The organism is Candidatus Avedoeria danica (assembly GCA_016703025.1).
Lineage (GTDB): Bacteria > Chloroflexota > Anaerolineae > Epilineales > Epilineaceae > Avedoeria > Avedoeria danica.
Window position 1 is genome coordinate 57,672 of sequence record JADJCV010000002.1, and the last position, 196,953, is coordinate 254,624.

Annotated in this window: 130 protein-coding genes, 3 tRNA genes and 3 pseudogenes (1 of these 136 cut by a window edge); 67 read left to right on the plus strand and 69 right to left on the minus strand. The window is 70.9% G+C overall.

Going from position 1 to position 196,953, the window contains the following annotated elements:
- The 4 genes from IPG72_01435 to IPG72_01450 form a co-directional block, all read left to right on the plus strand.
- Window positions 1-1,394, plus strand: the 3' portion of a protein-coding gene (locus tag IPG72_01435) for an N-acetylmuramoyl-L-alanine amidase (protein MBK6767700.1). Its footprint begins 2,578 nt before the window's first position; only the last 1,394 of its 3,972 coding nucleotides appear in the window; its start codon lies off the left edge, out of view; the stop codon is at window positions 1,392-1,394.
- Between the two features lie 8 nt (window positions 1,395-1,402).
- Window positions 1,403-2,293 carry a class I SAM-dependent methyltransferase gene (locus tag IPG72_01440; protein MBK6767701.1) on the plus strand — a complete coding sequence of 297 codons (891 nt, stop codon included), beginning with the start codon at window positions 1,403-1,405 and terminating at the stop codon, window positions 2,291-2,293.
- A 134-nt stretch (window positions 2,294-2,427) separates the two neighbouring features.
- Complete coding sequence (locus IPG72_01445; GenBank protein MBK6767702.1) at window positions 2,428-3,045, plus strand: sigma-70 family RNA polymerase sigma factor; 618 nt, start codon at window positions 2,428-2,430, stop codon at window positions 3,043-3,045.
- A gap of 118 nt (window positions 3,046-3,163) precedes the next feature.
- Entirely contained in the window at window positions 3,164-4,357 is a 1,194-nt protein-coding gene (locus IPG72_01450) for a hypothetical protein (protein ID MBK6767703.1), read from the plus strand.
- Between the two features lie 430 nt (window positions 4,358-4,787).
- Here IPG72_01450 and IPG72_01455 read toward each other — a convergent pair whose 3' ends face one another.
- Genes IPG72_01455 through IPG72_01470 form a run of 4 tightly spaced genes read right to left on the minus strand, consistent with a single transcriptional unit; the run spans window position 4,788 to window position 7,786 of the window.
- Window positions 4,788-5,876, minus strand: a complete 1,089-nt coding sequence (locus IPG72_01455) for a hypothetical protein (protein ID MBK6767704.1) — start codon at window positions 5,874-5,876, stop codon at window positions 4,788-4,790.
- A gap of 7 nt (window positions 5,877-5,883) precedes the next feature.
- On the minus strand, window positions 5,884-6,978 hold the full coding sequence (locus IPG72_01460) for a ketopantoate reductase family protein (protein MBK6767705.1): 1,095 nt from the start codon (window positions 6,976-6,978) through the stop codon (window positions 5,884-5,886).
- The gene (locus IPG72_01465; protein ID MBK6767706.1) at window positions 6,975-7,136 is read right to left on the minus strand and encodes a hypothetical protein; all 162 of its coding nucleotides are present in this window, start codon (window positions 7,134-7,136) and stop codon (window positions 6,975-6,977) included. The genes IPG72_01460 and IPG72_01465 overlap by 4 nt, the downstream gene beginning before the upstream one ends.
- On the minus strand, window positions 7,133-7,786 hold the full coding sequence (locus IPG72_01470; GenBank protein MBK6767707.1) for a glycerol-3-phosphate acyltransferase: 654 nt from the start codon (window positions 7,784-7,786) through the stop codon (window positions 7,133-7,135). The genes IPG72_01465 and IPG72_01470 overlap by 4 nt, the downstream gene beginning before the upstream one ends.
- Before the next feature lie 188 nt (window positions 7,787-7,974).
- Here IPG72_01470 and IPG72_01475 point away from each other — a divergent pair, with 188 nt between their 5' ends.
- Window positions 7,975-9,687, plus strand: coding sequence for a UDP-N-acetylmuramoyl-L-alanyl-D-glutamate--2,6-diaminopimelate ligase (locus IPG72_01475; GenBank protein MBK6767708.1), 1,713 nt, complete (start codon window positions 7,975-7,977; stop codon window positions 9,685-9,687).
- A 30-nt stretch (window positions 9,688-9,717) separates the two neighbouring features.
- Here the strand turns inward: IPG72_01475 and IPG72_01480 are convergent, their stop codons facing one another.
- Complete coding sequence (locus tag IPG72_01480) at window positions 9,718-10,755, minus strand: hypothetical protein (protein ID MBK6767709.1); 1,038 nt, start codon at window positions 10,753-10,755, stop codon at window positions 9,718-9,720.
- A gap of 208 nt (window positions 10,756-10,963) precedes the next feature.
- Here IPG72_01480 and IPG72_01485 point away from each other — a divergent pair, with 208 nt between their 5' ends.
- A complete protein-coding gene (locus IPG72_01485) occupies window positions 10,964-12,277 on the plus strand; it encodes a hypothetical protein (protein MBK6767710.1) in 1,314 nt (437 codons plus the stop codon).
- Window positions 12,278-12,439: 162 nt separating this feature from the next.
- Window positions 12,440-14,827 (plus strand): hypothetical protein, encoded by a 2,388-nt coding sequence (locus tag IPG72_01490; protein ID MBK6767711.1) that lies wholly within the window; start codon window positions 12,440-12,442, stop codon window positions 14,825-14,827.
- Here IPG72_01490 and IPG72_01495 read toward each other — a convergent pair.
- Window positions 14,815-18,939 carry a hypothetical protein gene (locus IPG72_01495; GenBank protein ID MBK6767712.1) on the minus strand — a complete coding sequence of 1,375 codons (4,125 nt, stop codon included), beginning with the start codon at window positions 18,937-18,939 and terminating at the stop codon, window positions 14,815-14,817. The genes IPG72_01490 and IPG72_01495 overlap by 13 nt on opposite strands.
- Window positions 18,940-19,105: 166 nt before the next feature.
- Here IPG72_01495 and IPG72_01500 point away from each other — a divergent pair, with 166 nt between their 5' ends.
- Window positions 19,106-19,333: a hypothetical protein gene (locus IPG72_01500; GenBank protein MBK6767713.1), complete on the plus strand. Its 228-nt coding sequence runs from the start codon at window positions 19,106-19,108 to the stop codon at window positions 19,331-19,333.
- A gap of 82 nt (window positions 19,334-19,415) precedes the next feature.
- Here the strand turns inward: IPG72_01500 and IPG72_01505 are convergent, their stop codons facing one another.
- The 5 genes from IPG72_01505 to IPG72_01525 form a co-directional block, all read right to left on the minus strand.
- Window positions 19,416-20,456, minus strand: coding sequence for a DUF697 domain-containing protein (locus IPG72_01505; GenBank protein MBK6767714.1), 1,041 nt, complete (start codon window positions 20,454-20,456; stop codon window positions 19,416-19,418).
- Between the two features lie 182 nt (window positions 20,457-20,638).
- Window positions 20,639-21,811: a right-handed parallel beta-helix repeat-containing protein gene (locus IPG72_01510; GenBank protein MBK6767715.1), complete on the minus strand. Its 1,173-nt coding sequence runs from the start codon at window positions 21,809-21,811 to the stop codon at window positions 20,639-20,641.
- Window positions 21,812-21,821: 10 nt separating this feature from the next.
- Window positions 21,822-23,261 (minus strand): class II fructose-bisphosphate aldolase, encoded by a 1,440-nt coding sequence (locus IPG72_01515; protein MBK6767716.1) that lies wholly within the window; start codon window positions 23,259-23,261, stop codon window positions 21,822-21,824.
- 144 nt (window positions 23,262-23,405) lie between these two features.
- Window positions 23,406-27,269 carry a VWA domain-containing protein gene (locus IPG72_01520; protein ID MBK6767717.1) on the minus strand — a complete coding sequence of 1,288 codons (3,864 nt, stop codon included), beginning with the start codon at window positions 27,267-27,269 and terminating at the stop codon, window positions 23,406-23,408.
- 74 nt (window positions 27,270-27,343) lie between these two features.
- Window positions 27,344-31,207, minus strand: coding sequence for a VWA domain-containing protein (locus IPG72_01525; GenBank protein MBK6767718.1), 3,864 nt, complete (start codon window positions 31,205-31,207; stop codon window positions 27,344-27,346).
- Between the two features lie 212 nt (window positions 31,208-31,419).
- Between IPG72_01525 and IPG72_01530 the strand changes: the two genes are divergently transcribed.
- Window positions 31,420-34,968: a PD40 domain-containing protein gene (locus IPG72_01530; GenBank protein MBK6767719.1), complete on the plus strand. Its 3,549-nt coding sequence runs from the start codon at window positions 31,420-31,422 to the stop codon at window positions 34,966-34,968.
- A 53-nt stretch (window positions 34,969-35,021) separates the two neighbouring features.
- On the opposite strand, the gene IPG72_01535 is transcribed toward IPG72_01530, so the two are convergent.
- The 8 genes from IPG72_01535 to IPG72_01570 form a co-directional block, all read right to left on the minus strand.
- Window positions 35,022-36,644: an ATP-binding protein gene (locus tag IPG72_01535; GenBank protein ID MBK6767720.1), complete on the minus strand. Its 1,623-nt coding sequence runs from the start codon at window positions 36,642-36,644 to the stop codon at window positions 35,022-35,024.
- A complete protein-coding gene (locus IPG72_01540) occupies window positions 36,641-36,982 on the minus strand; it encodes a hypothetical protein (GenBank protein MBK6767721.1) in 342 nt (113 codons plus the stop codon). The genes IPG72_01535 and IPG72_01540 overlap by 4 nt, the downstream gene beginning before the upstream one ends.
- An 82-nt stretch (window positions 36,983-37,064) precedes the next feature.
- Window positions 37,065-38,330, minus strand: coding sequence for a YvcK family protein (locus IPG72_01545; GenBank protein ID MBK6767722.1), 1,266 nt, complete (start codon window positions 38,328-38,330; stop codon window positions 37,065-37,067).
- A 141-nt stretch (window positions 38,331-38,471) separates the two neighbouring features.
- The gene (locus IPG72_01550; GenBank protein MBK6767723.1) at window positions 38,472-38,771 is read right to left on the minus strand and encodes a zf-HC2 domain-containing protein; all 300 of its coding nucleotides are present in this window, start codon (window positions 38,769-38,771) and stop codon (window positions 38,472-38,474) included.
- Between the two features lie 45 nt (window positions 38,772-38,816).
- Entirely contained in the window at window positions 38,817-39,431 is a 615-nt protein-coding gene (locus IPG72_01555) for a sigma-70 family RNA polymerase sigma factor (GenBank protein MBK6767724.1), read from the minus strand.
- A gap of 306 nt (window positions 39,432-39,737) precedes the next feature.
- Window positions 39,738-39,995, minus strand: a complete 258-nt coding sequence (locus IPG72_01560; GenBank protein ID MBK6767725.1) for a hypothetical protein — start codon at window positions 39,993-39,995, stop codon at window positions 39,738-39,740.
- A gap of 89 nt (window positions 39,996-40,084) precedes the next feature.
- Window positions 40,085-41,572, minus strand: a complete 1,488-nt coding sequence (locus IPG72_01565) for a hypothetical protein (protein ID MBK6767726.1) — start codon at window positions 41,570-41,572, stop codon at window positions 40,085-40,087.
- Window positions 41,517-43,670 carry a hypothetical protein gene (locus tag IPG72_01570; GenBank protein ID MBK6767727.1) on the minus strand — a complete coding sequence of 718 codons (2,154 nt, stop codon included), beginning with the start codon at window positions 43,668-43,670 and terminating at the stop codon, window positions 41,517-41,519. Before IPG72_01570 ends, IPG72_01565 begins: the two co-directional genes overlap by 56 nt.
- Window positions 43,671-44,112: 442 nt before the next feature.
- Here IPG72_01570 and IPG72_01575 point away from each other — a divergent pair, with 442 nt between their 5' ends.
- Entirely contained in the window at window positions 44,113-47,373 is a 3,261-nt protein-coding gene (locus IPG72_01575; GenBank protein MBK6767728.1) for a hypothetical protein, read from the plus strand.
- A gap of 222 nt (window positions 47,374-47,595) precedes the next feature.
- Here IPG72_01575 and IPG72_01580 read toward each other — a convergent pair whose 3' ends face one another.
- Window positions 47,596-49,122, minus strand: a complete 1,527-nt coding sequence (locus tag IPG72_01580) for an SAM-dependent DNA methyltransferase (protein MBK6767729.1) — start codon at window positions 49,120-49,122, stop codon at window positions 47,596-47,598.
- A gap of 141 nt (window positions 49,123-49,263) precedes the next feature.
- Window positions 49,264-50,943, minus strand: coding sequence for a putative DNA binding domain-containing protein (locus tag IPG72_01585; protein MBK6767730.1), 1,680 nt, complete (start codon window positions 50,941-50,943; stop codon window positions 49,264-49,266).
- Window positions 50,944-50,981: 38 nt separating this feature from the next.
- On the opposite strand from IPG72_01585, the gene IPG72_01590 reads away from it, so the two are divergent.
- Window positions 50,982-51,149: a hypothetical protein gene (locus tag IPG72_01590; protein MBK6767731.1), complete on the plus strand. Its 168-nt coding sequence runs from the start codon at window positions 50,982-50,984 to the stop codon at window positions 51,147-51,149.
- Between the two features lie 493 nt (window positions 51,150-51,642).
- Here IPG72_01590 and IPG72_01595 read toward each other — a convergent pair whose 3' ends face one another.
- The 5 genes from IPG72_01595 to IPG72_01615 form a co-directional block, all read right to left on the minus strand.
- A complete protein-coding gene (locus IPG72_01595) occupies window positions 51,643-52,065 on the minus strand; it encodes a hypothetical protein (GenBank protein ID MBK6767732.1) in 423 nt (140 codons plus the stop codon).
- A 442-nt stretch (window positions 52,066-52,507) separates the two neighbouring features.
- On the minus strand, window positions 52,508-55,384 hold the full coding sequence (locus tag IPG72_01600) for a DEAD/DEAH box helicase family protein (protein ID MBK6767733.1): 2,877 nt from the start codon (window positions 55,382-55,384) through the stop codon (window positions 52,508-52,510).
- A gap of 106 nt (window positions 55,385-55,490) precedes the next feature.
- Window positions 55,491-57,635: a hypothetical protein gene (locus IPG72_01605; GenBank protein ID MBK6767734.1), complete on the minus strand. Its 2,145-nt coding sequence runs from the start codon at window positions 57,633-57,635 to the stop codon at window positions 55,491-55,493.
- 272 nt (window positions 57,636-57,907) lie between these two features.
- Window positions 57,908-57,981: transfer RNA gene (locus IPG72_01610), tRNA-Gln, on the minus strand.
- Between the two features lie 199 nt (window positions 57,982-58,180).
- The gene (locus tag IPG72_01615; GenBank protein MBK6767735.1) at window positions 58,181-59,287 is read right to left on the minus strand and encodes a sigma-70 family RNA polymerase sigma factor; all 1,107 of its coding nucleotides are present in this window, start codon (window positions 59,285-59,287) and stop codon (window positions 58,181-58,183) included.
- Window positions 59,288-59,484: 197 nt separating this feature from the next.
- Between IPG72_01615 and IPG72_01620 the strand changes: the two genes are divergently transcribed.
- The gene (locus tag IPG72_01620) at window positions 59,485-61,872 is read left to right on the plus strand and encodes a hypothetical protein (protein MBK6767736.1); all 2,388 of its coding nucleotides are present in this window, start codon (window positions 59,485-59,487) and stop codon (window positions 61,870-61,872) included.
- A gap of 233 nt (window positions 61,873-62,105) precedes the next feature.
- Window positions 62,106-63,515 carry a pentapeptide repeat-containing protein gene (locus tag IPG72_01625; GenBank protein ID MBK6767737.1) on the plus strand — a complete coding sequence of 470 codons (1,410 nt, stop codon included), beginning with the start codon at window positions 62,106-62,108 and terminating at the stop codon, window positions 63,513-63,515.
- 31 nt (window positions 63,516-63,546) lie between these two features.
- Here the strand turns inward: IPG72_01625 and IPG72_01630 are convergent, their stop codons facing one another.
- On the minus strand, window positions 63,547-65,859 hold the full coding sequence (locus IPG72_01630; GenBank protein MBK6767738.1) for a hypothetical protein: 2,313 nt from the start codon (window positions 65,857-65,859) through the stop codon (window positions 63,547-63,549).
- A gap of 155 nt (window positions 65,860-66,014) precedes the next feature.
- Window positions 66,015-66,614, minus strand: a complete 600-nt coding sequence (locus tag IPG72_01635) for an isoprenylcysteine carboxylmethyltransferase family protein (protein MBK6767739.1) — start codon at window positions 66,612-66,614, stop codon at window positions 66,015-66,017.
- Window positions 66,615-67,435: 821 nt separating this feature from the next.
- Between IPG72_01635 and IPG72_01640 the strand changes: the two genes are divergently transcribed.
- The 11 genes and pseudogenes from IPG72_01640 to IPG72_01690 all read left to right on the plus strand — a co-directional run bounded on the left by IPG72_01640 (window position 67,436) and on the right by IPG72_01690 (window position 82,601).
- Window positions 67,436-68,038, plus strand: coding sequence for a hypothetical protein (locus IPG72_01640; GenBank protein MBK6767740.1), 603 nt, complete (start codon window positions 67,436-67,438; stop codon window positions 68,036-68,038).
- A 1,181-nt stretch (window positions 68,039-69,219) separates the two neighbouring features.
- The gene (locus IPG72_01645) at window positions 69,220-70,152 is read left to right on the plus strand and encodes a VWA domain-containing protein (protein MBK6767741.1); all 933 of its coding nucleotides are present in this window, start codon (window positions 69,220-69,222) and stop codon (window positions 70,150-70,152) included.
- A gap of 298 nt (window positions 70,153-70,450) precedes the next feature.
- Window positions 70,451-71,470 (plus strand): GDP-mannose 4,6-dehydratase, encoded by a 1,020-nt coding sequence (locus IPG72_01650; GenBank protein MBK6767742.1) that lies wholly within the window; start codon window positions 70,451-70,453, stop codon window positions 71,468-71,470.
- 95 nt (window positions 71,471-71,565) lie between these two features.
- Window positions 71,566-72,549: a GDP-mannose 4,6-dehydratase gene (gene gmd, locus IPG72_01655; GenBank protein ID MBK6767743.1), complete on the plus strand. Its 984-nt coding sequence runs from the start codon at window positions 71,566-71,568 to the stop codon at window positions 72,547-72,549.
- Window positions 72,546-73,999 (plus strand): annotated as a pseudogene (locus tag IPG72_01660) (phosphoglucomutase/phosphomannomutase family protein). Before gmd ends, IPG72_01660 begins: the two are co-directional and overlap by 4 nt.
- Window positions 73,996-74,991 (plus strand): TatD family hydrolase, encoded by a 996-nt coding sequence (locus IPG72_01665; GenBank protein ID MBK6767744.1) that lies wholly within the window; start codon window positions 73,996-73,998, stop codon window positions 74,989-74,991. The pseudogene IPG72_01660 and the gene IPG72_01665 overlap by 4 nt, the downstream one beginning before the upstream one ends.
- 37 nt (window positions 74,992-75,028) lie before the next feature.
- Window positions 75,029-76,060: a polyprenyl synthetase family protein gene (locus IPG72_01670; GenBank protein MBK6767745.1), complete on the plus strand. Its 1,032-nt coding sequence runs from the start codon at window positions 75,029-75,031 to the stop codon at window positions 76,058-76,060.
- Between the two features lie 39 nt (window positions 76,061-76,099).
- Window positions 76,100-77,242, plus strand: a complete 1,143-nt coding sequence (locus IPG72_01675) for a glycosyltransferase family 2 protein (protein ID MBK6767746.1) — start codon at window positions 76,100-76,102, stop codon at window positions 77,240-77,242.
- Window positions 77,243-77,261: 19 nt separating this feature from the next.
- A complete protein-coding gene (locus tag IPG72_01680; GenBank protein ID MBK6767747.1) occupies window positions 77,262-79,580 on the plus strand; it encodes a glycosyltransferase family 4 protein in 2,319 nt (772 codons plus the stop codon).
- A gap of 112 nt (window positions 79,581-79,692) precedes the next feature.
- Window positions 79,693-80,787, plus strand: coding sequence for a flippase-like domain-containing protein (locus IPG72_01685; protein ID MBK6767748.1), 1,095 nt, complete (start codon window positions 79,693-79,695; stop codon window positions 80,785-80,787).
- Window positions 80,788-80,795: 8 nt separating this feature from the next.
- Window positions 80,796-82,601 (plus strand): phospholipid carrier-dependent glycosyltransferase, encoded by a 1,806-nt coding sequence (locus IPG72_01690; GenBank protein MBK6767749.1) that lies wholly within the window; start codon window positions 80,796-80,798, stop codon window positions 82,599-82,601.
- Window positions 82,602-82,607: 6 nt separating this feature from the next.
- On the opposite strand, the gene IPG72_01695 is transcribed toward IPG72_01690, so the two are convergent.
- The gene (locus IPG72_01695) at window positions 82,608-86,288 is read right to left on the minus strand and encodes a VCBS repeat-containing protein (GenBank protein ID MBK6767750.1); all 3,681 of its coding nucleotides are present in this window, start codon (window positions 86,286-86,288) and stop codon (window positions 82,608-82,610) included.
- 179 nt (window positions 86,289-86,467) lie between these two features.
- On the opposite strand from IPG72_01695, the gene IPG72_01700 reads away from it, so the two are divergent.
- Together IPG72_01700 and IPG72_01705 are read left to right on the plus strand one after the other, a co-directional pair.
- Complete coding sequence (locus tag IPG72_01700; protein MBK6767751.1) at window positions 86,468-86,872, plus strand: rhodanese-like domain-containing protein; 405 nt, start codon at window positions 86,468-86,470, stop codon at window positions 86,870-86,872.
- Window positions 86,873-86,923: 51 nt separating this feature from the next.
- Window positions 86,924-87,097: a hypothetical protein gene (locus IPG72_01705; GenBank protein ID MBK6767752.1), complete on the plus strand. Its 174-nt coding sequence runs from the start codon at window positions 86,924-86,926 to the stop codon at window positions 87,095-87,097.
- A 37-nt stretch (window positions 87,098-87,134) separates the two neighbouring features.
- Here the strand turns inward: IPG72_01705 and IPG72_01710 are convergent, their stop codons facing one another.
- The 4 genes from IPG72_01710 to IPG72_01725 all read right to left on the minus strand — a co-directional run bounded on the left by IPG72_01710 (window position 87,135) and on the right by IPG72_01725 (window position 95,576).
- Entirely contained in the window at window positions 87,135-88,799 is a 1,665-nt protein-coding gene (locus tag IPG72_01710) for a phospholipid carrier-dependent glycosyltransferase (protein ID MBK6767753.1), read from the minus strand.
- Between the two features lie 149 nt (window positions 88,800-88,948).
- The gene (locus IPG72_01715; GenBank protein MBK6767754.1) at window positions 88,949-92,722 is read right to left on the minus strand and encodes a glycosyltransferase family 39 protein; all 3,774 of its coding nucleotides are present in this window, start codon (window positions 92,720-92,722) and stop codon (window positions 88,949-88,951) included.
- A 494-nt stretch (window positions 92,723-93,216) separates the two neighbouring features.
- Window positions 93,217-94,350 carry a hypothetical protein gene (locus IPG72_01720; GenBank protein ID MBK6767755.1) on the minus strand — a complete coding sequence of 378 codons (1,134 nt, stop codon included), beginning with the start codon at window positions 94,348-94,350 and terminating at the stop codon, window positions 93,217-93,219.
- Between the two features lie 77 nt (window positions 94,351-94,427).
- Window positions 94,428-95,576, minus strand: coding sequence for a hypothetical protein (locus IPG72_01725; GenBank protein MBK6767756.1), 1,149 nt, complete (start codon window positions 95,574-95,576; stop codon window positions 94,428-94,430).
- A gap of 123 nt (window positions 95,577-95,699) precedes the next feature.
- On the opposite strand from IPG72_01725, the gene IPG72_01730 reads away from it, so the two are divergent.
- The 6 genes and pseudogenes from IPG72_01730 (at window position 95,700) to IPG72_01755 (ending at window position 102,540) form a co-directional block, all read left to right on the plus strand.
- A complete protein-coding gene (locus tag IPG72_01730) occupies window positions 95,700-96,308 on the plus strand; it encodes a Uma2 family endonuclease (protein MBK6767757.1) in 609 nt (202 codons plus the stop codon).
- 206 nt (window positions 96,309-96,514) lie between these two features.
- A pseudogene (locus IPG72_01735) lies at window positions 96,515-97,562 on the plus strand (ring-cleaving dioxygenase).
- A 263-nt stretch (window positions 97,563-97,825) separates the two neighbouring features.
- Window positions 97,826-99,058, plus strand: coding sequence for a HEAT repeat domain-containing protein (locus tag IPG72_01740; protein MBK6767758.1), 1,233 nt, complete (start codon window positions 97,826-97,828; stop codon window positions 99,056-99,058).
- Window positions 99,059-99,249: 191 nt separating this feature from the next.
- Window positions 99,250-99,495, plus strand: a pseudogene (locus tag IPG72_01745) (ring-cleaving dioxygenase).
- Window positions 99,495-101,624, plus strand: a complete 2,130-nt coding sequence (locus tag IPG72_01750) for a hypothetical protein (GenBank protein ID MBK6767759.1) — start codon at window positions 99,495-99,497, stop codon at window positions 101,622-101,624. Before IPG72_01745 ends, IPG72_01750 begins: the two are co-directional and overlap by 1 nt.
- Window positions 101,625-101,853: 229 nt before the next feature.
- Complete coding sequence (locus IPG72_01755; protein MBK6767760.1) at window positions 101,854-102,540, plus strand: uracil-DNA glycosylase; 687 nt, start codon at window positions 101,854-101,856, stop codon at window positions 102,538-102,540.
- A gap of 9 nt (window positions 102,541-102,549) precedes the next feature.
- Here IPG72_01755 and IPG72_01760 read toward each other — a convergent pair whose 3' ends face one another.
- On the minus strand, window positions 102,550-103,872 hold the full coding sequence (locus IPG72_01760) for an MFS transporter (protein MBK6767761.1): 1,323 nt from the start codon (window positions 103,870-103,872) through the stop codon (window positions 102,550-102,552).
- A gap of 279 nt (window positions 103,873-104,151) precedes the next feature.
- Between IPG72_01760 and IPG72_01765 the strand changes: the two genes are divergently transcribed.
- Entirely contained in the window at window positions 104,152-104,346 is a 195-nt protein-coding gene (locus tag IPG72_01765; protein ID MBK6767762.1) for a DUF2892 domain-containing protein, read from the plus strand.
- Between the two features lie 32 nt (window positions 104,347-104,378).
- On the opposite strand, the gene IPG72_01770 is transcribed toward IPG72_01765, so the two are convergent.
- Complete coding sequence (locus IPG72_01770) at window positions 104,379-105,482, minus strand: peptidase C45 (protein ID MBK6767763.1); 1,104 nt, start codon at window positions 105,480-105,482, stop codon at window positions 104,379-104,381.
- A 245-nt stretch (window positions 105,483-105,727) separates the two neighbouring features.
- Between IPG72_01770 and IPG72_01775 the strand changes: the two genes are divergently transcribed.
- From IPG72_01775 to IPG72_01840, 14 genes are all read left to right on the plus strand, one after another.
- On the plus strand, window positions 105,728-106,705 hold the full coding sequence (locus IPG72_01775; GenBank protein ID MBK6767764.1) for an NAD-dependent epimerase/dehydratase family protein: 978 nt from the start codon (window positions 105,728-105,730) through the stop codon (window positions 106,703-106,705).
- 36 nt (window positions 106,706-106,741) lie between these two features.
- Window positions 106,742-107,785, plus strand: coding sequence for a glycosyltransferase family 2 protein (locus IPG72_01780; GenBank protein MBK6767765.1), 1,044 nt, complete (start codon window positions 106,742-106,744; stop codon window positions 107,783-107,785).
- A 25-nt stretch (window positions 107,786-107,810) separates the two neighbouring features.
- Window positions 107,811-110,177, plus strand: coding sequence for a hypothetical protein (locus IPG72_01785; GenBank protein MBK6767766.1), 2,367 nt, complete (start codon window positions 107,811-107,813; stop codon window positions 110,175-110,177).
- Between the two features lie 152 nt (window positions 110,178-110,329).
- The gene (locus IPG72_01790) at window positions 110,330-113,185 is read left to right on the plus strand and encodes a glycosyltransferase family 39 protein (protein ID MBK6767767.1); all 2,856 of its coding nucleotides are present in this window, start codon (window positions 110,330-110,332) and stop codon (window positions 113,183-113,185) included.
- 121 nt (window positions 113,186-113,306) lie between these two features.
- Window positions 113,307-115,925 (plus strand): ComEC/Rec2 family competence protein, encoded by a 2,619-nt coding sequence (locus IPG72_01795; protein ID MBK6767768.1) that lies wholly within the window; start codon window positions 113,307-113,309, stop codon window positions 115,923-115,925.
- A 147-nt stretch (window positions 115,926-116,072) separates the two neighbouring features.
- Complete coding sequence (locus IPG72_01800; protein ID MBK6767769.1) at window positions 116,073-116,777, plus strand: Crp/Fnr family transcriptional regulator; 705 nt, start codon at window positions 116,073-116,075, stop codon at window positions 116,775-116,777.
- A 160-nt stretch (window positions 116,778-116,937) separates the two neighbouring features.
- Window positions 116,938-117,192 carry a hypothetical protein gene (locus IPG72_01805; GenBank protein ID MBK6767770.1) on the plus strand — a complete coding sequence of 85 codons (255 nt, stop codon included), beginning with the start codon at window positions 116,938-116,940 and terminating at the stop codon, window positions 117,190-117,192.
- Window positions 117,193-117,221: 29 nt separating this feature from the next.
- Window positions 117,222-117,998, plus strand: coding sequence for an SCO family protein (locus IPG72_01810; protein MBK6767771.1), 777 nt, complete (start codon window positions 117,222-117,224; stop codon window positions 117,996-117,998).
- Window positions 117,999-118,115: 117 nt separating this feature from the next.
- Complete coding sequence (nosZ, locus tag IPG72_01815; protein ID MBK6767772.1) at window positions 118,116-120,140, plus strand: Sec-dependent nitrous-oxide reductase; 2,025 nt, start codon at window positions 118,116-118,118, stop codon at window positions 120,138-120,140.
- A gap of 197 nt (window positions 120,141-120,337) precedes the next feature.
- Window positions 120,338-121,003, plus strand: a complete 666-nt coding sequence (locus IPG72_01820) for a cytochrome C (protein MBK6767773.1) — start codon at window positions 120,338-120,340, stop codon at window positions 121,001-121,003.
- Window positions 121,004-121,012: 9 nt separating this feature from the next.
- Window positions 121,013-122,443 carry a nitrous oxide reductase family maturation protein NosD gene (gene nosD, locus IPG72_01825; protein ID MBK6767774.1) on the plus strand — a complete coding sequence of 477 codons (1,431 nt, stop codon included), beginning with the start codon at window positions 121,013-121,015 and terminating at the stop codon, window positions 122,441-122,443.
- Window positions 122,440-123,327, plus strand: a complete 888-nt coding sequence (locus tag IPG72_01830; GenBank protein ID MBK6767775.1) for an ABC transporter ATP-binding protein — start codon at window positions 122,440-122,442, stop codon at window positions 123,325-123,327. Before nosD ends, IPG72_01830 begins: the two co-directional genes overlap by 4 nt.
- Window positions 123,312-124,142 carry an ABC transporter permease subunit gene (locus tag IPG72_01835; GenBank protein ID MBK6767776.1) on the plus strand — a complete coding sequence of 277 codons (831 nt, stop codon included), beginning with the start codon at window positions 123,312-123,314 and terminating at the stop codon, window positions 124,140-124,142. Before IPG72_01830 ends, IPG72_01835 begins: the two co-directional genes overlap by 16 nt.
- Window positions 124,143-124,203: 61 nt before the next feature.
- Complete coding sequence (locus IPG72_01840) at window positions 124,204-124,668, plus strand: nitrous oxide reductase accessory protein NosL (GenBank protein ID MBK6767777.1); 465 nt, start codon at window positions 124,204-124,206, stop codon at window positions 124,666-124,668.
- 31 nt (window positions 124,669-124,699) lie between these two features.
- Here the strand turns inward: IPG72_01840 and IPG72_01845 are convergent, their stop codons facing one another.
- The 4 genes from IPG72_01845 to IPG72_01860 form a co-directional block, all read right to left on the minus strand.
- Complete coding sequence (locus IPG72_01845) at window positions 124,700-125,923, minus strand: aminotransferase class V-fold PLP-dependent enzyme (GenBank protein ID MBK6767778.1); 1,224 nt, start codon at window positions 125,921-125,923, stop codon at window positions 124,700-124,702.
- 11 nt (window positions 125,924-125,934) lie between these two features.
- Window positions 125,935-127,128 carry a trans-2-enoyl-CoA reductase family protein gene (locus IPG72_01850; GenBank protein MBK6767779.1) on the minus strand — a complete coding sequence of 398 codons (1,194 nt, stop codon included), beginning with the start codon at window positions 127,126-127,128 and terminating at the stop codon, window positions 125,935-125,937.
- Window positions 127,129-127,218: 90 nt separating this feature from the next.
- Window positions 127,219-128,364 carry a glycosyltransferase family 4 protein gene (locus tag IPG72_01855; protein ID MBK6767780.1) on the minus strand — a complete coding sequence of 382 codons (1,146 nt, stop codon included), beginning with the start codon at window positions 128,362-128,364 and terminating at the stop codon, window positions 127,219-127,221.
- A gap of 81 nt (window positions 128,365-128,445) precedes the next feature.
- Window positions 128,446-130,413, minus strand: a complete 1,968-nt coding sequence (locus IPG72_01860) for a Mur ligase (protein ID MBK6767781.1) — start codon at window positions 130,411-130,413, stop codon at window positions 128,446-128,448.
- A 159-nt stretch (window positions 130,414-130,572) separates the two neighbouring features.
- Here IPG72_01860 and IPG72_01865 point away from each other — a divergent pair, with 159 nt between their 5' ends.
- The gene (locus IPG72_01865) at window positions 130,573-134,769 is read left to right on the plus strand and encodes a hypothetical protein (GenBank protein ID MBK6767782.1); all 4,197 of its coding nucleotides are present in this window, start codon (window positions 130,573-130,575) and stop codon (window positions 134,767-134,769) included.
- A 22-nt stretch (window positions 134,770-134,791) separates the two neighbouring features.
- Here IPG72_01865 and IPG72_01870 read toward each other — a convergent pair whose 3' ends face one another.
- On the minus strand, window positions 134,792-135,451 hold the full coding sequence (locus IPG72_01870) for a DinB family protein (protein MBK6767783.1): 660 nt from the start codon (window positions 135,449-135,451) through the stop codon (window positions 134,792-134,794).
- A gap of 105 nt (window positions 135,452-135,556) precedes the next feature.
- Between IPG72_01870 and IPG72_01875 the strand changes: the two genes are divergently transcribed.
- Together IPG72_01875 and IPG72_01880 are read left to right on the plus strand one after the other, a co-directional pair.
- Window positions 135,557-136,606, plus strand: a complete 1,050-nt coding sequence (locus tag IPG72_01875; protein ID MBK6767784.1) for a caspase family protein — start codon at window positions 135,557-135,559, stop codon at window positions 136,604-136,606.
- Between the two features lie 119 nt (window positions 136,607-136,725).
- Complete coding sequence (locus tag IPG72_01880; GenBank protein MBK6767785.1) at window positions 136,726-137,301, plus strand: DUF4287 domain-containing protein; 576 nt, start codon at window positions 136,726-136,728, stop codon at window positions 137,299-137,301.
- A 41-nt stretch (window positions 137,302-137,342) separates the two neighbouring features.
- On the opposite strand, the gene IPG72_01885 is transcribed toward IPG72_01880, so the two are convergent.
- Window positions 137,343-140,114 (minus strand): tetratricopeptide repeat protein, encoded by a 2,772-nt coding sequence (locus IPG72_01885; protein ID MBK6767786.1) that lies wholly within the window; start codon window positions 140,112-140,114, stop codon window positions 137,343-137,345.
- A 137-nt stretch (window positions 140,115-140,251) separates the two neighbouring features.
- Between IPG72_01885 and IPG72_01890 the strand changes: the two genes are divergently transcribed.
- The gene (locus IPG72_01890) at window positions 140,252-140,839 is read left to right on the plus strand and encodes a DUF1211 domain-containing protein (GenBank protein MBK6767787.1); all 588 of its coding nucleotides are present in this window, start codon (window positions 140,252-140,254) and stop codon (window positions 140,837-140,839) included.
- On the plus strand, window positions 140,832-141,248 hold the full coding sequence (locus IPG72_01895; GenBank protein MBK6767788.1) for a DUF1801 domain-containing protein: 417 nt from the start codon (window positions 140,832-140,834) through the stop codon (window positions 141,246-141,248). The genes IPG72_01890 and IPG72_01895 overlap by 8 nt, the downstream gene beginning before the upstream one ends.
- 2,766 nt (window positions 141,249-144,014) lie before the next feature.
- Here the strand turns inward: IPG72_01895 and IPG72_01900 are convergent.
- The 4 genes from IPG72_01900 to IPG72_01915 all read right to left on the minus strand — a co-directional run bounded on the left by IPG72_01900 (window position 144,015) and on the right by IPG72_01915 (window position 150,425).
- Window positions 144,015-145,499 carry a hypothetical protein gene (locus IPG72_01900; protein ID MBK6767789.1) on the minus strand — a complete coding sequence of 495 codons (1,485 nt, stop codon included), beginning with the start codon at window positions 145,497-145,499 and terminating at the stop codon, window positions 144,015-144,017.
- 74 nt (window positions 145,500-145,573) lie between these two features.
- The gene (locus IPG72_01905) at window positions 145,574-147,121 is read right to left on the minus strand and encodes a cytochrome c (protein MBK6767790.1); all 1,548 of its coding nucleotides are present in this window, start codon (window positions 147,119-147,121) and stop codon (window positions 145,574-145,576) included.
- Window positions 147,122-147,142: 21 nt separating this feature from the next.
- Entirely contained in the window at window positions 147,143-148,060 is a 918-nt protein-coding gene (locus tag IPG72_01910; protein ID MBK6767791.1) for a hypothetical protein, read from the minus strand.
- Window positions 148,061-148,115: 55 nt separating this feature from the next.
- On the minus strand, window positions 148,116-150,425 hold the full coding sequence (locus IPG72_01915) for a cytochrome c (GenBank protein ID MBK6767792.1): 2,310 nt from the start codon (window positions 150,423-150,425) through the stop codon (window positions 148,116-148,118).
- Between the two features lie 488 nt (window positions 150,426-150,913).
- Between IPG72_01915 and IPG72_01920 the strand changes: the two genes are divergently transcribed.
- The 10 genes from IPG72_01920 to IPG72_01965 all read left to right on the plus strand — a co-directional run bounded on the left by IPG72_01920 (window position 150,914) and on the right by IPG72_01965 (window position 161,076).
- On the plus strand, window positions 150,914-151,612 hold the full coding sequence (locus tag IPG72_01920) for a hypothetical protein (protein ID MBK6767793.1): 699 nt from the start codon (window positions 150,914-150,916) through the stop codon (window positions 151,610-151,612).
- 185 nt (window positions 151,613-151,797) lie between these two features.
- Entirely contained in the window at window positions 151,798-152,169 is a 372-nt protein-coding gene (locus IPG72_01925) for a hypothetical protein (GenBank protein MBK6767794.1), read from the plus strand.
- Between the two features lie 46 nt (window positions 152,170-152,215).
- The gene (locus tag IPG72_01930; protein ID MBK6767795.1) at window positions 152,216-153,934 is read left to right on the plus strand and encodes a DEAD/DEAH box helicase; all 1,719 of its coding nucleotides are present in this window, start codon (window positions 152,216-152,218) and stop codon (window positions 153,932-153,934) included.
- Entirely contained in the window at window positions 153,931-155,892 is a 1,962-nt protein-coding gene (locus IPG72_01935; GenBank protein ID MBK6767796.1) for a hypothetical protein, read from the plus strand. Before IPG72_01930 ends, IPG72_01935 begins: the two co-directional genes overlap by 4 nt.
- An 11-nt stretch (window positions 155,893-155,903) precedes the next feature.
- Window positions 155,904-157,301: a hypothetical protein gene (locus IPG72_01940; protein MBK6767797.1), complete on the plus strand. Its 1,398-nt coding sequence runs from the start codon at window positions 155,904-155,906 to the stop codon at window positions 157,299-157,301.
- Window positions 157,298-157,933: a helicase-associated domain-containing protein gene (locus tag IPG72_01945; GenBank protein MBK6767798.1), complete on the plus strand. Its 636-nt coding sequence runs from the start codon at window positions 157,298-157,300 to the stop codon at window positions 157,931-157,933. The genes IPG72_01940 and IPG72_01945 overlap by 4 nt, the downstream gene beginning before the upstream one ends.
- A complete protein-coding gene (locus tag IPG72_01950; GenBank protein MBK6767799.1) occupies window positions 157,876-158,439 on the plus strand; it encodes a hypothetical protein in 564 nt (187 codons plus the stop codon). The genes IPG72_01945 and IPG72_01950 overlap by 58 nt, the downstream gene beginning before the upstream one ends.
- Window positions 158,440-158,519: 80 nt before the next feature.
- Window positions 158,520-158,891: a VOC family protein gene (locus IPG72_01955; GenBank protein MBK6767800.1), complete on the plus strand. Its 372-nt coding sequence runs from the start codon at window positions 158,520-158,522 to the stop codon at window positions 158,889-158,891.
- Window positions 158,892-159,085: 194 nt separating this feature from the next.
- Window positions 159,086-159,553 carry a hypothetical protein gene (locus IPG72_01960; protein ID MBK6767801.1) on the plus strand — a complete coding sequence of 156 codons (468 nt, stop codon included), beginning with the start codon at window positions 159,086-159,088 and terminating at the stop codon, window positions 159,551-159,553.
- A gap of 773 nt (window positions 159,554-160,326) precedes the next feature.
- Entirely contained in the window at window positions 160,327-161,076 is a 750-nt protein-coding gene (locus IPG72_01965; protein MBK6767802.1) for a hypothetical protein, read from the plus strand.
- Window positions 161,077-161,432: 356 nt separating this feature from the next.
- On the opposite strand, the gene IPG72_01970 is transcribed toward IPG72_01965, so the two are convergent.
- The 12 genes from IPG72_01970 to IPG72_02025 form a co-directional block, all read right to left on the minus strand.
- On the minus strand, window positions 161,433-162,458 hold the full coding sequence (locus IPG72_01970) for a hypothetical protein (protein ID MBK6767803.1): 1,026 nt from the start codon (window positions 162,456-162,458) through the stop codon (window positions 161,433-161,435).
- A 1,789-nt stretch (window positions 162,459-164,247) separates the two neighbouring features.
- Window positions 164,248-166,161 (minus strand): tetratricopeptide repeat protein, encoded by a 1,914-nt coding sequence (locus IPG72_01975; GenBank protein ID MBK6767804.1) that lies wholly within the window; start codon window positions 166,159-166,161, stop codon window positions 164,248-164,250.
- Between the two features lie 7 nt (window positions 166,162-166,168).
- A complete protein-coding gene (locus IPG72_01980) occupies window positions 166,169-167,005 on the minus strand; it encodes an FAD-dependent thymidylate synthase (GenBank protein ID MBK6767805.1) in 837 nt (278 codons plus the stop codon).
- 179 nt (window positions 167,006-167,184) lie between these two features.
- Window positions 167,185-169,164, minus strand: coding sequence for a thioredoxin family protein (locus tag IPG72_01985; GenBank protein MBK6767806.1), 1,980 nt, complete (start codon window positions 169,162-169,164; stop codon window positions 167,185-167,187).
- A 289-nt stretch (window positions 169,165-169,453) separates the two neighbouring features.
- Window positions 169,454-170,092 (minus strand): sigma-70 family RNA polymerase sigma factor, encoded by a 639-nt coding sequence (locus tag IPG72_01990; GenBank protein ID MBK6767807.1) that lies wholly within the window; start codon window positions 170,090-170,092, stop codon window positions 169,454-169,456.
- Between the two features lie 102 nt (window positions 170,093-170,194).
- Window positions 170,195-170,914: a cyclic nucleotide-binding domain-containing protein gene (locus tag IPG72_01995; GenBank protein ID MBK6767808.1), complete on the minus strand. Its 720-nt coding sequence runs from the start codon at window positions 170,912-170,914 to the stop codon at window positions 170,195-170,197.
- Complete coding sequence (locus tag IPG72_02000; GenBank protein MBK6767809.1) at window positions 170,911-171,303, minus strand: hypothetical protein; 393 nt, start codon at window positions 171,301-171,303, stop codon at window positions 170,911-170,913. Before IPG72_02000 ends, IPG72_01995 begins: the two co-directional genes overlap by 4 nt.
- A 20-nt stretch (window positions 171,304-171,323) precedes the next feature.
- Complete coding sequence (locus IPG72_02005; GenBank protein MBK6767810.1) at window positions 171,324-171,536, minus strand: hypothetical protein; 213 nt, start codon at window positions 171,534-171,536, stop codon at window positions 171,324-171,326.
- Window positions 171,537-171,558: 22 nt separating this feature from the next.
- Window positions 171,559-172,305 (minus strand): MinD/ParA family protein, encoded by a 747-nt coding sequence (locus IPG72_02010; protein ID MBK6767811.1) that lies wholly within the window; start codon window positions 172,303-172,305, stop codon window positions 171,559-171,561.
- Window positions 172,305-173,444, minus strand: coding sequence for a PrsW family intramembrane metalloprotease (locus IPG72_02015; GenBank protein MBK6767812.1), 1,140 nt, complete (start codon window positions 173,442-173,444; stop codon window positions 172,305-172,307). Before IPG72_02015 ends, IPG72_02010 begins: the two co-directional genes overlap by 1 nt.
- 233 nt (window positions 173,445-173,677) lie before the next feature.
- Window positions 173,678-174,769 (minus strand): hypothetical protein, encoded by a 1,092-nt coding sequence (locus IPG72_02020; GenBank protein ID MBK6767813.1) that lies wholly within the window; start codon window positions 174,767-174,769, stop codon window positions 173,678-173,680.
- 225 nt (window positions 174,770-174,994) lie between these two features.
- Complete coding sequence (locus IPG72_02025) at window positions 174,995-175,771, minus strand: hypothetical protein (protein MBK6767814.1); 777 nt, start codon at window positions 175,769-175,771, stop codon at window positions 174,995-174,997.
- Window positions 175,772-175,968: 197 nt separating this feature from the next.
- On the opposite strand from IPG72_02025, the gene IPG72_02030 reads away from it, so the two are divergent.
- Window positions 175,969-177,336 (plus strand): hypothetical protein, encoded by a 1,368-nt coding sequence (locus IPG72_02030; GenBank protein ID MBK6767815.1) that lies wholly within the window; start codon window positions 175,969-175,971, stop codon window positions 177,334-177,336.
- A 443-nt stretch (window positions 177,337-177,779) separates the two neighbouring features.
- A complete protein-coding gene (locus IPG72_02035) occupies window positions 177,780-179,924 on the plus strand; it encodes a CRTAC1 family protein (GenBank protein MBK6767816.1) in 2,145 nt (714 codons plus the stop codon).
- On the opposite strand, the gene IPG72_02040 is transcribed toward IPG72_02035, so the two are convergent.
- Window positions 179,881-180,819, minus strand: coding sequence for a universal stress protein (locus IPG72_02040; protein MBK6767817.1), 939 nt, complete (start codon window positions 180,817-180,819; stop codon window positions 179,881-179,883). The two genes, IPG72_02035 and IPG72_02040, sit on opposite strands and share 44 nt — an antisense overlap.
- A 306-nt stretch (window positions 180,820-181,125) precedes the next feature.
- On the opposite strand from IPG72_02040, the gene IPG72_02045 reads away from it, so the two are divergent.
- Entirely contained in the window at window positions 181,126-182,229 is a 1,104-nt protein-coding gene (locus tag IPG72_02045; protein ID MBK6767818.1) for a GNAT family N-acetyltransferase, read from the plus strand.
- A gap of 31 nt (window positions 182,230-182,260) precedes the next feature.
- Here the strand turns inward: IPG72_02045 and IPG72_02050 are convergent, their stop codons facing one another.
- Window positions 182,261-185,677: a S8 family serine peptidase gene (locus IPG72_02050; protein MBK6767819.1), complete on the minus strand. Its 3,417-nt coding sequence runs from the start codon at window positions 185,675-185,677 to the stop codon at window positions 182,261-182,263.
- Window positions 185,678-185,896: 219 nt separating this feature from the next.
- Between IPG72_02050 and IPG72_02055 the strand changes: the two genes are divergently transcribed.
- Both IPG72_02055 and IPG72_02060 read left to right on the plus strand, forming a co-directional pair.
- Window positions 185,897-185,968: transfer RNA gene (locus tag IPG72_02055), tRNA-Gly, on the plus strand.
- A 143-nt stretch (window positions 185,969-186,111) separates the two neighbouring features.
- A tRNA-Thr gene (locus tag IPG72_02060) sits at window positions 186,112-186,187 on the plus strand.
- A gap of 1,294 nt (window positions 186,188-187,481) precedes the next feature.
- Here the strand turns inward: IPG72_02060 and IPG72_02065 are convergent.
- From IPG72_02065 to IPG72_02110, 10 genes are all read right to left on the minus strand, one after another.
- Window positions 187,482-188,570: a site-specific integrase gene (locus IPG72_02065; protein ID MBK6767820.1), complete on the minus strand. Its 1,089-nt coding sequence runs from the start codon at window positions 188,568-188,570 to the stop codon at window positions 187,482-187,484.
- Window positions 188,571-188,660: 90 nt separating this feature from the next.
- Entirely contained in the window at window positions 188,661-188,888 is a 228-nt protein-coding gene (locus IPG72_02070) for a hypothetical protein (protein ID MBK6767821.1), read from the minus strand.
- A 203-nt stretch (window positions 188,889-189,091) separates the two neighbouring features.
- Window positions 189,092-189,613 (minus strand): hypothetical protein, encoded by a 522-nt coding sequence (locus tag IPG72_02075; GenBank protein ID MBK6767822.1) that lies wholly within the window; start codon window positions 189,611-189,613, stop codon window positions 189,092-189,094.
- Window positions 189,586-189,897, minus strand: coding sequence for a hypothetical protein (locus IPG72_02080; protein MBK6767823.1), 312 nt, complete (start codon window positions 189,895-189,897; stop codon window positions 189,586-189,588). Before IPG72_02080 ends, IPG72_02075 begins: the two co-directional genes overlap by 28 nt.
- Before the next feature lie 52 nt (window positions 189,898-189,949).
- On the minus strand, window positions 189,950-191,590 hold the full coding sequence (locus IPG72_02085) for a restriction endonuclease (protein ID MBK6767824.1): 1,641 nt from the start codon (window positions 191,588-191,590) through the stop codon (window positions 189,950-189,952).
- Window positions 191,591-191,789: 199 nt separating this feature from the next.
- Window positions 191,790-193,601 carry an AAA family ATPase gene (locus IPG72_02090; protein MBK6767825.1) on the minus strand — a complete coding sequence of 604 codons (1,812 nt, stop codon included), beginning with the start codon at window positions 193,599-193,601 and terminating at the stop codon, window positions 191,790-191,792.
- Between the two features lie 360 nt (window positions 193,602-193,961).
- Complete coding sequence (locus tag IPG72_02095; GenBank protein MBK6767826.1) at window positions 193,962-194,282, minus strand: helix-turn-helix domain-containing protein; 321 nt, start codon at window positions 194,280-194,282, stop codon at window positions 193,962-193,964.
- Between the two features lie 1,025 nt (window positions 194,283-195,307).
- Window positions 195,308-195,547, minus strand: a complete 240-nt coding sequence (locus IPG72_02100) for a hypothetical protein (GenBank protein ID MBK6767827.1) — start codon at window positions 195,545-195,547, stop codon at window positions 195,308-195,310.
- Window positions 195,548-195,592: 45 nt separating this feature from the next.
- A complete protein-coding gene (locus IPG72_02105) occupies window positions 195,593-195,784 on the minus strand; it encodes a hypothetical protein (GenBank protein ID MBK6767828.1) in 192 nt (63 codons plus the stop codon).
- A gap of 174 nt (window positions 195,785-195,958) precedes the next feature.
- Window positions 195,959-196,183 (minus strand): hypothetical protein, encoded by a 225-nt coding sequence (locus tag IPG72_02110; GenBank protein MBK6767829.1) that lies wholly within the window; start codon window positions 196,181-196,183, stop codon window positions 195,959-195,961.
- Between the last annotated feature and the right edge of the window lie 770 nt (window positions 196,184-196,953).

The window sequence follows — 196,953 nt, forward strand, 5'->3', positions numbered from 1 at the left end:
CCCCGCCGCCCGCCTCGACCGGCGTGCCGACCCCGCCCGCCGGCTGCATCGACGGCATCGCGAACGGCGGCTTCGAAGCCGAGGGGGACGCCTGGGTCTTCAACCGCTCGGCGCGCACCCGCTGGGACGTCCTCGCCGGCGTGCAGGCCGCGTTCGTCGGCCTTCGCAACGACGACCCGGACAACGGCACGACGTACGCTTCGATCGTCCAGACCATCCAATTGCCGGCCCGCATCGACCGCGCCACGCTTCGCTTCGCGTTCCGGTCGACGGGCGATGACGCCGATCGCCGCCTCGTGCGGCTGATGGACGGCCAGGGCCGCGTCGTGGCGCTCGGTGACGTCAGCCTGCCGGCCACGACGCCGGGTTGGACCGTCCGCAGCTTCGATGTCGGTGCGGCGCTCGCCCCGCTCGTCGGCCAGCCGCTCCGCATCTACTTCGGCGTCGTGAACAACGGCGACGGCCGGCGCAGCTACGTTCGGTTCGACGAGGTGCGCCTCGAGCTGTGCCCCGGTCCGGGCGGTCAGACCGTCGATCCGACGGCCGCGGCGTCCGCCACCGCCGCGGCCACCCGAACGGCAGCGCCATCCGCGACGCCCAGTGTCGCTACGCCCAGTGTCGCCACGCCCAGTGTCGCCCCACCTCGCCCGACCGCGACGCGCACCGCCGGCTCAGGGCCGACGCCGACACGGCCGGGCACGGCCGTCATGTGCGCCGCATGGTTCGCGGACGGCGGCTTCGAACCGCTGACGGCAAGCGTGGCAGAGGTGGCGCCGGCAGCGGTGGGGGCGACGGCCGCGCTGTCGGCAACGTCGGCCGTGTCGGCGACGACGGTCATAACGGCCTCGGCGGCCACAACTGCGACGACGGCCGTTTCTGCGACAGCCTCGGGCGACGGCGTCTTCGGTCGCTGGCGGCCCGGCGGCGACCTGCCGGTCTCGGTCCAGCGCGGCACGGCGCACGGCGGCGTTGCGGCGGCCCGGCTCGGACCGGAACCGGGTGGGGCGGACCGATTCGGCTACGCGTCGCTCGCGCAAACCGCCACGCTGCCGCTCGGCATCACTTCGGCCGACCTCCGGCTCTGGGTCCGCCCGGATCCGCTCGCGAGCGGCGACACCTTGTCGATCGAGATCCGCCGCCCGCACGACGGCGTGCGACAGGTGCTGGCGCTCCCGATCGGCGGGCTGCCCGCCGGGCGCTGGACGGAGCTGCACCATGCCGTCGACGCGGCATCCCTCGGGACGGCCGTCGAGGTGTACATCTCGCTCCTCAACCGCCGCCAGTCCGAGGCGCCGGCCGCTTCGGCGGTGTGGGTCGACGACATCGGCTTCGACATCTGCCATCGCCCGTCGCCGACGATCGCCGTGCCCTTCCTGGCCGTCGAACGCCCCTGAACGCCGGCGTGCCAGCACCGCCCCCGCCAGTACCGCGCCCGCCGGTATCGCCCCACTTCTACTCGGCCCGATTGCTGCAGGCGATGGCCGGTGGCGATCACGCACGGTTCCTGGCCGACGGCGGGCGTGGGCTGCGGCCGCGCCTGGCCCGAGCGCTCGAGCTCGCCGCGATCGAACCTGGCCAGACCGTCGTCGATCTGGGCTGCGGCCGCGGCGAGGCGGCGGCGCATGCCGCCCGGCTGGGCGCCGCCGTCATCGGGCTGGACTACAGCCTCGATGCGCTCCGCCTCAGCCGCGCCACGTCCGCTGTCGTCGCCCCACGCGGCGAAGTCGCCCTCGCCGCCGCCGACGCGACCGAACTGCCGCTGGCCGACGCCTGCGCCGATCGGGTGCTCTGGCTCGACGTCGTCGAGCACCTCCGGCCGTGGCAGGTGCGTGCGACGCTCGACGAGGTGCGACGTATCCTCCGGCCGGGCGGCTTCGTCGTCATCCATACGCTGCCCAACCGCTGGGCGCTGCGGGTGGCCTATCCGCTGCTGCGCGCCGTCGCGCCCGCCCTGCCCGCCAGCCCGCGTTCGGCGTACGAACGGGCCGTGCACGTGAACGAGCAGTCGCCGCTGTCGCTCAAGCGGGCGCTGACGGCGGCCGGATTCGCCAGCCGCGTTTGGGTCGAGGAATGGTCGACGGTACAGGCCGGGAGACAGCTTCTGGAGGAAGGACTGCCGGGTGATCGCTTTCCTGACCCGCAACGGAACAGAGGCTACCCGGCGCTGCGGCGCCCGGCAATCCGCCGCGTGGCGGCCGGCGCGATGCGGACGCCGCTGCGGTGGTGGGTCGGCAACGACATCTTCGCCGTCGCCTGGCCGGATCGGGGGCATTTCGTCAGCCCGACCCGTTGACGCGGCCCGGCCCGTCGGGTACGATAGGTTCGTCCCACAGCTGCGTCGGCCGAGCGCCGGATGCCCCACCCCACCACCACCCTTCTACGGCATCACACTGCCTCGCCCGCTGCGGTTCCGCCCGCCGGGCGTTAATGCAACGTTTATGCGGGGCCGTATCCGGGCCGAATCTCCACCCGTTAACACTTGTAAGGAACCGCGCCGTGCAGGATGAGCACGATCTGGTCCGTAAGGCACAGGACTACGATCCCGAGGCCTTTGGCGAGATCTACGAGCGGTACTACAACGGTGTATACCGATATATCTACTATCGGGTCGGGGAGCAGACCTTGGCCGAGGACCTCACGATGGAGGTCTTCGTCAAGGCCATGGAGGCGATCGACACCTACACCTTCCGTGGGGTGCCCTTCTCGGCTTGGTTGTATCGGATCGCCAGCAACCTTGTGGTGGACCACTTCCGGCGTCAGCCGATGCAGGGAGCGGTCTCGCTGGAAGAGAAGCTGGTGGCGTCGATGGAGATGCCTGCCCAGGCGCTCGAGACGGAGTTTGCGCACGACGCGCTCCGGCGGGCACTGGCGGAACTCACCGACGACCAGCAGCAGGTGGTGATCCTCAAGTTCGTGGACGGGCTGAGCAACCTTGAGGTCGCTCAGATTTTGGGAAAGACTGAGGGGGCTGTGAAGTCGCTTCAGCATCGCGCGCTTGCCTCATTGGGGCGGGCACTGGGGGAGCAAGGTGAAATTCCAGTTTGAGCAGGCGCTAGACGCTTGCCTCGCTCAACTGAATACCGGCGCCGATCTCGAGGTTGTCCTTTCGGACTTCCCCGAGTGTGCCGACGAGCTTCGTCCTGCCCTGGCTGCGTCCGAGTGGATGCAGCGCCTTGCCCCGCCGCCCGAGCGCCGGCATGTCTCCAAGGACGCCTTCGTGGCCGTCGTCGCCGAGCGGCGTCGTCTGGTCGAGCGCGTGGAAGGTCTGGTTGTCGAGGTGAAGGTGGGCGTGCCGGTCACCGAGCTTCTCTCACGCACGGCCGCTCCGCTCAAGGGCGTGGTGTGCGCCGCGCACGCCATGCACACCGACGCCGTGCCCATGCCGTCGCCCGAGCTGATCGCGAGCGGCAAGGCGGCGTTCATGGCCCGAGTCGCCCAGCACGGCGCCAGCCGGCAGCGCGCCGCCGCGCCGCAGGCCGGGCACGCCGCTGGCACGTGGCGCGGCATCTTCGGCGGCCTGACGGCCCAGCCGACGCTCGCCCGCCGTGCCGTTTCGAGCGCCGTCGCGCTGGCCATGACCGGGATGATCGGCGTGACCGGCCTCGCCCAGGTCAGCCGCGCGGCCGCAAGCAGCCTGCCCGGCGAGGCGCTCTATCAAGTCAAGATCATCGGCCAGAGCGCGCGGATGATGTTCCAGTTCGATCCGGCCGCGCGCTCGGCGCTCCAGACCGAGTATGCGCAGCGCCGGCTGGTGGAAGTCGAGGCGCTCGTCGCCGCCGGCCGCACCGTACCGGACGAGGCCATCGAGGCGCTGCTGGCCGACGAGACGTCGATGAACGCGCTCACGGACACGCAGCGCGGGATGCTCAGCAACCTGATCCGCTCGATCGCCCGCACGGATGCGGACTTGGCCGCGCGCCTGCGTGCCGTCGTCGGTGATCCGATCGACGTCGATGCTTTGCACCGCGGCACCGACGGCATGCGCGACGCGATCCTGAACCGCAAGCCGATCGAGGTCCAGTTGCCGGCCGATGAGTTCACAGCCGAGCCCGTGCCGGTCCAGGCGGACGAGCCGAGCGAGGCCGCGTCTTCGCCGGTCGTCCCGGTGACCGGATCGCCCGACGAGCCGGTGCCGCCGGTTTCGGCTCCGATCGTTCGCGGCGCGACGGACGGCGACGACGACGGCGCTCAGCCGAGCGATGAGAACGGGGAATCGCAGGCGGGCGTCGGCACTTCGGCCGATCCCGGCAGCAGTGGCGGCAGCCAGGAGCCGCCCGAGGACGCACCGCCGCCGGTGCCGCCGCACATGCAGCCGAACGCGGATCCGGAGCCCGAGAGCCCCTCCGGCCAGCCGTAGTCCGACGATCCGATCGACTGCGCCGGCACGGCCGGCGAGCATCGGAACGAACATCAGAACGAGCAAGAGAACGAACAACGCGCCCGACCAATCGGTCGGGCGCGTTGTCTTTGTTGATCGAAGTTGATCGACCTTGTCTTTTCGGATCGAATCGGGCGAATTGCGATCGGGGAAGCGCAAGTTCGGCCCGACCACCCGTATCTAGACGTACGCCCCGGCCGTTGTTAACTGCACAATGGGCTGGCCAAAGCCGCCCACTTCGGTACGACAACCTCAGCTCGGCGGGGACGGTGCGATTCGCACGCGCCCGACGGGGGGAAAGGAAAAGAGAGTCGCGCTCGCCCGGGGGACAGGGGGGATGGGTAAAGCGCGACTCTCTATTCCTGTGTCGGGATTATAAGGGGTCCGTCCGACCACGTCAAGGATTCGATCACGCGCCGACGGCATCGCCCTCGGCGCGTTTGTCGTCCTGGGCGGCCGCGCGCTCGTCTGTGGGGGCGTTGTCGGCGCGCGCAGCGACCCGCACCGGGTGGCCCGAAGGGTCGACGATCGTCGTGCCGGAGCCGTCTGCCCAGGCGGAAGGAACGAGGGCCATGGCACGGAACAGGCCGCGCCCATCCGCCGCCGCGGACGTTACGCGGCCCCTGCCGTCCCGCCGTCGCGTCTCGGACGGGGTGGCGTCGGCCAGGCGCAGGACATCGCCCCGGCCGAGCACGTGATCGCTCGTGACACTGACCAGCCGGCGCTGGACCTTCTGGTAGGTGTCGAGGCGGGCGACGACTTCTTGGCCGACGTAGCATCCCTTGGCGAAGTCGACGATGTCGATCAACCCGAGCTCGAGCGGGTTCGCTGCGCCGTCGATCTCCGCGCCGTACATCGGCGCGCGGCAGCGGATCCGCTGCCGCGTGTAGTCCGCCTCGGTGGCCGGTGCCAGCCCGCGCGCAGTGCAGTCCGCGACCACGGCCTCGCTCGTGGCCGCCAGCGGCACGAGGATGTCCCAGCCGCCGGCCGGCCACGGAGCGGTGTGGGCCAGTGCCCAGACCATCCCGTTGCCCTCGCCGCGGCGCGCGAACGTGCCGGGAGCGGCGTCAGGCGCGACGCCGACGAGCGCCGCCGCCACCGCGCCGGCGCCGGGTCCGAACAGACGGCCGTGGATGACCTGGTCGGTGGCATCCGTGACGCGCACCGCTTCCCGCAGGACGTAGCGCGCCAGGTGGGCGGCGACGACCGGCGCCGAGGCCGCGTGCGTGGTGATGAGCGCCGTTCCGTCCTCGGCATGGTGGCACGCCACCCAGTCGACGACACGTCCAGTGTCGGTGAGAAGCACCGTTGATCGCCCTTCGCCCGGCGCGAGGTCGTCGACGCGGTTCGTCGAAAGGCGTTGGAGGAAGGGGAGGCGGTCGGCGCCGGACAGCCACACGATGCCGGCCGCACCGAAGGTGTACGATCCGGGGCGGCCGTGCGCGTCGGCGCCGGGAACGGCGTCGGGAACGGCGTCGGGAACGGGGATGGCGGTCATGGGCGACTCAGCCTCCCGCCGCGTGTACGGCCGCGAGCAACGCCTCCGGTCGGCCGGCGAACCGCGCCCGCTCGACCGTCCCATCCGCCAGACCGAGCACGAGTGCGGCCAGCGTGCGGCACGCCGGGCTCGGCAGACCGCGGGCTTCGGCGACGGCCACCACGGCGCCGTGCAGCACCTCGATCTCGGACGACGTCCGCCCGGCGCCGATGTCGGCGGACACGCCCGAATGCCGCCGGCCCCGCCGTTCGGCCAAGCGCCGGCCGAACAGGGCGTGCAGCCATGCCGCCGGCAGCCGGCGCACCCCGAAGGCGAGCGATCGGACGGGGTAGCCGGGCAGGTCGGTCGGGGGCGCGCCGATCGCTCGCATGACGGCCAGTGCCTCGCGCCACGCGGCGACCTCGATGCCGAACACGTCGCGCCGGGCGAGCACGTCGGCCGGCGGCTGGTCGAGGATGGCGCACGTGGCGGCGCCGAGCATGTTCAGCAGCAGCTTCGACCACTTCAGCGCCATCGGATCCTGGCCGAGGCGCACAGCGACCCCGGCGCTCGTCAGCCGCTCCGCCAGCTGTTGCCCCCAGCCCGCGGCGTCGTCCTCGAGCCCGATGCCCCCGCCGCCGGACAGGACGACGCGGCCGGGTCGATCCACCGTCAAGCCGATCGTCACGACGCCGGCGCCGACCGCGGCGCACGGTTCGGCCGCGCGCACCGCGAGCGGCGCCGGTGAAGCGTGTGCGATGGCCGCTGCCAGGACGGCCTCGTTGCCGACGCCGTTCTGCAGGCTGACGACCCGACCCGCCGACCCGGCCGACCCGGCCGCCGCGGCGAGCTCGGCCCCCACGATGGCGGAGGCATAGCTCTTGACCGTCACGAGCGTGACATCGTACGGCGACGCCGGCGGGCCGAACGCCTCGCGCACCGCGCCGACGACCTTGGGCCGCGTCCGAACGACTTCGCCCGCCGAGACGATCTCGAGTCCGTCCGCCGCCATCGCCGCGCCGTGCGGTCCGCGCGCGACGAGCGTCACGTCGGCCCCGCCGCGCTCGAGCTGCGCGCCGACCCACGAGCCCAGTGCGCCCGCTCCGACGACGAGCACCCTCAAGGGTGCGCCCGGCCGTGGCCGCCCCAGACGGCGACCGCCAACATGAGCAGCATGAGTAAGGCGACCGCAGCGAGGTGGCCGAAGCGGCCGTCGACCCAAACGACGGCCACCAAGCCGAGCGTCGCGCCCAGCCAGCGGGTGAGGGTGGTGGCGTTCATCGCGGCGGTCGCCCGGCAAGGGCGTCCCGTGAGAGCTCGATGCGGCGCTCCTCACCGCGCACCAGCCGGGCGATGTTCGGGCGCAGCGCCCAGATGATCAGCGCGAGCTGGCCGAAGCCGTAGAGCAGGTAGCCGGGCGAGCTGCCGGTCACCGCGACACGATAGACCATGCTGCCGAGCGCCCAGAACGAGATCGTGAGCGTCGCGACCGAGGCGATGCGCACGCCGAACCAGGCCAGCGCGGCCAGGACGATGCCCGGCACGAACGCCGCCGGCCAGATCGCGAGCAGCGCCCCGGCGTTGGGCGTCCCGCCCGCACCGCCGCGGAAGCCGATGTAGATCGAATGGTTGTGGCCGAGGATCGCGGCGACCGCGGCGGCCGACATCGCCCATGCCTGCCATTCTGGCTGGGGCACGATCCGGCCGGCGATCCAGACCGCGAGTGCCGCCTTGAGGACGTCCCCGATCAACGTGCCGAGCGCACCCGGCAGACCGACCGCGCGGTAGACGTTCGTCGTGCCCGTACGGCCGCTGCCGACGGTGCGCGGATCGACGCCGAGGAGCCGACCGATGACGATCCCGAAGGGAATCGACCCCAGGAGGTAGCCGATGGCGGCGGCGAGAAGCAGCAGGTATACGGGTGGCACCACGGCGCGTGCGGCTCCGATTGGACGGGTGGGGACGCGGGTTGGACAGCGTAGCATGGAGGGGTGGGGGGGGGCCAGTGATGAGGGGCGATGGGGGGCGATTGCGATCGGGTCAACGGCTTCAGCCGTTGACCCATGCCACGCCGGTCCGCCGACTTGCCCACCCCCACTCCCCGCGTTACCCTCCCCCCATGTCCACCCAGCACCCCCCTCACGACGCCCCAGCCCGCCCGCTGCGCGACCTCCTCGACGACGTCGATGTCCTCGACATCGCCGGCGACCTCGACGTCCCGATCGGCCGCGTAACGTACGACAGCCGCGACTGCCGCGCGGGGACGCTGTTCGCGGCGTACCGCGGCGTCTACCAGGACGTGCACGGCTTCCTGCCGGACGCCTTCGCCCGCGGCGCCGTGGCGGCGCTCGTCGAGCGGCCGATCGCGGAGCTGTTGGCGACGCTCGCCATCCCCTCCGGCGCGACGCTCGTCCGGGTGGCCGACGTCCGGTTGGCGCGCGCCCAGATCGCCGCCGCGCAGCACGGGCATCCCGGGCGGGCGATGCGGATCGTGGGGGTGACGGGCACGGACGGCAAGACGACGACGAGCACGCTGCTCCACGCGATCCTCACCGCGGCCGGCTACCGCGTGGGCCTCCTCACGACGGTGGCGGCCCGCATCGGCGACGACGAGCTCGACACCGGCCTGCACGTGACGACGCCCGAGCCCGAGGACCTGCAGGCGATCCTGGCGCGGATGCGGGACGCCGAGGTCGAGATCGCAGTGGTCGAGACGACATCGCACGGCCTCGTGCAGCACCGCGTCGGCGCGATCCGCTTCGACGTCGGCGTGCTGACGAACCTCACGCCCGAGGCCCTCGAGTTCCACGGGACGATGGATGCCTACCGCGATGCCAAGGGTCTCCTCTTCGAGAAGCTCGTCGCGGCCGCCGACGGCAGCGCGGCCGCCGACGACCTGCCGCCGACGGCCGTCCTGAACGCCGACGACCCGTCGTACGCCCACTACGCGACCATCCCCGTCGCCCGCCGCCTGTCGTACAGCCGGGCCGGCAATCCCGCCGCGGACTTCCGCGCCCGCGACATCGAATCGGACATCACCGGCATCGCTTTCACCGCCGATACCCCCGAGGGGACCGTCCGAATCCGCTCGCCGCAGGCGGGGCCGTACAACGTCGCCAACATTCTGGCCGCGATGGCCGCCAGCCACGCCTTCGGCGCCGGCCCGGACGACTGGCGCACGGCAGTCGCGGCCGTCGCCGGCGTGCCCGGGCGCATGGAGCGGATCGACGCCGGCCAGCCATTCACGGCGATCGTCGACTTTGCCCACACGCCGAACGCCCTCGACGAGGCGCTGCGCGCGGCGCGCGGCATGGTGGGCGACGGCGGGAAGGTGATGTGCGTCTTCGGCTGCGCCGGCTTGCGCGATCCCGGCAAGCGCCCGGCGATGGGCCACCACGCCGGCCGGTTGGCCGACGTGACCGTCATCACCGCCGAGGACCCGCGGACCGAGGATCTGGACGACATCCTCGACGCGATCGCGGCCGGGCTGCGCGAGGCGGGGGTGGTCGAGGTGGCGGGGGCCGCGACAGCCGCCGGAGGGTCGATCGACGCGCGATCGGTCGAGGGGCGGCCGGTCGGGAGCACCGAAGGCCCGCCGACGTCGCCATCGGGCCACGACGTCCACGTATTCGTCCGCTGCCCGGACCGCTACGCCGCGATCGCCGAAGCGTGCGCGCGGGCCGGCGCGGGCGACATCGTCCTGGTGTGCGGGAAGGGGCACGAGCAGAGCCTGTGCTTCGGCGATGTCGAATACCCGTGGGACGACCGCGAGGCGGTGCGGGCGGCGATCGGCGGGCGGTCGTCGTACGGGGAGCTGCCGACGTCGCGATAAGCGGCGGCAGCGCCCGTCAGGGCGTTTCCGTCACGGCTTCTCGGCGACGAAGAGCGGGCTGGCCGCTGCCAGGCGTTCGATCGTGTCGCGCGTCGTCGCGGGCGCGGCGATGCCGTCGAGGAGCGCCCAGGCATCGGCTGAACGCCCGCGGTACAGCGCGTCGAGGGACGCGGGCAGCACGGCGCACAGGCCGGCGCTGCCCGTGCTGACCGGTCCGCCTGTACCACGCTCGCCCGCCGTGCTGCCCGCCCGCGCGGCGGCGATGGGTACGTCGACCGCCGCCATGGGCAGGTCATCGGCGAACGCGGGCGTCGAAGGCACGTAGCCCTTGCCTTCCACGAAGCGCAGCACGACCGGCGGGTCGCCGTTGCCGGCGGCCGAGCACAGCGCGTCGGTGATCGTGGGGTCGCACGTCAGCACCTCGTCCGCGCCGTCGCCGTCCAGGTCCTCCAACCGGCCGCGGCAGCGCGACAGCGGCAGCTCGAGGATGGCCCGCAAGGCAGGCGGTGCCGGGTCGACCTGGAAGATCTGAAGCGACCAGCAGCACCCCATGCCGCCGGTGTCGCGCTCGACGACGATCTCGGACCGGGCGTCGCCCGTGACGTCGGTGCCGGTGCGGTCGTCGAGGCGCGTCCAGTCGAGGACGGTCTCCGGCACACCGTCCGCACGGATCGTCACGATCGGCTGTTCGAGGTCGAGACCGGGCTGCGGCCGCAGCCACTCCCGGACGACGTGGTCGTGCACGGTGACTTCCGAGACCAGGCGGTCGCCGGCATCTTCCGATGGTACTTGCGCGCCGGGCGACGGCGCAACACGCGTCGTCAACACGGCGGGCGTGGTCACGGCGGCCGTCGGCTGGGCGCGTGTCGGTCCGGCAGGCGGCAGGCCGAGTGCGCTCGTTGGCGCGACGCGGATGGACATGTCGTCGTCGCGGCCACCGAAGCCGTCGCGCGTGAGGAGCCGGGTGCGCGCCAGTACGACGCCGGCCAGCACAACGACGATCCCGATCCGGCCGGCCGTCGTGAGCCGCGAGGGGGGGGCGGGGCGGTGCGGGCGGCGGGGGGGCATGGGGGCGATGGTAGCACATGCAGGGCGGGCGGATTCTGCGTACGCCAACCTGCGTCGAGCCCGCACGTGTGCGGGCTTCGTCATGAACAAGCCAGGGGCCTCGGCCCCTGGCGTCGGCCAACGTGCTCGGGTTGACCCAGCGCCGCGTCCTGGAGTAGGTTGTCCGTATGACGCCGCCCCGGGAAACCCCGCATTGCGGACGGCCGGGATGAAGCCAACGCTCGGGCCACTCTCCACCGGCCCTCGGTTCGCCCTGCTCGCCTTGGTCATCGGCATCCTGGCTGCCGCTGCGCGCCATCCGCACGACCCCGCGGCGAACGCCGAAGACAACGATGCCGCCGGAGCCGCCCAACCCGCCCGCCCCGCTGTCGTCGCTCAGGCGACCGAGTGCCGCATCCAACTGCCGATCCTCCTGCGCTCGGCCTTCCCCGACCTGCCGACGCCGTTTGCCCCCCCATCCGCCGCCCCGGCCACCGATCCCCCTGCCACCAGGGAGACACCAGGCACGACGCCCGTCACGACCCCCGACGCGACGCCCGGCACGCCGCCCGCCACCTCCGAGTTGCCCTCCGACTTCGAGCCGTTCGGCCTCGTTCAGCTCGAGCCGGACCTCGTGCTCGAAGGCAGCGGGAGCACGATCGACAGCCTCGCCTTCTGGGAGGCGCCGGATGCCGCGGACAGCCTGCTCCTGGTTACCGCCAAGGGCAACCAGCGCGTGGAGGTCTGGCAGCAGCCCTTTCAGGGCCGGGAGCTGCCGGCGCTGCAGCACCCCAGCTTCGGCACCGGCACCCAGGTCAACGGGATCGTCGTGGACCAGGACCTGGATCAGGTCTACATCGCCGTGTCGCGGCCGGCCTCGACGGTCTCGGTCTTCGAGCTGCCCGGGCTGACCTTCCAGCGGCAGCTCGTCCGGGGCGAGGTCGACCTGCGATCCGAGCCGAACCTGGCGCTCCTCGCGCTGCCCGACGGCACCAAGCGCCTGTACGTGTCGGCCGATGACCGCGTCCACGCGTACGATCCGGACACCGGCGCGGCGGTCGGCGGCTTCGCGCCGGCGCGGAGTCTCGAGACGATGCTGGCCGACGACGGCGACCAAGTTCTCTACATCCCGGACGAGGACCGGCGCGGCGGCATCTACGCCTACCGCCCGGACGGCAGCCCGTTCAGCCGCGGCGGCGAGGTGCGATTCGGCGGCGACGGGATCTTCCAGTCCGACGCCGAGGGCATCACCCGCTTCACCTGTCGCGCCGCCGACGGGAGCGACGACGGCCGCGGTTGGCTGATCGTGTCCGACCAGAAGGCCGACGCGAGCGACTTCGAGTTCTTCGACCGCCGGAGTTGGTCCCACCTCGGCCGCCTTCAGCTGGCCGGCGTCCGCCTCACCGACGGCATCGCCTCGACCCAGCAGCCCATGCCCGGGCATCCCGCCGGGCTCTTCGCGGCCGTGAATGCGGACACGAACGTGGCCCTCATCGGCTGGGATCGCATCCTCGAGGCCACGGGGTTGCGGTGCGAGGGGTAGGGTGTCGGTAGGGTGTCCGTCAAGGAGTCGCCATGGCTATTGGTGCCGTCGCTGACCCCCACCCCCCACCGACCGCTATCCTATCGCCCCCGCAAATCGATGTTCCTGTGAACGAGCGATGTTCCCGTGAACACGCCCTCTGCCGCATGACGGAGACCCGCCATGAAGACCCGTGCCCTCATCCTCGCCCTGCTCCTGCTCGGCATCACCTTCCAGGCCACCGGCGTCGCGGCGCAAGAACTGCCGCCGCGCGCGTTCTTCGTCGATGCTTCGGGACGGGTGCGCGTTCAGGTGACGTCTTCGCCGGACCACTACTACGTGCTCTACTTCCGCGAGGACCTGCCTTCAGGCCCGGAGCATGCCGTCTCGATGGCGCTCGGCCAGGAGGGCATGACGACGCTGACCGAGCCGCTGTCGGCCTATCCCCAGGCGCACTATCGCGTCGTGCAGTACCCCCTCGCGGATCCCGGCGACATCGACGGCGACGGCATCGACGACCTCGAGGAGTTCGCGAACGTCGGCCGCCTCGGCCCGTTCAACCCGGCCGCCGCGATCGCCTTCGTCGACGGCGCCGTCGCCATCCCGGATCGGACGACCTTCGAGGCCCTGTCGTATGAGGGCGAGGAGGTGCTCATCGACGGTCACCTCAAGGACCTGGAGTTCGTGAAGTTCTATCTCCTGGACACGAACACGGCCAACCCCAAGGTCTACTTCATGAACACCGTCACGCACCGGGCGCACGGTCGCTTCGCCAGCACGATCGGGATCCCCAGCGGCGGACGCGGGCGCCCCACGCCCGGACAGATGCGCGGCGAGATCGTCTACCACCCCAAGGTGGTGAGCCCGAGCGGAAGCCTGGGCGTCTACCGCTTCGAGTTCGAGCCGAACGACAGCTACGCCTTCGCCGACGTGCAGAAGGGCTACGAGCTGCTGGCCAAGAACATGCCCTTGCTGCAGAACAACCTGGCCTACTACCCGATGCCGAACGCCGCCCTGCCCCGCTACCGGCAGGAGAAGGCGCTGTATGATGCCTCGCGGGTCAAGATCATCCTGGACGAGGACATCTACGCCGACACCACCTACATCCCGCTGAACGTCGCCGAAGGCTACGGGCTGCTCACCGTCATGGACCCGAACGCGCGACCCAACGCGCGGGACATCGTCATCTATGAGGCGCTCCCCAACGAGATGCCCCGGGTGGGCGGCATCATCACGACCGTGCCGCAGACGCCCCTCTCGCACGTCAACCTGCGCGCGATCCAGGACCACGTGCCCAACGCCTACATCGCCGGCGCGGTGACGAATCCAGCGATCGCGCCCCTGATCGGGAAGCACGTCTACTACCGCGTCAGGGCCGACGGCTACGAGCTGCGCGAGTCGACGCTGGCCGAGGTCGAGGCGCACTATGCCGGGCTGCGCCCAGCGGAGCCGCAGGTCCCCGTTCGCGACCTGAGCGCCACCGACATCGCGCCGCTCGACGCGATCGGCTTCGAGCACTGGACCCGCTTCGGCGTCAAGGCCGCCAACGTGGCCGCGATGCGGGACTTCGGCTTTCCCGAGGGGACGGTTCCGGACGGCTTCGCCGTCCCGTTCTCCTTCTACGACGCCTTCATGCAGCACAACGGCTTCTACGAGCGCGTCCACGCCCTCCTCGAGGACCCCGCCTTCCTCGGTGACTACGACGTGCAGGAGGCGCGATTGAAGAAGCTCCGGGACGACATCGAGGACGCGGACATGCCGCCATCCATGCTGACGGCGCTGGCCGGGATGCAGGCGTCCTTCCCGGTCGGCCAGCCGATTCGCTGTCGTTCCAGCACGAACAACGAGGACCTGCCGGGCTTCAGCGGCGCCGGCCTGTACGACTCCTTCACGCACAACCCGGACGAGGGCCACATCGCAAAATCCATCAAGCAGGTCTACGCCAGCACCTGGACCTTCCGCGCCTTCGACGAGCGCCAGTTCTACCGCGTCGACCACTTCATGACCGCGATGGGCGTGCTGGTGCACGCGAACTACGAGGGCGAGGCGGCCAACGGGGTCGGCGTGAGCACGGATCCGATCTACCAGACCCGGGGCACGTACTACCTGAACACGCAGGTGGGCGAGAACCTCGTGACGAACCCGGACGCGCTCTCGGTCCCGGAGGAGATCCTCCTGGGCGCCGCGGAGGGCAGCGGCTACACCATCGTCCGCCCCTCGAACCAGGTGGCCGACGGCGCACAGCTCCTGTCGGAGACGCACCTCGAGGAGATGCGCCGCTACCTCGGCGTCATCCACGCGGAGTTCAAGAAGCTGTACGGTGCGAGCGCCGACGCGACATTCGCCATGGAGATCGAGTACAAGATCACCGGCGACGACGTCCTGGAGATCAAGCAGGCCCGGCCCTGGCTCTCGGGCGACACGCCCGAGCCCGGCGTCACACCGACCCAGTCACCGCCCGATCCGACGCCCGCACCGCCCAGCCCGACCCCAGCGATCCCGCCGACCCAGGCCGCGCCCGGCCATCGCATCTTCCTGCCCAGCGTGCGCAACACGGATCACGGGGCGTAGACCCGGAAGTTGTCGAAGCGCGCCTCGAGCACCGGCACCGAAGCCTCGGCGTACCAACCCAACCGGCCGGCCGGGATCCGCTCGGCCGGGGGCGCGCCGACTTCGGCGCCGCCGACGAACAGGCGCAGGCGGTCGCCGCGGCGGGCGAGCATGAGGTGGCCGGACGTGCCGACGGGCGGTACGGCGGGTGAATCCGTCCAGGGCACGAGGGTACGCCAGGTGCTGTCCGTGCTTCGGAAGAGGCCGTAGCGGCCAGTGCTGTGGATGCCGAAGATCGTGAAGTCCGTCCCCGCGTCGTTCAAGCCAAGGACGAGCGCGGCTGCGCCGACGCCGCCGTCGACCCGCACGTCGCCTTCGACGATGAGGTCGTCGCCGCGGGTGCCGCCGGACGTCCACCGGGTCTTGTCGGCGCTCTCGATGGCGATGCGATACTCGCCGCCGGCATAGCCGTACGCCGAGCTGTCGGATGCGCCGACCGGCCAGCCGCTGCCGGCGTCGGAGAAGTCGTCCGCGCGGCCGAGGGAGCTGGCGATGTACAGCGAGCTGGCGCGCGATGTCGACTCCCCGCCGGCGGTCACCTTCACCGCGAGTTCGTACAGCGCCGGAGGGACATCGTTGCCGACCGTCCGTTCGAAGCGGAACCAGTTTGCGCCGGGCGGCAAGGACAGCGTGCCTTGCCACGACAGGCCGTCCGCGACGAAGCCGCTCTCGGAGGTCACGCGGAACGCGACATCGCGCTCCACCGCCAGCGCCTCGTCGTTCACGACCAGTCCCCACAGCCAGACGGTGTCGCCGGCGACGAACGCCGTGCGGGCGCGGTTGGCGGGATCCGTCGTGAGGGCCCCGGCCACGCGTTGGGCCGTCCCGGCGACCGATGGCGTGGATGTCGGCGGGGTGGCCGGCATCGTCGAGGTCGCCGTTGGCGTCGGTGCGACGGGGGCTGTTGCGGTGGATGTTGCGGTGGCCGCAGCCGTGTCCGTTGGGGGGATGGGCACGGTGGCGGTGCGGGTCGCGGTCGGTCGCCGGGTGGGGGACGGGCCGGGCGTGGGCGGCGGCGGAGGCGCGCCGCCGCCGCAGCGCACCGCGGGCGGATCGGCCTGCGCGTTGCTCGCGGCGCGCAGGCCGACTGCGGCAACCGACGCGTCGTCTGCCGCGGCGACGTCAGGGACGGGGCCGGGCGACGATCCGTTGCGGGCGGCGGGCAGGTAGGCGACCGACCCGCGCTCCAGGCGGAACGTGTGCTGCAGGAAGTCATCCGCCGGTTCGGCCGCCATCCGCGCCCAGTAGTCGGCGTTGCTCACCTGGAGCGGCGCGGACGGCCGGTATCCGGGCGCGTGGGCGACGATGTAGGCCGTGGCGTCGACCTGCGGGTCCGGGCCGTAGAAGTGGAGCCGGCCGGTGGCGACGTCCAGTCGCTGCCGCCAGGCGTGGTTGCGCTCGGCCAGGGGCGGCGCGTAGCAGCGGCTGATCGTGAAGTCCTGGATGGGCACGGGCGCGCCGGTGGCCGCGTCGACGGCGTCGGCCGCGATGAAGGATCCGGCCTGCGCGGGCGCCTTCCGCCGCCCGCGCTGCGCGGCGCCGGCCGTGCGCCCGATCGCCTCGCCCGCGTCGTAGGCCTTGTTGCCGTTCGCGTCGTCGAACAGGCCGTGGGCGACGAAGAGCGCTTCGAGCTGCGTGAGGCTTTCGCCCGGCGGAATCTGCGACCCGACATCGGCCGCCGTGAGGACGTCGAACAAGTGCTTCACGTCCAGGATGTGGCCGTAGCCGGCCGGAGCGTGCGATGGGCGGCCGATCCCCTGGCCCCAGTCGCGCGTCAGCAGCTCCCACAGCGAGCGGAGGTCGACCGCGACGCCGTCCCGGTACGCCCCGCTCGGGAAGCGGGTCGCGTCGAGGTCGTCCGCCGCGTCGTGGACGTCCCACAGCAGGCTGGCGACGGCGAACTCCTCGTTCGTCCAGGCCAGGTAGTTGTCCTCCATGTTGAGGGGCACGCCGCTGACCACGTACAGCTGCGGGCGCGGGCTGCGGGCGATCTCCTGGTTCACGAGCATGGCGTAGAACTCGGCGAAGCCCTCCACCCACGAGTCCGTGCTGGACGGGTTCTTGTAGCCGGAATGGTTCGCCGTGTTCGGCGCCCAGGGCAGCCGGTTGCCGAGGGCGTCGGCCATGACGTGGTGCCCGAACTCGTGCCACTCGCGGTTCGTCGGCCGATCGCTGTCCATGTAGTAGCTGGCGGCGCTTCGTGACTCGACGTTGATGTACGCGTCGCGGCCGGCCGAGTCCGCGGAGAGCGTGATCGGGCCGTGCCAGAAGACGCCGGCGTCGCGCGAATACATCACGACGTCCACCGGCAGGTTGAGGTCGAGCGTCTGGCCGAGCGCCTCGGCCAGCAGCGCCGCCTGGCGGGTGTGGAAGTACGCCACGGCCAGCGACCCGAGGTCGTCGGGCTGGATGCGCGCGTCGATGTCGAAGTTCGATGGCGCGGTGAACGCGAGGTTCCGCGTGACGTCGCCCTCGGCCTCGGCGAGCTGCATCGGGAACGTCCGCAGGTGCACGGGCAGCGGCGGGCTCGTGCGGCCGTACGTGATGCGGAACGTCGTCGGCTGGACGGCGGCGTAGCTGAGCGTCGTGCTGATGACGAGCCCGTCCTGCTTGGGGACGTCGTCCAGGACGTACGCGCCGTCCGGCGGCAGGCTGAGCGTGCGGCGGAGGACGCGCTGGCCGCGCATCAAAGACACCGGTGCGCCGATGACGGGGTAGGTCTCGCTCGCGTCCGGCGCGCCGTACACCCGCCCGCGGATCGTGAGCTTTTCGACCGGCGCCGTCTCGGGGCGGTCGCGGGATGCGCTGAAGATGTCCTGCCGGTAGCCCTCGGGATCCGCGTGCATGTTCCGCTCGTCCGTCCACGCCACGTGCGCGCCGCCTTCGTCGTCGACCGCCAGTGAGACGTAATCCAGCGCGGGGCAGCAGCGATCCGTGACCCTCTCGGACGCGCCCCACGCCTTGCCGGCCGGCCGGAAGCCGAAGCGCACGACGCCCGCCGGGAGGAAGAGCCCCCCCACCGGGTCGTGCTGCAGCCAGGCCAGGTAGACATCGCCCGCGTCGTTCGTGTCGATGGACGACCCGCTGCGCCGCGGCCCGTAGCCGGCCGCGTCGAAGTCCAGCCACACGGGCGGCTGCCACGCTCCGCCGGCCGGGCGCTCCGTATAGAACAGCGCCGCGTTCGCCGGCGCGGACCGGGCGCCCGTCCAAACGGCATGCGCGCCGCCGGCCGGGTCGACGGCGATGTCCGGATCGCTGATGAGCCAGTTCCCGTCGTCCAGCCGCGCGCTGGCCGTCCAGCGCCCGCCGAAGGGCCGGTGGGCGTAGCGGAGCGAACCGTTCTCGACCCAAACGACGTGGTCGTTGCCGGCCTCGTCCATCGCCAGGCGTGGCTGGAGGCGCGGTCCGGACGGCGCGTTCTCGTCGACCGGCACCGCGGCCGACCAGCTGCCGCCTGTGGGCCGGTAGCTGAAGAAGACATCGCTCACCCCGGCGCCGCCGCCCACCCAGACGGCCGCGGCGTTGCCGGCCCCGTCCACCTGCAGGTCCGGCCGATCCTGCCACTGGGCCGACCCTTCCGGCGCGTTCAATCGAACGTTTTCCGAGAACGTGCCGCCGGCGGGCGCGCTGCTGAAGTAGACGTCGGCCTTGTCTGCATTCTGGAACTGCCCGCTGAAGTCCCGCCCGTCCAGCCAGATGACGTACGTCGCCCCCCGCCCGTCCACGCCGATCGACGGGTAGGCCTTGCGGGCGACGAAGTTGTCGCTCGCGCTCGCCTGCAGCGCCAACGGCCCGGCGCCGGTCCACGCGCCGAAGCCGATGAACGGCAGGCAGCCGGGCGCCTGGCGGATGAACGTGCTGCAGTCGAACCACGCGGCGTAGCCGTTCGTGCCCCCGGCCGCGACGGCCGGCATGGCGTGCGGCGCGCCGTTGGGGTTCAGCGTGAGCTGGCGGTTCGTGCTCCAGGGCTCGTCGGCCGGGCGGGCGGCGAGGTCGGGGCGGTCGCCGTGCGCCAGGAGGGCGAGGGAGACGAGGGCAGCTGGTACGGCGCGGGCGGGACGCAGGGGGCGCACGATGGGCTCCTGCAGCGGGCGGGGCAAGGCGGGCAAGCATACGGTGGGGGTTTGGTGGGGGTCAAACGGCATGCGGCGGCGCGATGCTCGTGGTGCCGCAGTAGGGCGCGCAGGTGGCCACCGCGTCTCTCGTCCTGATGGGATTGCCGCCTGATGGGATTGCCGCGTGGCCGCGTACCGCTTCAGCGACGACCGCGATCGGATCGAACGCTTCTACAAGCACCGTGGCCGGTTCAGAGGCCTTCGCGATGACAAGGGTTACGAGCGTCAGGCCGAGGCGTTCATCTCCGGGAGCGTGTTCAGTGGCGGGGTACCAGTGATCAGGGAGCCGATGTGCGCGAACAACACGTCGGCCAACCATCAGTGGTCCGCGCCCAAACCACCTATGGTCTGACGCTGAACCATCCATGGTTTGGCGCCAAACCACCGTTGGTTTGCCCCCACAACCACACATGGTCTGCCGCGACGCCCGCCCCTCAGACCGGGCCGACGCTGCCGCCGCCCGCCTCCGGCTCCCCGCGCACCTGCATCCGCCCCCGCATCGCCGCCCCCGCCGACGCGATCCGCCGGCTCGTCTCGCTCACCGCGCCCGTCACCGCCTGCCCCGTGCCCGTCACCGCCCCCTTCACCGCCCGGCCCGCTCCGGACCACGCCCCGGCGAAGAGCACGCTGGACAGCCTCGACGCCCCGGCCACCGCGATCCCCCCGAGCAGCGCGCTGGCCTGCACGAGCGCCGTCCGCCGCAGCGTGCGGCGCGCCGGCTGCGTGAGCGCGCGGCTCTGCTCGCGGGCGATGATGCCGACCCGCAGCGTGAGGAACGCGTTGGCCGTGCCGGACAGCACGGAGTTCACGAAGATGTTCGCCGCTACCTGCAGCCCGGGCACAAGGCCGGCCGCGGAGCCGAAGACGGCGGACAGCGCGGGCTGCATCGCCTCGGCCACGTCGGCATCGTCGATCTCTCCCGAAAGGAACGCGGTCGTCACGACGTTGGCGTACAGGGTTGCCATCTCGCGTGCCCGCGGCCGCTGCGAGTAGACCTTGGCGACATCCCACGTCAGCCGCGCCTGAATCCCGAGCACGGCCAGGGCATCCAACGCGCCGTTCTGCGAGATCGCGGTCGTGAAGAACGCCCGACTGGCGGCCGTCTTGATCCGCTCGGTGGCCAGGGCATCCAACTGCGCCAGCGCCGCCTCGACGTCGCTGCGCGAGGTCAGCGACTGCCCGCGGAGGTGCGGGTTCGACGCCAGCCGGCGCCGGAGTCGTTCCAGGTGCTGCTCGAACTCAGGACCGTCGTCCGTTTCAGGTGGGATCAACGGTGCCGGGAGGCGCAGGACGAGCACGATCGGCACGGCGGTCACGACGCCGAGGGCACAGACGAGCGCCCAGAACACCGCCTGTCCGAGTGCGGGGCTGACGCGCGCCGCCAGATCGGCCAACTGCAGGATCTGGTTCGTCACGACCACCGCGGCGGCCAAGCCGATGGCGACGGCGAACCAGAGCATGATGCGGCGGGTCATGACGGTTCGACCGGAGCAAGGAGGATCGATGCGTCGATGTAGCTCGCCATGCGGCCCACGTCCCATCCTCGGCCACGCCGAGTGCTAGGCCGGCGCATGCGCTGCCGGCAATCCGGGTGCGATCCGCACGGAGCGGCCGGCAGGGACGATGATAGGCCGGCCGGTACTCGACGGCCAAGCGACTACTTGAGCCGCTCCAGTAGCGGAATGAACAGCCGCCGCGTCGGCGCACGCCCGTTCGACGCGCTCAGGAACGGCTCGAACGTCACCGCCCCGAGCGTGGGGTCGTCGACGAAGTCCACGATGTGCTCGGCGATCCGCGTGCGATCCGTCGTGCCCCACCAGTTCAGCACGGCGTTCAGGCCGTTCGGACTGGCGTTCCGCAGGTCGAACCGCCGCCCGTCCGGCGCACGGTTGTCGTGCAGGTCGTTGTTCGTGATCGTCACGGACGTGAGATGCGGCGAGATCACGGCGATCCCCGCGTTCAGCGGGCCGGCCACGTGGTTATCGGTGATCACGTTGTCCCGGATGACGCCGTCGAACCCGAAGTCCAGGTACAGCCCACCCTCGCCGTTGAACTGCACGATGTTGCCGGCGAAGTCGAGACGCATGACGCTACCGCTCCGGACGTAGAGACCCCGCGAGCCGTTGGAGGAGATCACGTTGTCGAGAAGCGCGAGGTCGCCGGCGTTGGCCGCAACGCCGTTGGCGCCGTTGTGGTGGATCCGGCTGTCGCGAATGCGCGTTGGGCCGGGTTCGGCGACGCCGGCGGTGGCACGCTTGAACACCCCGTTGCCGGCGCTGTGTTCGATCGTGCAATGGGAGAGGAAGGGTGAGCCCCCGCCGATTAGGACGGCCCCATCGGTGTCCCCGCCCGCATGTCGGACGTCACAGTGCTCGAGGACCGTACCGCTGACGTACGTGCCCATCCGATCGAAGCGGGCACCGGCGCCGATCAGTTGAAGCCCCGTCCAGTCGCCGGGCCGCGGCTCCGCGCGGGCCGACTCGAAGCGGATGCGGGCCTCCTCCGTGCCCCGCGCGACGAGCGTGCCCTGAACCTGCAGGGCGGTGTCCGGCGCGAACCGCAGGGTCGTTCCAGGGGCGATCGTCAAGGTGGCGTCCGCCATGACCAACAGGTTGCCGACGACCGCATAGCTGCGGCACTCGGTGGGGCCCCACGTCGTGTCCGCCCGGACGACGCCGGAGACCTCGCAGGCCGCGCCCTGCCCCAGCGCTGCGCCGACGCCCGCCGGCAACGCGAGGGCGGCGACGACGACCGCTCCGGCGAACGCGCGGCGCGTCGGCCGCCATCGCCCCATGCCGGGCGACCCTTCGGACCCGCGCGATCGGCTCATCGCTCGGACCCTAGTCCGCCAGATCGCTCGTGTCCTCCGCCACCGCCGCCGCCCCGCCCTCCGGCGTCCAGTCGATTGCGACATCGGCCAGCGCCCGGTGCATCGGTCCCGGATCGCACATCGCCGCCAGCTTGCGGGTGCGGCCGACGTTCAGGCGTTCGAAGAGCAGCTTGAACTGCGCTTCCCAGGCGTCGCGGATCACGGCGCGGTCGGGCTCGGGCATCGTCCAGAGGCGCTCCTTGAAGGCGCCGAGGGCGTGCTTGCGGGTGTTGTAGAGGAACTGCTCGTCCGTCTGGTCCGGCTTGCGCTCGCCGGACTTCGTCTCGCGCAGCCAGGCGTAGATCTCTTCGCGCAGGTCGTTCGGGAGCCGGTCGAACGCCATGTTCTGGAAGTTCGTCGCCAGGTGGACCTCGCACGCGCCGGCCTCGGCGAACTTGCTGAAGGCCTCGTCCGGCAGGGTGCTCGCGCCGTGTTGGACGGCACCCGCCAGGTGGTAGCGCTCGCGGGCGAGCCGCGACAGCGTCGCCAGCACCTCGAAGTCCACCGCCACCTGGGCCAGCGTCCCGTCCGGCAGCACGACGCCGCCGTGCGACGTGCCGGTCTGGATGCTGATCTTGCTGATCCCGGCCCCGGCGTCGGCCAGCGTCGCCTCGTACTCGGCCATGAACGCGTTCAGCTCGTCGGGCGTCGAGTTGTGGCCGCCGACCTCGCCGATCTCGCCGCCGACGGACACCGTGACGGTGGCCGGCGACGCATGGCGGATCAGCCGCGTCAGCTCGGCGCACAGCAACGCGTTCAGCCGTTGCTGCTCGCGGTGCGTCGGAAGCGAGAGGTCGACGAGCGTGCTCGTGTCGATGTCGATGTTGTAGAAGCCGGCCCGAATCGCCTCGCGCGTCAGCTCGCGCACGGCGCCGAGCTCGGCCTCGGGGTCGGCGGCGTAGCGGGAGGCGCTCACCTGGAAGTGGTCGCCCTGCACGAAGAGCGGGCCGCGGAAGCCCTCCTTGATGGCGGCGGCCAGCAGGCTGCTGATGTACTCCGCCGGCCGCTGGCCGGTGTAGCCGATCTCGGAGCGGGCGATCTCGAAGATGACCGCCCCGACTTCGCCGGCGTTGGCGGCGCGAAAGATCGCCCGGCCGCAGTCGAACGCCATCGCCCGGACGTTGATCGCCGGCACCGTGAAGTTGTTCGGCGTCAGGCCGCGACCGCGGGCCATGTAGAGGTCGTGAATGGACGCCGGCCGGATCCCGAGCACCTGGCCAAGCTCCCACAGCAGCCAGCGCGCCGTCGCCTGCTCGGCCCCGTCACCGAACGCCGAGGCGTGGGCCAGCGTGTCGACCTTGGCCCGCAGCTTCGCCTCGTCGACGACGGTCACGGCTTCCGACGGCGGCGCCTTGGGCGAGACGGTGACGGCGCCTTCGAGGGCGGCCAGGAGGGTGGGGAGGGCTTGCATGGGTGGGCCTCGGTAGGGGATCAGATCGGTTCGATGGCCGGCCGATTGTATCACCACCCCCCCCACCCGTGATCCTCCCCCTCCCCCAGAATTGGGGGAGGGGGTCGGGGGGAGAGGGCCTTGGGCCGCCGCCCCCCAACCCCCCTACGGCACCGGCACCCCCTGCCCATCACACGCCAACCGCCCCTGAATGTCGGCGTAGATCGAGATCAGATCCTGATCCGTCGGCGACGCATAGAACCGGTCCACCGTTGTCGCCACCGTCTCGAGGAGCGTCCGGTCGATCGTGCTGCCGAGGCCGATCGCGTAGACGATCACGTCGTTCAGCCGCAGGCGGGCGCCTGCCTCGAGCACGGGCGCGTTGCCGGGCGGGTTCGTCTGCAGGCCGTCCGTCAGGACGATCAGCACCGGCAGCGCCGTCGCCCGGTGCGCAGCCAGCGCCCGTTCGCCTTCGCTCAGGCCGAGGTCGATCCGGGTGCCGAACTCCGTCGTGAGCGCGTCGAGCGCGGCGTCCAGGCGGGCGATGTCGGCCGTCAGGGATTGGTGCGTCGTCGCCGTCGTGTTGAAGCTGATGATCGCCACGCGGTCCTCGGGATCGATGAGGTGGACGAACGTCCGCGCCGCGGCACGCGCGGCGTCGAGCTTGGTGCCGCTGCCGGTCGCGCTCGGCTCGTTCATGCTGCTCGACGCGTCGAGGACGAGCGCGACGTCGAGTGGGCGGCGCTTGATCAGGCAGCCGCCGCGCAGCGCCATCGGCAGGTAGGCCCGGTGGTTCAGTCCGAAGACCTCGACCTCCGGGACCGGGAACACGATCCGGCCCGGGTTGCCGAGCGCGTCGCGGTAGCGCCCGTCGGCGTACACGTTCGTCGGCCATGTTCCGACCTGCTGCGGACGCAGGCGGTAGGTCATCTTCAGCGTTTCGGCCGCCGCCGTGACGCCGAACTGCCACGTCAGCGTGTTCGCGGCGGCGTCGAACGCGGCCGGCGGGATCGCGCTGTTCGGGACGTACGTCATGTTCGACGGGATCTGATCGACGACCGTGATCGTCTCGAACAGCCCTTCTTCCGGCCGGTAGCCGGTCAGGCCGCGGGCGATGTCCTCGACCTGGGCCTCCGTCGGGTTCATGTGCACCCGCCCCGGCTTGTCGCCGGCGGCGTTGGCGACGACGATGTCCAGGTTGTCGCGGTGGATGTTCGTGAAGTCCCACGACGGGAACACGAGTGCGTGGATCGCCACGCCGGCCGCATCGAGCGCGTCGACGGCGTCGGTGGGCAGCGGATCGTCCTTGATGATCCCGTCCGTCACCAGGACGACGAGCTTGCGCGTCCCGGCCGGCGTCGGCGGGGCGGCCGTGTCGAACGCGAAGCGTGCGGCGTCGAGCGCGCCGCGCAGCTGGGTGTCGCCGTTGGCGGTCAGCGCCGCGATCCGGGCGCGGATGCCGGCCAGGTCGTTCGTCAGCGGCGAGAGCAGCGTCGGGCCGCTGTCGAACGTGACGAGCCCGACGCGCGTGTTCGCGCCGTCGAGCTCGGCCAGGAAGGCCAGCGCGCCCGCCTTGCCCTGGGTCAGCGAGTCCTGGAAGCTCATCGAGCGCGACGTGTCGAACACGACGACGATATCGGCGGCGTCGAAGCGCCCCGGGCACCAGCCGTTGACGGTCAGCGACACCTGGACGGTCTCGCCGAGCGGGATCCGCCGCGGCGCGGCCGTCTTGTCGCGGCTCGGGACGCACGCCTTGGGCGGTGGCGGGGGCGATACCGGTGCGGCGCGGCGCTCGAACACCCAGACGCCGGCTTGCTCGATCGGCGAACGGCTGTCCCAGCCGAGCTCGAGCGTCGGGCCGAGGCGGACGAAGTTCACGTACACCCGCCCGTCGTCGCCGAAGGCGATGTCGCGCGGTTCGACGGCGGCGTCGGGCATCGCCCAGCTGGCCACCAGGCGGCCGTCGGGGGCGTAGTGGTGGCCCCAGCCGCCGCGGCCGAGCACGACGACGTCGCCGCCCGGACCGGCCGCCATCGCCCGTGGACCGTCGTGCAGCGGCCAGTCGGTGACGGCGCGGCCGAACAGGTCGCGGACGTACACCCGGCTGCGGGCCTGATCGGCGATGTAGACGTGGTCGCCGTACATCGTGATGTCCGTCGGCAGCGCGATGTCGCCGCCGGCGTCGATCGACCAGTCGCGCACGAGCGCGCCCGCCTCGTCGACGAGGACGATGCTGTTCGCGCCGAGGTCGAGCGTCGCCACGACGCCCTCGTCGGCGGCGACGGCGCCGAGGAACGAAGCCTTGTCGAGATCGTCGATGATCCGCTCGCCCGGCCAGTACGTCCACGCCGGCCAGTTGTCGTCCGGGCGCCCCTGCAGGAGCTCGGGGTCGATCGTGTACACCTTCTTGCCGTCCATCGCGATGTCGCGGGTGAGCCAGGCATCGGAGCCGAACCAGATGTCGGCGTCGGGGCAGAGCCCGAGCTGCGACGTCAGGCGGCCGTCCGGCATCCAGCGCTGCACGGTCTGGCCGTCGGTCGTCCAGTTCGTGAGGTTGTAGTTCGTCGACCCGCCGTCCAGGCGCGAACCGCCGATGAGCATCCGGCCGAGCAGAACGCCCACCTCCTCGGCGGCCGCGACGCGCAGCGGGTAGGCCGGGCCCTCGAGCTCGGGGGCGTCGTAGCCGCCGTTCAGGCGCGGCACGAGCGGCTCCGGCTGGAGGGTGTCTTGGACGGTGTCGAAGCTGAGCAGGCCCTGGAAGTAGCAGTGGTTCATGCTGGCCAGCAGACGGCCGTCGGCTGGGACGTCCAGATTGAAGAGGATGCGGCGCAGGAAGCCGGCGTACACGTGGTCCGTCGGGCCGGTGAACAGCGGCACGTCGTCGACCCAGCGGCGGGCGCGCTTCGTCGCGTCGGGCGCGCGCGCGTCCGCCGCATGGACGCGGAAGATGTCGACGTTGCGCGACACGAACACGCCGGCCGGACCGACGGCGATCTCGTCGTCGCCCAGATCTGCGATCCCTTCCTCGACGCTGTGGTCGGGGCGGAAGACGACGATGCCGTTCACCGACTCACCGGGGGCGGGCGCCTGCTGGTCGGCCAACGGCGCGTTCGACGTGAGGTTCGACGTGATGGACGGATCCGAGAGCGAAGGGCGCGCAATCGACGGCCGTGGCGTCGCCGTCGGCTGGCCGATGCCCGGGTCGCCGGCGCACGGCGGCGGGATGCGCGACAGGACCCAGATCCGCCCGTCCAGCCCGACGTCGAGCATCGTCGGCACGGCGAGCTCGGGCGCCGTGATCTGCTCCAGCAGCGTGCCGGCCGCGTCGTAGACGTCGATGCTGTAGGTCAGCTCCTCGCCCGGCTTGTTCATCAGATCGGGCTTCTGGCCCGGGTCGTAGCACCACGGGTTCTGGCCGGCGCGCGTGACGTAGATCCGCCCGTCGTCGCGGACGGCGATGTCGATGTAGTGCCGCGGTGGCTCGAGCATCACTTCGAACTGGTTGAGGAGCGCGCCGCTCGGGGCGAGCCGCGTGACGCGGTAGACCCAGAACAGCTGCTGCGTCGCCTCGTCGCGGCGCGGGCTGGAGTAGAACTCGAGGACGTGGATCGTCCCGTCCGCGCCGACGTCCAGGCGCTGCGGCCGCCAGAGGACGGTCGTCGTGTCCACCGGCTTCGGCGGCGCCGTGACGGGCAGCGTCCAGACGCGCTGCGCCTGGCCGGTGCGGTCGAGGACGTGGATCGCGCCCGGCCGGCTGGCCGCGTCGCGGTTGTCCAGGATGTACGTCGTGCCGTCGGGCGCCGAGCTGATATCGGCGGTGCGGCCGTAGCGGCCCGGCGTGAGCTGCCAGGGGCGCTTCTCCCAGGTGTCGACAAGGGCGTACGTCGCGCCTTCGGTGTCCGGCACGCCCGCCACCTGGCGCAACGGCGCGGCGCCGACCGGGGCGCGGTCCGCGGTGAGCGTCGCGCCGACGGCGACGGCGAGCACGAAACCGGCAGCGAGGCGAGCAAGTCCGGGCAGCGGGCGCATCGGGCACCTCCTTGGCGACGGCGTGGGGTTCACGGCGGGGTGGTTCATGGTGCTGTGGTTCATGGTGCTGTGGTTCACGGTGCGGCGGCCTGATCGCAGGCCAGCCGGGCGAGGATCGCGTCATAGATGGCGGTCAGCTCGGCATCGGTGGGCGAGCTGAAGTAGCGGTCGGGTGAGGATGCGACGCCGGTCAGGAGCGCGACATCGATCGTCGAGCCCAGACCGATCGCGTAGACGAGCGCGCCGGACGCCTTGAGGCGATCGGCCTCGGCGACGACCGCGGCGTTGCCGGGCGGCATCGTCTGCAGCCCGTCCGTCAGGACGATGACGGCGGCCAGCGCCGCCGGCCGCCGGCCCTCGAGCGCCCCGGTCGCCTCGGCCAGGCCAAGGTCGATGTGCGTGCCCTCGGCCGACTCGATCGCCGCCAGGCCGAGCGTGAGGCGGTCGATGTCGCCGGTCAGCGGGACGACACGGCGGGCGGTGCGGTTGAACGCGACGATCGCGGCGCGGTCCTCGGCCGGGTCGATGCGGCGCACGAACGCGGCGGCCGCGGCGCGCGCGGCGTCCAGCTTGGTCCCTTGGCCGGTCGTGCTCGGTTCCTCCATGCTGCTCGAGGCGTCGAGGACGAGCGCCACATCGAGCGGCCGGCGCTTGATCACGCAGCCCGTGCGGACAGCCAAGGGCAGGTAGACCCGACGCGGCGGGGCATAGACTTCCACCTCGGGGATCGGGAAGATCAGCTCGCCGGCGGTGCCGAGCGCGTCCGTGTACGGCGCGCGCGCCTCGATGTTCGTCGGCCACGTGCCGACCTCGAGCGGATGGAGCTTGTAGCGCAGCCGCAGCACTTCGCCGGCCGGATGGTGGCGGATGCCGCGCCACGTGAGCGTGTTCGCCGCGGCGTCGAACTCGGCGCTCGGCACGGCGGAGCGGTCGACGTAGCGCATGTTGGACGGGATGCGGTCGATCACGCTCAGGTCGCGGAACGCCACGGGCTCGGGCCGATAGCCGACGAGATCGGCGGCGATCCGGTCGACGTCGGCCTCGTCGGGGTCGACGTGCAGGTACCGCGCGTAGCCGACCAGCCGGTTCATGTCGTCCAGGTCCTCGGTCTGCACCTCCCACGTCGTGAAGACGAAGGCGTGCAGTTCGATCTCCGCGCCGCGCAGGTCGTCGCCCGCCTTGATCAAGCCGACACGATCGCTGTCCTTCACGACACCGTCCGTGAAGAGGATCGCCAGCCGCCTTCGGCCGGGAACGGGCGTGTCGCCCAGCTGCAGCCGGGCGGCTGCCAGCGCACCGGTCAGCTGCGTGTCGCCCCGCGCCTGCAGCCCGGCCACGGCCGTGCGGACGCCGGCGATGTCGTCGGACAGCGGCCGCCGCAGCGTCGGCGCGTCGTCGAACGTCGCCAGGCCGACGCGCACCTTGGCCGGGTCGAGCGTGCCGAGCAGGCGCAGCGCGGCTTCCTTGGCACGATCGAGGCTGGCCTCCCAGCCCATCGAGCGCGACGTGTCGAACAGGAGCATGATGTCCGCATCCGTGCTGCGACCCGGGCAGCGGCCGACGACGGTCAGCGTGACGTCGACGGTGTCGCCCAGCGGGATGCGGCGGGGGGCGGCGAACTTGTCCGGCACGCCGAGACAGGCGTCGGGCGGCGGCGGCGGCAGGGACGGGGCCGGCCCGGGGGCGAACACCCAGACGCCGCCTTCGTGGACGCGCGTGCCCTGGCCGGTGCGCCCATTGCCCTGCAGCCCGAGGCGAACGTAGTTGATGAACACGCGGCCCTGCGTATCGACGGCGATGTCGAGCGGCGTGCGGTCGCGTTGCGGCATCGGCCACGCGGCCACCAGCGTGCCGTCCGGGTGGTAGCGGTAGGCCCATCCGCCGCGGCCGAGGATGTAGACTTCGCCCGCCGGGTCGACGGCCACGGCCGCCGCCCCGTCGTGCGTGTCGAACGTGCCGACCGGGTCGCCGGCGAGGTCGCGGATGACGACGCGGCCGCGTGCCTGGTCGGCCAAATAGACGTTGGAGCCGCGCAGCGCCACGTCCACCGGCACGCTCTGCGCGTCGGCGTTCGCCGGCCAGCTGGCCGTCAGCGCGCCGTCGCGGCCGACGATGTGAACGCGCCCGCGGCCGACGTCGAGCACGGCTGCCCGGCCGGCGTCGGCACCGACGGCGGTGAAGAACGGCTCGGACGTCGGGTCGTCGAAATCGCCGCCCCAGAACGACCACGCCGGCAGGAGATCGTCCGGGCGGAGCTGGAGGAAGTTGGGGTCCACCGTGTAGCTGTCCGAGCCGTCCGCCGCGACGTCCCGCACGAGCCACGACTCGGAACCGCTGCACAGCCCGGTCTGGCTCGTCAGCCGGCCGTCGGCGCTCCAACGCTGCGCGGTCTGGTTCTCGCTGGCGAAGGCGATGCTGTAGTAGATCTGACTGGGGCGCGTGCCAAGGACGGTCATCCGCCCGAGCAGCGTGCGGAGTTCGTCGGCCGCGGCGACGCGGATCGGGAAGGCCGGTCCCTCGAGCTCCGGGCCGTCGAGCGCACCGACGAGAACGGGCGACGACGGCCGTGCGCGGGGCGCGTCGAAGCGCAGCAATCCCTGGTAGCTGCAGTGGTTCATCGCCGCGACCATCCGCCCGCCGGTGAACGGCACATCGAGCGACAGGACGCGGTGGTCGAGGAACAGCTGGGCGTACACGCGGTCCGTCGGCCCGGCATACAGCGGTTCGTCCTCGACGGCGCCGAGGCCGCCGTTGGCGGCGCCCGGCTGCAGCGCGTAGATCTCGACGTTGCGCGCCACGTAGCGGCCGGCCGGGCCGACGGCGACATCCTCGGCACCGACCCACTCGATCGTGCCCCGCACCTTGAGATCGCCGCCGAAGACGAGCAGGCCGGCGATCGGCGAAGGCGCCTGCGCGGCGGCGGCCGGGCCGGCGACCGCGTCGGCGCCTTCGCTGGTGTCGACCCGCGCCGATCCACTCGCTGTCCTGTCGCGGGCTGCGTCGCTCGCCACGCCGTCTCGGGCATCCCCGCCCACCGCCTCGGCCTGCGCCCGCGCCAGCCACGGCCACCCGCGGGCCAGCGACGGCGGCGGCGGGTGGCCAGGGTCCCCCGGACCGCCCCCGCCGGGCGAGCACTGCGGCACGATGTGGTTGACGACGATCGCGCTGCCGTCGGCGTCGACGTCGAGGCTGATCGGCACCGCCAGCTCCGGCGGCGTGAGGAGCGTCCGCTCCTTGCCGTCCGGGCTGATGATCTCGACGGCGAAGCTCGGGTCCTCGCCCGGGATGTTCCGCGGCGCCTGTGACCCGCGCTCGTAGCACCACTGCGTCGCGCCGAGCCGGGAGAGGTAGATCCGGCCGTCGTCGCGGACGGCGATGTCGGCGTAGCCGCGCGGCAGCTCGAGGGTCAGCCGGTAGCGGGCCTCGAGCGCCCCGCCGGCGGACAGGCGGTCGACGAGGTAGCGGATGCTGTCGTTCAGCTCGCTCCGGCTCATCGAAAGGACGTAGATCTTGCCGTTGGCGCCGACGTCCAAACGGTACGGGATCGGCGGATCGGCCACGTCGGGCTCGTCGGGCAGCGGCAGCCAGGCCGTCGGCGTCCCGTCCGGCCGCAGCACGTGGAGCATCGCGGCGCGGCCGGCGATGTCCCGGTTGTCCAGGACGTACACCGTGCCGTCCGGGGCCGAGCTGACGTCGGCGATGTTGCCGTAGCGGCCGGCCGTCGGCGTCCACGGACGGGCGGCCCAGGTGTCGACCAGGCGGTACGCGACGCCGGGCTCGGCGGCGAGCGCCGGCGACCGAGCCGGAGCGGCCGCGCCAAGGGCGAGGGCGAAGCCGGCCAAGGTGAGTCGGGCGAATCGCGCGCTCCGCGACCGCACCGCAGGGCGCGCGGATCTGCACGGCACGCCGTGCCTGCCCGTGGCGTTCGCTGGCACCATGGCTCACCTCGTTGCTCCGCCGGACGCTCGTCGACGGCGAACGGAACCCGAATTCGGAGGTCCAAACCTTAGCGCGTGGCCCGATCGTCCACCTAACGACAGGGATCATGACACCGAATGGCCCGGAATCGGATGATACAATCGGCGCTCCGCCCGCCCGGGATGCGCGGAACCGACGACACGCTTCCCCCGACCCGCAGATCGAGGCGCGCATGGCTGAGCAAGGGTACTACCGCTACCCCACCGTCCACGACGATGTGCTGATCTTCACTTCCGAGGACGATCTCTGGCGGGCTTCCGTCCGGGGCGGCCCGGCGCACCGCCTGACCGCCGGCCAGGCGATGGCCAGCGAGCCGGCGCTGTCGCCCGACGGCCGCCAAGTGGCCTACGTCGGGCGCGAGGAAGGCGGGCCGGAAGTCTACCGGATGCCTTCAGGCGGCGGACGCGTCGAGCGCTTGACGTTCATGGGCGCCGACGCGCACGTCCTCGGCTGGACGCCCGACGGCGCCGGGATCGTGTTCTCGTCCAACGCCGCACAGCCGTTCCCGGCCCTCTACCGCGCCCATGTCGTGCCGGCCGACGGCGGCGCGGTGCGGCAGCTGCCCTTCGGTCCGCTGGCGAGCGTGGCGATCGGCCCGGCCACGGCCGCCGGCCACGCCGCCGTGCTGTGCCGCCACGCGCTCGACATCGCCCGCTGGAAGCGCTACCGCGGGGGTCTGACCGGCGAGCTCTGGGTCGACGCCGCGGGCGACGGCGATTGGCGCGGCCTGATCACCCTCGCGGGCAACGTCGCCCGGCCGTTCTGGTTCGGTGGCCGGATCTGGTTCGTCAGCGACCACGAGGGCGTCGGCAACCTGTACAGCTGCACCGTCGACGGCGCGGACCTCGCCCGCCACACCGACCACGCCGACTACTACGTCCGCTGGCCCGCCACGGACGGCCGGACGATCGTGTACACCGCCGGCGCCGACATCTGGCGGCTGACGCCCGACGCGCCCGACCCGCACGAATCGCAGCCGCAGCGGATCCCGATCACGTGGGCCGGCGCGCGGGCGCAGCACCAGCGCCGCTTCGCGAGCCCGAGCCGCTACCTGCACGGCTGGTCCATCCACCCGAAGGGCCACAGCGTGGCCGTGACGGCGCGCGGCAAGACGTACGTCATGGGGAACCACGACGGGGCGGTGCTGCCGCTGCACGCCGAGCCGGCCCGCACGCGCCTGGCCACGTGGCTGCCGGACGGCCGCCGCCTGGCGGTCGTGAGCGACGCCGGCGGCGAGGACACGCTCGTCATCCACACGATGGACGGCAGCGCACCCCCGCTAAGGTTCGACGTCCTCGACCTCGGCCGCCCGACGGAGCTGTCCGTCTCGCCCGCGGGCGATGTCGTCGCGGTGGCGAACCACCGGCTCGAACTCCTCTCGATCGACATCGAGACGATGACGCTCAAGCGCCTCGATCAGAGTCCGGACGAGCGGATCACCGGCCTGGCGTGGTCGCCCGACGGCCGCTGGCTGGCGTACGCCTTCCCGGCTTCGGCCCAGACGTCGATCATCAAGCTGGCTGAGCTCGCGACCGGTGAGGCGCATGCCGTCACCCGGCCGGTGCTGCGCGATCTGGCCCCGGCCTGGGATCCCGGCGGCAAGTACCTCTACTTCCTGTCCTATCGCGACTTCACCCCGGTGTACGACCGCCTCCACTTCGATCTCGGCTTCCCGCGCGGCATGCGCCCCTATCTGTTGACGCTCCGCGCCGACCTCGACTCCCCGTTCCGCCCGATGCCGCCCGCACCGGGCGAGGCGCCCGTCGACGGCGCGGAGGGCGACGACGCGACGCCGGGCGACGCCGGGGGCAAGGCGGGCGAGAGACCGGCCGAAGCGCGCGACACGGTGGGCGAGCCACCGGACGACGCAGGGGACGACGCGGGCGATCAGGCGGGCGATCAGGCGGGCGTACAGGCGCAGGGCAAGGCGGAGGACAAGTCCGGTTCCGGCCCGCCGCCGCTGCGGATCGACCTCGACGGCATCGCCGAGCGGATCGTGGCGTTCCCGGTGGCTGAGGGCACGTACGGCCAAGTGCGGGGCATCGACGGCAAGGTGCTCTACACGTCCTTCGGCATCCCGGGTGCGGCCGGCACCGCCGAGGGCGATCGGCCGGCCGGCGGCCAGCTCATCGCGTGGGACTTCGGCGAGCGCAGGAGCGAGACGCTGGCCGACGGCGTGCAGGCGTTCGACGTCTCGCGCGACGGCAAGACGATGATCTACCGCGCCGACCGGCGGCTCCGCGTCGGGAAGGCGGGCGTCAAGCCGCCGACGGATGGCGGCAACAGCCGGAAGACAGGCTGGGTCGATCTCGACCGCATCCGCGTTTCCGTCGACCCGACGGCCGAATGGGCGCAGATGTTCCGGGAGGCCTGGCGGCTGCAGCGCGACCACTTCTGGACGGCCGACATGGCCGGCATCGACTGGCTGCACGTCTATGAGCGCTACTTTCCGCTGCTCGAGCGCGTCGCCAGCCGGGCCGAGTTCTCCGACCTGATGTGGGAGATGCAGGGCGAGCTCGGCACGTCGCACGCCTACGAGTACGGCGGTGACTACCGCACCGGCCCCGACTTCCCGCGCGGCTACCTCGGCGCCGACTTCGAGGCCGACCCGGCCGGCGCAGGCTGGATCGTCAGCCGGATCATCGCCGGCGATCCGTGGGACGAGGCGGCCAGCTCGCCCCTGGCGCGCCCCGGCATGGACATCCGCCCCGGCGATCGCCTGATCGCGATCGACGGCCAGCGCCTCGATCCGCTGCGCTCGCCCGGGGCCGCGCTGGTCCTCCGCGCCGGCACGGATGTCTTCCTGGAGTTCGCGGCGCGCGCAGGGGCGAACCCGGACGCCGCGCAGCCGGCCGATGCCGCGGGCCGTGCTTCCGACGACGCGCCGTTCGATGCCGACCTGTCCGATAGTGTCGCTCCGTCCGATGCCGCTCCGTCCGACGCCATGCCGTCCGATGGCGATGCGATCGCCGGCGCCTCGCCCTCATCCGCCGGCCGTTCGTTCACGGTCCGCACGCTGCGCGACGAGACCGCGCTGCGTTACCGCGCGTGGGTCGACGGCAACCGGGCGGCCGTTCACGCGGCGAGCGACGGCCGGGTGGGCTACGTCCACGTGCCGGACATGGGCCCAGGTGGCTACGCCGAGTTCCACCGCGGCTTCCTGGCCGAGTCCGATCGCCCGGCGCTCATCGTCGACGTCCGCTACAACCGCGGCGGGCACGTGTCCTCGCTCCTCCTCGAAAAGCTCGCTCGGCGACGGATCGGCTACGACGTCCGCCGCTGGGGCGATCCGATCCCGTACCCGGTCGAGTCCGTCGCCGGCCCGATCATCGCGCTGTGCAATGCCCTGTCCGGCTCCGACGGCGACATGTTCAGCCACGCCTTCAAGCTGATGGGCCTCGGTCCGCTCATCGGCACGCGCACGTGGGGTGGCGTGGTGGGCATCTGGCCGCGCGAGACGCTGTCCGACGGCGGCACGACGACGCAGCCCGAGTACAGCTTCTGGTTCAACGACGTCGGCTGGGGGCTCGAGAACCACGGTGCCGTCCCGGACATCGAGGTCCGCTTCCCGCCGCAGGACGACGCCGCCGGGCGCGACCCGCAGCTCGAGCGCGGGATTGCCGAGGCGCTGGCGCGGTTGGCGGCGATGACGACGATGCGGCCGACGTTTGGGGAGGCGCCGCGGCGGGTGCTGCCGGGTGGCGGGGCGGAGCGGCGATAAGACCGTCGACCGCCCAAACGGCCGATCGCCATCGAGCCACCGAACGCCATCGATCAACCGCCCGCCCGCCAGGTCGCCAGAAACAGCGGCGTTCGAAAGCAAACGCGCTCGTCGTCCCCAACCGCAAGCAGCCCGAGGTCAAGCCCCGCGCGCAGCGCCGCCTCGAGGTCGTCACCCGTCCATCCGCCGGCCGCCGCGATGGCTTCCGGATCCGCCACCCGACCCGCCCGCTCCAGCCCCGCCACCACATCGACGACCCGCCGCACCGCCGGCGGAGCCGCGCGCCATGCGCCGGACCAGAGTCGTGCGTACAGGTCGCCCGCCCGCCCTGCGCCGGCACGCAGGCGCTCGGCGACGGTGTCGACGGGCGCCGCGCGCAGCTCGCTGGCCGCCAGCAGGATCGCCGCCGGATGTCCGGCCGCGGCCGCCACGAGGCTGTCGAGCGCGTGGTCCGACGCCGCGGCGACGCCGTACAGCGCGCGGCGGCGGCACTCGTGGCGCAAGAGCGCGAGCGCGGCGGTTGGATCCAGGGCGGGCATCGGCACGGTCTGGGCCGTCTGGAAGGCGCCCCATCCGAGCCGGCTCGTGATCAGCCAGCGCGGGCCGGCGCCCACGCGCGCGATGGCGCGCGCGACCGCCCACATCTCGCGCGCGTCGTCGACGCCGTCGACGACGATGAGCGCGTCGCCGGTGGAACCGAGGGCGCGGCCGGCGGCGAGCACAGACCGTCCGGCGGCCGCCGCGCCGCCGATCGGGGAGGCGATCGCATCGGGTCTGGCCGCCCGCGCGTCGCGCAGATCCTCGGTGGCCACGGCCGTCGACCACCGCCCGGCGGGCGCCTCCTCGCGCAGCGTCGGGCGGGCGAGCGGCCGGTCGACGATCCCGGCATCATCGATGACCCCGGCCCCGCCGGGCACCGGTCGCCGACGCCGATCGCACGCGCGCAACCAGGCCGCGTGCGCTTTCGTTTCTGCGTCCAGCAGCTGTCGCAGGAGGGCAGCGGCGACGGTCGACTTGCCGCTGCCGCCCGGTCCGGTCAGCACGAGAACCGGCGAATGGCGGTTGTCCGCCCACCACGTCCGCAACTGCGCGTGGATCCGGTCGACCCCGAACAGCTGACCGCCGTTCGGGGAGGGCAGGCGGTGTCGCAGCTGTGTGCGGCGGTGCTCCGCCGCCGCGCCGGCCTCGAGGAGGCGCAAACGGTGGGCGATGATGTCGAGGCCGAGTCCGAGGCGGCGCTGCACCGTTCGCGGGTGGCGCCCGGACACCAGCGCCGCCAGGCGGCTGGTCGAGAGGCCGAGGTCGGGGCGCAGGTAGAGGTGGTACACGGCGCTGCACCCTTCGAGCGCGGCGTCGTCGGTGCTGAAGTCCAGCCGCACGCGCTCGAGCGCTGCGGAAGGATCGGCGCCGCGGCGCGCCGTCGGGGGTTCGCTGAACGGACCGTCCTCCGCAGCCCCGCCCGCCCGCCGCCGCGCGAGCTCGGCCTCGACGGTCTCGCACAGCACTTGGCCGAGCGCCCATTGCCGGCTCGATCGCGTGACCGGGCTGCCGTGGCGATCGAGCAGGCGCGAGACGAGGACGAGGTCGGCCAGCGGGCCGTCGGCCGGTGTGCGGTCGGACCAGAGCTGGCGCAGCGCGATCCGGACGGCGCGCGGCGTGATCGCGTCGGCGCTCACCGCCGCGGCCCCGCCGATGACCGCGCCGCGCCGCCGAAGAGGCCGATGCGGTGCGCCCAGGCGACGACCTGGTGGGCCGTGCCGAAGCCGGTGTTCCGGTAGATCGCCGAGATCACTTTGTCGCACGTGCTGCGGCTGCGGCGGAGTCGGCAGGCGATCTCCGGGCGATCCAGCCCCTCGCACAGCGCGACGACCACGGCGCGCTCGCGGCGGCTGAGACAGCTGGCCGGTGGGTCGACACGCGGATCGTTGCCCGCCCGTTCGATCGGCGAGAGCGCCGCGGCGAGGGGCGGCCGCGCGGCGAGCGGTGCGGCGGGGCGAACGGGCGGCGGCGGCATGCGGTTGGCTCCTGGCGGCGGCGGCGGGCGCCGCGATCCGGTTCAGGATGCCAGGATAGGAACTGGGTGTTTCGCGGGTGTCTCAGGCCCCGCTGTCGCCACCGCGCCGGCCCGCATCGCGCAGCAGGCGGGCGATGGCGGCGGCGAGGCGGTCGGGGTCGTGGCGGGTGGGCTGGGCGTCGCTGATCAGGTCGGCGAGCATGAGGTCGGGCACGTAGCCGTTGCGGCTCGAGCCGAGGATGGGCGGGACGAGCGGCAGCTTGGGGTTGCGCTCGAGCGGCGCCAGGTTGTCGTTGGCGAGGACGATGTCGATCACCGGGCGGCCGAGGTGACGGCGCAGGGCCTCGACGTGGTCCTCCAGGCTGTAGCCGTCCGTTTCGCCGGGCTGCGTGGCCACGTTCGCCACATAGACCACGGGCGCGCGGGTGGCCTCGAGGGCCGCCGCGATGTCCGGGACCAGGAGGTTGGGCAGGACGCTGGTGTAGAGGCTTCCCGGACCGAGGATGATGAGGTCGGCGTCCAGGATCGCGGCGACGGCTTCGGGGTAGGCGGCCGGCGCGTCGGGCTCGAGGAAGACGCGGCGGATCGGCGCCTCGCCGTGCGGGACGCGGGACTCGCCGGCCATCACGCGGTCGTCGGCCAGCTCGGCGAACAACGTGACGTGCGTCAGCGTGGACGGGACGATCCGGCCTCGGACCGCGAGGACGCGGCTCGACGCGCGCAGAGCGCTCTCGAAGCTGCCGGTGATGCCGGTCATCGCGACGATGAACAGGTTGCCGAAGGCGTGACCGCCCAGCTCGGTGCCGTCGCCGAAGCGGTACTCGAACAGGCGCTGCATGAGCGGCTCGGTGTTCGCCAGCGCAGCGATGCACTGCCGGAAGTCGCCGGGCGGATGCACGCCGAGGCTCTGCCGCAACCGCCCGCTCGACCCGCCGTCGTCCGCCACGGTGACGATGGCCGTGATCTGGTCCGTGTGCTGTTTGAGGCCGCGCAGAAGCGTCGAGAGGCCGGTGCCGCCGCCGATCGCGACGATCTTGGCGTCCGAACGGCGGCGGCGCCGGCGGTCGACGATGTCAACGAGCGCCGGCGAACCTTCGGGCGCGACGGCGGTCAGGAGCGAACGGTTCAGGCCGTACAGGCCGCCGAGCGCCATGCCGAGGCCGATGACGAGGAACAGGATGGCGCGCATCGCCTGAGGCAGGAACTGCAGCGTGGCGACGAAGAGGAAGGGCTGGACGTCGCCGGGGGCCGCCACGGTCCGGTAGGCGTCGATGAGCGTGTACGCGATCCCGAGTGCCATCGCCGTGATGCCGGCCAAGAGCAGGGCCAGCCAGCGCTTGACCTGCATGCCGGGCATCAACCATTTGAGGGAGCGGCTCTTGGGCCAGTCGGGAAGGCGCATCGGGCGCGACAACTCTGCTGTGGCATCTCTGCTGTGGCATCGGGATGACGGCGGCGCGGCGGCCGCGCGGTTCGGACGGTGTCTCGTTCAGGCGTCGGCAGCCCAAGCGCGGAACAGCGCCATCAGGACGGTCTCGGCCTCGGCCGAGACATCGGCCGCGCGCAGCCGTCCGGTGGCGGCGATCGTGAGCTTCATTTGGTCGAGGTACAGCTGGCATGGCGGACAGAAGGAAAGGTGGAGCTCCAGCCGCTGCAGATCGTCGGGCGCCATCGCCCCCTCGAGGTAGTCGGTGATCGCGTCGACCAGTTTCTCGCACGTGAGCCGCGGGGCGCCGTGCAGATGCGCGTCCGGAACGTCCGCCGGTTGGGGTTCGATCGAGGGCTGCATCACGCGGTCATCCCTTCAGCCATGTTCTGCCTCCCAGTGCCACGCTCAGGCGGCGTGGAGGTACGCTTCGAGCGCGTGCCGCACCGCCGTGCGGGCGCGGTGCAGCAGGACGCGCTGATTCGTCGCCGTGATGTCCAGCTCGTTACAAACCTCGTCGGCATCCCAGCCCATCACGTCCCGGAGCGTGATGACGGCGCGCTGCCTTTCCGGCAGCGCCGCGATCGCCGCGTCGACGACATCACGCGCTTCGGCAGCGAGCACGCGCCCTTCGGCATCGAGCCACGGCTCGGGCGGCGCCTGCCAGTAGCCCACCGTGCTGCTGCCGAGGCCCCAGAATCGGTCGGAATCGGCCGAGCCGCCATCGTCGTCGCCATCCTCCGTGGCGAAGGCCGAGAAGGGCACCGTGCGCGCCTCGCGGCGGCCGCGGGTGCGCGCCTTGTTGGCGACGATACGAAAGATCCAGGTGCGGAGCGCGCTGCGTCCCTCGAACCCGTCGAGCCCCTGCAGCACGCCGACCCAGGCTTCCTGGACGACCTCTTCGGCCGTGGCGCGGTCGCGGACGAACAGCTGCGCCAAGCGCACCATCGACGGGTGCAGCTGGTGGACGATATCGGCGAACGCGGCCTCGTCCCCCCGCCGCAGCGCGTGAACCAACGCCATGTCGCCGCCGAGGGCTGGATCACCGCTCGGCGCGATCACCGTCGCTGGCGCATCGGGGGCGATGCCGGTGCTCACGATTCCGCACTCCTGTCGCGACGACGCAGGTGCGCCGCCGAAGGCTGGGGGGCCGGGATTCGAACCCGGACTGACGGATTCAAAGGCTACGTAAGGGGAATCTTAGCCTTTGCCAGCCTGTGTCAGGGGATGCTAGCTTGTCTTGCGGCGGGTGGCCAGAACGGCGGCCAGCGGCCAGCATGTGACAGGATGTGTCAGTCAGGTTGGCATCACGGTTGGCATCAACTGGCGTCAGGGCTGTGGCGCCTCGTCCGCGAGCAGGTCGGCCACGATGATCGCGGCGATCTCCTCGTCCGACTCGTCGCCGAAGTCGTAGCACCGACGCGGCGACGCGCTCGCCGTCGGGACGGTGGCGATCAGTGTGGTTCGCTTGTCCGGCCGGCGTGCGCGTCGTGGCGAGCGCTCGGCAACGTGGCTTTGGGTGGGCGATTGCCAGTCATGTTCACTCTCCCTGACGCGGTCGGTAGGGGCGGGCGCTCGGGCGTTCATGAGCGCCACGCGGACGCCCTGCACCGCGTTGTCTGACGACGTGGGCCGCGTTCATCTCGATGACGTGCTCACGATGCGGACCCAGTCCACTATCTCCGGCGGCGGTGGAGGATGGCGAGCGGAAGGTAGCGCTTCGCCTCCGGTCGAACCTTCGTAGCCGGCGCCGCGCTGGGCGTACGCCTCGGCGTAACCATGGCGGTTGCCGTTGGGGAGCTGGTCGACGTTGCCGACGGCGTGATCGTTGCGGTCGCGGTCGAGGTCCGCGTCGCCGCCGGCGTGATCGTCGCGGTCGAGGTCCGCGTCGCGCTCGGCGTCCCGTTGATCGTTGCCGTCGCGGGTGCCGCTGTCGCCGCCAGCGCAGTCCCTATCGCTGTTGCCGTCGCAACGTCCGGCTGGGGGCTGGGAGTAGTCGACGGCGTTGGCGGCGTTACGTTCGACGCGGTCGGCGACAGCGTCGGCGTCGACGTGACGGTCAGTTGAACCGTCGGCGGCACGTAACCATCCGGTGCCGCCCGGAGCCCGGTCCGCACGCTGAACCCGCCGGCGTCGGCCACATACAAGGTGTCCTCGACGGCGGCGAATACCGTGGCGGGATCGGCGAGGTAGTCGACTGGGAGCGCGAGACGGCCGACGGTCAGTGGCGACGACGCCTCAGTCACGTCGAACACCGCGACGGCGCCGTCCAGCAAGGCGTAGAGCCGCGTGCCGGCCGTCTGCAGCCCGCGGACCGGCCGACCGAGTGTGCGGTGCGCCGTCACCACGGGCTCGCGCGGCTGCGTGAAGTCGACGGCGAAGACGGCCGATCCGACGGCGAGGTACGCGATCGTGCCGCGGGCGACCATGTCGGTCGCCGGGCCCGGCAAGCCAGTCAGGGGACCGATCGCCGCAAGGTCCGGGCTGTACATGTCCGCCTGGTATGGCGGTCCTGACGGCCCCGCGATGAGGAGCGTGCGTCCCACGCGCAGCATGGGGCCGGCGGTGAGGCCTGTCAGACGGATGTCCGCCGGCGGCCGCTGCCCCGGAAGGTACTGCAGCTCGCCGAGAGGCGCGACGAGGAGGAGATGGAGGGTGTCCTCGGTATCCACCGTGTAGACGTAGTCGTTCTCGCCGTCGACGTGCGCAACGAGCGCCGGCGAGCCGCCCGCGGGCGGGCACCGGCCGTCGCCAACGCACCACGTGTGGATCAGGCGCTGCGCGCCCCTCGGCTCCGGCCACCATGTCCGCAACTGAAGCCCGTCCTCGCTCAGCTCGCGGAACGAACGTGACGCGCGGTCGAGCGGGAGCGTCGAGACCCGCGCCGGCGTGAGCGGCTGGGAGGCATCGTAGAGCCACCGGCCGCCGGCCGTCCCGCTATCGGGCAGCCGACGTCCGACGCGTAGCCGGTCGTACAGCGCGTGTAGTGGCGCCGGCGTCCTGCTGGGCGACCATGGCCGCCAGGTCGTGTACGTAGGGCGGTCCGCCACGTCGTCAACGCGCAGGATCTCCATCGCATCGCCGCCGTACAGCACGGCAAGCCGGGCGTCATCGAGTGGCACGAGCGTGACGTCGTCCCCCGGGATGAGTGTCGGCCACAGCATCCGCGGGCTCCGGGGTGCGCGGATGTCGATCCGCGACAGCCACCCTTCGCCGCGATGGACGACGAGCTGGGTGCCGGCGACGGCGATGTCCGGCGCGCGGTCCGGCGCGGCGAGCGGCGCGTCGTCGCTCAGCCAGAGCGCACCGGCTGGCACTGGTGCTGTTCCCCGCGACGTCGTGCACTTCTACCACCAGCCCCCGCCTGCCATTCGCGCCTAGCGCTCCGGTCGGCACATAGCCGACGCCGTCACGCGCCGCGAAGCCCGCCGGCGCAAACGCCGGCCACGTGGCTACGACCCCCGGCTGACCCGACCTCAGCCCGGCGATCACCAGCCACCCGGCATCACGTGTCGCCACGAAGAGTCGGTCGCCGTCGAGGACCGGTGCTTCATCCGCCAGTGCGTGCGGCAGCGCAAGCCGGGCGATGGACGGTGCCGCCGTCGTAGCCGAGATGACCGTGACGTGGAGGAGGGTACCGTCGGTGTACACGGCCGCCAGCCGGCGACCATCGCTGACGACGATGTCCGCGCTGGCGATCCCGCTGTCCGTCTCCCAGCGGTCGTTCCGCCGCTCCAGCCCGTACAAGCTCTTGCCGAGCACGACGTACAGCCGATCGCCGACGGCGCGGACGTACGCCGCACCGTATCGCGTCTTTACGGACGCGACGGCGCGCGGTTGTCCGATGGCGTCCGCACCGAGCCATACGAGGTTCGGTCGGCACGCGACGACGATCTGGCCATCGTAGACCGTCGCGTCCACACAGCCGCTCGACACGGCGCGCTCGCCGTCCGGCGCGGCCGCGGCCAGCGACACCTCGGAGCGCGAACCGTCCAAACGGAAGCAGCGCACGTTCGTCGGCTGAGTGAACTCGGGTTGGCCGCAGAACGTGCCCCCGCCGGCGAAGACGATGCCAAGGTCGAGGTCGACGAGGCGGGTTCGCGTGAAGCGGCCGTCCGGCTGCCGGACCATCCGCTGGAGCCAGGCGCCGTTGAACTCGCCCACAGGTCCGTACGAGGCGTAGTGCATGTCCACGTCGTCCCCCGCCAGCCGGGCGAGCGCTACTGGAGTGTCCGACCACGTCCCGAGCTCGACAGGCTCGCCGGGCGCCTCGATCGAGAGCAGCCGGAAGCCGTACCCCGGCGCGACGAGCAGGCGCGTCGAGCTCAGGTCGAGGGCCCACTGACCCGGCGCCGAAACCGCCCGCACGCGCAGCGCATCGAGATCCGCCGTCTCATGGATCCGCCACCGCTCCGCCGTGACGCCCTCCACGGTGATCCGTCCGTTCACGACGAGATGGCCGGGGGCTGCGAATAGCCCGGTCAGCCGCTCGACGTCGAGCGTCGTTGTGTGTACCGCGGTCGGCATGGCGTCGGCCGCGACGTCGAACACCGTGAGCCGGACCGGCCGCCCATCGGCGCCGTCGTTCGCGGCGTAGACGCGCTGCCCGTCCGCGGCGAGGAACCGAACGGACACCGCCTGAGCGACATGCGCTGCGAGGTGCGGGTCCTGTGGGTCGCGCACGTCGAAGAACCGCAGCCCGTCCGCCGCCGCGGCGACGACCGTCGTAGAGAACACGCTGAGCGCGTCGACGCGCTCGACGCCGTCCAGCACAGTTTGACCGACCGCGCGGGCTGCTGGCGGACCCAGCGCCCAGACGGACAACCGACCATCGACGACAGCGACGAGTCGCTCGCCGTCCGGCGCCACGACCATGTCGCGCAGGCCGGGCCCCGCCCGCCCAACGATGTCCGAGACGAGCCACGGACCGTCCACCGCCACGGGAGATGGCACCGGGAGCGCCGTGGGGTCAAGGCCCGATCGGCTCGTGACAGTTGGCCCCGGGCCGGGGGTCGTCGTCGGCGTGAATGTCGGCGACCCGGTCGGATCCGGAGTGGACGTCGGCGCCGACGGGCTGGGGGTGAACGTCGCGGTGGGCGTCGGGCTCGGTCCCTGGGCCGGCGACGGCGGCGTGCGCGTACCCTCGGCGACGGTGTGCTTGGCGGCGATGCCAAGGACGAGCACGGCTAGCACAGCCCGTCGTCGCGGCGGGACGATCATCTGCTGCACGCCCTGCGCAAGCGCATCGATGGGTTCGGTCACTCGTCCCTCCCAGCCAGCACAGTGTAGCGATCGTTGCACGGCATTCAGCGTCAACGACGGTAGCGTTCGTTGGGCAAGATGACTAACGGTCAGCGTTCAGGGGTCATGCCGACCGTAGCTGTTGCTGGCAGACTGAAGGCGGGCTAAGCTCCAGGGCATGAAGTTCGAGGTCCTGATTGCCAAGCGCGTTCTTCGTTCGCTCGATGCTCCGTCCTCAGCATCGCGACGTCTTGGCATTCCGCGATCATGCCCACCAAGCCGCTGTCGGTCTCGACACCCTGCCATGGCTCGTTCCCGTGCCGGGAACGACTTCGATCGCATGGGGCTGCTGTTCGCGTCGATCACCTGTGCGCTCGTAGCGCTTGCCGGGCTAGTGAGCCCGACGTCGGCATCCCAAGGCCGCGCGCCACTCGTCATGACGGCCAACGATCCCATCAGGGTAGTGACGGCCGGATTCGGCGCCACGCATGATGTCCACGGTCCGTCGCTTGCGGTGCGAGAGGCGCTGTCGACGACGGTGCCTTCGGCAACGCCGAACCCTACGTGGACGGCCACGGCCTCCGCCACATGGACACCGTCGGCCACCCTTCCGCCCACCGTGACGGAAACAAACACGTCGACCCCGTTGCCCAGTGAGACGCCGACCCTGTCTCCGACCGACGTGCCGTCCGCTACCCCGACCGTGACGCCAACGCCGACACCCAGCGAGACGCCCTGGACGGTGCCGGCGCCGAGCGCGGTGCCGATGCCGACGGCCTACACTTCGACCGGTCCGAGCTTGCAGGCAGACCTCGTCGACCTTATCGCCTCCGGAGCCCATCGACGGCGCATGCGGCTGGCAGTGGACGGCGCCCTAGTGTTGCGTCTGCAGGAGGGGCGGTTCGATGCGTTCGAGCTCGGCGACGACGAGCCGCGCCACCGTGGGACGCTGCTCATGGCCTCACCGCTGCCCGAGTGGTACGAGCTGTTCGTATCCGGGTCGGCGGCCGCCATCGTGTACGACGGCGTCGTTCGATTCATCGATCTTGCCGCACCGGGGGGTCCGCGGTTCGTCGAGCGCCACCCGGTTTCCAGCATGATCGTCGCGACGGACGGGGGCGCCTTCTACGTCGGGCTGAACTCGGACGGTCAGCCCCCCGGCATCGTGACGAAGTTCGTCGTCGTCGACGGACATGTCCGTCGCATGGCCGAAGCCCGACCTTCAGGCCAGATCCGCACCCTGATCGCGTCCGATGGGCGCGTCGGTGCGGTCATCGAGCGACCCGGCGGATCGAGGACGATCGAGGTCTTCGAGAGTCGGTCGCCCGGATCGCTCGTCCCGTTGCTGTCCGTGCCTGTCCCGTCAGTCCCGGTCGGTCTAGGCCGCACGTCGTTGCTGTTCCAAGAGAGTAACGACATCATCGTCTGGGACATCACGGCGATGCCCTCTCCGACAGAGCGCGGGCGTTGGCACCGCGACGACGACTCGCCGGATCATACGCGGATCGTGTGGTCGGCGTTCGACGGCCCGGCGGACGATGTGCTCGTGCTCACGGAGATGTTGGCCGGCAATGGCGACTTGATCGGCCACGAGCTCTTCCGGCTGCGCCAAGTCGTCGGCGCCGGGTTGGAGGTGATCAGCAAGGAGAGCGCGCCGACCGGCCACAGCGCATTTGGCGGCGGGTCCGCCTGCTTCGTGGCTGGGGCGCCTTATCCCGGCTCCGACGGCGCCTACTCGCAGCGCAACGAAGGAGCGTTCATCTGTCGGCGCGGCGGGGAGCGGTATCGCGTGTTGCCGCCGGTCGAGGGCTCGCCCGACGGCGAGTTCGAGACCCGCTTCCAGAGGCCGGCGAAGGCGTTCGAGGTGGACGGGAACTTCTACATCGCCTCCAACGGCTACACGTATCGCCTCGCGGACGACGGGTCGGGCAAGCTGAGGGCGGTGAGTCGGGCGGAAGACACGGTGGCCAGTCTTACCGAACCGATCTTCCATCTGCCGAGCCGGACCTTGATCGTGCACGAAGGGAGGCTGAAGGATCTGTTCGATGCGGGCGGCGTCATCGGCCTCCGGGACACCGGCGTGGCGGCCGAAGGGCCGCACGTGACGGATCCCGGCCTCGTCGTGATGAACAAGGTCACGGCGCCCGAGCCGAGGGTCGATCTCACGCTCCACGATCCGGTGACGCTCCAGGTGCTCGGATCCGTCGTCTTGCCGGGCAGCGCAGAGCCGAACGTCGTCGTAAACGGCGGCAGCCACCTCTACGTGAGTTCGGGCGCCAACATGTGGCTCAACGTCGACCTCACCGTGCCGGCTGCTCCGCGGCTCGTGGGCGAGTTCGCATGGACATGGCCTTCCCCTGCCCCCTTCGTCGCACGCGGGACGATCGCGTACACGTTCGAGAACGAGCAGATCGCGGGGCCCGAGGCTACGCTGCGCCTCCGGCTGATCGATCTCGCCGCTGACCCGCCGCGCCAGATCGGCCTCGTCGACATCACAGATGACGTTCCCGTGAGCCATCCGGGTTGGTACCACTGGCTCTATCGCTTCGGCGACATCATCTACGTCACGCGACCGAGCGGGTGGATCACCCGCCTGGACGTTCGGACGCCGGGAACGCCCGTGCCCTTGGCGCCCATTACGGTCATCGCCGAGGACATGAAGCTGTTTGAACTGCCGGACCATGTTGCCATCTGGAGCGGCCACGGGGTCGAGGGTCAGGTTATCTCCTTCGTTTCCGGCGACGTGGATGCCGATCTCGGCGCGACGCAGCGCTGGCGAGGCTGGATGAGCGGCGAGGTCAAGAAGCTCACGGTCGTCGATCAGCAACTCGTCGTGGAAAACTACAACCAAATCGAGAACCTCCGGTGGTCCTATGACTTGGCTGACTCGGCACATCCGGCGCCGTTGGGGAACGTGCCCTGGACGGCCGATCCGCTTCTCGCCAGCGCGGGAGGGATCCTGGCCACGGGCACGAAGGAAGGTGGCGTCACGATCTGGGACGTCTCGCGCGGCCACCGTCTGGCCCCGACCTCAAAGTGGTGCTTTGGGACGGGCCGCTGCCCACCGCCGCCCGAAGGGCCCCTCGTCACAGCCCTCGCCGTCGTCGGTCAGGCGGTATATGCACTCGGGAGCGACGGTCGTCTGGCGGTCCTCGATGTCTCCATCCCGGGGCGGACGCGCCTGATCGGCATGCACAACATCGGAGTCGGCGCCCCTCTGCTCGTGGCTGGACGTCGACTCCTGATCGGGTCTACGCCGCCCTATCAGGTCGACATCACCGAGCCGCTTTCACCTCGCCCGATCGGCCCGCTCGCGGGCGTCCCGCAGGGCCTGTGGCCTGCTGGAATGAGCGGCACGACAGCGGTATACGGCGGCGGTCGGGACATCGTGTTCATCGACTTCCGCGTGCCCGAGCGACCGGAAGTGCGCGCACACCTGCGACTCGCGGAGGAGTTCGAGACGTTGCACGCTACCGATGGGTGGACGTACGCACATGCGCATAGGCACGTCGTTTCGGGTGGTACGATCTGGGCCGTTCGTGTGGATAGCCAGAACCCTCCCAAAGTTGTCGGGCGACTCGACGTGCCACCATACGGGCGAATGGCGGCTCTGCGCGATGTCGTCTACTTCGCGCATGATGGCCGAATAGGCGTTGAAGTGCTGACCCGCTTCAGGCCAACGACCGCTATCTGGCTGCCGGTGGCGTACCGTCCACGCCGGTAGCACGGCTTCTGGCGGGTGACGCTCGCCGGCCGCCCTCTCTGCGTCTGCCACAGTGCGATTGGCAGGCCCAGGAAGGCCTGCTCGGCGGTCACTGTCCATGCGGGATCGCTGCCTCGTCGTCCTCCGAGCGGGCTATCCGCAGGTCCGCCCCCGCCGGCAGGCGCCATCCTCGATGAGGACGACTGGGCGCCTGGGGCATGTGATCCGTCCGCTGGTCGTCGTTCAGCCTTCGGTCCCCAGGCCTCTGCCCGCGAGCGCCCGCACCTGCAGATCCCCAAGGACATCCTCCACCTGCGCCAGCGCCGTCCGCAAGTCCTCCGCGATCTCCTCAGCCAAAACGTGCGGCTCGGGTAGGTTGGCGGAGTCCTCCAGACTGTCATCGCGCAGCCAGAAGATGTCCAGGCTGGCCTTGTCGCGGCTGGACAGCTCGTCGTACGTGTACGGTCGCCACCGGCCGTCCGTGTTGGCCTCTGACCACGACGCCGTCCGGTTGTGCCGATCGCCGGGGCGGAAGCACGCGACGAACTCGTCGAGGTCGGCGCGGGTCAGGCGGTTCTGTTTCAGCGTGAAGTGCTTGTTCGTGCGTAGGTCGTAGAACCACACGACCTTCGTCCACGGGGTCTCGCTGGCCGGCTTGCGGTCGAAGAACACCACATTGGCCTTCACGCCCTGGGCGTAGAAGAGGCCGGTGGGGAGGCGCAGCAGGGTGTGTACGTCGCACTCGTGCATGAGTCGGCGGCGCACGATCTCGCCGGCGCCACCCTCGAACAGGACGTTGTCGGGCACGACGACGGCGGCGCGGCCGTTGATTTTCAGCAGGCTCTTGATGTGCTGGACGAAGTTGAGCTGCTTGTTGCTCGTGGTGGTCCAGAAGTCGGGCCGGTTGTAGGTGAGGGTCTGGCGGTCCGTTTCGCCTTCCTCGTCCACGACGGTGATGCTGGACTTCTTGCCGAACGGCGGGTTCGTCATCACCACGTCGTAGTGCTCGGAGGGGACGTCGCGCAGCGAGTCGTCGGTGCGGATGGGTGGTTCCATGGTGTCGTCGGTGGGGCCGATGCCGTGGAGCAATAGGTTCATGGCGCACAGGCGGCTGACGGCGTCCACCAGCTCGACGCCGCGCAGCGCCTGGTACTGGAGGTGGCGCTTCTGGTCGCGGTCGAGGTCGTAGTGGCGGGCGACGTAGGCGTGGCCCGCCAGGAAGAAGCCGCCCGTGCCGCATGCCGGATCGCTCATGACCTCGCCGGGTCGGGGCTGGATGCAGTCGACGATGGCCTCGCAGATCGGCCGCACGGTGAAGTACTGACCCGCCCCGCTCTTGGTGTCCTGGGCGTTCCGCTCCAGCAGGCCCTCGTAGGCGTCGCCCTTCACGTCGGCGGAGATCGTCAGCCATTGCTCGGTGCCGATGAGGTCGACGATGAGCTTGCGCAGCTTGGCCGGGTCCTGGATGCGGTTCTGGGCCTTGCGGAAGATGAGGCCCAGCATGCCGCCCTCGGCGCCCAGCATGGCCAGGGTCTCGCGGTAGTGGTCCTCCAGCCGGGCGCCCTCCATCTTGGGATCGGATAGGTCGGACCAGCGGTAACCCGCCGGGACGGGCTCGTCGTCGCCGACAAGCTTGGCGCGCTCGTCGGACATCTTCAGGAACAGGAGGAAGGTGAGCTGCTCCAGGTAGTCCTGGTAGCTCAGGCCGTCGTCGCGCAGGACGTTGCAGTAGCTCCAGAGCTTCTGGACGAGGCGGTCGGACTGGCTCATGCACGTGCTCCTGGCGACCGATGCCGGTGGGGTGGTTCGAACTGCCCGTACGCGCGGCTGTCGGGTGGCATGGTTCGTCGGTAGAGCCGATATAGAGCGCCGTGAAACGCGGTGCGATAACGCCGAAGGTGAGTCATTTCATCACGTGGGTGCTTCATAGGTGCCGACACTCGGTCCAGGAACGTAGCGCGTGCCGCGCTTCTGACCGGTCCGGACCAGCCAGCCGGCATCGACCCATCGATCCAGCCGACGCTTCGCTTGGATGCGGGATAGGCTCAGGCCGTCGCGAACATCGCCATTCGTCAGGAATCCCTGCGCCGTCAGCAGAGGAAGCAAGGGCGCGAGATCCTCCGGTGGAACCTCGGGACCTCGGCGATCGGTCAAGGCGTAGACGCGACCGCCCTTCGCCAGCTGCCGGACGAGCCCCTTGCGCAGCAAGCCCCGGATGTCGCGCTGGGCCGAGGCGATGTCAGTGCCGACTAGGCGCTGGTACGCATGGCTCGTGAAGCGCCCGTCGTGCTCTCGGGCATAGACGAGGAGCCGCAGCTGGTTCGGGGTGAGGTCGGCGACGGGAAAGCGCTTCAGCCAGGCGCGCGCATCGTCGTCGAGAACGGGGGTGTTGTGGAGCACCACGTCGAACAGGCTGTCCGCGACGATGTTGAACTCCGGCGCTCGGAGCCAAGCCTCCTCCATCTCGGCATAGATGCGCGGGATGCCCTCGCCCAGCTCGCGCATGTAGCCCCAGTCCGTCAGGACGCGCACGACGTGCGGGTTCCGGGAGGCGTGCACCTGCTCACGCCGTCGAAGGCGATCGAGCGTCACCGGCGCGATCAGGCCGCCTGGGCTGCGCACCTCCAGGCGGTCGTCGAACATGGCCACCTCGATGCCGACGCCAGTCATCGCGTAGTCGCGGTGGGCGACGGCGTTGACCACCGCCTCCTGCCACGCGAAGGTGGGGTACTCCAGGCGCTCCTCGAAGAACAGGTCGACCAACCGCTGACGCTGCCTGACATGCGGTGCGATGGCGGCATGTGCTTGGTCGATCAGGCGCGGCAACGGCGCCTCGATGCGTTCGCGCCGGACGACGTTGAACTTGCCGCCCACGCCGCGCTGCGTGCCTTCGTACTTCACGAAGTCGATGCCGCAGCGCGGATGCCAACGATCCGGCTCGCGCCCGAAGAGGAGCAGCGCCGCCATCGTCAGCACCACCGTTCCGTTGCGCGGCTCGGCGAGGCGGTACTTCAGCAGCAGCTCACGGTCGGAGAGACCGAGGCCGACGGCCTGCCGAAACGCATCGAGCAGCGCCACGTCCAAGTCATCGAGCGTCGCGGCCGCGACGTGGCCGCCCTCGGCCTGCCGCTCGCGCTCCGTCTGCTTGATGGCCGTCAGGTCGTCCGCCGGCCACGGTCTGTTCTCATCGCGGAAGCGCCGGAGGTAACGCCCGTCGGCGAGCTGATGCGGCACGGGGCTCCAGTCCACGTCGAAGTGCAGGAGCACCATGTCGTCGCCGGTGCGTACGGATGTGACCTTCACGCGCAGCGGTGGGCGCACGTGCTGCGCATGGCTCGGTGCGTCCGTGATGAGCGTGACCTTGTCCTCGGGATGTGGCACGCCGGTGATCCCGCCATCGTTCTCGATGCCGATGACCAACTCCCCGCCGTCCGCGTTCGCCATCGCGGCCAACGTTTCCACGACGTCCTTGGCGATGGCACGGGCGCTTCGCGGCGTTCGCCGGCCATCGGCCAGCCGGTCAAAGGCCGACTTCCGCTCGAAGTACTGCCCCTCCGGCTGCTGCGACCATCGCGCAATGATCTCGCTCACAGCAGCCGCTCCTGCACGGCGTTGGCTTTCCGACGTCGTTGCCGTACGGCGCCGACGCCCACCGCACGCTCGGCCTTGATGCGGTCCAGAAGAACGGATGCCGGCTCGTCGTTCGGGTCCTGGTCGACAAGACGGCCTTCGAAGGCGAGGCGGAGGATGGACTGGCGGAGGCGGGTGAGGCGGGCGCAATCTCGCCCAATCTGTAGCTAGGTGTCGTCAGTCGTGGAAGAGCATGCGCTGAGCCTCACCTGAAACGATCCTGTTCCGCTGCTGGTGGCAAGCGGGATTGGCACCCTTTGAACTTCTCCCAGTCAAATGGGCGATGTTCGTGCTAATCGCTGGCGACACTCCGAAGTCCTCCCGAGCGCGAACGTGTGAGCGAAAGAGGACCGAAGTAGGGTGCGCATGGCCTTCATGGGATATCGGCCGAAACCGGTGCAATGTCTTCTGAAAACACACGTGGGGCAACTCGCCTTGATACAGCGCGCTCTGACCTACAAGTTCGGGACTCTGGCCCTCGCTGACCAGGATATCGCCAGCCTCCAACCGGTACTTGGCAAAGTGATTCTCGTCGAAATCCATCGTGTCGACGTCGGCGAAATCGAGGCGATCATCCTTCACATTGGCCACGCGCAAGGGTGGGAAAGCGGCTATTCAGTCTGCGGGCCCGTTGTCTTCCCAGCCCGCACCGGTCGCCGGTCACAGTCCACCGTCGTCCAGCACCACCCCCTCCGGCAGCTCCCCCAGCCCCTCCGTCTCCGCCCCTCCCGGCTCCACGTACCGCCCCTTCCACCGATCGTCCTTCGGCGCCTTCCCCGCCGCCACCATCTTCGCCAGCTCCGCCTCCTCCCACCGCCGCCGCCGCTCCGCCAGGATGCGCGTCAGCAGCGCCGATGCCGGCTCGTACCCGCGGCGCTCGGCGCGGGCCAGCTCGGCCTCGGTGGGCACGAGGCGGCCGGTGACGGCGGCGTGGAGGACGGAGGCGCGGTAGCGGGCGAGGTTGCGGTGGGCGCGGGTGAGGGCGGCTAGGGCGGCGTCAAGGCGGGAGAGGTGGGATTCTAGAGCGGCGACGATGCGGTGTTGTTCGGGGAAGCGGAGGAAGAGAAGCGGAAGGTCCTCCACTTCAGGACGACAGATGTTGGTGGGCCGCGATCGACGGAGTCGTCCAGGCATTGCGGCGTCAAAGAAGTAGCCGCAAGGACGCAGGTAGAGGAACTCGGGAGAGAACGCCCCAGCTCTTGGCGACAGTCTGCACACCCGCTGATTCCAGTGCGCAACGGGCCTTGCCATCGACGCAGTTGACGGGCTCCGTCCATGCCGATACCAGATCACCGTGCCTACGATACGTCCTCCTCGACAGGAACAGCGAAGCACGTCACTGGCTGACCACCGGATGTCGCCGTCAATACCGGAGGGGAAGCCCTCGATGACCGGCCGAAACCCGTCGACGGGCACCGCGGAAACCGTCATGTCCACTTGTGGGGCGCATCGCCGAGGAACTCTCCACGACGGATGGGCGGGGTATGCCCTTGGCGTTGGTCCGTCGTCGCGAGGCAGTCGAAGCTCACGCCGCCAACACCTCATTCAACTCCCGGATCACTACTCCCAACTCCCCGCCAAACACCTCCCGGGCCCGCCCCAGTCCACCCTGCTCCACAAACGGCGTGTACCCAAAGTCCTCGACGTCGATCTCCACGCTGGCCGCAATATGGTCGCGCATCATGGCCAGCCACTGCGCCTGCTCGCCCGTGAACTGGCGGCCAAGCTGCGCCTGCTGCGCCAGCCAGTGGTCGAAGCGCTGCTGCACCAGGTCGTGGAACGGCACCAGCTCGTCGTCCTGGTGGATGCCGAACCGGACGAGCGACACCAGGTCGGTGAGCAGCCGCTGCGCCGATGCGCCGCGCACCCTGTTCCTGTCCAGCAGCTCGTACGCCTGCCACAGCCGCTCGGGCGTCCACTGGCGCGGCGGAAGGTGGATGGCCTCGGCCAGGGCCTTCACGTCGCGGAAGCGCAGGCGGCGGGCGTGGGGTTGGGAGTAGAAGAACTGGAGGGCGTCGATCTCGGCCTTGTTGGCCTCGATGAACGCCTCCCACGATTCCACCAGCGTCCGCGCCTTCTCGGTGGCTTCGGCGGAGTGGCCGGCCGCCAGCAGCACGTCGAGGCTCACCTCGTCGATGATCTGCTCGAACTGCCGCTTGATGTCTACCAGCAGCGTCCGCAGCGCCGGGTTCGCCGCGAGCGGCCTCACCGCCTCACGCAGAACGTCGGAGGTGACGGCTTTCCACAGGGCATCGGTGGGCTCGTCGCCGGCGGCGAGGCCGTAGCGCCCGCGGGCGCGGTCGAGGCGGTAGTCCGGGTCCAGCGCCTCGACGATGGCGGCTGTGATGTCACCGAGCCGCGCACCGTCGGCCACCTCGGCGACCCGCCGGTCCTCCTCCGGCCCGAACTCGCGCTCCAGGCGGGCCAGGCGGCTGGCGAGCGACGAGAGCATGTCCGGGTCCGCGCCGCCCATCGCCACGTGGTCGAGCAACGCCTTGAACGCGATGTTGCGCTTGCGCTCCAAAGGCTGTGTGTCGGCGATGTCCATCTCTGTGACGCCGACGCAGTCGACGATCATGAAGTGCGTCTTGGCCCGTGCGTCCGGCGTGACCGCCCGCAGGTCGTCCTCGGCCATCACCCGCACACCGCGGCCCTTCATCTGCTCGAACAGCACCCGGCTCTTGGTGGCCCGCATGAACATCACGATCTCGACCGGCTTGATGTCCGTGCCGGTGGCGATCATGTCCACCGTCACCGCGACCCGCGGGTTGTAGCTGTTCCGAAAGTCCCGGATCAGCTGGCCCGGCGCCGTCCCGGTCGACTTGTACGTGATCTTCACACAGAAGTCGTTGCCCCGGCCAAACTCCTCGCGCACGACGTCCACGATGTCCTCGGCGTGGCTGTCGTCCTTGGCGAAGATGAGCGTCTTCGGCACCTCGGTGCGGCCTGGGAAAATCTCCTTGAACAGCCGGTCCTTGAACGTCCGCACGATCAGCCGGATCTGGTCGCGCGACACGACGTTCCGGTCCAGGTCCTTGGCCTCGTACGTCACGTCCTCGTCCGGCAGCTCCCAGCGCACAGACCGCGTGCGCCGATCGCGCAGACCCATCGTCGCCCCCGTGCCGGCCTCGATCGTCGAGCCCTGCTCCGAGATCTGGGTGCGAATCCGGTACACCTCGAAGTCCACGTTCACGCCGTCCGCCACCGCCTGCTCGTGGTCGTACTCCATCACCAGGTTCCGGTTGAAGAACCCGAACGTGTGCTTCGCCGGCGTCGCCGTCAGCCCGACGAGAAAGGCGTCGAAGTACTCCAGCACCTGCCGCCACAGCGAGTAGATCGACCGGTGGCACTCGTCGATGAACACCACGTCGAAGTACTCGGGCGGGATCTGCGCGTTGTACACCACCGGCAGCGGCTCGGTCGGCACCAGACCGCGCTCGAAAAACGACTCGTCCTCCAGCGCCGGGTCGAACTCGGCTTCGCCCTTCAGCATCGAGTAGAGGCGCTGGATGGTCGTGATGACCACCTTGCTGGAGCTGCCGATCGTGTTGCCCGCCAGGTGCTGCACGTTGTACAGCTCCGTGAACTTGCGCTGGTCGTCCGGCGTCCGATAGCCGCCGAACTCGTTGTCGGCTTGGAGCCCCAGGTTGGATCGGTCCACCAGGAACAGCACCCGCCGCGCACCGCCGAACTTGATCAGCCGATACGCTGCCGACACCGCGAAGAACGTCTTGCCGCTCCCCGTGATCATCTGCACCAGCGAGCGCGGCCGGTTCTGAGCCAGCGACGCCTCCAGGTTGGTCAATCCCTCGATCTGGTTCGGCCACAGCCCCCGCTCGTTCACCGGCGGCATCATCCGCACCCGCGAGCGCAGCGTCGCCGGCCGCTCGGCCCAGGCGCCTTCCAGGCGCGGGAAAGCCTCGGCGATGCGCTTCGTGTCGGACCAGCCGCGCGTCCAGTCCGACAGCGGATCCGCCGCGAGCCACTCGGCCAACGTCGTCGGCTGGTGGACGGCGAACACCTCCCGGCTGCGGGGGTCTGGATCGAGCAGGTTGGTGAAGCGGGTGACGCTGCCGCTGCTCTGGTACAGGAACGGCAGCGGGCGCACCGGCGCCGTCAGGCTGGCCGGCAGGCCCCCGGCGTACCGTTGGCTCTGCGGCTCGACGCCGGTGAGTGTGTGGCCCTCCGGCTTGGCTTCGAGAACGCCGACCGCCTTGCCGTCGACGAACAGCAGGTAATCCGCGTAGCCGTGGCCCGGCGCCAACGGGAACTCCCGGACGGCGACGCCGGCACTGGCGTACAGGTTCATGGACGCGCGGTCCTGCACAGCCCAGCCGGAACGCGCCAGAGACACGTCAATCGTCTCGCGGGCGCGTTGCTCGGGAGTTGCAGGGGGTGGCATAGAGGTGCATTGTCGCACAACTGGTAACAGGTCGCGATCAGTGGTCTCGGGGTAGTGTGTCAGTTCGCTCTCGACCTGATTCCGCTACAGCCTTGGCACCCAGCCCCTACCACCCCCCCTCCAACACTCGTGGGCTCCCCCCATCCAACACCGTCATCCAAGCCTTCCCGTCCGGCGTGAACGCGATGTCCCGGACCTGCGACAAGTCGACCTGCGGCACGGTGTGCCACGTCCCCTCCGGCCGCCGGATGAGAAGCTCCCCGAACCGGCCGCCCAGCCAGGCACTCCCGTCCGGTGCGATCGCCAAGGCCGGCCGGGTCCCGGGTCGACCTCCGTTGGGCGTCACGTCGTAGCCCGGCTGGCCCTCGAACAGGTCCCACGTCCCGTCCGGGGCACGCCGGATCAAGCCGAGGCCGCTCAGGTACAGCCACAGCCCTCCTGCGTCGTCGGCCGCCATGGCGGTGATCTCATGGGCGGCCACCTGGCTCGGCAGGGCGATTTCCGCCCATGTACCGTCCGCGCCTCGGGACATCACCAGGCTCTGCTGGCCAGCCGCGAGCCCGACCCAGACGGACCCATCCACCCCTGTCGCCAGCCCGTGCACGCTCCTTGCCCGCAGGCCCAGCGCGGCATCCTGTCCCTCCCAGACGCCGTCTGGACGATGGCGCGTCACGCCCGAGATCGTCGCGCCGCCGAGCGCCGCGAACCAGATCGACCCGTCCGCAGCCGGCTGCACGATGTCGACACGCCGACCGCCGAGCGCCACCGGATCCTGGACATGCGTCCACGCTCCATCCAAGGCGCGGTGGACAGCACCCGTTTCCGTGGCGAACCAGATGCCGTCCGCAGCATACGCCACATCCCACGGCGCGGCGGCCGTGGCGGGGTAGCCCTCGCCGAGCCACGCCCAGCTCCCGTCCGGCCGCCGGAGGTCGCCGTCCATGAGGACCTCGTCTCCCCGCACCGCGACGGCGCGCGCGTCGCCCGGCCCGGGCAGCCAGTCCCGGCGCCACGCCCCGTCCTTCGTGCGTCGCATCATCCCCGCGCCCGTGGCCACCCACGCCGCCCCGTCCGCATCGATCGTCAGGTCGGTGGTGTTCACCTGGAAGGTGATGCCGCCCAGCTCGACCGTCGGCGGCGCATCCGCCTTCCAGCGCCCGGGACGGCTGTTGTCCGGGACGTAGATCCCGCTGTCGCCCGCGAACCACGGCCGGCCCTGCGCGTCCCAGGCGACGGCGCTCGGGATGTTCGCCGGATCGATGATCTCGAACCCGTCCAACGGAGCCGGCACCCACCGCCTGTCAGCACCGAAGACGTCGACGACGACGGTTTCCGTGAAGTCGGGCTCGGGAAACGCGATGCCGTAGATGACCGCCCACACCCGCCCGTCCGGGGCCAGGGCGATGTCCTTCACGGCGCCGAGGTCGACGCGCAGCCCGTCAGCCGATCCGAACATAGTCCACCCACCGTCGGCGCGGTGGACGGCGGCACCCTGCTGCCCCAAGGCCAGCCAGACGTCGCCGTTCGGCAGGGCGAGGATGTCCGACACCATGTTCGTGGCCGCGTCCGGGGCGCCGGGCGGCGGGAACGCCCATGCGCCATCGGGGGATCGGACCGCCGCGCCGCTGTCGGCTCCGATCCAGATCGCCCCGGCGCGGTCCACTGCGACGTGCTGGGCGATCAGCGGCGCTTCCACAGAGATCCAGCGCCCTTCCGCTCCGCGCCACGCCACGACGCCCTCGAACGTCGGCCCCTCCCCGGCCGTGTAGACCGTCCCGTCGAGGCTGATCGTCAGCGCAGTGCCGGGATAGTCGTGCGGCAGGCCGTCCGCACCCGTGTAGCTTATGGTCGCCGATCCGTCTGCCGGACGGTGGGCGATCCCGTCGTAGCCCACAGACCAGACGTCGCCCGTCCGCGGATCCGCGACGATCTGCTGGACGTCGTTCGCCGGCCGGAGGTGCCGCCAGCGCGGGAGCATGCCGGGCGCCAGCGTCGCTGTCGGCGCGGCGGTCGGGTCAGGCAACGGAGCGACGGTCGGGGACGCCGTTGTGTTCGGCGCCGCGCCAGCCGGGACGGACGCAAGTGTGCAGTCCGCGGCGCATGTGATCGGCAGGTGGATCCGATGTGGTGCGACCGCGTCGGTGTCGGCAAGTGCGACGGAGCGCGGGGCGAACGGGACGGGGCTTGACGCGAGCGCGCCGGCGCCGAGGGCGGCGAGGACGCCGAGGACGCGTGTCGGGAGGGAGGTCATGGGCATGCTCCGGCACGGGGTCGACGAGAGGTTAGAAAGCGCAGGGCAGCGGCTGTGACCAGGTAGAGCGGCGCGAGCGCCAATACGGCGAGGGCGGCTCCGATGACGCACCAGAAAAAACGGCGATTCCGACGAGCGGCGATTCCGACGTGGAGCCAATCGACGAGTACCGTGCGCGTCTCCTAGCGTGGGTCGGCATCAGGGCTGGCATCACTTTCTCAGACGCAGTCCGGGCGCCGAGCGTCCACCGGCCCTGTTGGTCTGTAAAATGATGGCTGGGGGGCCGGGATTCGAACCCGGACTGACGGATTCAAAGTCCGCTGTCCTACCGTTAGACGACCCCCCAACGGTTGCCCCCATTCTAATACAGTGCCGAGGCTACTACAGTGCCGATGCTACGCCGCTGATGCTACTCATGCTACTACAGTGCCGAAGCCACCGTGCCGATGGAGTGCACAGCAAAGCCGATGGAGTGCAGAGCAAAGGGGGAACGCACCGCGTTCCCCCTTTGCTCGATCCCGGCCGCCATGCGGCGGCAGTTGGTGCTAGTTCAGATACGACTTGAGCATCTGTGCCCGGCTCGGGTGGCGCAGCTTGCGCAGCGCCTCCTTTTCGATCTGCCGCACGCGCTCGCGCGTCAGGCCGAAGATCTTGCCGACCTCTTTCAGCGTGTACGCACGATGGCCGCGCAGGCCGTAACGCAACTCGAGCACCCGCTGTTCCCGCGCGGTGAGCCCAAGCAGCACGGACTCGACGTCGCCACGGAGCAGATCCAGCGACGCCGTCTCGAGCGGGTCGATGCCTTGCTCGTCTTCGATGAACTGGCCGAGCTCGCTCTCCCCCTCGTGGCCCACCGGCTTCTCGAGGCTGATGCTGCGTCGGCTCGCCTGCAGTGCGACCTCGACCTTCTCGACCTCGATCTGGAGCTCGCCGGCGATCTCGGCCGCAGACGGGCGCCGACCAAGCTCGGTCTCGAGGGCGTGCGCGACGGCGTAGACCTTGCGGATCCGATCGTTCATGTGCACCGGCACGCGGATCGTCCGACCTTGGTCGGCCAGGCCGCGCGTCAGCGACTGCCGGATCCACCATGTCGCGTACGTGCTGAACTTGTTGCCGCGGCGCCAGTCGAACTTCTCGACCGCGCGCATCAGGCCGAGGTTGCCCTCTTGGATCAGGTCGAGGAACGGCACGCCCTGTCCGAGATAGCGCTTGGCCATGCTGATGACCAGCCGGCTGTTCGCCTGCGTCAGCTCGCGCTTCGCCATCTCGCCGTCTTGCACCGCCCGCGCGCGCTCAGCGGCGACCTTGGCCGACGGTCGCGGGGCACCGTCGATCTCGGCCTGCGCCTCGCGACCGGCCTCGATCCGCTTCGCCAGCTCGATCTCCTGCTCCGCAGTCAAGAGATCGATCGTGCCGACCTCGCGGAAGTAGAGGCTCACGGCGTCATCGGACTCGATGCCCTCGAAGTCGACGCGATGCACCGGTGCCAGGTCGGCCTCTTCCGGCCCTTCGGCCAGATCGACCTCGATGCCCAAATCCTCCAACAGATCGACCGCCACCCCGATGTCGTCGGCGGCTTCAGGCCAAACGGCGATCACGTCCGCCGTCGTCAGCACGCCGACGTCGTCGGCGCGCCGGACCAAGGCATCCATGATCGCCTCGTCCGCGGGACCAGTGTCGTGTTCCTGCCACATTGTCGATTCACTCCTGCCAAACGCTGCCGGTTGCTACCAAGACCAAGCGGACCACCCCGAGTGCAAACGCTCTCTCTCCCACACCCCTGTCTCACCACACCCCGTACTCGTTACAGCTGCCGCACAGAACCGGTTCGATCTACCATTGCCGGCCAATGCCGAACCCATTCACGAACCGCCTCGTCCCCCGGTTGCGCATGAAGCTGCGCCACACAGCAATCCCCGTGCCGTCGCCGCGCCCGATCGGCCAGCTGATCTTCGTGGCCGGGATCGTCGTCGGCCTCACCCTCCGCTCGCCCACCGAAGCCAACGCGGCAACGCCGATCGGTGCGCCGTCGGTCCTGCCCCCGCCCACCGCGTCGCCGCCGCCCGTGCATGGGATCGTCGTCAATCGCAGCCGCGAGGCGGTCGACGGCGCGGCGCTCGACGCGCTGTTCCAGGCGCGGATCGGCACGCCGCGCGGCCTGGACGGCCTGTTGTTGATCCAGGATGGTTGCGGCGACGACCCCGAGAGCGCGCTCGATGCCGGCCTCGTCGAGCACGGCGCCGCCCAGCGGGCGGGCGAGATGTACAACGACACCGTCGCTTGGCTGATCTGCCGCGATTCGAGCTACACGACGTTCACCTACGCTGTCGACAATCCTCTGGCGCGCTACCTCGACCCGCCGTCCGTCAGCGCGGCGATGGCCGGCGGGATGGCGACCGGTGACGTGACCGCCGCCGCAGCCGCGGGCCTATCAGCCGTCGCGGCGCAGCTCGAGCGCGCGCCCGCCGGCCTCAACGCCCGCCCGACGCCCGTGCCGGCTCCGACACCGGCGCTGCTGCCCGACACGGCCGACGAGCCGTCGATCGCGGCGACGCTCGTCTGGGTCCTGCTGGGTTCGTCCGCGCTCGGCGTGCTCCATTGGCTCAACCGCCGCCGCCGCACCGCCGACGAGGCCGGGGCCGCACCCGAGCCCCCGGCTGTTCGCGAGCTCGATGCCCAGCTCGCGCTCGTCGCGCAGCGCCTCGTGACGGACAGCCCGACCCTCGACCGTGTCAGCCATGCCCTCGAACCACTCGGCGACCGGATGCGGGTCATGCTCCTGCGGCGCCACCAGTCGATGGTCCATCGTGCGGAGGCTTTGGCCCGGGACGCCGAAGTTGTCGGTCACCTGCGGGCGGCCGGGGAGCTCCCTGACCGCGGCGAGGAGGGCCAGCAGCGGATCGAGGACCTGCTGGTCGAGGCGCGGGCCCTCGGCGTGTACACGCGGCAGCTCGAGCGCGAGGCCCAGCGTGCTGCCCGCCTCCACGAGGGCGCCGATGCGCTGCTCGAGGAGGCCGAACAGGCGATCGCCGCCGCCTGTACGAGCTATGACGCCCTCCGGCTGGCGTCGGCCATGGACGCCCGGCGCCTTCCGCCCGGCGAGACCGCTTTCGCCGTCCCGGCGGTGTGGTTGGCCGGCGCCCGCGATCGCGCCGCGGCCGGCGCGGCGCTCGATGCCGGCTGCCGGGCCGACGATGCGATCGACCTTGCCGCCCGCATCCTCCGTGTGGCCCGCCGGCTGCGCCGAACCGAAGCGGCCGTGGCCGACGTCAGGCGGCGCTTCACGGCGCTGCACGCCCACGCGCCCGCGTCGTGGGCCGACATCGTCGGCGACGGTGCTGAGGCCGAGGCAAGCCTCGATGCAGCTGCCGCCGGCCTCGATGTGGCCTTGTCCGCCCCGTTCGCCGACCTCGGCGCCGACGCGGCTGCCGGTCTCGCCGCCGGCCTTGCCGCCGCGGCACAGGAGTTGGCGCGGGCACGCCAGCTGTTGGCTGCCATCGACGCCCGGGCGCGCCACCTCGAGGCGGCCAAGGCGGTCGTCGTCGAGCACCGGGCCGCGTTGCGTGCCGACCTCACCGCGGCGCAGGAACGACTCTCGACCGCTCCGGCCGCGGTGCGCACGGTGTTGGCTGGAGCGGCCGAAGCGGCACAACAGGGCGATGCGGCGGCCGACGCCACGCCGCCGGACTGGGCTGCGGCCGTCGAGCGCTGGGCGACGGCCGCGCGAGCGCTCGGCGCAGCCGCGGCGGACGTCCCGGCCGACATCGGGGCGCCGGACCTGATGGATCGGGCGGTCGCCCTGGCACGCATCGCGGCGCACGGTGCGGTCGATCGGGCCGACCGCTTCGTGGACGCCCATCGCCGGGACTGCGCGCCGACCGCGGTGCGCCGCACGCTGGCCGCCATCGCCCAACTGCGTGACGCCGACCGGGAACGCGAACGACGGGCCGCACCGGCAGACGTGGCCGAGGGCTACCTCTTGGCGATGCGCACGGCGGGGGCGGCGTTCGACATGCTGGCGGCCGACGTGCGCAAGGCGGAGCGTCGGCGGGTCGGATGGCTGCCGCGCGGTCAGGGCGTCGTGACGGTGGCGGCGATGGCGGGCGTGCATCGGATCCATCCGTTCCCGGGGCGACTCGGCCCGTGGGAGCCGCTGCGGACGGGCGCGGCCGGACAGCGACCGGGCGCGTGGGGCGCGCTTTCCCCGGGCATCGACGGGCGTCCGACCGGCTGGTGACGTCGCGGCAGCAGCGCCGCGCGCTTGTCCCGGCGTTGTCCGCGATTTGTCCACATGTTTGTCCACAACGAGGGGTGCCGTTGCCGCCGCGCAGTCGGACGCTACCGGTTGTGGTCGGCCTTAAGACGCTCGCAGGCGACGGATGAACGCCTTTGTTGCCTCGTCGGCAGGCGTGGTACCTTCGACCCCCAGCACGCGCCGCCGCCCAGGAATCCGCTGAACGGAGCCACGAGATGACGTATCCGACGCTGGTGCTCCCTGCATCGAGCCCGACCCCGGTAACCGTGCTGCCCGGTCGGCGGCAGCGGCATGCGGCGTCGTGGCCCGAACGCGGCCGTTCGGCGTTGGCGGTTCGGCTGGCCGAGCTGCCGCCGGAGGAGCGTGCCGGCGCCGTCGTGGCCGCCTGCGACTCGGGTGAGCCGCTCGATTTGGCGTGCGCCGACCTGCGGGGGATCGATCTCTCGACGCGCGGAGTGTTGTTGCTGCGCCGAACGGGCGGACTGGCTCCGCTTTCCCTCGCCGGGGCCGACCTCAGCGGGGCGTCGTTGTGCGGCGCCAACCTGCGGGGTGTTCGACTGCGCGAGGCGCGCCTGGACGGCGCGGTTCTGATCGGCGCCGACTTGGCGGGTGCCGACTTGGCGTGCGCCAGCCTCCGCCACGCCCAGCTGACCGGTGCGGACCTGTCCAGGGCGGACCTCTCGTTCGCCGACTGCCGCGGGGCGTCGCTCCTCACCGCCAACCTCAGCTCGGCGGTGGCCACGGCCATCGACCTGCGCGAGGCGCTGCTTCACGCGGCCGTGCTCTGCCGCGCCGGCCTGCGCGGCGCCGACCTCCGCTGGAGCCGCCTCGAAGGCGCCAGCCTGGCGCACGCGGATCTGCGCGGCGCCCGGTTCGGCGGCGCGCTCCTCGCAGGCAGCAACTTCGCGTATGCGCACGTCGATGAGGCCACCGACTTCGGCTACGCCTTCGTCGGGCGGGCGCGATTCGACGGCGTCGCGCTGCAGCGCTCGCACCTCGGCGACGGGATCGGCGAGGAGCTGCGCGACCTCGTCGCGGCCCGCGATGCGTTCCAGTCGCTGCGGCGGACGTTCGAGGCCGAAGGGCGGTTCGGAGACGCCCGTTGGGCGCACGTCCGCGCTTGCCGCATGGCCACGGCCAGCCACCGCCCCGACCGCGCGCGCCGCTACTGGATCAAGGACTGGACGATCGACTGCGCATCGACCGCGCATGCCTCGCCCGCCGCCGCGACCTCCGCGCCGGCGCGGCTGCGGCGCGCGGCGTGCGGCGCCGTGAAGCACGTCAAGCACACCTGTCTGTGGGCCGCCGGCCAGCTGAGCGGCCTGACCACGGCGTACGGCACGAGCTACGGCCGGCTCATGCTCACGTTGACGGGGGTCTGGGTGCTCTTCGCGGTCTACTATCAGTCGGCCGGCCGGATCCTCGACCTCGATCACGGCGTCGCCGGCACCGGCTGGCTCGCCAGCCTTCGCCTCTCGGCGGCGTCGCTCACCCCGATCGATGCCTATCCGCTCGTCGCGTCCGCGCCCGGCGCGCAGTGGGTGGCGACGATCGAGGGAGCGATCGGGGTGATCCTGTTCGGTGCGCTGGGTTATGTGAGCGCGTCGCGGGTTCGGCGGGGTTGAGCCTGCACGCAGCCTCGCGTCCGTGATTCGGTTATCGCCAGGCCACCGGTAGGTACAGCGTACGGCCGTTCGTGGAAGACGCCGCCGTCGCGGTCGGCATCCCCATCGTGGGCATCGGCGGTGCCTGGCGCGTCAGCGTTGGCCCTGGGGTGGCCGAGGCCAGCGGCATCGGCTCCTCGGGGCCTTGCACGCCCGGATCGACGTACTGCAGGAAGTACTCGGCGCCCGGCCGGATCACGTACAGGTAGAGGCGGTCGCCGGCGCGCAGGTTGAAGCCCGGCAGGTCGACGGCGAAGCGTCCGTCGATTCCGGACAGCACGGTGGCCGAAGTGGCGCCGCGGTCCGGGTCGGCCGGCTGCACGAGGACGACGACGGCGTGGATGGGCGGGGCGCTGCCCGTCACGCGGTCCGCCAGCACGTCGGCCTGCCACGTCACGGGTGCTACCGTGACGTCGGTGGTCTCGCCGCCGACGCCGAGCCGCAGCTGCGTGCCCAGCGGGATGCCGTCGGGGTAGAGATCGGCCCAGTCGATCTCCCAGTAGGGCAGCCGGTCGAGCTGCGACGGCTGCGCCACGGCGGATCGGTGGGCGCTGCTGTGCGCGCCCGAAGCGAACGTGATATCGACCGCCGTCCCGCCCGTCGCCCGCCCGAAGGCGTTGGACTGCGTCACGCCGATGCCCGACAAGGGCCGATCGACCCAGCGCAGGACGGCGCGCACCCGCCCGGTGTCGGCGACGAGCCGGCCGTAGCGCGCCGGGCAGCCGGTGCCGGCGCAACGCAGGGCATAGCGGCCGTCCGCCGCTGCCCGAGCCTCGAGCGTGATGGACGGCGAGGCGACCTGGCGGACGGCGAAGTAGTCCGGTTCGTCGCTGAAGATCGTGGCGCGGAGCGCGGCCCCGGGCGGCGCATCGCCTTGGAGGAGCGCACCGCCCTCGGCGACGACGGCGGTGACGCGCGGGACCGTCAGCACGAAGGGCTCGCCGTCCGAGGGTGTGAGCGTGACGGCGTCGCCGGGCGCGAACATCGTCGGCTGGCCCGATCGATCGTACACCTCGGCCTCGAAGCGGCCGTCGATCTCGAGGGGGATAATGCGGGTGGCCGGTGGGCGGCCGTCGGCCGGGGTGTGGGTGACCGTGACCTCGCCGCGGCCGGCGACGTAGCCGCGCAGCGCGTTGCCCCACAGATCGACCTCGGCCTGCGGCACGCGGCCCGGCACCTCGTATGCCGTGCCGCCGCCCATCCAGGCGAGCGTGAACGCGACGGCGTCGGGGGCGAACGGGAGCGACGGAAAGGCGATGTCGTACCGCCCGTCGCCGCCCGCGACGGTCCGGCCGGCGGTGTCCGTTGCGGCCTCGCTCGATCGGGCGGTGACGACGACGCGCGCCCCGGCCGGGGCGCGGCCGGCCACGCGGCGGGCGTCGGGATCGATCACGGCGGTGACGTCCGGCAGCGTCTCCTCGACGACCGTCCGCCCACCGACGATCAGCGCGACGCGGTCGCCGGGCAGGGGTTGGAACGTGCCGTTCTCCGGCCGGCCGCCGCGCAGGAGGATGACGACGAACAGTCCGGCCGCCACCGGGATCGGTGCGCCGCTGCGCGCGATCTCCGTGCCGAGTTCGTCCACAACGGCCACCTCCGGCCGCGCGTCGGCGTTCGCGCGCACGACCGCGGTGAAGCGGGCCGGCGAGACGTTGACGAAGGGCGGCGCGAAGGCCAGGGCGAAGAGGTTCTGCTCCGCATCGGTGAAGGCCGCATAGCCCCACGTGCCGGGTGCGAGGTCCATCGTCCCGGCCAGCTCGGCGCGGTACTTCCCGTCCAGGGCGGGCGCGACGACGGACGGTGCCGGCTGCATCGGCCCGTACAGCGTTTCGTCGCGCGTGACGACGACGTACACGCCGAGCGTCGGCGGCACGGTGCCGCTGACGACATCGCCGTCCACGTCGACGTCGGCGGTGATACGCGGCACGACGACGGACGTCGTCCGGCCGTCGACCTCGACCACGACGGTGTCGCCGGGATCGGCCGTGATGTACTCGGCCGGCTCCATGGCCGCCGTGCGCAGCGGCATGACCCAGCGGCCGTCCGCCGGCCGGTCGCCCGCCGCGTCGACCACGATCTTGACCGCGCCGTCCGCACCGACGAGCCGCACCGCCGGCCGGCCCGGCGTCTCGGTGCGGACGACGATGTACGGGGCGAAGAGGGCGATCTCGAGCTTGGGCGCGCCGGGCGTCTGCGCGCTCGCCCGGCGGGCCGGCGACGCGCCGGCGCCGACGGCCAGCGCGGCGAGCGCGATCGTCGCGGCGATCCAGGTGGGGGTGGTCGGGCGGGCGGATCGGTGCGGCATCGCGGGCCTCGCATGGGGGCAATCCGGTTGCTACGACACGGCCGGAATCGTAGCACGGGCCTGAGCCGGTCGGCGCGGGCGGTGTCTGTTCGACCACGCCGGCCTGCGCCACGTCGCAACGGCGCTACGTGGCTACGTCGCCACACCGACGCCCGTCAGCCGAACCGCGGGACGAACCGCCCCGTCCGTGCCGCGTAGTCCGCGTACGCGCTGCCGAACTCGGCGCGCATCGTCGCCTCCTCGCGCCGGGTGCGCACGAGGAGGATGGACGTGAGCGGGACGGTCCAGAGGGCGGCGATGACGAGGTTGCCGGTCATGAGGAAGTACGCGGCGGCGATGATGTAGAACGTGGTGTACATCGGATGGCGCACGTATCGGTACGGTCCGTCGGTCACCAGCGTGTGGCCCTCGCGGACGTGCAGGACGGAGTGGAAGTTATCGCCGAGCGTGCGCTGGACCCACCACAACAAGGCGAGGCCGCCGATGCCGAGCGCGACGCCGGTTGCGCGGGCCGCGGTCGGCATCGGCACGTCGGCGAAGGCGAGGATGCCGGGGCGCACGAAGTACGCGGCGATGAGGGCCAGCATCGGCAGGCCGAGGGCGAGGCGGAGCCACATCGCCCACTGCGGTTCGAGCAGGCGGGCGCCCGTGCGGGACGGGGCGGTCTTTGCGAACCAGTAGAAGCGGATGGCGGCGAAGGCGAGGAACTGGAGGACGAAGGCGATGTGGACGAGGGGGGCGGGGTTCGATTCCATGACGGGGCTCCTTGAGGCGATGTGGACCGGGTGAGGCGGACGCAGTTAATTTAGGCGAGCCTAAATCGCGGGCAAGTATGGCGTGCGGGGGAGGCGGAGTCAAGCGGCACGGGGCGGGGGTCGAGGGCTGGGGGGGGGGGTGCGGGGTGCGGGGGCGACGTGGGGCTGCCATGCTTGGGTGGGGAACGGGGCGTCTGAATCCGGTGTCCGACGTCGTGGCACCGCGGGCGCACTACGCGTCCACCGCGAGCGCTGCGTGCCCGATGCGTGGCGCTTGGGCGCTGCCGTGTGCGGGGCGGAACGGGCGTTGCGTGCCGCTCTGGCGACTGGCGACACAGTGATGATGAGGTGCGCCTGACCGGCAAAGTTGCAGAATTTCTCAATTGAAGAGTCAAGAGTCGATCGACAGAGATTACAGAGAGCACGTCGCGCGTTTGCAGAGCAATCGTTGCGGGGTGTTCAGAAAGCGCTTGACAGGCATCACCAATTGTGATACCTTGGCACGGCTCAGTGGTGTTTTCAGAGCGACAGGAGTGCCGATGCCAGACGAACGAAGCTCGGTTCGAACTACATGTCCTGAACTGAAAACTACATGTCCTGAACTGAAACTGAGGATGGCTGACCGACCGCGGTAACGATCGGCCAGCCGGCTGCCCTGGTGAGCTTGCAGCGCAAGGCAGACTGGTTCACATGTTGGCACACGGGCCCGTTCCCGTCAATCCGGGCCGCTTGCTGCTGCACCTCCATGCCTCGCTGGGGTCGCCTTCACCCAGGCCCGGTTCGCTTTCCCGCGGACCGACCCCCCATGGAGGTGTTGTCAAGTGAAGCGCTACCAAGTGTTCTCGCTCCTGTTTACGTTCACCGTCGTGGCCGTTCTGAGTGCCTTTCACAGAGCGGCGACGCCCGCCGCTGCTCAAGTAAACAACCGTAGCCATCTCCGAATCACGAGCAGTGTTCCAGCTGGCGGAATGAATCTCGATCAGGTGATCAACAACTCGATCGTGGTCAAGATCACGATCGAGGAAAACGGCTTCCCGAACGACGAGGACTACGGGTTCATGACGCTGACGCCGAGCGATCCGCCAGCGTACGCATGGAATTGCAGCGAGTGCGATGACGGATTCTTCAGCGGATCTCCCGTGGCATGCGCCACACTCGGCGGCTGCGACAGCAACGACGTGAAAGAGTGGCTGGTCGGAACCACCGTAACCATTGGCGGCGGCGTCGATCCGGACGCCGTGGACTACACAATTTCCAGCGGCAGCCTGGGAAATGGTCTGCGATGGGTGACCAGCGGACCGGATTGCAGTGACGTTGTGTCGCCAGTGACCGACACGTACTTTGACACGGACGTGAAGGTTGGCTGGGATCAGAGCACCCTCTGCAGCAACAACGGCGTGGCGATTAATCTGGACTACCAGTAGCTCCGTGCCGACTCGGGCGGCAGGCACGCTTCGCTCGTCTCTTGGAGTGGGCCGCCGCCCGAGCAGCACGCGGTAGGACAATGTAAGTGAAACGTTTCGATCATACGACGATTGCAGGAACTGCCATCATCGCGATGTGTATCTCCATAATGCCATCCGCGCCATTGATGGCGGAGGGTGTCGACGATTCACAGCTTGTCGTTGTGACCGAAGATGTAGCTTTCGGTCCGGATGGTTGCGATGCGATCTCGATCTTTGATCTTCGAAATCCATCACCTCTGTTTCGGGGTGCTCCACGCATCTCCCCCGGCAGGCTCGCAGCAACGTCTGACTTTGAGACCGTTCTTGCTGTCAATTCCAACATAGTAGGCACTGATTCATTTCTCTATCTACTCCGTAGAGACGATTTGGATCGAACAGACTGGAGATCTGAAGCTGCAATACTCGGAGCCAACTTCCATTTGAACGGCGGCATCGCGATAGGTCCCGACGACGACACTTTGCTGGTCACGACCACGCCTCACTTTCCCAACTATATTGCCCGACCCGGCCCGGCATCCGTCGAAACGTATCTCCTCTCTGAAGTGTCAGGCAATCGAATCGGCCCCAGTCATGGTGTATTTGTGCTGGACTCACCCGCGGCCGAGATACTCTTCGACGATACGGGTTCCCTGGCTCATATTCTGACCGTGGCGGGCAGCGTGAGGACGATTGACACGTCGCTCATGATCGACGTTGCGGCGCCTATCGAAGGGCCGTTACCGACCGTGTCCGGCTTCCCTCCGGGCCGTGCCCCCGCCGAGTACTTCCACGCATCGCTCTCTCCAGATGGTCGCACGATGATCGCCAATCGATGGCATGGTCGTGGCGTAACGGCGTTCAATCTGAAGGATCGCACGGCGACGACCATAGACCTTCCCGCCGCGATGGTCGGCGGTGTCGCGTTCAACCATGCCGAGTCGAACCATGGACTGTTGGCCGTACACGAGGATGTGCAGGTGGTGGTTTACCGCTTCGATCCACCAGGCACACTTACGGAGCTGAGCCAACTGAGAATCGCTCGTCCCGTCATTCCGAATCGTGGCGCTGCGGAACCGTTCGGTCCTTTGGCCTCGATCGCGTGGTCCGGCGACGGAACGCACCTCATCGCGGCCACGGATATGGGCCGTGCGGAATTCCAGGTGCTCAGTGTTACGGAGGAAGGGGGTCTGTTGACGGCCGAGCGCTTCTTGACGGCGTGCCCACTTTCCGACGGGAATCGCAACCTTGCCAACGACATCCTGACCTCCAACCGCCTCCGCCCCCCCACCTCCACGCCGTCCCCCACGCCAAGCCCTACCGCGACGTCACCAGCGACGAACACCGCTGTCCCCACCGCGTCTCCCTCCAACCCGCCCACCTCGATCCCTTCCCCGACCGCCACCATCCTCCCCCCACCGTCCCCCACGCCCACCGCCTCCCCACCCCCCCGCCCCCTCTACCTCCCCCTCGCCCTCCGCGAACGCTGCCGCCCCGACGAGCAACGCCTCGACATCGCCCTCGTCCTGGACGCCAGCACGTCCATGCTCGAGCCCACCGCCGCCGGCCGGACGAAGCTCGAGGCCGCAACGGAAGCCGCCCGCATCCTGCTGGACCAGCTGCGGCTGGACAAGGGCGACCAGGCCGCGCTCATCGCGTTCAACGCGGACGTCACGACGCTCCAGACGCTCACGAGCGTGCGCGCGGATCTCGACGGTGCGCTGATGCGCATCGCCGTGGCGCAGCAGACGCGGATCGACCTCGGCGTGCAGGCCGCCGCCGACGAGTTCGGCAGCGCCCGCCACCGCCCGTCGCACACGCCCGTCATGGTCGTGCTGACGGACGGCCGCGCGAACCCCGTGCCCGCGGACGTGGCCGTGGCGAACGCGGCGGCGGCGAAGGCGGCCGGGATCACGGTGTACACGGTGGGCGTCGGCGCGGACCTCGACCTCGAGGCGCTGCGGGCGATGGCGTCGTCGCCGGCGCACGTGTTCCTGGCGCCCGATGCGGAACAACTCGCGGACGTCTATCGCGCGATCGCTGTGGCGCTGCCTTGCGCGGGGCGGTACTGGCCGGGCGGTGGCACCGGGCCGTAGGCCGTCGCGGGGGCGCTCGGGCCGGGAAGTCGCGGTGGCGATGGCGGTGGTGATGGCGGTGGCGATCTGGTTGCGGGATGGGGGCATTTGGCTTGGGCAGACGGCGACGATGGGCCGCACGTCATGGGCGACGCATGCGTCGCCCCTACAACGGCCTTGCGTGTCGAGGTGCCGCGCTCCTAAAATGGACCTTCGGCCTTCGGCCGTGATCGACGCAGCACCGCGACGCGGACCGAGTCATGGGATCGCGTGGGCGGGTGGCCGGGACGAACGGCCGGAGAGCAGGCGGAACGGAAGCGTGCGCGTCCTCATCACCGGATACGGCGGCTTCGTCGGCCGCCACCTCGCCGCGGAGCTGGCGGCAATGACGCCGTGGCGGCTGTGGGGCACGACGTGGCGGGCCGATGCGGCGCCGCCGCCGGTCGATCAGCCCGTCGAGCCCGTGGCGGTCGACCTGCGGGATCCGGCGGCCGTCGCCGAGCTGTTCGAAGCGCTCCGGCCCGACATCGTCTTCCATCTGGCGGCGCAGAGCTTCGTGCCCGACAGCTGGCGCGACCCGTGGGGCACGTTCGAGACGAACGTCCGGATGCAGCTGAACATACTGCAGGCGGCGCGCGAGCAGCGGACGCGGCCGGCGCCGGGCGGGCCGAGCGGCCTGGGGCCGCGGATCGTCGTCGCCAGCACGAACGAGGTGTATGGTGCGGCGAGCGTCGATGGCCCCGGCACCGCCGAGTCGGCGCCGCTCGCGCCGCGCAACCCGTACGCCACGAGCAAGGCGGCGCAGGACCTGATGGCCGGGGAGTTCGCCGCGCGCTGGCCGGAGGCGGGTGCGGTCGACGTCGTTCGGCTGCGGCCGTTCACGCACATCGGACCGGGGCAGGACGATCGGTTCGTGGCGGCGTCGTTTGCGCGTCAGGTGGCGGAGATCGAGGCGGGCGTTTCGGGCGGTCCGCTCAAGGTGGGCGATCTGTCGGCGCGCCGTGACTTCAGTGACGTGCGCGACATCGTTCGGGGCTATCGGCTGGCGGCGGAGCGTGGGCCGGCCGGTGTGGTGTATAACCTGGGCAGCGGGCGCAGCCGTGCGGTGCATGAGATCGTCGATCACTTCGTCGCGCGGGCCCGCGTGGCCGTGAACGTCGAAGTGGATCCGGCGCGCCTGCGGCCGTCCGATGTGCCCGAGACGCGGTGCGACGCGCGGCGGGCCCACGACCAAATCGGATGGGCACCGTCCATTCCGTTCGAGACGACGCTCGACGACATTCTGGCCGACTGGCGGGCGCGCATCGCGGCGGGTGCGGTGCCGCCGACGACAGCTTGACGAAGACGGATCCTACGGGCCGAGATCGACCTGATTCCAGGCGCGATCATCGCGCCTTCAGCAGCGGCCCGGCCGCCGAACCGATGGAGGGGACGATGTCCCGCACAGCGCTGATCACCGGCATCACCGGCCAAGACGGCTCCCACCTGGCCGAGCTTCTGCTCGACCTCGGGTACAACGTCGTGGGCATGGTGCGCCGCACGAGCACCGTCAACTTCGAGCGGATCGCCCATATCCAGGACCGGCTGACGCTCGTGCCGGGCGATCTGCTCGACCAGTACTCGCTCGTCCGGGTCCTGCAGGAGCACCGGCCGGCCGAGGTCTACAACCTGGCGGCGCAGAGCTTCGTGAAGACGTCGTGGGACCAGCCGGTGCTGACCGGCGAGGTCACGGCGCTCGGGGTGACGCGGCTGCTCGATGCGATCCGGATCGTCGACCCGTCGATCCGGTTCTACCAGGCGTCGTCGAGCGAGATGTTCGGCAAGGTTCAGGAGGTGCCGCAGCGCGAGGAGACGCCGTTCTACCCGCGCAGCCCGTACGGCGTGGCCAAGGTCTACGGCCATTGGATCACCGTCAACTATCGCGAGAGCTACGACCTGTTCGCCGCCAGCGGCATCCTGTTCAACCACGAGGGTCCGCGGCGCGGCCTCGAATTCGTCACGCGCAAGATCACGAACGGCGTGGCGCGGATCAAGCACGGGCTGCAGGACCACATCGTCCTCGGCAACCTCGACGCGCGGCGCGACTGGGGCTGGGCGCCGGATTACGTCCGGGCGATGTGGCTCATGCTCCAACAGGACGCACCCGACGACTTCGTCATCGCCACGGGCGAGACGCACGCCGTTCAGGAGTTCTGCGAGATCGCGTTCAGCCATGCCGGCCTGGACTGGCGGCAGTGCGTCCGCCAGGATCCGGCGTTCATGCGCCCGGCCGAGGTCGAGCTGCTCATCGGGGATGCGTCGAAGGCCAAGGCCAAGCTCGGCTGGGCGCCGACGGTCTCGTTCCAGGATCTCGTGACGGGCATGGTCGATGCCGACATGGCTGCCGTCAAGGCGGCGAACGCGGCGGTGACGGCGTGAGCGACCGGATCGTCTTCGGCACGGACGGCTGGCGCGCCCGGATCGGCGAGGGCTACACGTTCGCCAACGTCCGCCGCGTCAGCGCCGCCGCCGCGCGCTACTACGCCGCCAACGCGGACGGCGCGGCCCGCGGCATCGTCATCGGCCACGACCGCCGCTTCGGCGCGCGCGACTTTGCGATCGCCGCGGCCGAGACCGTGGCGGCGCACGGCGTGCCGGTCTGGCTGACGGCCGATGCGACACCGACGCCCGTCATCAGCTTCAGCGTCGGCGCGCAGGCCGCGGCCGGGGCGATCAACCTGACGGCCAGCCACAACCCGGCCCACGATCTGGGCTTCAAGGTCCGCGACGCGGACGGCGCGGCCCTGTCGCCCGACGCCCTCGCCCTCCTCGAGGCCGAGATCCCGCCGCCGGGCGTCGACGTCTCGCGCGTTCCGTTCGCAGACGCCGTCGCCGACGGCCGCATCCGCATCTTCGACCCCGCGCCGCGCTACCGCGAGCACGCCGCGGCCCGCGTCGACCTGCGCAGCGAATCGCCGACGCCGGCCTGCGCGTGGCGTACGACCCGATGTGGGGCGCCGGGCTCGGCTGGCTGCGCTGGCTCCTCGGGCCGGGTGCGCGGACCGAGCTGCTGACGATCCACGGCACGCCGAACCCGCTCTTCCCGGAGATGGGCCGACCCGAGCCGATCCCGCCGAACACGGACGCCCTGGCCCGCCACGTCCGCGCCACCGGCGCCGACATCGGGATCGCGAACGACGGCGACGCGGACCGGATCGGCGTGATCGACGAGCACGGCGCGTTCGTCAACCAGCTCCAGGTCTTCGGGCTGCTGGCGTGGTGGCTGCTCGAGATCAAGGGCGAGCGCGGCGCGATCGTCCGGACGCTCTCGACGACGTCCATGCTCGACGTGCTGGGCCGGAAGTACGGCGTGCCGGTCCACGAGACCGGCGTCGGCTTCAAGTACGTCGGGCCGAAGATGCTGGCCACGGACGCGATGATCGGCGGCGAGGAGTCGGGCGGCTTCGCGTTCCGCGGCCTGCCCGAGCGCGACGGCCTGCTCGTCGCCCTCGCGCTTTTGGAGGCGATGATCGAGACCGGCAAGACCCCGTCCGAGCTCGTCGCCACGCTCTACGACGCCGTCGGCGCGACGTGGTTCTACGACCGCGTGGACGTCGTGTTCGACGGGGCGCAGCGCGCGGCCGTCCAAGGCCGACTGTCCGCCGCGGCCCCGACGGCGTTGGCCGACGTTCCCGTGGCGCGGATCGACCGGCAGGACGGGCACAAGTTCTGGTTCCCCGACGACGGCTGGCTCCTCATCCGGTTCTCCGGCACCGAGCCGCTCATGCGGGTGTACGTCGAGACGACGCACGGCGACCGCGTGGCGGCGCTGCTGGACGCCGGCCTGGCGCTGGCCGGCCTGGACCGCACGGGCAGGGCGGTCGGATGACGCAGGGCGGCCGCTCGACGTCCGACGGAGGGTTCGACAGAGGGCTGTACCTCGGCCCCGACGCCGCGACGCGCCTCCGGACGCCGTCCGTGGACCGCGGACGCGCGTCGCAGAAGGATGACGACACCGCGTGGTCGCCGTCCGATGCCGTCGACCTTGCCCTCGTCGACACGCACTGCCACCTGGACGCCGACGCCTTTGCCGACGACCCGACGACGGCCATCCTCGGCCGCGCGCGCCGGGCAGGCGTGACGCGGCTCGTGACGATCGGCACCGACCTGGAATCGAGCGCCCGCGCCGTCCGGCTGGCGCGGCACCACCACGAGATCTGGGCGACGGTCGGCATCGACCCGAACGACCTGCCGATCGACGGGAGCGTGATGACGGAGGCGATGCTGGCGGCGGTCGAGTCGCTGGCGTGCGCGCCGCGGGTCGTGGCGATCGGCGAGATCGGCCTGGACTACTACTGGAACCGGACGTCGCACGAGGTGCAGCGCGCCGCGTTCGAGGCGCAGCTCGGGCTGGCGGCGCGGGTTGGGATGCCGGTGGTGATCCACAGTCGGGATGCGGATGCGGATACGGTTGGGGTGTTGAGCGCGTGGGCGGGGGGGGATCCGTGGGGGGGGCATGGGGTGGGGGATGCGATGGGGGGCGTGAGGCCGCTCGGCGTGCTGCATTGTTTTTCCGGCGATGTCGACTTGGCGATGCGGTACGTCGCGCTCGGCTTCCTGATCTCGCTGTCCGGGATCGTCACGTTCAAGAGCAACGCGCAGACGCACGCCGTGGCGCGCGAGCTGCCGCTCGAGGCACTCGTCCTGGAGACGGACGCGCCGTACCTGGCGCCGCACCCGCACCGCGGGCGGCGCAACGAGCCGGCGTACGTCCGGCTGATCGCCGAGCACGTGGCGGCGCTGCGCGGCGAGGACGTCGCCACCGTCGCGCGGGCGACGTCGGCGAACGCGGCGCGGCTGTTTGGGTGGGGGGCGATATGAGAGGGGCGATCGGGCTGGGCGACCGGAGGCGGGCGCCGTGAGCGGCGACGCGGCCGTGCGGATGGAGCGCGGCCTGCCGGACGTCGTGTCGAACGCCGGCATGGCGGCGGGTGACCCGCTGGCGGGCGTGCGGGGGGACCTGACGCGGCTGGAGGCGGTGCTCAGCGACGACAGCGGGATCGAGTACCCGCTCGTGGCCGAGCTGCTGCGCTACGTGTTCGCCGGCGGCGGCAAGCGGCTGCGGCCGGCGCTCGTCTTCCTGGTGGCGCGCCTCGGGCACGCGGACGACGACGCGGTCACGAGCCTCGCGGCGGCCGTCGAGACGCTCCACACCGCCACGCTCGTCCACGACGACCTCGTCGACGGCGCGCTGCTGCGGCGCGGCCTGCCGGCGCTGAACGTCCGCTGGAGCCCCGGCGCCACCGTCCTGGCCGGCGACTGGCTCTTCGCCCGCGCCGCTCGTTTCGCCGCCGACACGAACGACATCGGCGTGCAGCACATCTTCGCCCGCACGCTGCAGACGATCACGGCCGGCGAGCTGCGCCAGCTCTTCGGCCGGCGCGGCGTTCCGACGGAGGGCGAGTACACCGCGCGGATCTACGGCAAGACGGCGTCGCTGTTCGAGGCGGCGACGGAGGCGACGGCCATGCTGGCCGCGCTGACCGAACCCGAGGTGGCCGGACTGGCTGCGTACGGCCGCCACGTCGGCACGGCGTTTCAGATCATGGACGACATCCTGGACTTCACCGGCGACCCCGATCGGCTCGGCAAGCCGGTCGGCGGCGACCTGCGGTCCGGCCAGGTGACGCTGCCGACGATGCTGCACCTGGCGACCCATCCAACCGCCGCTCCGTGGCTGACGGCCCCCGGCGGCGATGAACCGGACGCCGCCGCCGTCGCCGCCCTCGTCGACGCCGTGCGTGCCGACCGCGCCGCCATCACCGGCGCCCACGACGCCGCCCGCGACGCCGTCGCGCAGGCCGTCGCCCACCTGGGTGCGCTGCCGGCGGGCGCGGCGCGGGACGATCTGGCCGCCGTGGCGTCGTACGCCGTCGCGCGCGACGTGTGAACGGCGGTGGTCGCGGTCGTCGGCGGAGCGACGCCCGGCGTGCCTGAGCCGCCCGGCGTGCCCGCAACGACGCCTCGCGCGGCCGACGAAGCGGCCGCGTTCTCTGCCAACCGCCTCTCCAACCGCCTCTCCGACCGCCTCTCCGACCGCCTCTCCGACCGCTTCTCCAACCGCCTCTCCAACCGCCTTTCCGTCCGGCTCTCCGTCGCGATCGTCAGCTGGAACGTCCGCGACCTCGTCCTGCGCTGCCTCTCGAGCGTGTTCGGCAGCCACGAAGTCACGGTCGATGTCGTCCTCGTCGACAACGCCTCGGGCGACGGGACGGTCGAAGCCGTGCGGGAGGCGTTCCCGAACGTGCGCGTGATCGCCAACGCCGACAACCGCGGCTTCCCGGCGGCGAACAATCAGGCGTTTCGGGCAATGGGGGTGTTGGCGGCGGAGCGTGGGGGGACGGGGTTGTCGGCGGAGGGCGGCCACAAGGGCCGCCCCTACACGGACGGTGTTGCGTCCTATACGATGATCCTCAACCCCGACACCGAGGTTGCCCCCGACGCCCTTGCCCTCCTCGTCGACGCCCTCGCCGCCGATCCCGCCCTGGCCGCCGTCGGCCCGCGCCTGCGCTACCCGGACGGCCGCGTCCAGCCGAGCCGCTTCCGCGACCCGACGCCCCTCACGCTGCTGTGCGAGAGCACGCCGCTGGCCTGGCACTGGCCGAACAACCCGGTGGCCCGCCGCTACCACATGGCCGACGTGGCGGGTGACGGCGCCCAAGACGTCGAGTGGCTCAACGGCGCGGCGCTCATGTTCCGGACAGAGGCGCTCCGCGCCGCCGGCGGTTTCGACGAGGGCTTCTTCCTGTATTCCGAGGAGGCCGATCTCTGCCGTCGCCTGCGCGATGCCGGCTGGCGCATCCGCTACGAGCCGGAAGCCGAGATCGTCCACCACGAGGGACGGTCGAGCGACCAAGTCGTCGCCGCGCGCCACGTGCACTTCCAGCGCTCGCGGCTACGATACTGCGCCAAGCACAATGGCCGGACCGCGGCCGCGCTCGTGCGCCTCGGCGTGCGCTTCGAGTTTGCCGTCGAGCTGCTGCTGGAGGCGCTGAAGTGGATGATCGGGCACAAGCGGCCGCTGCGGGCGGGGCGGGTGCGGGCCTATTGGGCGGTGATCCGGTCGATTTGAGCATCGCCAGGACCCGCGTATGACCCGCGTCTGCCTCGTCACCGGTGAGTACCCCCCCGACGAGGGCGGTGTCGCCGATTACACCCGCTGCCTGGCCGACGCCCTCGCGGCGCAAGGCGTGTTCGTCGACGTCCTCACGACCCGCCGCACGGAACCGACCGGCGCGCCGCCCGCCCGGCTGTCCTCCGCCGGAGGCGTGGCCGTACACGGCGTCGTGCCCAGCTGGCGCTGGCCGGTGCTCATGCAGTTGCACCGGGCCGTTCGAACGCTCGCGCCCGACATCGTCCACATCCAGTACCAGACGGCCGCGTTCGGGATGCACCCGGCGATCAACACCGTGCCGCGCTGGTTGCGGCAGTTCACGACCGTCAAGACGGCGGTGACCTACCACGATCTGAACGTGCCCTACCTCTTCCCGAAGGCCGGCCGACTCCGCCGCTTCGTGAACCTGCTGCCGGCCCGCTTCAGCCACCTCACCGTCGCGACGAACGCCGCCGACCACGCGGTGCTGGCCGAGTGGGGCCGCGCCTGGGAGCTGGCGCTCGTGCCGATCGGCAGCAACATCCCGGACGCCCCGCCGCCGGACTACGATCGCGCCACGTTCCGCCAGGCAAACGGCATTGCCGACGGCACTGCGGTCCTGGTCTACTTCGGCTTCCTGAACGCCAGCAAGGGCGGGCGCGACCTCATCGACGTCGTCGAGGCGCTGCGCGGCGGCAGGCGCGATGTCCGGCTCGTCATGATCGGCGGCAAGACCGGCGCGAGCGACCCGACGAACGCCGCCTATCTGGCGCGCTTCGAGGCCGACGTGACCGCCCGCGGCCTCACCGACGCCGTCGTCTGGACGGGCCACGTCTCACCGACGCACGTCTCGGCGTGGCTCCACGCCGCCGACGTCGCCGTGCTGCCCTACGCCGACGGGGCGTCCTATCGCCGCGGCAGCCTGCTGGCGGCCCTGACGCACGGCGTGCCGACGGTGACGACGCGGCCGAAGGACAGCGTCGGCGATGGCGTCGGCGATGGCGCCGGCGAGACCGCGCGCGGCATGGACGACGTCGCCGACGCCGGGAAGCCGCGCCCCACGGGGTCCCTCCCCCCGCTCGTCGACGGCGTGTCGGCGCGCCTCGTCCGGCCCGGCGACACCGAGGCGCTCGTCGCCGCCGTCCGCAGCATCCTCGACGATCCGGTGCTGGCCGCGCGCCTCGGCGAGGGGTGCGCGGGCCGTCGCCGGCCACTTCGGTTGGGATGCGATCGCCGCCGAGCACCTCCGGTGCTACCACGACATCATCGAACGCTGGAAGCCGATGCGTCGGGGCACGGACGGGAACGGGGCATGAGCATCGTGCGCGAGGATCCGACGCCGCGCGTGCGGCCGAGCGCTGCCGCCGCCCTCGGGATCGCCGCCGCGGCCGCGCTGTTCGCCGCGCTCGTGCTGGCCCCGCGCGCGACGCCCGCGCCGGAGCGTGCCCTCGCCCCGCCCGCTGCGCCGACGCCGACGCCGTCCGCGCCGTGGCAGCCGCTCGTCGACTTCGTCGTCGCACGTGCCCTCGACGGCGATGCGCTGATCCTCGTGGAGCGCTCGGCCCGCGGTTCGGAGGGCCGTGCCGGCGCGCAGGCCGTGGCGGATGCCGCGGCCGCCGTGCGCGGCGGCCCGCGCTTCGCCGTCGTCGACGCGCTGCCGAGCACGGCCGCGGCCGCCGCGAACCGGCTGGCCGCCGCGCTCGCCGCGCCGCGCGTCTGGGTGGCGTGGCCGGTGACGACCGCGGCGTCCGCGCTGCCCACGAGCGGCGGGATGCCGCCGGCCGTGCCCGCCGATGACCCGGTGCGCGCCTGGCTCGACGCGAACGGCCGCGCGGTCGACGCCCGTATCGTCGGCGCGGGCGAGGGTGCATGGGCCGTCGGCGCCTGGGAGCACCTCCCATCGCTGGACGGCGGCGACTACCCGCCCGTCGTCGTGCCCGAGACGCTCGGCGGACTCGAGCTCGTGGGGTGGAGCATCGCTCCGCTGCCGCTGCGGGCCGGGCGGGCGGGGCGGGTGCGCGCGGCGTGGAAGGTCGGGCGCGACGGGGCGCCGGACTATCGGATCGCGTTCCGGCTCGTCGACGGCGCAGGCCGCATCGCCGCCGACTTCGACGACCCGCCGGCGAACCGCCTCGCCCCGGTAGCGACGTGGCTCGAGGCCGACATCACCGTCGTGAGCCATGACTTCACGGTTGGCGAGGCGGTGCAGCCAGGGGCGTACGATGTGGCGGTGAACGCCGTCGATCCGACGACCGGGCGGGCAGTCGAGGCGGGGGCGGGACGGGTCATCGGGGCGGTGACCGTCGAGGGGCCGTAGCGGAGGGTCGGCGGCGGCGGGCCGAGGGCGGCGAAGAGCGAGAGGCCGTCCGCCCGGGCGGACGGCGCGCGGCTGGGCGGTGTCTGGGCGGTGTTGGGTACAATCTCCGCCGATGCCCCAGCCAACCGCCCGGCCACGACCCTCGCGCACCCGTAAGGCGCTGCGCATTGCGTTCCGGGTTGCCGTCAGCGTCGGGCTGTTCGCGCTGATCTACAAGCAGGGCGGCAAAGACGTCGTGGGCAACGTCGTCGAGAACCTGCGGCGGTCGGCGGACCATCCGTGGCTGCTTGTCGCCGCCGCCGTCATGTACGCCGGCATCGGGACGATCGTCCGCGGCTGGCGCTGGCAGGCGCTGGTGCGGCCGCTCGGCTACCCGATCACGCTCAGCCGGGCGTCCGAGCTGTTCATGGTCGGCACGTTCTTCAACCAGATCCTGCCGACCGGCGTGGGTGGCGATGCCGTGAAGGCGGCGCTCCTGGCGCGCGATGCCCGGCCGCACGGGCTGGGGGGTGCGCGCGCCGTCTCGACCGTCCTCGTCGATCGGGCCGTCGGCCTGCTGCCCCTCCTGGCGTTCGGCCTTGTGGCGCTGCCGTTCACGCCCGGCGTGACGACGTCGATGGCCGTCTTCCTGGCCTGCATCGGGGTGGCGGGCGTGGTCGGACTCGGCCTGCTCATGCGCGCCGACCTGTGGTGGTCGCTCGCCGAGCGGCTGCCGCTTGTCGGCTGGCTCGTGCACCGCCCGGTCGTCGCGCGCTTCGTCGGCTCGTTCGCCGAGTACGGTGTGCGAGCCTTGGCGGTGGCGCTCGGCTGGGGCGTCGTCTTCTCCGTGCTCCTCGTCGGCACGAACGCCGTGCTCGGACGAGCCGTGGGTATCGACAGCGTGTCCGTGGCCACGTGGACGGCGGTCGTGCCGATCGTGGCGCTGTCGGCCATGCTGCCGTCGATCGGCGGGTGGGGCGTTCGGGAGATGGGCTATCAGGTGGTCATGGGCGCATTGACGCCGCCTGTGGTCGCGGACCAGGCGCTGGCGGTCTCGATCCTGTTCCAGGCGGTGAACCTGCTGGTCTCGGCCGTCGGCGGAGTGCTGTACCTGCTGCGCGGCGACCACGTGGCGGCCGTCGTGGCGGCCGATGGGACGGATGTTGGGACGGATGTTGCGGCCGAATCGGTCGAGCCGCCCGGGGCCGACGACGCGGGGGCGGTGTGACGGATGTGATGTCCCGGCGCAACAGCCGGGCGGCCCTTTTGCTCGGCGCGATCTTCGTCCTCGCCCTCGCGCTGCGCTGGTGGGGCAACCGCTTCGGCCTGCCGGCGACGTACCACCCCGACGAGCACCAGTACGTCGACGCCGCCGTGGCGGTGCTGGGCGGCGACCTCAACCCTGACCGGTTCAACAACCCGACGCTCCTGAAGTACGTCCTGGCGCTCGTCTATGCCGTGTGGTACGCCATCGGCCGAGCGGCAGGCGCGTGGCCGAGCGTCGCCGCGTGGCAGGCCGCGGTCGCGGTCGATCCGACGACCGCGCACGTGATCGCGCGCGGCCTCGTCGGTGTCCTCGGCGCCGGCACGTGCCTCGTCGTTGCCGCCGTCGGCCGGCGGCTGCGTGATCGGACGACCGGGTTGCTGGCAGCCGCGTTCCTGGCCGTGGCCTTCATGCATGCCCGCGACAGCCACTATGCCGTGAACGACGTCCCGGCGGCGCTGTGGACGACGTTGGCCGTCGCGATCGCCCTGCGCGTCCGCGCTGGGATCACGGCACGCGCTCGCGGTCGCGACCTCGTCCTCGGCGGGGTGGTCGTCGGGCTGGCGGCGGCGACGAAGTACACGGCGCTCGTGGCGGTGCTGCCGCTCGGGATCGCGTGGCTGGCGGCGGGCGAGATCGGCGCGGGCTCCGGCGACACGCGCAACGAACGGGAAGGTCGGATCGACGTTGGCCTGCATCGTCTGCGCCGGATCGCCTCCCCACCCGTCGCCGCCGCCGCACTCGCGCTCGTCGTCGTCTTCCTGGCCGCCGTGCCGTACGCCGTCCTCGAGTGGCCCGCGTTCCGCGCCGACGTCGTGCTCCTGGCGACGCGGGGGCGGGAGGGGTTCAAGGGGTTGCAGATCGATCCGGCGCCGGGGTGGGTCTTCTACCTGAAGTCGCTCGGTTGGGGCCTCGGCTGGCCGATGCTCGGCGCGGCGATCGTCGGCATCGGACGTGCGTTGGGGCGACGGCGGGCGGACGACGTGATCGTCGTCGTGCTGCCGATCGTGCTGTGGGGGTATTTGGGGAGCCAGTTGAACATGTTCGCGCGGTTCATGCTGCCGGCGGTGCCGTTGTTGTGCGTGTGCGCGGCGGATGCGGTCGTGGGGGTGAGTGGGGTAGTGGGGCGGTGGTTGGGGCGGGGGCGGGAAGGGCGATCGGGGGATGGGACGGATCGGGGAGGCGGGGCGGGGGATGGGGGAGACGAGGGCGGTGGGGGGTGGGCGGGGTTCGGGCGACGCATGCGTCGCCCCTACGCGTGGGGGGTGGTGGCGATGGCAGGGGTGGCGGTTGGGGCGCCGTCGCTCGTGGCCGCGGTGCGGCACGACGTGTTGCTTGGGCGGACGGACACGCGGGCGTTGGCGCGGGCGTGGATCGTGGAGCACGTGCCGGCGGGGGCGACGATCGTGCTGCAGTCCGGGGGGCCGGAGCTGGACGGGCTGGGGTACGAGGTCGAGTCCGTCGGGACGCTCGAATTGCCGGAGCGGCCGCTCGATGACTGGATCGCCGACGCCACGGACGGCGGGCGGCGCGACGCATGGCTGGTGACGAGCTCGTTCAGTACGGAGCGACGGCTGCTCGACCGCGAGGACGATGCGGCGGCGCGGGCGTGGTATGCGGATGTCGAGGGGCGCATGGAGCCGATCGCGATGTTCCGGCCGTTCGCCGAGGGCGTTGCGGCGCCGCCGTTCGTGTTCGATCAGGTGTACGGTCCGTGCATGGACCTTTGGCGCATCGATCGCCCGGGACCCGCCATCTCCATCTACCCGTTGAAGTGAGGCGCGTTACGGCCGATACGACCGCGGCGGCGGGCACGTGGCCACCGGGTCCGGCGGCGGGGTGACGTTCGGGCCGACGAGGCAGCCGGCGCGCCAGACGGGCGGGTTGAACAGCTTGTTGTAGCGGATGCCGCGGTTCGTCAGGTCCAGACAAACGCGGCGCGGGTTCGGCAGGTCGTCGTAACCGGGCGTCGGGTACCTCGGGCTGCCGGGGACGTTCGGGTTGGAGAGGTCGTTCAGGCCGTAGAAGCCGGGCGGGTCGGCGTCGGCGTCCTGGAAGACGGCCGCCAGCTGGGCCTGGGCCGTGGCCAGGATCGGCGGGCGCTCGCAGTCGGTGACGCGCCAGTCCTGGTAGATGACGAGGCAAACGCACGGCGCGGCCATGCCGGTCGGCGTCGCGCTGGGCGTGTGCGTCGCGGTGGCGGTGGGCGTCCGGGTGGGCGTCGCGGTCGGGGTGTGCGTCGGGGTCGCGGTCGGCGTGTGCGTGGGCGTGGCCGTGGGCGTGGCGGTGGGTGTGCGGGTGGGCGTCGACGTGCGCGTCGGCGTCGACGTCGATGTGGCGGTTGGCGTGATCGTCGCGGTGGGCGTCGATGTGGCCGTGCGCGTGGCCGTCGCCGTGTGTGTGGGCGTCGACGAGTTCGTCGCCGTCGGCGTCATGCTGGGCGTCGCCGTGTGCGTGGGCGTCGGCGTGCTCGTTGGGGTGTTCGTGGATGTGGCCGTGTTCGTCGCGGTCGGGGTCGACGTGGCGGTGTGGGTGGGCGTGGCGGTCGACGTGTTCGTCGCCGTCGGCGTTTGGGTCGGCGTGGCGGTCGACGTGTTCGTCGGGGTCGCGGTCGGCGTGTTCGTGGCGGTGTTCGTGGCCGTGGCCGTGTTCGTTGGCGTCGCGGTCGGGGTCGAAGTGGCCGTCTTCGTCGGTGTGGCGGTGTTCGTCGGCGTCGCCGTCGCGGTCTGGCACGGGCCGTTGATGCAGTCGTTGAGGAAGACGTTCTCCGGCTCGCCGCACGCGCCGGCGTTGGCGACGACGATGTCCGGGCAGCGGTCGCCGTTCAGATCGGCGGCGGCGATCGCCAGGCCGTCGTGGTTGCCCGCCGGTGGGGCGAGGAGGCGGACGGGGGCCGGGTCGAACGCGACGGGACCGAGCGGGCGGCGGAAGGCGTCGCGCCGTGTCGCGTTGAGCCAGACCAGATCGCCCCGCTCGCTCGGGCAGGCGTCGAGGCCGAGGGCGGGGTTGGGCAGCCAGCGGAGCGTGCTCACGACGGCGTCGAGGTCGCAGTCGCCGTCGAAGTCGGCCAGGGCGACGCCGGTCGAGTTCGTCTGGCCGAGACGAAGGGCGGCGGGGTCGAACGTCCCGTCGCCGTTGTTCATGTAGACCGCGTCGGCCGCGCCGCGCAGGTTGGCGTTGGCGACGTACGCGTCAAGGTCGCCGTCCTCGTCGAGGTCGCCGAGCGCCACGCCGAAGCTGAAGTCACCGCCGAAGCGCTGGCGCTCCGTGAAGCGGCCGCGGCCGTCGTTCAGCCAGACGGACTCCTTGTCCTCTTCTCGGGCGACGCCGGCGTTCGCGAGGAATGCGTCGAGGTCGCCGTCGCCGTCGAGGTCGCCGAGGGCGACGTCCGTCGTGAACGGCGCGCGGTCGCGGTCGCCCGGGAAGTCGGGCGACGTGCCGACGCCGATCCGCTGGCCGCTGTCGCTGAACGTGCCGCGGCCGTCGTTCCGCCAGACGGTGTCGGGGCCGGTGTTCGCGAACCAGATGTCGAGGTCGCCGTCGCCGTCCAGGTCGCCCAGCGCCGCCGCGTTGCCGCGGTCGTTGCCGATCCGCTGGCCGCCGTCGCGCAGCGTGCCCCGGCCGTCGTTGAGGAGCACGGCGTCGGCCGCGCCCGTCCGGCCGGTGTTCACGACGACGGCGTCGAGGTCGCGGTCGCCGTCCACGTCGCCGAGCACGACGTCCTTGGCATTGAAGCGCCCGGCGATCTGTGCGATCGCGAGGTTGCCGCGCCCATCGTTCGTCAGCACCTGCAGGTCCGCCCCTGCGTTCGGCCCGCCCCGCTCGCTCTCGATGTTCGCGACGACGGCATCGCTGTCGCCGTCGCCGTCGAGGTCGCCGAGCGCGACGCCCTCGCTGTTGCCGCCGCCCATCCGCCGGCCGCCGATCGATTGGCCGGTGTCCTCGAACAGGTCGGGCGAGGGATTGCTCGAGGTGCGGACGGTGGCGCTGACGTTCAGCCAGATCTCGTCGGCCTCGCCCTCGTCGAAGCGGCAGAAGCCGTCGGGCGGGGCGCCGTAGTTGGCGGCGAAGAGGTCGGGGATCGCGTCGCCGTTCACGTCGGCGACCGCCAGCCCCCAGGTGTTCGCGTTGCCGAGCCGCATCCCGCTATCGACCAGGACGACGACGTCCTTCCCCGGGCTCTCGTTCAGGTAGACGACGTTCGGCGCGCCGCAGACGCCCGATTCGGCGACGACGGCGTCCAAGTCCCGGTCGCCGTCGACGTCGGCGAACCGAACGCCGAAGCTGTAGAGGGCAGGGAAGACGATGCCGCTGTCTCGGAAGGCGATGGTGCCGGACTGTCGCGGCCAATACGTCAGGTCGGGCGTCGGACGCGCCGGGTTGTCCGGCTCGCTGACGTTGATCCAGACCTTGTCGCGGTTCTCGCCCGGGCTGGCGCCGGCGTTCGCCTCGAACACGTCGAGGTCGCCGTCGCCGTCGAGGTCGCCGAGCGCGATGTCGACGGTGTGCGGCCCGTCGCCGTTCGCGTGCCGCTCGCCAATCCGCAGCGTGCTGTCGCGCAGCTGGATCGGGCGGGCGGACAGCAGGCCGGCGGGGCCGGGGCCGGGCGGCGGCGTGTCGTTCAGCCAGAGCTTGTCCAAGCCGGTCTCGGCGGTGAAGGCGTCCAGGTCGCCGTCGCCGTCGAGATCGCCCAGCGCCACGGCGTTGCCGCGCCGCTCGCCGATCCGGAGACCGGAGTCGGCGAACCGCCCGCCGCCCACGTTCACCCAGACGTTGTCCGCCTGGCCGCGGTTCACGCGCAACGGGTGGTCGATGTCGGGCACGTCGCGTACGACGACGCCGAGGTCCTCGGGTCCGGTCTCGTGGTTGTTGGCGACGTACGCGTCGAGGTCGCCGTCGCCGTCGAGGTCGCCGAGCGCGACGCCGCGGCCGTCCGCGTGGCCGAGGCGCTGGCCGCTGTCGGCGAAGCGGGCGCGGCCGTCGTTCAGCCAGACCTCGTCGCCGGCGCCGAAGCGGTCGGGGTCGCCGTCGACGGCGAAGGCCGGGATCAGCTCGTCGAAGCCGCCCATGCTGAAGAAGGCGTCGAGGTCGCCGTCCGCGTCGAGGTCGCCGAGCGCAACGTCCCAGGCATTGCCCACCGCCAGGCGCTGGCCGGTGTCCGTGAAGAAGCCCTTGCCGTCGTTCAGCCAGACCTGGCTGAAGCCCTTGCAGCGCGGGCAGTCCGCAATCCGGGCGATGACGGCGTCCCGGTCGCCGTCGCCGTCGAGGTCTCCGAGCGCAACGGCCAAGCTCTTGCCGCCCACCGGCACACCGCCCATCGGCCCGGGCGGCAGGATGCCGCGGTCCGTAAACGAGGGACGGGCGCCCTGCGCGGACACCGCCGACGCGCCGACGAACGCCGCGGCCGTGAGGACGGCGGCGGCGAGGCAGGCGGTGCGGCACAGCGACGTGAGGCGGCGGTGCATGGGCGGCGGAAGCTCCATTACGAATTCGTAACCCGGGGCACATCGATAAGAACGTGCCATGAGAGACAACGGATACGGACCCTACCGCGACGATACGCCGGAAGTTCCGGTCCGCCAAAGCGGCAGCCCGTGCTAATATGCCGGTTCGCAAGCCCGCCCCACCGCCAAGGAAACGCTGCATGACCTTCAAGATCGACCGTCGCGTGTTCTATGCCGTCGTGGCCGTCCTCGCGCTCGGCGGGGCGCTGGCCGTCGGCCTCCTGGTTGGTCGCGGGTCCGGCGCGCCGGGCAGCACCGCCCAGGTGGACGCCCCCGCCGACCCCGCCGCCCTTCCCACATCCGCCGTCGCGCCGATCGACGGCGCCCCCACCGTCGACCCGGCTTTCGCCGACCTGCCGCGGATCGAGATCGCGGACGCGTTCCAGCGATTCGAGCAGGGCGACGCGCTTTTCGTGGACGCGCGCGCGTCCGGTGAGTTCACCTACGAGCACATTCCGGGCGCGGTGAACATCCCGTACACCGAGGCCGAGGCCCGCATGGGTGAGCTGCCGACGGACAAGGACATCATCGTCTACTGTGCCTGACCGTCCGCCCAAGAAAGCGTCCGTGCGGCGCAAACGTGGGTGGACAAGGGGATGAAGAACGTCGTCGTCATGTGGGATGGGTTGAATTCGTGGAAGTCAGCCGGCCATCCGGTCGATCCTCCTGCCGCGGGCGGCGCGGCCGATCCGGGCGCCGCCGACGACGGCAGCGCGCCGCTCATGATCACGGTGCCGGCCGGCAGCGCCGCGACGCCGGTGCTGCCCTGATCGGGACCGCGCTGTTCACGTTGCGTCCCTCCGATCATCAGGGCCGCGCCCAGATCCAGGCATAGTCGATTCCGTTCAGCCGGACGACGTGCGTCGGCGGTCGCCCCTCGACCGCCGACAGGATCTCCTCCGGCTCACCGATCTGCCGATCGTCGATCATGACGACGAGCCAGTCCGCCTCCCGCCACTTCTTGGGCGACACGATACGGCCTGAGAAGCGGTGCGCGATCATCGTGTCGCTGGCCGTCGCCACGGTCAGCCCATCGCCGGTGCGCTGGTCGTTCAACCAGTCCACGACGAGATCCGAGCCCTCGCCCCACCCGACGGGCAGCACCCGCGCCGCCGCCGGCCCGCCGCCGAGGAGCGGGTTGTACCACGCCAGGTAATAGGGGTGATGGGCGACGACGACCACGGCCTGCGCGACGACGAGCGCAGCCAAGATGCCCACGTCGCCAACCACCCCACGTCGCCGCCCCACCCCCGCCCGCCACCGCCGCGCCGCGTCCACCACCGCCACGAGACCGACGGCGGCCACGACGTCGAGCGCCGGCAGGCTGGGGAGCATGTAGCGCTCGAACTTCTTGGCGCCCGCGCCCATCGCCAGCACGAAGACGACCGCCCACGCCAGCAGCACGGACGCCGTCCACCGCCCCCGCCGCGCCTCGCGCACCGCGACGCCGACGCCGACGAGCGCGCCGACGAGCGACAGCGGCGTCATCCGCCACGGGATCGCGGCCAGGTAGAGGCCGATCCCGGGATCGGGCGAGACCCGCCCGGCCAAGAACACGGCCTCGCGCGCCTGCCCCGCGCCTTCGGCCGCGTACGCCAGCATGCGCCGGAACGTTTCGACGGGCGCGACCCACATCGCCGGCCAGACGGCGACGTAGGTGACCGCGGCCGCAACGGCGACGACGACGCCGGCGTCCAGCCACCGCACGAGGCCGTCGCCCACACGCGTCCGACTCCGCCCGCGCACGACGTCGACGACGATTCGCACCGTGATGACGGCCGCGACGAACGCGCCGAGGACGAGCATCGGCGACTTTTCCACGACGGCCAGGCCGGTCGCGATGCCGGTGGCGATGAGCCAGCGCTTCGAGGGCGCGGGTGGCGCGACGTCGACCCAGCGCGCCAGGCAGAGGACGGCGACGAGGGCGAGCAAGGCGGCGACGGCGTCGAGGTGGAGGACACGGCTGTGGGCGAGGAGGTAGGGGTCGAAGGCGAGAATGGCGGCGGCGGTGGTGGCGGTCGTCGGGCCGACGAGCGGGCGGGCGAGCCACCAGGCGAGGGCGATGGCGAGGGCGGTGAGGAGGGCGAGGGCGGCGCGCATCGGGTTGAGCGGCGCGTCCTGATCGTCGACGGCGGACGATGCGGGCTCGCTCATCGCCAGTGCCGCCGCGCCCGCCCACATCGTGACGACGCCCGGGTGCTCACGCTGGAAGGTACGGGCGAGGTCGCCGCTCTCGAGCGCATGCAGGAACGCGGTCGAGCGCTCGGCCCACGTCGGCTCGTCCCAGGTGACGAAGCGGGCGGGGGCGAGGAGGCGGGGGGCTAGGGCTAGGGTGAAGACGGCGAGGAAGGCGAGGGAGGGGGAGGGGGGGCGGATGAAGCCCCACTCCCGCCGGCCTAAGGCCCTCTCCCCCCGACCCCCTCCCCCAAGTCTGGGGGAGGGGGAGGATGCTTGGCGGGAGGAAGGGACCATGGGTTCTGGGGAGGCGATCGCGACAATTCGAGGCGGATCCTTTTGTCCCTCCTCCCCCAATCCGTGATCCTCCCCCTCCCCCAGACTTGGGGGAGGGGGTTGGGGGGTGAGGGCCTTAGGCCGAGGGGAGAGGGCCTCAGGCGCCCCGCTCACCGCACCGTCACCCTTCCGACCTTCACCCACCCGTCGCTGCCCGTCGCGCCGTCGCCCGTCGCGGTCACCGGCGCGTCGCTCCCGTCGGTTGCCGTCAGTCGGACGACGATGTCGTAGCGACCCGCATCCTGCACGTCGGCGACGAGGATGTGACGATCCCGGATCACCTCGCCGCCGATCCACGACGTGATCCGCCGCCGGCCGTCGGCAGGGGCGAAGCCCTGTGCAGAGACGACGTCGCCGTCACCATTCATGAAGCCGATCCAGAAGAGCTGTTCGGTATCGGCTTGCGTCAGCGCCTCCCACCACAGCGTCACCGTCACCGGCGCACCCGTGTCGACGCGCGTGATGGCGACCTCGGCGGCGCGGAGCTTGGCGAGGTCGCCGAACGTGACGTCGCGCTGGGTGTCGGACGGCACGTCGGGCGGCAGGTCGTAGAAGCGGAGGGGGCCGTCGATGGTGAAGGGTGCGGTGAGTGACGCCCAGCCGTCCGGTCCTCGGCCGCGCAATGGTCGCTGGTCCGCGTCGAGCAGCGTGAAGCGGATGAATCCCTCGCCGGCCATCGCGCGGCCGTAGATCGGGGCGTAGTGGTCCGCTCGGAGGCGGTCGCCGGGCTGCCATCGGTCGATGGGCAGCGCGACGATCGGCGCCGTCATGTCGCTGACGTTGGCGCCGAGCGTGTCGGTGATGCGGATGTGGACGAAGGCGGGGAGCGTGGCGGAGGTCCCGACCGTGGCGGTCGTCGAGGTCGAAGCGCCGGTCGGGACGGACCAGACGGCGGTCACCGCCGCGGCGTTCCCTGCTTCGACCGGCCGCGCGACGTCGAAGCCCCAGAGCGCAACGTCGTCGGTGAGCGCGGCGTCGATGTGGCCGTGCGTGAGGCCGAGGGCGGAGTCGTCGAAGGCGACGGTGGCGGGGCCGACCTCGATCGGGAAGGCGAAGACACCGTCCGTCAGCCGTTGCACGTCCTTCAGCGACGTCCGATCGCCGGCTGGGCGGGGCGCGGCGTCGAGGCGGCGCGTGGTGCGGCCGTCGTAGACGCCGATGAGCAGCGCGTATCGCCCCGGGACGGTGCCGGCCGGGATCGACACGACGCGGCGGTCGAATTCGGTCTCGTTCAGCGGCCATTGCGACGTGGGTCGACCGGCGGCATCGAGCAGCGGCCGATCGTCCTGGGCGATCCGACGCGCGCCGATCACGCGAACGTCGGCGGCCGGAACGAGATGAAAGAAGCCCACGAGGTCGGCGTCGACCGCGGCCGGACGTTGCCAGCGCAGCGTGATCGGCAGCCCGCGCCCGGGTTCGGCCGCGCGCGCCGGCACGTCGATGCCGACGAGGGCGACGCCGACAGCCGGATCCGCCGGATCGCGGTCGAAATAGCCGATCGGCTCCGTCAACGCCACCGTCGTGCTGATCTGCATCGTCGCGCTGACGCCGCTTGTCGCGCTGACGCCCGCCGTCGGGTCGACGCCCGCCGGCGCGCCGCCGCTCGCCAGTGGCTCGACGACCGACGGACCGGCGGTATCAGTCTGGACTTCGGGCGCCCGGTCGAAGCGCGACACGCGCAGCTCGTCGTAAACGCTGTCGGCGGTGCGGTAGGCGTTCACGGCCAGCGCATCGTCGACGCGGCGGAGGGCGCGGTACGGGACGACATCGATGTAACGGACCCACCAGAGGCGCTCGTATGTGATAAACGACGCCTCGAGCAGCGCGTCGACGGTCTCGTCCGTCGCGTTCGGATCGACCTCGACAACGACGAGCGGACCGCTGTAGCCGCGGGCAAAGACGGAGCCGGCGCGGACGAGGATCGCGTCGCGTTTGGGATCGGCGCGGTCGTCGATGAAGTGGGCCGCCGGCTCCCAGTTGCGGTTCGCGAAGACCCAGCCGTACATCAGATCGCCCACCTTCATCGTCAGATCGGGCGCCACGACGGGCGTTGGGGCATGGTCGGGGCGGGCTTCGGGGCCGAAGTAGCGACCGATCAGCTCGGGGTCGAGGATCCGCTGGAGCTGGTTGCGGTAGAACACGAAGTAGTCCGTCACGGCCGGGTCGATGTCGTCCATGCCGTGCGCCAGGCCCTTGAACTGGGGGCCGATGACGGAGCGGTAGCGCGTGGCCAGCTGCAGCGTCTCGGGCGACGGCTGCGCGTTCAGGTAGGCCGCCGCCTGGTCGAGCCCCTCGCCCCAGCCCAGGAGGAGCGCGAACTCACCGGCCCGCGCGCCGCCGACGAGCGGGTTATATGCGTCCAGGAAGTACGGGCGGTGGGCGTAGAGCGTGAAGGCGAGCGACCATGCGACGACGAGGGCGCCGAAGGCGATGGCGCCCTCGGCTTGGATGGCGGCCATGGTGGCGTCCACCGACGACGACGACGCCGAGGTCTCCGAGGCCGTCGAAGCCGTCGACGCGCCGGTGTCGTCCCGATCGTCCGCCTGCTTGCGGCGCATGCCGCGCTCGCCCCAGGCGACCAGGGCGGTGGCGATGCCCCAGCCGGCGACGATGTTCAGGGCGGGGAAGATGGGCAGGAGGTAGCGGTCGAATTTCTTGGCGCCGCCGGTCATGATGAGGGCGAAGAGGAGGGCGAAGGCGACGAGGGCGAGGAGGACCGGGCGGGCGGTGCGTGATGGGACCGCGGGGAGGCGTTCGGCGGCGGGCGAGGGCACGGCATGCCGTGCCCCCGCGCGGGCCTCGGAACGACCGCTGGCCCCCGCCGGATCACCACTTGGCCTCACGTGTCGGCGCTTCATGCCGAACCACCCTGCCAACACCAACCCCACCATCGCCACCGGCGTCGTCCGCAGCGCCCACGCCACCGGGTAGAACGCGGGGCCGGGGTCGACGACGGGGCGGCCCCAGAAGTAGTTGCCGCCCTCGTGTCCCTGGTCGGCGTAGCTCTCCGCGCCGCCGAGGACGGCGCGCAACGACGCGATCGGGTGGACCCACATCGCCGGCCAGACGGCAACGTAGGCGGCGGTCGCTGCCGCGCCCCACAATGCCACCGGGACAACGACGTCGCGCGCCAGCGGGCCGAGCAGGCCGAGCGCTTCGCGCACCGTCCGCGGGCGTCGAACCGCGAGGGCGTCGGCGGCGATCAGGAGGCCGGCGACGGGGGCCATGAAGAGCGCGGGGGACTTGTTCACGGCGGCGAGGCCGGCCATCACGCCGGAGAGGAGGAGATCGCGCTTACGCCGCCCACGGTGGAGCCACAACAGGAGCCAGAGGAGCGACAGCGTCATGAGCGTCGTCGTCACGCCGTCGAGGTGGAGGACGCGGCTGTGGGCCACGTAGAACGGGTCGAGGGCGACGATCAGGCCGGCGACGAGGGCGACGCGGTGGTCGAACAGGCGGCCGAGGAGCCAGACCATGAGGCCGATCGCCAGGCTGATGAAGAGGGCGATGCGGAGGCGGCCGCGGAAGAGGCGGGCGGTGATCTCGTCCAGCGCCGGGCGGGGCGCGTCGCTGACGAGGTCGCTCGGGTTGATGTCCCGGCACGCGATCCGCCAGTCGGCGTCGTCGTCGATCGGCTGCCCGAGGCCGCCGAGCCACATCGTGACGACGCCCGGGTGCTCCTTCTGGTAGGTCGACGCGAGGTCGCCGGTGGCCAGGGCGTGGTAGAAGTTCGTGCTGCGGCAGGCCCAGCGGGTCTCGTCCGGCGTCAGGAAGACGTCGAGCTTGGGGAGGCGGACGGCGGCGGCGGCAAGGGCGATGGTGAGGGCGAAGAAGGCGGTGGCGCGGCGGAGGGCGGTGGGGAGGCGGGGGTCGGTGGGGGTCATGGCGAGTTCTCGGGCGGCGAGTCGACCACGTCATCGTCGTCAAGCGCACGCGGTTCTGGCCGCGGCGGGCCGCCGGTCACCGGCATGCGCTCTCCGGACTCGTAATCGTAGATCCCCACGAGCAGATCGTACTCGCCGGGCGGTGCGTCCGAAGCGATATCGATGACCCGCCGGTCCAGCACGGACTCACCGACCGCGAGGGACGCCAGCGTCGCGGCGCGCCGCAGACCGTCTCGGCCGGCGGGTGCAGTGGGCCATCCGCCTGGCCGATGGTGCGCTCGCCCTCGCGCTCGAGGTGGACGAAGACCTGGGCGTTGGACGGGATGGACGGCCCGAGGGCGGACCAGACTAGGGTGAGGACGAGGCGTTCGCCTGGCCATGCGCCGGTGGCCTGTGCTCCGCCGACCGTGTCATCGCGGCCGACGCCGCGTCGAGCCGCCATCCGCGCAGTGCCAGCAGTCCGGGCTGGCTGCCCGAACAGGTCATCGCGCCGCTCATCGACGATGCGCAGCGGATCGTCGAGCGGCAAGCCGGCATCGTAACGCGGGCCCGGTAAGCTCGCGGTCGAACTTCGCGCGAACGCAGCGTGGTAGACCTCTCAAACGCCGGTGCGAACAAACCATTCGCCTGGCGGGCATGCGGTGCGGAGGGTTCGCCGACCGCGCCAAGACGGGCGATCCCCCACGGGTGCCGGAGCCGGCGACCGCGCCGACCTTCGTAGGTGCCAGGCCGAAGCGATCTCGGTGTCCGAGAGTGGCGGCGCTCGGCGCGCATCCGGCTTCGCCGGCATCGGGTCGAGAACGGGCTGGCGATCCTGGACGTCGTCCGCGACGAACAGCCAGCGCGGGAGCCTCGCCGCAGCGGGGCTTGCCCCGCGTATACCACGCCGTCACTGCCGGCTCCTCGTTCGAGTCGTAATCGCCGGTGATATCCGCGTCGACCGAACCGATCGCCTTCCACCCCGCCCGATACGGAAACCCGAACCACCCGCTTCCCGGCAGCTCCGCGAACGGATACCACGCCCCCGCCACCTTCACGTCCGGGTAGCCGCGCTTGTAGGCCACGTCGTGTTGGACGAAGACCATCCAGCTGTAGAACGCGCTGTAGGCGGCGACGACGGCGAGAGCGGCGGCGACGGGGGGTGCCCAGCGGCCTACGGCCCCCGCCCCCGGCGTGCTGCGCTCGCCGACCCCTCCCCCAATGCTGGGGGAGGGGTTGATGCGATTCCACAGCGCGGCGATCGTCAGGGCTGCGATCAGGCTCAGCGCCGGGAACACGACGTGGAAGTGCGTCCGCGGCGCCTCCACGAGCGTGGCGTAGAAGAGGACCGGTGCGGCCAGCCAGAGGGCGGTGGTGGTCCAGGCGGGGTCGCGCGGAGCGGCGAGGACCACCAGGGCCAAGGCGACGCCAATCACGAGGACGGCCCAGCTCCGGCCTTCGATGTCGTCCATGAGCGCGAACCACTCCGGGCGCAGGACGAGGGCGGGGATCGCCAGCACGCCGAACGCGGCGGCGGCCCAGCCGGCGCGGGGCCAGCGGCGGACGAGGCGCGCCGTGACGGCGGCGGCCACGAGGAGGTCGAGGGCGACCAGGTAGTAGGCGCTGCTGTAGAAGTTGGCGAGGCCCATCCACTTCGGCAGCGCGTTGTACGGCGCCCCGCCGCCCTCGCCGCCGCCCCCGCCGAGACGGACCTCGACGAGATACTTCAGCGTCGTGGACTGGAAGTACGGGTGGCGGACGAGCGGGACGTAGAACGCGGCCAGCAGCGCCGTGCCGAGCGCGAAGCCGGCGGCGACAGCCAGGCGTTCGCGGCGCAGGCTGCCGGGGACGGCGCGCCAGCGGGCGACGACGAGATAGGCGATGGCGGGGGCGACGAGGGCGGCGTCGTAGTGGGACAGGAGGCCGCAGGCGAGGAAGAGGGCGGTGAGGAGGAGCCAGCGGGGGCGTCGTCTGACGGCCTAAGGCCCCCACCCCCACCCCCTCCCCCCAAGTCTGGGGGAGGAGGAAGCTTGGCGGGGGGAGGACCATTGTGAGCCAGGGCTTCTGGTTGCCCTTCCTCCCCCCTCCCCAACTTGGGGAGGGGTCGGGGAGGGGCCTGCCGGGGGAGGACGTCGACGCACCCCGCCCACCGATACCGCCACGCACACCACACCGCCAACGTCCCGAACAGAAACACCAGCGCCTGATACTGCACCACCCGCCCAAACGCGATGAAGAAGCCGTTGAGCGACAGGATCACCGCCGCCATGAGCCCGACGCGCGCCCCGAACAACCCGCGACCGACGACGATCAGCGCCGCCAACCCCGCGAGCATCGCCACCGCGAACGGCAGGCGCGCCGTGCCCTCGTCGATGCGGCGCTGCACGGCGTAGACCTCGGCGGTGATCAGGATCTCCGCCGGCCCCTTCTTGTGGACGTAGATCGCGTCGTGCCGGCCGTCGATCGTGGCCGCGGCCTTGTGGAGGACGAGGGCCTCATCGCCCTGGAACTCCGACCAGCCGAGGTTCGGGAGGCGGAAGAGGGCGGCGAATGCGATGACGGCAGCGACGGCCAGCCAGATGCGGCGGTCGAGGGGGCGGGGGCGGCCGCATGCCTGCCCGCCGCGCCACCGTTGGGCGCCGGCCACGACGACGGCGAGGAGGAGCGTGGCGCCGACGAACGTCGCCCCGCGCACGCCCCACGGCGTCGCGTTCAGCGCCAGGCCCGCGACGACGCTCCACGCGTAGCCGAGGCCGAGCGTGAGGACGAGACGCTCGAGGGCGTCCGTGCGGTCGCGCCACGGCAGCCAGGCGTCGGCGAGGACGGCGCCGGCGAGGGTGACGAGGAGGATCCAGGCGAGGAATGAGGGGATCACGGGCGAATCATAACCCGATACGCGCCGCCGCCGCTGGCGAGTATGATTCGACGGGTGCAGGACCGGGGACGAGTCCTGACAAACGGTGGACGGCCGTAGGTCCGAGAGGAGGACGATCCGATCATGGCACTGCCACAGACCGTGACCCTCGTGACGGCCGAGGAATACCTCGCGCAGGAAGTACTGGCTGAGTACAAGCACGCGTACATCGACGGTGTGGTCGTTGCGATGAGCGGTGGCAGCATCCAGCATTCGCGCATCAAGACGGACCTGGCGATGGCCATCGGCAGGCAGTTGGCCGGCAGCGACTGCGAGGTGTTCGACAGCGACCTGCGGGTCCGCGTTGACGCGCGCTTCTACACCTACCCGGACCTCATCGTGGTGTGTGGCGAGGCCCAGCTCGCGCCCGACGGGTTTGACAACCTCACCAACCCCACGGTCCTCTTCGAAGTGCTGTCACCGTCCACGGAAGCGCACGATCGCGGCGTAAAGTGGTCCCGCTACCGCCAGATACCGTCGCTCCAGCAATACGTCCTCGTCAGCCAGGACAAGCCGCTCATCGAGGCATATGCGCGTTCCGGAGATGTCTGGACGTACACCGACGCCAACGGCCTCGACGCCGCAATTGAACTTGTCGCCATCGGCGTGACGTTAGCACTCGGCGACGTGTACGCCCGCGTGACGTTCGAGGAGGACCGCTCGACGGGCTTGAACGGCGAGCCTAGGGGCTGAGCGGCAGAGTGGCCGCGCCACGTCGGTGTGCGTGTGGTCGTCGTTGCCGGGGATCCCACGAGTCGTCCGGGTGAGTTGTCGGAATCCCCCAGGTGAATCATCTCGATCGCCTGGGCGAGTCGGCCGATTCACAGGTGGGATGTGTGCGCGACCCTTCGCAGCCTCGATGCGCAGCCACCCAACGATTCAAGGAACGGAGCAAGCCCATGCCCCCCACCGTCCACGGCCTCCACCACATCACGTGCATCGCCGGCGACCCGCAGACGAACGTCGACTTCTACGCCGGCCTCCTCGGGATGCGCCTCGTGAAGCGCTCCGTGAACCAGGACGTCCCGGACACCTACCATCTCTTCTACGCCGACGGCGCCGGCACGCCCGGCACGGACCTGACGTTCTTCCCGTGGCCGGCGATGGAGCGCTCGCGCCGCGGCATCGGCCTGGCGGTCGAGGTCGCGCTGGCGGTGCCGGCGGCCAGCCTCGGCTACTGGGGCGATCGGCTGCGGGCCGCGGGCGTCGACGTCGGCGAGGCCGGTGGTGGGCCGGATGGCTTCGCCGGGCGGCGCGATGGGTGTCGCGACGGTCGACGGGACCGGCGGCGACGGCGCCCGCTCCGACGGGCTTGCGACCCGTTTCGGCGAGCCCGCCCTCCCGTTCCGCGACCCCGACGGCCTCCACCTCGCCCTCGTCGCCACGGACGACGAGCGCCCGTTCGTGCCGTGGGACGGGAGCGCCGTGCCCACCGCCCACCAGATCCGCGGCCTGCACGCCGTCCGCCTCTGGGAGCGCGACATGGGTCCGACCGTCGCCGCCCTGACGACGCTCCTCGGGCTGGCGCCGGCGGGCGTCGAGGACAGCTGGCATCGCTACGCCGCCGGCAGCGGCGGCTCGGGGACGTACGTCGACGTGCGCGAGCTGCCCGAGGAGCGGCGCGGGACGTGGGGCACGGGCGGTGTCCATCACGTGGCGTGGCGGGTGGACGACGTGGCCGAGGGGACGGCGCTGCGGGGGATCGTCGAGGACGCCGGGCTGCGGCCGTCGCCCGTCATCGACCGCTTCTGGTTCGAGAGCATCTACTTCAAGGAGCCGGGCGGCACGCTCTTCGAGCTGGCGACCGAGGGGCCGGGGTTCGGGCGGGACGAGGACATGGCGCACCTCGGGGAGCAGTTGATCCTGCCGCCGTGGCTGGAGGTGCATCGGGGGGCGATCGAGGCGGCGTTGCCGGCACTTGTCTTGCCGGAGGGGTCGACTACCTGAGCGTCGTGGGAACGGCTATCCGTTCGCCGCCGCCCGCGCCACACGTCGCCGCCCCTTCGACGAACGGAGCCGCACGATTGCATCTGGGCATGCGCTGTCGCGTCTGCGGGCTCGTCGGGGACGAACATCAGCTCGTAGCGCCGATCGTCGATGACGCTGACCATGGTAAGCTTGCAAAGACATCCGGTTTCGCATCATGGTCTGTTAGCCTCCACCATAGGGTGAGGACGAATCTCCTCTCATCGACCGCGCGGAGGCTGGCATTGGTTGGCACCAAGACGACTCCGACAGAGCTCATCGACCTACTCGGTGACGCCGACCCCGACGTTCGCCTCCGCGCCGCCCTCGACCTCGGCGAGGGGCGCCACGAGGCGGCCGCCCCCGCGGTCGTGGAGCGATTCGGCCGCGAGCGCGACTTCTACATCCGCGAGATCCTCACCTGGACCGCGCTGCGCATGCCGGATGCCGCCCTCCCGCACGTCCGCGCCGCCCTCCATAGCCCGCGCTGGCTCGCCCGCCTCCAGGCCCTCCATACCTTGAGTAAGGTGGGCTCCCGCGACGATGCCGCCCACCTGGACCTGCTGATCGCCGACCCGGTGGACGCCGTGGCTGCGCGAGCGTACTGGGCTGCGGCGCAGACACTCGATCCACGCGTGGTGCCCGCACTCGTCGCGCAGCTCTCCCGAGGCGACTCCGAGCACCAGAACAGCCTCACGGTAGCGCTCGACTCGTTCGGCGCGGCGGCCGTCCCGGCCCTGGTGGCGGCACTAGGCGGCGGCACTCCTGAGGCGCGACGGCACGCCGCCGACACCCTCAGCTCCATGGGCTCCCCGGATGCCGACGCCGCCGCCCAAGCCCTGGCCGCCGCGATCGCCGACCCGGACGAGGGAGTCCGCCTCGCCGCCCTCAACGCACTGGGCCAGTTGGTCGTGCCGTCCGCGTGGGCGGCGATCGATGAGGCCGCCGGATCTCCGGAGCCCAGGATGCGCCAGCTCGCCGAACGTTTGGGCGAGCGGAGGCCGAGTACTCGTGAGCTGCGCTTGGCTGAGCTCCGGCGTCAGCGCGGGGGTGGTGTCGGCGAAGCTGCTGACGGGGCCGAGGCCTCCGCGGAGGTACAGCCGGTCGCGGCGGCGGCCCCATGGCCGGGTCCCGACCTGTCGCTGGTCACCATAGAGGGCGGCCCGCAGGCCGAGGCGCTTCATCCGAAACTTGCACGGCAGGTGGAGTACTGCCGCCCGCGCTACCTCAGCCGCTCCGACGTTCCTCAGGAAGTCCTCGCCCGAGTCTACGCGGAAGCCGAGGCCGAGGCGCTGACGGCGGGAAGGCCGGCGGCCGTGGCGGCCCGTATCGCGGCGGGCAGAGCCGAGCTGTTTGTCCACGAGACGGTCCTCCTTGAGCAGGTGAGCGTGGTGAACCCGGGGATGACGGTGGACGGGCTGCTGCTGGGCACGGGCGTCCGGGTTAAGGGATTCACGGTCAGCGCCGAAGGGTCATGAGCGCCCGCGAGCAGCTGCCACGCCAAGCGACTGGCCGCCTGGACGCTGTGGCTGAGCGACGAGCTGCTCGCGCCGGTGCCGCACCGCCAGATGATGTTCGTGCTCCCCAAGCGGCTGCGTCCGTACTTCCGGCGGGGCGATGCCCGGCGCGGCGACCGACGCGGCGTGACGGCCGCGGACGGTCCGAGGACGCCGGGCTGCGGCCGTCGCCCGTCATCGACCGCTTCTGGTTCGAGAGCATCTACTTCAAGGAGCCGGGCGGGACGCTCTTCGAGCTGGCGACCGAGGGGCCGGGGTTCGGGCGGGACGAGGACATGGCGCACCTCGGGGAGCAGCTGATCCTGCCGCCGTGGCTGGAGGTGCATCGGGGGGCGATCGAAGGGGCATTGCCGCCTTTGGAGCTGCCGGAGGGTCCGGACGGTCCGGAGGGTTCGTGATGAACGCCGCGAGCGGTCGCCGTGCGAACGCCCTCGCCATGTGCATCGCGATGTCGTTCGCGGGCACGTCGATCACCGCCTGCGCGGCCCGGCTGCCACGCCAGCCGCTCCGATCGTCGGACCTCGCCCAGACCGACCCATCCCCGCCGCGCCCGGCCTACCTCCCGCGTCTCGATGCGGTCCCCGATCCGACGCTCACCCTGGTCGAGCAGATCGGCGGCATGACCGTGGCGATGGCGACGAAGGGCACGTACGCGTTCGCGGGCGTCGGCGCGCGCGTGTTCGCGTGGGACACGGCGCATCCGGCCGACGACGGCGTGGCCGTATTCGGCCGCAGCCCCGTCCTGCCGCGCCTCGTGCGCGACCTCGCCGTCGACGGCGACCGGCTGTACGCGGCCGTCGGCGGCGCGGGCGTCCTCGTCCTCGACATCGCCCGACCGCTGGAAATGACGATCATCGATCGGCACAACACACCCGGCGACGCGCGAACCGTGGCCGTCGACGGCGGGCGCGTGTACGTTGCGGATCGCGCCGGCGGCGTGCGCATCCTCGATGCCGGCCGTCCAGGGCTGCCGCTGCTCGGCAGCTGGACGGCGCCCCACCGAGTGCACGATGTCGTTCCGCACGGCGACCACGCGTTTGCCGCGGTCGACGAGACCGGCGTCGTCGCGCTGTCCGTGAAGGACCCGGCCGCGATCGTCGCCGTCGGGACGGAGGACGGCGAGGCGCGCCGCCTGCTGGCCGTCGGCGACACGCTGTGGGTGGCGGCGGACAACGGCGGCGTCGAGATCCTCGATGTCACCGACCCTGGCGCGTTGCGGTCCGTGGCCAAGCCGTACCCGGCGCATTACGGCGGCGGCGACTTCGTCGCCGGCATGGCCGCGCAAGGGGACCTGGTGTTCATATCCGGCGCCGAGCTGGCGGTGTGGGACGTCGCGGACCCGCGCGCGCCGCGCCGGCTCGACGTGGCCGCTGCGCCGCGCGACCGCCACTGCGAGGACTGCGGGGACGCGATCGCGCTCGCGGGCGACCTCGCGGTGGTCGGCACGGCCGAGGATGGCGGGCTCGAGACGTGGTCGTTTGCCGATCCGGTGCGGCCGGTGCGGGTGCGTGGCGAGCTGGGGCTCGGCACCCAGTATTGGCCGGTGCTGTTCCAGGCGCCGGGCGGCGTGCTGTTCACCGCCGTTCGCCGACTCGGCGGTCCGGTCGAGCGCACATCGATGCTGGGGCTGAAGCCGAGCCCGTTCCTCGATGCCGACGGCGAGAACTGGCAGGACGATGTCCTCGTCGAGGGCGCGTTCGCGTATAGCGTGGGCGACACGCCCGATGGTCAGCTCGTCGTCGACGACCTCACGAACACCGCTGCCCCTCGCCGGATCGGTGCCGCCGCACACGGGCTCCCGTTCTCCTCAACGGACGTGTGGCGGGGCGGACGATGGGCAGGCCACCGCCTGGCCAAGGCGGGCGACCGCATCGTCCTGTCCGGGGGCATCTATGGCTGGGGCTGCCCGACCTTCGCCGTCGTCGACGCCGCCGATCCGAGTCGGCCGCGCTTTCTCTCCGTCCTGGGCTGGCTGTCGGACGAACCGGCGCAGGCCGAGCGCCCGGCGCCGAACGCGAACTACGTCGGCCTCGCCCTCACCGCGGACGGCGCGGTGGCGATCGGCGTGGACAACGGGTGGCATTGCGATGCGGGGGCGAGCGGTTGGGGCGGCATCGAGGCGATCGACCTCACGGATCCGGCGAAGCCGCGGATCGCCGATCGCCTCGGCACGGAGTTCGAGCAACTGGACGTCGCCGTCCACGGCCACCACGCCTTCGTCGCCGCCGGCGAGGGCGGCCTCCGCGTGTACGACATCGCCGATCCGGACGCGCTGCGCGAAGTCGGCGCCTGGGATGACGGGGACGACGCGGCGCGGCAGATCGTGCTCGCGTGGCCGCACGTGCTGCTGGCGCTGAGCAAGCGGATCGTCGTCCTGGACATCCGGTCGCCGGGTGCGCCGAGGGTCGTTGGGACGGCGGACGTGCCGGGCGAGACGCGGGCGCTGCGCGTCGGGGCGGGGCGGGTTTGGGCGTTGACGCGGGATGCGGGGTTGGTGGGGTACAGCTTCCGCGGCGGCGGGCCGTAGCGACGTGCGCCCGCCAACCGAGCGATCGATCTGGATCCGGCCCCTATGCTATCTTCACCGCCGATGATCGCTCCTGCCACGCTGTCGCCGACCCGACTCGCCGCGCTCGAACAAGTGCGGGCCATCGTCTTGCGCGCCCTTCCTGACGACTGTGGCGACACTGGTGCTGTCTGATGCCGACCGCGTAGCATCCTCCCCCTCCCCCAGACTTGGGGGAGGGGGTCGGGGGGTGAGGGCTACCCTAACCACCCTCGAATCCGAGATCACCGCCTGCCGCCTCTGCCCCCGCCTCGTCGCCTGGCGCGAGCACGTCGCCGTCACCAAGCGCGCCGCGTACGCGGACCAGACGTACTGGGGCCGCCCCGTCCCCGGCTTCGGCGACCCCGACGCCTGGCTGCTCATCGTCGGCCTCGCGCCCGGCGCCCACGGCTCGAACCGCACCGGCCGCATGTTCACCGGCGACGGCTCGGGCCAGTGGCTCTACCGCTCCCTTCACCGCGCCGGATTCGCCTCGCAACCGAACGCCGCGTCGCGCGACGACGGCCTGACGCTCACCGGCGCCTGGATCACGGCCGCCGTCCGGTGCGCCCCGCCCGCCAACAAGCCGACGCCGGACGAGTGGGCCGCGTGCCGGCCGTTCCTCTGCCGCGAGATCCCGCTCCTGCCGAACGTCCGCGTCGCCGTCGCGCTCGGCGGCTTCGCGTGGCAGAAGGTGCTCGATGTCGGCCGCGACGTCGGCCCCGGCCTCGGCTGGACCGTCCCGCGTCCCGCGCCCGCTTTCGGCCACGGCGTGGAGCACGACCTCGGCGCGGTGCGGTTGATCGGCTGCTACCACCCCAGCCAGCAGAACACGTTCACGGGGCGGTTGACGGAGGGGATGTTGGACGACGTGTGGGAAATGGCGAAGCGCCTGTAGTGGGTGCCCCTACAGGCGGTCCGCGATCTCCTCCGGTTCCCGCTCGTATCGCCGCAGCTGCGGCGTGAGCCAGGCCACGCCGCCGGTGGCGACGAGGCAGGCGATCCCGCCGCTGATCACGGATGCTGCGGCGCCCCAGATGCTGGCCACGATGCCGGCCTCGAGTTCGCCAAGCTGCGGGCCGCCCATGAAGAAGATCATGTTCACGCTCGTCATCCGGCCGCGGAGCCGGTCCGGTGTGGACATCTGGCGGATGACGTTGCGGATGACGGTCGAGACCATGTCCGACGCGCCGTAGACGACGAGGCAGCCGAACGTCAGCCAGAAGCTGCGCGAGAAGCCGAAGGCCACCGTCGCGGCGCCGTAGACGAAGACCGAGGCGAGCATCACCCAGCCGCGGTAGCGGATTCGGCGGATCATCGGCACCATGACGATCGCCGCCACGAACGCTCCGGCCGCCGGCGCCGCCTGGAGCACGCCGTAGCCCGTGGCGCCGACGCCGAGCACGTTCTCGGCGAAGATCGGCAGGAGTGCCGTGGCCGAGGCGAAGAACGTCGCGAAGAAGTCCATCAGCATCGAGCCGCGGATGAGGGGCGCCCGGAAGACGAACTGGAGGCCCTCCCACGCCGCGTGCAGGCTGATCGCGCCGCCCTGTGCGCCGGCGCCGGCCGGGATGTCGCGCATGAGCAGGACGGCGGCGATGACGGCGCCGAACGACAGGGCGTTGATCGCGTACACCCAGCCCAGGCCGAGCGTGGCGATGATCAGGCCGCCAAGCGCCGGCCCGGCGACGGCCGAGAGTTGGAACATCGTCGTGTTCAGGCTGACGGCCGAGGCCATGTGTTCGGGGGGGACGAGGCTGGGCACCAGCGCGCTGCGCGCCGGGTTGTCGAACGCGGCGGCGGCGGCGCCGATGGCGGTCAGGACGTAGATCGGCCAGATGACGGACAGGCCGTTGAACGTGAGGATGGCCAGCACGATGGCCGCCGTGCCCATCGACGCCTGGGTGATGATGAGCATCTTGCGCCGGTCGATCGCGTCCGCGACGACGCCGCCGACGAGCGAGAAGACGATGATCGGTCCGATCCGCACGAGGCCGACGAGGCCGAGGGCGACGGCGGCGGCGTCCAGTTGGTCGGCCCCCGGGTAGAAGCGCTTGACGTGCCACAGCACCGCCGCACTCTGCATCAGGTTGCCGGCGATCGAGACGAGCTGGCCGACCCACAGCAGCCGGTAGTTGCGATAGCGCAGCGCGACGAGCGATGCCGGCAGCCTGCGCCCGGAGCGTTGGCGCGGTTCGGACGGCCGGCGACGCGCCTTCGGATCGCTCACGCGCGGCTCCGGTGGTGCGATCGTGCGGCGCGTCGAAGCGCCGCACTGGCCAGTCGGCCAGCCCTGTGACCGGCCATCTGCACGATTGACAGGCCACGCAACCGCGTTAGCATGAGGTCGGCAAGCTTAGTACACCGCCACTGGACACGCTCGGGGTTGCCACCAGAGTGCGGAACCCGGAGATTCTGCAGTGGTGGTGTACGAGCCTAGCCATTCCCATGTCGTTTCGTCTGTAGAGCGAACGGCCGCCGAGAAAGGTCCGAGTCGATGTCGAAGTTCCTGGAACTCAACATGGCCACGTGGGACCGCGCATTGCGCGTGGTCATTGGCGTTGCGCTGATCGCCCTGGTGTTCGTCGGCCCAAAGACCCCGTGGGGCTGGGTGGGCGTGGTACCGCTGCTCACGGGGTTGGCGGGCAGGTGCCCGGTCTACACGCTGTTCGGCATTCGGACCTGTCCTGCCGACAACACGTAGGGAATCGCCGGTTCGGCAGGCAAGCCGGGCGATCAGAGCGTGATCCACTGATAGTCCCCTTCGCACGGCGGCCCGTCCGTGATCCACATCGCCCGCGCGTCGAGGTCCATGATCACCGACGTCACGGTGCGGTAGTCGCCGGACGGGTCGTCGGGGTCGGGGTGGCGGCAGACCGAGTAGGGGTAGCCGGTGTGGTCGCGCAGCATCGACTGCAGGTCGTCCACCGTGATATTGGCGCGGTCGGCCAGGCTCGAGCGCAGGCAGTCCAAGCGGTTGAGCGACGCGAACCGCTGGACGTTCGGCGTTTCGGCGATGCCGGCACTCTCGGGGTCGAAGAAGTGGTTCGTGTGGACGATCCGCCCGCCGGCGTCCGGGGCGATCCGGCACGTCGTCATGGGCGACGCCTCGAGGTCGACGGCGCTGCCCCCCTCCGCCCCAAGGCCGGCTTGGGCGAGGACGAAGTTGCCGCTGCACGCCCGCGGTCCGTTCGTCACGCGCGCCACGGCGCCGTCGAGGGTGCGCTCGCCGAGGATCTGCCAGCACCGGACGTGGAACGGTGCCGCCGGCCGCGACCAGTCGTCGTCCTGGCTGGTCAGCCCATTGATCGCCAGACCGAGCCCGTGGCTGTTCAGGCCGATCTTGCCGCCGAACACCCCGGCTTCGGTGAACGCCGCCCGGGCGAACCCGTCCGGCTGGCGCTCGACGACGACCGCACCCTTGACGTCCGGGATCCAGTCCCAGTTCTGGCCGAGGAGCGTGTGGCCGTCGGCCGTCGCCGGGGGCGTGAGCGCGAACGACGTGCAGCCGTCGACGGCCGACTCGGCGTGGAGCGCCAAGAGCGTGAACTGGGCGTACATCAGCTCGTAGCGCGCGTTCAGCGCGGCGATCGCCAGCACGTCGTGACCGGCGCCCTCGGCGATGCCGCGCACGCCCGCGGCGTACTCGGGCGACGCGGCGGTGAGGCGCTCCCAGAGCGTTGCCGCGCGCTCCAGGACCCGCTGGCGCGACATCCGGCCCTCGACGTTGAAGCGGCGGAAGTAGACGGCGACGTTGTGGTCGATCTCGGCGCGCAGGGCGCGGCCGTGGAGCAGGCCCTGCGCGTGCGTGTCGCCGGAGACGGATACGATCGGCAGCATGAGAACCTCGTGGACCCGCCGTTGCGCCGCCGTGCGTTGGGCGCCGCGGGCTGTGGCGGGCTGGGGCGCGTCCGATCGGACGGCGGGGGTGGGGCGCATTCGGTGCGCGGATGGGGGATCGAGGACGGATGAAGTCGGAGCGGATAAGGATGCGGGCAGGCGGGCGGCGGGGCAAGGTTCGTCGACTCCGGCCGCGCGGCATCACCCGAGCGCCTGCCGCCTGTCCGACCGACACCGCACCGCGCATGCTAGAATCCGCCCGCCCCAAGGAGAACGCCACGGCCTCGCTGCTCCTCACCGGCCCAGCCGGCTTCATCGCCTCCCACCTCGCCGAACGCCTGTTGGCGGACGGCCACACGGTGCTGGGCGTCGACTGCTTCACGGACTACTACCCGCGCGCCGTCAAAGAACGGAACCTGGCCGGTGCGCTCGCCCATCCTGCCTTCACGTTCGTCGAAGGGGACCTGCGGACGATGGACGTCCGGCCGCTCGTCGAGCAGGTGGAGTGCGTCGTCCACCTGGCGGCGATGGGTGGGCTCCTCCAATCCTGGACGGCGTTCGAGGCCTATCAGGGGTGCAACATCCTGGCGACGCAGCGGCTCCTCGAGGCGATGCGGCAGGTGGGCGGCGGGCGGCGAATCGTCCACGTCAGCACGTCGTCGGTGTACGGCCGCGAATCGTCCGGTGGTGAGGCCCGCATGCCGGCACCGGATTCGCCGTACGGCGTCACGAAGCTGGCCGCCGAGCACCTCGTGCAGGCCTACCACCGCAACTTCGACGTGCCGATGACGATCCTGCGCTACTTCAGCATCTACGGGCCGCGCCAGCGGCCGGATATGGGCTACTACATCTTCATCGACCGCGTGCTGCGCGGAGAGGAGATCACGGTCTTCGGCGACGGTCAACAGACGCGCGGCAACACGTTCGTCGGCGACTGCGTCGACGCCACCGTCAAGGCCGTCGAGCACGGCCCGACGGGCGACGTGTTCAACATCGGCGGCGGTGAGACGATCTCGGCGATCGGTGCGATCGAACTCATCGAGTCGCTGACCGGCCGCCGTGCCAGCATCGTCCACGCCCCGGCGCGCCCCGGCGAGCAGAGCCACGCGCTGGCGGACACGTCCAAGGCGCGCGCCACCTTCGGCTGGGCGCCGCACGTCGGGATCCGCGATGGGATGGCGGCCCAGGTGGCGTGGCAGATACAATACGCCGGCAACCCATAGCAAGACCCCATAACAAGACCCGAGGACACCCGCTCGATGACCGTGACCCACACCCGTGAGGCCTCCGTCCGGCTGACCGCCGACGGTGTGCGGCCAGCGCTCTCGATCGTCATCCCGCTCTTCAACGAGGTCGAGACGATCCCGATGCTGGCCGAGCGGCTGGCCACGGCGCTCGACCGCCTCGGCCGCAGCTGGGAGGTCATCGTCGTCGACGACGGCTCGACGGACGGCTCGTTCGAGGCGCTTGCGCGCGTGCACGCGGCCGACCCACGGTTCACCGTCATCCAGTTCCGCCGCAACTTCGGCCAGACGCCGGCGTTCATGGCCGGCTTCGACGCCGCGCGCGGCGGGATCGTCGTCACGATGGACGCCGACCTCCAGAATGATCCGGACGACATCGGCGCCGTCGTGGTCGAGATGGAGCGCGGCGGCTACGACATCGTCAGCGGCTGGCGCCAGGACCGCAAGGAGCCGCTCTTGCGGCGGCGGATCCCGAGCCTGTTCGGCAACTGGGTCATGGGCGTCCTCACCGGCGTCCGGCTGAAGGACACCGGGTGCTCGCTCAAGGCCTACCGCTCCGAGGTCGTCAAGAACATCAAGCTGTACGGCAACCTGCACCGCTTCGTCCCGGCCGCCGCCAGCTGGTACGGTGTCACGATCGGCCAAGTGCCGGTGCGGGACAACCCGCGCGCGCACGGGACCTCAAAGTACGGCCTTGGGATCAAGCGCGCGCCGCGGGTCCTGTTGGATCTGCTGACGCTCTACTTCTTGCGCAACTTCGGCACGCGGCCCATCCACATCTTCGGCGGCATCGGCATCGTCTCCGGCTTGCTCGGCGTGCTCGTCGGCCTCTATCTGACGGTCGTCAAGCTCGTGTACGATCAGAACATCGGCGATCGGCCGCTGCTGTTGCTCGCCGTCCTGCTCGTCATCCTCGGCGTGAACTTCCTGTCGATGGGATTCTTGGGTGAGCTCGTCGTCCGCTCGTACCACGAGGCCCAGGACAAGCCGATCTACACCGTCCGCCGTGTCCTCGACGCGGCGGGCGATCCGACACCCGCCGCACCGTTGCGCGGCTGACCCTCGAACCCACGGGAGTGACCGAATGCGCATCCTGTTCCGCGCCGCCGCCGCGCTTTCCCTCGCCGTCGCCCTTGCGGCCGTCGCCGCGCCCGCCCCCGCGGCCCACGCCCAGCCGCGCCGCACGGCCACCCCGACGCGCACCCCGACGCTGACGCGCACGCCGACGCTCACCCGCACCCCGACGCGCACGCGCACCCCGACCTCGACGCACACCCCGACCCGCACCCCCACCCCGTCGCGCACGCCGACGGCGACGGTCTGGGCCGAAGCATCACTGGGCGGCGGTCCGGTGTACGACCTGGCCGCGAGCCCGCTCGACGCGCCCGACGCCGGCTGGCAGCAGCACCTCGTGGCCACCGGCAACGATGTCTTCCTCAGCCTCGACGCCACCGCTTGGCGCACCGGCCGGACCGGCGTCCCCGATGCCGGCAACATCGTGTCGGCGCCCGACGGCCGGTTCTTCGTGGCCACGCGCGGCGGCAAGGGCTACCGCAGCATGAACGACGGCAACGACTGGTCCGAGCTGTCGATCGGCGGCGACGACGATCCGGTCCGCTTCCTGGCCGCCTCGCCCGATTTCCTGAACGAGCCTGAGGCGTACGCGATCACGATCGAGGACGGTCAGCTCTATCGCACCGAGGACTCGGGCAGCAGCTGGGCCGCCATCGTCGTCGACCTCGAGCAGCCGCACTTCAGCGCCGCTCTGGCCTATTCGCCGGTCGTCGCGTTCGACAAGACGGCGTTCCTCGGCACGGACCGCGGCATCTACCGCACGACGGATGACGGGCGGAGCTGGGAGTTGAGGGTCGGGCCGGCCGCCGGCCCTTCCGCGGGCCCGCGCTTCGGACCCGAGGGCGGCGAGTTGCGCCACCAGGGAATCCTGTTGCCCGCCGAGTGGGGCGACGACATGCGGCGCAAGGGCGACCCGATCGTGCGCGCGATGTTCGCCTGGAACGAGAGCGGCGTCTGGCAGAGCGATGACGACGCCGCGACGTGGCGCAAGCTGCCGGTGCCGGCAGCCATCGAGACCGTGCACCACCTGGCGGCCTCGCCCGGCTTCCCGGCCGACCCGCTCCTCCTCGTCACCGGCGCCGGGGTGGGCATCGTCGGCGCCGTCTCGACGGACGGAGGCGGCACGTGGCGGACGATCGCGACGGATGATCCCGGCCTCGTCGGGACGCGCGGCGCGTTCGCGCGGGCGTTCGTGCCGCTGCCCGTCAAGGACATCATCCCCCCGCGCAAGGACCCGTCGATGGTCCACAATTCCTTCCTGCCGATCATGTGGATGTCACCGCTGCGCGTGCCGACGCCGATCCCCGGCCAGCCGCTGCCGACCCCGACCTACCTGGCCGTGCCCACCGTGCCGGTGCAGCGCGAGGTCTACCTGGCCACCGACGGCAGCGGTGTCTGGCGCTCGACGGACGACGGGAGCTCGTGGCAGCGCCCGTACGACGCGCTGCCGAACGGCGGCCCGACGTGCGTGACGTTCCTGTCGGGCGACGGCCAGCTGCTCCTGGCCGGCACGGAAGCGGCCGGCCTCTATCGCTCGTCCGACGGCGGCGCAACGTGGTCCCGCCTCGACGGCGCGTTGCCGCGCGGCGAGGGCGAGAGGATTCAGGCGATCGAGCCGTCGCCCGCGTTCGACAGCGACCGGACGGTCTTCGCCACGACGGCCAGCGGCGTCTGGGTCAGCCGCGATGGCGGCACCGCCTGGCAGCGCACCGCCGGCCCGGCACCGGCCCGCACGCTGGCCGTGTCGCCCGACTTCGCCAACGACCGCACCGTGCTCGTCGACGGCTGGCTCTCGACGGACGGCGGCGCCACCTGGAACGCGACCGCGGCCCGCGACACGTTCCCATGGCGCGCCGTCGCGTTCTCGCCGCGCTACGCCCAGGATCGGACGATCTGGGCCGGCACGGACGCCGTCGGGCGGCTGCTGCCGAACCACCTCGGCCTCTACCGCTCGACGGACGGCGGCGGGAGTTGGGCGCAGATCGACGACAACCTCTTGCTCGACCGCGGCGTCTTCAGCCTCGCCCTCCTCTCGGCCAGCTCGGCCGAGCCGGTGCGCGTCTTCGTCGGCACGAGCAACGGGCTGATCCGGTCGATCGACGACGGCGGGACGTGGCAAGGGGTGAACACGTTCTCCGGGCAGGTGATCGGCGGCCTCGACTCGATCGTCCTGACCCGCATCGAGTTCGGCATCGTCGCCGTGGCCTCCGCGCGCGGCGTCGGCTGGTCGACGGACCGGGGCCTGAACTGGACGCTCGCAGCGGACGGCCCGAAGACCGTCTCACGGGTGACGCTTGCGCCCGACGGCCAACACGTCGTCGTCACGACGCGCCTGACGCTCGCCCGGCGGCAGATCCCCGACGTGCCGGCGGACTGACACCGCTGCCGGCCGAGGGCCACGTCGCCGCCCCACCGACGCACCACGCCGAGCGTGCTGCCGCGCTGAACGCGCGCGCGGCGCGATCGGCGGCGTCGGCGCGCGGCGGCGTCGCGCTCGTCCGCGCGCACGCCTGGGACATCGCGGCGATCGTGGCGTTCGTCGCGCTCGTCGCGTTCTACCGCCGCAATCTCGTTGGCTGGCTCATCAGCGACGACGAGGGGAGCTACCTGTATGCGGCGTGGCGGATGTCGCTGGGCGAGCGGCCGTACCGCGACTTCCTGACGCCGCAGCTGCCGGTCTTCCTGCTGCCGGGCGGCTGGCTGATGGGCGTCGCCGGCGCCAGCGTGCACGCCGCCCGCCTGCTGGCCGTCGGCCTGACGATGACCGCCGGCATCGCCACGTGGGCGACGGCGCGGCGGTTGTTCGGGCCAGCGGTGGCGGCCGTCGCCCTCGTCGCGATGCTCCTGCAGCCGGACGTGTTCGCCGTCGGCCGGGTGTATCGGCCCGAACCGTTCATGCTGGCCGCGCAGGCGCTGGCGGTGGCGGCCTTCGCCCGAGCCGTCGTGCCGCGGCCCGGACGCGAGGACCCGCCGGTGCGGGTATGGCTCGTGGTCAGCGGGGCGCTGTTCGGCGTGGCGACGTTGGCCAAGCTGTTCGGGCCTTGGCCGCTCGGCGGGCTGTTGTTGTGGTTGGTGGTGGACGGGCGGCGGCGCCGACGGCCGCTCGGATCGATCGTCGGCGACGGGCTGGCGGCCGTGCTGGCGGCCGTCGTCGTGACGGTGGCGGGGCTGGCGGCGATCGGCGTCTACAGCGGCGGGATCGGGACGATGGTCGAGGCGACGATCGGCCACCACCTGCGGCAGGGGGCGTCGAAGCCGCTGGGTCAAGTGATTGGCGAGGGCTTCGGGTTGTTCGCGCTCTACATCCGCGACGGCGGGCGGGCGCTGGCGCTGGCCGTCGCGCTGGCCGTGGCCTGGGACGCGGTCCGCCGGCCGGGGCGCGAGACGGCGATCTTCGCGTGGCAGCTGGCGTCGGCGCTGGCGTTCTTCGCGCTGGCCCGCGACCGCTACCCGCGGCACCTGGTCTACCTGGCGCCGGCGCTGGCCGTCCTGTTTGCGGTGGGCGTGCGACGCATGTTCCTCGCGGCGCGGCGGCTCGAGGTCGACCGCTCCGCTGAAGGCGGGCTGCTGAAGGGGGTCGCGGTCGCGTTGACGGTGGGCTTGGCGCTGGGCTGGTACCTGTTCGATCGGGACTACACGGCCGCCCGTGAAGAGGACGGCACGGTGCGGCTGGCGGACGTGCTGGCGGCGTTGAGCGGTCCGGACGACGTCGTCCTGTCGGACTACTCGGAGTTGAACTTCTATGCCCAGCGCCCGACGACGTACGCCGCGGCCTCGCTGTCCACGGGTGCGGTGTCGAGCGGTCAGATCACGTGGCGCCGGATCGCGGACGATCTGCAGCGATCCGGCAAGGAGCCGGCGCTCCTGGCGCTCGAGACCGGCAGCCCATACAGCCACCTGAGCTATCTGTCGGGCGATGACCGCGCGGCGTTTCAGGCGTGGATCAAAGCGGGGTGGCACGATGTCGGTGGGATCGAGCGCGGGCCGCAGAGGTATCGGCTCCATCTGCCGCGCGGGCGGGAGCCCGGTGCCGTAGCGGCGTTCGATGGCGGTCCGGTGCTCGTCGCTGGGGGGGCGGATCGGTCGGGGGCGACGGCGGGCGATGGCTTTGAGGTGAAGACGGTGTGGCGTGCGGTGGGGGCGATGTCGGACCCGCTGTCCGTGACGGTTCGGCTGATCGACGCGGCGGGCAACGAGCCGATCGCACCGGTCGATGCGCTCCTGAAGGCGTCGGGCACCGAGCGCTCAACGGATCGCTGGGCGCCGGACGAGTGGACGGCGATGCGGGTTGCCGTCGCGTTGCCGCAAGGAGTTCCGCCCGGGACGTATCGGGTGCTGCTCGGGCTCTATCGACGGGACGAGGGGCGGCCGGTGCAGCTCGGGGCGACGGCCGGCGACGGGCGGCCGATCGGCGGGGCGGTGGTGCTCGGCCAGCCGATCGTCGTGTCGGGCTGGCGGGCGCGCTCCGATGCCGCGGCGGCACGGGCGCTCGGCATGTCGCCGCCGGTCGCGGGTGTCGAATCAACCGGCGCCGCATCCACGGCGGCCGGATGGACGGCAGCCGGGCTGGCGCTGGTGGGGGTCGGCGAGATGCCGACGGGCACGGTTCAGGCCGGGACGGTGTTCCCGTTGCCGCTGGCGTTCCGGTTGCGGGAGGCGGGAAGGCCGCCATCGATCGTGCTGACGCTGACCGACCCGGCGACGGGCGCGATCGCCGGCGACAGCCGCGTCACCCTGGCCGCGGATGTCGCCGCCAGCGATGTCGCCCTTTGGCCCGCCGGCCTCACCATCCGACGCACGTTCCGCGTCCCGGTGTTCGCGAACGCCGGGGCCGGCCGTTACCGCGCCTACGCCGCCTGGCCAGCCGGCCTGGAAGAAGGGGGCGTGCGCGTCGAGGTGGGCGAAGTCGAGGTCGTGGCGCGGGACGTCTCGGGCGCCATCTTCGATGTCGAGGCGATCCGTCCGCGGCTGCCGATCGTCCTCGACGCGCGGCTGGGCGACGTCGGCACGCTGATCGCGGCGTCCGTGCCCGCGACGGCGACGGTCGGCACGGGGCTGACGGTGGTGCTGGGCTGGCGCGCGCGCAGCCCGTCGTCCGTGCCGTACAAGGTGACGGTTCAGCTGTTGAACGCCGAAGGCGTGCCGGTCGCACAGCATGACGCGGAGCCGGCGGAGGATCATCGGCCGACGACCGGCTGGCTGCCGGACGAGATCGTCGTCGACCGTCACGTGATCCAGCTCCCGCCGGACCTGGTGGCGGGCGCCTACACGCTGGCCGCTGCGCTCTACCACCCGCTGACCGCCGATCGGCTGCCGCGCACGGGGGGCGAGACGGCCGATGTCGCGCCCGGCCTGGTGCGGCTCGGGAGCATCCGCATCGAGTGATGGTCGAGTGATGGGCAAGGCGCGGGGAGAGCCCCTTCAGCCCCCCCCGCGCCACGCGGAACCGGCGCACCACGGTTCAGCGGAGATATGAACACACCAGCGGGCCGGAGCTGACCGGCGCGTGGCGCCCGAGCTGTCGCCAACGTGTCCGTTTCGCCCTCCCGCGCCGGGCGCCGCGGCGGTATCCTGCCTGCCGATGTGGCTCGCCCGTACGTGCACCCTCTGGCTCATCGGCATCGCTGCCGCCGACGTGCTCTGGCCGCCGACGGAGCGCCCGCCGGATGTGCGCATCGGCGGCGCGCTCGTCGTGCTGGCGGTCCTCGTCGCGCTCGGCGCCGGCCGGCGGGTGCGGGCGATTCGCGTCGGGGCGATGGCGGTCGCGATCGTGCTGGCCGGGGCCGGTCGGGTCTGGCTGGCGCGGCCGCGCTTCGATCCGGGGGACATCGCCCATTGGCGGGATCGGGGCGCGCGGAGCGTCGAGGGGATCGTGGCGGCGGAGCCTGAGCGGCGGGACGGCGGCGTGCACTACGTCGTGGCGGTCGAGCGGGTGGCGGAGTCACGGGACGACGGTGGACCGCTGCTGCCCGGACACGGCTTGCTCCTGGCACAGGCGGCGCGCTACCCCGTCTATGCGTACGGCGACCGCGTGCGCGTGCGCGGCGATGTCGTTCCGCCGCCCGTGCTGCCGGGATTCGACTACCGGACGTTTCTGGCGCGCAAGGGCATTCATGCGATCGTCCGGCGCGCGCACGTGGAGCGGGTCGACGGGCGCCGGGGCGGCTACATCGTCCCGCGGGTGCTGATCGCCATCAAGGTGCGGGCGCAGCGCGTCGTGGCGCACTCCCTGCCCGAACCCGAGGCCTCGCTGGCCACCGGCATCCTCCTCGGCGACGACGACGGGATCCCGCGGCGGGTGGCCGATGCGTTCCGGCGGACGAACACAACGCACGTGATCGCGATCTCGGGGTCGAACATCGCGCTGCTCGTCGCGGCCCTCCGGGTGTGGCTGGGGCGGTGGCGACGGCGGGGCTGGGCAACCGTCGCGACGATCGCCGTCGTCGCCGCCTACACCGTCCTCGTCGGTGCCGATCCGGCGGTCGTGCGGGCCGCGATCATGGGCGGGCTCGTCGTCCTGGCGCTGGCGAGCGATCGACGGGCCGAGGCCGTCACGGCGCTGGCGCTGTCCGGCGCACTGATGACGGCGTGGCGGCCGGCGATCATCGGCGACCTCGGGTTCCAGCTGTCGTTCGCGGCCACGGCGGGCCTCGTCGCGTTCGCCGGGCGGTTGGGCCGCTGGGTCGGGTCGCGCGTCGAGGCGCGGGCCGGGGGCGAGGGGGGCCGCGGCGCATACGTCGAGGGCGCACCGGCCGAACTTCGTAACGGCGACCCTTCGTTCCGCCCGACGGGGCGGATCATGGCGCTCCTGAACGAGTCCGTCCTCGTCACGCTGGCGGCGCAGCTCACGACGTGGCCGCTCATCGCCTGGCACACCGGCCAGCTCGGCGCCGTCGGACTCGTGGCCAACGTCCTGATCGTCCCGGCGCAGCCCGCCGTGATGGCCGCCGGCGGCGCGACGATCGCCGCCGGCCTCGTGTCGCCCGGACTTGGTCGCCTTGTGGGTGCGGTGGCCTGGCTGCCGCTGGCTTGGACGGTCCGCGTCGTCGAGGCGTGTGCCGCGTTGCCGGGCGCGGCGCTGGCGTGGCGGCCGCCGCTCACGCTTGTCGTCGGCTACTCCCTCGCGCTGGCCGTCGCGGCGATGCCGGGCGAGGTGCGGCGGGTTGCGCGTGGCGTTTGCGACGGGCTCGCACGATGGCGTGCCCGTTCGTCGCGCGGCGCGGTCGACGCCCCGGCGGGTCGCAGCGGCACCCGTCGGTTCCTGCGGCGCATCGGCTGGCCTGTCTTCGTCCTGGCCGGTGGCGCCGCCGTCCTGGCGTGGCGTGCCGTGCTCACCCAGCCCGACGGCCTGCTGCACGTCACGGCCCTCGACGTCGGCCAAGGCGACGCGATCCTCGTCGTCGCGCCGAACGGCCGGCGGATGCTCGTCGACGGCGGGCCGAGCCCGAGCGCGGTGCTCGATGGGCTTGGCCGGCGATTCGCGCCGTGGGATCGCCGACTCGACGTCGTCGTGCTGACCCACCCGGACGCCGACCATCTGGGCGGGCTGCCGGCGGTGTTGCGGCGGTACCGGGTGGGCCACATCGTCCAGCCCGAAGCCGAGCACGCGACGCCGGACGGACAGGCGTGGGACGCGGCGGTCGGGGCGGAGGGCGCGGTCGTGCACACCGCCACCGCGGGCATGCGGCTCGTGCTGGACGGTGCGACGGGCGTGGCGGCCGACGTGCGGTGGCCGCCGGCGGGCGACGTCGAGCGGGCGCTCGGCGTGGACGAGGTGCCGACGAACGATCGCTCGGTCGTGCTCGTGCTGCGCCATGGGCGGCGAAGCATCGTGTTGACGGGCGACATCGAAGAGGCCGTCGAGCGGGCGCTGATGCGGTCGCGCGACGCACTGCGCGGCGACGTCCTCAAGGTCGCCCACCACGGCAGTGCCACGTCGTCGACCGCTGCCTTCCTGGCTGCCGTCGCGCCGCGACTGGCCGTGATCAGCGTCGGCGCCGACAACCGCTTCGGGCACCCGGACGAGGGCGTGCTCGGGCGGCTGGGGGGCACAGTGGTGCGCCGGACGGACGTCGACGGCGCGGTCGACGTGTTCACGGATGGGGAGGGCGTTTGGGTGCGGTGACGGTATCGGGTGCGGTGCCAGCAGCGGGTGCGGTGGCGGTGTGGCAGCGGTGACGGTCTGGGGGCGGCGACAGTCCTCGGGCGGCGACAGTTTGGGAGCGACGACAACGGTATAATCCCACGCTCGAGCGCCAGGGGGTACGATTCGATGTCCCGTCCGATGCCCGAACGGCTGGCGGCCTTCGACCTCTTTGCCGGCCTCGATGCCGCCGCGATGGACGACATCGCCGCCGCCGCAATCGAGCGCCGCCTCGAGGCCGGTGAGGTGTTCTTCCGGCAGGCCGAGCCGGCGGAGCGCTTCTTCGTCCTCGTCGACGGGCGCGTGCGATTGGTCCAGGTCACGCCCGATGGCCAGCAGGTCGTCGTCAGCTTCATCATGCCCGGCGAGGGCTTCGGCCTGGTCGCCGTGCTGGCCGGCAACGTCTACCCGCTGACGGCCGAGGCGATGGATCCGGCCGTCGGCTACGGCTGGGATGGCCCGACCTACAAGGCGCTGATGGCCCGCCATCCCGAGCTGTCGATGCGCAGCCTCGGCCTCGTCGCGCGGCGGGTCCACGAGTTCCAGGCGCGCAACCGCGAGCTCTCCACGGAGCGCGTCGAGCGCCGGATTGCCCGCACGCTCATCCGCCTGACGACCCAGAGCGGCACACGCCAGAGCGACGGCGTCCGTATCGACCTGCCGCTGACGCGCCAGGACGTGGCGGAGATGACGGGCACAACCGTCTACACCGTCAGCCGCATCCTCGCCGGCTGGCACGAAGCCGGGATCATCGATGCCGGTCGCAAGCGGATCGTCATCCGCCAGCCCCACAGCCTCGTGGCCATTGCCGAGGACCTGCCGCCCGCGCGCTGATCGCCGGGTGCCTGGTACACCACCCTTGCAGAATCGCCGGGTTCCGCACCCTTGCGGCAACCCCTCCGCCAAATTGCGATAGCGCAACGTCGCCCAACGGCGCCGGGCGTAGGCTGTGCCTGCGTCCGAGGTGGGCGCGCCGCTTGGGGTGGGGGTCGGCGTGAACGAGGAGCCGGTCGATGGCCTGGCAGGGTGGACGGTGGCGAAGGTGCTGGCGCGGATGCCCGATCGCGCCATGGCCTTCATCCGCTTGCGCACCGCATGCGTCGGCTGCCCGCTCGATCGCTTCTGTACCCTGGCAGATGTCGCCAGCGCGTATCACATCCCGTTGGCAACCCTCGTCGACGCCGTCGCCACGACGGGCGACGAGGCGGACGAAGACCCGGCACATGTCGGCAGCGAGGCCGATCCATGACGTCAGCCGCACCTGGAGAAGGATTTCCCATGCATGCTAACGCCGAAGAGTTGCCCCGTGACGATCGACCGCCGGGCGCCGCGCCGCTCAGCCTTGCGCCCCTGTGGATCGCGGTGCTCGGCGTCGTCGTGCTGGGCTTGGTGGCGTGGTGGGCACCGGCGCGCACGGCCGACCCGGCCGTCGGCGCCACCGATCCGGCCGCGTCGATCGCGCCGGCAACGGACGGCTGGGCGGGCTTCGCGGTCGAGCCGGAGCGTCCGGCGCCCGGCTTCACGCTCACGGACGGCACCGGCCGGCCGTGGTCGCTCGACGATGCGCGCGGCTCCGTCGTCGCCCTGTTCTTCGGCTACACGCGCTGCCCCGACGTCTGTCCGCAGACGTTGAGCCGGCTGCAGGCGGCGGTCGCCGAGCTCGGCCCCGACGGCGACGCCGTGCGGGTGGTCCTCGTGACGACCGACCCCGAGCACGACACGCCCGACGTGATGGCGCGCTACGTCGGCGCGTACGATCCGCGCTTCGTCGGGCTGACCGGCAGCGTGAACGAAGTCCGGACGGTCGGGTCGCTGTTCGGCGCACTGCCCGGGGAGTCGGCGGATGGACACGACGAGGCGGCGGCGCACGACGACGGCGCGGCGCACGACGACGGCGCCGCCCAGGCCGACGCGCCGTCGATCGACCCGACGATGCACTCGAGCCGGGTCTGGCTGATCGATGCCGCCGGCCAGATGCGGGTCAGCTACAGCGGTCCGTACACGCCCGCCGACGTGGCCCACGACATGTCCATTCTCATCGGCGAGCGGCGCTAGCGTCGTCTCGTCGATGTGGAGTTGCGAGGCTTCCGGGCGGTGTTCGCCCGGTCACAGGGAGGAAGAAAGCGGATGAAACGCACACTTCAGGTATGGATGTTCGCCATGCTCGTGCCGATGGCCGTGTTCGGCTGCCGCCGGCAGGACGTCGACACGAGCGGCCAGCCGCGCGCCGAGGAGCAATCGGCGGAGCAGGACGCCGACGATGCCGCACGGCCGGGCGGCGCGGTGGCCGGCACCGTCGACGAGATCGCCAGCGCGCGCGGGTTGTCGCCGGACGATGTCAAGGCGGCGGTGATGACGTTCAACCCGTCCGGCAAGATGGATGAGTACATCCAGTTCGCCTCGGGCGGCCACGGCGGCCAGATGCTTGTCATCGGGCTCCCGTCCATGCGCTTGCTCAAGGTGATCGCCACCTTCGCCCCCGAGCCGTGGCAGGGCTTCGGCTACGGCGGGGAGGCGAGCAAGGCGGTGCTCGACGGCGGGAACGCGGCGAACCAGGAGCTGCGCTGGGCGGACACCCACCACCCGGCCCTCTCCGAGTCGGCCGGCGATTACGACGGCCAGTTCCTGTTCATCGGCGACAAAGCGAACGCGCGCATCGCGGTCATCGACCTGCGCGACTTCGAGACGAAGCAGATCGTCAAGAACCCGATCAGCGACGGCGACCACGGCGGCATGTTCGTGACGCCGAACACGGAGTGGGTCGTCGAGGGCGGTCAGTACTCGACGCCGCTGGGCGGCGCGTACGCCCCGATGTCGGAGTACAAGGACAAGTACCGCGGCCACATCACGTTCTGGAAGTTCGATCGCGACAAGGGCCGCATCGATCCCGAGCAGTCGTTCGCGATGGAGGTGCCGCCGTACTGGCAGGATCTGTGCGACTCCGGCAAGCTCGAGAGCGAGGGCTGGGTCTTCTGCAACAGCATCAACACCGAGCTGGCGACCGGCAATGCCGGTGCCGACGGCGTGAACTTCGAGTCCGGCGTGTCGCAGAACGACATGGACTACCTGCACGTCGTCAACCTGAACAAGGCGGCCGAGCTCGTGGCGGCCGGCAAGACGACCGACTTGAACGGCTTCAAGGTCCTGCCCCTGCAGACGTCGATCGACGAGGGCTTGCTCTACTTCATCCCCGAGCCCAAGAGCCCGCACGGCGCCGACGTGACGCCCAAGGGCGAGTACATCGTCGTGGGCGGCAAGCTCGACCAGAACGCGACCGTGTACAGCTTCAAGAAGATCCAGGACGCCATCGCCGCCGGCAATTTCGAGACGGACGACTACGGCGTGCCGCTCCTGCCGTTCGACGCGACCGTCGAGGCGCAGGTCGAGCTCGGCCTCGGCCCGCTGCACACCCAGTTCGACGACAAGGGCTACGCCTACACGAGCCTGTTCCTCGACAGCGCCGTGGCGCGCTGGACGCTCGGCGGCAGCTACCGGACGGACGGCGCCGAGCCGTGGAAGCTCGTCACCAAGACCCCCGTCCAGTACAACATCGGCCACCTGGCGACGGCCGAAGGCGACACCGTCAGCCCGGACGGGAAGTACCTCGTCGCGATGAACAAGTGGTCCGTCGATCGGTTCAACAACGTCGGCCCGCTCCTGCCGCAGAACTTCCAGCTGCTGGACATCACGTCCGGCGGCGAGCAGATGCCGGTGATCTACGACTCGCCGATCGGCATCGGCGAGCCGCACTACGCCCAGATCATCAAGGCCGACAAGCTCAAGGCGTTCGAAGCCTACCCCGAGATCGGCTGGGACACGCAGACGATGGCGGTGGATCCCGAAGCGCCGAGGGCCGGCACGGAGTCCGTCGTGCGCGACGGCAACAACGTGACCGTCCGAATGACCGCCATCCGCAGCCACTTCACGCCGGAGCGCATCGAGCTCAAGCAGGGCGACAACGTCACGCTCCACATCACGAACATCGAGACCGCCCGCGACGCGACGCACGGCTACGCCGTCTCGGTGCACAACATCAACCTGTCCCTCGAGCCCGGTGAGACCGAGACCGTGAAGTTCACGGCCAATCAGCCCGGCGTCTTCCCGTGGTACTGCACCGAGTTCTGCTCGGCGCTGCACCTCGAGATGGTCGGCTACATGCTCGTCGAGCCTTCGTCCGCGGCCGCTTCGGTGCGGTAGCGCGTTCAACCGCGCCGGCCCGCTTCCCGGGGCCGCGCGAAGTGTCGTCTGGGCATCCCGGGCCTCTGCTGCTCCCGGCCCGGGATGCCCGCGGCGACAGGTCGTTCGATGCGCCCGTGCGCGGCGTCACACGTCGGCGTACCATACGACACCCGGAATACACGGCATCCGGAATCCCAGGAAGTTGAGGTCAGATCGTGGAACGATCGCTGCGCGCGCTCCTCGGCGCCCGTGAGCCCGACGTCGTCACGGTGGCGGCCACGGCGCGTGAATCAGGCTTCGTCGCCTCGATGGTGCTGTTCATCGTCGGCGCCGCCGCGCTCGTCGCGTCGATCTTCTTCCCGTACTGGGAGCTGCGGCTCAACGCGCCGCAGTACCCGAAGGGTCTCTTCCTGACGGTCTTCATCGACCACATCAAGGGCGACATCAGCGAGATCGACGGTTTGAACCACTACATCGGCATGCGCCCCCTCGGCGCCGCGGCGGAAATCGAGCGCACGGTGGCGCCGGTGGCCCTCGCGGCCATCGTGCTCATGGTCCTCGCGCTGGCGTTCGTCCACCGCAAGTGGTTCGCGCCGCTGGCCGTGCCGGCGATGCTCCTGCCGCTCATCTTCCTGGCCGACATGTTCCTGTGGCTGCGGCACTACGGCCAGAACCTCGATCCGAGCGCCGCCCTTTCGGGGGCCATCAAGCCCTTCACGCCGACGATCCTCGGCCACGGCACGATCGGGCAGTTCTCGACCGACGCCCGCGTGCTCAGCGGCTTCTGGCTGGCGACGGCGGCGTCCGTGCTGATCATGTTCGGCCTCCACTTCCGCCGCGCCGCCCGACGGGCCGCGGCGCGCTCCGCGGCGGCCGCCTAGGTGTGCCCGATGATGCTGCACGTCGCCGTCGGTCTCGTGCTGGCGTTGTCGACGCCCGTTACCCGCACGCTCGACGTCGGCCCCGATCGCACCTACCGCGACCTGGCCGCCGCGCTGACCGCCGCCCGCGACGGCGACACCGTTCGGGTGCACGGCGGGGTGCACCCCGGCCCCGTCGAGATCACGGCGTCCATCGCCCTCGTCGGCGAGGGCCGGCCGGTGATCGACGGCGGGGGCAAGGGGACCGTCGTCACGCTGCGGGCGGCCGGGGCGCGGATGTCCGGCTTCACGGTCACGGGCAGCGGCGACCGAAACGACAAGGAGGACGCCGGCATCGGCGTGTATGCCCCGGCGACGGTCGTCGACAACGTCCTTGAGGACGTGCTCTTCGGGATCGACGTCCAGCGCGCCCCGGGCAGTATCATCGCGGACAACACCGTGACCGGCCGCGACCTGCCGATGCCGCGGCGCGGCGACGCGATCCGCGTCTGGGAGTCGGCGGGCTCGCGCGTCGAGCGCAACCGCATCGACCGGTCGCGCGATGTCGTGATGTGGTACTCGAACGATGTGCAGGTCACGGACAACACCGTGACCCACAGCCGCTACGGTCTGCACTTCATGTACGCCACCGGCAGCCATGTCGTCGGCAACCGGCTGCACCAGAACGCCGTCGGTGCGTACGCGATGTACAGCTCGGACCTGGTGTACGTGCGCAACCAGCTCACCGGCAACCACGGCCCGAGCGGCTACGGGCTCGCGCTCAAGGAGAGCAGCCGGATCACGATCGAGGACAACGTCATCGCGGGCAACCGGACCGGGTTGTACTTCGACAACAGCCCGCTGGATGCTGGCACGGTGAACATCGTGGCGCGCAACACGATCGCTTACAACGACATCGGCATCGCCTTCGTCCCGTCCGTCAAGCGCAACGTGATCACCGCGAATCGGTTCGAGGACAACCTGCAGCAGGTGGCGGTCGTCGCCAGCGGCACGTTCGAGGGCAACGTCTGGACGCAGGATGGCGTCGGCAACTACTGGAGCAACTACGCCGGCTTCGACGCCGACGGCGACGGCGTCGGCGACATTCCGCACGCCGAGACCAGCCTGTTCCATAGCCTGCTCGAAGTCCACCCGACGCTGCGGCTGTTCACGCTCAGCCCGGCCCAGTCGGCGCTCGATCTGGCCGCGCGCGCCTTCCCGGCCTTCCGCCCGCCCGCGACGCTGACCGATACCGCCCCGTTCACCCGTGCCCCGACGGCCGCGCTGTCCGCCGTGCAACCGGCCATCGGACCGCTCATCGGGCTGTCGGCCGCGTGCATTGCCCTCGCTGCCGCCGCCATGCTGTGGGGCCGCCTCCTGGCCTCCTCCCCCCCGGCCTTCGGGTCGGCCGGCCGCATCTCGCCTCAGATCGCGTCGACCCGCCACCGGAGCCGTCCATGATCTTCGCCCAGGACCTCACCGTCCGCCTCGGCGGCACGACGGTGCTCGACGGCCTGGCGCTCGACGTGCCGGCCGGCGGCGGCCTCGCGCTCTGGGGCACGAACGGCGCCGGCAAGACGACGGCGCTGCGGGCGATGCTCGGCCTCCTGCCGTTCGGCGGCACGGTGCGCCTCGGCGGCCACGATGTGCGCCGCGACGGCCGCAGCGCGCGGGCGCAGGTCGGCTACGTGCCCCAGCAGCTCGCGTTCTGGGACGATCTCGGGACGCTCGAGTGCCTGCAGTGGCTCGCCCGCCTCCGCCGCGCGCCGATCGAGCGGGCGGCCGAGCTCTTGGAGCGCGTCTCGCTCGCGGAGCACGGTCGCAAGCGGATCGGCGAGCTCTCCGGCGGCATGAAGCAGCGCATGGCGCTCGCCGCCGCGCTGCTGGGCGACCCGCCGATCCTCCTCCTCGACGAGCCGACGGCCAACCTCGACGCCGCCGGTCGCGCGGACCTGCTGGCCCTGCTCGCCGACCTGCGCGGCGCCGGCAAGACGCTGCTCGTGACGACGCACCGCCTGTCCGAGGTGCACGCGCTGGCCGATCACGTCATCGTGCTCGAGGCCGGCGAGGTCCGGCTGTCGTGCGGTGCCGACGTGCTCGAGGCCGCGCTCTACCCGTACGCCACCCTCCGCCTCGTCGTCGCGCCTGCCGATGAAGCCGCCGCGCTGGCGGCGCTGGCCAAGGGCGGTTTCAAGACGCACGCGAACCGCCACGGCATCCTGGTGCGGGTCGCGGCCGGTCGCCGGGCCGCGCCGGTCGAGGTGCTCGTCGCCGCGGACGTGGCCCTCGAGGATCTCTGGGTGGAAGACAGTTGGGTGGAGGACGGTGCATGGACGCTCGGGTGATCGCCCTCGTGGCGCGCAAGGAAGTCCGCGACGCGCTGCGCAATCGCTGGTTCCTGCTGTACGCGGCCGGCTTCGCGCTGCTGGCGATCGCCCTGTCGCAGCTCAGCACGGGCGACAGCGGCACCGCCGGCTACGCCGGCTTCGGCCGCACCGCCGCCGGCCTCGTGAACCTCGTGCTGTTCGTCGTGCCGCTGATGGGCCTGACGCTCGGCGCGCAGAGCCTGGCCGGCGAGCGCGAGCGCGGCACGCTGGCGACGCTGCTGGCCCAGCCCGTGACGCGCACCGAGGTCCTCCTCGGGAAGTTCGGCGGCCTCGCGCTGGCCCTCGGCGCGGCGCTGCTGCTCGGCTTCGGCCTCGCCGGGGCATGGGTGGCGGCGCGCGGCGGCGGCGTCGAGGCCGGGGCATATGCCCAGGTCGTGGCTGCGGCGGCCCTGCTGGCGCTGGCAACCCTGTCCATCGGCTTCCTCATCTCGTCGGCGGCGCGCCGCACGAGCACGGCGACGGCGGTGGCGCTCTTCGTCTGGCTCGCCCTCGTCTTCGCCGGCGACCTCGGCCTGATGGGCAGCGCCATGACGATGCGGATGCCCGTCCGCACGCTGCTCGCCCTGACGCTGCTCAACCCGCTCGAGGCCTACCGGATCGGCGGGATCGCCGCGATCACCGGCGGCCTCGACGTCCTCGGGCCGGCCGGCGTCTACGCCGACCGCGTCCTCGGCGCGTCCCTCGTCGCCGTGCTCGCCGCCGTGCTCGTCGCGTGGTGCGTCGTGCCGCTCACCGCCGCCGGCGTCATCTTCGCCCGCCGCGGCATCCGCTGAGACCGTGGCATCCGCTGAGACCGTGGCATCCGCTGAGACAAGGGGTTCGAGGATGGGATCGATGAAGGCCCGCATGGGCCTCGCCCGTGCGCTTGCGATCGCCGCCACGGCCGCCGCCCTCGTCGCCGCCACCGCCGCCTGCGGACCGCCCCCTGACCCGCTCGCGCCGCCGGAGGTCGTCTACGGCGAGGATGTGTGCGACCACTGCGGGATGATCCTGTCCGAGGAGCGCTTCGCCGCCGCGACGATCGTCGAGATCGACGGCCAAGTCGAGCCGCGCCTGTTCGACGACATCGGCGACATGGTCGCCTACCACGCGGCGAACGGCGACCTCGTCGTGCGCCGCTGGTACGTCCACGACCACGACAGCGTGGCCTGGATCGATGCGGCAACCGCCCACTACGTGCGCGCCGAGGGCATTCGCACGCCGATGGGCAGCGGGTTGGCGGCGTTCGGGGATGCGGCGCGGGCGAAGGCGTTTGCGGTCGAGGCGGGGGGCGCGGCGTTGGCGTTCGACGACCTGTAGGGGTGCCCCTACAGGGGCGAACGCCAACCCATCACACCCCCAACACCCCCTCCACCCCCGCCATCAACGCATCGATATCCCCGTGCGTGTTGTACCCCTGCACGCTCACGCGCAGCAGCACCCGCGCGTTCCACGCCACCAACGGCACCTCGATCCCGAAGTCGTCGTACAGTCGGCTCTTGGCGGCCACGGCATCGATGGGCGGCAGCGTCACGGCGACCATCTGCGCATACCAGGTGTCGTCGTCGGGGTGGAGGGCCGTCACGCCCGGCAGCGCGGTCAGGCGCGCGCGCGTCTCGCGGGCCAGGCGGTGGCAGCGGGCGCGGACGGCGTCCCACTGGCGGTCGCGCTGGAAGTCGAGCGCCGCCGGCACGGACAGGTAGGCGGCGGGGTCGGCCGTGCCGGTCCACTCGTGCCGGGCCACGAAGGGGCTGTCGTACGGCCAGAACGCCGGCTCGGGCTCGAAGCCCCAGCTGACGACGAGCGGCTCGATCTGCGGCTGGAGCTCGCGGCGGACGTAGAGGAACGCCGCGCCTTTGGGGGCGCAGGGCCACTTGTGGAGGTTGCCGGTGTAGACGTCGGCGCCGATCGCCTCCATGTCCAGCGGCAGCTGGCCGGGCGCGTGGGCGCCGTCGATGACGGTCAGGATGCCGGCGGCGCGGGCGCGCCGGCAGATCTCGGCCACCGGGAAGATCACGCCGGTCGGCGACGTGATGTGCGACAGGAAGATCACGCGCGTCCGCGGTCCGACGGCCGCCCAGAAGGCGTCGACGAACGCGGCGTGCGTCGTGAGGGGGGCGTCGATCGGCACCGCCCGGTACGTGGCGCCCGTCTTGCGCGTGACGAGACGCCAGGCGCGGTCGCACGCGCCGTACTCGTGGTCGCTCGTCAGCACCTCGTCGCCCGGCCCGAGGGCCAGGCTGTGCGCGACGACGTTCACGCCGTGGGTGGCGTTGGGCACGAAGACGACGTCGTCGGGTGCGCAGCCGATGGCGCGACCCAGGTGCGTGCGCGCGGCGCGCATCAGGTCCGGGAAACGGCGGCCCAGAAAGGCGACCGGCTGGCGCTCGAGTTCGCGCTGCCAAGCCTGGTAGACCTCGAAGACGGGGCGCGGGCATGCGCCGAACGAGCCGTGGTTCAGGAAGACGATGTCGGGGTCGAGCAGGAACTCGGCCCTGAGATCGTCGGCCGACGGCACTTCGATGGCCGCGGGGGCGGGGGTCACGGCGGCACGGCTCGCGATCGCTGCGTTCATGGCAGTTGCGTTCACGGGAGCGGCAGGTCGATCTCGACCGCCGCGTCGTAGTCCACGCCCGGCACGTCGAAGCCGAAGAGCTGACGGAACGCCAGCTGGCAGCCGGCCCAGTCCGTCAGCGTGTCGAGGTGGTCGGTGTCGATGCGCGGCCAGCGGGCGGTGACCACATGCTGGATGTCCTCGTGCATCTCGCGGTCGTCGAGCCGGATGCGCCCTTGCGCGTCGAACGTCGGCTCCGCGCCCGGGCCGATGTGGTCCTCGAAAAGGCGGATCATCTGGTCGATCGCCTCCTCGTGCACGCCCTGCTCCTTCATCACCCCGTACGCGACGCTCACGTACAGCGGGACGATCGGGATCGCCGAGGCCGCCTGGGTGACGATCGACTTGTTCACCGAGACGTAGCAGTGCCCCTCGATCTCCCGCGCCAGCCGCGCGTCGAGCCGCTTGCACGTCGCCTCGAGGTCCGCCTTGGCCCGGCCGATCGTCCCGTGGTGGTAGTACGGCCACGTGACGTTCGGGCCGATGTAGGAGTAGGCCATCACCTTCGCGTTCCGCGCCAGCAGACCGGCCTCGAGCAGGGCGTCCACCCAACGCTCCAGGTCGGCGCCGCCCATCACGGCCACCGTGCCCTCGATCTCCTCATCCGTCGCCACCGGCACGTCGGCGATGACGACCTCGCCGGTGTAGAGGTCGACCGTCTTCTCCTGCACGGACTGGCCGATCGCCTTGAGGACGGAACGATGCGTGATGCCCGTCACCGGATCCGTCCGCTGCGGCGCGGCCAGGCTGTGGACGACGAGATCGATCGGGCCGAACTCGGCCTTCAACGTGGCCAGGGTCTGTTGCAGCACCTCGGTCGAGAAGGCGTCGCCGTTGATGTTCACCGCCTTCAGCCCGTCCGCCCGCGCCGCCTCGGTGAACGCGCGCGTGTTGTACCACCCGGCCGACGCCGTCCGTTCGCCCTTCGCCGGCCGTTCGTAGAACACGCCGAGCGTGTCCATGCCGTACCGGAACGCCGCGACGATCCGCGTCGCCAGCCCGTAGCCGGCGGACGATCCGAGGACCAGCGCCTTGCCCCCCGTCCAGCCCTCCGCGTCCCGGCGCGCGCGGGCGATCTGCCCAGCGACCATCTGCGCGCAGCCGACCGGATGGGCGCTGGTGGCGATGAACCCGCGCATGCGCGGTACGACGACCTGCTCGGCCATTGCGGCCTCCGTTTGGTGCGGGTGCTCTCAGCTGCGGATGCGATCGAATCGGCGGTCAGGTAGGGCGGGTTCGGTGCGCGACGCCGGTGCTCAGAGCGTGCCCTTCATCGCCCGATCGAACACGTCCTCGTAAGCGATGAACGCTTTCTCGGGATCGAAGATGTCAAGCGCGACGCCATGCCGCGCGCGATAGTCCGGCAGGTGGGTCGCGACCTCGATGATGCCCTCGGCAAGCGCCACCGGGTCCCGCGCCGCCACGATCCGGCCCATCCCGGTGACCTTCACGATCTCGCGCGCCCCAGGGATGTCGGCCGTGACGAGCGGCGTGCCGGCGCGGACGGCCTCGATCTGCGTCGACGGGAAGCAGTCCGAGCGGCTGGGCAGGGCGAAGATGTCGATCAGGCCGTAGAAGTCCGCCATCTTCTGATCGTCCGTGATGAGACCGAGCATCGTGAAGTGGTCGCGATGGGCCTCGAGTTCGGCGCGGTGGGCGTCGAAGAACGTCTCGTACGGGATCTCGCTCTCGCCGGCGAACACGAAGTGGGCGTTCGGGATCTTGGCCACGATGTCGGACACGGCCGCGAGCAGGAAATCGAACCCCTTCTCCTCGACGAACCGGCCGGCGAAGCCGACGAGCACCTTGCCGTCCAGCCCGAGCGCCGTCCGCCAGGCCGCGACGCGCGCGGCGTCGGGCGGCGGCTGGTCGACGGGGGCGTAGATGAAGTGCAGCTTGTCCCACAACGGCCGCAGCAGCGCCGACGACGCGGCATAGTCGCGCGTCTGCGGGATCACGCCCGTCGCCAGCCGCCCGGCCAGTCCGGTCGTGAGGTAGTAGCCCGCCTCGAGCGGCCGCTTGGCCGGCCCGGCCGGCAGGACGAGATCGCCGTTGTGCGTCAGGAACACCTTGACGCCCCGCGCCCGGGCGAGCGCCGTGGCCGGCAGGACCTCCGGGAACGGGATGTGGATGGACAGGACGTCGACGTCCTTCAGCAGCTGGTCCAGCTTCGGCAGCAGGCCGGGGGCGATGCTGGCCCGGCTGAGCTGATGCTTCACCGGCACGCGGTGGATGAGCACCCCGCGGTGGACCTCCTCCAGCGGCAGCGCCGGGTCGTGCTGCGTCGCCAGCGCATGCACCGTGTGCCCGCGCCGCGCCAGCCCCTCGGCGATACGCCGGGCGTAGGCGGTGAGGCCCGTCCAGTGGGGGTAGTAGTACGTGAGGAGGAAGAGGATGCGCATAGGGGGGCGATGATAGGTGGGGGGGCGGGTGGGGGCAAGGGATGGCACGGGCGGAATCGCGACTTGGGCGGCCAAAGGCCCTCATCCCCCAGGCACATCCTCTCCCGTTCGCCACCCTTCTTCCACCAACCGCCCCAACAACCCCACCACTTCCCCCCGCCGTTTGTGAACCGGCAGCACGATGACATCCCCCTCCCGCGCCAACCCGAGCGCCACCCGCGTCGCCGCCACCTCGTCCACCGCCGTCACGATGGCTGCGTCGGGTACGCCCAACGCCCGCAGCGCGGCCGCGAGCACCCGCGGCACCTCCCCTATCTCCCGCCCGCGCAGCATCTCGGCCAGCTCTTTGACGATGACGACATCCGGCCGCATCGCCAGCGCCGCCGCAGCCAGCTCGCGCAGGTCCTCGTCGCTCCGATCGCCCGCCTGCCCGAGGACGACGATCCGCCGCCCGCCCGCCAGCGTAGTGACGACGTCGGCCAGCGCCCGCAGCCCGTGCGGGTTGTGGGCGTAGTCCACGACGACGGTGCAGCCGCCGACATCGAACAGGTTGAGCCGCCCCGGGTTGTCCTCCGGCGAGCTCTGGAAATCCACCAGCCCGGCGCGGATCGCCGCGATTGGCAGCCCGAGCGCCGCCGCGACGCCGACGGCACACAGCGCGTTCGCCACGTTGTGCCGCGCCGCGCCGCCGAAGGCGATCGGGATCTCGTCGACGGTCGCCAGGCCGGTGCGCGCCAACCCGCCGTCGTGCCCGCCGTCATGCCCGCTCGCTTGCCCGCCCGCTTGCCTGCCGACGTTCGCACCGACCCCCTCGACGAGCACGATCTCGTCGCCGTCGAGCACGACGGCTCGCCCACCGCGGCCGACAGCCTGCACGACGACGTCGTTCTGCGGGTCGAGGCTGAACCATGTGACGGCCGACGCCACGGATGTCGCGCACGTCGCCAACGAGGCGTCGTCCGCGTTCAGCACGAGCGCCCCGGCCACCTTGGCGACGACGAGCTTCACCGCCGCCAGATCCTCGACCGTCGCCACGCCGAACTCGCCCAGGTGGTCCGCCGCGACGTTCGTGACCGCCGCCACGTCCGCGCGCGTCACCGCCAGCCCGCGCCGCAGCAGCCCGCCCCGCGCGGTCTCGAGGACCGCGATCTCCGTCCGCGCGTCGCGCAGCACCATCCGCGCCCCGCCCGGCCCCGACCAGTCGCCCTCGTCGATCACATCGCCCCCGACCCGCACCCAGTCCGTCGTGCAGACCCCCGCCACCCGCCCCGCCGCCCGGACCATCGCCGCGATGAGCCGCACCGTCGTCGATTTGCCGTTCGTCCCGGTGACGAGCGCGACGGGCACGTCGTGGATGTCCGGCCACGGGACGGCCGACGGGTCGGGGATTGCGTCGTGCACCGCGCCGATTGCGCCGCCCAAGCCATCCACGCCGTCGATGGACGGCGCGTCGACCGCCCCACCGCCGATGCGCCACGTCCTGCTGCCCGTCCCAAGGCCCACCGACACCTCGTCCGGGTCGATCAGGCATTGCACGCCATGCGATGCGGCCGCGTGGGCGAGCGCGACGAGCGACGGGTTCGCCTCGGCGGCGATGGCGGCGCGAAGGCGGGCGACGAGGGCGACGGGATCGGCGGGATCGGCGCCGGGATCGGCGGGATCGGCGGGATAGGCGCCGGGATCGGAGTCGGCAGCATCGGGATCGACGACTCCGGCCGTGGCCCCGGCTCCGACCGAACGATCGCCGTCCCCCGCCAGCGCCGCCCACGCCATCCCCCACGCCGCCTCGTTCACATCGCACGCCGCGTACAGCCCGTCGACCGGTGCCGCGAAGGCCAGCGAGACGCCGCCGGCGAACGTCCGCGTCGCCGTTGCCGCGCCGCCCCAGCCGACGGCCGCCAGCAGCCGCGCCGCCACGCGCGACCACGCGTCGGCGCACGCCTCGGGCGACGGGTCGCCGGGGGCATCGAGGGCAACGTCCAGGCAGGCGCCGGGGCCGTCGAGGAGGAGGTTGGGGCCGGTGAGGCGGCGGGAGTCGCGGACGTCCATGGGTTGGGGCCATAGTACATCGCTTGGCAGGGGAAGACGACGGCCCGCGCCAATGCATGGGCCCTCGACACCCCGGGGTAGTCGAAACGCCGGAGTGGCAGCACACTTCGTACCGGTCCGCCTGGGCGACCATCGTCTTCGCACCGCAGGAGCACCATGATGCCGCAACGTCCCGCGCCGACGTGCCGACGCTGCCACGCCGCGCGCGTCCTCGCCGTCGCCGCCCTCACCGCCGCGACGCTCGCCGTGGCCGTCGAGGGTCGGAGTTCGCCCATCGCCGCCCGGCCGCAGGCGGACACGCCGATGCGCCTGACGCCGGTCGACCAGCTCGGCGGCGCGGCGAGTGCCCTCGCCGCGGGGCGGATCGTTATCGCCGGAATTGGCCCGCGCGTGGTCACCGTCGATCCGGAGATCGGCATCGTCGGCCGGACCGACGTCTTGAACGGGATCGTCCGCGACGTCGCTCTAGACGATGACCGTGCGGTCGCCTACGCAGTCCTCGCGGACGGCGACGAGGCTGGGGACCGCGGTGGGATCGTGATCATCGATATCGCCGAACCGCGCCACCCCAAGCTGCTTGGCGCCGTGGAGGCCGATGCAGGCTACGTGGCCGTAGCCACCGTGCCGGGCTTCGTCCTGGCTGCTGGCAGTTGGGGCTGGCAGGCCACGGCGAACATCCGGCGCGGCGTCGTCGATGTCTACGATGCGCGGCTGGCGGGCTCACCGACGCGCATCGCCCGCCTGACGTTCGAGCACGCCGTGGACGATGTCGCGATCGTGGGCGACGTCGCGTACGCGATCCATCGACGCTTCCGGGATGCCGAGGCTACCGCAATCCGGTCGATCGACATCGGCCGGCCAGCCAACCCCGTCCGCCGTGCTGCGACGACCGTGCCCGGAGCGCCCAGCCGGATCGCCGCTGCGGGCGACGGCCGGCTCTGGGTCACGAGCGGGCCGAGCGGCCTGCGTGCGCTCCGGGACGCACCGGACGGCTCGTTCGCCTCCGTGGGTCGCCTCTTCGCGGACGGCTGCGCCGACGATGTCGGCTTGGACGCTGGCGGCACGCGCCTGGCGGTGATCGACCGCTGCGCGGGCGAACTTCGGCTGTACTCCGCCGCGGGCTGGCCGGTGCTCCTCGACCGCGCGCCCGTCGCGTCGACCTCCGCCGCCGTCGCGTGGTCGGGCGACCGGATCGTCGTCGCCGGGGGTGCGGCCGGGGGCCTGGCCACGTTCGCCGCCGACGGCGACGGCCTGCGGCGCGTCCGCGACGACACCGGCGTCGGCGCGCTGCACGCGCTCGCCGTTGTGCCGCGCGGGCTCGTCGGCGTCGGGCCTGACCGGCTGACGACGCTCGCGTGGCCGGCCGGCGTGCTCTCGGCCGTCGAGCTGAGCGGCGGCGTCGACATTGCCGGAGCGCACGGACTGGCGGTCTCCGGCGGCCGGGCATACGTCGCGACGGGCGAGCGCCGCCGCGTCGCCGTCGCCGACATTGGCGATCTCGACGCACCGCGCGCCGTGCCGGAGGCCGACGTCGTGCTGCCGGGCCCGGCGCAGGCGATCGTCGCGGACAACGGGGATCCGGCCACCGTCGTCGTCGCGACGTCAACGGATGCCGGGCCGCGGATCGCCGTGCTGTCCGCGGCGTCGGGCGCGCCGAGGGCCGTCGGCACGATCGACGGCGTGTTCGCCGACGTCCTCGCGCTGCGCGGGCCGCGGCTGTTCGTCGGCAGCGGCAACGGACTGCGGGCGTTCGACATTGCGGATCCGTCCGCGCCGCGCGCGCTCGGGTCCCCGGGCGGCATCGGCTTCCCGGGCGATTCGCCTTTCGCCCTCGTCACCGACGCCCGACGGGCGTACGCGACGCACGGTATGGACTTCTTCGCGTGCCCCACCTTCGCCCCGTGCAGCGGCCTCGCGACCTACGATGTGTCGGACCCAGCCCTGCCCAGGAAGGTCGCGGACTTCTTCCTCGGCGGCGACGAGTCGCCAACCGGGCTCGCCGTGGCGGACGAGAAGCTGTTCGTCGGCGGCAGCGAGGCCCTCCGCGTGTTCGACGCCGACGCGATCGACGAGCACATCCGCGTCCTGGCCGAGGCCTCTTCGCCTGGCACGGTCCGATCCATCGTCGTCCGACCGCTCGACGCGCAGCGCGCGCTCGTCGTCGCCGCCGACGGCGACGGCGGCCTCGCCGTCTATCGACTCGAACCCGCCACGGACCCGACGTCACAGCCGACGCCCTCGGCGACCGACCGGCTGATCGGCACGGCCCCGCCGATCACGCCTGGCCCGTCGCGGACCGCCTCGCCCCCCCCACCGCGCCGCACTCTGGCCGGCCCGGTCCGCCGGGTGTACCTGCCCGCCGCGCACCGGCCTGGATCGCCCGCCGGAGCAGCACCGCCCTTCAGCACGCCGCCACCCTCGCTCGTCCTGGCGGACGTCTTGGGCGGGCCGTCACGGGCCGCCGCGTGGCACGGGCGGTACCTCTATCGCGCCCAAGCCGGGCGGGTGCTCGTGGTCGACGCAACCGCGCTCGAGCTGCCGGTGGCGGTCGGACGGACGGAACTGCTGCCCGGCCTCATCTTCGACCTCAGGGTGGCCGGCGAACGGCTCTTCGTCGCCGCCGGGGATGCCGGACTGGCAGCCTACGACATCACCGCGCCCTCGACGCCCGCCCTCACCGACCGCATCCCGACGGGCGACGCGGCGTACGGCGTGGCCGCGTCGCCGGAGGGACTCGTCGCCGTCGCGGCCGGTGACGCCGGCCTGCGCCTGTTCGAGGTCGGCCCGCAAGGGCGGCTCGTGGCGCGCGGACGCCTCGAGTTCCCGAACCGGGCGATGGGCGTTCGGCTGCACCGGGGCCATGCCTACGTGATCTTCGCGGACGGCTCGCTGCCGATCCAGGTGGTAGACGTCCGCGATCCAATGGCTCCCGTTCTCGTGGCCGCCCTCGACCACGAGAACGGTGCGAGCGCGGGCTTCCACATCGGCTTCGCCGGCGATCGAGCGTACGTCGCGACGTGCTACAACTGCCTCGAGATCTACGAGATCGCCGCGCCCGACGCGCCGCGCCTGACGGCCGCCATGTTCGACGTCACACCGCACGCACTGGCCGTTGCGGACGGCCGACTGTACACGGCCGGGGACTCCGGCCTGAGCGTCTACGACCTCGCCAGCCCGGACGAGCCGGTGGAGGTCGGGAGCGTGCCGCTCGATCGACCAACCCGCGAGCTGGTGGTGGATGGCGGCCGCGTCGCCGTCGTCACGAGCGACGGGACGTCCAACGAGGAGGACTTCGGCTTCGACAACGGCGGGGGTCTCGTCCTCTTCGACGCCCGCGTCGCGGCGCAGCCGCGGCGCGCCGTCGCCCTGCCCAGTTCGTTCGACGCCGGCATGCTCCTGCCGACCGGGCGCCCGGACCGCCTCTACCTTCGCACGACGGAGGTAGTGTCGGGGGACAGCGGCCATGGGGACGCTGGCGCCCAGTTCACGACCTCGACGAAGATGCACGTGCTCGATGTCGCCGACCCGCGGCGCCTCCGGCTGGCGGAGCCCGTGCCGATCCTCGACCGGGTCGAAGCGCTCGTCGTCGAGGATCGGACGGGCTACGCGATCATGAGCGAGGGCACGACCGCGGCGTCCCTCGTCGTGCTCGACCTCGCCGACGTCGCGGCGCCCCAGCGGCGTGGCGCCGTCGCGATCGATCTCGGTTGGAGCGCCGTGGCCGTGTCAGGCGGCGTGGCGTACGCCGCCACCAGCGTTAACCGGGAAGGCGTGTGGTCGTCGACCTTCATGACCATCGACGTCAGCGATCCGGACACGCCGCGCGTGCTGGGTCGCCTCGCGTTCGACGGACCGCTGTCGAGTCTCGCCGTGGCCGGCCACCTTCTCTGGGCGCGGTCGTTTGGCGCCGTCGCTCGCTTCGACGTCGGCGACCCGACCCGGCCGCGGCTCGAGCGTCGCCTCGTGCTGCCGTTCAGCAGTGTGTACGGTGCGGACTTCGTCGCCGACGAGCGCGGCGCCTGGGTGGCCACGTCGGCCGGGCTGATACGGATCCCGGCGGATGCCACGGACGCGGCGCAGGCGACGGTGGCGGCGCCGGGCGCGTACGTCAGCCTCGCGACCGACGGCAAGGACCGGCTCGTGGCGGCCGGCAACGGCGTGGCCGTGTTCGACATACATGCCGACCGGGTGGCGCTGTTGTACGCGTTCGACGCCCCTGCTTACAAGCCGGTCGACCCGTTCCAGGTCTTCACGGCCCTACCTGTCGCCGACCATATCGTGGCCGCGTTCGCCCCGTCGCACAGCAGTTCGGCCATGGCCTTGGCCGCGCTCGTCCCCGAGGCACCGTCCCGGTGATCACGGCGGCCGCGGTGACCGCCTACCACTCCCCGGCGTACCGGACGTCCCACGCGCGGCCACCGTCCCCAGCGCCCGCACCAGCAGCCTCGCCCGCCGCCGCGTCTTCGCCGCCGGCGACATTGGCACCCCCGCCATCGTCGCGCCCGCCATCGCCCACGGCCCCGTCGACCCCACCCGCCATGGCCCCATACCGCAACTCCACGATCTGCCGCACGTGCAGCAGATCATGCGCCAGCCACGACGCCATCAGATCACCCGCCCGGATCGTGAAGCCGGCCGGATGGCGCGCCGCGTTGTCCCACGCCGGATCGACGAGGCGGTCGGCCGCGCCGTCGACACCCGCACTCGCGAGCCCGCCCAGCCACGCCAGCGACCGCTCCCGCTCCGCCAGGAAGTCCGCGAGCGCCGCTCCCAGATCGCGCGACGCGTAGTCCCGCGCCGTCACCCAGCCGCCCGGGTCGATCGGCGGCCATGGCAGCGTCGGGTCCTGGAGCGTCAGCGCGACGCGGGTCCGGAAGTCGTCCCGCTCCTCGTCGGCCAGGTGGCAGACCACCTCCAGGATGGTCCACGCCTCGGGCGACGGCTTCCAGCGCGCCCCGTCGCCGTCGACCGGCCGGACGAGCGCGGCGATGGCGTCGGCGTTGGCGGCGAGCTGTTCGCGGGCGGCATCCAGGTTCATGCGCTTCTCCTTCGAAGGACGCGGGCGCTGATCGAGGCGCCGCAACGATCCCATCGCCGTAGAATACTCCGCACCCCCACCCCCCACGCAAGGAGCCCCGACCCCATGATCCTCGGCTGGGACCCCGCCCGCGTGCGCGTCTTCGTCGTCGGCATCCTGGAGTGGCGCCACGCCGATGACTACCCGCCGTTTCCCCAGGAGCGCCGCCGCGACCAGCGGCTCGTCGAGCACTTCCGGGCGCAGGGCATCCCCGCCGATCAGATCGTCTACCTCCAGGACCGCGCGGCGACGACCGCGACGGTCCGCGACGCATTCGACGACCACCTGGCCGCCGCCCGCCCCGGCGACCTCCTCGTCGTCTACTTCGCCGGCCACGGCGCACGCAGCGACCGCGGCGTGACGTACTTCGCCAGCCACGACGCCGGCGACCCGCGCAACCACGGCTGGCCGGTCGCCGAGATCCCGAAGGCGATCGAGCGCCACTTCGGCGGCTCCCACGCCCTCCTCCTGGCCGACTGCTGCTACTCCGGCGGCCTGGCCGACGCCGTCGACGACCACGGGGATCGGGTGGCCTACGCGACCCTCGTCTCGTCGCTCGCCAGCGAGCTGTCCACCGGCAACTGGACGTTCACCGAGGGCATCTACGCCGCGCTGCGCGGCCAAGCCTACGCCGACTCGGACGGCAGCCGGACGATCACGCTCCGGGAGATGGCCGATCAGGTCGCCGCCAACCTTGCGTTCGCGGAGGAGCAGCTGGCCACCTTCCGCATCGTCGGCGACTTCGACCCGCAGACGATCGTCGCCGCCGCCCGCCCCCGCCCCAGCGCCGACGTCGGCCGGCGGGTCGAGGTGCTCCAGAACGATGTCTGGTACCCGGCGCAGATCATCGACAGCGGCGGCGGCCGGTTCCACGTCCACTACTTCGGCTACGACGACACGGACGACGAGTGGGTGACCGCGGACCGCATCCGGGAGGCGAAGCGGCCGCGCTACCCGGCCGGCACGCTTGTGGAGGTCCTGTGGAACAAGGAGTGGTACCCCGCCCGCGTTCACGACTGCATCGCGGGCGTCCACCACATCCACTACGACGGCTACGACCACAGCAACGACGAGTGGGTGTCGACGGCGCGGATCCGACCGCGGGCGAGGTCGTAGTCGCGACGAACCGCCCGGCGAAATCGAACGTTTGTTCGGAACCGAGGATCGTGCCATACTCGCGCCGAGCATCGCTCCCCGAGTCTTCCCCACGCCACGCACCACAGGAGGCAGTTACGATGAGCACCCTCGACCAGGCCCGCGACACCCAGCTGCGCAACATCGAAACGAAAGCCGGCAAGTCGCTCGACGAGCTGCGCGCCCTCCTCACCGCCACCGGCCTGGCCAAGCACGGCCAGCTGCGCGACTGGGCGATGGCCAACCTCGGCCTCGGCCACGGTGACGCGAACACGCTCGTCCACATGGCCCTCGCCACGGACGGCCAGACCGCTGCCGAGGCCAGCGGCGCCTCGATCGACGACGTCGTCGCCGAGATCTACGCCGGCCCCAAGGCCCACATGCGCCCGCTGCACGATGCGGTGATGCGCGCCGCCCGCGGCCTCGGCGACTTCGAGATCGCGCCCAAGAAGGGTTACCTCAGCCTGCGCCGCAAGAAGCAGTTCGCCATGCTCGGCCCGGCCACGAACACGCGCTTCGAGGTCGGTCTGAACATGAAGGGCGTCGACGGCACGGACCGCCTGATCGCCCAGCCGGCCGGCGGGATGTGCCAGTACAAGGTCAAGCTGGCGGACGCGGGCGAGGTGGACGAGTCGCTGGCGGGGTGGTTGCGGGCGGCGTACGAGCAGGCGGGGTGACGGTGTGGGGTGACGATGCGGACGGTGCGGGACGGCGGCACTCAACCCTCGCTCGCCCGCGCCATCGCCTCGTCCCAAGCCATCGCCCGTCCCACGGCCGTTGCCGCCGCGTGCGTCGCAGGGTCCAACGCGGCGGCGACGCGGGCATGCGCATCGTCCTGGCAGCGCTGCTGGAGGAGCTCGAACGGGCGCCCGAGGGCGGCCAGCTTCGCCTCGGCCGCGGACAACAGCGTCGCGGCGCGTTCGGCCTCGCCGCGTGCGGCGGCCACCCAGCCGGCGGCGGCGACGCACAGCAGGATGCCCCACGGATCGTTCAGGACGCGCCGTCGCGCGAGGCTCTCCCCGAAGTCGGCGGCGGCGGTGGATACGTCGCCGGCGACGAGCGCCCCGCTGCCCTTGTTGAACCGCAGCGTTGCGACGATGTTGTCGGCGCCGTCCGGGAGAAGGTCCAGGGCGCGCTGGAACACGTGCTGCGCCGCGGCCGGCTCGTCTTGGAGGATGTCGACGATGCCGACGTTGTTCAGCTCGTTGGCGATTGCAAAGGTCCGCTCCGGACCGGTCTCCTCCTCGGCCAGGGCGAGGCTGGCGACGTAGTGCGTCCGGGCCTCCGCGAGGTCACCGGACAGGATCGCGACGAGGCCGTGGAGGTTATGGATGTGGCGCATGCCGGCCCGGGACAGGCCGTCGCCGACGTCGGCCACGCAGGCGTCGAGCTCACGGCGCGCCGCGACGGGGTCGCCGAGGCGCATGAGGAGAACGGCCAGGCCGTAGCGGACTCGCCCGCGCAGCATCCGATCGGCGTCGCCGCCGGCGGCGATGGCGTGCTCCAGCCGGGACCGCCCTTCGGTGAGGATCGAGCGCAGCTCCCAGAACCGCCAAAGCAGCGCGACGATCCGGAGCGCTTCCGCCGCGGCATCCCCCTGCGCCGTGTCGAGCGCGGCGCGGAAGTTGTCGTGCTCGAGGTCGAAGCGGACGAGGGCCTCCGCACCGCGGGTGGAGTTCAGGTGCGGCTCGAGCTCCGCCACGAGCGCGGCGTAGTACGCCCGGTGCCGCGCCCGGGCACCGTCAAGCGTGCCCGCCGCCTCCGCGGCCTCGTGCGCGAAGGCGCGTACGGACTCGGACAGGCCGAAGCGCACCTCGGCGCCCGATCCGGTCGTCGCGGACGGCGCGGACGGCGCGGACGAAGCAGATCGCGCGGCGGGCGCAGCGGGGCGGTCCGGACCGCCCATCGTCAGGGCGGCCTCGTGGGCGAAATCACGGACGGACTCGAGCATCCCGAAGCGGATCCCGGCGTCCGTCTCGGTGGCCACGACGAGGGACTTGTCGACGAGGCGGGTCAGGAGGTCGAGCGTCGCCCACTCGTCCTCGGCGACGTCGGCGCCGACCGCGGCCGCGGCCGCGAGCGCCCAGCCGCCGCGGAAGACGGACAGCCGTTGGAGCAGCGCCTGCTCTTCGGTGGGTAGGAGGTCGTAGCTCCAGGCGATCGCGGCGCGCAGCGTCTGCTGCCGCGGCTCGGCGGTTCGGCTCCCGCCCGTCAGGAGCTGGAATCGCTGGTCGAGCCGCTCGAGGATCTGCGTGGGCGACATCATCCGCGTCCGCGCCGCCGCGAGCTCGATTGCGAGCGGGATCCCATCCAGCCGGCGGCACAGCTCGGCGATTGTGCCGGCGTTGTCCGTCGTGACGTCGAACCGCGGCACGACGGCCTGCGCGCGCTCGACGAACAGCCGGACGCCCTCCGCCGCCGCGATGGACGCAGGCGCGTCGTCCTCCGATGCCGGCAGACCGAGCGGCGGCACCGGGAACACGTGCTCGCCGGGAATTGCCAGCGCTTCCCGGCTCGTGGCGACGATCCGGACGTTCGGGCAACGCCGCACGATGGCCTCCGCCAGTCGGGCCGCGGCCTCGACGACGTGCTCGCAGTTGTCGAGCACGAGCAGCAGGCGCTTGTCCGCCAGGTGGTCCAGCAGCGCCGCCTCGATCGTCTGCCCCGGCAGCTCCCGCACGCCCAGTACGGCTGCAACGGTCGACGCGACGAGCTCCGGCGCGGCGAGCGGCGCCAGCTCGACGAACCACGTGCCGTTCGGGTAGTCGTCCAGCGCCGCCGCCGCGAGCTGCAGCGCCAGGCGCGTTTTTCCGGTGCCGCCGATGCCGGACAGCGTGAGCACCCGCGCCTCTGGCAGGCGCTCCAGCAGCGCTTCGAGCTCGCGCTCGCGGCCGACGAAGCTGGCCGTCTCGACGGGCAGGTTGTTCGGCCGCTGGCCCAAGCTGAGGAGCACGGGGAAGTCGTCCGGCAGCCCCGGCACGACGAGCTGGAAAACGTGTTCGCTGCGGCTCAGGTCGCGCAGGCGGTGTTCGCCGAGGTCGCGCAGCGAAGCGCCCGCCGGAAGGTCGTCGCCGACGAGGTCGCGGGCGGCGCGCGACAGGACGGTTTGCCCGCCGTGCGCCACGCCCATCAGCCGCGCGGTGCGGTTCAGCGGTGGCCCGAAGTAGTCCCCGTCCCGCTCGTCGGCGGCGCCGGCGTGGATGGCCGCCCGAATCCGCACGCCGCCGACGGCCGTCCAGTCCGTCTCGTCGATCGCCCGCTGCGCCACCGTCGCTGCGACGACCGCGGCCGATGCGTCGGTGAACGCCGCGCAGAACGCATCGCCCAGCGTCTTGAACACGTAGCCGCCGGCACCCTCGATCGCCGCGCGGACGAGCGCGTCGTGGCGCGCGACGGCCTCCGACATGGCCGCAGGGTCCGCGTCCCAGCGGCGCGTGCTGCCCTCGATGTCGGTGAACAGGAAGGTGACGGTGCCGGTGGGCGGGGTCATGGGGATGCGGACTCGCTGAGGCGATCGCGCGCGCGTAGAAGTTATCGGCCGGGCGAATGTTCGCCGAGCGCCGCTCATGATATAGATGTCGGCGACATCGATCGCGCCCGACGTCCTCGAACCTCCGGAGCTTCCGAATGACCAAGAGCCGCCTCGAAGCCTTCAGCGACGCCGTCATCGCCATCATCCTCACGATCATGGTTCTCGAGCTGCATCCGCCGGAGCACGGCGCGGGCCTCTCGTCCCTCGTCGCGCTGACGCCGGTGTTCCTCAGCTACGTGTTGAGCTTCATCTACCTCGGCATCTACTGGAACAACCACCACCACCTGTTCCAGATCGTCCACCACGTCGACGGCCGCGTCTTGTGGGCCAACATGCACCTCCTGTTCTGGCTGTCGCTCGTGCCCTTCGCCACGGCCTGGATGGGCGAGAGCGGGTTTGCGGGCGACCCGGTCGTTCTCTACGGCGTCGTCCTGCTGATGGCTGCCGTGGCGTACTTCATCTTGACCCGTGCCCTTCTGGCCGGCCACGAGCGCGACTCGGCGCTGGCGACGGCGCTCGGGCGCGACTTCAAGGGCAAGATCTCGCTCGCGATCTATGCCGCCGCCATCACGCTGGCCTTTGCCGCACCATGGGCCTCGTGCGCGCTCTACGCGCTGGTGGCCATCATCTGGCTCGTGCCCGACCGCCGCATCGAACGAACGCTCGGGAGGACCGATGGCTGAGCTCAAGACCCGGCGCACCGACGCCAGCGTGGCGGATTTCCTGGCCGCGATCCCGGACGAGGGTCGGCGCGCCGACTGCCTGGCCGTCGCCGACCTCATGGCCGGCGTCACCGGCGCCGAGGCCGAGATGTGGGGGCCGGCCATCGTCGGCTTCGGCCGCTACCACTATCGCTACGCCAGCGGCCGCGAGGGCGACTGGTTCCTGGCCGGCTTCTCGCCCCGCAAGCAGAACCTGACGCTCTACCTCATGTCCGGGTACGACGACTACGAAGCGCTGCTGGCCCGCCTCGGCAAGCACACGATCGGCAAGTCGTGCCTCTACATCAAACGGTTGTCCGACATCGATGTCGATGTGCTGCGCGAGCTTGTGACGGCGTCCGTGGCACACATGCGCGCGACGAACCCGTAGGACGAAGGATGCGATGACGCCCACCCACCGCCGCCCGACCGCCCTCCGCCCGCACCGAGTCCCCACGCCCTCCGCACGCGCCCTTGCCGCCGCGACGGCAGCGGCCGCCGTGACGCTCCTCGGCCCGACGGCCGCTCGCTCGATACCAGCCGCCCACTCGACGACCACCGCCCAGGCGCCGACCGCTGTCCAGCCCGTGCGCGGCGTCGCCGGCGACCTCTGGGCCGACACGATCCTCGGCCAGCCCGACTTCCACATCGTCACCCCCAACAAGGTCGTCGCGAACCGCCTCTTCAACCCCAACGGCGTGCTCGTCGATCGCACCGTCCAGCCGAACCGCGTCTATGTCTACGATGCCGGCAACAACCGCGTCCTCGGCCTGCGGCACCTCGGCACGTGCGCCGCCGGCCCGAGCGCCGGCGGCGCGTGCACGTCGAACGCGGACTGCCCGGGATCGACGTGCTTCCTCGACCGCGACAAACCGGCCGACATCGTCCTCGGCCAAACCAGCCTCGCCGGCGAGTCGGCCTGCAACGGCGACAGCGCGTTCCAGTCCTACCCCGTGCCGCCCGCGCCGAGCGCATCCACGTTGTGCCTGCTGCGGGTCGACCAGCTCAGCATCCTCGAGGGCGGCTCGGCCGCCACGATGGCCGTCGATCCGGCGGGCAACCTGTACGTACCGGACTTCTTCAACCACCGCGTCCTGCGCTACGACCGGCCGTTCGAGACGGACGCCGTGGCCGATCACGTCTGGGGCCAGGCCGACTTCAACGGCCAGGCGTGCAACCGCGGCCGCGGCTCCACCGGCCCGCCGGACGCCGAGAGCCTCTGCCTCGCGCCGCCGAACGGCCACGGCACGATCGAGGCCGGCGTCGCCGTCGACGGTGCGGGCAACCTCTGGGTGACGGACAAGCAGAACCACCGCGTGCTGCGCTTCCCGCGCGGCGCGGACGGCGACGTGCCGGCGCCCACGGCCGACCTCGTCCTCGGCCAGGGCGACCTCGTGGCCCACGGCAGCAGCGCCGACCTCGCCGGCCTGAACGCGCCCGGCGCCGTGCGGGTGGACGAGCGCGGCACGGTCTACGTGGCGGACACCTACAACAGCCGCGTCCTGGCGTACGAACCGCCGCTGCGCAGCGGGATGCCCGCCGGCTACACGCTCGGCAGCGGCATGGATCGCCCGCCCGGCCTTGAGATCGGCCCGGACGGCGACCTGTGGGTGAACGACGCCTTCAACCGGCGCCTCGTGCGCTTCCGCGGCCGCAACGAGGTCCAGGCGCTCGGCTACTTCGCCGGAGGCGATTGGGGCGGGCCGGGCATCGACCGCGACGGCAATGTGCTGCAGAGCGGCTGGACGCACCAGGCGCTGCTGCACCACCCCGCGCCGCCGCCGAACGCACGGTCGATCGAGCCGGACGCCTTCCTGCTCTCGTCCGCGCGCAACGTCCGCATGCCCAACGAGGTCGACGGCGGCCGGTTGTTCGTCGTGAACGGCATGACCATCGCCGGCGACCAGCTGATCGTCGCCGACCAGGATCGGCTGCTGTTTTGGAATCGGCCCTGGGATGCGGTGAACGGACAGCCGGCGGACGGCGTCGTCGGCCAGCCCGACGCGGTGACGATGTCGGGCGGCGGGGACTACTTCGGGCGGCTCGACGCCGAGTTCGTCTACCAGAACATCGGTCCGCTTCCGGCGCACCTGTGGGCACTGCACAGCGCCGGCGGTGCGACCCTTTCCTCGTACGTCATGCCGCTCACTGCCAGCGCCCAACCAAGCCACGTGCTGCGTTCGCCGGTGGTCGTGGATGGGGGCAGCCGCTCGTTCCATTGGTCCGCATCGGTCGCGATCGGCGACCTAGCCGTCGATGTCTCGGGCAACAGCATCTGGGTCTCGGATCGCGATTTCAACCGCGTCTTCCGCATCGCCAACGTGCAACCCGCAGGGGTACCGAGCGTCGACGTCGTGCTCGGCCAGGCGAACGATAACGGGCGCGCGTGCAACCGCGGCTGCGGCAGCCGCGCGCCCGCCCAGGACAGCCTGTGCGCGCCCGGCGGCCTGGCGTTCCAGGGTCTCGGCAACCTCGTCGTCGCCGACCACGCCCGCGAGTTCGACGGCAACCACCGCCTGCTCCTGTGGGATGGCGACCGCCTGCCGACCAACGCGCAGCGCGTGACGTTCGGCATCCCGGCGTCGCGCGTTTTCGGCCGCCAGGGCAGCTTCGAGGAGCCTGACTGCCGCTCGCCCCTCTGCGGGCCGTTCGATCCCGCCTTCTTCGGCAAGGACGGGCAAGTCACGCTCGCCATGATGAACCGAATGGTCGTCGGCGTGAACCCGTACATCGGCGGCCTGAACACCGCCCGCTTCCCGCTTCTCTTCGACGACGTCCTGGCCGACGGCCCGCCCCGCGACACCTTGCGCGACTACTTCTCGATGTCGCTCCAAGGCGCCTTCGACCGCTACGGCAACCTGTACATGTCGGACCACAACCGCAGCCGGATCCTGATCTACCGCGATCCGTTCGGGGACGGGGGCGGGATGCCGTCGGCGACGCCGACGCCGACGGCCACGACCGCAGAGACCGCCGTTCCGACCGCCACCGCCATCGCCAGCCGGATACCCTCGCAGGAGCCGACGCCCACCTTGAACCCGACGAGCGAACACAGCTCGACGCCGTCGCCCGCCCCGCGGCATCGCATCTACATGCCCTACGGCAGCCGGCATGCGCCGATCGCCGCTGCCCGTTCGGACCGCCCGGGCGACGGCGTCTACAACGTCTTCATGTACTCGATCAGCGCATCCACCTCGGCCGTCCCGAGATCCGTCCCGTACGCATGCCCCCCCTTCCCGTTCCCCCGCCGCCGCGTGTCGAAGAGCGTCCCGACGCGCTTCAGCTCGGCGCAGCCGTCCTTCAGCCGGGCGTTCGCGTCGGCGCAGCTCGACATGAAGCCGACGTTCACCGGATCGTAGACGTCGAAGCCGCGGTAGAAGTCGGTGGGGCGGGCGGACGCGGGGCGGAGCAGGGCGCGCAGGTTCGGCACGGCGCCGTTGTGGAGGTAGGGCGCGCGCAGCCAGACGCCGTCCAGCGGCTGGGCGACGTAGCCGTCGCGGAAGACCATGTCCTTGCGGGTGATGCCGAAGCTTGCCACCTTGGCGTTCGCGGCGTCGGCCGCCGCCTGGCTCCACGTGTCCAGCCGCTCGCGGTCCGTGCCGATCTCGTCGATCGGGACGACCTTCCCGTAGTCCGTACCGCCCGCCTCGTGGCACGACGCGCACTCCGCCTCGTAGATCGGCCGGCCCTCCGCGGCCAGCGCGGCGTCGATGTCGAGCGGGTACGGCGGCGGCGGCACCTCCTGTAGCCAGGAGTCGATGTCCTCCGCCAACCGCACGTTCGCGGCCGTCGGCGGCATCCCCAGCCCGAGCGCCGAGTCGATGATCACCGCCCGCGAGGATTCCGTCTCGCCGGCCCAGTTCATCGAGTGGTCCTGGCGGATGCCGAGGTTCCAGACGGACGGGAAGTCGGCATTGCCGATCGTGTCGTCCACCGGCATCTCGGTCATGAAGTACTTCGTCAGGTTCATCGGATCGTCGCGGCCGGGGCCCCACTCCGTCCAGCCGGGCAGGTTCATCCAGTCGAAGTCCGCGTCGCGCGCAGCCAGGCGGTCGCGCGTGATCGGGATGATCAGGTAGCGGTAGAGGAGCTTGTCGATCAAGTCGAGCTCGACGACGGGCTCGATCTCGGCGAGGATCTCGTCGGCGTTGAAGCGCGGGTCCTTGGAGGCCTTCGAGATGAAGCGGATGTACGCCTGCAGCCGCGCCGTGTGGTTCGGCCCGGTGGCGATGAACATCCGCTCGGCGTCCTCCTCGGTGCGGACCATCGAGGTGTGGCACAGCGCGCAGTTGTTCGTGATCCGCGGGAAGCCCATCGTCTTCTTGCTGAAGCCCACCGGCGTCTCCTCGCCCGGCTCCCACGGGAAGCCGAACGAGGCGTAGCCGCCCGGCCCGGGCAGCAGGTCGGGGAAGACGCGCGGCAACACGAGCCAGACGTAGTACGGGATCCCGTAGTCCTCCTCGGAGCCCAGCGAGCCGTACTTGAACCGCATCGCCGGATCGTCCGTGATCCGCGCCGGCTGCGGCACGACGCGGAAGCCCTTGTACCAGGCGATGTAGCCGAGCAGCACGGCGACGATCGCGACGACGGCCAGGCAGCGTTTGCCGGCAGGGGTCTTGAACCAGCGCTTCCAGGTACGGATGTCGCGGAGATCGTGCTCAGGATCCATTGGAGCCGCCTTTCGTGGCGCCGAATCGGGCCGGCAACGGGGAAGCGTCAGAACGTCTTCAGGTGCTCGACGAGCGCGTCCTTCTCCGCATCCGTCAGCGCCGTCCCGTACGCCGCCCCCTCGTGCCCGCCGTTGCCGTTGCCGGGCAGCGCGACGTCGTAGCGGAAGAAGCGGCGGGACGGCCCGTAGTCGGCCACGGTGAACACGAAGCCGACCTGCGCCGGGTCGTAGACGTCGTTGCCGCGGTAGAACGCCGCCGGGCGGTTCTCTTGCGGCTCGAGCAGGAGGCGCAGCGTCGGCACGGAGCCGTTGTGCAGGTACGGCGCGCGGAGCCAGGCGCCGTCGAGGGGCATGTTCGCGTAGCCGTTCGTCTTGCGGAAGTGCTTGAAGCGGCGCTCCTCGTAACCCGTGTAGAGCGTGTTCTGGTTCGCGCTCAGCTCGAGCGTGTATGAGTCCAGGCGGTGGCGGTCCGTGCCGATCCGGTCGATCGGCACGACCTGCCCGACATACCGGCCGGTGAAGTCGGAACCGCTCGCGCCATGGCAGTCGGCGCAGAGGCGGGCGTAGATCGGCGCGCCCCTGGCGGCCAGTGCCGGGTCGACGTCATACGGGTACGGCGGCTGTTTCAGCGTGCCGATCCAGCGTTCGATGCGGTCCATCGACGCGCCCTCGAGCGTCGGGGGCGTCGCGCCGGCGCCGAGCGCGGCGCTCCGGTTGCGCTCGGCCACGGACGTGTTGTTGCCGTCCCAGTGCAACTGCATCCCTTCGCGCGCCGCCTGGTTCCAGATGGACGGGAAGTCGGCCGTGCCGACCTTCTCGCGCGCGGGCAGCGCGTCCGTCGGGAAGCCGAAGAGGACCTTGGCGGCGTTGAACGTGTCCACCCGGCCGGGGCCCCACTCCGGCTGCTCATCGAAGATCCGCAGCCGGTCCTTCACCATGAGCGTGCGCTCGCGGAACCAGTAGATGCCGATGAACCGCAGCAGGAACGTGTCGAGCGCGTCGTAGCCGCGTCCGCGCCCCGCTTCCTCGCGCACCGCGATCTGCCGCAGGATCCGATCGGGGGTGAAGCGGCGGTCCGGCGCGGCCTCGAGGAAGAACCGCATGAACGCCCGGAAGTCGAACGTGTTCGCCGGCATGCCGGCATAGACGGTCGGCTTGGCGTCCGGCGCGTCCCGCACCGTGCCGGTGTGGCATACGGCGCAGTTCAGCCAGACCCGATCGAAGCCCATCACCCGACGCACCGTCGTCCCGACCGGCAGGTCGTGGCCGTCCTCGTAGACCATCCCGATCGACGCGTAGCCGCCTGCCGGCGGCAGCTTGTCGGCGAACAGCTCGGGCAGCGCGTGCCACATGTTCACCGGCACCCCGAAGACGTGCTCGCTGCCGATCGAGCCGTACTTGAAGTGGTCGACATCGTCCGCGAACCGTGCGGGCGCCGGCGCGCCGAGGAAGCGCACCCCCAGGTACAGCGCGGCGAGCACGACGGCGGCCACGGCGAACTGCTTGGCGGTGCGCGTGCGGAGACGGGCGATCACGCGCCGCCAGGCGACGGCGAAGGGGGATGGGGGGTCGGGATTGGCGTCGGGATCAGCCATGGCACGGTCCTCCGATGGGGCTCACTCGCGCGCCTGCATGCCGGCGAAGCAATCCTCTGCCGGCGGCGCGGACGACGATTCGGCCGCCCGCGCGGCGTCCGCGCTGACGAGCGTGAAGTTCAGCGCGAAGATCCGGCGAAGGTAGGCGCGGCCGAGGTAGAAGCCGGGCCGGACCATCCGGATCTCGTCCCGCACCGCCAGCCCGTCCCGCCCGGCCAGCGCGTCCGGGTTGGCGACGTACCCCGGCAGCGCGTCCGTGAAGGCGTAGTCGATGACGATCGACTCCCGCCGTCCGTCCAACAGGCTCTGGCCGCAGTGGAGCCTGGCCGGGAAGAGCAGCCACGCGTCCCGCACGCCGTCCTGCATCGTCATCAGCGCGGACGTGTCGATCCCGAGGAGCCGGGCGAGGCCGTCGACGTCCTCGATCCGGTTGCGGAGCAACTGCTCGTCGCGGTAGAAGACCTTGCCCTTCCACAGGAAGCGGCCGAGGTGCTCGATCCGGTCGATCTTGGCGTCCGCGGCCGTGCCCAGGAGCGGCGCGCCGAGGATCTCGGCCAGGCGTGTGCCGCCGTCGTCGCCGCGGGCGAAGAACAAGTCGCCGTCGAACGCGCCGTCGGGAATGGGGCCGGCGGACAGGCGGGCGTAGATCTGATCGACCTGCTCCTGGCTGGCGTGCTTGATGTTGGCAGGCGTGATCTTGGCGATCTCCGCATCCGTCAGCGGCAGCTCGTGCTCCAGGCGCGCGAAGTCATACGGCTTGCAGCCGGCGTCGGTCGGTTCGCAGATCGGTCCGTAGCCGACGCGCGGCGGCGGGCCAAAGCGCACGTTCCAGGCGAACGCCAGCACGGCGACGATCGCCCCGGCCAGGCCAAAGCGCACCCATGGCCGACGCCACACGCCGGCGAGCCACGTACGTGCGCGTGTCATGAAGTCGGCCATGGGACGCCTCCTGGGGGTCGGGTCGGTGTGTGTCGAGGGCGTTCGGCGGCCTGTGTTACAGCGTCGCCAGGAACGCCGTCAGCGCCGCCTTGTCCGCCGGCGATAGATCCTCGCCGAACGTGTGGCCCTCGTTCTCGAGGTACATCGTGTTGCTGGCGTACAGACGCAGGATCGCGTCCATGTGGTCGCCGAAGGCGTCGATCACGCCCGTCGGGTCGGCCACGACGGCCGTGGCGATCCCGTCCAGCTCGGCGAGCAGGCCGGGGGCTTCGTCGCCGTAGCGCGCTTGCAGGTCGGCGGTCAGTTCGGCACGCGCCGTACGGGTGCGCACGAGGTCGGCCAGCAGGCGTTTGTAGTCGAGGCTGCCGATCATCGCCACCGGCACGCCCTGTGGAATTCGGATGGCAAGCCGGAGCTTGGCGTCGTCCGCGTCGTCCGCGTCGTCCGCGTCGTCCGCGAGGGCTGGGCTGAAGGCGCGGACGATGTCCTCGCTGAGGAGCATCGTCTTCAACTTCCGCGCGTCGGGGTTCAGCAGGTCGGCCACGGATGCTTTGAAGAGCGCGAACCGGCCCGCCACGGACGGGTCGTACGGCCAGCACGGCGGCGGGTCGGCCAACGGCTTGCCGGCGGCATCGACGTAAGGTGAGCGGTAGAGCTCGCGCGCGGGCGAGGCGCCGCCGCAAAGCTCCGGCCCCATCGCGTTGTTGTGCAGGAGCGGCGCGTGCGCCCAGACGCTCAGCAGGGACGGGACGCGGTAGTACCCGCGCCCGCCGTCGCTCGGCTCGCGGATCGCGGGGTCGGCCGGGCGGGCGCGGAGCGTGTCCGAGCCGTACTCCTCCCAGACGTGGCCGGCCATGTGGTTGGAGTGGAGGGACCGGCCGCGGAACGTCCCGACCTCCTGTGCCGGTATCGGCTCGTCGCTGCCCAGCCAGTCCAGGCGGAGGTCCGGACGGCCATCGAGCGTGGCGCGGTAGTCCTCCGTCGGATGGGCCTCTCCGTCCGCATCGACGTTCTGCGAGGAGTGGCACCCGGCGCACGTTTCGGTGAACACGGCGCGCCCGCGCGCCACGGCGCCCGTCGGCGCGCCGAAGTCGGCCGCGAACTCGGCGTCGAGCTCGGTTTCGAGCGCCGCCTCGTCCGGCAGGCCGCGGGCGACGTACAAGTCGGACGGGCGGGCGGTGAGGAGGAAGTGGACGATATCGTCCAGCCGGTCCTCGACGGCGCGGAAGTTCGGGCAGTCGCGCCGGCACTGGCCGATGTCGAACGGCGTCTGGCCGTAGCCGCGCTGCTTGGGATCCGGCTGGCGCAGGTCCGTCAGGTGGTTCACCCAGCACGCTTCGGCGCAGCTGCCGATATTAAAGAAGACACGCTGCACGGCCTCGCGGGCGCCGATGCTGTCCTCGCCGCCCTTCAGGATGTTGTGGACGTCCTCCGTCTGCCGGCTGCGCTCCCAGCACTTGCCCGTCCGCCCCGGCTCGCACCAGCAGCTGCGCTCGTCCGCCCCCGCCGGGCAGGCCGCCGCCTTGCGCCACTTCACGACGTCGTGCGGATGGACGGGCCGCTGGCCGAGGTTGATGAGCGCGTTCTGCGTGCCGGGGTTCGACACGCCGTCGTTCGGGACGGCCGACGTGTCCGTGGCGCCGGGGCGGGCCGGGACGAAGATCTGCCACTCGATGCTGTTCGTCGGCATCCCGGAGGCCATGATCTCGGAGAAGCGGGCGTACTGGTTGCCGACGAGCCCGTCCAGGTTCGCCCACTCGGGCTTGGCCGGGTCGGCGGGCGGATTCAAGGGATCGAACGCGATGTGGCACGCGCCGCACGCCATGCCGATGAGGAACGGCGGCTCGATCGAGCCGTCCGCCAGGCGGTTGTCGCCGATCGCACCATCGAGCGGGCTGCCGAACCCTTCCCACGTCGCCGGCGACCCGGTCGTCGCCAGCCACGCTTCACGATCGAACCGCGGGTTCGGGAACTTCCGCAGCCCCATCGCCCCCGCCGACGTCCCGAACGCCAGGCCGCACGCGCTCTCGCGCTGGTCCGTCGTGCCGTGGACGTCGTCCGGCGCGAGCGGCGCGTCCTCGAAGTCGCACGCCGGGTCGCGATAGCCCTCTTGGCCGACGAACGGCAGCAGCTCGTCGTCCCCCTCGCACCAGTCCAGGCCGAACGTTTCCTCGAGCGACTTCGCCGGGCAGCCGGGCGAACCGGGCTCGCAGCAGAACGGGTTGTTGATCAGCCCCCAGATCTTGAAGCGATCCTCCCGCTCGCGCGCGTTCAGCACCCGGAACCAGTCGATCGTGGCGCCCATCCGCTGCTGGAACGTGTACGTGTGGAAGCGCGCGTTGCCGGCCGTGGCGTTGAACCAGATCTCGCGACCGGCGTTCTCGGAGCGGGTGAGGCGGGGGTCGGCGCGGTAGCCGGGGGCGGCGGCGAGGTTCGGGGCGGCGGAGTCGGCGAGGGTTGCGCTCAGGGCGGAGGTCGACGTGACGGCAGTCGTCGCCGTCGTTGTAGTCGTCACGGTCGTCGTCGTGACCGCGACCGTGTCCGTCACGACGCCTTGGGCGATCGGGGCGGCCAGCGACCGGGGCGTCGCGCGGCCGAACGGCGACCGAAGCGGCACGACGAACACGGCCACGGCCACGGCGGCGGCGAGCGCCACGGCGGCGAGCGCCGCGGTCGAGAGGCGACGGGGGGCGACGGTCGACGGCATCATCGGGCACCTCGCGGGGGCGGGCACGGGAGACCGGGTCGGCTGGGGGCACAGCCTATCACTTGGGCGAGGGGAAAACAAGGGGTTATCATGGGTCCGGAGCGTATGGCCCCACCCCCCATCAAGTCGACTGGGATCCGTACCCCATGAGGTGCCCATCGAGCGCACTCATCGTCGCGGCCGCCCTGTGGTGCGCGATTGCATTACCGCCGACGGCGTACGGCGAAGTGGCCGAACCTCGCCTCGCCGCCCTGCGCCGCCACCCCCTCGCCTGCCGCAAACCGGTCGACGACATGACCCGCGTGCCGTTCAAGGGCGAAACGCTGAACGCCCGCACGCTCGCCATGCTCGAAACCGCCCAGACGATCTACGGCGGCCCCGGCGATCTCCTGCGCGTCGTCCAGGGCTCCTACACGGACGCCGTCGCGGGCAGCTTCGGCACCCATGCGGGCGGCGGCGCCGTCGACATTTCGATTCGCGACCCGCGACAGCCTGCGTCGCGCCTCTTCGGCGAGGTCGAGGCGATGGTCCGCGCCCTCCGGCTGGCCGGCTTCGCCGCGTGGTACCGCGGTCCCGACTCGGTGTTTGCCGGCTCGGTGCCGCACATCCACGCGATCGCCGTCGGCGACCCGGAGCTGTCGGCGGCGGCGCGAAGGCAGGTGGACGGGCGGGAGGGGTACATGCGGGGGTTCGACGGGTTGCCGACGACGGAAGGCGATGGTGCGCCGTCGCCGGGCGGGGCGGCGCCCCCGGGGAAAGACGCGCACGGCGGACCGGTGGTGTGCGGTTGGATGGGGGTGGGCGGACGAGCGCGCGGACTGGCGCGCGGGGTCCGGCCTGAATAGGCTGTGCCCCTCGAACGGTCGGCGTCGGCCCGGCGGCCCCCAGCACAGGGCCCGGCCGGCGCCTCTTCGGTCAGCTTGACGGTGAAGGACCTGATGGCGTCGTACCATCGGTTCACACAGGGGCGGCCAATGCGTTCGACGAGGCGCGCACTGGCCATCGTAGCCGTCGGGCTGATGGTCGCTGGATGCACGGACCGCGCGGCCTGGCATCGACCGCCCGAGCGGTCGATGCCGGCCCACAGCTGCGCATCGCCAACGACGGCGTAGAGGACATCACGGGCTTGGTCGTCCACTTTCCGTGGGAAGAGATCACGTTCGGCGACGTTCCGGCCGGAACGACAACGGCGTACAAGTCCGTTGCCAAGGGTGTCTACGGTTATGCGGCCTACACGTGGCAGAAGAATGGCGTGGAGCAAAATCGCTACGTCATCGACTGGGTGGGTGAGGCGCCGATGAAGGGCAGCTGGTTCACGTACACCGTCCATGTCGACACGCCGAGGCGCCTGTTTGAGGACGTTCAACACATCGTGGACGTCCAGGTGACGACGGACGGTTAGGCGGTGGCGGTCGCCCGGCGCGCTCGATCCGCATACCATTGCCCGCATGTTCACCCCCGGCAACCCCCTCATCGTCCAATCCGACCGCAGCGTCCTCGTCGAGGTGGACAGCCCGCGCTACGACGAGGTGCGCGACCGCTTGGCGCGGTTCGCCGAGCTCGAGAAGTCGCCCGAGCACATCCACACCTACCGCATCACGCCGCTGTCCTTGTGGAACGCGGCGGCCAGCGGCATGCAGGCGCAGGGCGTCGTGGCGACGCTGGCCGAGTACGGCAAGTACGATCTGCCCGAGAACGTCCGGCGCGACATCCTCGACCAGATGTCGCGCTACGGGCGCCTGAAGCTCGTCAAGGACGGCGCCGATCTGTTCGTCGTTGCCAACGATGAGGCGCTGATCACCGAGATCTGCAACCACAAGGCGATCCGCGCCCTCATCGCCGCGCGCCCCGAGCGCTTCCGCGTGGCGATCGAGCCGGCGATGCGCGGGCCGGTGAAGCAGGCGCTGCTCAAGATCGGCTACCCGCCCGAGGACTTGGCCGGCTATGTCGAGGGCGAGCGGTTCGAGATCGCGCTGCGCGACACGTCGATCGCGACGGCGCTGCCGTTCAGGCTGCGGGAGTACCAGAGCGAGGCGGCGGACATCTTCTACGCGGACGGCGCGGCGCACGGCGGCAGCGGGGTGATCGTCCTGCCGTGCGGGGCGGGCAAGACGGTCGTCGGGCTCGGGATCATGGCCGCCGTGAACGCCAGCACGCTGATCATCTCGCCGAGCACCGTGGCGGCGCGGCAGTGGATCGAGGAGATCGTCGACAAGACGGACGTCCCGCGCGAGTCCGTCGGCGAGTACAGCGGCGAGGTGAAGTCCATCCGGTCCATCACGATCACGACCTATCAGACGCTCACGTACCATCGGAGCAGCGGCGCCTACCCGCACCTGAGCATCTTCAACGAGCGCGAGTGGGGCCTGATCATCTACGACGAGGTCCACCTCCTTCCGGCCCCCGTCTTCCGCGCGACCGCGGACATCCAGGCCCGCCGCCGCCTCGGCCTCACCGCCACCCTCGTGCGCGAGGACGGCCGTGCGGACGACGTCTTCGCGCTGATCGGCCCCAAGAAGTACGACGTGCCGTGGAAGGACCTCGAGCGCCAGGGCTGGATCGCCACCGCGGACTGCACGGAGATCCGCATCGATCTGCCCGAGGCGCAGCGGATGGCGTACGCGGTGGCCGAGGAGCGCCTCAAGTACGCCGTCGCCGCCCAGAACCCGGTCAAGGTCGACCTCGTCGGCGACTTGCTGGCCAAGCACGAAGACGACACCGTGCTCATCATCGGCCAGTACATCGAACAGCTCGAGACGATCGCCCAGCGCTACGACATCCCGCTCGTCACCGGCAAGACGTCGACGGCCGAGCGCGAGCGGCGCTACCGCGAGTTGCGCGAGGGCACGGCCAAGCGACTCGTCGTCTCCAAGGTGGCCAACTTCGCGATCGACCTGCCGGACGCGAACGTGGCCATCCAGGTGAGCGGGACGTTCGGCAGCCGCCAGGAGGAGGCGCAGCGGCTCGGGCGCATCCTGCGGCCGAAGAGCGACGGCGGCCAGGCGCACTTCTATACCTTGGTCAGCCGCGATACGCGCGACCAGGAGTTCGCGGCCAACCGGCAGATGTTCCTGACGGAGCAGGGGTATCGGTATCGGATTCTGTATGGGCACGAGGTGGCGGCGTTCGAGCCGGAGCGGGCGGCTGAGCGAGCGGCGGCGTCATGATCCCCGACAAGTCGCCCCCCACCATCCCCCTCCGTGCGCGCATCTTCGAAGACCGCCAGGTCATCGCCGCCGGCATCGCGGCGCTGACGATGCCGCAGCTCCGCGCCATCGCCCGGGGCTTCGGCTGGCCGCTCACGGGGCTCAAGCGGGATGACATCGTCCTGCAGATCGAGCGGCATTACGCGGACCGTACCAGCGCGGCATCGGCGGCCGCCGCGCTGCCCGCCGACGTGCAGCCGCTGCTGAGCGCGCTCGCTTGGCTCGGCATCGACACGCGGTCGTCGCTGGCCGCGGCGTTCGACCGCTTGCAGTCCGCGCTGCCGATGACGGCGCGGATCAAGCCGCCGCTGCACGTCGGCAACCGCGCGCTCGACACGGCGATCGAGCGCGGTCTCGTCCTGGGAGACGGCACGACATCGCCGCCTTCGCTGCGCGTCCCGTGGCCGCTGGCGGTCGTGCCCCCGCCGCCGGCGTGGACCCCCGTGACCAAGGTGTCGGCATCGTGGCGCCGTGAACCCGCCGGCGATGGGGTGGCGGACGTCCTTGCCGGTTCGCTGGCGCTTGGCCGGCTGGGCAAGATCCCGACGACCAAGCCGTTCGGCGACCAGACGGTGGAAATGCACGGCCATTGGCCCACCCTTCGCGGCGAGGCGCCGGGGCAAGCCCGCGGGGCGCCGCGCTCGATGCGGATCCCGCCGGCGATGTCGCCGCTTGCCGGCGCCGCGCGCGACGCGATCGCCGCTGCCATCGGCGATCCGGACGAAGGGCGCAGCGCGTTCGTCGCGGCGCAGCTCGTGGGTCTGGGGCTGATCGTCGTCGAGGGCACGAAGGGCGGGGCGATCGATCCGGCGGTCGTCGAACAGTGGTTATCCCTGTCGCCCGGCGAACGGGCGATGACGACGCTGTTCACCTGGCTGCAGCTGCGGTACCCCACCTGGGACGACGTGTCGCAGCTCGTCCGCGCCGACGCCCGGCTGCAGCACCGGCGATCGGCCGACTACTGGCGCAACACGATTCAGCAGTACCACGCAAGCTGCACGAACGCGCGCGTGGACGCGCTGTGCGGCCTGCACCGCCTGCCCCGCCCGCGCGGGCGATCCGACGAAGCGTGGGCGGACGGTCCGGCGCTCGCTCGCCTCGTGACCGCCGCCTGGCCCGCCACGTTCCTGCCCTCGCTCGAGGCGGACGGCTGGTGCATGGCCGACGGCGCCGGCAAGCCGCTGGACATCACCGGCGAGGACGGCCGGCGCGCGGCCGAGGCCTTGTTCTCCTTCCTCCACCGCGGCCCGCTGCGCTGGCTCGGCCTCGTCGAGACCGCCGTCGCACCGGCCGGCGGCGCCTGGGCGGTGCGCCTGTCGCCGCTCGGGCTGGCGATCGTCACGGGCGACGAATCGACGTTGACGGCGCAACCGTTCGTTCGGTGGGGTGATGGGAAGTCGGGTGCGGCGACGTCGGAGGCGTCGACGGCAACGGTTACCGTCGACGTGCGCTGGAACGCGGACGCTCCGTTTCAAGCGGTGCGTACGGTGGGTGCATACGTCGGTCCGGCAGGCGCGACGGGTGCGAGCGGGGCAGACGCGCCCCCCACCACCGCCGTCGTCTATAGACTCGGTCCCGACACCCTGCAGCCCGCCTTCGAGAGGGGTGCCAAGCCGGCGGACGTGGTGCGCACGCTCGCCGCGGCCGGCGTGCCGCTGCCGGCGCCCGTCGCGACGGCGATCGAGACGTGGTGGTCCGCATGGGGGACCGTGAACCGCTACGCCGGCCTCGCGCTTGTCGAGGTGGCGGACGAAGCGACGGCGCGGCTGCTCCGGGCGACGACGAAGCTGGGCGCGTCGCTGGTCTGCGAGGCCGGGCCGCGGACGTTTGTCGTCGCCGAGGCGTCCGTGGATGGGCTGCTCGATGAGCTGCGGCGGGCCGGCCACACGCCGCGGGTCGAGGTGGGGGCGGCTGAATGAGCGAGTCGACGATGGCGCTCGCTGACCTACTCACAGGCTACAAGGCCACCGCGCTCGTCGTCATGGGCACGACGAACGGCTGGTTCAAGAACGGGGTCCCCAAGCTGGAGATGGTGCGCCGCCTGGCGACGGAGCTGGCGAAGCCGGACCATGTGCGCCAGAGCATCGGGCAGCTGGATCCGGCATCGCGCGCGGCGCTGACGCTGCTCCAGCACATGGGCGGCACGGCCGATGCCGACGAGCTGCGTGCGCCGCTCCAGGATGACGGCGTCGTGCAGCGCGACGCCAAGGCCGCCCGGTACGACTGGGAAGTGCCGACCGGCAATCCAGCGCGGAAGGGCAACGCCTTTCCGGACATCGTCGCCCGACTCGAAGTCCGCGGGCTGGTCCTTGGCAGCGGGCCGCTGGGCACGAATTCCTCGGTGACGGAGCTCGGCGCGTCGGTGCGGTACGTGATCCCGCGCGAGGTGATCGGACAGCTGCCGCCCCCCCCGCCGTTGGAGACCCCCCGTCCGCCGACGTTCGAGCGCGAGGTGCCGGGCGACGCGACGGCGTTCGGCCGGCAGCTCTATCTGACGTGGAGCTATCTCTGGCGGCACAAGCCCCGGCTCCTCAATTCCGGCTTGCTGAGCAAGCGGGACGTGACGGCCCTGGCAGCGCAGATGGTCCCCAAGCCGGACATGGCCGTGGTCAGCCGCGAAGATGATTTGCAGTACCTGCACTTCCAGCGTGTCCTGCTGGAGGCGCTTTCGCTGGTGGCTTGGCCGGACTTCGGCAACTGCCAAGTGGACGAGGAGAAGGGCAGCCGGTTCTGGTCGCTGTCCCTGGAAGGGCGTGTGAGCGGCTGGTTCGGCGCGTGGAAGACGATGGGCGCCTGGCACGAGCTGACGAAGCTGGACAAGGTCAAGTGGTCGACCTCGTACGCGGGCGATCGCGCCGTCGCACCGAAGGCGCTCCTCGCCGCCCGCGCATTCGTGGCCGGCCGCGTCGGGGAGATCGGGCAAGCGGGCGAGTGGGTCGGGATCGGCGCGGCGGCGACGGTGATCCGGCGGACGGGGCGCGAGTTCCTCCTGAAAAAGGAGCCGCAGCGCGGTTCCGGTTCCTACGGCGGCTACTACTCGTCCTACAGCTCGTACGGCAACCCGCGCAACTACAACAGCCGCTACAGCCGCTGGGGCAACCCGCTCGGCTGGGACTTCGATCCCGTCGCCAACGACAACCAGGGCTGGGAGCGGGTCGAGACCGAGTTGATCCGCTCGGTCGTCCAGTCGCTCCATTGGCTGGGGTTGTGCGACCTGGGCGTGGACGAGGGGCGGGGGCGGGGGCGACGGTGCAGACGAACGCCGGGGCAGCTGCGCGGGGGAACGCGGGGGCGAAGGCGAGCGCGGCGGGGGCGAAGGCGAACGTGAACGCCGGCGCGAACGTCGTCGCGTTCCGCCTGAACGAGCTCGGGCGGCACGTGCTCGGTTCGTCGGCCTCGTCGGCGAAGAAGCGGGGCGCGGCTGCCGGGCGCGGATCCGCCGCACCGGACGCCGCCGCCGACGCCGAGCACGGCGCCCGGATCGTCGTGCAGCCCAACTTCCACATCATGGCGATCGGCCCGGTGCCGGTGGCGCAGCTCATGCGCCTCGAGCGCTTCGCCGACCGGGTCGGCACGGACCGCGTGCTGGAGTACGCGCTCACGCGCGCGAGCGTCTACCGCGGCCAGCAGGACGGCCTGTCCGGGGGGCAGATCGTGGCGGCGCTGGCCGAGCTGTCCGGCGCGGACGTGCCGCAGAACGTGGCGCGCAGCATCGACGAGTGGCAGCAGCTGCATGAGACGATCGTCGTCCACCGGCGGGCGGTGCTGGTGCAGGCGGCGGATGCGGCGCTGATGGGGCGGGTGGCGGCGGGGGGCGGGGTCGGCGGGGTCGGCGTCGTGTCGGTGCCGTCGGTGGTGGTGGTGTCGGCGGTGTCAGCGGTGGAGGTGGAGGCGATGCGCCGTTGGCGCGCGTCGTCGACCCGGCACGCCTGGCGGCCACGTTCGATCGGCTCGGGCTAGCCCCGGCGACGCGGCACGACCCGGCGGCGGCGCAGAGCATCGATCTGGCGGACGACGGCGCCGTTCATCCGCGGCACAAGGTGATCAGCCTCCACTTGCTGGGGCGGCTGCAGCGCTTGGCGGAATGGGATGCCGTATCCGGCATGTGGCGCCTGACCGCAGCCTCGGCCGTCCGCGCCAAGCGCGAGCTTGGCCTCGACGCCACGGCCCAGCTGGCGCAGTGGTCGACGCTGTGCGCCGGGGGGGCGCCGGAATGGCTGGACCGGCGGCTGAAGGCGTGGTGCGGGCATTACGGCTCGGCGAAGGTTCATCGACCGGTGTTGGTCGAGCTGCCGAACGAAGCGTCGCTGCACGACGTGCTGGCGGATCCGCGGGCGGCGGCCTTGGTGCGGCGGTTCAAGCCGCGGGGGCCGGTGGTGGAAGTGGCGGAAGCGGACATCGAGGCGGTGGGGCGGGTGTTGGAGGAGTATGGGATCGAGGTGCGGGGGAAGGATGGAAGGCCGTGAGAAGGATGGAAGGCCGTTGAAGGGCAATCCGGTCAACCCGACCTGAGAACGACATGAAGGAGCATGGAATGGCAAACCCGATGGATCTCGGCGCGTTTTCGATCAGCCTGACGGTGAAAGATCTGGCGGCGTCACGGGCCTTCTACGACAAGCTGGGCTTCACCACCATGGGCGGCGACGCGGCGCAAGGCTGGCTGATCCTGAAGAACGGTGACCACATCATCGGGCTGTTCCAAGGGATGTTCGAGAAGAACATGCTGACGTTCAACCCCGGCTGGGACCAGAACGCCCAGCCCATGGCGGAGTTCACCGACGTCCGCGAGCTGCAACGCCGGCTGAAGGCGCAGGGCGTGACGTTCATGACGGAGGCGGATGAGAGCACGACGGGGCCGGGGAGCTTCGTGGTGGTGGATCCGGATGGGAATCCGGTGTTGGTGGATCAGCATCGGTAGGGTGGGGTGGGGGCTGATTGCGACGGTTTCGCGCCTTCTGCGTCGGGTAGACGGCGGCGGCGCGGCGGTTTCGCGGCGTTCAGGGCGTGCGATTTGACCCTATGCTGGTCGCCACGTCCGCAGCGCCCCGGCCCACCGCGCCCGTCGAATTGTCGATGCGGCGAGCGGGGCGACGCCATCCAGGAGGTTCTCCGATGGCCTCGTTGATCAAAGCGATCGCCGCCTACCGCCCACGCATCGCCCGTGGGATCACGGTGGAACTCGATCAGCTGGCGGAGTACCTGTCCGTCGGGACGCTCGTCACGGCGCCGCTGGCCAACATGGTGCTCCGCGAGCTCGGCCGCCAGGTGTTGCTGCAGCTGAAGGCGGGGAACAAGGTGCGGCTGCCGGGGATCGGGTTGATCGGGGCGGAGATGCGGGTGGATGGGTCGGTGTATCCGACGGTGCGGGTGGAGCGGAGTTTGCACCAGGCGCTGGTGGGAGCCGATGCGTTTCGCGGGCAGGTCGTGAACGGGGGGATGATCGGCGCCGAGTTGGCGGCGTTCAGGGCGCGGTGGGATGCGGAGCATCCGGGGGATCCGGTGGTGATGGGGGGGGGGGGGGGGCGAGGGCGGTGGATGGGCGGACCGGTGTGCCTGATGTGTTGGATGCTGGGCTCGTAGCGGCTGGAAGGTAGGCGCGGCGTGCACAGCACCATTAGGTAGTTGCCAGCGGATGACGCGAACAAGGTAGCCTGGGGCAACGGAAGATCATCGACGTACGGGGCGGTCCGAGGGGATCGCCCCATATTGTATTGTGCAAGTGGTGAAGCGCGTGATGGAGCGAAGAGGTCCGGCTGAATTCTCGTGCCTGGAAGCACGTAGTCTCCAGGCTGGAAGTTGGGCGCGTTCACGGTAACCGTTTAACCGATTGCCAGGCCACTCTGTTACCGTTAGGCTATCTGACAGAGGTAGGCTGGTAATCGGGTGAACGCTTACCGTTCACGGGGGAAACGTTACGACTCCTCAGCTGTGCGCACATTGTACAAGTCAGAGGCTGCAGGAAGCATGCCAATAAACTGGCAGTGTGCGACTCGGCACGCTGCGACGCACCTCATGACGATATGACCCTGCTCGCGCGTCGAATTGACTCGGCGCTCTCGACCACAACAGCCGGGAGGTACACCCCAGATTCCACCTTGCTGGCTTCTCTCTAATCTGCTATCCTCTATTTGAAGTCCCGCCATCTCGACCAGGCGAGCTCTGTTGGCGAGCCAATCTATACATTCTCTGCGAGAATGATCATGCACGCTGGTATTACAGATCCTGGCAAGGCAGAACCTCAACAAGAGATCCGATGCCGTAATAGAGGTGCGATCTGGCAGGAGCGGGCGATCCTCGCAAATCGGTTACTATACACGTCTTCCTTCGAAATGGCGACAACTCGGAGATGATTCATGGCAACTGTTGAGCACGAGGCTCGAAGCGCACAGCTCTTCTCTAGGCTGCGAGTAGTGCGAGGACTGTCGCGCGACGAACTAGCAGGCGTTCTCGAAGTCGAGCCAGACGTGATTGAGAAGTGGGAGACGATACCGCGATATTACGATATCCCAATGATCGTACGCGAATATCTGAAGTTATCTGACCTGAGCGTGCACGAAGTCGATGCACTTGACTACGAATCTAGTAGATCCGGGATGGCGCGAAGTCCGCTGCTCTACTATGAGCTTGCGCAAGCAAGAGACAAGTTGCAGGCGGTTCGGGAACGAATCGACAAACTGGCGGCAGATCCTTCTCAGAACCCCGATGCAGTCTCTGAAGTCCGGCAAGCATTTGAGTCAGTTGAGGACGCGGCGGAGCTGACGGCGCGCCTTCTCGTGCCAGCGCGCGAATTGTTAGATGTGCATCTGGTTCCAATGTCACTACTGGGGCGACTCAATGAATATCGAAACGATCGAGAATTGTGGGGAGCGACAATCGGGCTTGTCATTGGAGCACTGATGTCAATGCTTGTCAATCTAACGACAGGAGGCGCATTCAGTATCCACGCGGCTGTGATGGGGATGATGCTGATACTGGCTGGCGCGATGTCGTTGTTGCAGTATATACGCCTCGTGCGACGCTCCCGGACGATTGAGGGTGATCTTGCGCGGTATCAAGCAAACTCACATCCGGCTGCACGCCTACGCGATCGGTCTGCCGAATGATGCGATGAGGATAGCATTAGAATCAGTCAATGGCTGGATTGACACAATTCGGAGCTACGCCGGCGGTTTCAAGTGATCAACGCAGTGGTTCTGTACCGTGCCTGATGGCACATCACTCAACCGCAGACGCGCCACTGGGCGGAACTACGTCCGCCCAGTGACCTGCTCGCCCACAAACTGACTACGGCGACTTCAGTCCCCGTATGGTCCTGGCTTGGACGGCTCAGGCCTGGGGGCTTCTTCCTTCGGGTTGCTCTCGCCGCCCCGCTCCGGGCTCGCACTTGCGGGGCGGCCCTCTAGTGTGTCTTCCTCTAGGAACCTCATGAGGAACGGCTCGTGGGTGGTCGGGTGCACAATCATGGCGGACCTCCTCTAGATTCGGTAAGTGAAGGCGCGGATCGGGCAAGCAGGCAAGCAACGGAACGGGCAATTGGGACGCCAGAGAGCATTTCCGCCCAGAGAAACTGACCGTTCCCGTTAATCTCCAAGAATACGTACTGACCCGTTGGAGTGCAAATGAGGTCGATCGCTCCATACTCGAGCCCCAGTGCATGCGTGATCGCGAGGCAGCCTTCAATGAGTGCGGGCGGCAGCTCATATGGGGAATACGGAGTGTTAGCCGTGTCGTAGCGGCGCCAGTCAACCGCTGAAATGGCGCTCGCCTGACTGTCGATGCGGACCGCATGGACGGCAGAGCCTACAACCGTAACACGCAACTCGTACGCTTTGAGAATCTCCTCCTGGAAAGTCGTGGGGGCAAGAGAAAGAGCCGGGCTATCCATCAAGTCGTTAAGCATGACTCGATTGGTTAGAACATAACGGTCGACCTCGTGATCCTCCCCGGAGAGCCAGCCGGTGCCGGTCGCCTTGGCGATGATACGTCCATCGCAATCGTGGTAGAATTCGGCAATCCGGCGCGGGTCGCTTGAGATTAGTGTACGCGGAATGGCGAATCCAAGATTGGAAGCGAGTAGGAGCTGTCGGGGTTTATTCGCGGCCAAGTGAAGCCGCTCTGGGCTGGACACCCATAACGAGAAAGTTGAGAGAGCATACAGGGATGAAATCGCTGATCGCCACTCATCACGGGCGAAGGCAAGAGATGCACCGGACAATCCGGATCCAGCAAGCGGCAGACGTGGGCGACGATACCAGACCGATGCGATCGTCGCCATGTCCAGATCCATACTGGGCATTCGTATGGAGCAATTCCACCGAGCCGGAACTCCGGCCAGATGGAGAGATAGCGCATGACTGTCTCCAAAGTGCTCTGGATATAGCATTATCGGGTCGATGTCCATTGCTCGCAGATGCCATGCGACGCGGGCGGTGTGCTCGTCATCTGGGTTAGAGATGATCATGACGCGATCTGCACTGACGCTCATGTTCACTCCGATCTGTGACTAGTGAATTCATCCGCGGGCAACACATAAAGGTGAACCGCTGTGTGCGGGCCTTTTGCCGACGAGCTATTCAAGAGGCAAGACCTCATAGAGGATCGCGTGATTGACATTTACAATCTTGAAGTCTGATATCTCGAATCTCACTTTGATGCAGTCGACGCGTCCACTGATAGACTAGTAGTGTGCCAACGCTCATGCTGAACCACACTTTCCAGCACATCGCGAAATCGTATAGTGCTCGGTATATCCACGTCATGTGTTCCCGGCTGTAGTAGTACTCTCTGGTGTCGCTGGATATCGGGACCGTATGTTTCATCGCTGCGACCGAAGACTATGTCCTCATGTCGCGTCAATCCAGTTGCTGACGAGATGTCCCCGGCGTTGACGTATTCGAGCCACGCGGCTCTGTGTGTTCCGGCATGACCATATGCGTGAATGCCGAGGAGATCTGGGGAAGCAGAGAACGCTGTCACTTGAGTTGCTATCATTGGATAGCGCACAATAAATGCGCGACTCACGACATCCCAGAGCGTCCAATGAGATGTGTGCTTTGGACCCACCGTGTACACAGAGTGCGGCAGGCGAGCGACATTTACGATGCGTGCTATGTCACCACATCCAGGTAGCTCCCTAAATTGGCGCCCGTCTCCGCACGTCAAATACGACGTAGCCGTCGTGTCGACAATCGCTCGCCTGGATACGTACACAGCGGGAAAGCACATCGTCACTCCGCCGTCATTCCTCACTGCGATGTGTGTTTCGATGACGACCACGGCGTCAGCATTTCCAGGAGTCGAAGGAACATGGTGGATCGTCGTATCAACAAGAATCTCTATCGTTGGGATTGATCGATCACGACCTTCTCTAAGCTGCTGTCGCCTCACTTGAATGTCGCTATACACCAGCCTTGCACCGAGGAGGCCAAGGATAACGGTGGCGACTGTGGAAAGTGCAGCTAGTGACGGGTCCAATTGAAGTATCGACATGGTGACCCACCAATTCCATTCCCTGATAGGCTCACGAGTGTAGTTTCGAGGCTTGAATCTGATCCCTCGCTGAAGACGATCTCAGTTAGGTACGGTCGCTGAATGGTCTGCCTGAATGAACTCGAACGCCATGAAGGCCGTCACGGGCGAAGTCGCTGCTCGGGGAGCTTCTCGCTACCTTTACCTTGAACGCAGACGGTGGGCTGCACGTGATGGCTGACGGTTTTTGGGAAGAAGTCTTCTGGATGACGCACCTTGGGTGAAGGATGCATTGGCGGCATGATAGTCCTCTGTGGCCTTGCTGTGAAGCGGTTCCTGGAGATGAGCGCAGTTAGCACGGTCCACCGAGCCGATGGGCTGCAAGTGGGCTGCGCGCGTGCGAATGTCGATGATGCCGACGACTTCGGCCAAGTGCAACCAGGTACGCCTGGCGAGCGGCAGTCGCCATCGTGAATTACGGCGGGCTCTGCAGGTAAGCGTTGGTCAATCGGGGCAATCCCTGGCCAGGCGGCGCACTGCGGATCGATGGCGTCGTGCTGACGTCAGGTAGGCAATGACAACCGGCCGATGCGCCGTTGCCGCTTGACACGACGTTCTGGACGGTCCGCGGCCACGCCTTCTGCACAGTGGTTGGTCCAGCAAGGTGCTTCGTCTGTGCCGTCATTACGGCCCGTTGTTGGGGATGACCCCCCCCCCGGACTTCGGCGGCGTCGGACCTGGCGCGACGGTCCTCGATCTGCTGTTCAAGTGGCGCCCGGTAGTCCGGCGTCGCTACGCGTGGCGGCCTACTGCGCATCTCGTCCTGGGGCCGGCTCCCTCTCACCCGCGTCCGCCGGCAACACGCGGGCGTCCCCTCCCACAAACCGCCCCACCAACTCATCCGCCCCCGCGCTCCGCATCAGCATCGTCGCATTCATCGTGCACCGGGCGGCCATGTCGGGTTGCCCGAGGCGCTCGTAGACCAAGGCGAGGTAGCCAAGAACCATGCCCGTCAAGGCCATGTCCTTGGCGGCGCGGGCTTGGTCGATGCTCGTGTCGAGCGCGCTGATCGCCGCCTCCAGCCGGCCGTCGAGGTAGTCGACGCGGCCCATCACGCACCACGCGATCGCCAATGCGCTCGGATCGGGCGCCAGCGCCAACGCCAGCGCTTCGAGCGCCGTTTCCGCCTCCGCACGGGCCGCCGCCCGGTCGCCCTCGATCAGCGCTGCGGTCGCCAGGTGGGCGTGCGACACGCCGCGCAGGCGCGGGTCGAGGGCCGCCATCGGCAGGGCCAACTGCTCCTGCAACAGGGCGCGTGCGGCGCGGTGGTCGCCGAGCTTGAGTGCGGTCAGCGCGCTGTTGAACAGGGCGCGCGCCAGCGACCCTTCCTCGCCCAGGCGCCGGGCGAGGCGAATCGCCTGGTCGTGGATCGCCCGCGCTGCCTCGAACTCGCCGGCGTCGTGGCGGGCCAAGGCGAGGTTGACGACGGTGCGCAGCAACGCTTGGTCGTCGCCAAGCAAGTGCCAGAGCTCGGCTGCCGCCTGCAGGCGCGGGATCCCGATCGCCCGATCGCCCTCGAGGTTGGCCAGCGTGCCGGCGGCGTGGAGCGCGGCCGCCCGGATGTCAGGTGGTGCGTCCAGCCCGGACGCCAGGAGCCGCTCCAGATACGTTCGCCCTTCGGGCACGCGTCGGGTCAGGTACCAGAAGCGCCACACGTCGGCGGCGATGCCGAGCTGGACCGGGAACGACGCGACGGTGGGCCGCTGCACCAGCACGGCGCGCAGGTCGTCGATCCGTTCGGACAGGCGCTCGACCGCCGCCCGATGATGCGCGCCGCGCAGCGTCGCGGCGGCATCGCGGACGAAGGTGGCGAGTGCATGGGCGTCCGGAGGGGCGGTGGCCGCGGCGGACGGATCGGCGATCGCGCGTTTGCGTCGCCCCGTCGTGTCGGCGGCATCGGCGGCATCGATGCTGTCGGCGTCGCCACCTGCCCCATCCGCCGGATCGTCCTCGTCCGCACCGTCCGGCGGGTCGGACGCCGACGTATCCGCAGCCTCGACATCGGATCCCGCCGACCCTCGGCCGCCCAGCCGCGCGAGCCCCTTCCAGGCGGCCGGCGGCATGGCGTCCAGCAGATCCTGCATCCGCCCTGACGGGTCGAGCAGTGCCGCCAAGCTGGTCACGGCGTGCCGGTACAGCACCTCCATCTGCGCGCGCTGCTCCGTCACCCACGGGTAGTCGTATGCCGGCAGCAGCCCGTCGCCGTACAGCTCGACGGCGGCCTGCAGGTGCTGCGTTCGCTCGATGGGCGAATGCGCCACCGTTCCCGCCAGGACGAGTTCGGCAAACGCCTGCGCGTCCGTCCGGATGGCCGGCGAGAGCCGCAGCGTCTCCCGCGTGTCCTCGATGGCATCCACCACGCCCGACCGCGCCAGCCGCTCATTCAACTTGAACAGGTAGAGCGACAACAGCTTGCGCGCCTTGCCCGTCTCCAGGTCCGGCCAGAACGTGGCGACGATGCTGTCCCGGCTGCGTGCCACGCCCGGGCGGAGGGCCAGGTAGGCGAGGAGTCGTTCTTCTTGGCGGGTTCCGAAGGTGTCCAGGGGCGCGGCGGTCCGCGTCGGAACGGAGCCGGGGCCGGGGCACGGGGACGGGACGAGGGCGAAGGAGTGGAGGAGGGTCAGGTGGGGACGGACGGGGGGCGGCTCGGCCGGGGACATGGGCAACTCAGGACGGTGGGGTGGACTGCAACGCGGATCGCTTCTCCGCCCATTCCGCCCGTTCCCGCCCGTTATCCGTCCCCAACGCCCCCCCCGACCGCAACGCCTCCACCTCCAACCGCGACAACGTCACCGCCCCCAACCGGTAATCCACGAACGCCTCCGCCGCGATCGGGACCACCCCCCGCACCAGGGCGAACATCGCGTTCGCGTAGTCTCGGATCTCCGCCTGCGCGTGGGCGTCCATCCGTAGCGCCAGGAAGTGGAACAGGTTGTGGAGGTCGCACTTCCAGTACCACTCCGTGTACACGCTCTGCGGCAGGCCCATGCGCGCCTGCTCGCGCGTGACGCCGCGGTCCAGCAGGTCTTCGTAGGACTTGTACTGGCGCTCGATCGCATCCAGGTAGTCCAGGAACGCCTCCGCCGTCGCGTCGTCCACCGGCAGCGCCTCGCTGCCCTGGCGGTTCGATTTGGACTGTTGGCGGATGTTGTCGACGGTCGGTCGGTAGAACAGCTCGGGCACGACCGAATAGCGCGCCGAGTACTCGTTCACGTTGGCGGTGCGGTGGCGGATCCACTGGCGGGCGACGAAGATCGGCATGCGGCAGTGGAACTTGAACTCGATCATCTCGAATGGCGTCGTGTGGCGGTGGCGGAGGAGGTAGCGGATCAGGCCGCGGTCCTCGTTCACGCGCTTCGTCCCGACGCCGTAGCTCACGCGGGCGGCTTGGACGATCGCGTAGTCCGCCGTCTGGCCCTCGGGGATCAGGCGCGGCATGACGTCGACGAGGGCCACCAAGCCGTGGTCGTGGACCGGCAGGGACCAGCGCGCGGCGCCGCCCATCGCGTCGACGAGCGTCACGCCTTCGTCGGGCGGCGTGCGTTCGATGGCGGTTTCGAGGGCGTCGATCGAGGTGAGCAGGGCGTCGAGGGGGTCGATCGGTTCGGCCGACGAGTCCGCGTCCGCAGCCACGGCCCGATCGCCGCGCGACGATTCGTCCTCGTGCGATCCTTCGCCCCCGCTCACGGCTGCCCCCCCGCCTTCGCCACCGCCTCCATCACCGTCTGCACCGTATACGTGTCGTACTTCATCGCCCCGCCCGCCTCGTACCCCACGTCCGCGCCCGGGCCGAAGATCGCCAGCAGCGGGATGCCCACCCACTGCAGCTCCTTCAGCTTGGCCTTGCCTTCGGGGTTGTCGCCCGTCAGGTCGACCTTCATCGGGATCACGTTGTCGCCTTCCAGCAGCGCGACGACGCTGTCCTGGTGCAACACGCCGGCCTCGAGGGCCTTGCAGTTCAGGCACCACTCGGCGGTGAAATCCATGACGACGACGTTGCCCGCCGCGCGCGCCTCCTCGAACCGCTCGGGCGTGTAGTACGTCCAGGCGATCGGGCCGTGGCTGGCGAGGCCGGGGGTGATCGCCAGCATCGCCGCGGCGCCGAGCAGGCCGAGGCCGCCGAAGACCGCGCGGCGCGTCGTGTTCGTCGTGATCTTGAAAGTCCGCCAGGCCGTCCAAACGCAGGCGGCTACGACGAAGAACGCGACCACCCACCAGTAGGCGCGGCTGGCGGGATCCGGTGGGCGCTGGAAGGCGCCGGCGAGCGGGATGCCCAGGAAGAAAGCGGCGACGGCGAGCATGAACAGGCCCATCACCTGCTTGACGAGGTCGCTCGCCGCCCCGGTCCGCGGCACCTTGCGCACCAAGCCCGGCTTGGCGGTGAGGATGAAGTACGGCAGCGCCATCCCGAGGCCGATGGCGGCGAACGTCGTCAGCGTGATGGACGGCCGCTGCGTGGCGGCCCAGGCGGCCGCGCTGCCCATGAACGGCGCGGTGCACGGCGTCGACAGGACGGCGGTCAGGATGCCGAACAGGAACGATCCATGGACCGTCTCCTGGCCCGGGTTGAAGCGGTAGACGGACTGCGGCAGCTGGACGCTGAACACGCCGAGCATCCCGATGGCCATCACTGCCACGAACGCCCCGACGACGAACGAGAACCAGCTCGTCTGGAAGAGCGAGCTGATCGCGTCGAAGCCGCTGACGAACGCGATCGCACCGCCGATCGCCAGCCAGAAGCCGATGACGCCGAGGCTCATCGTCGTCCCGAGCAGCAGCATGCGGCGCGGGTGGTGCTGGCCGGCGGCGCGGCTCATGCCCATGATCTTCAGCGGGATGACCGGCAGGACGCACGGCGTCAGGTTCAACAGGAAGCCGCCGAGCGCGGCGACGAGCAGGAGGAACGTCAGGCCGAGCGGGCCGTCGGGGTCGATCGAGAAGCTCCGGCCGAAGACGCTGAAGTTCACCGGACCGCGCGGCACGTCGACGACGCTCCCGCCGTCGGGCGCCGTGCCGAACACCGTCGGGTCGAACGCGCCGAAGATGGCCGCGTCGGCCGGCGGCGGGGCGGCGGCGGGGTCGATCCGGACGACGGCGCGGAACGTCTCGTTCACCGGTGCGAAGCACTGCGTCTCGTCGCACGCCTGGTACTGGACCCGCACGTCGAATGCCGCCTCGCCCGCGGCCGCGCCGGGGTCGATCTGCAGCGGCAGAAAGGCGATCGCTCGCCCGGCGTAGACCTGGAGGGGCACCTGCGACCCGGTGTAATAGACATCGACGGTCCGCGTCACCGGCGCCTGTACGGGCCAGAACGTCGCCGAGTCCGGCTTCGTCACGACCTCGAATTCCGTCGGGATGACGCTGTCGATGAACGTCTCGCCCAGCACCGCCGTGAACTCCGGCGGGACCACGAGGTCGCGCCGGATCGGCCACGAGTGCAGCCCGACGTCATGATCCAGGACGACGGCCAGCGCCAGCTGGTCGCCGGGGCGGGCGGCGTCCTTCTGGGGCAGGACGCGGATCGTCACCTGCGGCGCGCCGTCGCCGGGCGGGCCGCCGGGTTGGGCGATGGGGCGAGCGTTCGGATGGGCGGCGGCGATGGAGGCCGTCGCGAAAGAGGCGAGGGCTGTCGCGAGGACGATCGCGGTTGCAGCGGTGACCAAGATGGCGTGCCGGCGGCCTGAGGCCCCCGCCCCCGGCGCTGGCGCGCCGACCCCTCCCCCAATGCTGGGGGATGGGTAGAGGGCATGCGATTGGGGCGTGTGCGGGTGTGGGGGCATGGCAAACGGCTCCGTGGCGGGGGCGAGATGGGGAGCTACGCGGGCAGCGCGGGAAGTATACCGCTCACAGATGAGCACTAGGTGGGAAGGCATACCGCTCAATGCCCCTCCCCCAGCATTGGGGGAGGGGTCGGCGCGCCAGCGCCGGGGGCGGGGGCTTTGGGCCGGACACCTACGCCCCCCCCATCGCCTCCCCCAACATCCGCCGCGCCCGCGCCAGACGGCTCTTCACCGTCCCCATCGGCAGCTGCAGCGTTTCCGCGATCTCCTCGTAGCTCAGCTCCGTCACGTGGCGCAGGACGATGACCGTTCGGTAGTCGTCCGGCAGCGCCTCGACGGCCTGCCAGAGCTGCGCGCCGAGTTCGCCGTCGGCGGCTTGTTCCTCGGGCGAGACCTCGTCGCCGTCGTCGGGCAGGCGCTCGAAGTACGCATCGGCGGCGTCGCTGGACGGGCCGACGACGGACGCGCGGGCGCGGCGCCGGCGGAAGTTCAGGCAGAGGTTGGTGGCGATGCGCGTGATCCAGCCGCCGAAGCGGTACTGCGGATCGAAATGGGACAGCGCGGCGTAGGCGCGCAGGAACGCTTCCTGCGTCAGATCCTGCGCGTCCTCCGGGTGGCCGACGAGGCGCCAGCTGGTGCGATAGACCGGCCGCCACCACCGCTCGACGAGTTCTGGAAACGCCGCCGGGTCGCCGTCGAGCGCAGCCGACACCAGCGCCTCGTCCGACACCTGTGCAAGGGGCGTGGGCGAAAGTGGGGCGCAGTCACGGGCGGAGGCTTGAAGGGTTTGCGGCGCGGGCGACTCGGCCATGCGCATGCATCCGTGGGAGCGGTCGGACGGCCGGGCGGATTGTGTCACAACACGGGGTGGCGGGCCAGCGATCTGCACAGCCGGCGCACGCACCCACCGAAGTCAATCACCGGCTGCGTCCGAACGCCCGCCCGCCGGGTCGTCTTGCCCCCGCATCCGCGCGCGGATCCGCTCCGCGTTCCCCTGCAGGGACTGGAAGAAGTCGGACGTCGTGATCTGCGTCACCTCGCGGGCATGGCTGGCGCGATCGAACTCGATCTGCAGATCCTGCAGCCGGCGCTTGAGATCGCGCTCCCGGTCCTGGATCGCATCGACCATCTCCACGAACGAGCGGATGAAGCTGCCGATATTGCCGTCCGCGCGCGCCGCGGCGTCGGCCAGGATGGACGTGCGGGCCACCTCGTACTGGCCGTCCGTCACGAGGCGCGCCCACGCGGTCACGTAGTCCAGGTAGGCGCTCGTGCGCGTCATCCGCGCGCCGAGCATCTGGATCGTCATGTCCGTCAGCGGGCCGTCGCGGCCGATGTTCGCCAGGAAGGTCGCCCGGTCGAGGCGCCGCAGCCGGACCGCCGTGACGCAGCTGGCCGTCGCGTGCCGGAAGCCGCCGGCCAGCAGCGCCAACTCGCCGAAGTGGTCGCCCGCCACGAGCCGTTCCAAGCGGACGCCGTCCTCGGTGAAGATGTCGATCTCCCCCTCGACCACGGTATAGAACGCATCGCCCGGGTCGCCCTTGCGGAACAGCGCGTCGCCGGCCGGCAGCTCGACGGTGGTCCAGAGCGCGAACGTGTCGCCGGATGGCGCGGCCATCCCGGGCGCGGTCATCGCTTACCCTCGCCGTCGCCGTCCGCATCCTCCCCACCGTTGGCCGCAGGCGCGGCCGTCCGATCGACCAAGTGGGCCCACATCCCTTCCGGCACCCGCACCCGCCGGCGAACGGCGTGCACCCAGAAGCGCGGCACGGCATCGTCCGAGTGTTGGACGAGGCCGCGGGCAACGAGATCGGCCAGCCGCTGCTCGACGTCGGCCGGCGGCAGCGCGAGGTCTTCGGCCAGCGCGGCCGCATCGGACGCGCCGCGCCGGAGGAGCCGCTGGACGATCGCGACCTCTTCCGGGCTCAGCGACAGCAGTTCGAGCGCCGAGAGGCCTTGGCGCACATCGCGCGGTGCGCGCGCGTCGACCTCGGCTTGCACCCGATCGAAGATGCCGGGCATATCGACCTCCTTGAACCCCGTCACGCCAGCTCGGGCATCGGGATCGGATCGGGCTGTGGGCGGCAGAGCTCGCACCACAGCACGTCGGCCACCACGATCGCCTGCGGGACGCCGTCCTTGCTCGGGTAGACGGACAGGATATAGGGCATCTCGCGGTGGTGCGCCCGGCACACCCCGCGGCCGCAGAAGCGGCAAACACCAAACGCCTCGGTCGTGCAGCTGTTGCATTGCATGCGCAGACTCCCCAGATTGGCACTACGACGCCAGGACCCGCTCCGCAATCCGCTTGAGCGTTCCCGTCAACGGATGATCCGGATGCCGCAACACGAACACCCCCTCGCTGGCCAGCGCCATCAGCTCGTCCGAGTGCGGCAGCACACCCACCACATCCGCGCCGTACGTCTCCGCCACGCGGTCGCGCACGGATGCGAAGTCGAACGTCGACGGCGCCTTGTTCACCAGCATCTGCAGGCGCGGCACCCCGAGCCGGCGGGCGACCTCGACCGTGACGGCGGTGCCGAGGTAGTCCTGCTGGTCCGGGCGCATGACCAGCAGCAGCGTATCGCTGACCGCCATCGACAGCAGCGTCTCCTCGTTCAGCCCGGGGTGGGTGTCCACGAACAGGACATCCAGGTTCAGGTGCGCGATGAGCTCGCGGAAGCCGTCCGTCAGGCGCTCGACGTCGTAGCCCTCGCGCAGGATCCGGGCGATGTCCTCCGTGTTCAGGCTGGCCGGGACGACGTGGAGCGTCCGGTTGTCCGGCAGCGACACGGGATACGCGATCGAATCGACGCCGCAGCGCCCCCACAGGTAATCGTTGAGCGCCGTCGTCACCGTCGGCGGGCCGAGGCCGAAGAGAACGTGCACACCGGGCGAGCTGATGTCCGTGTCCACCAGCCCGACCTTGCGGCCGGAAGCCGCGGCGAGGACGGCCAGGTTGGCCGTCAGGTTGGACTTGCCGGTCCCGCCGCGGAACGAGTGTACGGAGACGATCGAGGCCATCATGGGTCCTTTGGGGGTGCGGTCCGTGTCGCCAGCCGACTCCAAACATCGTCGCTTCTCGGCCGCGCGTCCAGCGCCGATGCGTCGAGCAGCTGCGCGCCGAGGCGGTCCCACAGCGGGGTGTTGCCGGACGGCAGGATGGAGCGGACGTAGGTCATGCAGTAGACGCCGACGGCGCGGCGCAACCGGTCGTGCTCCGCTTGCAGCGCGGCGATGTCGGCTTCGATCTCGGCGCGCTGCGCCGGCTCCGCCGTGCGCTGCGCCAGCTGGTGCTTGAGGCCCAAGCGGGCCTGCGAGCGCAACAGCGCCTCGACGGCCTGCCGCTTCGCCTCGCCGAAGTGGACCGTGACCGGAGCGAGCACCTTGTCCAGATCGCGCATCCGGTCCACGGCCCGCGCCTCGTGCGGCGAGACGCCGATGCCGATGTCGAGCGAGTCCGCGATCCAGCGGCGCTCGACCCGCAGCCCGAGGAGCATGACGCACGCGATCGCGCCGACGCCGCCGGTGCCGATGACGATCGCGGCCAGGAGGACGACGGAGCCGAACGATGTCGACGTCACGACGCGGTTGAAGCCCATGTGGAGCGCGATCGCCAGCCCCCAGCCGGCCAGCAGGGCGACGTAGCGCCGCCACGAGCGCTCGAAGCGGAAGCGCCCGATGACGATACCGACGAGCGCGCTGGCCGTGCCGTGGACGAGCGATGTCGAGAACGCGCGGTTCACGCTGAGCGCCAGGCTGTCGCCGAGGCCGGCGCGCAGCGCGTAGAAGACGTTCTCCACCATCGCGAACGCCGTCCCGCCGGCGAAGCCGCAGATCGCGCCGTCCACGAAGTACGTGAAGTCCCGCCGCCGGACGACGATCCAGACGCCGAGCGACTTGGCGACCTCCTCGACGACCGGCGCGACGATCGTCTTGATCGCCAGCATCGTTGCCGCCACCGAGAGCCCGAGCTGCAGCATGAGCGCGTCGCGGACGCCATTGTTGATGACGTACGCCGCCGGAAACGCCAGGAACCCGACCGCGGCGCACGTGAGGACATTGCGCAGGCTGTGCGAGGCGTAGAGGTCGAGCTTGCGCACCGCCGCCAGGAAGGCGAGCGGCACGCCGATCGATACGCACAGGACGGCGGCTACGGTCATCGTGGGATGGGTCCTATCGACCGATTCGACGGAAATGCGACGGAAGCGGGTACGCGCATCAAACGGAAGCGGGTGCGCGCATCAATCGGGGCGGCAAGGAAAGCGACGAACGGCCAGTGCTCGACGAACGGCCAGTGCTCGACGAACGGCCAAGGGGGCATCGGTGCTGTCCGATGCCCCCTTGGCCGTCACTCCGACCGGTACCGGGTACCGGCTGCTTCGGTCCTTGGACCTTACGGCTGTGCCGCGTTCGCGATCTCGTCGAGGAGGTCGGCGACCGCCACCGCGTCGACCGACTTGCCGTCCAGAAGATCCGTCAGCGTGCCGCTGTTGATGAGCGTCGTGTCGCCCGCGAAGCCCTCGACGGCGGCGGCGACGTCGTCTCCGAGCATCCCCTTGACGCCGGCCCACTCGACCGTCATCCCGACGCCCTGGCGGAGGCCTTCGGCCGCCTTCTGCAGGGCCACGGCGTCCACTGCCGCCGGCTCGGAGCCGGGCTTGGCCGGGTCGCCGCCGGCGTCACCCTTGACGACCTCGTCGATCAGCGCGGCCGCGGCCGCCGCGTCCACCGGCTCGCCCGCCGCCAGCTTGGTGGCCGTCTCGGCCACCGCCGGATCGGCCGGCGCCGCGTCGGCGATGTCCTGCGTGATCTGCTGCGTCACGGCGTTGCCCGTCTCCGGGTCGATCTTCACGATCAGGTTGCCGATCTCCACCATATCCACCGGCGTGCCGGCCTTGGCGTTCAGATCCTCGACGAGCTGGTCGATCGTGGCGTCGAACGCGCCTGCAACCGGCGCCGCGTCGTCACCGCCGGCGCTCGGACCGAGCGACTCCTCGACGATCGGCAGCACGTCCTTGGCCTGCGGGAAGCTGGCCGCGTAGATCTGCTGCGCCACCTGCTGCGGCGAGCGTTCCTTGTAAAGGAGCATGCCAACGGCACTCTTGCAGTCGGCTTCGGTCGGGCAGAGCGTCAACAGGTGGGCCTCGAACTTGGCGACATCGGCCTGGCAGTCCGCGGATGCCCGGCAGGCGTCCTTCATGTCGGCCAGATCGACGCGGCGGGTCGGCGCGAGGCTCTGAACGTAGCCGAGCAGGGTCGCCTCACCCGCGCCGCCCGAGGGGGCGACACCGGGTGCCGGCTTGGAATCGCCGGGCTTCTCGGCGGGCGGGTTCACCGGTGCGACAGGCGGGTTGCCCGGTTCAACCGGCTTGCTGGGATCCTCGACGGCCGAGCCGGAGAGGTTGCCCCCGTCGCTGCCGCATGCGGCGAGCAGCGTCGGGGCCAGCGCGAGCAGAGCAAGTGCGGTCGCCTTCTTCAAGAACATCGTCGTCTCCTCCATTGGTGTGCGCTTGTGAACTTCCCGACGACGCTTCACAAACCCGTCCTCCCAACCTGACTGCGGCTCGACTTCGTTTGTCTGGTGTCAGGTCGATGATGGCTGGGCGTTGCGTCGTTGTGAACAGTATTACAGTTGACTCGGCGCCATGTTCCCGAAACGTCGCGGTCGCGGGATTCTCTCTGTCGTCACGATCTTCGTACGCCCTTTCGCCTACCGCCGCCGCATCGAAAGCAGCAGCAGGACGGCACCGGCCGCGCATGCGAGCGCCAGGACGATCCGCACGCCCTGTGCCGGCCCGACCGCCGCGCCAGCCAGCGGCCCGAGCACGCCCGGCGCCGCCATCAGCACGACGGCCACGGCCGCGAGCGCGCCGGCGAACGCCACCGTGCGCGGCGTGAAGGCCTGCCGCCACGACCAGCGCGGTCGCCCGACGTCCGCCGGCGCGGCGATGGCCGGCCGCGCCGCCGGCGCCTCGGCGGCGTCGAACGGCCCGAACGCCGCCCAGAGAACCCACTCGAACGGTGTCCCGCGGAGCTGGCGACCGACGCTCGACCGGTCGGCCGGCGGCGCCGTCGCGGCGGGCAGCGGCAGCTCGAGCACGGCGCCCGCCGCCGAACCGCGCGGCATGACCGTCAGCGGCATCGTCACGGCCCGGACCTCCATTTCGGCCGGCAGCTCGACGCCGGCGCCGGACAGGACCGACCGGGGGTCGGCGCGCAGTCCGGCGCGCAGACTCGGATCGCGCCAGGCATCGACGACGGTGCGCGCGATGACGCCCAGCGCCGGCGGCGGGATGGCGGGCAGGTCGAGGACCGGCGCAGCGATCGTGCCGTCCCCGGTGCGATCCGAGCGAAGGAGCCGATGCCAGCGCTGCCAGCGCACGCCATCGGGGCCTGCGCTGGAGAGCTGCGACAGGTTCGCCGGGGTCGGATCATCGACCCAGCGATCCAATTCACTATCCAGCGGGTCATCGTGGCGATTCGACATGCCGTCTCCGGAACGGGATGATGCATGAGGTTGGGACGATCGGGCTCACCTGTTCATACCCGCGACGGGCCGGATTGTTTCCGACGGCCGGGACAAACCGTGCCGACAAACCCATGCGCGCGACCATCCGATCCCGCGCGTGTTGTACCATCACGAGGCGCCGCCACGGGCGAACGGGACCCAAGACGAGGTGAGGAATGGCCGTGCAAGCCGTGCATCAGGTTGTCGGCGGACGTCGGGGTCGGCGACCGAGCCGCGCGCGGTGGATCGCGCCCGCCGTGCTCACGCTGGCCGTGCTGGCCGGCGGCGGCCCGGCGCCGGCCGCCGCCCAACAGCCGGTCGTGACGACGGCGCGCATCCAGCTGCCGTTCGTCGCCCGCCTCGTCGGCCCGTCCGACCTCGTGCCCGCGCCGACCGCGCCGGCCCGTGGCGCGACGCAGACCCCATCGACGGCCGTCGCGACGACGCCGTCCGCAACGCAGCGCCCGACGGAGGCGTTCCCGACCGCCACGGCGACGCCGGACGGCGCATCGCCCGGCCTGCCGCTGTCCGTGGCCGACGCCGACATGGAGCGCTGGGTGTTCGCGCCGTTCCCGGACGCGGTGTGCGGGCGCGGGACGCCGACGGGGCTCGGGCTGAACATCACGGACCAAAGCCAGGACGTGATGATCTACTTCGAGGGCGGCGGCGCGTGCTGGGACCCGCTTTCGTGTCTCTTTCTCCAAACCGCGGCCAACCTCGACGGCGTGACGAAGGAGAAGTTCGAGGCCGCGGTGGCCCAGGGCATCCTCGGCCGCGGCATCTTCGACCGCGCCGACCCGCGCAACCCGCTCCGGACGATGAGCTGGGTGTACGTGCCCTATTGCACCGGCGACGCCCACCTGGGCGACCGCGCGGCCACCTACCAGGGACAGACGATCCGCCACGTCGGCTGGCGCAACGTCGACGCCTATCTCCGCCGCATCGTGCCGACGTTCCGCGATGCGGAGCGCGTCGTCGTCACCGGCTTCAGCGCCGGCGGGCTCGGCAGCACCGGCAACCTCTGGCACGTCGCCGAGGCTTTTAAGGCCGTCGACGGCCCGGCGCCCGTGCTGATCGACGATGCCGGGCCGATCCTCCGCCCGGCCCACCTCACCGCGGCGGCGCAGACCAAGCTCCGCGACGCCTGGGGCCTCGGCGGGACGATCGAGCAGAGCTGCCCGGAATGCAGGCCGGCCACGGGCTACCACGAGGCGTACGCCTTCCTGGCCCGCAACGTGCCGGGCTTCCGCGGCTCGCTCCTCAGCAGCTACGAGGACAACACGATGCGCGCCTTCTTCGGCCTGCTGAACGGCGCGACGGTCGACGGCCCGGCGATGCGCCGTGGGCTGAACGACCTGGCGGACTGGACGGAAAGCTGGGACGCCGCGGCCATTCCGGGCCGCTTCCGTGTCTTCTACTATGGCGGCGAGCGCCACGGCGCGCTCACCGTCGCCCCGCTCGGCGCGACGCCGGGGCTGGTTGAGTTCCTGAACGCCCAGCTCGCCGACGGCCCCGGGTGGGACAGCGTGCGACCCGCCGACTGACGACGTCACCCCAGATGCGGTGGCGGCGGAGCGTCATCGACCGGCGGTCGCGCCCCATCGGCCCGCCGTAACGCCCCATCCCATCGCGGCAACGCCCCACCCGGGCGGCGGAACGATCGGATGGATCGGGGATCGGCGCGCGCTTACGCTTGACGTGTTGGTCAAGCGGGCATGCGCGCTCCCCGATGAGGATCCGATCCATGAACCGATTCCGTCACGCCGCGCTGATGGCGTTCGTCAGCGTGGCTGCGTGAAGCGTCAGCGCCTGCCGGGCGCCGGGCGCCGATCCGAACACCGGCCGCGGCGCGCCGGGCGAGGTCCCGCCAGCCCAGGCCGCGCACGGTCCGGCGGACGCCGCGCACGGCGCACATCACGGCGCCGATCCCGCCGGCCCGCCCGTCCCGGCGTCGGGCGATCTGCCGCAGTACCCAAGCAACGTGGCGATGGCCGCCCGGCTGGCGCAGATCACGCTCGACATCCCGCCCGACCCGCGCGGCTTCGAGAGCGCCAAGCTCCTCGACGCGCTGCTGGCCGGCGGCGTTCCGGCCGATCCGCAGCAGCAGGCGGTTTTCGGCTTCCAGATCGCCGTCGCTCAGCTGAACAGCGGCCGGCTCGAGGAGGCGGCGGCATCGTTCCAGCGGCTGCAGAGCGCGCTGCGACAGACCGAGAACCTGAGCGACTCGGCGAACCTGCGCCAGATCACTTCGCTGTTGGCCGTCACGTGGCTGCGTTCGGCCGAGACCCGGAACTGCGCCCTGAACCACAATGCCGATTCCTGCATCCTGCCGATCAAGGACGGCGGCGTGCACAAGGACACGGAGGCGGTCGACCGGGCGATTCCTGAGCTGACGGCGCTCGTCCGATCGGACCCGGACGACCTGACCAGCCGCTGGCTGCTGAACGTTGCCCACATGGCGCGCGGCACGTGGCCGGACGGAATCGACGAGCGCCACCGGATCGACCCGAGCGTCTTCGAGGCGGAGGACGACATCGGCCGCTTCGTCGACATCGCGCCGGCGCTCGGGTTCGACGTGGCCGGCCGGGCCGGCGGCGTCGTCGTCGACGACTTCACGGGCGACGGGAACCTCGACGTGCTGTCGTCCGGCTGGGGGCCCGAGGAGGGGCTGCACTTCTTCGTAAGCGGCGGCGACGGCACGTTCGAGGACCGCGCTGCGGCGGCAGGTCTGACCGGGATCAACGGCGGGCTGAACATGGTGCAGGCGGACTACGACGGTGACGGCTGGCTGGATGTCCTCGTGCTCCGCGGGGCGTGGCGCCGCGGGCAGACGATCTTTCCGAACTCACTCCTGCGCAACCGCGGCGACGGGACGTTCGAGGACGTGACCGAGGCGGCCGGGATGCTGAGCTACCACCCGACGCAGACCGGCGCCTGGTCGGACTTCGACGGCGACGGGGACCTCGACCTCTTCGTGGGCAACGAGACGACGGGTGACGGCAACGCCCACCCGAACGAGCTCTGGCGGAACGACGGCGACGGCACGTTCACGGACATCGCGCGCCAAACGGGCCTCGACATCGGCGGCTTCACCAAGGCGGCCGTGTGGGGCGACTACGACAACGATGGGCGGCCCGATCTCTTCCTCAGCCACCTCGGCGCGCCGAACGCGCTGTTCCACAACGACGGCCCGGGCGAGGACGGCGGCTGGCGGTTCAGCAACCGGACCACGATCGCCGGCGTCGCCGAGCCGATCATCAGCTTCCCGGCTTGGTGGTGGGATTACGACAACGACGGTTGGCTCGACCTCCTGGTCAGCGGCTACGGTTCGACCGACCCGCTGGCCGCCGCGAGCCCGATGGCCGACATCGTGGCGGACTACCTCGGCCAGCCCAACGGCGGCGAGCGCCTGAGGCTCTACCACAACAACGGGGATGGGACGTTCGAGAACGTCGCCCCGAAGGCCGGCGTCGACGGCGTCTTCATGACGATGGGCTCGAACCACGGCGACCTCGACAACGACGGCTGGGACGACTTCTACCTGGGCACGGGCAACCCCGACTTCCGCACGCTCGACCCGAGCCGGATGTTCCGGAACGCCGGCGACGGCACGTTCCGCGACATCACGACGTCCGGCGGCTTCGGCAACCTCCAGAAGGGGCACGGGATCGCGTTCGCCGACCTCGACAACGACGGCGACCAAGACGTGTACGCCGATTACGGCGGGGCGTACGAGGCGGACTGGTACCCGAACGCGCTCTACGAGAACCCCGGCCACGGCAACCACTGGGTCACGCTCCGGCTGCGTGGCCGCGGCGCGAACCCGTCCGCCATCGGCGCGCGCGTCGCGGTGCGCGTGGCGACGCCGCGGGGATCGCGGACGCTGCACCGGCTCGTGGGATCCGGCGGCAGCTTCGGCGCGAACAGCCTGCAGGTCGAGCTCGGGCTCGGCGACGCGACGGCCGTCGAAGCCGTGGCCGTGATCTGGCCGGGCGGCGAGGCCGAGGCCTTCACCGGGATCGGGATCGATTCCGTCTGGACGCTGACGGCCGGAGCGCCGGCTGCCCGTCCGGTCGCTCAGGCGGCGTTCAAGCTGGGCGGGGCTGGGCCTGCGGTGCGGGCGGGTCGGTAGCACCCGTCGCCGGCAGGATCAGCACGCTGCACGGACAGCGCAGCATCACGTCGGCGGCGACGCTGCCGAAGACGCGGCGGTCCCAGCCGGTGTAGCCGTGCGTCCCGATGAGCACGAGGTCGGCGGCCCCTTCCTCGGCCGCCGCGAGGATCGCCTCGCGCGGCTCGCCCACCCGCACCGTGTTCCGGAGGGTAAGGCCGGGTGCCGAGGGAGCGTACGTGCCGGTGAAGCGGTCGAGCTCGTCGGCCGCGAAGCGATCCATCTGCTCCGGCGAGAACTGGATCCCGGCGCCCCGCTGGCGTTCGTCGAGGACGAACAGCGCCGTCACCGTCGCCCCCGCCTGTCCCGCCGCCGCCGCCACGAGCGCGCAGCCGGCCGCAAAGGCCTGTCCGGCCAGCGGCGAGAGGTCGACCGGCGCCAGCACGCGCGCCGGCGCGCCGTCCGCTCGGCCGCGGACGACGAGAACGGGCCGATCGGCACCGGCCAGGACGTGCGAGGCCGTCGAGCCCATGAGCCGGTCGAACAGTCCATCGCTGTCCGTGGCGCCGACGACGATGACGTCCGCGTGGATCTCGGCCGCGCGCGCGCGGATCACCCGCCACGGCGTCCCGTCGACGATCTCGGCCGCGCCGAGGACGTCGGCGCCGATCGCCAGGCGCGCCAGCTGCGCGTCGAGGCGCGCACGAAGCGTCGTCTCGAGCGCGGCGTACGCGTCCGGCGCCAGCGGACCGGATGCCGGCAGGTCGTCGTACTCGATGGGCAGGAGCATGGCATGCAACACGTGCAGCCGTGCACCGGCCGCCGCGGCCCAGCGGGCGGCGAGCGCGACAACGGTGTCGCTGTCCGGCGAGAGCGTCGTGGCGACGAGGATCGTGCGGAGGCTGGCGGTGGGCATGGCAGGGCTCCGGGGTGGATCGGTAGGCGGACATCGTAGCAGCGATGGGCGATGGTGGGGGGTAGCCGGGGTGGCGGGGGAAGCCGGCGGGCAGCCGGCAGGCAGCCGGGAGGATCAACGGCTGAAGCGGGGGGGGACCGTGGTGCATCCTTCCTGGCGCCTGCGAAGGCAGGCGCGCGGTGGGCGCGCAACCTCAGCGACGGCTTCAGCCGTTGATCCTCCCGGCATGCCGCCACCGCCTCTGCTGCCTCTACAATTGCACCCTCATTTGAGCACCCGACCTCCACCCCCCTTGCGAGAGCCACGATGACGACGTCTCCCCCCGTTTCCCCGCCCCTGGACCCTCTCGTCCTCACCCCGTTCGACGGCCCTACCGCCCCCGACGACGTCGCCGAGCGCCTGACCGACCTGCGCCTTGCGCTGCGCGCCGAACGCGACGCCGACGATCCGCCGCGGCCGCGCCGCGCCCTGCTGGCATCGCTGCGCGGCCCACATCCGCCCGGCACGATCGAGCGCTGGGTGCTGGCGATGGTGGACGGCGAGGCGGTCGGGTTCGGCAACTGGGAGATCGAAGGCAACGAGAACCCGCAGCTCGCCTGGATCGAGGTCTTCGTGCTGCCCGCGTGGCGGCGGCAGGGCATCGGGCGGCGGATCGCTCAGGTCATGACGGACGATGTGGGTCGCCACGGCGCGACCGAGATCGGCTTCGGGATCGTCGGCCACATCGATGTCGGCCGGTCGCTGATCGATCACGTCGAGAACGCGTGGGGCCTGCCGTGCCGGCTGATCGAACGGATCTCGCGGCTGGCGCTCGCCGAAGTCGATCCCGACGACATCCGCGGGCAGGCGGCGGCGCGGACGGCGCGCGTAGCGGATCGCTATCGCCCGCTGTTCTTCGCCGACGACGACTTCCCGGGTCCTGAGACCGGGTTCGATATCGACGACTACTTTCAGATGAGCACCGAGATCGACAACCTCATGCCGCTCGAGGACCTGACGATGGCCCCCGAGCGCTGGACGCCCGAGCGCTGGGCGGCGATGATCGCCAACCAGCGCGGGCAGGGGATGGTGCTCTGGAACTACGTCGCCCAGCGGACGTCCGACGGCCGGATCGTGGGCCTTTCGAACGTGAGCTTCGATCCGAACGACCCGTGGAAGGTGAGCCAGTGGGCCACCGGCGTCCGGAAGAGCGAGCAGAACCAGGGGCTCGGCAAGGTGCTCAAGCTCTGGATGCTCGTGAAACTGTTCGACGAAGTGCCCGGCGCGCGCGTCATCGACACCGGCAACGCCGTGTCAAACGCGGCGATGATCGGCATCAACACGGATCTCGGGTTCCAGGAGCACTTCCGGGAGCACTGCTATCAGGTCGGGATGGAGCGTTGGCGGGAGATCCTCGGCGGGATGTGGTAGGGGCACCCCCCTGCGGGTGCCCGGCATGGGCCTACGGCCCCATCACCGCCGCATCGAACGTCGCGAGCACCTGCGGCAGGTAGACCGGCCCGCACACGACCCGCAGTCCGCCGCCGTCGATCCACGCCCACTGGCCGTTGCCGGCGAAGTCGTTCTCGGGATAGATCGCCAGGTAGCCGTCGTGGCGGCGGCAGGACGTGCCGCTTCGGCCGGCGTCGATCGCCAGCGGGATCGATCCGGTGCGGCCGCCGGCGACGGCCGTCGCGGGTGCCGCGAGACGGACGGCCTGCGTCGTCGGGTCGAACGTGAGGCGCGGTCCGCCGGGCTGGTCGGCGCCGTCCGGGACGACGTCGGGCAGCCCGATGTGCGACCAGTCCTCGTGCGTGCCGCGGCGGACGACCCAGAAGTCGAACGGCGCGGGCTCCGTCATGCCGAGGAGGGTCATCGGCACGGAGAGGACGCTGGCGTGCGTCGCGACGTCCGAGCTGAACAGGGTGTCCGTCGTGCGCTCCGTGCCCGTGATGGCGTTCGATGACGCCACCCACCGGCCGACGAACGTCTGGACGCGGTCCGGGCCGCGGTGGTCGCCGGCGCGGACGCGCCAGTCGGCGCTGCCGTCGCGGTCCGTGTCGATGAAGATCTGGGTCTGCTGCGGGACCGGCATCATGACCGCGGCGTGCGTCACGACGGCGAAGTCCAGGCGGTCGGCCGTCGTCGATGTTGTGGACGCCGTCGTCGCGCGGACGCCGACGGCGGCGACGTCGAGGGCGTCGGGCACGTTCGGCTCATCGGGGTCGGTCGGCATCGCGTCGACGGCGCCGGCCGGGGTGACGACCGTCCCGCCGGGTGTCCCGAGGCCGGGGGTGCGCTGCGCCGGGCGGTGGAAGAGCTGGACCGTGCCCGTGAAGGGCGAGGTGTTGTCGAACGTGAGGCGGTGGCCCGGGCCGGCGTCGGGATCGGCCATCCAGGTGTGGGCGACGGCCGAGGCGCGGCGGGCCATGAGGTAGAACGGGACGGCGGCGGCGGGCGCGGTGACGTCGGGCAGCGGTTGCGCGTTCCCGTCCACCGGCTGGAAGGTCAGCCAGCCGTCGATCTCGCTCGCCTCGACGCTGCCGATCCCGTCGCCGGTGGCCGCCGGGTAGAGCGTCCAGTCGGCAAGCTTCGCCGGGTCGATGGCGACCGAGATCGGTGCCGTGCGCGTTTCGCGCGGCGCGAGGCTGTGGACGACGGATTCCTGGAGCTGGAACGTGAGGCCGGCGTCGGCCGCCGCCGGGCGGCGGAAGCGGGGCACGATTCTGTACGTCACCGGCGCGTCCGTCAGGTTCGTGAGCGTCACCGGCAGCGTGACGTTCACCGGCGCGGTCAGCGCGCGGATGCCGACGTTCAGGCTGGCGATCGTGCCGGCGCGCGCGAGGAGCGGGCCGGTGCCGGCGCGCAGGACGTCCAGGCGGCCTGCTCCCTGGCGCGGGATCGGCACGATGCCGCCGCCGGCATACACCGTCGGCTGGGCGTAGTTCATCAGGAGCGCCGCCACGCCGAGGCCGTCGAGGCTGAGGTTCTCCGCCCGGTTTCGCTGGGCCACGACGCCGGCCGCGCCGGCGACGTGCGGGCCGGCCATCGACGTGCCGTTGAACGAGGCGCCGCGCGTGCCGGTGCCCATCGCCGCCGAGAGGATGTTGCTGCCCGGCGCGGCGATGTCCGGCTTGAGCGCGCCGTGGATGTTCGGGCCGCGTGAGCTGTAGCCGGCGACGAGGTCGGCGCTGGAGAGGTCGAGGCTTACCTTGGACGCATCGAACGTGACGTGCATCACCGCGCCGCCGAGGAGCATGTCGCGCAGCGTCTCGCCGGGGGCGCGGTCGATCATCGCGGCCGGGATCGTGATGCCGGCCGCGTCGCCGGCCATCTGGCTCTTGGGGTTCTCGTTGGTGTACATGAGGATGGCGATCGCGCCCTTGCCCTGGGCCTTGAGGATCTTGTCCGACAGGTTGCACAGCCCGCGCTCGACGAGCGCGACGCGCTCGCTCACGTCCTGCGGCTGCGGGTCCTCGCCGCAGCCCCGGCCGAACCACGCCAGCTGGCCCTCCATGCGGCCGCCGGCGATGACATCCTTGAACGGCCGGGCGATGACGCTCTCGAGCCCGACGTGCGTCGTCGATGTGATCCCGTTGGTCGTGACGATCTCCATCCCGGACTCGGGCGGCACGGTGCTGGCCACCGAGACGACCGGCGGGCTGGCGGACGGCGTCCCGACGATGAACGCCCGGTTGCCGGAGTTGCCGGCCGAGGCGACGACGGTCACGCCGGCGGCGGTGGCGGCGGCGGCGGTGGTATCGAACAGCGTGCTGGCCACCGCCCAGTCCTCGCCGAGGCTGATATTAACGGCATCCACCCGCGGCGGAACGGTGCCGCGCGTCTCGATCCCGAGGTTCACGTTGCCGCACCACTCGATGGCATCCACGAGGACGTCCGCTGCCTCATCGTCGCCGTCCTCGCCGTAGATCTTCAGGCCCACCAGCTTGGCACCGGGCGCGACGCCGTTGCTGAGCCCTCCGGCAAACGCGTTGCCGGCCACGATGCCCGAGACGTGCGTGCCGTGGCCGCCGCCGTCCAGCGGGTCGGGGTCCGGGATGGGCGTGCTGGTGCACGTCCCGGCCGCTTCCTGCGCCGCCGAGCAGAGGTGCGGCGGGTTGTAGCGCCGTCCGACGAAGTCGTAGCCGGCGACGACCTTGGCGTTCGGGAAGAGCGGTTGGCCCTCCCAGAGGTCGTCGATCCGCTGCGTGTCGGTCACGGCGCTGGCCGCCGCATAGGCCGCTTCCGTGCCCGGCCCGCCGAGGTGGGCGTGCGTGTAGTCCACGCCGGTGTCGATGACCGCCGTGTACGACCCCGTGCCGTCATAGCCCTTCTGCGTCGCCAAGGCCGGCCCGCCGATGAACGGCACGCTGCCGTCCAGCTGCGGCGTGACGAGCGGCGCCGGCTCGATCGCCAGGATGCCGGGCACCGTGGCCAGCCGCGCCACCTGATCGGCCGTGGCGTGCAGCAGGAAGCCGTTCGCCAGCGTCGTGTACCGGCTGATCACCTGGGCGCCCGTCGCCTCGGCCGCCGCCACTGCCGGCGCCTGCGCCGCCAGCACCGCCGCCCTCGCCGCCACCAGCTCGTCGTGCATCGTCGCTGCGCGCGCCCGCACGTCGGCCGCGCTGGCCGGACTGCCGTCCGCGTCCGCCAGGCGGGCCGCGAACTGCTGCCACACGCTCTCGCCGGCCACGGTCACGAGGAGGCTGGCGCGGGGGGCGGGGTCCGGTTGGGCCGCCGGCGGTGCGGGGGCGATCGGGGGCGCGGCGGGCGCCGACGGCGCGGCGGCGGTGGGCGTCGTGTGGGCCGCGGCGGTGGCGAGGGCGAGGGCGAGGGCGGGGGCGAGCGCGAGGCGGGCGAAGGCGGGGCGCACGGTCATCGGGCGGGCTTCTTTCGGGTGGTGCGGGTCGGGTTGGGATGGTCGGGTTAGGCGGGTTGGGCTGTCTGGACGATGGGGTGGCGCAGTCGGAGCGCGGGTACGGCGGGTACGGTACGGCGGGGGCCGTGGGCGGTCAAGCGGTTCGGGTCGGCCGCAGCCGAAAGTTCGAACCAGGCGATTGACACCACCCGCCGAGCCGGCTATAATCCACCTTCGTTCGCGGGCGTAGCTCAGCGGTAGAGCGTCTCCTTGCCAAGGAGAAGGTCGTGAGTTCGAACCTCATCGCCCGCTTCATAGGCGAGGCTCCGTGCCTCGCCTTTTCGTAGCCTCGTCGGGGATCGTCCGAATCGTGACCGGGTCGATACCGGGTCGTTGGCAACGGCGGTTCACGGCGCGGAACACGCGGCGCGGTCCGTCCGTCGGTCGGAAGTCAGGCCACCCTAGCTCAGTTGGTAGAGCAGCTCACTCGTAATGAGCAGGTCGACGGTTCGAGTCCGTCGGGTGGCTCCATCTTTTTACAGAGTAAATGCGGTCGCTTGAAGCGTTCAGGGCCGCGCCTAGCTGGCCCAAGTATGCCAACGCGTATGCCAACGCGGATCGCACAGCCCTTCCGCTAGCTGCTATTTCCCGCGCCGGCGCCGGGGGGGGGGGGGGGGTTGTTTTCCTCGCCCGGGGGGCCGGGCACCCCCCCGGCCGGGGGGGGGGGCAAAGCCCCCCGCCGCACCACCCGCGCGGGGAGGGGCAAAAGGCGCCCCCCCCAGGGGGCGCCCGGGGGTTCGGGGGGGGGGTCCTCCGTTTTTTCCGGGGGGGGGCGGCATGGGCGGGGGGGGGGGGGGGGGGGGAAAAGGGGAAAACCGGGGGGGCGGGGGGGGGGGGTGGGGGGCGGGGCCGCGGGGGGAACAAAATAAAAAAAAAACAAGCCCCCCCCCCGTTTTCGTCGGCGGGGGGGGGTTTTTTTGCAAATATTTTTTGGGGGGGGGGCCCGCCGGGGGGGGGGGGGCCGGGCCAACCCCCCCCGGGCCGGGGCCACTTGTGGGGGGGGGGGGCCCCCGGGGGGCCCCCCGGGGGCCCCCCGGGGGGGGGCGGGTCGGAAAAAGCCCCCCCGGGCCGGGGCCACCCGGGGGGGGGCCGCCCGTGGGGGGGCCCCCCGGGGGGGGGGGCGGGGGGGGGCGCGCCGGGGGGGGGGCCTCCCCCCCCGGCCCACCCGGGGGGGGGCCACCCGGGGGGGGGGGGGGGGTTTGGGTCCCCGGCGGGGGGGGGGGGGAGGGGGGCGGCCCGGGGGGGGGTTTTTCGGGATAGAACCCCCCGGGCAGGGGCGGGCCGGGGGCAAACCCAACCCGGGGGGGGCCAACCGGGCCTTAAAAAATAGGGGGGGGGCGGGGGGGGGGCCCCCCTCCCGGGGGGGGCCAATCGGGGGGGGGCCCCCCCCGCGGGGGCCAACCGGGGGGGGCCAACCGGGGGGGGGGGGGACCGGGGGGGGGGGGGCCGGGAAGGGGCGGGCCGGTGGGGGGCCAATCGGGGGGGCTTCCCCCGGGGGGGGGGGCCCGGGGGCATAGCTAGCCAGGGCTGAGGGGAGAGGGGTGAGGAGGGAGAGGGGGAGAGGAGAGGAGGAAGAGGAGGAGAGGGGATGAGAAGGATTGGGGAGCGAGAGAAAAGGGAGGAAGAAGGAGTAAGAGAGAAAAAAGAAAGGAAGAAGCTGAAGAAGAAAGGGGAGTTGAAGAGGGAGAGGATTTTGAGAGCCGGGGGAAAGGGGGGGAGGAAGGGCGAGAAGAGGAAGGGGGAAAGGTCGAGGAAAAGGGGGTTCCTATTGAGAGCCGATCCCGCCCGCCGCCGAACGGCCGGTCAGAATGGCGTCCATCGTCGCCGCGGCCGCGTCGATGCCGCCCGGCAACGCATGGGCATACGTCCGCAGCGTCGTCGTCGGGCTGGCGTGCCGGAGCACGGCCGCCACGGTGGCGATGTCCGACCCGTTGGCGAGCAACAACGACGCGCACGCGTGCCGGAGGTCGTGCCAGCGCATCGGCGGCAGCCCGGCGGCGGCCAAGCGCGATCGAAACGTGCGCAGGATGTTCGGACCGTCGAGGGCCGATCCGTTGCTCGCCGTGAACACGAGGGCTTCGCTGGCGTCCATGTGCCGGCCGGCGGCCAGCCGCGCCCGTGCTTGGTCGGCCTTGTGGCGTCGCACGATGGCAACGACGCTGGCCGGGATCGCCACGGGCGCACGGCTGGCGCGCGTCTTGGGTTCGGCCAAGTGCTGAGCGTTGCCGGCCCGCTGCCAGGCTTGGCGCACGGTCAGGCGGGCAGCGTCGAGGTCAACGTCAGCCCAGCGCAGCGCGCGCAGTTCGCCTTGGCGAAGGCCGCAGCCGATCGACACAGCAACAGCGGCTTCAAGCCAATGCCCTTCGAAGGCGGCTAGGATCGCCCGTGCTTCCTCAGGCGACGGAACGCGCTGTTCCTTGGCTTCGGCGGCAGGAACGGCCACAAGGGCGCCGGACGCGACGTTGCGGATCAACAGCCCTTGCCGGACGGCCTGACCAAGACCGCGGCGAAGCGTGGCGCGCACGCGGGCAACCGTGCCGGGACTCTTGCCGGCCGCCGATAGTTCGGCAATCAGTTGCTCGACGTGGCGTGGGCTGAGTTCGGCCAAGCGCAGGCGGCCAAGGCGCGGGGCGATGTGGACGCGGACGTTCGATTCGTAGTGCGTTCGCGTCGAGGGCTGGACGTTCCGGCAGCCATTCTCTAGCCAATGTGCCAGGTAGCTGGCGACGGTCAGGCGATCGTCGGCCACGGGCAGCCCTTGGTCACGCTCCCGCAGCGCTTTGGCAAGCTTCTTGGCGACGTCGGCCCGCGTCGGACCGTAGAGTGCCTTTCGCTTCCCACCGGGCAGGGTCAACCGGGCAACCCATAAGCCCTCCTTGAATGGGCTGATACTGCCCTCACCGTTCCCGCGCTTGGCCATCGATTCCTCCCGCCTTGCTCGGCGTCAGTCGCCTTGAACGTTCCCGCGGACGCGGCCATACTCGCGCAGCGCTTCCGGCGCGCCGCTCAGCGCTAACGAATGTAGAGCGCTCGGCACGGCGACGACTTCGGCCAGCACGTCGAGCGCCGCGCGGACGGTTGCCGCCCGATTGCCGCCGAACAGCGGCGCCAGTGCCTCCAAGCGCGCGACGTGCTCAGCGCCAAGTCGGATGCCGGTTGCCTTGCTGCCCATGATCCTGTCCGCCATTCAATCCCCGATGGTTGCCGACGGTTCGCCGTGCAGTTGGTGGTTCAACCGGGCAGGATATCAGAACGTAGCGGCATTGTCAAGTATTGTATAGCATGTGGCGGCACTAGGTATACATAAGAGCAATAGTGCGACATTGTATCGCAAGGCTGTGGATAAGTCGCCGTCGCATTGCTCGGCTGGACGCTCTACCCGGCAATGTTCAACTGATTGCCCGTGGTCATGTTCACTTGGACCGCGGGCAGCGCCAGCCGGCGAACCTTGGCGAGCGCAAGCAGTGCGCGCACGTGGTCGGCCTGCGCCAGGCTGACCGCCTTGTCATAGTAGGCGGCCTTGGTTAGCACCATATCACCCGACTGCCGGATGGACTCGACGTACTGCAAGTGCAGCCATGTGACGACGATCCGGTCAATCAGCAGCCGCTCGACAGCCGGCGCGACGTCGTAATCCAAGCCGCGCCGAATCTCAGCGCAGCGCTGCCGGAAGCACTCGGCTTCGACCGAATCCTTCCCGCTCGACAAGCGCGCGATGATCCGGCCGGCCACATGCCGCGAGAGTTCGCCGGCCTGCGCGGCGGATGCTGGGTAGCGCCGTAGAATCTCCAGTTGCTCCGAACCGCCCTTGCTCTTGGATGCCAGCGCCTTGAACCGCTTGGCGTCCTCGTCAGAGAATTCCGCCAGGCTCAGCCTTGGCTCTTCGCCCGTCGCCATTCGCCACGCTCCTTGTGATAGCCGAGCGCCGCCAACTCAGCGGCAACGGCGTCGTCGACGGCTGCGCCAAGGCCGCGCACGGCCGCGCGCTCGGCGTCGTTGGTCTCACGCTCGGCACGCCATGCGGCGGCCGCCTGCGCCCGTTCCTCACGTTCGAGATCATCCAAGGCCGCGGCCAAGTCCGCGATCCGGCCGCGGCCGACATACTCGCGCACAACGCGCCCGTCCACCTTGCGGGATCGCGTGTAATAGCGGCCGCCGCCGTTGCGCGTTTCCCAAGCCATGCCGCCCTCCTTGTGTTACCCATTGTCGCAATGCCGCCGGCTGCTTGCCGTCTCACGTGCCGGGCAGCGTCGGCTGAGCGCCAGAATCCGGCGCCGAGCGCTGCGCCCGCTGAAACGTCGTGTTCAGGATCGACGGCGCCGGCATCTGGATGCCGCGCCCGTCCAGCAACTCGGCCACGGTCAACAGCTGAATGCGCGCGTAGTCCCGTCCATCCCAAGGCGAACGATAGAAGCCCGCGTTGGCGGCTTCCTGCCGCATCGGCTTCGTCGGCTCCTGTAGGGATATCAGGACGCCTATCTGCGCCCGCTCTCGGTCCAACACGCCTACCAAGTCGCGCACGTGCGTCACGTCCGTCTTGCCTCCCTTGACGGACAGGATGATCTGCTTGGACGCGCCGCCCGTCCCTTCGTCGTGAAAGTAGAGGCGGCCATCGATCCCGCCGTCTGCGCCCTTCCGTTCGTCAGAACTCGCCGGCCGCGCGCCGACCAAGCCGAGCGCCCAGAATTGGAATTGGTATTTGTCCAGGTCTGCCAGCGCCGCCGCGTCCTCAGCCGTCGTCGGCTCGCCGTATACCTTGAACTCGGCGGCCGGGCCGAAGGCGTCGCGCAGGCGCGTCCTCATAAGGCCGATGGCAAGGTGCGTAATGTCGATGCCGATCCATCGGCGGCCGAGTTGTTGCGCAGCGTGAACCGTCGTACCGCAGCCGCAGAACGGATCGAGCACGACGCCACCGGGGTTGCTGCTAGCCTCTATTATCCGTTCCAAAAGGGCCAGCGGCTTTTGAGTCGGGTAGCCGAGTCGCTCGGCAGCGCGCGAGTTGATTGGTGGAATGTCATCCCACAGATTTTGCAGCGGCTGCCCGGTCGACTCGTCAAGATAGATCTTCAAGCGAATGCGCCCGTCAGCTTTTGTCGGCATCCATAATCGGCCTTCCCTGTCGTATTGTTCCATCTTCTCGCGACTTATTGACCAGCCATTAGGGTGTGGCTGAAAGCCGCGATACTCGTAGGTCAGATTGGGTCGAGGGCTAGGGCTTCGCAGATCGCGCGTTGTGTATCGTCGTCCCGCCTCATCAATCGATCCGTATTTTTGCGCCACGTTCGCATCGCTGAGTGAGCGGCGCGGCGCGTTCCAAATGGCCTTTTCTCCTCTGGCGTAGAATAGAATAACATCCGTCACGTCGCCCAACTTCATGCGAGCATCACTATGCGCACTACTGCGCTTCCAGATAATTTCGTTCCGGAATTGCATGGGTCCAAACACAGCATCCATCAGCACTTTGAGATAATGACTCGCCGTCGGGTCGCAATGCAGATAGATGCTTCCGGTCGGTTTCAGCACGCGCCGCAACTCGACCAACCGCGGCGCCATCATGGCGAGGTAGGCCATCATATCGCCACCGTTGCGCCCGATGAGCTGTTTGAACGCCCGCAGCGCCTCTGCCGCGCCGCCGCCCGCCTCTACCGTCTCTTGGTACGCACGCGCCGCGACGTCATCCCAATGCCACGTGTCCGCGAATGCTTGCACCTGTGCGGCAGACTGGCTGCCGCCCTTTCCGCCAAAGAGCACGTTGTAATTGGCGTTGCTGTTGAACGGCGGGTCAAGGTAGACAAGGTCGACGGACTCGTCTGCGATGTGCCGGCGCAGCACGTCCAGGTTGTCGCCGTAGATGAGGGCGTTGGGCGCGATCATGGGAGTCTCCTGGATGCGGCGGCGTACATCGCGGCGCGGTTTGCTGGATGGGACGGGCGGTTGCCGGCGGATGGTAGACGTGCTGCCTGGCGCCGCCAAGGGTGCCAAGGATGCCAAGCGCGCCATATACAGCGACGTTGGCATCCTTGGCACCCTTGGACCTGGCAGCACGCGCCAGTGCCCGACAGACGGCGGCGCGTCAGGCGGCCGGGTCGGTTTGGCAGCCTTGCTCGGCGGCAGCGGGCAGTGACCAAGACCATCCGGCTGCGCTCTTCGTAGCGACGACGCCCAACTCCTTGTGGGCGCGTTTCAAGGTCCGCTTTGCGATACCCGCATCGTCCGCTGCCTGATAGCCGTCGTTGGCGGCCACCGGACCGTCGGCCAGGAGTTCGCGCACGAAATCGGCGGCTTCGCGCTTTGCAGTGCGCACATCCGGATTCGGCGGCGTCGTCAACTCGTCCGCTGTCAATGGCGACGTGCCGCCCCATTCGATCCGGGATGCGCCGTTGTCCGCCGCCACCGGGCGCAGCGCCAGCGATTCCGGCCGCGGTCCCAAGTTGCCCTTGACGTGCGCGAGGATGCGCCGCTGTTCGTCGTCCGGATCCGTGGCCAGCATCCAACCGCAGCGGGCGGCGCCGATGATGCCGATCGATCCGCCGCCACGGTAGATCGCTTGCGTCCCGGCGGACTTGTTCAAGTGGCGGACCAAGAGCACGGCCGCGCCGGTGTCGGTTGCCAGTCGAATCCACGGCGTCAGAACGCGGCGCACGTCTTGGTCCTTGAAGCTGTTGACGTCCTGCGGCACATACGCCATGAGCGGATCGACGATGACCAACGCCGCGTCGATCGCCCGGATCGTCGCCCGCACGTGCGCGACGTCCGCCAACGTCGGCATTGGCGCGCCTTCTTCGTTGGACGTGGCGAGGATCGCAACGATCCGTTCCAAGTCGGCGCCGGCAGCGTCAAGGCGTGGCCACGTCGTATCGGCCAAGCCGTCCTCCGCCGACAGGATGACTACGCCCCGCGGCCCGTCGAGTTCGCTTCGCGCACCGTCCGGCATCGGTAGCCCGCGCGATACGCGCGCCGCGATGTCAAGCGCAAGGGTGGACTTGCCGAGGTTCGGATCGCCGTCCAGCATCGTCAACTTGCCGACCGGCAGCCAGCCCAGCCAAATCCATCGCACGCGCTCGGGCTCGACGTCGGCCAAGCAGATCGTGCCGGGCGGCAGCCGCCCGCCAGCATCGGCGGCTTCGGCCAACTCCGGCAGCGCCGCCAGCGCCGCGCCAAGGCCGCTGCCGACCGCCTGCGCCAAGTCGCCAACATCGGCGTGCTCCGGGATGCCGTCGGGCCACGGTGCGGCCGACAGGTCAAGCGCCACGGCATTGATGCCGGCGGCGGCCAGTGCGGCGGCAACGGCAGGTCCGCCGCTCCGGCCGGTGGCGTCGGCATCGTAGACGACACGCACGGGCGCGGCGGCGCCGACGAACGCGGCCAGGTCCGCGGCGATGCCCGTGGCCGCCGACGTGGCGGCTTCGCCTGCGCACATGCAAACGGCCGGAATGCCGTGCAGCTGCGCCGCCCAAACGGCCGGTTCGCCGTTGACGACGTAGACAGCGGCGCCTTCCGGCATGGCCAATGACGCCAGCTGCGCCAGCCCGTACCAATGCGCGCCGCCACCCTTGCCCGCCCATGTGTACTTCGGCTTGGCGTCGTCCAAGAACTTCGCCCGATCGATGTGGAGCGCCGTCGGATAGCGGAGCGCCGGCCGACCGCTGAACCGCTCTTCGCGCACGCCCCACGTATCGCACAGCAAGGCGGCGTCGAGGCCGCGCGCGGCCGCGAACGCGTCCAGGTCCGCAGTGGCGCCTGTCGGCGGCTTCGAACGCCGCTTAGGCCGCGCAACGGCGATGTGGGCGGCATTGGCCATCGTGCGGGCGGCAGGCGTCCGGAAGCCGTCCAGGTCGATCCCAAGCAGTCGCGCAAGTGCGATCGTCCCGCCGCCGCCATCCATGTCCCGCTCGCAGTGCCGCGAGTGACAGCACCAAACGCCTTGGCCGGATTCCAATTGGCGGACGGGTCGGCGTCTTCGTGCGCGGGCGTGGGACAGCGGAAGACGATGGACTCCTTGACGCGCTTGGCTTGGTCCGTTCGTTCAACCGCGGCCGTGACGGCGGATGCCAGGGCAGTCATATCCAGGTCGTTGTTGAATGCGATCATGGCGCGGCCGCCTTCCGCGCGGCGTAGGCCGCCGGACGCGGCCGCCGTTCACACTTGCCCACCGTTTGTGGAGCATGGCATTCTGAGCGTGCTTGAAGTGTCTGGACGGCCGCCCTTGTCCGAGGGCGGCCGTCGCCATGTAGCGCGGCCACGTTCAACCGTCCTCACGCGCCGGCAAGCCGGCATCCCGTCGCCGCTCTTCGATCCAATCAGCCAAGTCGGCCGCCGGGATGCGGACGGATCGGCCAAGGCGCACGCTCGGGAGCGTGCCGTCGGCCAGCCAGGCATAGAGGCGGGCGCGGGATACGCCCAAGCGGTTCATGACGTCAACCGGACGAAGTAGGGTCGTGTCGAGTACAAACAGATCATTAGCCAAGGTAGCACCTCCTGTGCAAATGGCTGAGCATCTGTTGCGAGAGCAGCAGCCCTGTCGCAATGGATACTCAGCAGACCCGATTGAACCTAGTATATTCATACGCGATCGCCATGTACCAGGCATTGAGTGTTTCACGTGAAACATACAAGTATCTAACGACCAGCCGATCAGTAGGCGTTCACGAGGATACGGGTACAAGTACGCTCGACTCTCACACGTGGTCTGCAATGACGAGCCGGCATCGAGCCGCGCGCGCAACTAGCCGGTCGGCTGGGTGGCCGTGTCTCATGGCAGCCGCAAGGCACGGCCACGACTTGGGGGCGATGTATGCCAACGCGTATGCCAACCGGCCTGGCATTCGCTGCTACCCGCTGGACGTCGTAACCCGTCCGGTGGTCGATCTACAGAGCATGATGGTACGCCATGGCATCCACTGGACGCGCCAGACCTAGACTCGTAATGAGCAGGTCGACGGTTCGAGTCCGTCGGGTGGCTCCATCTTTTTACAGAGTAAATGCGGTCGCTTGAAGCGTTCAGGGCCGCGCCTAGCTGGCCCGGCATGCCAACGCGTATGCCAACGCGGATCGCACAGCCCTTCCGCTAGCTGTAGCTAGCCAGGGCTAGCCGATCCCGCCCGCCGCCGAACGGCCGGTCAGAATGGCGTCCATCGTCGCCGCGGCCGCGTCGATGCCGCCCGGCAACGCATGGGCATACGTCCGCAGCGTCGTCGTCGGGCTGGCGTGCCGGAGCACGGCGCCACGGTGGCGATGTCCGACCCGCTGGCGAGCAACAACGACGCGCACGCGTGCCGGAGGTGCCAGCGCATCGGCGGCAGCCCGGCGGCGGCCAAGCGCGATCGAAACGTGCGCAGGATGTTCGACCGTCGAGGGCCGATCCGTTGCTCGCCGTGAACACGAGGGCTTCGCTGGCGTCCATGTGCCGGCCGGCGGCCAGCCGCGCCCTTGCTTGGTCGGCCTTGTGGCGTCGCACGATGGCAACGACGCTGGCCGGGATCGCCACGGGCGCACGGCTGGCGCGCGTCTTGGGTTCGGCCAAGTGCTGAGCGTTGCCGGCCCGCTGCCAGGCTTGGCGCACGGTCAGGGCGGGCAGCGTCGAGGTCAACGTCAGCCCAGCGCAGCGCGCAGTTCGCCTTGGCGAAGGCCGCAGCCGATCGACACAGCAACAGCGGCTTCAAGCCAATGCCCTTCGAAGGCGGCCAGCCAGATCGCCCGTGCTTCCTCAGGCGACGGAACGCGCTGTTCCTTGGCTTCGGCGGCAGGAACGGCAGCATGGGCGCCGGACGCGACGTTGCGGATCAACAGCCCTTGCCGGACGGCCTGACCAAGCGGCGGCGTGGCGCGCACGCGGGCAACCGTGCCGACTTTGCCGGCTGCCGATACGTTCGGCAATCAGTTGCTCGACGTGACGCGGGCTGAGTTCGAGAGGCGCAGCCGGCCAAGGCACGGCGCGATGTGGACGCGGACGTTCGATTCGTAGTGCGTTCCTGTAGACGGCTGGACGTTCCGGCAGCCGTTCTGTAGCCAGTGCTCCAAGTAGCTGGCGACGGTCAGGCGATCGTCGGCCACGGCAGCCTTGGTCACGCTCCCGCAGCGCTTTGGCAAGCTTGGCGACGTCGGCCCGCGTCGGACCGTGAGTGCCTTTCGCTTCCCACCGGGCAGGGTCAACCGGGCAACCCATAAGCCCTCCTTGAATGGGCTGATACTGCCCTCACCCTCCCCGCGCTTGGCCATCGATTCCTCCCGCCTTGCTCGGCGTCAGTCGCCTTGAACGTTCCCGCGGCACGCGGCCATACTGCGCAGCGCTTCCGGCGCGCCGCTGAGCGCTAACGAGAGAGCGCTCGGCACGGCGACGACTTCGGCCAACACGTCGAGCGCCGCGCGGACGGTTGCCGCCCGATTGCCGCCGAACAGCGGCGCCAGTGCCTCCAAGCGCGCGACGTGCTCAGCGCCAAGTCGGATGCCGGTTGCCTTGCTGCCCATGATCCTGTCCGCCATTCAATCCCCCACGATGGTTGCCGACGGTTCGCCGTGCAGTTGGTGGTTCAACCGGGCAGGATATCAGAACGTAGCGGCATTGTCAGTATTGTGCAGGCATGTGGCGGCACTAGGTATACATAAGAGCAATAGTGCGACATTGTATCGCAAGGCTGTGGATAAGTCGCCGTCGCATTGCTCGGCTGGACGCTCTACCCGGCAATGTTCAACTGATTGCCCGTGGTCATGTTCACTGGACCGCGGGCAGCGCCAGCCGGCGAACCTGGCGAGCGCAAGCAGTGCGCGCACGTGGTCGGCCTGCGCCAGGCTGACCGCCTTGTCATAGTAGGCGGCCTTTGGTTAGCACCATATCACCCGACTGCGGATGGACTCGACGTACTGTGCGCAGCCATGTGACGACGATCCGGTCAATCAGCAGCGCCGCTCGACAGCCGGCGCGACGCGCGCAATCCGCCGCGCCGAATCTCAGCGCAGCGCTGCCGGAAGCACCGGCTTCGACCGAATCCTTGCCGCTCGACAAGCGCGCGATGATCCGCCGGCCACACGCCGCGAGAGTTCGCCGGCCTGCGCGGCGGATGCTGGGTGCAGCGCCGTAGAATCTCCAGTTGTTCGAACCGCCCTTAGTCTTGATGCCAGCGCTTGAACCGCTTGGCGTCCTCGTCGGGAGAATTCCGCCAGGCTCAGCCTCGGCTCTTTCGCCCGTCGCCATTCGCCACGCTCCTTGTGATAGCCGAGCGCCGCCAACTCAGCGGTAA

Coding starts and splice junctions, on each gene's coding strand:
- IPG72_01445 (MBK6767702.1), top strand. CDS start 2,428: ATGCAACGTTTATGCGGGGCCGTATCCGGGCCGAATCTCCACCCGTTA.
- IPG72_01450 (MBK6767703.1), top strand. CDS start 3,164: ATGCAGCGCCTTGCCCCGCCGCCCGAGCGCCGGCATGTCTCCAAGGAC.
- IPG72_01455 (MBK6767704.1), bottom strand. CDS start 5,876: ATGACCGCCATCCCCGTTCCCGACGCCGTTCCCGACGCCGTTCCCGGC.
- IPG72_01465 (MBK6767706.1), bottom strand. CDS start 7,136: ATGAACGCCACCACCCTCACCCGCTGGCTGGGCGCGACGCTCGGCTTG.
- IPG72_01475 (MBK6767708.1), top strand. CDS start 7,975: ATGTCCACCCAGCACCCCCCTCACGACGCCCCAGCCCGCCCGCTGCGC.
- IPG72_01480 (MBK6767709.1), bottom strand. CDS start 10,755: ATGCCCCCCCGCCGCCCGCACCGCCCCGCCCCCCCCTCGCGGCTCACG.
- IPG72_01485 (MBK6767710.1), top strand. CDS start 10,964: ATGAAGCCAACGCTCGGGCCACTCTCCACCGGCCCTCGGTTCGCCCTG.
- IPG72_01490 (MBK6767711.1), top strand. CDS start 12,440: ATGAAGACCCGTGCCCTCATCCTCGCCCTGCTCCTGCTCGGCATCACC.
- IPG72_01505 (MBK6767714.1), bottom strand. CDS start 20,456: ATGACCCGCCGCATCATGCTCTGGTTCGCCGTCGCCATCGGCTTGGCC.
- IPG72_01510 (MBK6767715.1), bottom strand. CDS start 21,811: ATGAGCCGATCGCGCGGGTCCGAAGGGTCGCCCGGCATGGGGCGATGG.
- IPG72_01515 (MBK6767716.1), bottom strand. CDS start 23,261: ATGCAAGCCCTCCCCACCCTCCTGGCCGCCCTCGAAGGCGCCGTCACC.
- IPG72_01520 (MBK6767717.1), bottom strand. CDS start 27,269: ATGCGCCCGCTGCCCGGACTTGCTCGCCTCGCTGCCGGTTTCGTGCTC.
- IPG72_01525 (MBK6767718.1), bottom strand. CDS start 31,207: ATGGTGCCAGCGAACGCCACGGGCAGGCACGGCGTGCCGTGCAGATCC.
- IPG72_01530 (MBK6767719.1), top strand. CDS start 31,420: ATGGCTGAGCAAGGGTACTACCGCTACCCCACCGTCCACGACGATGTG.
- IPG72_01540 (MBK6767721.1), bottom strand. CDS start 36,982: ATGCCGCCGCCGCCCGTTCGCCCCGCCGCACCGCTCGCCGCGCGGCCG.
- IPG72_01545 (MBK6767722.1), bottom strand. CDS start 38,330: ATGCAGGTCAAGCGCTGGCTGGCCCTGCTCTTGGCCGGCATCACGGCG.
- IPG72_01550 (MBK6767723.1), bottom strand. CDS start 38,771: ATGCAGCCCTCGATCGAACCCCAACCGGCGGACGTTCCGGACGCGCAT.
- IPG72_01555 (MBK6767724.1), bottom strand. CDS start 39,431: ATGGCGTTGGTTCACGCGCTGCGGCGGGGGGACGAGGCCGCGTTCGCC.
- IPG72_01560 (MBK6767725.1), bottom strand. CDS start 39,995: ATGAACGCCCGAGCGCCCGCCCCTACCGACCGCGTCAGGGAGAGTGAA.
- IPG72_01565 (MBK6767726.1), bottom strand. CDS start 41,572: ATGCTGTGGCCGACACTCATCCCGGGGGACGACGTCACGCTCGTGCCA.
- IPG72_01580 (MBK6767729.1), bottom strand. CDS start 49,122: ATGAGCCAGTCCGACCGCCTCGTCCAGAAGCTCTGGAGCTACTGCAAC.
- IPG72_01600 (MBK6767733.1), bottom strand. CDS start 55,384: ATGCCACCCCCTGCAACTCCCGAGCAACGCGCCCGCGAGACGATTGAC.
- IPG72_01605 (MBK6767734.1), bottom strand. CDS start 57,635: ATGACCTCCCTCCCGACACGCGTCCTCGGCGTCCTCGCCGCCCTCGGC.
- IPG72_01615 (MBK6767735.1), bottom strand. CDS start 59,287: ATGGATGCCTTGGTCCGGCGCGCCGACGACGTCGGCGTGCTGACGACG.
- IPG72_01620 (MBK6767736.1), top strand. CDS start 59,485: ATGCCGAACCCATTCACGAACCGCCTCGTCCCCCGGTTGCGCATGAAG.
- IPG72_01625 (MBK6767737.1), top strand. CDS start 62,106: ATGACGTATCCGACGCTGGTGCTCCCTGCATCGAGCCCGACCCCGGTA.
- IPG72_01630 (MBK6767738.1), bottom strand. CDS start 65,859: ATGCCGCACCGATCCGCCCGCCCGACCACCCCCACCTGGATCGCCGCG.
- IPG72_01635 (MBK6767739.1), bottom strand. CDS start 66,614: ATGGAATCGAACCCCGCCCCCCTCGTCCACATCGCCTTCGTCCTCCAG.
- gmd (MBK6767743.1), top strand. CDS start 71,566: ATGTCCCGCACAGCGCTGATCACCGGCATCACCGGCCAAGACGGCTCC.
- IPG72_01665 (MBK6767744.1), top strand. CDS start 73,996: ATGACGCAGGGCGGCCGCTCGACGTCCGACGGAGGGTTCGACAGAGGG.
- IPG72_01680 (MBK6767747.1), top strand. CDS start 77,262: ATGACCCGCGTCTGCCTCGTCACCGGTGAGTACCCCCCCGACGAGGGC.
- IPG72_01685 (MBK6767748.1), top strand. CDS start 79,693: ATGCCCCAGCCAACCGCCCGGCCACGACCCTCGCGCACCCGTAAGGCG.
- IPG72_01690 (MBK6767749.1), top strand. CDS start 80,796: ATGTCCCGGCGCAACAGCCGGGCGGCCCTTTTGCTCGGCGCGATCTTC.
- IPG72_01695 (MBK6767750.1), bottom strand. CDS start 86,288: ATGCACCGCCGCCTCACGTCGCTGTGCCGCACCGCCTGCCTCGCCGCC.
- IPG72_01700 (MBK6767751.1), top strand. CDS start 86,468: ATGACCTTCAAGATCGACCGTCGCGTGTTCTATGCCGTCGTGGCCGTC.
- IPG72_01705 (MBK6767752.1), top strand. CDS start 86,924: ATGAAGAACGTCGTCGTCATGTGGGATGGGTTGAATTCGTGGAAGTCA.
- IPG72_01710 (MBK6767753.1), bottom strand. CDS start 88,799: ATGGTCCCTTCCTCCCGCCAAGCATCCTCCCCCTCCCCCAGACTTGGG.
- IPG72_01715 (MBK6767754.1), bottom strand. CDS start 92,722: ATGACCCCCACCGACCCCCGCCTCCCCACCGCCCTCCGCCGCGCCACC.
- IPG72_01720 (MBK6767755.1), bottom strand. CDS start 94,350: ATGGGCCTCGCCAACTTCTACAGCAGCGCCTACTACCTGGTCGCCCTC.
- IPG72_01730 (MBK6767757.1), top strand. CDS start 95,700: ATGGCACTGCCACAGACCGTGACCCTCGTGACGGCCGAGGAATACCTC.
- IPG72_01750 (MBK6767759.1), top strand. CDS start 99,495: ATGAACGCCGCGAGCGGTCGCCGTGCGAACGCCCTCGCCATGTGCATC.
- IPG72_01770 (MBK6767763.1), bottom strand. CDS start 105,482: ATGCTGCCGATCGTATCCGTCTCCGGCGACACGCACGCGCAGGGCCTG.
- IPG72_01775 (MBK6767764.1), top strand. CDS start 105,728: ATGCTAGAATCCGCCCGCCCCAAGGAGAACGCCACGGCCTCGCTGCTC.
- IPG72_01780 (MBK6767765.1), top strand. CDS start 106,742: ATGACCGTGACCCACACCCGTGAGGCCTCCGTCCGGCTGACCGCCGAC.
- IPG72_01785 (MBK6767766.1), top strand. CDS start 107,811: ATGCGCATCCTGTTCCGCGCCGCCGCCGCGCTTTCCCTCGCCGTCGCC.
- IPG72_01800 (MBK6767769.1), top strand. CDS start 116,073: ATGTCCCGTCCGATGCCCGAACGGCTGGCGGCCTTCGACCTCTTTGCC.
- IPG72_01810 (MBK6767771.1), top strand. CDS start 117,222: ATGCATGCTAACGCCGAAGAGTTGCCCCGTGACGATCGACCGCCGGGC.
- nosZ (MBK6767772.1), top strand. CDS start 118,116: ATGGCCGTGTTCGGCTGCCGCCGGCAGGACGTCGACACGAGCGGCCAG.
- nosD (MBK6767774.1), top strand. CDS start 121,013: ATGATGCTGCACGTCGCCGTCGGTCTCGTGCTGGCGTTGTCGACGCCC.
- IPG72_01830 (MBK6767775.1), top strand. CDS start 122,440: ATGATCTTCGCCCAGGACCTCACCGTCCGCCTCGGCGGCACGACGGTG.
- IPG72_01835 (MBK6767776.1), top strand. CDS start 123,312: ATGGACGCTCGGGTGATCGCCCTCGTGGCGCGCAAGGAAGTCCGCGAC.
- IPG72_01840 (MBK6767777.1), top strand. CDS start 124,204: ATGAAGGCCCGCATGGGCCTCGCCCGTGCGCTTGCGATCGCCGCCACG.
- IPG72_01845 (MBK6767778.1), bottom strand. CDS start 125,923: ATGAACGCAGCGATCGCGAGCCGTGCCGCCGTGACCCCCGCCCCCGCG.
- IPG72_01850 (MBK6767779.1), bottom strand. CDS start 127,128: ATGGCCGAGCAGGTCGTCGTACCGCGCATGCGCGGGTTCATCGCCACC.
- IPG72_01855 (MBK6767780.1), bottom strand. CDS start 128,364: ATGCGCATCCTCTTCCTCCTCACGTACTACTACCCCCACTGGACGGGC.
- IPG72_01860 (MBK6767781.1), bottom strand. CDS start 130,413: ATGGACGTCCGCGACTCCCGCCGCCTCACCGGCCCCAACCTCCTCCTC.
- IPG72_01865 (MBK6767782.1), top strand. CDS start 130,573: ATGCCGCAACGTCCCGCGCCGACGTGCCGACGCTGCCACGCCGCGCGC.
- IPG72_01870 (MBK6767783.1), bottom strand. CDS start 135,451: ATGAACCTGGATGCCGCCCGCGAACAGCTCGCCGCCAACGCCGACGCC.
- IPG72_01875 (MBK6767784.1), top strand. CDS start 135,557: ATGATCCTCGGCTGGGACCCCGCCCGCGTGCGCGTCTTCGTCGTCGGC.
- IPG72_01880 (MBK6767785.1), top strand. CDS start 136,726: ATGAGCACCCTCGACCAGGCCCGCGACACCCAGCTGCGCAACATCGAA.
- IPG72_01885 (MBK6767786.1), bottom strand. CDS start 140,114: ATGACCCCGCCCACCGGCACCGTCACCTTCCTGTTCACCGACATCGAG.
- IPG72_01890 (MBK6767787.1), top strand. CDS start 140,252: ATGACCAAGAGCCGCCTCGAAGCCTTCAGCGACGCCGTCATCGCCATC.
- IPG72_01895 (MBK6767788.1), top strand. CDS start 140,832: ATGGCTGAGCTCAAGACCCGGCGCACCGACGCCAGCGTGGCGGATTTC.
- IPG72_01905 (MBK6767790.1), bottom strand. CDS start 147,121: ATGGCTGATCCCGACGCCAATCCCGACCCCCCATCCCCCTTCGCCGTC.
- IPG72_01910 (MBK6767791.1), bottom strand. CDS start 148,060: ATGGCCGACTTCATGACACGCGCACGTACGTGGCTCGCCGGCGTGTGG.
- IPG72_01920 (MBK6767793.1), top strand. CDS start 150,914: ATGAGGTGCCCATCGAGCGCACTCATCGTCGCGGCCGCCCTGTGGTGC.
- IPG72_01925 (MBK6767794.1), top strand. CDS start 151,798: ATGCACGGACCGCGCGGCCTGGCATCGACCGCCCGAGCGGTCGATGCC.
- IPG72_01930 (MBK6767795.1), top strand. CDS start 152,216: ATGTTCACCCCCGGCAACCCCCTCATCGTCCAATCCGACCGCAGCGTC.
- IPG72_01935 (MBK6767796.1), top strand. CDS start 153,931: ATGATCCCCGACAAGTCGCCCCCCACCATCCCCCTCCGTGCGCGCATC.
- IPG72_01940 (MBK6767797.1), top strand. CDS start 155,904: ATGGCGCTCGCTGACCTACTCACAGGCTACAAGGCCACCGCGCTCGTC.
- IPG72_01955 (MBK6767800.1), top strand. CDS start 158,520: ATGGATCTCGGCGCGTTTTCGATCAGCCTGACGGTGAAAGATCTGGCG.
- IPG72_01960 (MBK6767801.1), top strand. CDS start 159,086: ATGGCCTCGTTGATCAAAGCGATCGCCGCCTACCGCCCACGCATCGCC.
- IPG72_01965 (MBK6767802.1), top strand. CDS start 160,327: ATGGCAACTGTTGAGCACGAGGCTCGAAGCGCACAGCTCTTCTCTAGG.
- IPG72_01970 (MBK6767803.1), bottom strand. CDS start 162,458: ATGAGCGTCAGTGCAGATCGCGTCATGATCATCTCTAACCCAGATGAC.
- IPG72_01975 (MBK6767804.1), bottom strand. CDS start 166,161: ATGTCCCCGGCCGAGCCGCCCCCCGTCCGTCCCCACCTGACCCTCCTC.
- IPG72_01980 (MBK6767805.1), bottom strand. CDS start 167,005: ATGGGCGGCGCCGCGCGCTGGTCCCTGCCGGTCCACGACCACGGCTTG.
- IPG72_01990 (MBK6767807.1), bottom strand. CDS start 170,092: ATGGCCGAGTCGCCCGCGCCGCAAACCCTTCAAGCCTCCGCCCGTGAC.
- IPG72_01995 (MBK6767808.1), bottom strand. CDS start 170,914: ATGACCGCGCCCGGGATGGCCGCGCCATCCGGCGACACGTTCGCGCTC.
- IPG72_02000 (MBK6767809.1), bottom strand. CDS start 171,303: ATGCCCGGCATCTTCGATCGGGTGCAAGCCGAGGTCGACGCGCGCGCA.
- IPG72_02005 (MBK6767810.1), bottom strand. CDS start 171,536: ATGCAATGCAACAGCTGCACGACCGAGGCGTTTGGTGTTTGCCGCTTC.
- IPG72_02010 (MBK6767811.1), bottom strand. CDS start 172,305: ATGGCCTCGATCGTCTCCGTACACTCGTTCCGCGGCGGGACCGGCAAG.
- IPG72_02015 (MBK6767812.1), bottom strand. CDS start 173,444: ATGACCGTAGCCGCCGTCCTGTGCGTATCGATCGGCGTGCCGCTCGCC.
- IPG72_02020 (MBK6767813.1), bottom strand. CDS start 174,769: ATGTTCTTGAAGAAGGCGACCGCACTTGCTCTGCTCGCGCTGGCCCCG.
- IPG72_02025 (MBK6767814.1), bottom strand. CDS start 175,771: ATGTCGAATCGCCACGATGACCCGCTGGATAGTGAATTGGATCGCTGG.
- IPG72_02030 (MBK6767815.1), top strand. CDS start 175,969: ATGGCCGTGCAAGCCGTGCATCAGGTTGTCGGCGGACGTCGGGGTCGG.
- IPG72_02035 (MBK6767816.1), top strand. CDS start 177,780: ATGGCCGCCCGGCTGGCGCAGATCACGCTCGACATCCCGCCCGACCCG.
- IPG72_02040 (MBK6767817.1), bottom strand. CDS start 180,819: ATGCCCACCGCCAGCCTCCGCACGATCCTCGTCGCCACGACGCTCTCG.
- IPG72_02045 (MBK6767818.1), top strand. CDS start 181,126: ATGACGACGTCTCCCCCCGTTTCCCCGCCCCTGGACCCTCTCGTCCTC.
- IPG72_02050 (MBK6767819.1), bottom strand. CDS start 185,677: ATGACCGTGCGCCCCGCCTTCGCCCGCCTCGCGCTCGCCCCCGCCCTC.
- IPG72_02070 (MBK6767821.1), bottom strand. CDS start 188,888: ATGGGCAGCAAGGCAACCGGCATCCGACTTGGCGCTGAGCACGTCGCG.
- IPG72_02075 (MBK6767822.1), bottom strand. CDS start 189,613: ATGGCGACGGGCGAAGAGCCAAGGCTGAGCCTGGCGGAATTCTCTGAC.
- IPG72_02080 (MBK6767823.1), bottom strand. CDS start 189,897: ATGGCTTGGGAAACGCGCAACGGCGGCGGCCGCTATTACACGCGATCC.
- IPG72_02085 (MBK6767824.1), bottom strand. CDS start 191,590: ATGATCGCGCCCAACGCCCTCATCTACGGCGACAACCTGGACGTGCTG.
- IPG72_02090 (MBK6767825.1), bottom strand. CDS start 193,601: ATGGATGGCGGCGGCGGGACGATCGCACTTGCGCGACTGCTTGGGATC.
- IPG72_02095 (MBK6767826.1), bottom strand. CDS start 194,282: ATGAATATACTAGGTTCAATCGGGTCTGCTGAGTATCCATTGCGACAG.
- IPG72_02110 (MBK6767829.1), bottom strand. CDS start 196,183: ATGGGCAGCAAGGCAACCGGCATCCGACTTGGCGCTGAGCACGTCGCG.